The organism is Micromonospora sp. IBHARD004, assembly GCF_052814115.1.
This window is the reverse complement of the sequence record NZ_CP199934.1, coordinates 5,961,042-6,185,721: the sequence shown is the minus strand read 5'-3', so window position 1 is coordinate 6,185,721 and position 224,680 is coordinate 5,961,042. Positions and strand designations below refer to the sequence as shown.

The window sequence follows — 224,680 nt, the reverse complement described above, 5'->3', positions numbered from 1 at the left end:
TCGTTCGTCAGCGGACCGATTGGTTCAGGGCCTGCATCGAGTCACTGCCGCAGCCGATCGCGGCCTCCTTCGAACGCCAACGAACGAGACCGGAACTGAGACCGCCGATGACTAGGACCGGCACGCACCGCTGCGAGCTGGGCGTGTAGACCTCGGCCGTTCGGCTAGGCGGTAGTCACCCGGCGTGTCGGAACTCCGACATTGTGAAGTTAGGTTCCCCTCACGCAGGGTTGACGTGGCAAGTTGCCGAGGCCTACGTTGCTCCTTGCTGTTCAGCAATAATTGACGAGGCGTTCGGTCGCGCTGGACAGGCGGAGCGCATACCGGGCCGATCCTGGTCCACGCACATCAATCCCTCCCCGACGCTCGGGGAGGGCGGTGCGCGCTCCGGGGAGCTGCTAGCTGACGATGGGGGACACAAGCAGATGTCTGGTGGATCGCTGCCGAAGACTGGGGCCGGGGCTGTCACGCTCGGAGGCGGAATCCTGGGAGTAGAGGGCTCGGTCAGCATGCCGCTGCCGGTAGCCATTGCACTGACGGGTGTGGGCATCGTCGTGCTCGGCACCCTGTTCGTCCGCGTCGCGTGGCGGCGTGGCCGTACTGCCGGCCAGTGACTGCTCGACTCGTTCGAGGTCGGCACCTGTTCGTGGCGGCGGTCGTTCTGGCCGCCGCCGCGGCGTGGGTGGCCCACCACCTCCTGTCCGTTCTCAGCGCCGCACGAGGGCAGGGGAGCGGCTTCAGCTACGCCTACGGGGCAATGTTCATCCTGCTGGTCATCCAGTTCGGCGCCGCCTACCTGGAGCGCCCCGCCAAGGTCACCGACCGGGTGCAGGAAGCCCTCGATCAGCTCCACGTCGTCGGCCTGGTCCCCGCGTACAACGAGGACGCCGCCGCGCTGAGGGCCTGCCTGGAGTCGATGATCTTCCAGACCCGCAAGCCGCAGACCATCTACGTCGTCGACGACGGCTCCAAGCACACCGAGGGCTACCAGAAGGTCAAGCGCTGGTTCCTCGAAGTCGCGCCGGTGCACGGCATCACCGCCGCCTGGCACATCCAGGTCAACCGCGGCAAGCGCCACGCCCAGGCCGCCGCGATCCTGTCCACCCCCGACGCCGACATCTACTGGACCGTCGACTCCGACACCGTCTCGGACCCGCAAGCTCTCGAAGAGCTGCTCAAGCCTTTTGGCAACCCCGAGGTGCAGTCGGTGGCCGGCATCGTTATGGCCGCCAACGTCCACTCCAGCTTCCTCACCCGCTTCACCGATCTGTGGTTCGTCGCCGGCCAGCTCACCGACCGCTCCTCGCTGTCGGTGCTCGGCAGCGTTTGGGTGAACTCCGGGCCCATCGCCGCGTACCGGGCCAGCGTGATCCGCGGGAACATGAAGTCCTACCTGACCGAGACGTTCTTCGGCCGCCGCGTCCCGTTCAGCGACGACTCGATGCTCACCCTGTTCGCCATGCTCCGCGGCCGGACCGTGCAGCAGCCCAGCGCGTTCGCCTACTCGCTCATGCCGGAGAAGATCAACCACTTCAGCCGCATGTTCCTGCGCTGGATGCGCGGGTCGTTCATTCGCTCCTGGTGGCGAATCCGGTACCTGCCACTGACATCGTTCGGCTGGTGGGCGCACATCGTGCGGTGGGCCCAGAGCGTCGCCGCCACCATTCTGTTCGTCGCGGTCATGATCGTGTCGCCGATCATCGAGTTCGACCCCGAAGCGATCCCGTGGATGCTCGGCGTGCCCGTCGTCGTCGGGTACGCCCAGACCCTGCGCTACATGACCCTGCGCCGCTCCGACCAGTCCACCCTCTACCAGTGGGGCACCTGGGCACTCACCCCCGTGGCCGTGCTCTTCGCCTTGGTGTGGCTGCGCGCCATCCGCTGGTACGGCGTGGCCACCTGCTGGAAGACCGGCAGCTGGGGCACCCGGCAGACCGTCGAGGTTGCCATGAACTGACTACGCGAGGGGTGGCTCGGCGCCCACGTTGTCGGAATGGCGGCCCGCTGGATCTGGCCGGATCGAGCGGGCCGACTCCGCTTTCGGAGGCACATGCCCCGTTCGTGCTCGTCGGCAGCCCACAGGAACCCCTCGCCCAGTACTCCGATCGACGACCATGAGACCGGAACGCCAGGAACGGCCACATATGCCCCAATGTGCAAATAATGGGCCCCGGTGACCTTTTGGTTCGAGCAAGGGTTACGGGGTACAACCCCCTTCGCTGACACTCCTTGTGAGCGAAAGGACACCAAATGACCAGAAAGTTCCCCCCGGGGCTGGCCCTCGTGGTCAGTCTGATGACGATGCTGTTCGTCACCCTCGGCTTCGCGACCAGCGCATCCGCGAAGCCTCGCACGGCTCATGCATCAGTCGTCCCCGTCACCGGCACGCTCGCTGACGGCGCGGGTGCGGTGACCGGCGCGTTCAACGTGGAGAGGTTCCTGGTTCAGGACGGCACCCTGCAGGCCGTGGGTACGTTCACCGGCACCGTCACTGACGCCGCGGGTACCGCGACCACCGGTACTCAGCAGGTCAGCCTTCCGGTCGACGTCGCCCAGAGCCAGGGCAGCTGCGAAGTTCTCGATCTCGTCCTCGGGCCACTGGATCTCAACCTGCTCGGCCTCGAGGTTCACCTCGACCAGGTCCACCTGAACATCACCGCACAGCAGGGTCCCGGCAACCTCCTCGGCAACCTGCTGTGCGCTGTCGCCGGCCTGCTTGACGGCCCCACCGGCGTCAACGCGATCCTCCAGCAGATCGCTAACCTGCTAAACCAGCTCCTCGGCGTTCTCGGCTAACAGCAACTCCGCAGAGCGTTCCAACCTGAACACTTCGACCTGGCACAACACAGCGACACTGCCCATTGTGGGCGAATCCTTCGGACTGTCAGCACGCAACCCTGAGGTGGCAGAGGAAGGGCTTTCGGCTCGAAGCTGGAAGCCCTTCCTCTGCACCGTCGGTTTGGAAGGTGCCGAGCATCAGCTTGGGAATCGGATTGATCTACACCGTGAGTGGCCGTGCCACCCGGTCGACGGCCACGGACCGTTCAGGTTTGAGGCTGCCGATGTGCCGCTGCGGGCCGGTGTTGACCGCTGGATCGGGCACGGATCGGGCACGGATCGGGCACGAGGTGGTGCCTCCGGCGGCTTGCTGTACCTGCCCCGTGCCAGACAGTCGGCCTACTCGTATACGACCGCCGCCGCGAGCGCCCGGACAAAGAAGAGTCGTGCAGTCCCTTAACGTCAGGCTTAGCGTGATGGGACAACTCCCGATCCTGCGGGACGGAGCGATGAGATGTACGAACGGCAACGACGAGACTGCGCCAAGCTGCTCCGTGACTTGGCAGTGACGATTCAAGACGTACGTCACAAGCGACCCATCCCTGGATCCATCTACGCAACGGAGATCGCTCGGGACAACGACGTTGGCGATGAGACGTGTCCCCACCCATTCGCTTTTGCCCATCACCTGCACCGGACCTTGATCTACTCGGCGGGCGAACGCCTCGCGACGCTCGCCTGGTGTCTTGAGCTGGACCCGCCACACGTGCTCAGCATGAACGACTTGGCTAGAGCGGCGGCCGAAGCTGCTGCAACAGCTGTATGGCTGGGCGCACATCAAGCAGACGGAGATGCCCGCCTGCGACGGCTCGTCGGCCTCACGTCGACCGCGAAGCGGGAGCACTCCAAGCTTCAGACGGCCCTGAAGGCGGAACCGGATAGCAGCGGTATGCAAGAGATCCTTGACTGGGCCACCCAGAACGGTGTCCAGGCGGAAGGACCCGGTTCGAAAACCGACCTGCTCATCGCCGCCGACGCCGCAGCTGGACGCGTCGACTATAACCGCCTTAGTGCCTTCACACACAGCACGCTCCACGCGGTGATGGTCGGCTACATCGAGATTGATCAATCACAAAAGGGCAACAGCGCTCTGGTCGAAGTGCACGCCATGCAGATCGGAACCGTCGCTGCCAGCTATGTTCTGAAGGCCCTTGCCGGCCTGATTCGCGTCAACGCGGACGACCCTGCCCTCGCCAACCGCCTCCGAGACCGGCTCGACGCCCTCCTCACCGAGGTGGCTGAGGCGGCTCGGCGGACCGAAGGCCTCGCTGGATGACGATAAGTCGTGATCGTCTCGCGGACCTCTCGCTTGTGAGTTCTGGGCGCTCCGTCCGGCCGGGTCCGTTCGTGTCTTTGGCCTCGGGCAACCGTCCGGCACCGGTCGGGAGAGGGCGGCTCCGTTCGCGTCGGTTGCTGTCATCGTTGCTGTCGGCAGCCGCACCCTAGCCCGTCAGTCAGGTGGTCGTGTCGGCACTGCTGCCGTCGTCGAACCATGACGGAGCGGTGTAGAGGTCGGCGACTTCGGCTGCCGGCACCTTGGCCACCACGATGCCGACGCGTCGTGGGTTGTTTGGTGTCCGCCAGTCGATCACCATTTGATTCTGCTCATCAGCGTCTGCCTCGACCAACACGTTGAAGAGCAGTTGGCCGTCCTCTTCGCTGTACGCGTCAGCCGCCAGTTCCATGACCCCGCCAGACCGTAGGGTCACTATCCACCGACTGGGGATTCCCGCAGCGAACTCCACGGCGGCTGACACTAGCTGTATCCGGCGTACAGGTCGACTCGTCCGTCGCCCACCAGGTCAGCCTCCGTTGCAGGATGGCTGACCTGCTGTTTCTTTGGGCGCTACCGGTCACCGTTGGTCAGCTTTGGTCGACGCTTGACGGCCCAGAGACGGCCCGGCGACGGCCCGAGGGGGTAGGCAGCGGTCGGCAACCGGACCGACCCTCCTCGCATCGCACAGTTGCGATGGGATCAGGATCGCTGAGACAATCGTGAATCAATGTGGACCTCGCGCATGGCCACGAGAGGCAGCTATGAATGAATTTGATCATGACGACCAATTGGACAAACTCAAGTCCTTGGTTGCGGTTGCAAATGTAGTTGAAACCGAACTAGAGCACCAAAGGCGCAACCTGCGATTCGAGAAGGCAGCCGGTCTTGTTCGCATCACTCTGTCGGCTGGAATCTTCGGTTTCGCTACCTTTCTTTCTTTTTCATTGCAGCCCGCCAATTCTAGCTTCGGACTTATCATGCTGGCTGCGGCGGGAGTTGTCTCACTTCTCATTGCCCACTCTGCGCTCCAGCGCATGCGTCAGCTACGCCGAGAGGTTCAGCGGCTATCTCCCGTGGTTGAGTGGCTGAGGAGCCAAACCGAAAAATTTCATGAACCAGCCATTGATCAGCTTATAAGCGGCATACGGAAGACGATGGCGCTGACCGCTGCGGCAGCAGGTGGTCGGAAGTAATGGCATCGCCGGGACTTAACCGTGAGCCGCTAGAAGCCTATATGGAATTGCTCGATAAAGCACCCTACGCGGATGATACGCGAAGGGAAATGCTTGAGGCCGTAAAGCGCGAGCAGTCGCACCGATTTGCGATGGAATGGATTCGCAACGTACTGACTTTGCTAAACACGTTACTGGCTGCCGGTGTCTTTATATTCGTAATGCTTACTGCCAGCGAGTTGAGCAAGAACCCCGATGCCGCTCCACAGGTCTGGCGTGTGCTGCTATCCGCTACCGCATTCTCCGGCACGCTCGTTGGCGGAAATGCCATTCTAACCCGCCGCAGTGGTCGCTCAACCCGCAATCCAAAGTAGCCGAAATAAAACAAAACTCCTGCCTCAGAGGCCGCAGCTTGTGTACGCGACAAGGCTGTGGTGGGGATGCGGCGCGTGTACTCCGGGCAGGCCCCTGGCCTGCCGGCAACGCCGGCCCGAGGGGTCGCAGAGGCTCCGGGGTCAAGGGCGGCCCGAAGGGCCGTCGCGCAGCGACGCGAAGCGCCCTTGACCTTGGAGGGGCGAGCCCGCACACTCCGCGCCGCATCCCCACCACGGCCGGCGGTGACTGCCCAACGGCCCGGCGGTGCGACGGCCGCCGCCCCCATGGCCGGCTGCCGGCCAACCAGCTCGTCACCCAACGATCTGTCGCTCTGCGGCGGCCCACCGGGCTCCCCGCCCTCCGCGCCAGCCGCCGGGCGTCAGGCGTGACGGCCGCAGAGCGACAGCGGCCGCGGCCGGCGCGCGCCCAGGCGGCGGCGCGTGCGGCCCGTTGCGGGCCGCCTTGAAGACGTACAGAAACTTTGAACAACTTCGCCGGCAGCCGGCTGTCCGACTCCCGTTGATGGTTGACACGGCGGGTTCAAGGGGTGTGCGCAAGTAGCTCGGCGAGCTTCTCGGATGGTGTCATGAAGCCGAGGGTCTTGCGGGGGCGGGTGTTGAGGCTACGGGCGAAACGAGCGAGGTCGTCGGCGGTGTGGAGCGATAGGTCGGTTCCCTTGGGCATGTACTGGCGGAGAAGGCCGTTGGTGTTCTCGTTCGATCCGCGCTGCCAGGGCTTGTGGGGGTCGCAGAAGTAGACCTGGATGCCGGTGGCTGCGGTGAATTGGGCGTGCTGGGACATCTCCTTGCCTTGATCCCAGGTGATGGTGCGAACCAGCTCGTCGGGCAGGGTGGCGACGGCCTGCCGCATCGCCTGCTCGACGCTGTGGGCGGTGCGGCCTTGGGGTAGGTGCAGCAACAGCAGGAATCTGGTGCTTCGCTCCACGAGGGTGCCCACCGCGGACTTGCTGTCTTTGCCGAGGATCAGATCGCCCTCCCAGTGGCCGGGCACCGCACGATCGTCGGCCTCGGCGGGGCGTTCGCTGATCATGACCATGTTCGGGATCCGGCCGGTGTTCTCGGGCCGCTGGCGGGCGCGGCGCTTGACTCGGCCGGTGCGCAGGCAGCGGGCCAGCTCTCGGCGTAGCTCACCGCGGCCCTGCACGAACAGCGCCTGATAGATGGTTTCGTGGCTCACCCGCATCAGGGGATCGCCGGGGAACTCGATTGGCAAGCGCCGCGAGATCTCCTGCGGTGACCACCAGGCCCGCAGCCACTCGGTCACCTTCCCGGCCAGCCTCGCACAGGCCAGCTTCGGCGTCTTCGGGCGTCGGGCCCGCGCTCGAGCTCGCTGGTGAGCCCGCCATGCGCGGTAGTCATCCCGGCCGCCGTTACCAGCCACTTCGCGTGAGACCGTCGAGGTGGCCTTGCCGAGCCGGGCGGCGATCGACGTGAACGATTCGCCGCCACGAAGGCCGAGACTGATCTCCTCCCGGTCGGCGAGGGTGAGCCGCCCGGGCCCCGGCTGCCAAGAGTCGGATCGCACAGGGCGTTTCGATTCGCGGCGTACGACGGTTCGGACGATCTCATGGGAGCAGCCGACCTGGCGGCCGATCTCCCTCAACGACAGGCCCTTAGCGCTCAGCCGTCGGGCCAGCTGTCGTTGCTCCATCGTCAGATGGGCGGTCATCAACATCTCCCTCGATCGAATCGACGCATTCTCATCGACTCGTCGAGCCCGTTGCACTGACCGGTTGAACCCGCCCACTGCGGCCTCGGTTGACGCTTGACATGATCGCTCCGGCGTCGCATCGAGCGCGCGACTCGCGGCAGATCCGGTTGGCCGTCAGAGTGGTCGCCAGGTCTGACATGGGGGACCGGATTGGCGCAACCAGGGTTCGGCCGCACGGGAGTCGAAATGCGGCGCCAGGCCTACTGGTCAGGTGTTCACCAGCCACTGTTGCCCGTCGATGAGCTCGCGAACCGCGTCGAGGTGTCCGGCGTGGCAGGCGGTCTCGGTGATCACATGGAGCAGGACGTCCCGAAGATTGTGCAGGCGCCACTCACTCCCGGGGAAGGGCCACCAGGCCAAGTCGGCATCGGCAGATGAGGCGGCGATGACGGCATCGGCCAGGGAAGCCTCATGGCGATAGCAGTCAAGGACATCGCCGGCGGGTAGTCCCGGAGCTACCTGCCATGGGCTGTCTTGGCTGCCGACCATGTCGATGACCTCCGGGTCGCCGGCCACAACAGCGCGGAAATACAAACGCTCCACCGACAGCGTGAGGTGCTGCAGCATCCCCAGGCAGCTCCACCCAGAGGGCAGCACGGGGCGCCGCAGCGCCTCATCGCTCAGTCCTTCCACGGCACCCAGCACGTGGTTTCGCTGCCTCTGGAGGCACTGCATCAACGCGGTGATCTCGGCGTCGACTGCCACCGTCAAGTCTGAACCTCCCTAACACGACACTTCTTCGCAGGGCCGAATGCAACCTTGCGGATACGTACCCGCCGACTTTCCGTGACGACTGGCGTGCCAGTTATCCGCTTCTGTCGAAGAGTGGATGCCCGATCTTGGCATGTTCCTGTTGATCTCAACCGAAGTTCACCCGGCGACGAGCATCCCGCCTGGCGCCCATCGTTTACGCCATCGCGAGCAGGGCGATGCCCATACCCGCGCTCATCACGCCGTGGCACAGTGCCGACCAGTCCAGCGGACACGCCACCGCGTCCGTCGTCGCCGTGGACAGTCCACCGATGCGCATCCCGCGGCCAACCCACCAGAATGCGGCGAGTACCAGGTACCCCCCGAGCAGCGCACTGGCCCATCCGGCGCATCCGACCGGCGCATGACCCATCCTGGCCATGTCCATACCACTGTGACCGCCGGCGGAGGCGTCCCCCGGTGCCGAGGCACCCATCCACACCATGGTCCCTGTCGCGGTGGCGAAGAAAACCGGGAGGGCACGACCGCGCGGCGTCCACACCGCCCGCACCGCGAACCACCCCGTCGACATCATGAAAATGACAATCCAGGCTGCTGCCGGGACCGCCGCGCCCCACGGCCAGATCATCGCGATCATCGATAGGCCCATGACCAGGTGCAACATCTCGGAGAGTCGATGCTCCGCCACCGGACAGAGCCACGCAGCGGGTGGGCGAAGGCACCGGAGCAGGTGAAAGGCGGCCGCCCCTCCGAACGCCACTGTCAGCAGCCATCGGAGGAGGGCAATGTCGATCATCGGCCCCACGAACGGTGGCGGGGCCTCCGGCAGGCGCCGAACCTCAGTGGCAGCAATGGTGCTCGCTGCCGGTGGGCGCGGTGGCGCCCAGGTTGTCGTCACGGCCGGCGGCGAGGCGCGACCACTGTGATGTGGGCCGCCCGTCGAGCCGGAACTGGTCGCCGTCGGTCCGGAAGCGCTGCGGCCAGCCTTCCGGCGAGTCCTCCCAGTCCTCCTGGCGGCCGTAGACGGTCATGTCGAGCAGGCCGTACGACGGCGCCATCGCCTCGACGCCCCGCCCGGTGGTCCAGTAGGTCTCGAACACCCGGTCGCCCTGGCGCAGGTAGCACGCCTTCATCCCGAACGCGCGTCCGGCGACTAGGGAGTCGAGCGACTCCGCGGGCACGGAGTACCAGGGCGCCTCCCAGCCCATGAAGTCGCGGTAGCGCGAGCTCTCCTCGAACGGCCCCTGACAGAAGACCGCGAACGTGACGTCGCGCGAGTGCAGGTAGGACAGCTCGAGCACCTGGCCGGTGAAGAACGTGCAGCCCTCGCACTGGTCGGCGGCCGGGCTGCCGGTGTGCCACATGTGGTACGACGCGAACAGCTGGGTCCTTCCCTCGAAGACGTCGAGCAGGGGCACCGGGCCGTCGGCACCGACCAGGGGGGTGGTCGGGTCGACCTCGACCATCGGCAGCCGCCGGCGGGCCGCGGCGATGGCGTCGCCCTCACGCGTGTGTGCCTTCTCGCGGAGCCGGAGCTCGTCGAGTTGCTTCTGCCAGGTCTCGCGGTCGGTGAGCGGGGGTGTCGCTGGCGTGGTCATGGGTTCCTCCTCGGGCTCGATCGCTATGAGGCTAATAGTGGCTGCTAGGATCAAGCAAGTATGATTCTTGGACTCACCAGTGTGACGAACGGGCGGCGCGGTTCCGGACAAGGCGTAGGGAGGTTTTCGGTGCCGACTCAGCGGGGTTATCGGCAGGCGTGCGGCGTTGCTCGCGGCCTCGACATCGTGGGAGAGCGGTGGGCGCTGCTCGTGGTGCGCGAGCTGCTGCTCGGGCCGAAACGGTTCACCGACCTCCAGCAGGCGCTCCCGACCGCCAGCCCGAACGCGCTGTCCGACCGGCTGCGCGAGCTGGCCGACGCGGGCGTCGTACGCCGCCGGCAGCTGGCACCGCCGGCCAACGTGCGGGTCTACGAGCTGACCGCATGGGGTCGCGGCCTCGAGCCGATCGTGGTCGCGCTTGGCACCTGGGCGCTGGCCGCCCCGCCCACCGCGGAACAGCTCTTCCTGAGCGCGGACAGCGCCATGCTGAGCATCCGCACCTTCTTCGTGCCGACGCCGGAGCGGCCCGAGGCGACGCTCCGGATCGAACTGCGCGACCACGGTCCCGCTGGGGTGTTCGGCGTCCGCCTCACGTCGACCGGCGCCGAGGTCGCCCACGAGCCGCCCGAGGAGCCGGGCGCCGTCCTGGTCACCACGACGGATGCCCTCGTCGCCGCCTTCGGCAGCGACGACCTGGCCGGGCTCGTAGCGGCCGGCGCCGTCATCATTGGCGATCCCGAGGTCGTACGCCGTCTCGTCGCGAGCGTGCGCGTCCCGGCCCCCACAGATCAGCACTCAAACGGCGCCCCGGTCAAGAGTGGGGCGGGCGGATAGCCACCAGAGACTGTCCGAGGTGATCTAATGCCGCGTCAGGTCGGGTCCACCCTGCTTTGGTCGACACTCCGGTCCGGCGTCGACCAAGGTCACGTGCACTGATCTGCCGCTGACCGCGCGCCTCTGGCGGACTGTCGAGTCCGCCCCGGCGTCCGGCTGGGTCGTAACGCGGTGTAACAGCGGCAGCCCGTCGCGCGGGAACCCGTCGCGCGTCAAGTGGAGCCCGAAACGCCGGCAGCCAGCCGTATCGAACGTCTGTTCGACTAGGCTGCTGTGGGTGGAGGTACGCGGTCGCTGGTGGAACGGGGCATGGGGCCGCATGGCCCGGCGGGACATCTGGCTGGTCTCCAACGGCCGGCTCTGGCGGGTCCGTGGCCGCCTCGGTGGCGACGGAGGCCAGGAGGTCTCCTACGACTTCCCGGACGAAGCATCCGCCCGGTCGATGGTCGACCGAATGATGAAGACCTCGGGATGACTTGCGTATGCCCGGGAACGCTGGCTCGGAATGACAGGTCCTGACAGCGGCTCGGCAGCGGTCTTCCGCTGCAAGCGACGCTCGGCATGGGCGGACCGACGACGTGAGGAGGTCTGGGTGACCGCGACATCACGGCGGCCGACGCCCGCCGACCCGATGCCGGACGCACCGACGCGGCCGGGGGTGTCCAGCGGCGCCTGCCGAGACCTGCCGCCGGAGTTGGGGCAGGACGCCGTCGGCGTGCTGGAGGGTCGCACGTTCATGTTCTCCGACGCCCGCGGAGACGTGCCGAGGGGCTCCATCGGCGGCCTGGTGCACGACGACACCCGGTTCCTCAACCAGTGGGAACTGACGATCGACGACGCGCCGCTGCTGGTGCTCTCCTCGGGAACCGTCGACGCCTACTCGGCGGCGTTCTTCCTGGCCAACTCCGACCTGCCCCACCTGCCCGCCAACCGGGTGGGTGTACGACGGCAGCGCTTCGTCGGCGACGGCCTCTACGAACGCGTCGAGCTGCGGTACTTCGGCGTCGAGCCCGTGTCGATCCGCCTGCGTGTGGCGGTCGGGACGGATTTCGCCGACCTGTTCGAGATCAAGGAGTCGGGCCGCGACCGTGCCATGGACATCATCCGTCAGCACGAACTGGACGGCTCGGCACTCGGGTTCGGGTATCGCAACGGCAGCTATGCGGCGTCGGTACGCGTCGAGGCCGACCCGCCGGCCGACCTGGTGGACGGGGACGCCCTGGTGTGGGATGTGTGTCTCGAGCGGGGGCAGCAGTGGTCCTGCGAGTTGCAGGTTCCGCTGCGCTGCGGCGAGGAAGACTACCGACCGGCGGTCCGCGGGTTCGGCGAGGCGTTCGATCACGGGCCGGAGGACCCGTCGACCCGGTGGGCTACGGAGAAGCCGCATCTGCACGCGGACGTCGATCTGCTCCGCGACGTCTACCACAGGTCGGCGGTCGATCTGGTGTCCATGCGGATCGAGAAGACCATCGCCGGCGAGCCGGTCATCCTCCTTGCCGCGGGCCTGCCGTGGTTCCTGACCACCTTCGGTCGCGACACGGTGATCACCGCCTACCAGACCATGACCTGCGGCCCTGACGTCGCCCGTGGCGCCCTGATCGTGCTGGCGACGCACCAGGCGAAAGGGTTCAACGACTTCACCGACGAGGAACCTGGCAAAATCTTCCACGAGTATCGCTCGGGTGAGCTGACCCAGCTCGGGCTCAAGCCTTACCACCCGTACTACGGCAGTGCCGACACCACCGCGCTCTGGCTCATCCTGCTCTCGGAGTACTGGCGGTGGACCAGGGACGCCGACCTCGTGCGCCGGTTGCGCGGCAACGCCGAGGCCGCGCTGCGGTGGATCGACCGTTACGGCGACCGCGATGGCGACGGATACGTCGAGTACGCCACCCGCTCCACGCAGGGCCTAGGCAACCAGTGCTGGCGGGACTCCCCCGACGGCGTGCAGTACGCCGACGGGCGGATACCCGTCCTACCGATCGCCACCTGTGAGATGCAGGGCTACACCTACGACGCGAAACTGCGCATGGCCGAGCTCGCCGAGGGACCGTGGCAGGACCCGGCCATGGCCCAGCGACTACGCGCCGATGCCGCGCGGCTGTGCGAACAGTTCAACCGGGACTACTGGATCCCCGAGCGGGGCGGCTACTACGCCGTCGGCCTCGACGGCGACAAACGGCCGATCGACTCGATGACCTCCAACATGGGTCATCTGCTCTGGAGTGGGATAGTGCCCGAGGAACGCGCCGGACAGCTCGCGCGACACCTGATGTCTCCCGAGCTGTTCTCCGGGTGGGGGGTACGCACCCTGTCCACCGCCGATGTCGGCTACAACCCGATCGGCTATCACGTCGGCACGGTCTGGCCGCACGACAACTCGATCATCGCCGCCGGGCTGGCCCGCTACGGTCACCGCGACGAGGCCAACCGGATCGCGATGGCGATGCTGGAAGCATCCCGGCACTCCGAGCACCGGCTGCCCGAGGCGTTCTCCGGCTACGACCGGTCCTTCGGCCGTCAGCCCGTGCCGTACCCGACCGCCTGCAACCCCCAGGCCTGGGCCAGCGGGGCGCCTCTGCTGTTCCTGCGCACGATGCTCGGCCTCGAACCGCGGGAGGGCGAACTCGTCGCCGACGCTCACGTCCCCGACGAACTCGGACGGATCCGCCTGCACCACGTAGCGGCGCTCGGGCGACGGTGGAACGTCGAAGCCGCCGGTTCCGAGTGCATGGTCGCCCCCGTCGACTAGGTGTTCCGCCCAGACAGACGGCTTCGTCTTTGCGTCATGTTGGCAAAGGCCCCAGCGTTCGAACGCCCGGCCGCCCGGCCCCCTGTCGCCCTACCTCGCGATCTTGCACTTGGTGCCCCCGTTCTGTGTTGTTTGTGCCTTTTGCCGGGGCCGCAAGCGCAAGATCGCGAGGAAGGGGTGGGTTAGAGCGGGTAGGTGCGGGCGACCGCGAGCATCTCGGAGGTGTGCGAGCCGACGATGCCGACGTCGGCGGGGCGGGGGCGGAAGCCGGGTACGCCGGCCAGGCCGTCGCTGGCGTCCATCGCGCGCAGCGTCACCCGCTCGGCCTTCGGGGTCAGGGTCAGCGTCACCTCGACGCCCTCCGGCGGCGGGGCGTGGAAGACGATCCCGAAGCCCCACCGGCCGTCGCGGGCCTTGACCGGCACGTCCCGCCCGGCCACGGTCGCCGACCGTACCGTCGCGGTGGACGTGTCGACGTGCAGCGTGGCCAGGCGGACCGGGCGCTGCGGGGTGAGCCGCAGGCGCAGGACCCGCTGGTCGCCCGAGCGGGTGTCGGAGAGCACCTCCACCTTCGGCGCGGGCAGGTTCGCCGCCTGCGCGGGCCCGGCCAGCAGCTCGGCGTCGCCCAGCCCCGGGAAGTCGTCCGCCACGGCGGCCTTGCCGTCGACGTAGCCATCGGTCCACGGCTGCGGGTCCTCCTCGTGGCTGAGCCACTGCGCCTTCCCGGTGCCGGCGTCCAAGGCGTACATGAGGTGGGTGGGGACCGGGTGGGCGGCGTCGAAGCGGTCCACGGCGAGGCCGACCCCGGCCAGCACCACGGCGGCGAGCGCGGCGGCGGTGGCCGGCAGCGGGCCCAGCCGGCGGGCCCGTAGCGCGACCAGGCCGCGCTGCCCGCCGGCCTGCGGGTGCAGCAGGTCCACCACCGGCAGCGCGACCAGCCCGAGCAGCACCGCGAAGAGCGCGGCGACCCCGCCCATCGCCATGCCGAGCGCGGGGAAGAGCAGCACCACGGTGGGCAGCAGGATCACCACGCCGACCGCGCCGGCCAGGGTCACCGCGAGCACCGGCCAGGGGCCGTCGAGCCGGGTGGCCAGCGCCGCCAGGCCGGCGAGCGCGCCGGCCAGCGCGGGCAGGGTCGCCAGGTACGCCCCACCCGGCACCAGCACGGCCAGCAGCACCCCGAGCAGGGCCAGCCAGGCCAGCCCGCCGAACGCCAGGGCGGCCGGGCCGGCCCAGCGGCGGGTCAGCGCGTACCAGGCGAGGAGGATCGCGGCGGCGAGCGCCACCACGGCGAGCCGGTACCAGGTCGGCCGGTAAGGGTCGAGCAGCTCGGCGTAGCCGGGGCGGAGCGTGGTGATCCCGGCCCAGAGCAGCGAGGCGCCCAGCGGGGCGGCCACGATCGGCGCCAGCGCCAGCCCGAAGCCGGCGGCGAGCCGGCCGGCGGTGGCCCGGCCCCGCCGGCGCAGCAGCCAGCCGAGCACGCCGACCGCGGCCACCGCCAGCAGCGCCAGCGGGAGGGTCAGCCAGCCGGGGTAGCGGACCAGCCCGCCCGGCACCGGGAAGTAGGTGGCGTCGTGGCCGGAGCGCAGCGCCTTCAGATCGGTCCGGCCGAACTCCCGGGCCAGCCCGAGCGCGTTGTCGCCGTGCTGCTGGAGGCTGCCCCGGTCCATCGCCGCCGGGGTGTCCAGCGGCGTGTGGTAGACCGCGCCCCCGTCGATGTACGCCGAGTTCAGCCCGGCGAACTTCCGGTCGGCGAAGGCGGTGAAGTCGGTGTCGTTCGGCAGCGCCCGGTAGATCTCCACCGCGAACGAGGTGCCCACCGGGTGCGGGGCGGCCCGGCCGAAGAGGTCCACCAGCTTCGCGTTGTTCCGGGACGTCTCGAACATGATCACCGGCCCGGTCGAGCCGCGCGCCTCCAGGTTGAGCACCACCCCGCCGTCGGCGGCCAGCGGGTGGCTCGACGCGAACGCCGAGGCCCCGCAGAGGCAGGCCTCCTCGGCGTCGGTGAGCACGAAGACGACGTCGTTGCGCGGCCGGGGACCGGCGGTCAGCGCCCGGGCCACCTCCAGGATGGTGGAGGTGCCGGCGGCGTCGTCGTTGCCGCCCGGCCCGGACTGCACCGAGTCGTAGTGGGCGACCAGGAAGACCCGGCCGGTCGGGTCGGTGCCGGGCAGCCGGGCCACCACGTTGCGGACCCGGGCCAGGGTGGCCCCGCCCGCGGCCCCACTGAGCTGGCCCGCCTCCGGGGCGACGGTGTCCTGCACCTCGGTCTCCAGGCCGAGGCCGCGCAGGACCCCCACGAGGTGCTCGCGGACCTGGTCGTTGGCCGGGCTGCCGGCGACGTGCGGCCGGGCCGCGACGACCTGCACGTTCCGGTACGCCCGTTCGGCGCTGAAGTCGGAGGCCGGCGCGTCCGCCGGGCGGGGCGTCGGGGTACGCAGGTCGACCAGGACGCCGGCGCCGACGGCGAGCAGCGCGGCGAGCGCGGCGACGGCGGCGAGCGGCCGGCGGCGGGGCCGGGCCAGCGCCCGGTCTGCGGGGCGGGGCCGGGCCGGCGTCCGGCCGGCGGGGCGGGTGAGGGGTGCGCCCACGGGAACTCCTCGGGGGTGGGGCCAGGGGTGGGATCATCCTGCACCCACCGGCCCCGATCGGGACTCCCGCCCACCGGGGACCGGTGGAGGAGCGGCGCGCGGGAGAGGCCGCGATCCCGCGGCGTAACATCTGCCGTCCGCTTTGTCGCTATGCGGGTGGTGAGCCGGCTCGGGCCGCCCGTGCGCCCGTGCCGACGCCGCCGTGTTGTGTGCGACCGTTGTCTAATACAGGATCAGCAGGGCACTCGGAAGGAGCCCGACATCACCAGCGAACTCCCGCGCCTCGCGGCGGTGACCCGGCCGCATCGGGGAGTCGGCATGGCCGGCTCCTCCGTCGTGCCGTACCCGCACGGCGGCCTGGCGCGGCACGCCAACCTGCCGCCCGGTGAGCGGCTGCGGGTTCTGCTGGTCGAGGACGACGAGGGCGACGCCTTCCTGGTCAGCGAGCTGCTCGCCGAGACCAACTCGATGATCGACCTGCTGACCGCCACGAGCCTGAGCGAGGCCCGGCAGCGGGTGATGGGCGTCGACTGCGTCCTGCTCGACCTCGGACTGCCCGACGCGCAGGGGCTGGACGGGCTGCGCCAGGTGCTGGAGATGTCCACCGGCGCCGCGGTCTGTGTGCTGACCGGCCGCTCCGACGAGCACCTGGGCATCGTCGCGGTGGCCGAGGGCGCCCAGGACTACCTGGTGAAGGGGCAGGTCGACGGGGTCCTGCTGACCCGGGCGCTGCGCTACGCCGTGGAACGCAAGCGGGCCGACGAGAACGCCCGCCGGCTCCGCGAGGTGGAGCTGCGCCAGGCCGAGTCCGCCCGCCTGGAGCGGGGCCTGCTGCCCCAGCCGCTGATGACCACCGACCAGGTGTCGGTGCACACGTTCTACCGCCCCGGCCGGCACGCCGCCCTGATCGGCGGCGACTTCTACGACGTGGTGCAGACCCGGCCGGACCGGATCGGCCTGATCGTCGGCGACGTCTGCGGGCACGGCGTGGACGAGGCGGCCCTCGGCGTCGAGCTGCGGGTGGCCTGGCGGGCCCTGGTCCTTGCCGGGGTGCCGGACGACGAGGTGCTGCCCGCCCTGGAGCAGGTGCTGATGAGCGAGCGCCGGCTCCAGGAGATCTTCGCCACGGTGGCGACCGTCCGGCTCGACCTGGCCGCCAACCGGGCCACCGTACGACTCGCCGGTCATCCGCCGCCGCTGCTGCTCAGCGGGGGTAAGGTCGCGCCGGTGCCGGCCAAGAATGGTCTGCTGCTCGGCGTACGACCACGCCGGCCCGTTGCGTTCGATCTGGAGTTCGACACCGATGACTGGTCCCTGCTGATGTACACCGACGGCCTGATCGAGGGTCGGGTGGACAGCGGTGACGACCGGCTGGACGTGCCGGGGCTGACCGAACTGCTCGCCGAACCGGCCAACCGGGCGGTGCCCCTGGCCGAGCTGCCGGCCTGGCTGGTCGGCCGCGCCGAGCAGCTCAACGGTGGCCCGCTCGCCGACGACGTGGCCATGCTGCTGGTCACCCGCGGCGGTGGCCGGTGAACTCGTACCAGCAGGGCTGGACGCTGCGCCGCCGGGTGGTCGCGCTGCTCACGGTGGTCCTGGTGCTGCTGCTCGGGCTGGCCGCCGCCGAGGCGGTGGTCGCCGCGAAGAACCGGCAGAACATCGACGCCGTCCTGGTCAGGACCGGCCCCCTCCGGGTGCAGGGCCAGGAGCTGCTGAGCGCGCTGCTCGACCAGGAGACCGCCGTCCGCGGGTACGCGGTGAACGGCGACCGCAAGGACCTGGCCCCGTACGAGGCGGGTCAGCAGCGGGAGCGGGCCACCGTCACCGCGATGGAGAAGCTGGCCGCCGACTATCCGGGCGTGCTGCGCGAGCTGCGGGTCGTCGAGGAGCAGGCGGCGCGGTGGCGGTCGGGCGTGGCCGAGCCGGTGATCACCACGACCGAGCGCAGCGGCCCGGCCGCCGGGCAGGCGCTGATCACCGACCAGACCCGGCAGCAGTTCGACGGAATCCGCGCCGCGGTGGGCCAGCTCCAGGACGAGATCCTGATCGTCCGGCAGCAGACCGCCGACAAGGTCACCCGGACCGGCAACGTGCTGGTCGTCCTGCTGATCATCGCGGCCCTGGTGGTGGCGGTGGCGGGCGTGGTCATGGTGCTCTCCCTGGACCGGATCCTGATCCGGCCGCTGGCCGGGCTGGTGGGCCAGGTGCGGGAGGTCGCCGCGGGCGACTACGAGCACCACATCACCGGTGCCGGGCCGCCGGAGTTCCGCCGGCTCGCCGACGACATCGACGGGATGCGGCAGAAGATCGCCCGCGAGCTGGCCGAGGTGCGCGAAGCCCGGGAGCGCATCGAGTGGGTCAACAGCCAGCTCCAGAAGCAGGCCGAGGAGCTCACCCGGTCCAACCGTGACCTGGAGCAGTTCGCGTACGTCGCCTCGCACGACCTCCAGGAGCCGCTGCGCAAGGTGGCGAGCTTCTGCCAGCTCCTCCAGCGCCGCTACGCCGGCCAGCTCGACGAGCGGGCCGACCAGTACATCGCCTTCGCGGTCGACGGCGCGCAGCGGATGCAGCGCCTGATCAACGACCTGCTGGCGTTCTCCCGGATCGGCCGCCTCACCACCGGTTTCACCGAGGTCGACCTGAACAAGGTGATGGGCGACGTGGCCGGCCAGACAGAGGCCGCCCGGCAGTACGCCGGCGCCGAGCTGACCTGGGGCGAGTTGCCGGTGATCCGCGGCGAGGAGCCGCTGCTGACCAACCTGCTGGCCAACCTCGTCAGCAACTCGATCAAGTTCCGCCGCCCGGACGTGCCGCCGAAGGTGCACGTCTCGGCCCGGCTGGTCGACGACGAGTGGGAGATCACCTGCCAGGACAACGGCATCGGGATCGAGCCGGAGTTCGCCGACAAGATCTTCATGATCTTCCAGCGGCTGCACGCCAAGGACGCGTACCCGGGCACCGGCATCGGCCTGGCCATCGTCAAGAAGATCGCGGAATACCACGGCGGCCGGGTCTGGGTGGACACCGGCACCGAGGAGGGCACGGCGATCCGCTTCACCCTCCCCGCCCTCCCCGAGGACGTCGAGGCGGCGAAGGCGGTGACCGCGGCGGACGCGGCGGACGGGACGGCGGTCGACGCGGAGTCGACCGGGGACGAGACGGTGACCGGTGACGGCGCCGACGCCGCCGGGGACGCGCCGGTCGGTCGGCAGCCGGGCGGGTCGGAGCGCGAAGACGCGCCCGACGGGACGGCCGGACACGGTACAACGGGTGGCATGAGGGAGACGGTGGGATGACCGTGCCGGCAGACGGCAAGAGCCCGATCGAGGTCCTGCTGGTCGAGGACGACCCGGGCGACGTGCTGATGACCCAGGAGGCGTTCGAGGAGCACAAGCTCCGCAACCGGCTGACCGTCGTCTCCGACGGCGCCGAGGCCCTGGCCTACCTGCGGCGCGAGGGCCAGTACGCGGACGCGCCGACTCCCGACCTGATCCTGCTCGACCTCAACCTGCCCCGCCGGGACGGCCGGGAGGTGCTCGCGGAGATCAAGAAGGACGAGCAGCTCTGCCGGATCCCGGTCGTGGTGCTCACCACCTCGCAGGCCGACGAGGACATCCTGAGCAGCTACCAGCTGCACGCCAACGCCTACGTGACCAAGCCGGTGGACTTCGAGCGCTTCATCTCGGTGGTCCGCCAGATCGACGAGTTCTTCGTCAGCGTGGTCAAGCTGCCGCCGCGTGGCTGACCCGCTGCTCGACGACGTCGGCGAACTGCTGCGGGAGGCCGCGGCGAAGGTCGTGGTGCCGCTGTTCCGCCGGCTCGACGACGCCGACATCGCCGAGAAGGCCCCCGGCGAGGTGGTCACCGTCGCCGACCGGCGGGCCGAGGAGCTGATCTCCGCCGGGCTGCGACGGCTGCGCCCCGGCTCGATGGTGGTCGGCGAGGAGGCCGTCGCGGACGACCCGGGGCTGCTGCGGCACCTGCGCGGCGCCGGTGACGTCTGGCTGGTCGACCCGGTCGACGGCACCTCCAACTTCGCTGCCGGCCGGCGGCCGTTCGCGCTGATGGTGGCGCTGCTGACCGACGGCGAGCAGGTCGCCTCCTGGGTGTACGACCCGCTGGCCGGCAACCTCGCCACCGCCCGGGCCGGGGAGGGCGCGTACCTGGACGGGCTGCCGGTGCGGACGACCGGCGCGGTGCCGGCGGTCGGCGCGCTGCGCGGCACCGCGATGACCCGGTTCCTGCCGCCCGACGCCCGGCGGACCGCCGAGGCGGGTGGCCGGCGGATCGGCGAGCTGCTCCCCGGTCAGCACTGCGCCGGCCGGGAGTACCTCGACATGCTCACCGGGGAGCAGCAGTTCGTGCTCTTCTGGCGGACCCTGCCGTGGGACCACGCGCCGGGCACCCTGCTGGTCCGGGCGGCCGGCGGGGTGGCCCGCCGCTTCGACGGCGCGGAGTACGACCCGGCCGACGACGGCCGGGGCCTGCTGGTGGCGGTGAGCGAAGAGGTGTGGGCCGAGGTTCGGGCCGCGCTGCTCGACGGCTGAGCGGCGCTCCGCGACGGCGTCGGCACACTCCGTCGATGATCTGCGTCGTCCGAGGTCGGGGGCCTGGCGCGCCCGCCCCGGTCCGGTATCGTGACCGGCGGTCTCCGCCAGCAGGCCGCCGCCCGGCGCCGGTGGAGCCGCCGCCGCGCAGTGGGTCAACCGGGGGGCCGGCGGTCGATGGAAGGACGCTTTCGTGCCCAGGACCAGGCTCATCCGGCGGCGCGTCCGCCGGCCGTTGCTCGCCCTGCTCGCCGCGACGGCGCTGCTGCTCGGCGCCGGCCTGGCCCCGGCCGGGGTCGCCGCGGCCGCGCCGACCCCGGGCGCCCCCGACGAGGGCGGCAGCAAGCAGCTCCGCGCGGCGCTCGACGCTGCCGCGCGGGGTCACATCGAGGCGAAGGCCCGGCTCGACAACTCGAAGCGCCGACAGGTGGCGCTGACCGGGCAGCTCAAGCAGGTCGAGCTGCGCCTGGTCGAGCTCAACTCGCAGGTCGGCGAGGTGGCCGCGCAGTCGTACCGGCTGGGTCGGCTGACCCCGGTGTCGATGCTGCTCGCCAGCTCCGACCCGAACGCGTTCCTCAAGCGGGCCGCCGAGCTGGACGTGATGGCCCAGCGGGACAGCAAGCGGCTGCGCGCGTTCACCGAGGCCAGGGCCGCGGCCGCCAAGGCCAAGGCGGCGATCGACATCGAGGTGCGCGAGCAGCAGAAGCAGCTCGCGGTGCTGGCGAAGAAGAAGCGGGACGCCGAGATCGCGCTGGCCAAGGTGAGCTCGGGTAGCAGCTCCGGGTTCAGCGGCGGCTCGACCTCCGCCAAGCCGGCCCCGCGCAACCCGGACGGCTCCTGGCCGTCGGAGTCCTGCTCCGTCAACGACCCGACCACCTCCGGCTGCATCACCCCGCGCACCCTGCACGCGCTCCAGCAGGCCCAGGCGGCCGGCTACAAGCGGTACGTCTCCTGCTTCCGCAGCGGCGGCGACGGCGAGCACCCGAAGGGCCGCGCCTGCGACTTCTCCGCCGCCACCGGCGGCTTCGAGGACGTCTCGGCGACCGGTGGGGACAAGGCGTACGGGGACAGCCTGGCCAACTACTTCAAGAACAACGCGAGCCGGCTCGGCGTGATGTACGTGATCTGGTATCGGCAGATCTGGATGCCGAACACCGGCTGGCGGTCGTACAGCGGGGGCGGCAGTCCCGCCGCCGACCACACAAACCATGTTCATCTTTCGATGTACTGACCCGGTCTCCGGGAAGGCTGCGTAGCATCGCGACGGTGAGCAGCTCATCGTCCGACGTCGCGGTGGAGTCCGCGCCGACCGCGCCGACGCCGCCCCGGGCCCTGCCGAACGGGCTCGCCGCCTTCCTGGTGTTCCTCTCCAGCGGGGCCGTGCTGGTCCTGGAGACCGTCTCGCTCCGCCTGGTCGGCCCGTACGTGGGGATCACCCTCCAGGTGACCAGCTCGGTGATCGGCATGGCGCTGGGCGCCATCGCGTACGGGGCGTGGATGGGCGGGTTCCTGGCCGACCGGCGGGACCCGCGTACCCTGCTGGCCCCGGCCCTGGTGCTGGCCGGCATCGCCACCGCGATCACCCTCCCCGTCGTCCGGTACGCCGGTGAGGCGTTGCGCGGCGGCGCGGCGAGCGCCGTGCTGCTGCTCACCGCACTGGCGGTGCTGCTGCCGGCGGCGCTGCTCGCCGGGGTGACCCCGCTGGTGGTCAAGCTTCAGCTCGCCGACCTGCGCCGCACCGGGCAGGTGGTCGGGCGGCTCTCCGGCATCGGCACGCTGGGCGGGATCACCGCCACCATGGGCACCGGCTTCGTACTGGTGGCGGCGCTGCCCAGCACGGTGATCGTGCTGGCGCTGGCGGCGCTGCTCGGGGCCACCGGGCTGGCGCTCGGGGCGTACCTGCGGCGGCAGGCGGGGACCGGGCTGCCCGGTCCGGCCCGGGCGAAGGCCGCCCTGGCGGTGCTCGGCCTGGCCGGCGCCGGCCTCGCCACGGTCGCCCCGAACCCGTGCGACGTGGAGACCGCGTACCACTGCGCGAGGGTCGAGGTGGACCCGCAGTGGACGCAGGGGCGGACGCTCTACCTCAACTCCGCCGAGCACTCGTACGTGGACCTGGCCGATCCGACGCACCTGAAGTACGCGTACACGCAGTGGATGGGCCTGGTGGCCGACGCGGCGGCGCCGAAGGGGCAGCGGCTGGACGCCCTGCACCTGGGCGGCGGTGGCTTCACCATGCCGCGCTACCTGACCGCGACCCGGCCGGGCACCGCCAACCTGGTGTTCGAGATCGACGGCGGCCTGCTCGAGCTGGACCGGCGCAAGCTGGGTGTGCGCACCGGCCCGGAGCTGCGCGCGGCGGTCGGTGACGCCCGGGTGCTGCTCGACGCCGAGCCGACCGACAGCCGGGACCTGATCGTCGGTGACGCCTTCGGCCACCTGGTGGTGCCCTGGCACCTGGCGACCCGGGAGATGGCCGCCGAGATCCGCCGCGTGCTCCGGCCGGGCGGGATCTATGTGCAGAACGTCATCGACCTCCCGCCGGACCGGTTCATCCGCGCCGAGCTGGCCACCGTGGCCGCCGAGTTCCGGCACGTCGCGCTGGTCGCCCCGCCGGGCGCGGTCGCCGGCCGGTACGGCTCGAACTTCCTGATCGTCGGCTCGGACGCGCCGCTGCCGCTGACCCGGATCCAGCTCGGGCTGCGCACCCTGCCCGAGCAGGCGAGCCTGCTGCACGACGACGAGTTGACCGCCTACGTCGGGGACGCGCTGGTGCTGACCGACGACTACGCCCCGGTGGACCAACTGCTCGCTACCGCCTGATCGGGTGACTTTCCTGACCGATTCCGACTCTTCAGGTGTAGGTGGGATCACCCCGGGCAACAGGACTGACCATGGGTGGAGCGGTCAGGAGCGGCGAGCAACTGCTGGGTGAGCGGTACCGGCTGATCGAGCAGCTAGGTGCGGGCGGCATGTCGGTGGTGTGGCGCGGATACGACGAGGTGCTCGGCCGCCAGGTCGCGGTCAAGGTGCTCGCGTCCCGGCTGGCCAGCGACAAGGCCTTCCGGCACCGGATCCGCATCGAGGCGCAGGCCGCCGCGCGGCTCTGCCACCCCAACATCACCAACGTGTACGACTACGGCGAGTCCGAGCAGGCCGGGCTGACCGTGCCGTACGTCGTGATGGAGCTGGTCGACGGTGGCCCGCTGAGCAGCCGGCTCGGCCGCGGCGGGCAGCTGCCCTGGCGCGAGGCGGTGACCATCGGCGCGGAGGTCGCCTCTGCGCTGGCCACCGCGCACGCCCGGGGCGTGGTGCACCGCGACGTCACCCCCGGCAACGTCATGCTCACCCCGACCGGGGTGAAGGTCGTCGACTTCGGCATCTCGGCGCTGGTCGGGGAGAGCGAGCAGGGCCCGGACGGCGCCCTGCTCGGCACCCCCGCCTACCTCGCCCCGGAGCGGCTCGACAAGGGCCAGGTCTCCCCGGCCACCGACGTCTACGCGGTCGGCCTGCTGCTGTACCGGATGCTGACCGGCCGGCTGCCCTGGCAGGCCAGCACCACCACCCAGATGCTCCAGGCGCACATGTACAACGACCCGGACCCGATGCCCCCGGTGGTCGGGCTGCCCGATGAGGTCGAGGAGCTGGTCCGGCGCTGCCTGGCGAAGCGTCCGGCGGACCGCCCGACGACCGCCGACGTCGCCCGTACGCTCGCCGAGGCGGCCGGCATCGCGGCGATCGTGCCGGTCTCCCCGGCGTTGGGCCAGTTCGACCCGGCGCTGCTGGAGAACGCCGGGACCACGATCCTGCCCTGGTCGACGGCGACCGACGCGCTGCCCTTCTCAGCCGTGCGGACCCGGACCCGCCGGGCGGCGGCCCGCCGGCGCAGGGTCGAGGCCGGGGTGGCGGCGGTGGGGCTGGTCGCGGTCACCGCCGCCATGTGGGGGATGACCTCGCGGACGTCGGCCAGCGGGGGCATGGAGCCCACCGAGGCGCGGATGGGGCTGCCCCAGCCGGCCCCGTGCGAGGTCGACTACGTGCTGCGCCGGGACTCCGGCCGGGACTTCGCCGCCGAGCTGACCCTGACCAACACCGGCGGCCGGGAGCTGCGGGACTGGATCATGAGCTTCACCTTCCCCGGCCGGCAGACGGTGACCCAGGCCCAGCCGGCGGTGCGGCAGCAGGGGCGGACGGTGCTGCTCCAGCCGCCCGCCGCCGACGCCGCGCTGGCGCCGGGGGCGTCGAAGAAGGTCGCGCTGAGCGGCTCGTACACCGGGAGCAACCCGCTGCCGGTGCAGTTCAAGGTCGGCGAGAGCACCTGCGGCGTGCAGGTCTCCGGGGTGGCCGGGTCGATGCCGACGACCGCGCCGACGACCAAGGCGCCCGCGAAGACCACCGCGAAGAGCGGCTCGCACTCGTCGGGCCGCTCGGGCGGGGGTGAGCGGGCGAAGTCCGAGAACTCCGGCAAGGGCAAGGACGGCGGCAAGGGCAAGGGGAGATGACGTTTCGGGTGGCGCTCAGGACAGCGCGGCGAAGCGCTGCACCTGCGCGATGCTGCCCTCCACGATGAGCACGCTGTCCTTCTCCAGCACCGTGTCCGGCTCGGCGTAGTGCAGGCGTTCGCCGGGCAGTTTGGCGCCGACCACCCGCACGCCGTACCGGTCCGCCGGGGCCAGCTCGCGCAGCGGCCGGTCGACCATCCCCTCCGGAACGCGTACCTTGGCGATGGCGAAGTCGTCGCCGAACTCGATGAAGTCGAGCATCTTGCTGACGATCAGGTGCGCCACCCGCTCGCCGGTCTCCGCCTCGGGGAAGACCACGTGGTTCGCGCCCACCGACCGGAGGATCTTCGCGTGCTTCTCCGAGTTGGCCCGGGCCCAGATCTGCGGGACGCCCAGCTCGGTCAGGGCAAGCACGGTGAGCACGCTGGCCTCCACCGACGCGCCGAGCGCGACCACCACCCGGCGGAAGTCCGCCACCCCGAGCTGCCGCAGCACGTCCTCCTCGGTGGCGTCCGCCTGCACCACCCGGTCCAGCCGGTCCGACCAGTGCTGCACCCGCTCCTGATTGCGGTCGACGGCGAGCACCTCGTGGTCCAGGTTGGTGAGCGAGTCGGCCAGGTGCGAGCCGAACCGGCCCAGGCCGATCACCACGACGCCGCTCTCGTTCGTCTTCCTAGCCGACAATGGGTTGCTCCTCCGGATAGCGGTACAGGCGTCGCCGGGTGTTCAACGCGATCGCGGACCCGAGGGTGAGCGGGCCGACCCGGCCGATGTACATGAGCGCGGTGAGGACGTACTGCCCCGTGTCCGGCAGGTGCTGACTGACCCCGACGGACAGGCCGGTGGTGCTGAAGGCCGACGTCACCTCGAAGAGCGCCTGGTAGTAGCGCACCCCCACGGTGATCAGGAGCAGGAGCACCGTGCCGACCACGACGAGGGCGACGCTGATCAGGGCGACCGTGAGCGCCTGCCGCTGACTGGCTTGGGCGACCCGCCGGCGACCGACCGCCACGTCCGGCTCGCCGCGCAGCTCCGCCCAGATGACGAAGGCCAGTAGGAAGAACGTGGAGACCTTGATGCCGCCGGCGGTGCTGGCGCTGCCGCCGCCGATGAACATCAGGATGATCAGCAGCGGGTAGCTCGCCTCGGCGAGCTGGTCGACGTTGATCACGTCGAAGCCGCCGGTCCGGCTCAGCGCGATCTGGGTGAACGTGGCCAACACCTTCCCCGGGAGGTCGTACGTGCCGATGGTGGCCGGGTTGCTCCACTCGGCGAGCAACAAGTAGCCGAAGCCGAGTGTGATCAGCGCCAGGCTGCCCCACACCGTCAGCTTGGTGGCGACCGCCCATCGGCCCGGTCGCCGCCATTCGCGGAGGGCCTCGAAGAGGGCCGGGAAGCCGAGCCCGCCGATGATCGCGCCAAGGCCCAGCGGCAGCGCCACCCACGGGTCCCGGGAGAACGCGAGCAGCCCGTCGGAGTAGAGGGTGAACCCGCCGTTGTTGAACGCCTGGATCGAATGGAAGACGGCGGACCAGAGCGCCGACCAGGGCGGGTAGTCGTAGACCAGCCAGAGCCGGCAGGTGATGAGCGCCGTCATCACCGCCTCGGTGACGAACACGGTCGCCGCGATCCCCATCAGCAGCCGGCGTACGTCGCCGATGCCGAACTCGGTGGTCTCCGCCTGCACCAGCAGCCGGTTGCGCAGGCCGAGCTGTCGGGACACCACCAGGATCACCAGCGCCGCACCGGTCAGGATGCCCAGGCCGCCGACCTGGGTGAGCACGGTGATCATCGCCAGTCCGAAGCCGTTCCAGTAGTTCGGGGTGTCGTTGACGGCCATGCCGGTGACCGAGACAGCCGAGGTGGCGGTGAAGAGCGCGGTGACGAACGGGGTGTAGTGCTGCTCGCTGGTGGCCCAGGGCAGCATCAGCGAGCCGGTGCCGAGCAGGATCACCGCCAGGAACCCGAACGGCACCAGGCGCACGGGGTGACGGAGCAGCCGACGCACCACGCAATCTTCCGTCCGGAGATTCACCGACAGGTCAGGAACCGACCAACTGCTGGTCAACCGAAACCGGTCTGCTGGGCGCATCCCTCGACGACAGGAGACGGCGATGCGACCTACCCTTTCCGCCCTCGGCGTGGCCGGCGCGCTGCTCGCGGCGGCCGTGGTGGTGCCGGCCGTGGCCGCCCAGGCCGATCGGGAGCCCGGCACCGAGCGGTCCCGCGCCACCCAGCGGCCCATCGTGATCGGCCACCGTGGTGCGAGCGGCTACCGCCCGGAGCACACCCTGGAGTCCTACCGGCTGGCGATCCGGATGGGCGCCGACTTCATCGAGCCGGACCTGGTCTCGACGAAGGACGGCGTGCTGGTCGCCCGGCACGAGAACGAGATCTCGGGTACGACCGACGTGGCGGCCCACCCCGAGTTCGCCGCCCGCAAGGCCACCAGGACCATCGACGGCGTCCCGGTGACCGGCTGGTTCACCGAGGACTTCACCCTGGCCGAGCTGAAGACGCTGCGCGCCAAGGAGCGGCTGCCGCAGGTCCGGGTGGCCAACACCGCGTTCGACGGGAAGTTCGAGGTGCCGACCTTCCAGGAGGTCATCGACCTGGCCCGGGCCGAGTCGAAGGCCCGGGGCCGAACCATCGGCGTGTACCCGGAGACCAAGCACCCCAGCTACTTCGCCTCGATCGGACTGGCGCTGGAGGAACCGCTGGTCGCGGTGCTGAAGGCGAACAAGCTGACCCACCGGCAGGACCCGGTCTTCATCCAGTCCTTCGAGACCGCCAACCTGCGCAAGCTCGACGGCATGATCGACGTCCGACTGGTGCAGCTGATGGACGCCGCCGGCCGCCCGTACGACTTCACCGCCGCCGGTGACGCCCGCACCTACGCCGACCTGGCCACGCCGGCCGGCCTGGCCTGGATCGCCGGGTACGCCGACGGGGTCGGCGTGAACAAGAACCTGATCGTCCCCCGGGACGCGGCCGGTCGGCTGCTCGCCCCGACCACGCTGATCCAGGACGCGCACCGGGAGAAGCTGGTCGTGCACGCCTGGACGTTCCGGGCGGAGAACCAGTTCCTGCCGGTGGACTTCCGGATCGGGGCCGACCCGAACGCCCGCGGCGACATCACCGCCGAGTACGAGCTCTTCTTCGGTCTCGGCCTGGACGGCGCCTTCGCCGACCAGCCGGACACCGCCGTGGCGGCCCGCGCCGGCCTCTGACGACCGCCCACCGGGCCCGCTAGGGCCCGCTCGATCCACGCCATCTCGCCGACGTGGGGGTATCCGGTTCTCCCGGACACCCCCACGTCGGCGTAACGGATCCGACTCCCGCCCCAGCCCGGCCTGGCCGTGGGTGGTGTCGTGGCGCCCTACGAAGCTGATGACGTCAATGACTCAGCCGACGATGTGGGGTCCCGTCGGGCGGATGATCCGTCTACGTCATCAGGTTCGTAGCGTCCGTTGCCTTCATCGCGCGGGGCGCTCGGCGACGTAGGTGCCGCGACCGGGCTGACCGGTGATCAGCTCACGGTCGTGCAGCAGGGAGAGCGCGCGTGAGGCCGTGTTCATGTGGACCTTGTATGCCTCGGCGAGCTCCCTCGTGGAGGGCAACTTGTCCCCAGGCTTGAGTTCACCGCTTTTGATCTTTGCGGTGAGGTCGTTGGCGATCTGGCGGTATGGGGCTTCGGCTGTGGGCATGGTGAGGACTCCGGTTGGTTCGGCGTCTCCGATCATGCCGGGCCTACACCAGTAACTGCAACAAGTTGCCGCGTCGTGACTCTGGGGTCGACCTACACAAGCATTTTGTGTAGCCTCTGTCTGTCCGGCTCCGGTTGGTTCGGCAAGCCCCGGTGATCGGACAACCAGGTTGGCTCCGGGGTCGTACCGCCGATGAGGGCTGCGGGCGCGGGGCCGGCGGCTCGGTCCGCGTCCCCTTTCCGCGGACCGGGCCGCCTTCCAGGGCGACTGCGGGAGGAAGGTGGTCATGCGCAACGTGCTGAACCTGTTCCGGCCGGCGCGTCGGCGGCCGGCGTCGAGTCGGCCGCCGAACGGCGGCTGGTACCGGTCGGAGTCCTGTCGGCCGCTGAGCGTCGGGCAGATCCGCGACCGGCACTTCCGCACCGTGCGGCACGGCCTCGACCCGGCCGAGGTGCACGCCTTCCTCTACCGGGTGGCCGGCGACCTGGCGATCGTCCGCCGTGAGCTGGCCCGTACCGCGGAGGAGAACGTCCGGATCAAGCGGGCGTTGCGAAGCTGGCAGTCCAGGTTCACCCCCGGGAGGCGCTGATGGGCCGGGAGCGGTTCGTCGTCCACCTGCCGGTGCTCGCCACCGACCTCGACGGGGCCCGACGCTTCGCCCGGGGCATCTGTCGGGCGCTCGCCGTCCTTTCCGATGTGGACCGGGCCGAGACGACCGTCTCCGAGGAGGACGCCCAGCACGTCCGTCATAGAGTCTTCTGTGACCGGTTGCTCGACGGCCGTCGGCGCTGTCCGCTCCCGGCGGACCATGACGGCGAGTGCGGGCCTCGCCGGCAGCGGTAGCCGAAGGTCCGGTTTGCCGGCGCGGCGGTGGCGGGGTGCGACACACCGCCGTCGCGGGTGGTGGCGGCTGCGACCACCACCCATGGACGTCATCACCGGTGGTGGCAGGCTGTTGTTACGGCCGGCCACCCCACTACGGTTACTTGTGTGTTTCGGCCACATAGCCCGTGGGTGACGTCACTTCTAGCGTGAGCCGACAAATGAGTTCCCCCTGTCCTCACCTGGAGTCGCAATGACGGTCCGGCACACGCGACGGGTGTTCCTCTCCGCCGCCACGATGATGGCCGCGGCGCTCGCCGCCACGGCCTGTGGCAGCCCGCAGGACACCGCCTCCGGCGGCGGCGACAGCGCCGCACCGGTCAAGGTTGGTCTGGTGTATTCCCAGTCGGGGCCGCTGGCCAGCTACGGAAAGCAGTACATCGAGGGGTTCAAGGCCGGCCTCGACTACGCCACCAAGGGCACCGGCAAGGTCGGTGACCGGAAGATCGAGCTCACCGAGGCCGACGACGCCGGTGACCCGGCGAAGGCGGTCTCCGCGGCCAAGGACCTGATCGGCAAGGGCTCGAAGATCATCGCCGGTTCCACCGCGTCCGGCGTCGCCCTCCAGGTCGCCCCGATCGCCGCGCAGAACAAGGTCCTCTTCATCTCCGGCCCGGCCGCCACCGACGCGGTGACCGGCGCGAACAAGTACACCTTCCGGTCCGGGCGGCAGTCGTACCAGGACGTGGTGACCGCCAAGTCGTTCATCGGCGACGCGACCGGCAAGAAGGTCGTCGTCTTCGCCCAGGACGGCGCGTTCGGCGACGCCAACGAGGCCGCGGTCAAGAAGGTCATCGGCGGGGCCGGCGCCACCGTCAGCAGCGTCCGGGCCCCGGCCAGCGCCACCGAGTTCACCCCGTTCGCCAGCCAGATCAAGGCCGCCAAGCCGGACCTGCTCTTCGTGGCCTGGGCCGGCACCACCGCCCCGGCCATGTGGCAGACCCTCGACCAGCAGGGCGTGCTCGCCTCCACCACGGTCGTCACCGGCCTGGACATCCGCGCCTCCTGGCCCACCTTCGGCGCCGCCGGCGGCAAGATCTCCTTCCTGTCGCACTACTTCGACGGGGCCAGCGACACCGAGGCCGCCAAGGCCGCCAAGGCGAAGATTCCCGGCGGGACGCTCGACCTGTTCCACCCGGACGGCTTCGCCGCCGCCCAGATGGTCGTCCGCGCCGCGTCCGAGGGCGGCGACGACGTCGACAAGATGATCAAGGCGCTCGAAGGCTGGCAGTTCGACGGCATCAAGGGCCCGATGACCATCCGCGCCGAGGACCACGCGCTGCTCCAGCCGATGTACCAGGCCAAGCTCTCCGGTAGCGGCACCACCTTCACCGCGGCCGCGCAGAAGAGCCTGACCGGTGACGAGACCGCCCCGCCGGTCACCCAGATGAAGGGCTGAACGTGCTCGCCACCCGCGGTCTGACCTGGCGGATCGGCGAGGTCGCCATCGTCGACTCCGTCTACCTCGACCTCGCGCCCGGGGAGTTCCTCGGCGTGATCGGGCCGAACGGCGCCGGCAAGACCTCGCTGTTCAACCTGATCACCGGCCTGCGCCGGCCCACCGAGGGGCGGATCCTGCTGGACTCCGAGGACATCACCGCCCTCCCGCCGCACCGGCGGGCCCGGCTCGGCCTGGGGCGTACCTTCCAGGCGTCCTCGGTCTTCGGCTCGCTCACCGTGCGGGAGAACGTCCGGCTGGCCGTACAGGCGCACCAGGGTGGCTCGATGAAGCTGTGGCGGCTGGCGGCGGCCGACCGGGAGGTCGCCGCCGCCGCCGACGCGGCGCTCGACCGGGTCGGCCTCCACCACCGGGGTACGGCGCTCGCCGGCACCCTGGCCCACGGCGAGAAGCGCAAGCTGGAGATCGCCCTGCTGCTCGCCGGGGAGCCCCGGGTGATGCTGCTGGACGAGCCGATGGCCGGGGTCAGCGCCGAGGACGTGCCCGAGCTGGTCGAGGTGATCAAGTCGCTGACCGGCGACAGTGGCCGGTCCGTGCTGATGGTGGAGCACCACATGGACGTGATCCTGGAGCTGGCCGACCGGATCGCCGTGATGCACCACGGCGCGCTGCTGGCCTGCGACACCCCGGACACGGTGATGGCCAACGCCACCGTCCAGGAGGCCTACCTGGGGGAATCGCTATGAGTGTGGAACCGGTCCTCGCGGTCGAGGACCTGTCGGTGCGGATCGCCGGGCTGCACATCCTCCAGGGGGTGTCGTTCACCGTCGCGCCGACCGGGGTGACCGTGCTGCTCGGCCGCAACGGCGTCGGCAAGACCACCACGCTGCGCGCGATCGTCGGGCTGACGCCCCGCAACGGCGAGGTCCGCGGCACCATCCGGATGGGCGCGCAGAGCCTGCTCGCCCGCCCCACCCACCGGCTGGTCCGCGGCGGGCTCGGCTACGTGCCCGAGGACCGCTGCGTCTTCGCCGGCCTCACCGTCGCGGAGAACCTGCGGCTCGCCGAACGGCGGGGCACCACCCCGGCGTACGACAAGGTCTTCGCGCTCTTCCCGGAGCTGGACCGGCGTGGACGGCAACGGGCCGGCTCCCTCTCCGGCGGGCAGCAGCAGATGCTCGCGATCGGCCGCGTCCTGCTCAACGACAACCGGCTGCTGCTGGTCGACGAGCCGACCAAGGGGTTGGCGCCGAAGGTTGTGACCGAGGTGGCCGAGGTGCTGGAACGGGTGGCGGAGTCGGTGCCGGTGCTGCTGGTCGAGCAGAACCTGGCCGTGGTCCGCCGGCTGGCGAAGGACGCCGTGGTGCTCTCCGCCGGCAAGGTGGCCTGGACCGGCAACGCCCAGGAACTGCTCCTGGAGACGGCGCTGACCAAGTCGCTGCTCGGGGTGGGCTCCGGGGAGGTGCACGCGTGAGCGACGTGGTCCTGCTGACGCTGACCGGGCTGGGGCTGGCGGCGCTCTACTTCCTGGTCGCCTCCGGGCTCTCCCTCGTCTTCGGCCTCGCCGACGTGCTCAACTTCGCGCACGGCCTCTTCCTCGGCGTCGGGGCGTACGCGACGTGGTGGGCGGCCGGCAACCTGCCCGGCGCCGGCTCCGACGGGTTCGGCTTCGTGGTGGCGGTCGCCTTCGGCGTGCTCGCCGGGGCGCTGGTCGCGGTGCTGGTCGAGCTGGTGCTGATCCGGCCGCTCTACTCCCGCACCATCGAACAGGTGCTGGTCACCGTCGGCCTGTCGCTGGCCGGGGTGGCGCTGCTCCAGGCCACCTGGGGCGCCGACCCGCGGCCGTTCCCGCGTCCGGCGTGGACCCGGCAGGTGACCTCGATCCTGGGCGCGAAGGTGCCCAACGCCATGCTGCTGCTGATCGTCGCCTCGGTGCTGGTGCTCGGCGCGCTGCTGGCCTTCCTCCGGTGGACCCGCTACGGCCTGGTGATCCGGGCCGGGGTGGAGAACCGGGAGATGGTCACCGCGCTCGGCATCGACGTGCGCAAGGCGTTCACCCTGGTCTTCGCCATCGGCGGGGCCGCCGCCGCGCTGGCCGGCGCGCTGGGCAGCACGTTCTACGGCACCGTCTCGCCCGGGCAGGGCGGCTCGCTGCTGATCTTCGCGTTCATCGTGGTGGTGATCGGCGGGATGGGCTCGGTCGTCGGGTCCGCGTACGCGGCGGTCGCGGTGGCGCTGCTGCAACAGTTCGTCAACTACTACGCCGTGCAGTATCACGAGAACCTGTCGGGCGCCGGCGACATCTGCGTGGTGGCGCTGCTCGCCGTGGTGCTGTTGCTGCGGCCGCAGGGCCTCGCCGGAAAGGTGGCAACGGCATGACCGAGGTCAAGAGTCCCGAGGTTCCGGCGCCGCCCGCGGCGGTGCCCGACGAGCTGAGCCCCGGGCACGCCCGCTGGCACGGGATGCGGCCGTACCTGCCGCTCGTGGCGCTGATGGTGGCGGCGATCGTGCCGTACTCGACGATGAACCTGCCGGGGATCTTCGAGGGGCCGCTGAACTCGCCGGGCACCCTGCAGGTGCTCGCCATCTGCCTGGTCTTCGGCGGGCTCGCGGCCGGCTACGACCTGCTCTTCGGCCGAACCGGGATGCTCTCGTTCGGGCACGCGCTCTACTTCGCCGCCGGGGTGTACGGCACCGACATCCTGGTCACCCGGGCCGGGCTGCCGCTGTGGCAGGCGGCGCTGCTCACCGTCACCGGCGCGGCCACCCTCGCGGCGCTGCTCGGCGCGGTGGCGCTGCGTACCGTCGGGATCGCCTTCGCCATGGTCACACTCGCCTTCGCCCAGGTCGGGGCGATCCTGGTGGCGCGCGACTTCGGCGGTTGGACCGGCGGCGAGGAGGGGCTGCCGCTGGACGTCTCCGGGCTGCCGCCGGCCCTGGTCGGGGTGGCGAACACGGTCAACCTCTACTGGCTTGCGCTGGCGTACCTGGCGCTGGTGGTCTTCGTGGTGCACCGGGTGAGCGGCTCACCGACCGGCCGGGTGCTGGCCGGGCTGCGCGACGACGAGCGGCGGATCGGGGTGCTCGGGCTGGACCCGTACCGGTTCAAGCTGGTCGCGTTCACCCTGGCCGGCAGCCTGGCCGCGGCCGGGGGAGTGGTCTACTGCCTGATCGTCGGCGGCGCCTCCCCGCACGTCACCTCCTCCGAGCTGACCCTGTCGCTGCTGATCATGGTGGTGCTCGGCGGCCCCGGCACCCGCTGGGGCCCGGTGCTGGGCGGCGTCCTCTACATGTACCTGGACCACCGCCTCACCGCCTTCGGCACCAGCGAGGCCGTGAACAACCTCCCGGCGTTCCTCAGCCACCCCCTCTCCCAGCCCCTCTTCGTCCTCGGCACCGTCTTCATCCTGGCCGTCTACTTCTTCCCCGGCGGCCTGACCAGCCTCAAGTCCCGCCTCCACCCCCTCCTCACCGCCCTCCACCGCCGCCCCTGACCCCGCCCCGCCCCCTGACCCTGTTGATCATGAAGTTATTGTCGCGACACGCCGTGGTCGCCGGCGATAGCTTCATGATCGACGGGGTCTGAGCGCTGGGGAGGCGGTAGCGATGGAGCGGTTCGCGGTGGTCAGTGGGGGTGGGACCGGGATCGGGGCGGCCGTGGCGCGGGGGCTCGTTGATGACGGGTTCGACGTGCTGATCGTGGGGCGGCGGGCGGGGGTGCTCGACGCGGCTGCGGAGCGGATCGGTGCCGAGGGTGGGCGGCCGGGCGCGGTGCGCGCGGTGGCCGCCGATCTGACCGATCCGGGGCAGGTCGACCTGGTGGTCGAGGCGGTCGGTGAGCGGACCGTCGACGCGGTGGTGAACAACGCCGGGGGTTACCTCGGTGGGGACACCGGCACGCTGGCCGGGACCGCGGCGCACTGGCGGGCCAACCTGGACGCCAACGTGCTCACCGCGGTGCTGCTCACCGAGGCGCTGCGCCCGGTTCTGCGCCGCCCCGGCGGCCGGGTGGTGCTGCTCAGCTCGATCGCCGCGCAGCGCGGCGGCGGCGGGGCGTACTCGGCGGCGAAGGCGGCGCTGCACGGCTGGGCGTACGACCTCGCCACCCACCTCGGCAAGGAGCAGATCACGGTCAACGTGGTCAGCCCCGGCTACGTCGCGGAGACCGAGTTCTTCGGCGACCGGATGACCCCGGAGGGGCACGCCGCCCGCGTCGCGGCCACCCTGGTCGGCCGCGCCGGCCAGCCCGACGACATCGCGGCGGCGGTCCGCTACCTGGTCAGCCCCGAAGCGGGCTACGTGACCGGCCAGGTGCTCGGCGTCAACGGCGGCTCGGTCCTCGGCCGCTGAGGCCGCCCCCCCCCCCCGCTGACGACGAAAGGGCGGCGGCCCCCCGTGTGGCCGCCGCCCCCTGCGTCGTGGGTCAGCCGTTCAACATCTCGTACGCCATCGCCGGCGCCTTCGTCGCCGCGCTGCCGGTCGGCACGGTGATCTTCGGCGTGCTGCCGTAGTCGGCGTACGTGACGACGTACTGGTACGCCTTCCGCTCGCCGCCCGCGGGGATCTCCAGCACCAGCGAGGCGAGGTGCTCGTCCGGCCCGACCAGCGCGGTGAACGGCACGTGCTTGCCGGCCTCGCCGAGCGCCGCCGCCTCACCGTCCTCCAGCGCCTTCGCCGCCTCACCGCTGGTCACGTCGATGAACCCGACGTACTTCCCGGGGCCCTGCTCCTCGACGGAGGTCGCCGCCTCGATCAGCGGGCCGGCGTTGCCCTGGTCGGCGCCGTCGAAGGTCGGCACGCTGTCGCCGTCGGTCAGCTTCGACTTGTCCAGCACCATCCACTTGTTCGGGAACTTCGGCAGGCCCGGGTGGCCGCTGAACTTCGCCTTCATCCAGATCTTGTCCTCGATGACCAGGAACGACATCTTCATCGTGATGCCGTCCTTGTCCGGGGCCATCACGGTGTTCATCTCGAATGCCTTCGACTCCGGGTCGATCCGTCCGGTGAGGTTGCTGGACGCGTCCTTGCCGGTGAACCGGAAGACGCCTTCCGTACCGTCCGGGACGGCGTCGAGGAGGGCCTCCTTGGGCGTGGCGGTGGGGCTGGCCGGCGGCGCGGCGGCTGGTTCGCTCTTCGGCCCGCAACCCCCGAGCAGGGTGGTCGCGGCCAGCATGGCGGCGACCGTGCCGACCGCCCGTCGGATGGTGCCGGCGCTGCCCGTTGCCTGTGTCATCGCACTTCTCTTTCTCGCTGCGTGGCTTCTGCCGAGGACGATGCTGCGGGCCGGCACGGCGGTTTGGCTGCCGATATGCTGCCGTCCGGCTGCCGGGCACTGCCGTCCGGCGACCATGGGGGTGTCAGGAGCGGAATACTCGCATGTCAGGAACGCTGCGTTTCGAGGTCCTCGGGCCTCAGCTGGCCTGGTACGCCGACCGGGAACTCGACCTCGGCCCGGGCAAGCAGCGGGCCGTGCTGGCCGTGCTGCTGCTCTCCGCCGGCCGTCCGGTCCCCACCGGGCAGATCGTCGACGCGGTCTGGCCGGAGGAGCCGCCCGCGAACGGGCCCAACGTGGTGCAGAAGTACGTCGCCGGGCTGCGCCGGGTGCTGGAGCCGGACCGCTCCCCGCGGACGCCCGGGCAGGTGCTCAGCCTGACCGACGCCGGGTACCTCCTCCGGATCCCGCCGGAGGCGGTGGACGCGGTCCGCTTCGAGCGCGGCGTCCAGCGGGCCCGGCAGCGGCACGCGGCGGGGCGTACGGCCGAGGCGCTGGCCGAGCTGACGGCGGCCCTGAAGCTCTGGCAGGGCGAGCCGTTCACCGGGTTCGCCGGGCCGGTCTTCGAGGCCGCCCGGCACCGGCTGGTGGAGCTGCGGGCCGTCGCCCTGGAGACCCGCGCCGACCTGGAGCTGGAGAGCGGGCGGCACCGCGAGCTGGTCGGCGAACTGGTCGAGCTGGTCGCCGAGTTCCCGGTCCGGGAACGGCTGCGGTACCAGTTGATGCTGGCGCTGCACCGCAGCGGCCGGCAGGCGGAGGCGCTCGCCGCGTATCGCGAGTTCGCCGCCCTGCTCCGCGAGGAGTACGGCATCGAGCCGGGCGAGGTGCTCCGGGAGCTGCACCGCCGCATCCTCCGCGCCGACCCGACCCTGCTGAAGGCGACCCCGACCGAGCCGGCGGAGGCGGTCGCGGCCGAGGAGCGGCCGGACGGGTCGAAGCCGGCAGCCGGGCAGCGGCCCGACCCGCTCGTCCCCGCGGGCACGCCCGATCCGCCCGCGCCCGCGCCCGCGCCCGCGCCCGACCCGCTCGCTCCCGCGCCGACGTCCGGCACCCCGACCTCGCCGGCCGGGTTCGCGCCGCCGTTCGGCACCGGCTTCCCGCCCGTACCCTCGGCGGGCTTCGCGCCCGTACCCCCGCCGGCCACCGGTTTCGGGTCCGCGCCGAGCGTCGGCTTCCCGCCCGGGCCGGTCGGCTCGCCGGTCGCCCTCCCCGGGCCGGCCGGCCCGCCCGCCCCGTTCCTCCCGCCACCGCGGTACGAGCAGCCGCCCACCCGTCCCCGGCCCCAGCCGGTGCCGCGCTGGCTCAGCGTCAGCGCCACGATCGTCGGCGCGCTGACCGCGATGCTCTCCTTCGGCCTGCTCACCTGGCTGGTGGTGCTCGTGTACGCCGGCTGGCGGCGGAGCTGGCGCAACGGGGTCGCCGCCGTCGGCTACCTGTCGCTCGCCGCCACGTTCATCATCGTGCTCGGCAGCGGCGACCCGGACGATGTGACCGACGCCGAGGGCTTCTTGATCGTGGCCTGGCTGGTCGGCTGGATGCTCGGCGTCCTGCACACGATCCTGCTCAACGGCGTGGTCTGGTCTGCGGTCCGGGGTCGGGGCGGGGGAGTGTCCGGGCCGGCGGCCGACGACCGCCGGATCCGCCGTGAGCAGGCCCGTTACCTGCTGTACCACTACCCGGCGGCCCGGCAGGAGCTGCACATCGGCCGGCCCGACCTGCCCCGTACCTTCGACGACGGGGGCCTGGTGGACATCAACGCGGTGGAGGAGCGGGTGATCGCCCGGCTGCCCGGGATGGCCGCCGCGCAGGCCCGGCAGGTGGCGATGGACCGGTGGCTCCGCGGCCCGTTCGGCTCGATGGAGGATCTCGCCGCCCGCTGCCTTCTCCCGCCGCTGCTCACCGACTCCCTCCGCGACCTCCTCGTCTTCCTCCCCCCGCTCCCGCACGCCACCCGGTCCACCACCCCGCCCCAGCAGAGTTGATCAAGAGGTTTGCGCCAGTCCGGGCCCGGATCGTGACGCAAACCTCTTGATCACCGGGAGTGGGCGCGGGCGGGGGAGGGGTGGTGGGCCGGGGGCGCTGGTAGAAATGCCGGATGAGCCAGGATCGGGCGGCGGTACGGGAGCGGGCCGAGGCGGTGCTGCGCCGGCTGGCCGGCGAGCACGCCCGGCTGCGGGAGGACCAGTGGCGGGCGATCGAGGCGCTGGTGGTGGACCGGCGCCGGGTGCTCTGCGTGCAGCGCACCGGGTGGGGCAAGTCGGCGGTCTACTTCGTCGCCACCGCGCTGCTGCGGGAGCGCCCCGACGCCGCCGGCCCGACCGTGATCGTCTCGCCGCTGCTGGCGTTGATGCGCAACCAGGTGGAGTCGGCGGCGCGCGCCGGCATCCGGGCCCGCACCATCAACTCAGCCAACCTCGACGAGTGGGACGAGATCACCGGCGAGATCCACGCCGGCGCGGTGGACGTGCTGCTGATCAGCCCGGAACGGCTCAACAACCCGGACTTCCGGGACACCGTGCTGCCGAAGCTGGCCGCCACCACCGGCCTGCTGGTGGTGGACGAGGCGCACTGCGTCTCCGACTGGGGGCACGACTTCCGGCCGGACTACCGCCGGTTGCGTACCTTCCTCGGCAACCTGCCCGAGCGCACCCCGGTGCTGGCCACCACCGCCACCGCCAACGAGCGGGTCACCGCCGACGTCGCCGAGCAGCTGGGTGACGCTCTGGTGCTGCGCGGCACGCTGGACCGGGAGTCGCTGCGGCTGGGCGTACTCGACCTGCCGAGCCCGGCGCACCGGCTGGCCTGGCTCGCCGACCACCTGGACCGGCTCCCCGGCTCGGGGATCATCTACACGCTGACCGTCGCGGCGGCCGGGGAGACCGCGGAGTTCCTGCGGGCCCGGGGCTGGTCGGTGGCCTCCTACACCGGCCAGGCCGAGGACGCCGACCGCCGGGCCGCCGAGCAGGACCTGCTCGACAACGAGATCAAGGCGCTGGTCGCCACCAGCGCGCTGGGCATGGGCTTCGACAAGCCCGACCTCGGCTTCGTGGTGCACCTCGGCGCGCCGCCCTCGCCGATCGCCTACTACCAGCAGGTCGGCCGCGCCGGCCGGGCCGTGGAGCACGCCGAGGTGCTGCTCCTGCCCGGCGTCGAGGACGCAGCCATCTGGCGGTACTTCGCCTCCCTGGCCTTCCCGGCGGAGGAGCAGGTCCGCGCGGTGCTCGCCGCGCTGCACACCGACCGGCCGATCTCCACCCAGGCCCTCGAGCCGGTCGTCGACCTGCGCCGGGCCCGGCTTGAGCTGATGCTGAAGGTGCTCGACGTGGACGGCGCGGTGCGCCGGGTCCGCGGCGGCTGGCTCGCCACCGGCGAGCCGTGGGTCTACGACGAGGCCCGGTTGCGCCGCGTCGCCCAGGCGCGCACCGCCGAGCAGCAGGCCATGCGGGAGTACGTGACCACGCCCGGCTGCCGGATGCGCTACCTGCGCGAGTGCCTGGACGACGCCGGGGCGGGCGACTGCGGCCGGTGCGACCGCTGCGCCGACCCGCTCTTCGCCGCCGAGGTCTCCGACGCCGCGCTCAGCGCCGCGCAGACCTTCCTCGGCCGCCCCGGCGTGGAGATCGCGCCCAAGAAGCTCTGGCCGACCGGTCTGGAGGCGGTGGGCGTACCCCTGAAGGGCCGGATCCCCCCGACCGAGCAGGCGCTGCCCGGGCGGGCCGTGGGACGGCTCTCCGACCTGGGCTGGGGTGGGCGGCTGCGTGGCCTGGTCGGGCCGGAGGCGGCGGACGGCCCGGTCCCGGACGACGTGGCCGCGGCCGTGGTCGAGGTGCTGAAGGCCTGGGCGCACGGCGACGACCCGTGGCCGCGCCGCCCGGTCGGCGTGGTCGCGGTGGGCTCCCGCACGCGCCCCGCGCTGGTCGACTCGCTCGCCGAGCGGATCGCCACCGTGGGCCGGCTGCCGCTGCTCGGCCGGGTGGTCCCGAGCGGTCCGGCCGGGGCCGGCGGACCGCGCGGCAACAGCGCCCAGCGGGTACGCGCCCTGCACGACGCCTTCACCGTCCCCGACGAGCTGGCCGCCGTCCTCGCCGGGCTGGACGGGCCGGTGCTGCTCGTCGACGACCTGGTCGACTCGGGCTGGACGGCGACCATGGTGGCCCGGCTGCTGCGCCGGGCCGGCGCCCCCGACGTCCTGCCCCTCGCCCTCGCCGTGGCCGGCTGACCCGCCCGGGTCGCCAACCGCGGTCGTCCGGGGCGGAGGAAAAGTTCCCGGCCGGCCCGGAATGCGAGCGTCACCACCGTCACCGACCGTGCGCGGGCCGACACCCCGGCCGGCGGTACCGTGGGGCCATGACCGAGCAGCGACCCGTCACGCAGACGTACGCCGTCACCGGGATGACCTGCGAGCACTGTGTGCGGGCGGTCACCGCGGAGCTGTCCACCCTGCCCGGCGTCGAGGAGGTCCGGGTGGACCTGTCCACCGGCACCGCCACCGTCACCAGCGCCGACCCGCTGCCGGTGGAGTCGGTCCGATCCGCCGTCGACGAGGCGGGCTACGAGCTGGCCGGCGGCGTTGCCTGAGCCGTCGCCCGCCGGACCGGCGGCCCCGGCCGACCCCGTGCTGGCGGCCGGCCACCGCGTCCCGGTGGGGGAGCCGCCCGTCGGGCCGGACCGGGCCACCCTGCGCTTGGCGCTGGTGACCGGCGGGCTGCTGCTCGCCGTGCTGCTCGGCTTCGGCCTCGGCCGGCTGAACCCGCCGCCCAGCACGGCGTCCGGCGCGGCCCCGGCGGCCGGCGGGCACACCCATCCGCCCGGCACCGGCGCCCACTCGCACTCCGGGGCGGCCGTCGACCAGGGCACCGCCACGGACGCCGCCGGCCTGTCGGTCAGCGCGGCCGGCTACACCCTCACCCCGTCGGCCGTCGAGTTCCCGGTCGGCCGGGCCGGTGAGCTGCGGTTCCAGATCCGGGACGAGCGGCGGCGGGCGGTCACCCGGTTCGCCGTCGTGCACGACAAGCCGATGCACCTGATCGTGGTCCGCCGCGACCTGACCGGCTACCAGCACCTGCACCCGACCATGGCGGCGGACGGCACCTGGTCGGTGCCGCTGACCCTGACCCAGCCCGGCGTCTGGCGGGCGTACGCGGACTTCACCGCCGTCGCCGACGACGGCGGGCAGGCCGCCGTCACGCTCGGGACCGACCTGACCGCCCCCGGCGGGTACGCACCCCGCCCGCTGCCGGCGCCGGCCACCACCGGCACGGTCGACGGGTTCACCGCCGGCTACGAGGGGACCCCGAAGGCGGGGGAGTCGACGCCACTGCGGTTCCGGGTCCGCGCCGGTGACGCCGCCGCGCCGCTGGAGCGCTACCTCGGCGCGTACGGCCACCTGGTCGCGCTCCGCGAGGGTGACCTGGGGTACCTGCACGTGCATCCGGAGACCGGGCGGGACGGCGACGCGGTGACGTTCCAGCTGACCGTGCCGGGTCCCGGCCGCTACCGGATGTTCCTGGACTTCCAGGTGGCCGGGGTGGTGCACACCGCCGGCTTCACCGTGACGGTGCCCTGACCGCTCAGCCGGCCCGACGGACCGGGCGGCGGGCCAGGTAGCGGAGCAGGTCGCGGATGTGGTGCTTCTCCTCGGCGGGGACGCTGGGGTCGGCCAGCCGCTCCAGGATCACCCGGACGTCCGCCTCCACCGGCGCGTCCTCGGCGCGGCGGCGCGACGCGGGGCCGGCGTCCGGCAGCCCGAGGGCCCGGAAGGCGGCCGCCACCGGCAGGTCCAGGGCGGCGCAGAAGCCACGCACCTTGGCCAGCTCGGGGTAGTCCTGCCAGTCACCGGCGAGCCAGCGGAACACGGTGGACCGGCCCACGCCGGTGTGCGTGGCCAGGTCGGTAACCGTCCAGCCGCGCTCTTCACGGGCGTCGTCGATGGCGCGGCGTACGAAACGCGCGAAGGCCATCTGCGGCGATACCTCTGTGGCACCCATAATCCCTGCGGGGTCTTCCTTCCCGACCGGAGCACCGGGGCGGTGCGCCTAAGAGGGTAGTACGGCTCCACGCGGAGACAACCGACCGACCGGTCCGAACGTCTCGTGGGCGGGACTGCCGGGACCGGCGGGGCGGCTCCGGGTGATGATTGTCGGCCGTCAATTAATCTCGATGTGCTTGCGCGCCCGCACCCCCTGATGAGGAGCAGCATGGCCGAGCCGAGCGGCATGGGGAACCGCGGCGCCGAGCGGCGGCGCTAGGCCGCCGGCCCGTCGGTCGTCGCCCCGGAGAGCAGGGTCTCCAGCCGCGGCGTGACGCGCCACTGGTCGACCAGCTCCCGGTACTCCGCCCGCTGCGCGTCGGTCGCGGCCGTCCCGGTCGGGCGGGCCCGGATCAGCAGGTTCCGCGGGGTGTGCCGGGAGTCGACGAACTCGACCACCTCCGCCCGGTAGCCGTGCAGCCGGAGCAGCCCGGCCCGGAGCGCGTCGGTCAGCACGTCCGCGAACCGCTCCCGCAGGATGCCCTGCCGGGTGAGCAGGTCGTACGGCGCGGGTGCCGGCCGGGAGCGGAGCTGGGCCGCGATGTCGTGGTGGCAGCAGGGCGCGGCGAGCACCCAGCGGGCGCCCCACCGGACGGCGCGGGCCAGCGCCTCGTCCGTGGCGGTGTCGCAGGCGTGCAGCGCCAGCACCAGGTCCGGGGCCGGCTCGACCCCCGCGTCGGCGATGGTGCCGGCGACGAAGCGGACCTGGTCCGCCCAGCCCAGCCGCTCGGCCAGCTCGGTGTTGCGCCGGCGCTGGTCCTCGCGTACGTCCACGCCGACCAGCTCCACCTCCAGCCCGCGGGTGGTGAGGTACCGGTGGGCCGCGAAGGTCAGGTACGCGTTGCCGCAGCCCAGGTCGACCACCCGCAGCGGGCCGGTCAGGTCGTCCGGCAGGGTCGCGGCCAGCGCCCGGAGGAACGCGTCCACCTGGCGGCGCTTCGCCGCCGAGCCGCCGATCTCGGCGAAGATCGGGTCGCCCGGGTCGAGCAGGTAGTCCTTCTCCCGGTCGTGACCGCCCGGCTCGGCCGCCGGCCGGCTCGCCGCCGCCCGGTGCACCTGCGCCTCGCCCGACTTGGTCACCCGCAGTTGCAGCGTCGCGTCGGCCGTCTCCACGTGCCAGTTGCCGAACGGCTCCGCCAGCAGTGCGTCAATCGCCGCGCCGGCCTCCGCGCCGGGCGCCACGTTCCGGGTGTACGGCCGGGCGCCGTCGGAGGTGGAGATCTGCAGGCGCGGGCCGGCCTTGAGGGTGACCGGCCGCAGCTCGGCGCGGACCACCGAAGGTCGCTGCCCCTTGCGTCGCCCGGCGGCGACCGCCCGGGTCAGGGCGGGGTCGAGCAGCAGCGCCCGCACCTCGGTCAGGGCGGCGTCCAGCGGTTCCGGCATCGCTCCATCATCCTTTCCGGCTTCCGGCTCCCGCCGTGGGCCGGTCGCGAGTGTCGTGTGCGGCACTGGCCCCCGCCGTGGGCGGCAGCCGGGTACCGAGGCCGACCACGTCGGCTCAGGCAGGCCCCGGCGCCGGCGAGGTGTTGTGGGACGCCCTTTGCTCTGCTGCAGCGGAGGCAACACCGGGAGGCCGTTCGTGTTGCGTGGGCTGCAGCAGAGCAAAGGGCGCGAGCAGTTGTCCCGACCTCAGGGGGCGGTTCAGGCCAGACCGACCGGGCGGGACAGACGACATCCCCCGTACCGGGGGACCGGCACGGGGGATGTCAGGGTCTCGCAGCGTCAGTCGGCGGTCGCCTCGGCCGGCGTACCGGCGCCCGAACCGCCCCCACGGCGGCGCCGGCGGCGACGCGGCTTCGCGGCCGCCTCGCCCTCGGCGGAGGCCGCCGCGGCCGGCTCGGCGCCGCCCTCGGCGGTGATCACCGCGGTGGGCTCGCCGGCCACCGTGTCGCCGGCCCGGCGGCGACGCCGCCGGCGCGGGGTACGAGTGCCCTCATCGGCGGAGGCGTCGGCGGGCGCGCCCTCCGGCGTGGCCGCCGCGTCGCCGCCCCGACCCTGGCCGCGCTCGCGGTCGCCGCGCTCGCCCCGGCCACGGCTCTCGCCGCGCCGGGAGCCGCGGCTCTCACCGCGCCGGGACCGGCCACCGCCGAGGTCCTCCTCGACCTCCGCCGCCAGCCCGGCGCGGGTGCGCTCGGCGGTCGGCAGGGTGCCGGTGACGTCCCGGGAGATGTCCAGGTCGGTGTAGAGGTGCGGAGAGGTGTGGTACGTCTCCGGCGGCTCCGGCATCTCCAGCCCGAGCGTCTTGTCGATGATCCGCCAGCGGGGCATGTCGTCCCAGTCGACGAAGGTCACCGCGACACCGGTCGCCCCGGCCCGGCCGGTACGACCGATCCGGTGGGTGTAGGTGTCCTGGTCCTCGGGGCAGTCGTAGTTGATGACGTGGGTGACGCCGGTGACGTCGAGCCCGCGCGCCGCCACGTCGGTGGCGACCAGGATGTCGATCTTGCCAGCGCGGAACGCCCGCAGCGCCCGCTCCCGGGCGCCCTGGCCCAGGTCCCCGTGGACGGCGGCGACCGCGAAGCCGCGGAAGTCGAGGTCCTCGGCGACCCGGTCGGCGGCGCGCTTGGTCCGGGTGAAGATCATGGTCAGGCCACGCCCCTCCGCCTGGAGGATGCGCGCGACGATCTCGACCTTGTTCATCGAGTGGGTGCGGTAGACCAGCTGCTGGGTCTGCGGCGACGGGCCGGTCTCGGCGGTGTGCCCGGCGTGGATGGTCACCGGCCGGCGCAGGAAGCGCCGGGACAGGGCGACGATCGGGTCCGGCATGGTGGCCGAGAAGAGCATGGTCTGCCGGTCCTCCGGCAGCATCGCGAGGATCTTCTCGACGTCGTCGAGGAAGCCCAGGTCGAGCATCCGGTCGGCCTCGTCGAGGACCAGCGCGCGCACCCGGTCGAGCCGCAGGTGCTTCTGCTTCTGCAGGTCCATCAGCCGGCCCGGCGTGCCGACCAGGATCTCCACGCCCTTGCGGAGCGCGTCGATCTGCGGCTCGTACGCCACGCCGCCGTAGATCGGCAGCACCCGCACGCCCCGGGTCTTGCCCGCGGCGGCGAGGTCCTTGGCGACCTGGATGCCCAGCTCGCGGGTGGGGACGACGACCAGCGCCTGCGGCACGCCGTCGCTGCCCTCGCCCGGCGCGAAGACCCGCTCCAGCAGCGGTACGCCGAAGCCGAGGGTCTTGCCGGTGCCGGTCGGGGCCTGGCCGATCAGGTCGACGCCGCGCAGCGCGATCGGCAGCGCGTACTCCTGGATGGCGAACGCGCGGGTGATGCCGGCGGCGGCCAGCGCCTCGACGGTCTCCTGGCGGGCGCCGAGCTCGGCGAAGGTGGGAGCCTCCGGACGGACCGGAGCGGTGGGGGCCAGTTCCTGGCCCGCGTTGTCCTGAATCTGCTCGCTCATATGGATTTGGGGGTGCCCTCTCGTGGTGCGCCCCGTCATGTCCTCAGGGCGCGATCGGTGTGGCGCGGGCCACACGGTCGGGCGGAATGCCGAGCCGGACCGGGCCGCACGCGCGCCGCGGGTCGGGTGCGACCAGTTCACTGATCGGATCGACGCCCACGGCAACTGTTACATACTACCTGAACCCCCTGGTGGCCGTCCCAATTCCAGGTGGCGGTGCGGTATCCAGGGGTTACCGGTGTGACCTGCGCCACAAGCCAGCGGGACCGCCGTGTCGCGCGGGCGGACGGTAGCCTGCGCTCGTGTCCGCCCCGACCGCGCCCGACCCCGCCCTCGTCGACCTGCTCGGCCTGGTGGCGTACGGGGAACTGCTCGGCTTCGACCGGCTGGCCGCGGACGCGCGGCTCGCCCCGGACCTGCGCCGCCGGGCCGCGCTGAGCGAGATGGCCGCGGCCGAGATCGGCAGCTACCGGCGGATCGCCGACCGGCTCTCGGCGCTCGGCGTGCCGCCCGACGACGCGATGGCCCCGTACGTCGAGCCGCTCCAGGCGTACCACGACTCGACCGAGCCGAAGGACTGGCTGGAGGCCGTGACCAAGGCGTACGTCGGCGACGCCATCACCGACGACTTCCTCCGGGAGATCGCCGACGGCCTGGCCGAGCCGGACCGCCAGCTGGTCCTCGACGTCCTGCACGACTCCCGGTACGCCGAGTTCGCCGCCGCCGAGATGCGGGCGGCGATCGAGGTCGACCCGCGGGTGGCCAACCGGCTCTCGATATGGGCCCGGCGGCTCGTCGGGGAGGCGCTCTCCCAGGCCGGGCGGGTCGCCGCCGCGGACCGGGGCGCGCTCACCGCGCTGATCGCCCGGCGGGAGGGCGTGGACGTGCCGGCGCTGTTCCGGCGGCTGACCGCCGCGCACACCGCACGGATGACCGCCGCCGGGCTGAACAACTGAGCCGGCCCCGGCGCGCCGCGCGGCAGGGACGCGGGCGCGTCACCTGCCGCGGCGACCGGATCGTCAGCGGACGGTGAACCCGACCGCGCGGGGCGAGGCCTCCGCGATCTCGACGTAGGCGACCTTGTTGACCGGCACGATGACCCGCCGGCCCTTCTCGTCGGTCAGGGAGAGGGTGCCCTCGTCCTTGGCGAAGGCGTCGGTCACGATCTGCTCGATCTCGGCCGGCGTCTGCGCGCTCTCCAGGACCAGCTCGCGCGGCGCGTACTGCACGCCGATCTTGACCTCCACTGTGCCTCCTCAACTGGGGCGAAAAAGCCGCCTTGGGAAGGCTATCCGATCTGGCGGCCCGATGTTCAGGCTGACTCACCTTGCAGCGGGAAGCTGGCGATACCCCGCCAGGAGAGCGCGGCGACCAGCGCCTCCGCCTCGGCCTTCGGCACCTGCCGGCCGCCGGCCAGCCAGAACTGCGCCGCCGTCTCCGCCGCCCCGACCAGGCCGGACGCGAGCAGCTCGGCGTGCGCCCGGCTGACGCCGGTGTCCGAGATGATGGTGTCGGTTATCGCCGCGATGCAGCCCTGCTCGACCCGCTCCACCCGCTGCCGGACGGCCGGGTCGTTGCGCAGGTCCGACTCGAAGACCAGGCGGAACGCCTCGCTCTCGTGGTCGACGAAGTCGAAGTACGCGCGCACCGACGCGCCGACCCGCTCCTTGTTGTCGTTGGTGCCGCGCATCGCGTCGTGCACCTGCGCCACGATCGCGTCGCAGTGCGTGTCCAGCAGCGCCAGGTAGAGCTCCATCTTGCCCGGGAAGTGCTGGTAGAGCACCGGCTTGGAGACCCCGGCCCGCTCGGCGATGTCGTCCATCGCCGCGGCGTGGTACCCCTGGGCGACGAACACCTCCTGGGCGGCCGCGAGCAGCTGCTTGCGCCGTGCCGAACGCGGCAGGCGGGTGGGCCGGCCGGCGGTCTGTGCACCGTTCCCCACAGCGGTCATGGGAGCCTCCGAGTTTCTTCGTACGAGCCGGCACTTATCACCCGAACCGATCCGGGTTCGTGAACCCGGCCCGGAATTGGCCCGCCGCTGTAACTTATCGCCACTGTCACCACACGGTAGCCTCACCGGGGGCGACCAAGGAGCGCGCGGTGAGTGAATCAGGCCAACCCGGAAGCGCCACCCCGGGAGAGCACGGCGACGGGACGGGTCAGCAGGACGACCTGGCCCGTTCCGTCAGCGGGTGGGCGCCCCCGGCAGCCGGCTGGTCCCGCGGCGGGGAGGCCGGCCGCGAGCCGGGGCCCGTCTGGCGGCACCCCGAGCCCACCGCCGGCTGGGCCGCCTCGTCCACCCGTCACGGCGACCTGCCGGCCCCGCTGGCCGGGCTGCCCGCCGAGGAGCCGCCGGCCCGGGTCAACGGCCGCCCCTACGTCAACGGCGTGCGCCACGCCGAGGAGGAGCCGCCCGTGACCCGCCAGGCGCCGGTGAGTGCCCCGCCCGCAGCCGAGCCGCGGCGGGATCTCGACGCCGACCGGCTGGTCGTACCGGCCCAGCGGCCGGCCCCCGCGGTGGAGCAGCCGTCCGCCGACGCCGAGCCCGGCCCGGCCCGGCACGCCTCGGACGACCCGCCGGCCGACCGCGGCTCGCGCTGGGCGGAGGGGACCGTCCCGTCCTCCGCGCCGCCGGCCGTGCAGGTGCCGCCGGTCGGCACCGCCGCCGCCGGGTTCGAGGTGCCGCCCGGCTTCCACGCACCGATCATCGAGCGCGGCGCCCCCGAACCGGCCCCGTCGCTGTCCCGCGGGTGGGCCGACCGGCTCCCCCCGGAGCCGCCCGCCACCGAACCGGCCGAGCGCCGCGCTGCGCCCACCGAGGAGCCGGCGTGGCGCGCCGAGCCGGCCGACCGTCGTGCCGCGTCCGGCGAGGAGCCGGCGTGGCGCGCCGAGCCGCCTGAGCACCGTGCCGCGCCGGCCGAGGAGCCCGGGTGGCGCGCCGCCGAGTCGGCCGACGAGCGCCGCGCCGGGCCCCCGGCGCAGCCGGAGTGGCCGGGTCCGAGCTGGAACCGGCCGAGCTGGGGCAGCGGCTGGGCGCCGCGGCCCCGGGACGACGAGCCGACCGGCCGCCGCGCCCGCGACGAGCGGGCCGCCGAGTGGGCGCCCGAGCCGACCCGGCCGTACGAGCCGGTGCGCGCCGAGCCGGCGCCGGCGTACGAGGCGCCGCGGGCCGAGCCGACCCGGCCGTACGAGGTTGCCCGGAACGACGTCGAGCCCCGCCCGCCGTACGAGCGGGAGAGCGTCGACCGGCCGTCGTGGGCCGGCGGGGCCCCCGCGGCCACGCCGTTCAGCCCCCCGCCGCATGTCGCGCCGACCAGCGCCCCGCCGGTGCCGCACGCCGCCCCGACCAGCGCCCCACCGGTCCCGCGCACCGCCCCGAGCAGCGCCCCGCCATACGCCGTGCCGGCCAGCGCCCCGCCGGTGTCGCGGGAGGCGCCGATCAGCGCCCCGCCGTACGCGGCGCCGGCCAGCGCCCCGCCGGCGTTCCGGGAGGCGCCCGGCGGCGCCCCGGCGTACGCCGTCCCGGCCAGCGCACCGCCCGCCGCCAACGACCCGCGGTCCGCCGGCCCCGACCCGGTCCTCCCCGGGGCCGCCCGGTCCGCCGAGGAGCGGAACGTCCGGCCGTTCCGACTGCGTCCAGCCGCCGAGGAGGTCCCCGCGACACCTCCTACCGGGACGGGCGGCCATCCGCCGGCCCCCGCCGGCCCGGGCCCCGCCACCGCCACGAGCGGAGTGGCCCGCTTCGACCGTTCCCCCGCGCCCGCCCCGACGGGCGCACCCCCCTACGCGGCCCGCCGGTCCGCCCCCGAACCGGTGCCGACGGCCGAGCCGGTCGCCGACACCGGGCCGGACGACGCGGCGTCGGCGCTGCTGCCGCAGCGCGTCCCCGCCGAACCGGACGTGCCCGTCGTGCCGGAGCCGCCAGCCGTGGAGCCATCCGCCGAAACCCCCGAACTCGCCCGGATCGCCACCCACCTGCGCCGCGAGGACGAGCCCGCGCCGCTGCGGGAACGACCCGAGGGGTTCGACGTCAACGCCATCCTCGACGCCGTCCGGGAGGTCGCCGGTGTCCGGGACGCCGCCCTGCGCCGGACCCCGGCCGGTGCGCACAGCCTCCGGCTCGACCTGGCCGACGGCGCCGACCCGGCCGAGGTGAGCCGCCAGGTGGCGCGGCTGCTCCAGGAGCGGATGGGGCTGGCCGCCGCCCCGCAGAACCTGCCGGGGATGCCGGCCACGCCGCCGCCCCCGGTCCGCCGTCGCTCCGCCGAGGGGCGCGCCGCCGAGGCGCGGCCCGCCGAGGAGCGCGCCGGCGCGTCGCGTACCGGCCCGGTCCGGGCGGACGCGTCGGCGGCGGAGAGCCGCTTCGGCCAGGAGCCCGAGGGGCGGGCCGGCCGGACCGCCGACGCGTCCGGCGCCGGGCTGGAGAGCCGGAACGAGCCACGTGCCGAGCCGGAGTCGCCGCGCCGGCGCCGCCAGATCGCGCCCCACCGGGGCCGGGCCACGGTGGAGGAGACGTCGCTCGCCGCCGCGCCGGCCGGTACGCCCACCGGTAGCCCGGCGATGCTCGGCACGTCGTACTCCGGTGGTCAGATGACCACGACGGAGACCGCGCCCTCCCGGCCGCTGGACACCGGCGGAGCGCCGGGGCCCCGGGTGGTGATCGACCACGTCCAGGTGAGCACCTTCGGGCTCGACGCCACCGTCGAGGTACGCCTGATCGCCGGGGACGGGACCGCCGAGGGCCACTCCACCGGCCCGGCGGTCGACGGCTACGTGCTGCGGCTCTGCGCGGTGGCCGCCGCGGCGGCCGTGGACGAGCTGCTGCGCGGCGCCGCCCAGCCGGCGGACCGGGGGCGCTGTTTCGTGGAGCACACGGCCGTGGTGCCGTTCGGCAACTGCGAGGTCGCCACCGTGGTCGTGCTGCTGGTCTGCGACGGGTGGGTGGAGCAGCTGGCCGGTTCCGCGCTGGTCGCCGGTGACCCCCGGCAGGCGGTGGTCCGGGCGACGCTGGCCGCCGTGAACCGCCGGCTCGAGGCGTTGCTGGCCTGATCCCGCGACCGGTGTCGGTCGGGGGCGGCGTGGGAAACACTGGACGCATGAAGCGCGCCACCCTCTGGCCGGACCATCTCCTGCCGGCGCACCACGTGCCGCCGCCCTGGCCCGGCCGGGCGGTACGCCTCGACGGCACGGTCACCTACGTACGGGACACCCCGGCCGCCGCGCCCGGCGCGGAGCCGGCGCTCTACGTGCACGGCCTCGGCGGTTCGTCCCAGAACTGGACGGACCTGGCCGGCCTGCTCGCCCACCGGCTGGACGGCCAGGCCATCGACCTGCCCGGCTTCGGGCGCAGCGAGCCGGGCCGGCGCTACACGATCCCCACCTTCGCCGAGCGGGTGGTGCGCTGGATCGAGCACAGCGACCGGGGGCCGGTGCACCTCTTCGGCAACTCGCTGGGCGGGGCGATCTCGGTGCAGGTCGCGGCGTTGCGGCCGGACCTGGTGCGGACGTTGACCCTGATCTCCCCGGCGCTGCCGTTCCTGGACTTCCGGCGGTCCCTCCAGGGGCGGATGCTGCCGCTGCTGGCGATCCCCCGGGGCGAGCGACTGGCCGCCTGGCGGCTGGCCCAGCTGGCCCCGGAGGTGGCGGCCCAGCAGGTGATGGAGGCCTGCGTGGCCGACCTGACCCGGATCAGCGAGCAGCGCCGGCTGGAGGCTGTCGAGGAGATCCGGATCCGCTATGAGGCCGCGCACTACGCCGCCGCGTACGTCCGGACGTTCCGCGGTCTGGTCTCCAGCTTCCTGCGGTCGTACCTGCCCGGGTCGGGTTCGCTCTGGCGGCTGGCCGCCACGGTGCGGGTGCCCACGCTGGTCGTCGGCGGGCGGCAGGACCGGCTGGTCGACGTCCGGGTGGCGCCGCAGGCCGCCCGGGTGATCCCGGACAGCCGGCTGCTGATGCTCGACGGGGTTGGACACGTGGCGCAGCTGGAGGTGCCGCGCACGGTGGCGCGGGCGGTGCTGGGGCTGCTCGGCGAAACGGAGGAGAGCGCCCGGGGTCACGACATGGCAGGCTGAGCCGGATGCCCAGTCCCCCCCGGCCACGCCACGGTGCCGCGCGGCCCGCTTCCGCCGTCCGTCCGACCGTTCGACCCGCCGCGCGTCCCTGGCGCCCGGCGGTCGTGGTGGCCGCGTTCCTGGTCGCCGCCGCGGTCGCGGTCGGCGTCGCGGTGCAGCGGCTGCCGGCCAGTGCCGAGGTGCTGGTGAACGACGAATGGGCCGCCCGACCGCCCGCCCGGTCGGCCGTGCCCACGCCGTCCCCGTCGCCGTCCGGGTCGCCGTCCGGCCGGCCCGTGCCGAGCCCGACGACCCCCGCCGAGCCGGTGCTGAAACTGCCCGGCCCGGTGCCCTCGGCCGGGCGCGGCAGCTTCGGGTACGACGACCGCCAGGGCGGGGTGCTGGGCCGGTCGGGCACGCTGCGGCGCTTCCGGGTGGCGGTGGAGAACGGCTCCGGGGAGGACGTGCACGCCTTCGGCGACGCGGTGCAGGCGGCGCTCGCCGGGCCGGGGAGCTGGGTGGACAGTGGCCAGTTGCGGTTGCAGCGGGTGCCGGCCGGTTCCGGCTACGACTTCACGATCTACCTCGCGACGGCCCGTACGGCGGGTGAGATGTGTCTGGCCGGGGGCACTGACATCCGGATCGGCGGCCGCCCTTACACGTCGTGCCGGACCCCGGGCAAGGTGATCATCAACCTGGACCGCTGGCGGCTGTCGGTGCCGCACCTGGTGAAGGCCGGGCTGCCGCTGGACCGCTACCGGCTCTACGTGATCAACCACGAGGTCGGCCACCAGTTGGGGCGCCACCACGAGCGTTGCCCGGGGGCGGGCCGGCCGGCGCCGGTGATGCAGCAGCAGACGCTCTTCCTGGACGGCTGTACGCCCAATCCCTGGCCGTACCTGGAGGGCCGGCGGTACACCGGGCCGCCGGTGTGATCGTTCTGAGGACGGCAATCTGGGGCTTTGCGGCAAGAGCGGCAAACACGGCTGGATGCCCGAATTGCATGGCAGGCTGAGGTCATGACGTCGTCGTCCCGTTACGACCCGCCTGCCGAGCCCGACCAGGTGCCGGCCCCTCCTGGCAGTCCGCCCCGGCTCGACTTCGACCGCCCCCCGGCGGCGACCGGTCTCCCGGTGCCGGGCCGGCCGAGCCTGCGCCGGATGCGGCGTCGCCGTCGTCGCACCGTCCTGCTGCTGGTCGCCCTGCTGGCGGTGGCCGGCGCGGCGGCCGTCGCGGCGGCCGGCCTGCCCGAGCTGGTCCACCGGCGGGCGGACCCGCCGGCCGTGCCGGCCGGGAACCCACGGCCGGCGAACGGGTTCGGCTCGGGCGACCGGGTGGAGCCCGGGCGGTACCCGACCGAGGCCTCCGGCAGCTTCGCCGCCGCCGACGGCCGCTCCCCGATCCGCGGGTCCGCCGGCCCGCTGCACCGTTACCGGGTCGCCGTCGAGCAGGGCGCCGGGCAGGACGTGGACGCCTTCGCCGCCACCGTGGACGAGGTGCTCGGCGACCGGCGCAGCTGGATCGGCTCCGACGAGCTGCGGGTGCAGCGGGTGGCCGAGGAGGCCGCCGCCCACTTCACCATCTACCTGGCCACGCCGGCGACCTCCGAGCGGATGTGCGCCGAGGGCGGGCTGATCACCGAGCGGTACACCTCCTGCCGGCTCCCCGGCCGCGTGATCATCAACCTGGCCCGCTGGATGGAGTCGGTGCCCGACTACGGCGCGCCGCTGGAGGTCTACCGCATCTACGTGATCAACCACGAGGTCGGGCACGAGTTCGGCGAGGAGCACCAGGCCTGCCCCGGGCCGGGGGCGCCGGCCCCGGTGATGCAGCAGCAGACGTACGGGCTGGACGGCTGCGTCGCGAACGCCTGGCCGTACGTCGACGGCGCCCGCTACTCGGGCGAACCGGTCGACGGGATCTGAGTTATTCCCGCTCCCGCATGTCGGGCGACGTGTCCCTCCTCATGGCCGACCGGTGCTCCGCCGAGCGACAATGGCGCGGTTCGCCACCGCCGATCCCGGGGAGTCCACCGTGTCGTTGCCCCCGCTCGTCGAGCCCGCCGCCGAGCTGACCGTTGACGAGATCCGTCGCTACTCGCGCCACCTGATCATCCCGGACGTCGGGGTCGAGGGGCAGAAGCGGCTGAAGAACGCCCGGGTGCTCTGCGTGGGCGCCGGCGGTCTCGGCTCGCCGGCCCTGATGTACCTCGCCGCCGCCGGCGTCGGCACGCTCGGCATCATCGACTTCGACACCGTCGACGAGTCCAACCTCCAGCGCCAGATCATCCACGGTGTCTCGGACGTCGGCCGGTCCAAGGCCGAGTCCGCCGCGGCCTCGATACGGGAGATCAACCCGCTGGTCAACGTGGAGATCCACAACACCGCGCTGGACCGGGAGAACGTCAAGGAGATCTTCTCCCAGTACGACCTGATCGTCGACGGCACGGACAACTTCGCCACCCGCTACATGGTCAACGACGCGGCGGTGCTGCTCGGCAAGCCGTACGTCTGGGGTTCGATCTACCGCTTCGACGGCCAGGCGTCGGTGTTCTGGGCCGAGCACGGCCCCTGCTACCGCTGCCTCTACCCGGAGCCCCCGCCGCCCGGCATGGTCCCGTCCTGCGCGGAGGGCGGCGTCCTCGGCGTGCTCTGCGCCTCGATCGGCTCGATCCAGGTCAACGAGGCGATCAAGCTGCTCGCCGGCATCGGCGAGCCGCTGGTGGGCCGGCTGATGGTCTACGACGCCCTGGAGATGGAGTACCGCAAGATCAAGGTCCGCAAGGACCCGAACTGCGTGCTCTGCGGCGAGAACCCGACGGTCACCGACCTGCTGGAGGACTACGAGGACTTCTGCGGCGCGGTCTCCGAGGAGGCGCAGGAGGCGGTGGTCGACGCGACCATCACCGCGCTGGAGCTGAAGGAGTGGCAGGACGCCGGCAAGGACATCTTCCTGGTCGACGTCCGCGAGCCCGCCGAGTACGAGATCGTCCGGATCCCCGGCTCGACGTTGATCCCCAAGGGCGACATCCTCTCCGGCGAGGCCCTGGTGAAGCTCCCGCAGGACAAGCAGATCGTGCTGCACTGCAAGTCCGGCGTCCGCTCCGCCGAGGCGCTCGCCGCGCTGAAGGTGGCCGGCTTCCGCGACGCCGTGCACGTCCAGGGCGGCGTGCTCTCCTGGATCAAGCAGATCGACCCGTCGCTGCCCGCGTACTGAGTCGTCCGTCGAAGGGGCCCTTCCGTCGCCGGGAGGGCCCCTTCGCGTACCCGCCAGTGGGCCGGGCCACGTCGGCCGAGCTACCGAGGCGTAACCGCGTTTGCGCCGGTAGCGTTGCCGCCGTGGTCGACTTGGATGCCGCGATCGGCTTCGTCGTGGCTCATGGTGACGCGGTGGACCGCGCTCGCCTCTTCCGGCTGCGCACCGGGGCGCCGGTGCCGGTCGAACTGCTCGACGCGGCCGAGGCCGGGCAGACGCCGGGTGGCGGCTGGCCGGCCACCCTGGGCAGCGACGTCGCCTCCGTCGACGCGACCTGCTTCCGCCTCGGCGAGCTGGACGACCTCGGCGCGCTCGGTCGTCCGGCGTCCCGGCACGCCCTGGACTGGCTGGCCGTTCGGCAGCTCCCCGACGGCGGCTGGGACGAGGACCCGGCGCTGGCCGGGTTCGCCCCCGAGTGGGCCCGTCCCGGCGACCCGGAGGCTCAGCTCTACCTCACCGCCAACGCCGGGTTCTGGTTGACCGTCGCCGGGCTGGACGCCCGCGCCGCCGGGCCGCTGGACCACCGCGTCGGCGGGGCGTACGCCGGGGTGGTGCAGGCCGCGGCGCAGGCGCTCGCCGGGCAGCTCGCCCCGGACGGGAGCTGGCCGTCGTTCCTGCCCGCCGGCTGGTTGAGCGCGGCGGTGCTGCACCGGCAGCAGATGTACTACGAGTCGGCGCGGATCCAGGCGGTGCTGGCCGAGCGGATCCCGGAGATGTCCCCGGCCGACGTGGCGTGGCTGGCCGCGACGCTGCGCCGGGTCGAGGTGGGCGAGGAGCAGTGGCTGCTGGTCTCGGCGCGCAAGCGGCTCGCGGAGACGCAGCGCAGCGACGGCGGCTGGGACAGCGACGACGGCCACCAGTTCGACGTGCACACGACCCTGCGGGCGATCCGCGCCTGCCGCCCGGCGGTCGGGTCGGCCACCCCGGCCGGCTGAACGGCGGCCGGCGTCAGCGCAGGTGCCCGTCCCCGGTGACCACGTACTTGGTGCTGGTCAGCTCGGGCAGCCCCATCGGGCCGCGGGCGTGCAGCTTCTGGGTGGAGATGCCGATCTCCGCGCCGAAGCCGAACTCGCCGCCGTCGGTGAACCGGGTGGAGGCGTTGACCATCACCGCCGCCGCGTCGACCCGGGCCACGAACTCCCGGGCGGCGGGCTGCGAGTCGGTGACGATCGCCTCGGTGTGGCCGGTGCCGTAGCGCCGGATGTGCGCGACCGCCGCGTCCAGCGAGTCGACGACGGCGATCGAGATGTCGGCGGAGAGGTATTCGGTGGCGAAGTCCTCGTCGGTGGCCGGGACCACCGCGGCCGAGTACGCGGCCACCCGGGCGTCGCCGTGCACGGTCACCCCGGCGTCGGCGAAGGCGGCCAGCATCGGCGGCAGGAACGCATCGGCGACGTCCACGTGCACCAGCAGCGACTCTGCGGTGTTGCAGGTGGAGAGGCGCTGGGTCTTGGCGTTCAGGGTGACCGCGACTGCCTTGGTGACGTCGGCGGTGGCGTCCACGTAGACGTGGCAGTTGCCCACCCCGGTCTCGATCACCGGCACCGTCGACTCCTCGACCACGGTCCGGATCAGCGACGCGCCGCCGCGCGGGATCAGCACGTCGACCAGGCCCCGGGCGCGCATCAGCTCCTTGACCGAGTCGCGCGAGCTGGCGTCGAGCAGCTGCACCGCGTCCGCCGGCAGCCCGGCCCCGGCGACCGCGTCGCGGAGCACCGCGACCAGCGCCGCGTTGGAGTGCGCGGCCGACGAGGACCCGCGCAGCAGCGCCGCGTTGCCGGACTTCAGGCAGATCCCGGCCGCGTCCACGGTGACGTTCGGGCGGGCCTCGTAGATGATGCCGACCACCCCGAACGGCACCCGGACCTGCCGCAGCTCCAGGCCGTTGGGCAGGGTCGAGCCGCGGACCACCTCGCCGACCGGGTCGGGCAGCGCGGCCATCTGGCGCAGCGCGTCCGCGATGCCGGCCACCCGACCCGCGTCGAGCGCGAGCCGGTCCAGCACGGCCGCGGTCAGCCCGGCCTCCCGCCCGGCTGCCAGGTCCGTCGCGTTCGCGGCCAGGATCTCCGGGGTACGCGCCACCAGCGCGTCGGCCATCGCGACCAGCGCGGCGTCCTTGACCGTACGGGTGGCGACGGCCAGCGCCTCCGCCGCGTCCCGGGCCCGCCGGGCCTGCTCGACGACGCTCATCCTGCACTCCTCACAGCAGTACGAGGTCGTCGCGGTGGACGACCTCCCGTTCGTACGCCGGGCCGAGCGCCGCGGCGAGTTCTCCGGTGGAGCGGCCGAGCAGCCCGGGCAGCTCCACCGCGTCGTAGTTGACCAGCCCGCGGGCCACCGGCGCGCCCTCGGCATCGACCAGGTCGACCGGGTCGCCGGCGGTGAACGCGCCGTCCACGGCGGTGATCCCGGCCGGGAGCAGCGACTTGCGCCGGCCCACCACCGCCTGCACCGCCCCCGGGTCGAGGTGCAGCCGGCCGCGCGGGGTGGTGGCGTGGGCGAGCCAGAAGAGCCGGGCGGCGGGGCGCCGCCGCTCGGGGTGGAAGAGCGTGCCGACCGGCTCGCCGGCCAGCGCCGGGGCGGCGAGCGGGGCGGCGGTGAGCACCACCGGGATGCCGAAACCGGTGGCGATCCGGGCCGCCTCCACCTTGGTCACCATGCCGCCGGTGCCCACCCCGGCGCGGTCGGCGCCGCCGATGTCGATGCCGGCCAGGTCCCGGTCGTCGCGGACCTCGCCGATCCGGCTGCTCTCCGGCCGGGTCGGGTCGCCGGTCCAGAGCGCGTCGACGTCGGAGAGGAGCACCAGCAAATCGGCGTGGACCAGCGCGGCCACCAGCGCGGCCAGCCGGTCGTTGTCGCCGAACCGGATCTCCTCGGTGGCCACCGTGTCGTTTTCGTTGACGATCGGCACGGCCCGCAGGTCGAGCAGCTTGCGCAGGGTGCGGTACGCGTTGCGGTAGTGCACCCGCCGGGTCACGTCGTCGACGGTGAGCAGCACCTGACCGACGGTCAGCCCGTGCCGGGCGAAGCTGGCCGCGTACCGGCCGATCAGCAGGCCCTGGCCGACGCTGGCGGCGGCCTGCTGGGTGGCCAGGTCGCGCGGGCGCCGGGCCAGCCCGAGCGGGGCGAGGCCGGCGGCGATCGCGCCGGAGGAGACCAGCACCACCTCGCGGCCGTCGCCGGCGAGCGCGCCGAGGGTGTCGACCAGCGCGTCGACCCGGGCGTCGTCCGGCCCGCCCGCCGCGGTGGTCAGCGAGGACGAGCCGATCTTGACGACGATCCGCCGGGCCGCCGTGACTGCTTCACGCACCCGACCATTCTGCGCGGTCGGGTCCGCCGCACCCGCCGCCGTTCCCATATCGTGGCAGCTCGTGACACCTGACGAGTACGTCGAGGCGGTGCTCGACCTGGTCGAGCGGATCCCGCCGGGCCGGGTGATGTCGTACGGGGCGGTCGCTGACGCGCTCGCCGAGCGCTCCGGGCGGGCGTCCGCCCGGCTGGTCGGCTCGATCATGGCCCGGCACGGGGGCGCGGTGCCCTGGCACCGGGTGGTCAACTCCGCCGGGCGGCTGCCGCCGGGGCACGAGCTCGAGGCGCGGGCCCGGCTGCGGGCCGAGGGCTGCCCGCTGCGTCCGTCCGGGGTGGACATGGCGGCGGCGGCCTGGTCGCCGGAGGAGGGGATGTGACCCGGGCCATAACGTGAGTAACATTCGGCCCCATGGACGCGACGGGGCCGACCGGGTGCCTGCCCCGCCGGGTGCACGTTGGCTACGCACTGGGCTCGCTGGTCACCGGCGCCTTCGGCACCGTGCCCGGGCTGCTGCTCCTGCCGTACCTGACCGACACGCTGGGCGTCGCCGCCGGCGTGGCCGCCCTGCTGGTGCTCCTGCCCAAGGCGTGGGACGTGCTGGTCAACCCGGTCGCCGGGCGGATCTCCGACCGGACCCGGTCCCGCTGGGGCGCCCGCCGGCCGTACCTGCTGCTGGGCGGGCTGGCACTGGCCGTGCTCTTCGCCGGAATCTTCGCCGCGCCGTTCGGCACCGGGCCGGCCGCCGGGGCGTACGTGGCGGTGGCGTTCCTGGCCACCGCTGCCGCGTTCGCCTTCTTCCAGGTGCCGTACGTGGCGATGCCGGCCGAGCTGACCGGCGACTACGCGGAACGTACCCGGCTGATGAGCTGGCGGATCGCGGTGCTGGCGCTGGCCATCCTGGTCTCCGGGGCGGTGGCCCCGGCGGTGGTGACCGCCGGCGGCGAGGGCGTGGCCGGGCACCGCTGGATGGGGCTCTTCGTGGCCGCGCTGATCGTGGCCGGCGCGGTCGGCGCGTTCCTCGGCACCCGCGCCGCGCCGACCGGCGCGGTGGGGGAGAGCGAGCCGAGCCTGCGCGCCCAGCTCGCGGTCGCCGCCCGCAACCGGCCGTTCCGGGCCCTGCTGGTCTGCTTCGTGGTGCAGTCCGCCGGGGTGGCGACCGTGCTGGCCGGGGTGAGCTACTTCGCCGGCCAGGTGCTGCGCGACCCGGAGACCGGGCCGACCCTGCTCTTCGCCGGCTTCGTCGGGCCGGCGCTGCTGGTCATGCCGCTCTGGACCCGGGTCGGTGCCCGGGTGGGGAAGCTCGCCGCGCTGGTCGCCGCGTCGCTGATCTTCGCGGCCGGCGCGCTCGCCCTGGTCGCCGCGCCGGTGCTGCCGGCGGCCGGGGTCTACCTGCTGGTCGCGGTGATCGGCGTCGGCTACGCCGGCCAGCAGGTCTTCGCGCTGGCCATGCTCCCGGACTGCATCGCCTACGACACCGCGCGCACCGGCCGGCGCCAGGCCGGCGTCTTCACCGGCGTGTGGACCGCCGGGGAGACCTTCGGCCTCGCCCTCGGCCCCGGCCTCTACGGCCTGGTCCTCCAGCTCTCCGGCTACGTCTCGTCCTCGACCGGCGTCGCCGCCACCCAGTCCGCGCAGGCCCGCCTCGGCGTCCTCGTCGGCTTCACCGTCCTCCCCGCCCTCCTGGTCGGCGCGGCCGTGCTGCTGCTGCGCCCCTACGACCTCACCCCCGCCCGCCTCGCCGCCGCCACCCCCACCCCCTCCGCCGATCATGGCGTTGTGGTGGGGGAGGAAAGCCGCTGACCGTCAGAAGAAGGGCGCCACAAGTCCATGATCGACAAAAGGGCGGGTGCGCTGCCCGTCGAGGGGGTGCCCGCGGAGCGGGTGCTCGACGAGATCCGGGAGTTGCGGGGGCTGGACCGGCCCACGCACGGGGGACGGCTGTTCGCGTACGTGTACGACCCGGGAGTGGCCGGGCTGGACGAGCTGGCCCACGCCGCGCACGCCGAGAGCGCGCACGTGAACGGGCTCGACCCGACCGCGTTTCCGTCGCTGCTGGCGATGGAGAACGCCCTGGTCGGGGCGGCGGCCCGACTGCTCGGCGGCGGGCCCGGCACCAGCGCGCCCGACGTCGTCGGCAGCGTCACCGGCGGCGGCACCGAGTCGCTGATCCTCGCCGTGAAGACGGCCCGGGACGCCCGGCCGGAGGTCGCCGAGCCGCGGATCGTGGTGCCGGTCAGCGGGCACGCCGCCTTCGCCAAGGCGGCCCACTACCTGCGGGTGGCCCTCGACCCGGTGCCGGTCGACCCGGTCACCCTGCGCCCGGCGGTCGCCGACGTGGCCGCCGCGATCCGCCCGGAGACGGTGCTGGTGGCCTGCTCCGCCCCCTCGTACGCGCACGGCGTGGTCGACCCGGTCGCGGAGATCGCGGCGGTCGCCGCGGCGGCCGGGGTGCGCTGCCACGTGGACGCCTGCTTCGGCGGCTGGACGCTGCCCTGGCTGCGACGCCTCGGCGCGCCGGTGCCGCCGTTCGACTTCGCCGTCGACGGGGTCACCTCGATCTCCGTCGACCTGCACAAGTACGCGTACGCCCCGAAGGGGGTGTCGGTGCTGCTGCACCGCGATCCCGGCCTGCGCGCGCCGCAGTACTTCGCGTACGCCGACTGGCCCGGGTACACCATGGTCAACCCGGTGATCGCCTCCACCCGCTCCGGCGGCCCGATCGCCGCCGCGTACGCCACGCTGCGGCACCTCGGCGAGGACGGCTACCTCCGGCTCGCGGCGCTCACCCGGGACGCCGTGGCCGGGCTGGCCGACGCGGTGCGCGGGGTCGACGGCCTGCGGCTGATGGCCGAACCGGAGTCGAGCGTGGTCTGCTTCACCAGCACCGACCCGGGGCTCGACCTTTTCGTGTTGGTCGACGAGCTGACCGCCCGGGGCTGGCACACCCAGCCGCAGCTCGCGTACGCCGACCTGCCGGCCAGCGTGCACCTCACGGTGACCGCGGCGGTGGCCCCCCGGGTGGCCGAGTTCGGCCCGGACCTGGCCGACGCGGTCGCCGCGGCCCGGGCGGCCGGTCCGGTGCAGCTCCCGCCGGAGCTGCTGGCACTCGCCGGCAGCCTGACCCCGGAGGCGCTCACCCCGGAGCTGATCACCGGGCTGGCCGCGGGCCTCGGCCTCGGCGCCGCCCCCGCGGGTTGGGGGAACCCCGCGCCGGGATCGGCGCGGGCCGGCGCGCCGGTGCCGGACCGGATGGCCGTGGTGAACACGCTGCTCGACGCCGTCCCGGTGCGGCTGCGGGAACGGCTGCTGGTGGAGTTCGTCGGCCTGCTCCAGAACCCGACATACTGACGGGCCCGGCCCGGCCGGAAGGGTCCCGACCGGGCCGTGACCACGACGGTCAGGCGCCGACCCTGATCGGGAAGGTGACGGTGTTGTCGGACGGATCACCCTCCGGTGCCGCCCCGCCCTCGTAGTAGGTGCTCACCGCGAAGGTGCCGGTGCCCAGCAGGCCCGGAGCGGTTCCCGCGGGGGCGGTCAACAGGACCCGGAAGATACGCTCCTCGCCCTCCGTGAACGCGCCGCCCGGCACGAGGAAACCGGTCGAGAACACCGGCATGTCCGGCGGGTCCATGTCGACGATGTCCACGCCGGCCGGCAGGGTCGCCGCCACGTCCAGGAAGTGGTTGGCAGCATCGCTGTCGTACCGGGCGGTCACCGGCAGCCAGCCGGCGAAGGTGCCGTCCGCCTGCTGGACGAGCCGGGCCTCCCCGGTGGCGATGGCGGCCTCCGTCGTCCGGTCCTGCCGGTACGGCCGGCGGCCCTGCCGGCTGCCGTCGGTGGAGCGGAACAGCGTGCGGAACGTTGCGCTGGTCGTCACCGGAGCGTCGTGGCCGACCTGGACCGCGACCTGACCACCGCGGGCGGACATGGCGTACGGACGGGTGTGGGTCAGCACCTCGAAGCGGGCGGTGTAGGTGCGGCTCTGCCCGGCGCCGAGGCTCACCATGCAGTCGAAGGTCCTGACGTACTGCTTGGGCACGACCACCATGCAGAACTCGTTCGAGAGGGTGCCCCGCCAGGAGCCGGCGACCGGCTCGGTGATCAGGAGGTGCGAGACGGGCTGGGCGCTGTGGTTGGTGACGGTGATCGGCAGGGTGCCCTGGTAGCCGCGCGCGGTCGGCTCGAGCACCAGCTGGCCGACGACGGCCGTCGCGCCGCCGGTCGTGGCGGAGACGGTGGACGCGACCGCCGGGCCCGCCGACGCCACCAGGGCGACGGCCGCGCCGAGCCCGCCGGCGACGGTACGGATGAAGATGGTCATGGAGATGCCTCCGAGTTCCCCGTGTCGTCCTCTGGGTGGGACGCTCGCCGGTACCACGGCCGATACCGGGCCCCGGTTGCGCCCGGCCGTTGTCCCCAATCGGACACCTGCTGTGCGTCCCGAGGCGCTGGCCCGGTCGTCCGGACACCCGCGACGGCCCGGCCGGGAGGAGTTCCGGTCGGGCCGTCGCGCGTTCGCATTCAGTTCTCGAACCGCACCTCGAAGGTCGCCGACCGACCGGTGCCGGGAACGACGGTGCCGTTGCGGTCGGCGCCGACGTCGAGCCGGATTGTTCCCTCGCCGTTCGGGCCGTCCGCCTTGCTGCGGAAGGGGAAGAGCGTCCATCGTCGTTCGCCGGCCGCCAGCGGCTCCGTGACGCAGGTTGTCGTCGTCGACCCCTCGATCACCGCGACGCAGTACTCCCACAGCTCCGTGTACGCCTCGTCGCGGCCGTTCCGGGGAAAGCTCACCAGCGGATACTCGACCGCCGCACCGGTGGCGCCGATCTCGACGGCCATGCTCGCGACCCGCCAGCCGTCGGCCTGCCGGGCGCCGTAGAGCAGCGTCTCGGCCATGAGCGTGACGCGCGGTCCCGGCGGCGGCGTCGTCGGCAGCGGCGGCATGACCGTCGGGCCCTCGACCTGGACGAAGCGCCCACGGTCCCACCGGTAGCCGCGCCACTGGCGCCGCACCGGATCGCCGCAACAGGCCTGGACGTCGGCCACCCGCGCCCGCACCGTCCCGTCGGTCCGGACGGCCGTCTCCGTGATGTCGTCGAACCCGTCATGGGTCCGGATGACGCCACCGAGCGTGCTGATCTGCCCGGCGCTGTCCCGGTCGAAGACCACCAACTGCTTCGCCACGACATCGCCGAACAGGCACCCGATCAGTGCGACGGTCTCCGCCGCGCCGTCGCGGTCCACGTCCCCGTACCTGAGGTCCAGCAAGGCGGGGCGGGACTCCCGGGTGGAGGCGGGCAGGAGCCGGACCGGCTCGGTGCGGCACGTCGCCGGTGCCACCGGGGGCCAGGCTGGCAGGTCGACCGGGGTGCCGAGCAGTTCGGTCCGGCTGATCCGGCCGTTCGGTGCGGCCGGCGTACCGCTCGGCGCCGCCGACGGGGCGGGAGAGAACGTCAGCGTCGGCGTCGGGCTGGGCGACGGGGTTGGCGAGCCGGTCTGCGCGGACGGCGCCGGCGGCCGGGACTCGCGGCCGAGCGCCGCCCAACCCGCCACCGGAGCGGCGACGGCGAGCACGGTGGCGGCGGCGACCAGACCCGCCGCCCGCCGCCGTCGGCGTCGCACCGTCCCCCGGGCCGCATTCGGGCCGGCCGGTTCGACCGCGGAGAGCAGGGTCAGCCGGTACGCCGCGAAAGCGCCGTCCAGCAGGGCGTCCTCGGGCTCACTCATGGTTGTTCACCTCGATGGTCACGCTCAACTGGGTCGCCAGTGCCGCACGACCCCGATGCAGCCAGGACTTCACCGTGCCCTCGGGCACCTGCTCCTGCTGCGCTATCTCGGCGACGGAAAGGTCGGCCAGGTAGTGCAGGACCACCGCCCGGCGATGATTCGGGGGCAACAGCGCCAGCGCCGCGATCAGCGCCACCCGGTCGGGGCTCGGGCCGGGGGCGTGCTCCTCGCGCTGGCGGTGGAGGAAGCTCTGGGCCGTGTGGAGGCGACGCCACCGACTGGTGGCGAGATTCCAGGCCACCCGGCGGACCCAGGCGACCGGATCGTCGTACCGGGACACCCGGGACCAGCGGGCGAAGGCCCGGCAGAATGCCTCCTGCACCAGGTCCTGCGCCTGCGACAGGTCACCGCAGTAGGCGGTGAGCTGGAGCGTCAACGACCGGAAGTGCGCGTGGTACAGCTCATCGAAGCCGACCCCGTCGGTCCGCTCCCGGCCCTCCCGCCAGCCGGCGGCCCCCTCGGGTGGAGGCTCGTCCAGCCTCGGTTCCCCCGTTGCCATCATCTGGTCCTCCCCGTCGCCGCCGGCGCGGCCGACGCTCGTCACACGTGTCGATGCGCCAGACGGTTGCGCCGGTTGTCGCCGGAGCGCTCTGGTCGACTGTCAGATCGAGGACACGCGAGGGAGGCCCGAGGTGCAGCTACCGGCGGTGCTCGGCGAGCAGGGTGTGGGGATCGGCTCGGCCGGCCTGCCGTCGTACAACCTGCTGCTGGAGGGGCACACCCAGGCGCTGGAGAACGACGTGGTCATCTACATGAAGCAGGCCCAGGTGCCGGCGGTGGCCCGTACATCGACACTGACGGTGACCGCCGGCCGCACGTCGCGGCCGGGCGGTCGCCGTCAGCCCCCGGTCACCCCACCAGCAGCAGTGCCGCGGATCAAGCGTCGTCGGCGATCCGGAACCGGACCGTCCGGACGTTGTCCGCCGGGTCGGTCTCGGGCAGCGACTCGTGCCACTGCGGCGCGACGCTGACGGTGGCCTCCCGCACGGTGCCCGGCACACTGTCCGGCCCCGCCTCGAACAGCAACGCGAAGCTGCGCTCCTCGCCCTTCATGAACCGGATCTCGCCGGGAGGCTCGCAGGTGACCCAGCAGGGCGCGCCGGCCGGGTCGGTCGCCCAGAAGATGGCGAGCCCGTCGGCAACGGGCGCCGCCAACGAAAGGTGGCTGTGCGGGGCGTCGGTGCCGTACCGCACGGTGACCGGCAGCCGGCCCCGGTACCAGCCGTCCGGCTGCCGGGTCAGCACCACCTCGTCGGTGTGCAGCACGATCGACGAGTCGTAGCTGGTGTCCTGCACATACCCCACCGGGTTGCGCACCGACCCGGTGGTCGACCGGAACAGCGTGTTGAACGGGGCGTAGTCGCTGTGCGGGCCCGCGGTCAGCACGTCCTCGTCGATGGCGATCCGGCCGCCGGTGGCCCGCATCGCGTACGCCCGCGTGTCGGTGAGCACTCGGAAGCGGAGCTGGAAGGTCAGCTCCTGCCCGGGCTCGATGGCGTTCAGGTAGCAGTCGTAGGTCAGCCGGATGCCCTTGGTCTCGGCGCCGAGGGCCTGGCAGAACTGGTCGGGGTCCGACGTCTCGAAGGACCCGGCGACCGGCTCCCGGAAGATCAGCCGGAAGTAGCCCGTCCGCGTTCCGGTGTTCCGCACGGTGATGCTCTGGTCGCCCAGGTAGCCCCGCTCGGTCGGCTCAAGCACCAGCCGGCCGGTCGAGGCCGTCGCCGTGCCCTGCGTGACCACGGTCGTCGTGGTCGCCGCGGACACCGGCGTGCCGGCGATCGCCACGGCCGCGCCGAGCATGGTGAGCGCGGTGCCGAACACCAGCGCGGTCCGGTACGCGCGTCCCAGTCTGGTCAAGGTCGTTCCTCCTGTCCCCGTGCCCCCGTCGGGCTCGCCGGACCTACACGCGCGTGGACCGGGGCCGGTTGCGCCACGTCGGAGATATCTTTGACGTGGCGCGACCGGTCAGCCGCCGAAGGCCATCGTCACCGTCGCCGTCGTGGTGGTCCCCGGCACCGAGGTGCCAGCGGGCTTCGACGCCCGTTCGACATAGACCGTCACCTGGTGGTCCGGCCCGTCGGACTTCGTCATGAAGGGGAACACGACCGACCCGCGCTGTCCGGGGTCTACCGGGTCCGGGAAGCAGTAGACCCACTTCCCGTTGCCGCCAGCCAGCGGGCAGCCCTGCAGAAGCGTGTGCTCCAGGGTGTCGACCGCGTCAGCGGGGTAGCGCACCGACACGTCGTCCAGGCGCTTCGCGCCGTTGTTGACGAACGTGATCGTGGTGCTGCCGCGCCGCCAGCCGTCCGCGTCCGGCGCGCCGTAGACGACGGTGGTCGTGGTGACGGTGAACAGCGCGGTGGACGACGAGGGCCTGGCCGTCGGGTCGGGCGCCGGCGGCTCGGAGGGGAAGGCGGTGGGTCCCCCGGCCTGCGTGAACCGGTCGCCGTTCCAGCGGTAGGTCCGCGCCTGCCGGTGCAGCGTGTTCGGAGCCGACCCGGCGGACTGCACCTGGTCGCTGACGTCGACCCGGACCGAGCCGTCCGACCGCACGTCGAGGGAGACGAACCACTCCGGCCGGCCCAGATCGGAGCGGAAGACCTGGCCGAGGGCCACGACCCGCCCCTCCCCGTCCCGGTCGAACACCACCACCTGCTCCGGGTACGGCCCCTTCGCGGTCAGGCACCGGAGCAGGACGACCGGCTCCGGGACGCCGTCGTCGTCCACGTCGCCGTACGCGTAGCCGCGGGACGACAGCAGCACGTCGCCGGCCCGGCCCGTCCGCTCCACCAGCCGCACATCCCGGGTCGGGCAGCCGGCGCCGGACGACCAGGCGGGCAGGTCGAGGGTGGCGGCCAGCAGTTCCGCCCGGCTGATCCGCCCGGTCGGCACGCCGGGCGAGGACGGGCTGACGGTCGGGGAGGGTGTGCCCGTCGGTGCCGTGGCCGACGGCGTGGGGTCGGCCGACTTCGCCGGGGCGGGCGGGGGAGCGTGCCGGCCCACGGCCGCCCACCCGGCGACCGGGATGGCGATCGCCAGGACGACCACCGCGGCCACGGTCGCCGCCCTGCGCCGCCGTCGGCGTCGCACGGTGAGCCGGACGGCGTTCGGGCCGGCCGGGTCGACCGCCGGAAGTAGCAGGTTCCGGTACGCCGCGAACTCACCGCCGAGCAGCGCGTCCTGGTGCTCAGCCATGGTTGGTCACCTCGTTCGTCGCGGTCAGGTGGGTCGCCAGTGCCGCGCGGCCCCGGTGCAGCCAGGACTTGACGGTGCCTTCGGGAACCTGCTCCTGCTCGGCGATCTGGTGGACGGAGAGGTCGGCCAGGTAGTGCAGGACGACCGCGCGTCGCTGGTTCGCTGGCAGCAGCCGCAAGGCGGCGTGCAGGGCCACCCGGTCCGGGCTCGGGCCGGGCACGTGCTCCTCGCGCTGGCGGCGCAGGAACGACTGGGCGGTCCGCAGTCGCCGCCACCGGGTCGTCGCGAGGTTCCAGGCGACCCGACGTACCCAGGCCACCGGGTCGTCGTAGCGGGATACGGACGACCACCGGGTGAAGGCCCGGCAGAACGCCTCCTGCACCAGGTCCTGGGCCTGGGACAGGTCCCCGCAGTAGGCCGTGAGCTGCACGGTCAGCGACCGGAAGTGCGCGTGGTAGAGCTGATCGAAGTCGGCACCGAGCCCGTCGCGTTCCACGGGACGGGACGCGCCCCGCCCAGGGGGAGGCTCATCGAGCCTCGGATCCGTGGTCACCGCCACCTGTTCCTCCCCGTGAACGTCGTCGGCGTTCGCCGGCGACGGTCCTCACACGCCCGGCGGCCGGTGAAGGTTGCAGCCTTCCGCAACCGGAGCCTGTGGTTGACTGTCAGATCTCCGGACACGCGAGGGAGGCCCGAGGTGCAGCTACCGGCGGTGCTCGGCGAGCCGATCCGGTTCGTGCTGAACTGGGGACGGCGTTACTCGCTCTGGGTGTTCAACTTCGGGCTGGCCTGCTGCGCCATCGAGTTCATCGCCACCAGCATGGGCCGGCACGACTTCATCCGGCTCGGGGTGATCCCGTTCGCCCACGGGCCCCGGCAGGCCGACCTGATGGTGGTCTCCGGCACGGTCACCGACAAGATGGCCCCGGCAATCAAGCGGCTCTACGACCAGATGCCCGAGCCCAAGTACGTCATCTCGTTCGGCGCCTGCTCCAACTGCGGCGGCCCGTACTGGGACTCGTACTCGGTGACCAAGGGCGTCGACCAGCTCATCCCCGTCGACGTCTACGTGCCCGGCTGCCCGCCCCGGCCGGAGGCGCTGCTGCACGGCATCCTCCGCCTCCAGGAGAAGATCGCCGCCGAGCAGTCCGGCATCGGCGGCGTCAGCCGCCCGGACCGGCTCGCCCCGCCGGTCGACGCCAACCCCGCGGAGACCGCGCCGCGCCCGGTGGCATCCCTCACCGCGCCACCGGTACGTCCTCCGGCCGGCTGAGGCCGACGGTGGCCGGCGGGGATTAGCCTGCGGACCATGACCCAGTCCGCGGACAAGCGCTCCGCCTTCATCGTCGACGTGCTGACCGAGGAGTTCGGCGCGTCGATGGCGCTCGACCCGGCGGCCTTCCGCCGCAAGTTCCGCAAGATGGCGGCGTCGCCGTTCGCCTTCTACCGGGGCAGCGCCTCGCTGTTCTACGCCGACCAGCGCGGCGACTTCGCCGACGACCGGTTCCTCGACGACCGGACCAGCCGGGTCTGGATCCACGGCGACCTGCACGCGGAGAACTTCGGCACGTACATGAACGCCTCCGGGCAGCTGGTGTTCAACGTCAACGACTTCGACGAGGCGTACGTCGGACCGTTCTCCTGGGACCTGAGGCGCTTCGCGGCCAGCGTGGCGCTGCTCGGGTACGCCAAGGCCCTCTCCGACCAGGTGATCGGCGAACTGGTCAGCGGCTTCGCCCGGTCCTACCTCACCGAGCTGCGGGCCATCGCGGCCGGCGGGGACGACGCGATCGGCTCGATCACCCTGGACAACGCCGACGGGGTGCTGCGCCGGGTGCTCCAGCAGGCCCGGCTCAACACCCGGGTCGACCTGCTCGCCACGCAGACCACCATCGACGACTACGACCGCCGGTTCTCCCTCGGTGACGGCGTGTTCGAGATCGACGAGGACACCTGGGAGAAGGTCCGCGCCGCCTTCCACGACTACCTCGGCACCCGGCCGGAGTCCGCGATCCGGCTGCGTCCCGTCGCGGCGAACATCAAGGACGTGGTGCTGCGCAAGGGGGTCGGCATCGGCTCGGCCGGCCTGCCGTCGTACAACCTGCTGCTGGAGGGGCACACCCAGGCGCTGGAGAACGACGTGGTCATCTACATGAAGCAGGCCCAGGTGCCGGCGGTGGCGCGGTACATCGACGACGAGCGGGTCCGCGGCTACTTCAAGCACCAGGGCCACCGGACCGCCGAGTCGCAGCGGGCGCTCCAGGCGTACGCCGACCCGTGGGTGGGCTTCACCGAGCTGGACGGGGTCGGCCAGCTCGTCGCCGAGGTCTCCCCGTACGCGGCCGACCTGGACTGGGCGGACGTCAACGAGCCGGAGGAACTGGCCGGGGTGCTCACCGACCTGGGGCGGGCGGTGGCCCGGATGCACTCGGTCGCCGACGACGAGTCCAGCCACGACCTGGTCGACTACTCCACCGAGGAGGCGATCGTCGCCGCCGTCGACGCCGACGCGGAGACCTTCGTCCGGCACCTGGTCGACTTCGCGCACGCGTACGGCGTCCAGGCCCGCCACGACCACCAGCTCTTCGTGGACCTGTTCCGCAACGGCAGGCTGCCCGGCATCTGAGCCGCGCCCGGCCCGGCCGCTCAGGCGGTGAAGTCGAGCACCACCTTGATGTCGTCCGGTCCGGGGGCGTACGCCTCGGCGTACGCCCCCACCGGCACCCGACGGCTGATCAGCGAGCTCAGCCAGGCCTGGTCGGCCCGGGCGAGCGCCTCGGCGGCCAGGTCCCAGTGCCGCCGGTTCGCGTTGACCGAGCCGAAGACCACGTTGTTCTCCAGCACCAGGGCCCGGTTCAGCGCGCCCGCGTCGAAGTCGATGGTCCGGCCGCCGCTGGAGACGCCGGTCAGGCAGACGATGCCGGTCGGCGCGGCCTTGCACATCGCGTCGAGCACCACCACCGGCGCGCCGGTGCACTCCACCACCACGTCCGGCTCGAACTCCAGCTCCGCCACCGGCGTGGCGTGGTACGTCGCGCCGAGCGACCGGACCAGGTCCGGCTTGGGCCCCTCGGTGGCCCGGTCCAGCACGTGCACCGACAGGCCGCGCTGCGTGGCGAGCAGCGCGGCCAGCAGGCCGATCGGCCCGGCCCCGGTGACCAGCACGGTCTGCGGCTTCCACTCGGCGCGGCGACCGATCCGTTCGATGTGGTCCCAGGCCTTCGCCACCACGCTGGTCGGTTCCAGCAGCATCCCGACTGGGGCGAGGACCGGGTCCAGGCCGACGGCGAACTTGGGCTGCACCCGCCACCGGTCCCGGGCGAACCCGGGCAGCGCCTTGATGCCGTGCTCGGTGTACTGCCCGTTGCGGCACATGTCCCACTCGTCGACCGCGCAGTTGGGGCAGGGCACCGGGTCGGGGTGCCGGACGATGCCGGCCACCAGGTCGCCGGCCTGGAGGGTGCCCGTGGGGTCCTCCAGCACCCGGCCCAGCGCCTCGTGGCCCAGCACGAGCCGTTCCTGGCCGGGCGGCGCCTTCCCGTAGGCCCCGGCGATGATCTCGAGGTCGGTGCCGCAGACGCCCACCGCCAGCGCCTCGACCAGGATCGCGCCCTCCTCGGGAGCCGGCTCGGGCCAGTCCTCGGTCAGCTGCAGCGAGTTGGGGACCCTGGGAGACACAGTCACAGCGCGCACGGGTTCATCTTTCCCCGCCCGGAGCCCGCCCGCGGGCAAAGTGGCCAGTTGCCCGGGCCGGGAGCGCGGGCGGCCCGACCCGGGTGCGGGCCGCCGGCCATAGGATCAGCGGCATGACTCCGGAAGAGGTGGGCCAGCGACTGGTCGCGCTGCTCGCGTCCGTCGAGGCCACCGCGTCGGTCTCCGGCGGTCAGGGGTACGCCCGCGCCACCGTGGACGTACCCCCGGTGAGCTGGCGGGACGCGGTGCGCGCGGCGCGCGACGACGCCGAGCTGGCCTTCGACTTCTTCGACTGGCTGTCGGCGGTCGACGAGCTGGCCGACGGCTTCGACGTGGTGGTCCACCTCTGGTCGACCGGTGGGCGGCACGGGCTGCTGCTGCGTACCCGGCTGCCCCGGGAGGCGGCGACCGTGGCGTCGGTGGTCGACCTCTACCCGGGCGCGGCCTGGCACGAGCGGGAGACGTACGAGATGTTCGGCATCTCGTTCGACGGGCACGGCGAGCTGAAGCCGCTGCTGCTGCCGCCGGAGTTCGAGGGGCACCCGCTGCGCAAGGAGTTCGTCCTCGCCTCCCGGGTGGCCAAGCCCTGGCCGGGCGCCAAGGAGCCGGGCGAGTCCGAGGCCGGCGGCGGGCGGCGGCCGATCCGCCCGCCGGGCGTGCCGGCGCCGGGGGAGTGGGGCACCACGCCGACCCCCGCCGGCGCGGCCGGCGTCGGCGAGGGCCCGCGCGGCGGTACGCCCGCCCGCCCGGCCCGGGAACGTCCCGCGCGGCCCGCCCCCGGCGACCGCCCGGCCCGCCCCGCGCCCGGCGACCGCCCGACCCGCCCCGCCGCCGACGGTGCCGCCCGGCCGGTACCCGGTGAGCGCCCGACCGGGCCCGCCCGCGCCGAGCCGGCGGCCGGCGACGAGCCCACGGCCGAGGAAGGGAAAGCCTGATGCCCACCTGGTTGGAGCTGGTCCTCCGGGTGGCCGGCGTGCTGGTCGCGTTCCTCACCCTGCCGCTGGTCGTCGGGCAGGTCGAGCACAAGGTGATGGCGCACATGCAGGGCCGGCTCGGCCCGATGTACGCGGGCGGCTTCCACGGCTGGGCGCAGCTGATCGCCGACGGGGTCAAGTTCGTGCAGAAGGAGGACGTCACGCCGCGCGACGCGGACCGGGCGGTCTTCCGGCTGGCCCCGGCGGTGGCGCTGGTGCCGTACCTGCTCGCGCTGCTGGTGATCCCGCTCGGCCCGGGCGACCTGGTCGGGCAGCCGCTGGACATCGGCCTCTTCTTCGTCCTCGCCGTGGTGGGCGTCGGCGTGGTGGCGGTGCTGATGTCGGCGTGGGCGTCGGCCAACAAGTACAGCCTGCTCGGCGGGCTGCGCGGCGCCGCCCAGCTGCTCGGTTACGAGCTGCCGTTGGTGCTGGCCGCCGCGTCGGTGGCGATGGCGGCGGGCACGCTCAGCCTCTCCGGCATCGTCGAGGCGTGGCGGCCGTGGTGGCTGCTCTGGCAGGCGCCGGCGATGGTGGTCTTCTTCATTGCCGGGCTGGCGGAGATCCGACGGCCCCCGTTCGACATGCCGATCGCCGACTCGGAGCTGGTCTTCGGCTACATGACCGAGTACACCGGCCTGCGCTTCGCCTTCTTCCTGCTCGCCGAGTACGTCGGCATCGTGGTGATCGCCGCGCTGACCACGGTGCTCTTCCTCGGCGGCTGGCAGGGTCCGTTCGGCGACGAGTGGCTCGGCTGGCTCTGGACGCTGCTGAAGGTCTTCGCCGTCGCCTTCGTGATCATCTGGCTCCGGGTGTCGTACCCCCGCCTCCGCGAGGACCAGCTGCAACGCCTCTGCTGGCTGGTCCTCGTCCCGCTCTCCCTGGCCCAGCTCGTCCTCACGGCCGCCGTCCGCCTCGCCCTCTGACCGGACGCCTCAGCGCAGCGGGGTGTGGGCCGGGTCGACGCGTTCGGCGGGGGGCGGGGGCGGCGGGGGAGTGCCGTCGCCGAAGGGCCGGCCGCCGAGGGCCTCCCGGCCGTGCGGGGTGAGCCAGCCCGACAGGTCGGGGCCGAGCGGGACGATGCCGGTCGGGTTGATGTCCCGGTGCACCTGGTAGTAGTGCCGCTTGATGTGGTCGAAGTCGACGGTGTCGCCGAAACCGGGGGTCTGGAACAGGTCCCGGGCGTACGCCCAGAGCACCGGCATCTCGGTCAGCTTCTGCCGGTTGCACTTGAAGTGGCCGTGGTAGACCGGGTCGAAGCGGGTCAGGGTGGTGAAGAGCCGCACGTCCGCCTCGGTGATCGTCTCCCCCACCAGGTACCGCTGCCCGGCCAGCCGCTCGCTCAGCCAGTCCAGCCGGTCGAAGAGCCGCTGGTACGCCCTCTCGTACGCCTCCTGGCTGCCGGCGAAGCCGCACCGGTAGACGCCGTTGTTCACGTCGGCGAAGACCACCGCGTTGACCTCGTCGATCTCGTCGCGCAGCCGCTCCGGGTACAGCTCCGGCGCCCCCTCGCGGTGGTACGCGGTCCACTCGGTCGACAGGTCCAGGCTCATCCGCGCGTAGTCGTTGGTGACCACCTGCCCGGTCGGCACGTCCACGATCGCCGGCACGGTGATCCCCCGCTCGTAGCCCGGGAACCGCTTGAAGTACGCCTCGGCCAGCCGCTCGATGCCGAGCACCGGGTCCCGCCCGGCCGGGTCCAGGTCGAAGGTCCAGCTCCGCTTGTCGTGCGTCGGCCCGGCCACCGCCATCGAGATGGCGTCCTCCAGCCCGAGCAGCCGGCGGACGATGACCAGCCGGCTCGCCCAGGGGCAGGCGCGGCTGACGGCCAGCCGGTACCGGCCGGGCTCGACCGGCCAGCCCTCCCGGCCGTCGGCGGTGATCCGGGTGGCGATGTAGCGCTGGTCCCGGGTGAACTCGCCGCCCGGCTCGACGTACTTCCCGCCGGTCCGCTCCAGGATCTCGTCGCTGTCCGCGCCCACGCCGCCTCCTCGTCGTCCCTCGCGCCGGCCGCGCCGGCGCCCAAACCCATCATGGTCGCTCCGGGGTCCCTGGGGAGCCCCGGCGCGAAGAGCGGGGCTAGGCTGCCGCGGTGACCGATCTGGAGGTGGCGGCCCGACGCTTCATCGCCGACGTGTGGAACGCCGGCCGCGAGGAGACGGCGTACGAGCTGATCGCCGAGGACTGCCCGGGGCTGGGCGGGACCGGGCCGGCGGCGACGCTGGCCTGGCACCACGACCGGCGGGCGTCCTTCCCGGACCTGCGCTACAAGATCGTCGAGCTGGTGGCGGCCGGGGACCGGGTGGCCGTGCACTGGCGGGCCGCCGGCACCCAGGCGGGCCAGTTCGGCCCGGTGCCGCCGACCGGGCGGGTGGTCAGCTACTCCGGGGCGACGTTCCTGCGCTTCGACGAGACCGGCCGGGTCATCGACGCGTGGAGCGTCAACGAGCTGTTCCAGGTCCTCCAGCAGCTCGGCGTCGAGATGCTGCCCCCGCTCCCCGGCGTCACCGACCCCGGGGCGTGATCCGCTCGAGCGGCAGGTTCACCGAAAACGGCACTCCGGTGTCCACGAACTTCGTCCACCGCCCGGTCTCCGGGTAGACCTCGTTCGCCGGGCCGGTAAGAGCCGGGTGGTGGTCGCGCGCGCCGGGGGCACAGGGCAGGATGGGCGGCATGAGCGAGCGCAGCGGCATGCCCGGCGAAGGGCTCGTGAAGGGGCTCGCGGTCACGTTGAAGACGATGACCCGCCCCTCGACCACCCAGCAGTACCCGGACGTCGCCCCCGAGCTGCCACCCCGGTCCCGCGGCGTGATCGCGCTGCTCGAGGAGAACTGCACCGTCTGCATGCTCTGCGCCCGGGAGTGCCCGGACTGGTGCATCTACATCGACTCGCACAAGGAGGAGGTGACGGTGCCCGGCGCCGCCCGCCCCCGGCAGCGCAACGTGCTCGACAAGTTCGACATCGACTTCTCGCTCTGCATGTACTGCGGCATCTGCGTGGAGGTCTGCCCCTTCGACGCGCTCTACTGGTCCCCCGAGTTCGAATACGCCGAGCACGACATCAAGGACCTGCTGCACGACAAGGACCACCTCGGCGAGTGGATGGCCACCGTCCCGCCGCCGCCCGCGCACGACCCGCACGGTGATCCCTCCAAGGAGGAGACCACCGCCGCTCGGAAGGCCGCGGCCCCGGCCCGCCCCGCCGCCGTACGCTCCGAGCCCGGCCCCGCCGCCGACGGAGGTACGGCCCCATGACGGGTGCGGACCTGCTGCTGCTCGCCCTCGGCGCGGTGGCGGTCGGCGCGGGCGTGCTGGTGGTGAGCACGAAGCACCTGGTCCGGGCCGGGCTCTACCTGGTGGTCTGCCTGGGCGCGCTGGCCGGTGACTACCTGGTGCTCACCGCCGAGCTGGTGGCCTGGGTGCAGGTGCTGATCTACGTCGGCGCGGTGGTGGTGCTGCTGCTCTTCGCGGTGATGCTGACCCGCGCGCCGATCGGCGCCTCCGACGACCTGGACCGGCCGGGCTGGCCGGCCGCGCTGATCGGCGGCGGCAGTGGGCTGGGCCTGGCCGTGCTGCTGGTGGACGCGTTCCGCTGGTCCCGGGTGGAGCTGCCCGCCGCGGGCACCGCCGACCGCCTCGGCGAGCAGGTCTTCCGCTCCTGGGTGCTGCCCTTCGAGGTGCTCTCGGTGCTGTTGCTCGCCGCCCTGGTCGGCGCGATCGTGCTCTCCCGCCCCGACATCGGCCGGCCGGGCCCGGCCGGGTCCGCCACGCCGGCCCGTCCGGGCCGCCCGGTCATGCCGCCCGCGACCGGTGGCATCGACCGTCCCGCCCCGGCCGACCCGGCCACCACGTCGGCGAGCGTCGGCGCCGCCGGTGACGAGGGCGGGCGCGTATGAGGCCGGTCGTCCCGTACGTCACCGCCGCGCTCCTGTTCGGCCTGGGCGTCTTCGGCGTGCTGCGCCGCCGCAACGCCGTACTGGTGCTGATGGCCGTCGAGCTGATGCTGAACGCGGTCAACCTGATCCTGGTCACCGCGGACACCACGGTCCGGGCCCAGCTGCCGCACGCCGGGCAGGTCTTCGCGCTCTTCGTGATCGTGCTCGCCGCCGCCGAGATCGGCGTCGGGCTGGCCATCGTCCTCCAGCTCTACCGGCTGCGGGCCAGCGTCGCGGTGGACGAGGTGCCGCTGACCGAGGCGCCGACGCCGGTGCCGGCCGGTGTGACCGGGGCGGCCGCCGACCGGTCGGGCGCGGGGACCGTGGGCGGCGTCGACGGGCCGGAGGTGCGCGGATGAGCGAGGGCATCGGGCGGCTGGCGTCGCTCGTACCGCTGCTGCCCGGCCTGCCGTTGGCCGCCGGCCTGGTGGGGCTGCTCCTGCCGCCGTCGCCGCGCGGCGCGGCGACCGGCGAGGACCGGGCCCGGCGGGTGGCGATCGCGCTCGGCGTGGCCGGCGCGGCCGGGGCGCTGCTCGTCGCGCTGGTCCTGCTGAGCCGGGTGGACCACCTGGTCGAGGCCTCGACCACCTGGGTCGACCTGGGCGGGCTGCGGGTGACCCTCGGCTACCGGCTGGACGGGGTGGCGGTGCTGGTCGCCACGGCGGTGGCCGCGGTCGCCCTGGCCGTGCAGGTCTACTCGATCGCCTACCTGAAGCGCGGGCCGCACGACGACGTCGAGGTGGACCACCGCTACCCGCCGTACGCCGCGCAGATCAGCCTCTTCACCGCCGCGATGCTGGTCGTGGTGGTCTCCGGCGACCTGATCATGCTGCTGGTCGGCTGGGAGGTGATGGGCATCTGCTCGTACCTGCTGATCGCCCACGACCGGCGGCTGCCCGAGGCGCCCGCCGCCGCGGTGAAGGCGTTCCTGGTCACCCGGGTCGGTGACGTGGGCTTCCTGCTCGGCATCGCGCTGCTCGGCGTCTCCGCCGGCAGCTTCAAGATCGCCGACGTGCTGGCCCACGACTACTCCACCGGCACGCTCACCGCCGCCTGCCTGCTGCTGCTCGCCGGGGTGGCGGGCAAGAGCGCCCAGTTCCCGCTGCACACCTGGCTGCCGGACGCGATGGCCGGCCCCACCCCGATCTCCGCGCTGATCCACGCCGCCACCATGGTCGCCGCCGGCGTGTACGCGGTGGCCCGACTCTTCCCGCTCTTCGAGCGCGCCCCGGTCGCGCTCGCCGTGCTCGGCGTGATGGGCGCGGTCACCCTGTTGCTGGGCGCGTTCGCGGCCACCGCGCAGGACGACATCAAGCGGGTGCTGGCCTGGTCGACGGTCTCCCAGATCGGCTACATGACCGGCGCCCTCGCCGTCGGCGCGCCGACCGCGGCGCTGTTCCACCTGCTCACCCACGCCGCGTTCAAGGCGCTGCTCTTCCTCGCGGCGGGTGCGGTCATCCACGCCGTGGGCACCACGCTGATGTCCCGGATGGGCGGCCTCCGCACCGCCATGCCGGTCACCTTCTGGTGCACGCTGGTCGGTCTCGGCGCGCTGGCCGGGGTGCCGCCGCTGTCGGGCTTCTGGAGCAAGGACGGCGTGCTCGCCGTCGCCGAGGCCGCCGCGCTGGACGGCGCCGGTCCGACGCCGCAGTGGGTCGGCTGGCTGGTGTGGCTGGCCGGGCTGCTCGGCATCGCCGTCACCGCCTGGTACGCCACCCGCCTGCTGCTGCGCACCTTCTTCGGCGCCACCCGCATCCCGCTGGCGCACCCGCACGACCCGCCCGCGCTGATGCGCTGGCCGGTGCTGCTGCTCGCGGTCCCGGCCGCGCTGCTCGGCCTGGCCGCCTTCTGGGGGCCGTTCACCGGCCGGATCTTCGCCCCGGTCACCGAGGCCGAGGGGACCGACTTCGGTGTCTCCCTGGTCCACCTCGGTCCGGCGGTGCTGCTGCCGCTGGTCCTGCTGCTGGTTGGCGCGGGCGTCGCCTGGGCGGGCTGGCGCCGGGACCCGGCCGCCGACCCGGCCCGCGTCCTGGGTCCGCTGCGGCCGGTGTTCGCCCGGGCGTTCCGGCTCGACGACGTCCAGCACACCCTCGTCGTACGCCCGACGAACGCGCTCGCGAGGGCCGTCCGGACCGCCGACGAGCTGGGGGTGGACGGCCTGGTGGAGGGGAGCGGCCGCGCCGCGACGGGCCTGGGCGGCGGGCTGGCCGCACTGCACCGCGCGGCCCTGCCCCGCGCCGCGGCCGGCGTGCTGGCCGGCGCGCTGCTGATCGGTCTCGCCGTCGCGCTGATCGGAGGAATGGCGTGAGGCTCGGACAGTTCCTGCTGGTCGCGGTCCTCGCCGTGCCGGCGCTCGGCGCGATCGCGGCGGCGGCCATCCCGCACGACCGGGCCGGACGGCTGACCGGCGCGGTCGCCGCCGCGCTGACCCTGCTCGCCACCCTGCCGCTGGTCGGCGGCGACCACGGCTGGTTCGGCTACGGGCCACGTCCCGCCGTGCAGCCCTGGCACCAGCTCGACCGGCCCTGGGTGCCCGGTCTCGACCTGCGCTTCCACCTCGGGGTGGACGGGATCTCCTGGCCGCTGGTGGTGCTCACCGCCCTGCTCACCCTGCTCTGCTGCGGGTACACGCTGTGGCGGGTGCCCGACGGCGGCAGCGGCCGGGCCCTGATCGCGTTGCTGCTGGTCGTCGAGGTGGGCATCCTCGGCACCTTCCTCGCCCTCGACCTGGTGCTCTTCTTCCTCTTCTTCGAGGTCGTCCTGCTCCCGATGTACGCGATCATCGCCGGCTGGGGCGGCGACGACCGGCGGCGGGCGGCCCGGAAGTTCGCCCTGTACACGCTCTTCGGCTCGGTGCTGCTGCTGGTCGGCGTCTACGTGGTGGTCGCCGCCGCCGGCACCGCCGACCTGGTGGCGCTGACCGGCGGGGCCGGCCTGTCCCGGGGCACCCAGCTCGCCGCGTTCACCCTGCTGGCGCTGGCGTTCGCGGTGAAGAGCCCGCTCTGGCCGCTGCACTCCTGGCTGCCCGACGCGCACACCCAGGCGCCCACCGTCGGCAGCGTCATCCTCGCCGGGGTGCTGCTCAAGATGGGCACGTACGGCCTGATCCGGGTGGCGGTCGGGGTGGCCCCGGAGGGTGCCCGCTGGGCCGCCCCGGTGCTCGGGGTGCTCGCCGTCGCCGCGATCCTGATCGGCTCCCTGGTCTGCCTCGCTCAGGACGAGCTGAAGCGGCTGATCGCGTACTCCAGCGTCGGGCACATGGGTTTCGTGCTGCTCGGGGTGGCCACGCTGACCGCCACCGGCATCCAGGCGGCGCTGATCGGCAACATCGCGCACGGGGTGATCACCGGCCTGCTCTTCTTCCTGGCCGGGGCGGTCAAGGACCGTGCCCACACCGGCGCGCTCGCCGAGCTCTCCGGGCTGCGGGAGACGGCGCCCCGACTGGCCGGGCTGCTCGGCTTCGCCGCGGTCGCCTCGCTCGGGCTGCCCGGGCTGGCCGGCTTCTGGGGCGAGGCGTTCGCCGTGGTGGCCGCCGTCCGGCGCGGCGGCGGGCTCTGGACCACCCTGGCGGTGCTGGCGGCGATCGGCGGGGCGCTCACCGCCGCGTACTTCCTGCGGCTGCTGCGGCAGGTCACCCATGGCCGGCCCAGCCCGGCGGTGGGCCGGCTGGCGCCGGGGCTGGCCGGGGCCGAGCTGACCGCGTGGGCCCCGCTGGTGCTCCTCGCGCTCGCCGTCGGCCTGGCCCCCGCGCTGGTGCTCGGCTACGCCACCGGCCCGGTGGACGCCCTGGTGGCGGTGCTCCGGTGACCGCCGCGCGGGTTCGGTGGAACACCATGGGTGTCTCCGTGGCCCGGAGGCACCCGTGGCGTTCCACCCGCGACGGCGCCGGTCTGCGGGCTGCGGTCGGCCGGGGAGCTGGTGCGGGGGCGACGACGGGCAGGGGCCGGGGCATCGACCGGAGCGGGGTGGCGGCGTGAGCCTGGTGCAGAGCGTGGACAACGTGGCGCTGCTGCCGGCGTACCTGGCCGCCGGCACCGCCGTACTCGTGCTCCTGGCCGACCTGCTGCTGGCCCGGGCCGGCGCGACGGTGGCCGCGGCCGCCGCGGGCGCCATCGCCACCGCAGTGTGTGCGGCGGTGGTCGGGGCGGGCGGCGAGCGGCGCACCTTCTGCGTCAACGGTGACTGCTCCTGGGTCTTGAACGGCCGCGCCGCCCTGGTCGCGGCGGTCTTCGCGCTGCTCACCCTCGGGGTGGTGGCGCTGTCGGGGCCGCTGCTGCGGGCCGGCCGCACGCCGGTGGGGGAGTACTGCTTCCTCCTCGCCTGCGCGATGACCGGCGGCGTGGTGCTCGGCGCGGCCGGCGACCTGATCACCCTGATCGTGGCGCTGGAGACGCTCACCCTGCCGCTCTACGTCCTGGTCGGGCTGCGCCGGGGCAGCCTGGCCAGCGCCGAGGCGGCGGTGACCTTCTTCGTGGTCAGCGTGGTGGCGACCACGCTGACTCTGCTCGGCGCGGCGCTGCTCTACGCGGTGACCGGCGGGCTGCACCTCGACCGGCTCGGCGCCACCCTCACCGGGCGGCCGGAGCTGCTGGACCTGCCGCTGACCACGGTCGCGGTGGCGTTGGTGGTGCTCGGGCTGGCGTTCAAGGTGGCGGCGGTGCCGTTCCACGCCTGGGCCCCGGCCACGTACGACGGCGCGCCGCTGCCGGTGGCCGCGTACCTGTCGACGGCGTCGAAGCTGGGTGGGGTGGTCGCCCTGCTCGCCGTGGTCCAGCGGGCGCTGCCGGCCACCGTCACCGGTCCGGTGCTGGCGCTGCTCGCCGTACTCACCATGACCGTCGGCAACCTGGTGGCGCTGCGCCAGCGGCGTACCGTCCGGCTGCTCGCCTGGTCCTCGGTGGCCCAGGCCGGCTACATCCTCGCCCCGCTCGGCGCGCTCGCGCTGGCGGCCGGCCGCACCGCCGACGCCCGCAACGGGGCGTACGCGGCCGCGGTCGCGTACGCGATCTTCTTCGTGGTGCTGGAGCTGGCCGCCTTCGCGGCGGTGGTGGCCCTGCGCCCCGCGGACGCCGACGGCGGCACGCTGGACGACCTGCGCGGGGCGGCCCGCCGGCACCCGTGGGTCGGCGCCGCGTTCGCGCTGGCGCTGATCGGGCTGGCCGGGCTGCCGCCCGGGCTGGCCGGGCTCTTCGCCAAGGTGACCGTGGTCCGGTCGCTGCTGGACGGCCACGCCGGCTGGCTCGCCCTGGTGGTGGCGGTCAACGCGGTGTTCGGCCTCGCCTACTACCTGCGCGTCGCGGCCATTCTCTGGGCCGCCCCGGACGCCGCCGCCCGGCCGGCCCCGGCGGAGGGGCCGGCCGGGGCCCGCCCGCCCGCGAGCGTCGGGCTGGCCCTGGCGGTTGCGACCGTGGTGGCCGTGGTGGTCGGTTTCGCCCCGCAACTCCTGCTCGACCTGGTGGCCCGCTGATCCGGCCGGCGCAGCCGGCCCGCAGCCTTTTTCAGCCAACTTTCAGCCATGAGCAGGATGGTTGACGGGTACCGGGTTGTTGAACCGGTCAGCGGATTCCCGTGCGGGTCCGCGCACCGAAGGAGCGATCGTGCATCACAACCGTCTGAAGACCGCAGCGCTGCTCGGCCTGTTGACCTCGCTGATCCTCGCGGTCGGCTACTGGTTCGGCGGGAGCGGTGGCCTCGTCATCGCCGTCGTCGCCTCGTTGCTGATGAACGGCGTCACCTACTTCTGGTCCGACAAGCTCGCGCTGCGCTCGATGCGGGCGCAACCGGTCAGCGAGGCGGAGTTCCCTGAGCTGTACCGGATGGTGCGTGAGCTGGCCACCGAGGCGCGGCAGCCGATGCCCCGCCTGTACGTCAGCCCGACCTCGCAGCCCAACGCGTTCGCCACGGGGCGAAACCCGCAGCACGCGGCCGTGTGCGTGACCCAGGGCATCACCGAGATCCTCGACTACCGCGAACTGCGCGGGGTGATCGGACACGAGCTGTCGCACGTCTACAACCGGGACATCCTGATCTCCAGCGTGGCGGCCGGGCTGGCGGGCATCATCACCTTCCTGGCGAACATCGCCTGGTTCATCCCGCTGGGCTCCTCCGACGACGAGGACGCCCCGAACCCGGCCGTGCTGCTGCTCACCCTGATCCTGGGCCCGATCGCGGCCACCATCATCCAGCTGGCCATCAGCCGGAGCCGGGAGTTCCAGGCCGACCAGTCCGGCGCCGCGCTCAGCCGGGACCCGCTGGCCCTGGCCAGCGCGCTCCGGAAGATCCACATGGGTACGCAGGCGCGGCCGCTGCCGGCGCAGGGGCAGCTGACCAGCACCGCCCACCTGATGATCGACAACCCGTTCAAGCGGGGCGGTGGCATCGCCGCGCTCTTCTCCACCCACCCTCGGATGGAGGAGCGGGTCGCCCGGCTGGAGCAGATGGCCGCCAACAGCGGTCCGGTGCAGTTCCAGCGCTGACCCACGCCGACACCTCCGCCCGCGTCCGGTCCGGACGCGGGCGGGGTCGTGTGTCGGGGCACAAACCGGTTCCCACCCGTCCTGCCCGGCGTTAGGGTCGAAACGTCTCTCACCCATTACATCCCTCGGAGGTCGACGGTGGCCGCACTGCGCCAGTACCTGGGCGTCTGGCGGATCCCCGGCGCGCCGATGCTGCTGATCCTCGGCATAATCGGTCGGCTCGGGATCGGCATGACCCCGCTGGCGCTGCTGCTCGTCGTCGAGCAGGTGACCGGGCGGTACTCCCTCGCCGCAGTCGCCGGCGGCATCTACGCGCTCTCCGGCGCCGCGCTCAGCCCGGTCGCCGGGCGGATCGCCGACCGGGTCGGCCCCACCCCCGTGCTGCTGGCCACCGCCGTCGCCCACCCCCTCGCGCTCTTCGGGCTGCTCGGGGCCAGCCGTTCCGAGGCCGGCAACCTGGGCCTGATCTACCTGGCCGCCGGGGTCGCCGGCGCCACCTACCCGCCGCTGACCGCCGCCATCCGCGGCGCCTGGAACGACCTCACCGGCCCCACCTCCGGCCGGTACCACCTGCGCAACACCGCGCTCGCCGCGGAGACCTCGCTCTTCGAGATCGTCTTCGTGCTCGGCCCGCTGCTGGTGGCCGCGTTCGTGCTGGCCGCGGACGCCGCCGCCGCGCTCGTCGGCGCCGCCGTGGTCACCCTGGTCGGCACGGCCGCGGTGGCCCTCGGCCGGGTGATGCGCGGCTGGCGCCCCCACCCGCGCGAGCACCACGCCAAGGGCCTCGGCCCGCTGCGGGTGGGCGGCTTCCCCGCGCTGCTGCTCTGCGTCGCCAGCCTCGGCATCGCGTTCGGCGCGGCCGGGGTGATCGTGCCCGCCTTCGCCGGCGACGCCACCGCCGACGACCCGGAGAGTCTCGCCGGCCTGCTGCTGGCCGTCTGGGGCATCGGCAGTGCCGCGGGAGGCTTCTGGTTCGGCGTACGCCGGCCGGCGGCCAACATGACCCGCCAGTTCGCCTGGCTGCTCGGCGCGGTGGCCGCCAGCTTCGCCGTCTTCGCGGTGATGCCGGGCCCGGCGGCGCTGGGCGTCGCGCTGGTCCTCGGCGGCGCCACCATCGCGCCCGCGCTGACCCTGGAGAACACCCTGGTCGGGCGGATCGCCCCGGCCGGCATGCTGAACGAGGCGTACACCTGGGTGGTCACCATGTCGGTGGCGGCGAGCGCCGCCGGCGGCGCGGTGGCCGGCCTGATCGTCGACCACGCCGGCGGCGTGCCCTGGGCGTTCCTCTTCGCCGGGGCGGCGGTCGCCGTCGGCGCCACGGTCGCCGCGCTCCCCGCCGGCCCCATCGCCCGCGCCGAGGCCACCGCGGTACGCGCCGAGCACCCGGTCGCCGCCTGAGCGCGGTCACCCGCCGGCCACCGCCACCTCGTCCACCCCGGCCAGCGTTCCGGTCGCCGCGGGTGGCGCGGCTGGCGGGTCTCAACGCGTCCCGGGTGGGTACAGCACGGGAGTGTTCGTCTTCTTTTCGAACCGGATCGGCTGCCTGGGCTCGATCCTGATCAGCGCGATCCTCACGGTGATCCTGCTGTTGATCTTCTCGCGCTGACGTCGCCTTCGTATGGCCGGACCCAACTCGGCATGCGCCGCATCGTACGGACATCCCAGTCGCATGCCCGGCAGCCGAGCGGGTTGGCCGCCGAGAGGGACGTAGCACTTCGGTCCTCGGGCGCAGCTAGTGGAGTGGCGGGATGCGATAGACGGACACGTGGGAACGCGACTCGGCCGTGAAGTTGGCTCCGGCCCAGTCCGCATGTCTGGTCTCCAGCTCGAACCCGGCCAGTTGCGCCATGAGGTCGAGCTCGGCCGGCCAGATGTAACGGTGCGGACTGCGGAACACCTGAGCCTGCCTGCTCTCATCGAACGTGAAGTGGTGCGACACGACGTGCTGGCGCAGGACGTCGTAGGTGTCCAAGCCGATGTAGCCGGGCTCGGAATGCCAGACCGTGACGTGCTGGCCCGGCGGGAGCTTGCGCAGCTCAGGCACCCAGAGCTCGATCACGAAGCGACCGCCGGGTGTGAGGTGGCGGGCGGCGTTCCGGAAGCACGCGACCTGCTCGGCCTGGGTGAGCAGGTTCGAAATCGTGTTGTAGACGAGGTAGACGAGCGAGTACTTCCCTGGGGCGACGGCGGTCGCCATATCGCCGACGATCACGGGGATCGTCGCTTCGTCCGCCTTCGTTCGCAGCTGATCGATCATGGGAGGTGACAGCTCGATGCCGGTGACGGGCACCCCTCGCTCGGCGAGTGGGACGGCCACCCGGCCGGTTCCGATGGCGAACTCGAGCGCCTCTCCGTCGCCTGCGAGTTCGGCGAGGCGGTCCACGGTCGGCCCCAGAACCTCGGGCGCGAACATGCCGGAGCCTGACGTGTCATAGCGCTGGGCGGCAACGGCGTCCCAGATGTCCTCCTGCTGCATGCCGCCCACGATCGCCACGGGCCTGGCCATTGTCCAGTGATTGGGGACCGTGGGTCGCAACTGCCGTCATGCCCGGTTGCAGGCATCAAGGGCTTGCTTGCGGTGTCCTGGGATCGGATCTGGGTGACGGCGGCGTAGGTGACGCTTCCGAGCAGGGCGCCGGGTCCGGCGAAGAGCCCCGCCTGTCATCGACCCGGGCAGGCCGAGCAGGGCCTTGCCCGGCGCGCCAGCGTCCGTATCCGCATCACGGTCCGCTTGACGTGGCGCGCCCGGCGGCCCTTACCTGTAGTTGGTGAACTGCAGCGCGACGCCGAAGTCCTCGCCCTTGAGCAGCGCGATGACCGCCTGCAGGTCGTCCTTCTTCTTGCCGGTGACCCGGAGCTGGTCGCCCTGGATCTGCGCCTGCACGCCCTTCGGGCCCTCGTCGCGGATCTTCTTGCTGATCGCCTTGGCCTTGTCCGTGTCGATGCCCTGGATGACCTTGGCGTCGATCTTGAAGACCTTGCCCGAGGCGCGGGGGTCCCCGGCGTCCAGCGACTTGAGCGAGATGTTCCGCTTGACCAGCTTCTCCTTGAAGACGTCCAGCGCCGCCCGGACCCGCTCCTCGGTCTCCGCCTGGAGGCTGATCGCCTCCTCGCCCGACCAGGAGATCTCGGCGCCGGTGCCGCGGAAGTCGAACCGCTGCGCGAGCTCCTTCTCCGCCTGACGGAGGGCGTTGTCGACCTCCTGGCGCTCGACCTTGCTCACGATGTCGAACGACGGGTTCGCTGCCATGCTCATGCTCCTGCTGTCCGGCGGTCTGAAGGTCTTCCATCGCCCGCTGACCAGCGGCACGACCCCCTGACGGTACCCGCTTGCGGCCGCCCCGGGGGCAACCGCTATCCTTGCTACCGCTGCCACGCACGGCGTGGTGCGACGCCCTGGCGGGTTGCCCGAGCGGCCAATGGGAGCGGACTGTAAATCCGTCGCGAAAGCTACAGAGGTTCGAATCCTCTACCCGCCACCAGGGATCGGCAAGGCCCTTGACCTGCGGAAACGCAAGTCAGGGGCCTTTGTCGTCTCCCGCCGCGGTTGACCGTTGTTGCCCCTGCTCGACCGGCCGATCGGGCACGCGACGGGCACGTTGGATCTTGGGATTTCCGGCAATCGTGGGTCACGCCCTGGTCCTCGGTCTCGCGCGTGGCGGGGGGTGGGTCGCGGTGGACTTCTCCATCCAGTCCCGGGATCGCTCCGGGGACCTTCCATGCCCACCCCCCGTGGCCGCGCTGTCCCACGAGGGGTGGCTGAGACCGGCCGGGTTGGAGGACACCGTACGTGCCGTCTCCGAGAATGAGCAGACGGGCCTCGTGCCAGGCTTCGCCCGGGTCTCCGGCCGTCTGGCCGAAGCACTTCCGACGCGAGGGCTGGTGACCTGGCCCGTCTGCAGACGTCTGGCGGACGACCTACGGATTATGAGATCAAGTTGCCACCCTCGGCTGACCTGGGCGCACCTTGGCTGACCAGCGGATACGGCTCTCGGCATCTCACATCGGCACGGGGCCATCCGTCGACCCCTTGCGGACTGGATGCGGACCGAACGATGGGCCATCAGGTGGCGCCGCACTCGCTCAGAACGCCTGCGGTCGTCCGAGCAGGTCGGCGATGCTTGGCAGCCTTGGCTGTGCGGGTGGCTGTTTGGCCATGGTCCTACGGTCGTCTTGAAGCAGACCGGTGAACTCATCGCCTTGGGGGTCGTAGACGACCAGGTCGTGCCGCTGCGCCAGGTGCAGGACGGTGTTTACCGCTTCGGTGCCCCGTGGCGACCAGCTGATATGCATCTCAACGTGATCGATCCCTACTCCGAGAGGCATCGACATCCACGGCGAGTCCGGCCCGTATGGCGGCTCGTCCGGGTAGCGGACCCTTAGGTCGTCGTAGAAGGCAACGATGCGCTCGTCCAGCTCCCCATCGCGGTGGCACAGGCTGGTGCAGTGCTCGACCATGGCCCGCGCGTCGTCCGGGTGTGCGGAGCGGTCCACCGCCAAGACCAGAAGATCGAAGCTCACGGCCCCATCATGCTCGATGCGCTACACGGGCTGAGGTCCGGACTGTCAGCTTGGGAATTGTCGATCTCCGGCAGGCCACCGGCTTGGTGGCCTGGTCTCGGCAGTCTCTCGTGGCCTCGACTGGCCCCTGCTGTCCTCGCCCAATGGCACGCTAATGGCACGCCGGGTGCGCACAGGACGGCCGCGCGTGGTGACGGCACATCACCGCCCAGAGATGCCGGAACGCCTGCTGTCGGCAGGGCACTGGTTCACCGTTCGTGCCCGCTCGTGCCCGTCAGGGGTACCGGCTACTGGCACGTGGCTGGCACGCTGGGGGCGCTCGCGGGCAGTCGGCCCCGCTCATCCTCACCTCGTCGCGTTCGCCTGAATCATCCCGGCGACGCGAGACCGCCAGCGAGTCTCCGAAGATAATCAGCGATTACCGGGTCTCCGGAAGAGCGTTCGTCGGCAATGCGCGAGACGATTCGGCGAAACTCGGGCACGTCCTGAGGGGATAGCTCACTCAGGTAGTCGCCCATTACCTCTTGAACTTTAACGGCAAAGTCAGGGTCCACTTCATCAGGGCTCGCGTGGTCAAGCATCTGAATAGCGGCCACCATAGCCACGATGATTGGATCAAAATTCACGGAGCCACCTTACCGAAACAACCAAGGGTGATTCCGGCGCTGCCGGGGATGGCAGGGGACAGCACGATTGAGGCCGTCCTCCTCGTCGGGCAGTCGTAGACCTCGGCGTCGGTGGCGTGGACCGGCCTGGGGATTAGAAGAAGATCGCGGAGGGCTGGTCGGGTGGCTGCGCACCTGGTCAGCCCGTCCGTCGTTGTCGGATGGCGTCGGCGTCAGCCGGTGGTCTTGGCTGTACGACTGGCTGTACAGCCACGGTTTAGGAAGTGTGGATACGGCTGAATGTCGCATAGCTGCGACCTGGCTTGACCTGCGTCGTCACGCTGGTTGGCACGTCCAGGAGCTGACCGCCCTTGACCGTCGCCTCCCGTCCCAACGGGCACGCAAGGGGCACGCCCCGTCCGGCTCTACTCCTAGCTCTCGTAGAGCGGCGGGCCTACGCGATCTGCTGCTTGCGCCGCCTCGTCCAGCCAAGCGGCGATGCCGCGAGCCTCGTTGGGATTGAGCAGGATGGTTGCGACACCCGACTGGTCCTGCTGCACGACCTGGAAGAAGCCCTCGGGCACGCGGATCGTAAGCGTCACGGCTCCACACATCTGGTCACCGCGTGGCATGGCGGCGGCTCGGACCGATGCCGTACTGCCGGAGAGGACGCCATCGGCGTCCTCCCACACCGTCCGTGGCTGGGTAGTCATCGGTGCAGTATCCATGCTCGCGTCTATCCGCGGTGCCCCAGGGACCTGACCCGGACCTATGCATTACGAGATCAAACTGCCGGCCCCGCCAACCTGGGCACATGGCGGTCTAGCAGCGGAAACACCCCTCGACATCTCACATCACTCCCCCGCCGTCCGCCGACCTCTTGCGGACCAGATGCGGACTGCCCGTCCCTGACGCGTCCGTGATCGAATAGCCGGCCATGGGGTGGGATGAGTGCCTGGCGGAGTTGCTGGTCCAGCTCGGGGATCGTGGCCTGGTCGCCATGGTCAAGATGGACGGCGAACGCCAACGGGGCCGCTGGACGGTGCTGGTGTCAGGCAGCCCGATGGGCGGGGACTTCGTGCGATGGGACGGCGACGACTTGAACGCCGGGCTGTCGCGGGTGATAGCCCAGCTTCAGGAGCGGGTTCCGGGACTGCTCGACTGAGCTACGGCCTCGGGGTTAGAAGAAGATCGCGGATGGCTGGTCAGGTGACCGTGCCCCTGGTCAGCCCGTCCGTCAGTGTCGGGCAGCATCGGCGCTCGGAAGCGGGCTTGGCTGTACGGATGGCTGTACAGCCAGCAGGATGCGATTGTGTTCGCCGATCCAACCATGCTCCTCGTTCACAGTCCGCTCCTCACCTCAGCGACATGGGACGCCCTGCGTTCGCAGCTCGAAGCGGCGGGGTGGCGCGTGGCGGTGCTGGACCTTCGCCCTTTGGTCGAGACGCCGTCCTTCCATACGGCGGTCTGCACGGCGGCTGCCAACGTCACTCATGGTGCGCCTACCGTCGTCGTCGGCCACAGCCGCGCGGGTGCTTACCTGCCCGGCATCGCCGACGCGGTCGGCAGTGACCAGCTGGACGTCGTCTTCATGGATGCCCGCCTGCCGCATCCGGGCACGAGCTGGGTCGGATCACTGCCGCCGGAACGGGCCACGTGGCTGCGAGAGATGGCGGTGTCCGGCCGGCTGCCAACGTGGGACACCTGGTTCCCCGCAGACTCCCTAGCCGATGTCCTGCCCGACCCCGAACAGCGGCGGCAGGTGCTGCACGGCTTACCCGAGCTGTCGTGGCAGGTCGTCTCCGAGGTGCTACCTACGCCCGGCAAGGCATGGGACTCCGCCAGACACATCTACCTCCAGTTGAGCGCTGCATACCAGTCCACGGCAGAGCAGGCGGAAGAACGTGGGTACCGGGTCCGGAGCCTGGACGCCAATCACCTGGCGATGGTCACGCAGCCCGCCATGGTCATGGATCTACTTCTGTCGGCATTGCAGCCATAGCAGCGATAGCTGAACCCATCACGAAGCTGCGGATCTCCTCGTCGGGCAGTTGTAGACCTTCCAGCCTCCCCGGACGGGGACAAGGTGGAGCGCCCTACCGGACGAACGACCTTGGCCCCGTCCGGGGAGGCTGGTAGCCCTTGTGGTGCCCGATGAGGTGATCCGCTCCCGGCTGATCTCTGAGGAGGGCCGGGGTTCGGGGCGGAGCCCCGAGGTCTTCTGATCCTGTGACTCCCAAGCGTGGCCGGCCGGCCCGGCCGATGCCGGCCGGAGGTCGCCAGCAGGCCGGGGCCGGGCCGGCGCGGCCCGCTTTGCGGGCCGCCTTGATCTGATAGAGCGGAATTCGGCAATGCGCGTGCCCGGTGCCCTGTCCCGTCACGGGACGCGCTTGGCACCCGCGTCCCACCAGATGCTCTACAGCCGCAGTGGCCTGTGGCTGTGGCCGACGCGGGTCACCGCCGGAAGCTGGCCGGGTCGGCGAGGTACCGATCGAGGTCCGGATCCTCGTGCTCCTCTTCGAAGTGGTCCGCGATCACCCACTGGTCACCGAGTTCGGCGCGCAGCTGGTCGAGCGCCCGCCGAACGGCCGTGTTGAAGGCCTGGCACTCCGCCTCGCGCCAAGGCCCTGGGTCAGGCGGATAGTCCCAGTTCAGTGATGCGTCGTACCACTCGACCAACTGGGCCAGCTCATCCCGAAGGGTCACGCTGATCGGCAGCGCCTCCAGGCGCACCGGATTCCCCCAGGCCTCCCAGTCCTGTGGGCTGGTTGGCCACAGGACACCCCCAGACCCCGCGTCGAAGAAGAACCGAGCATGCGACATGGGCAAGAAGCCTGGCACAGGTTCTAGGCGCAGCGTCAAGCCGCCCCTGGGACGGATTCGATGCTCCTATGGATCGTCAAGCCGTTGCGGGGGCTGTCTTGGTGATCTCGAGCCGGCGAATGACGTAGTAGATCTGCCTTGCGATGAGGCGCTTGAGACACCGCATGATCTCTTTGTTGGACAGCCCCTGTTGCCGTCGACGAGCTGCGTAGGCGCGAGTGGGTTCGTGCCAGCGCATGCGGGACAGCGCGATGGTATGCAACGCGCAGTTGGCCCAGCGATCCCCGCCGCGGTTGAGCCGGTGACGGTCGGTGCGCCCGGAGCTGGCCGGGATCGGTGCAGCGCCGCACAGGTGGGCGAAGGCGGCATCAGAGTGCAGCCGTTCGGGGTTGTCGCCGGCGGTGGTCAGCAGTTGCCCGGCGGTTTCGACGCCAACCCCGGGCAGGGTCAGCAGTTCGGGTGCGGCGGCGGTGACCAGCGTTGCGAGTTCGGCGTCCAGCTCGGCGATCTCGGCGGTGAGGTGCTGATGACGGCGGGCCAGCCGACGCAGAGCCGCCTTGGTCGCTTGACTGGGATCGGCGAGGTCAGCGGTGGGGCGCAGCCGGGCACAGGCGCTGACCAGGGCAGTCTTCGGTAGGCCACGCAGCTGCTCGCGTAGCTCGGCCGGACCGGTGAGAAGCAGGGCGCGGAGCTGGTTGATCGCCTGGGTGCGGGCCTTGACCGCGCCGCGGCGGGTCACCCGCAGGGTACGGATGGCTTCGATGCGACCGTTGCGGCTTTTCGGTGTGCCAGTCGACCGGCCCGACAATGCGGCCCAGGCGGCCGAGTACGCATCGACCGGATCGGACTTGCCCTTCAAACGGCGGGCCTTGCGGTCGGGTCGGTCGACCTCCACCACGGTGACGCCGGCCTGGCGCAACATCCGCGCCAACGCTGCCCCATAGGCGCCGGTGCCCTCGACACCGACCCGCTCCAGCCGGCCGAAGCTACGCAGCCACGCCAACAACTGCCGATAGCCGGCCGGGGTCGTCGGGAACGCGCGATCGGCCAACCGCCGGCCCACCTCGTCCAAGACAGCAGCGTGGTGGGTGTCGCCGTGGGTATCTACGCCGCCGACCACGGCCGGATGCTGCGCCACTTCTCGTTGTTCGGTCATGCTTGGTTGTGCCGTCCTTTCCGCTCGCACCGGTTGGGCGGCACGCGCCGGTCGGGCGGGCGGACAAGACAGTGACGGGGCCTCTCGCACAGGCTCCTATGAGGTCACGGCGCCCGTCCGGCCGCGTGCACAACAACGGCAACCGAGCAGGCCGACAGATCGGATCCAGGACAGCCGAAGCGTCGGTCAAGCATCGAGTCAGACCCGCTCGGTGCCGCCGAACACATCCTCACTGTCAAGCATGAGCAGGGACTAGACACACCGGCAGCCGGTCGGTTCGTACGTACGTTCGACTAAGCTGCGGCTGGTGGAGGTACGTGGTCGCTGGTGGAACGGGTCGTGGGGCCGCATGGCCCGGCGCGACATCTGGTTGCTGACGGACGGCCGGCTCTGGCGCGTCCGTGGCCGCCTCGGTGGCGACGGAGGGCAGGAAGTCTCGCACGACTTCCCGGGCGAAGCATCCGCCCGTTCGATGGTCGATCGGATGATGAAGACCTCGGCCGGCACCTGGCGGGATCTCACGGAGGCGGTTCGGCAGGAGACGAGCCGCCGGCAGACTCACTAATCGATGGCCTTGGAGCTACTGCGCGGGCGGCTCGCCGTACCGCCTGATGTGTTCGGCCCAATCACGGGCGACCGCCTTTGCCTGGGCACGACGCATCGGTGCAGTGCGATGCATTTGAATGTTGCCCTCAGGGTCGTCGGGCACATAGGCGATCACTGGCCACCTGTTCGTCACGGCGCGCCACGGCCACACCACCACCGTCGCGAGCAGCGCGCCCACCACGTTCAGGAGGTCGAAACCCTCACGCCAATAGACGGGGTTGAACGGGTTTAACCGATCGGAGTCGTACAGGGACGCCCGCCACGGCGCGCGCGGGACTGGCCGCCATGCGAGGCGCTGCCGGCCTACCCGCCACGGGATCCATTCGCCCGTCGGCGACCGCGTGAACACCAACACGCCGTCATGGTGACACCGACGCACAACCTCGTGAAGCTGACGCCGATCAATGCATCGGTGATGGAAGCCCGCCGAGCGGACGGGACTATCGCCCCGACCACCAAGGCAGAGCAGACCATCAACCCCTACATGAGCGGCAGAACACCGAGCGAGGCCGGTAACGGTCATCGGCAGGTGTCCGGGCGGACATGCACACCGCACCACGGCGGCAGGTCGGCTGCCCAGACCCGCCAGCCGCCGGCGTCCCGCCGGGTCTCGAACCGCCACTGGTGGGCTTCGCCGCTGAGGTAGGCGCAGAGTCTGATCTCCGCGCTCGTCTCCGTCCTGGGGGCCCGTACCTCATGCGCCAGGCCGGGCGCCGGCCCCCCACGGCTCAAGGTCCGGTGCCCCGGCGCGGCCGAGATCGCTGAGCGGAGACCGCGTTCGGGCGGGCGAGCGGCGGGACAGCAGGCATCCAGTCAGCGCGGCGGCGAGGCCGGCCAGCCCGGCCGCCGCGAAGCCGCCCGCTGGCACGGAGACGTCGATCGCCACCCCGACGATCGGGGATCCGAGCGCGAAACCCGCGCTCTGCGCCGAGGATTGCAGACCTGTCGCCTCCCCCCGCACGCTGGCCGGCGCTAGCCGGCTCACCGCGTCGGCCACCGTGGAAAGGGTCGGCGCGGTGAGAAGCCCGGCGCCGACAACGGCCACGCACAACCAGGGCCAGTCGTGGGCAAGTCCGGCGGGAATCGTCACGAGCCCGAGCAAGCCGAGCAGCAGCCACGTGGGCAGCGGCCGCGGCAGCGCGCCATAAATCAGCCCGCCGGCGACGGAGGCCACGCCGAACACGGCTATGACCACGGCGGCCCAGGACACCTGACCTGCTTCTTCGAGCGTGGCGACGATGGCGAGGTCGACGCCGCTGAGCAGCGTCGTGGTACCGAACGCCATCGTGAGTACGGCAATCATGCCGGCGCCCAGCCACTCCCGGCGCGGGGGCCGTCCAGCCGCCCCGGGATCCGCCTCGTCCTCGACACGCAGCGGCGGGTTGAGCAAGGCGATCCCGGCTCCGCCAGCCACGATCGCGGCGCCGACCCCCCACGCCACCACACCGGGGGACATCTTCGCCGCACACAGGATCACTACCGCCGGGCCCACTATGTACGACAGCTCGCCGTGCACCGATTCCAGCGCGAACGCGGCCCGGCGCTGTCCCGCCGTCGTCATCGCGGCGATCGCCTGCCTGGTCACCGGCTGGGCCGGCACCATCAGCAGGCCCGCCGCGAAGGCGGCGCCCAGCAGGATCCCGTACGGCAGGATCGGCACGCTCAGCCAGAACACGACCTGCAGTACGACAGTGACCAGCAGCACGGTACGCAGGCCCCGCCAGTCGATCATGCGGCCAAGCAGCGGCCCGCCCAGCGCCACCCCGGCGGTCAGAGCCGCCGCGACGCCACCCGCCGCCGCGTAGCTCATGTCCAGACCCAGCACGACATACATCGTCAGCGCCATCACGTCAGCCGTGATCGCGACACGGGCGAGCAGCGAAACGCCCAGCAGCGATGCCATCCCTGGCACGGCGAGCACCTGTCGGTATCTGGTCACCTGCGTGACGCTAGATCGTCCGTCACATCATAAGAAGTGGCTAATTTGTTGGAGCTGGCATAATAAATGCTTATGGCAAGAGATCTTGAGACCGCGTTGCTGCGGTCGTTCGTCACCGCCGTGCGGGCGGGCAGCATCAGCCGCGCCGCGACCGCGCTCGGACAAACCCAGCCCGCGCTCAGCCAGCAGTTGCGCAAGCTCGAGAGCGTTGTCGGCCGTCCGCTGCTTTACCGGTCGCCGTCTGGCGTCTCGCCGACCCGGGCGGGTGAGGAACTCCTGCCGTACGCCGAACGCATTCTCTCGCTCTCCGCACAGGCACTCACCGAAACCGGACGCGCGCTTACCGGCCACTGCGTCGTCGGGTTGCTCGAAGACCTCGCCGCGTCCCAGCTTCCGCAGGCCCTCGCCGACCTCGCCCGGCTGCACCCCGGCGCGACGCTGGAGGTGCTCAGCATTTCCAGCGCCGCGATGCGGGAGGCCTACGACGCGGGCCGCGTCCAACTCGTGCTCGACGCGGTGCCGGACGTTCCCGGGCCGCCGCGCTGGACGGTACGCCGCCCGCTGGTCTGGGCGATCGGCCAGGGTGTGGACGTGGCTGCCGATCCGCTGCCGGTGGTGCTGTTCTCGAACCCGTGCTCCTGGCGGACGTCAGTGCTGGAAACGCTGGAACGTACCGATCGGCGCTGGCGGGTAGCGTTCGAAAGCAACAGCCTGGTCGGTGTGCTCGCCGCGGTACGGGCCGGGCTCGGCGTCGCGGCGCTCATGCCCGCGAACCTCGAACCGGTCATGGCCTGCCACGACGCGGACGCCCTGCCCACCCTGCCGGACGTCGAGCTCGGTCTCGCACGGCACCCACGGACCGAAGGTGATCCGCTGATCGATGCCGTGGAGACCGCGCTACGACGCATGATTTGAGTTTCGCGGCTGGTCAGCGCGCCAAGACCTACCTCACCGCTACCTTGCTGCTCGCCGGAGGTTCGGGAGTTCTGGGCCTTCCCCACCCAACCGGCCGAACGTTAGAACGCCTGTACGATCTCGGGGTGGGTTTCTGCGAATGCTCTTCTGGCCCGGCGTGTCCGCGGTGCCGTGGATCGCGGGCGCTGTCACTCAGGACACGGTGCGGACCGTGCTGTGGACCCTGGCGGTGGCCGTAACTCTTGCCACCGCGGGAGGTAGCACTCACCGGCAGAGGTCCGCCCGGACGTGTACACCGCACCATGTCGGCAGGTCGGCTGCCCGCACCCGCCAGCCGCCGGCGTCTCGCTGCGTCTCGAACCGCCACGGGTGGTCTGTGCCGCTGAGGCTGGTCGATCCGTTCCACCAGATCGCTCGGACGTGCGCGGTTTACCGTCGCCCGGTCGTCGCCCTGGTCCTCGACGTCGATCGGTCCGACCGTCAGAGGTTCGAATCCTCTACCCGCCACCAGGGATCGGCAAGGCCCTGACCTGCGGAAACGCAAGTCAAGGGCCTTTGTCGTCTCCCGCCGCGGTTGACCGTTGTTGCCCCTGCTCGACCGGCCGATCGGGCACGCAACGGGCACATTGGACCTTGCTGAGCGGCAGGGCGGTCCGGGTGCGACATGGACTATGCGGTTGTTTGGCGCTCGGCGTCGCTGCGTAACACGCAGAACTCGTTGCCCTCCGGGTCGGCCAACACGACCCAGCCGCTGCCGTCCGGATCGCGCCGATCGGCGACGATGGTGGCGCCAAGGGCGCGGATACGCTCGACCTCTTGATCGCGTAGTACCTCGGGCTGTAGGCAGATGTGCACACGGTTCTTGACGCTCTTTGGCTCCGGTACCCGCTGGAAGTAGAGCCTGGTGCCGGAGGGCGGCTCGATGGCCACTTCGTCGTCGTCGGGCTTGAACTGCGGGTCGACCGGGCAGTCGAAGACCTTGCCCCAAAAGTGCGCCAGTTCGTACGGGTCGGCGCAGTCGAACGCGAAATTGCGGATGACAGTCCCCATCCGGTCAGCCTCGTACCCGCGCGGCGAATAGGTCAACTCATATCGACAGGCGAAGGCCTTCCGGGGCGCGGCCCAGCCCCAGTGGCCCTCGGCCTCGAGCTGCTCGTTGAAGGCGCCGATCGCGGCCATCTCCTCCGCAGTGGCGGAGTCGGTCGTGTCGTCGAGCACGGAACAGGTACTTCGCCATCGGGATCATCTCCTGTCGTCGTGTGGCCGCCCCCTCGGGCCGCCTTTCACCCCTGCTACGAACGCCGCTGCCTCGATCCGACACGCTCCGCTGAGATTTCAGCACCTCGCCGAGCTGCCCCAGAACCCGGACGCCTTCCTCTTCCCTGGTAGGCAGCAGCGGACGGCCGGCCGTCCGCAGAGCGGCGCCGAGGTGGCCGCATTCCTGGACCGGGCACGGAAGGCCGAAGATCGTTCCGAAGGGGCACGCAACGGGCACGCGGGGGAGGTCGGGCCGACCAGCGGGACACAAAAGCGGCCCTGACCTGGGCGAACATTCATCGACGACCTTGAGAACGGGCAAAACTGTAAATCCGTCGCGAAAGCTACAGAGGTTCGAATCCTCTACCCGCCACCAGGTGCGAGAACGGCCCTGACCAGCAGTAATGCGGTCGGGTGCCGATCTTGTTTAGTCCCGCTGAGTCCGACCGTTGCCCGCCGTCGCTCACAGTCCAGGGGCGTATCGGGGGGAGCTATCGCGGCGAAGCTGCGGCCAGGGGGCAGCGTAATGGTTCATCGCAGCTTGACGTGGCTTCGCTGGTAGCCGGCTCCTCCTCGGCGACCGGGTGCAGTAGGAGCTGTCCGTGGCCTTCCCGAGTTCGGTGGGGTCGGCCTTGATGCTCGCCTTCGGGCAGGACGAGCGTCAGGGGTGGGTGCTTATGGGTTGACCTGGGTAGTGGACACACAACGGCGCCCGGGGTTTCCCGGGCCGCCGTCGCTTTCATCCGTTTACTCAGTGCCGTGCCTTGCGCTCCTCTTCGCTGCGGTGGTTGCTTCCGGCCTTGGCCAGACCGCGGCTACCGAGGTAGCCGAGGGTCAGCAGCGTGATGAAGAACCAGGCCTGGTTGGCGCGGAAGATGTCCACGCCGACCGAGTTCTTGCCGACCAACTGAGATGCGGCCAGCACACCGATCACTGCCGCGATGTAGACCCAGAACTCGGTTGTCCGCAGCGACGGCTTGGTCTCCGTTCCAGGCGCCTGCATCGGGCGCTGTTCGCCCATCATCATCGGCGCGTACTGAGGTGCTTCTTGCACCCCGACCGCCCGGTCAGGTGCCTGCTGTCTCGCTGCAGCCTGTGTGCTCATCTTTCCTCCTGGATGCGATGAGTCATTCCCTGCACTCCCTCGCCCCGCTGCCAAGGTTCGGCCTCGGCACGGTCTGTAATTCCTGGGGAGGTCAACCCGGTCTACCCGACCCCTCGAAGCGGTAACGCCCATTACCGAACGGGGATTCGCAACTCGTTGTGGCGCACCGGGTAGGTCAGCCGCGTCAGCGGCGACCTGGCACGACGGGGCCTCTCGCAAAGCGGAGCCCCGTCGGACCTTCGGCGATGGGGGCCGACGGGGCTCCGGGTTGCTGCGGGCGACTTACCGGTTGGTGCGCGGGTCGTGGTCGCGCGTGCGGCTGCCGGCCTTGGCCAGACCGCGGCTGACCAGGTAGCCGACGGTCAGAAGCGTGATGAACCACCAGGCCCTGTCGGCGGCGAAGTAGTCGCCCCGTTGTTCGCGGCGCCGTCCCCGACGGCGTTGGAGGCGATCAGCACGCCGATCACGGAGAGCAGGTAAACGGCCAACTCGGTGGTCTTCCACGAGGGCTTCGTCTCGTCACCGTGGCGGTGCAGGTACCGGACGTCGTGGTCGGCGTGGTCGGCTACCCGAGCCGTGGGGGTGGTGGGCGTCGTCATGTTCAGCTCCTGGCGAGTGCGATATAGGTGCTTCATCCCGTTACGGCCATGGCCGCGCGGAACCCAGGCGTCTTTTCGCGAAAGCGTGCTCGAAGTCGAGGCAGCACTCGGACAGGCGAAGCAGCAGGAAGTAGCCGGGACCTCCGACCAGCGCCGGCTGCCAAGCCACCACCACGCGTGGTGACCGCGTCAACGGCAAATTCTTCGATACATGGGTAGCGTCGGTCGGCCTGGCTCTGGTAGTCAGAGCGGTGCAGACAGGTGACGCGTGAGCGTACGGGGGCGTTTCGCCGCTTCGGGGGCACTCAAGAGAAATCAACCATTGACACCTAAGGTCCGAGTACTCGCCAAGTGAAGCGAGGCATGGCGGACAGTGCGGTGTGGGTATCACCCCGCCAGGCAGGGCATCCTGCCGATCGGTTGGATTTGTCCGCGTCCTGGCCGAGCCCACCCACCGAGGTCTTTGTTGGCCTCGGCGCTTGTGGCACCATCATGGAATCTTCACGCCCCCCGTGCTGATCGTCGCGACAGGAGCCCCACATGCCCACTCATAAGCTGGGTCGGCTGCTCGGTCTGACTCTGATGCTGGTTGCCCTGGCCGTGGGCGTCGCCAACGTTGCCGGCATCCCCACCAGCGGTGATCTGACCACCCTCGAGTTCGAGTGGACCTAGGCCGCCCGCGGTCGTGACGCGGCGGAGAGCGGCTCCCCTCAAGCTCCTCTTCGCCTGGATCGGCTGTGAACGGGGAGCTTCTCCCCGTCACGATTAGGGAGCGGGATGGCAAGCCGTACCGGAGTGGCCAGACGCACCACGGAGCAAGCCTGGCTGATCACCGGCCCGCTGGCGTTCCTGGCGGTCATCTGCTCCACGTTTCTCGGCATCGCCTCCCCGGAACCACACGGTAGGTGGGGGATCGCTCTCCTGCTGCTCGTGGCCCTGGTCGCCGCGCACCTGCCGGTGCTGAGCTTCGTGGTGCGCCGCCAGCAGCTCTCCGCGACGATCACTGAGATCCCGCTGGTCCTGGCGCTGTACTACCTCCCACCGTTGACGGTCGTCCTCGTGGCGACCCTCGCGGCCTTCATCACCCAGATTCGCCGGCGGCTCGGCCCGGCCAAGTTCGCCTTCAATGTCGCCCGCTCCGCGGCCGCGACCTCGCTGGCCGGCATGGTCCTGCTGGCCTTGCCGCCGACCCGAGGAGTCGGCCCAGGCACCTGGGGCATCCTGTTCGCCGCGGTGAGCACGGTCACCCTGGTCACCCTGGCGGCCGTGGTCGGCGTGATCACCCTGCTGCAGGGGTGGCAGGCCGGTCGGGAGGTCGTCAAGACATCCGGCGTCCCGCTGCTCGCCGCGGCGGTAAGCGTGACGGTGGGCCTGGTCATCCTCATCGCGGTAACGACGACGCACTGGTCGCTGGTGCTGCTGGGCGCGCTGGCGCTGATCGTGGCCGTCGTCTACCGCACCTACGCCCAGTTCCTGCGTCAGCACCGGACCCTGGCCGACATCTACGACCTCACCCGGGCGATGACTCAGAGCGGTCAGGACGGCACACTGCCGGATGCCCTGCTCGGCCGGGTCCGCGCGCTGATGCAGGCGGAGTACGCCACCCTCTGGCTGCCGGAGCAGGGGCGTCATCCTGAGGTGCTGCTCACCGCCCGGGTCGACGGGCCCGGCCTGCTCGACTTCTCCAAGATTTCCGGGAAACTGCGGGAACAGGCGATCGCGCAGCGGCAGACGATCGCCGTCGGCGCCCGGCTGGGCGGCGACAAGGCGCAGCTCACGATGCTCCGGGAGGCGTCGGCGAAGGATGCGATCATCGTTCCGCTCCGCTCCGGGCAGGCCGTGATCGGCGTCTTGGAGGTGGTCAACCGGCTCGGTGGCATCGGCTTCTTCACCCCGGACGACGTGCCGGTCCTGGAGACGGTCGCCGCGCACGCCGCGGTCGCCCTGGAGAATTCCCGGCTGGTCGACCGGCTGCGCCACGACGCGTACCACGACGCGCTGACCAAGCTGCCCAACCGGCGGCGGATCACCGGGGCGCTGGACGAGGCGGTGAAGATCCGGGCGCCCGGCGAGGTGGTGGCCGTGCTGCTCTTCGACGTGGACGGGCTGCGCCAGGTCAACGAGTCGCTGGGGCACGCCGCGGGCGACAAGGTCCTCGTCGAGGTGGCCGAGCGCCTGCGCGCCTGCGCCCCGTCGTCCGCCCTGGTGGGCCGGGCGGGGGGCGACGAGTTCCTGGTCACCCTGCGGCTGGAGAACGCCGAGGCGGCCCTGGAGCTCGCCGCCGAGCTGCGCGAGCAGATCCGCGACGAGATGGTCTTCGACTCGCTCACCCTCGACGTGGACACCGCCGTCGGGGTGGCCGTACACCCGGATCACGGCAGCGACGCGGCGACCCTGCTGCAACGGGTCGACCTGGCCGCGACGGCGGCCAAGGCGGTGCCCGGCAGCGTGCAGCTGTTCAACCCGGCGCTGGAGTCCCGGTCGCTCCGCCGCCTCGGCCTCGCCGGAGACCTGCGGCGCGCCCTCGACGAGGGTGCGCTGGAGGTGTACTTCCAGCCCAAGGTGACGTTGCGGGACCGGCGGCTGCTCGGGGTCGAGTGCCTGGCCCGCTGGGAGCATCCGACGCACGGCACGGTCGCCCCGGAGGACTTCGTCGCGGTGGCCGAGCACACCGGCCAGCTCGGCCGGCTCACCGAGGTGGTGCTCCGGGAGGGGCTGCGGCGCAGTCGGGACTGGGCCCACGCCGAGCAGCCGCTCTCCGTCGCGGTCAACCTCTCCGCACGTACGCTCACCGACCCGCACTTCCCGGACCAGGTACGCGAGCTGCTCGACGAGTACGGCGTGCCGCCGCAGCGGCTCACCTTCGAGATCCGCGAGGCCGGGGTGCTGGACGGCACGGACCGGCCGATACCGACCCTGCACCGGCTGCGTGACCTCGGCGTACGGCTCTCGGTGGACGACTTCGGGACGGGCTCCTCGTCCCTGGCCTACCTGCGCCGGCTGCCGGTGCACGAGGTGAAGGTGGACCGCTCGTTCGTGCAGGGCATGGCGACCGACCCGGGCGACCTGGCGATCGTCAACGCGGTGGTGACGCTCTCCCAGCAGTTCGGCCTCGCGGTGGTCGCCGAGGGGGTGGAGAGCGAGCTCACCCTCGAACTGCTCCAGGACATCGGCTGCGAGATCGGCCAGGGCTTCCTGTTCAGCCGGCCGCTGCCGTACGAGCGGCTGGAGGCGTGGTTCGGCGCCCAGGTGGAGCCGGAGGCGACCGTCGAGGCGCCCCGGCTGCGGGTGGTCCCGGACCGTTCGGTGACCCTGCTCTGAACTGGGCGGACGCGGATCACCCCGGCTGTGAGGGGGATCCGATTTCACCTCGACGGCGAGGTCGTGTAGGGTTTCCTCTGCGCGACGCCCTCCGGGGCGATCGGGTAGGCCCCCTTAGCTCAGTCGGCAGAGCGTCTCCATGGTAAGGAGAAGGTCTACGGTTCGATTCCGTAAGGGGGCTCACAGGGTCCGGCTGGACCCGCCACGGCGGTGTAGCTCAGATGGCAGAGCAAGCGGCTCATAATCGCTGTGTCGCCGGTTCAAGTCCGGCCACCGCTACTCTCGTCCTCCGGGCTTCCCGGCGGTCGGTGGGATGGGCGCCACAGGCGCCCACTTTGCATGTCCGCGCCGTCAGTGCGTAGGCTGATGCGCCGTAGTTGTTATCCGTTAGCGAGGAAGGCACTCCGCCGTGGCGAAGGCGACCGATGTCCGGCCGAAGATCACTTTGGCGTGTGTGGAGTGCAAGGAGCGCAACTACATCACGCGCAAGAACCGTCGTAACGACCCGGACCGCATCGAGCTGAAGAAGTTCTGCCCTCGGGACGGCAAGCACACCATTCACCGCGAGACCCGCTGACCCGCGGCCGGCTCGGCCGGCCCGGTCCCGCAGCATCTTCGAACGCCGATCCGCACGGACGACGGCCCCGAGCCGCCGCCCCGTACGGATCGGCGTTCGTGTTTTCCGTGTAGGTTCGCGGCATGTCCCTGGACCCGTCCTTCGTCGGCCGGACCTACCCGCCGACCGCCCCTTACCAGGTGGGCCGAGAAAAGATCCGTGAGTTCGCCACGGCCATCGGCGCCACCGACCCGGCCCACCACGACCCGGAGGCGGCCCGCGCGCTCGGGCACCCCGACGTGGTCGCGCCGCCGACCTTCCCCGTGGTGGTCACCATGGCCGCCAGCCGGCAGATCATCGAGGATCCGGCCCTCGGCGTGGACTACAGCCGGGTGGTCCACGGCGACCAGCGGTTCGCGTACACCCGTCCGGTGGTCGCCGGTGACGAGCTGGTCTGCGTGAACACCATCGAGGAGATCACCAGCCGGGGCGGGCACGGCTTCCTGACCACCCGCACCGACGTGCGCACCGCCGCCGGCGAGCCGGTGGTCGCCGTCTGGTCCAAGATCGTCGTACGCGGGGAGGCCTGACATGGAACTGCCCACCCAGACCTTCCGGGTGACCCGCGCGGACCTGGTCCGCTACGCGGGCGCCTCCGGCGACTTCAACTCCATCCACTGGAGCGACCGGTTCGCCACCAAGGTGGGCCTGCCGGGCGTGATCGCCCACGGCATGTTCACCATGGCGCTGGTCGGCCGGGCGGTCACCACCTGGGCCGGCGCGGCGGACGCGGTGGTCGACTTCGGCGTCCGGTTCACCCGTCCGGTGGTGGTCCCGGACGACGACCAGGGCACCGAGATCGAGGTCGCCGCGGTGGTCAAGGAGGTCACCGAAGACGGTCTGACCAGGCTCGACGTGACCGCGACCTGCTTGGGGGAGAAGGTGCTCTCGCAGGCCCGGGCGACCATCCGGACGCCCCGCTGAGGGGTGTTCCGACGCGCTGGTGGCAGACCGGTTGGGAAAGTCGTACGACTACCCGTACACTGGTCCGCCGTGGGGCAAGTGACCCCTGCTCGGCCGTGCGTGGTCGGGTGGGGTGAGAGTTGCCGCACAGGGGTGTAGCTCAATTGGCAGAGCAGCGGTCTCCAAAACCGCAGGCTGCAGGTTCAAGTCCTGTCACCCCTGCGCCTCAGGCCTGACCGTTCCCGTGGGTCGCGCCGCCGAACGGCGGCGTTCGGCCCGTGGTGGTGGCATCGGCGGGGTGGTTCCGAGGCAATCGGGCCCTCCCGGTCGGTCCGCCGGCCGCGGCCCGTCGCGGGACGGTTGGTCCGGCCGGCGTGACCAAACGCCGCGCACGCCTATCGGCGTGCGACCCGATACCCCGCACGGAGGGCGAAGTGGCCGAGAGCAAGCGGCGCGGCGAGGACGCCGGCGACGAGCGTCAGCGCGAAGACGCGGTCGTCGACGACGTGGCCGACGACGACGCCACCGACGCGGACGAGCCGGTCTCCCGGGGTGGCACCGCGACCCGCGCGCGGGCCCGGGCCGAGTCGGCCGACGGTCGGAAGACCCGCAAGGACACCGACCGGGTGGGCCTCTTCGCCCGCATCGCGCGGTTCTTCCGCGAGGTCGTGGCCGAGCTGCGTAAGGTCATCTGGCCGACGCGCAAGGAGCTGCTGACCTACACCGCCGTGGTGGTCACCTTCGTCGCCGTGATGCTGACGATCGTGGGCCTTCTCGACTTCGCGTTCGCGAAGGGCGTGCTGTGGGTCTTCGGCAACCCCAGCTGACCGGCTGACTGTGCCGATAGTGACGGAAGTGAGCGAGCGTGCCTGAGTACGACGAGACCGCCGAGACCACGGACGAGCAGTCCACGGTGGCGACGGCGGCCAACGATGAGTCGGTCGAGGCCGCCAGCGAGCCGGAATTCCCGACCACCGAGCCCGCGCCGGACGAGGAGTACGACCCGGTCGCCGAGCTGCGCCAGAAGCTGCGCTACGCGCCCGGCGACTGGTACGTGGTGCACTCCTACGCCGGCTACGAGAACAAGGTCAAGACCAACCTCGAGACCCGGATCACCTCCCTCGACATGGAGGACTTCATCTACCAGGTCGAGGTGCCGACCCGGGAAGAGGTCGAGGTCAAGAACGGCAAGCGGTCCCAGGTCCAGGCGAAGGTCTTCCCGGGCTACATCCTGGTCCGGATGGAGCTGACCGCCGAGTCCTACTCCTGCGTCCGGAACACCCCGGGGGTCACCGGCTTCGTCGGGGCCACGGACCGGGCCGACCGCCCGGCGCCGCTGAGCCTCGACGAGGTGCTGAAGTGGCTGGCCCCGGCGGTCGAGGCCGTGGAGAAGAAGGCGAAGCCCGAGGTCAGGGTCCTCGACTTCGAGGTCGGCGACTCGGTCACCGTCACCGACGGCGCCTTCGCCTCGCTGCCGGCCACGATCAGTGAGATCAACGCCGACCAGCAGAAGCTCAAGGTGCTGGTGTCGATCTTCGGCCGGGAGACGCCGGTCGAGCTGAACTTCAACCAGGTCGCCAAGATCTGACGTACGGTCGCACCGGCGGTGGGCTTCGGCCTGCCGCCGGTGCGTCGTTTCGCCCTCCCGTCGGACCTCGGCGCGGAGGGCGGCGGAAGTCTGCGCTACCCTAGAACGTCGTCGTTGTCGCATCGCGCTGACCGTGCGTGCCCGCGACCGGCGCTTTCCCAGTTCCAAGCCCCAGGAAGAGACATGCCTCCGAAGAAGAAGCTCGTCAAGACGTTCACGCTTCAGCTGAAGGCGGGCCAGGCCACGCCGGCTCCGCCGGTCGGCCCGGCGCTCGGTCAGCACGGCGTGAACATCATGGAGTTCTGCAAGTCCTACAACGCGCAGACCGAGTCCCAGCGGGGCGACATCGTCCCCGCCGAGATCAGCGTGTACGAGGACCGGACCTTCACCTTCGTCCTGAAGACCCCGCCCGCCGCCCGGCTGCTGCTCAAGGCCGCCGGCGTGGAGAAGGGCTCGGGCGTCCCGCAGAGCCAGAAGGTCGGCTCCGTGACCCAGGCCCAGGTGCGTGAGATCGCCGAGAAGAAGATGGTCGACCTCAACGCCAACGATGTCGACCAGGCTGCGAAGATCATCGCCGGCACCGCCCGGTCGATGGGCATCATCGTCAACGACTGACGTCGGTCAGCACTATCCCGATCAGTTCGTGGGAGGGCGCGCGGTGACCGCGGCCCGCCAGAGACCACAGGAGTAACCAGAAATGCAGCGCAGCAAGAGCTACCGCAAGGCCGCCGAGGTCATCGACCGGTCGAAGCTCTACAGCCCCGCCGAGGCCGTCAAGCTGGCCAAGGACACCACCAACGTCAAGTTCGACGCCACGGTCGAGGTCGCGATGCGCCTCGGCGTCGACCCCCGCAAGGCGGACCAGATGGTCCGCGGCACGGTCAACCTGCCGCACGGCACCGGTAAGACCGCCCGCGTGATCGTCTTCGCCGCCGGCGCGAAGGCCGAGGAGGCCGCCGCGGCGGGTGCGGACGAGGTGGGCACCGACGAGCTGGTCGCCCGCATCCAGGGCGGTTGGCTGGACTTCGACGCGGCGATCGCCACCCCGGACCAGATGGCCAAGATCGGCCGGATCGCGCGGATCCTGGGCCCGCGCGGCCTGATGCCGAACCCGAAGACGGGCACGGTGACCATGGACGTCACCAAGGCCGTCGCGGACATCAAGGGCGGTAAGATCACCTTCCGGGTGGACAAGCACTCCAACCTCCACCTGATCATCGGCAAGGCCTCGTTCTCCGACACCCAGCTGATCGACAACTACGCCGCCGTCCTCGACGAGGTGCTCCGCGCCAAGCCGTCCTCGGCCAAGGGCACGTACCTCAAGAAGGTGGTCCTGACCACCACCATGGGCCCGGGCGTTCCGATCGACCCGAAGCTGGTGAAGAACCTGCAGGAGGGCTCGGCCGAGGCCTGAGCACGGCTCCCGTAACGGGGCCCCGCCACGACACCGTGGCGGGGCCCCGTTCGTTTGTCCGCTGTGGCAGGCTCGCGGCATGCGGCTGGAGAACGTCTGGTTGCGGTACCACCGGCCACGCTGCTCCAGATCGCCGCCGGGGTGCGGTCGCCCGGGCGCTGACCGGGTCGTTGGCCGCGCCGTCGGCGCTGCTGCTCTCGCTCTGGGCAGCGGTCTGGGCCGCGGTGGCCCTGGCCGGCTACGCCTGGCGACACCGCTCCCGGGCCTGACGGGGTGACCGGGCGCACGCCGGGGCCGATTTGGCGGTACGCGGACACGTCGCGTAACCTGGTGCCGTAGTTCCACCCAGAGACCGCTGGTCACCGTGCCCCGGCACGGTCGAAGGTTCCGCGATGACGGGCGACCCGCGCAGGGCGGCAAGCGTAACTCGGTTCTCCCCGTGGTCCGCCGACCATGGTGATCGGGCCGGCCCTCGCCCCGCGCGCCCTGCGCCGGGGCTTTTCTCGTTGTCGTGATGCCTCCGGCGCCGTCGCCGAGCTTCCGCTCGTCGACGGCGACCAGCCTCGAGCAACGAGAGAGGAGGGACATGGCGGACAAGCCGATCCGGGCCGACAAGGCCACGGCCGTCGCTGAGCTGACCGAGAGCTTCCGCAACGCGGGCGCTGCGGTGCTCACCGAGTACCGTGGTCTGACGGTTTCCCAGCTCACCCAGCTGCGGCGCTCGCTCGGCAAGGAGACCACCTACACGGTCGCGAAGAACACGCTGGCCAAGCGTGCGGCGACCGAGGCGGGCATCTCCGGCCTCGACGAGCTGTTCACCGGTCCTACCGCGCTGACTTTCGTTTCGGGCGACGTCGTCGAGGCGGCGAAGGGGCTTCGCGACTTCGCGAAGGCCAACCCGAAGCTCGTCATCAAGGGCGGTGTCTTCGAGGGCAAGGCCATTTCCGCGGCCGAGGTCACGAAGCTCGCCGACCTGGAGTCCCGCGAGGTGCTGCTGGCCAAGCTGGCCGGCGCGATGAAGGGCAACCTGAGCAAGGCCGCGGCCCTGTTCCAGGCTCCGCTCTCCAAGACCGCCCGTCTGGCGGCTGCCCTGCAGGACAAGCGCGAGAAGGAGGGCGCCGAGGCGGCCTGAGGCCTCCCGGCGCACCCACGTTCTTAGTTTTCACTTTTAGAAAGGACGCCAGACATGGCGAAGCTCAGCACCGACGAGCTGCTCGACGCGTTCAAGGAGATGACGCTGATCGAGCTCTCCGAGTTCGTGAAGCAGTTCGAGGAGACCTTCGAGGTCACCGCCGCGGCCCCGGTCGCGATGGGCGTTGCCGCCCCGGGTGCCGCGCCGGCCGAGGCCGAGCCGGAGAAGGACGAGTTCGACGTCATCCTCGACGCCGACGGTGGCAAGAAGATCCAGGTCATCAAGGTCGTGCGTGAGCTGACCGGCCTGGGCCTCAAGGAGGCCAAGGACCTGGTCGAGGCTGCTCCGAAGGCCGTCCTGGAGAAGGCCAACAAGGAGACCGCCGAGAAGGCCAAGGCCAAGCTCGAGGGCGAGGGCGCCAAGGTCACCCTCAAGTGACCTTGAGTACGACCTGACGCGCGTCCGGCTCACGTGAGCCGGGGCACACCGCGTCGCGGCGGGCGGTGATCCGGGAACGGATCGCCGCCCGCTCTGGTTGGTGGGTTCCGGTGGCAGCGGCGTGAGCAGGGCGTCCGACGTCCGGCGTACCCCGCGGAGCGGGGCCTGTCGGTAGTCCGTCGGTGGGAAAGACACCCCGACCGGTAACCGGCCCTTGACGCGAGACCGGGCTGGCAGGCACGCTGACACCAGCAAGACCTTCCGCGCTTGCAACGGCCACGACTTGGGTAATGGCAGCGGCAGCACCATCGCCGCCACACCCGAGCGGCCCGGCAGGAACGTCGCGTTCCGAGCGGCCCGGTGAGACCCGTTTTCCGGGGTCCCGAGGCGAGTTCCGCGATGACCTGCGGGGTGGGCTGGACAGCGGTTAGCCTCTCGGCTACACTGCTAGTTTGCGCTGCCTTCCGACTTGACCCCTGCTCGGAAATGTCCGGTTACGGATAATTCTGGTGGGGTCATTGGAGTGCACGCGTACCAGCCGTTCTGCAGCACCGGTCCTCGGAAGGACGCATCTTGGCAGCTTCCCGCCCTGCGAAGACCAGTCGTACGTCGAGCGCTTTCGCTCCCCGCCGAGTTTCTTTCGGCAGGATCACCGAACACCTCGAGGTCCCCAACCTCCTCGCCATCCAGAACGAGTCCTTCGACTGGCTCGTCGGCAACGAGGCTTGGCAGGGCCGGTCGGCGGACGACCCGCACGCACGCTCGGGTCTCGCGGAGATCCTCGAAGAGATCAGTCCCATTGAGGACTTCTCCGGCACCATGTCGCTCTCCTTCTCGGCTCCGCGCTTCGACGAGGTCAAGGCCTCGATCGAGGAGTGCAAGGAGAAGGACCTGACCTACTGCGCTCCGCTGTTCGTGACCGCGGAGTTCACCAACAACACCACTGGCGAGATCAAGAGCCAGACGGTGTTCATGGGTGACTTCCCGATGATGACGCCGAAGGGCACCTTCGTCATCAACGGCACCGAGCGCGTCGTGGTAAGTCAGCTCGTCCGGTCCCCGGGCGTCTACTTCGACAAGCAGCCGGACAAGACCTCCGACCGCGACCTCTCCAGCGTCAAGGTCATCCCGAGCCGGGGTGCCTGGCTGGAGTTCGACATCGACAAGCGCGACACGGTCGGCGTCCGCATCGACCGTAAGCGCCGGCAGGCCGTCACCGTCCTGCTCAAGGCCATCGGGTGGTCCGCGGAGCAGATCCGCGAGAAGTTCGGCTGGTCCGAGCTGATGATGACCACGCTCGAGAAGGACCACATCGCCGGCCAGGACGAGGCGCTGCTCGACATCTACCGGAAGCTCCGCCCTGGCGAGCCGCCGACCCGGGAGAACGCCCAGACCCTGCTCGACAACCTCTTCTTCAACCCGAAGCGGTACGACGTCGCCAAGGTCGGTCGTTACAAGTTCAACAAGAAGCTCGAGCTGGACGTGCCGATCACCACCGGCACGCTGACCGAGGACGACATCGTCGCCACCGTGGAGTACCTCTGCCGGCTGCACGCCGGTGAGGACGGCTACGAGGCCGACGACATCGACCACTTCGGCAACCGGCGCCTGCGTACCGTGGGCGAGCTGATCCAGAACCAGGTCCGGGTCGGCCTGTCCCGGATGGAGCGGGTCGTCCGCGAGCGGATGACCACCCAGGACGTCGAGGCGATCACGCCGCAGACCCTGATCAACATCCGCCCGGTGGTGGCGGCGATCAAGGAGTTCTTCGGCACGTCGCAGCTGTCCCAGTTCATGGACCAGACCAACCCGCTGGCGGGTCTGACCCACCGGCGCCGGCTGAGCGCGCTCGGCCCGGGCGGTCTGTCCCGGGAGCGGGCCGGCTTCGAGGTCCGTGACGTGCACCCGTCCCACTACGGCCGGATGTGCCCGATCGAGACGCCGGAAGGCCCGAACATCGGCCTGATCGGCGCCCTGTCCACCTTCGCCCGGGTCAACCCGTTCGGCTTCATCGAGACGCCGTACCGGAAGGTCGTCGAGGGTCGGGTCACCGACCAGATCGACTACCTGACCGCGGACGAGGAGGACCGGTTCGTCAAGGCCCAGGCCAACGCGCCGCTGAAGGCCGACGGCACGTTCGCCGAGGACCGGGTCCTCTGCCGTCGTAAGGGCGGCGAGACCGAGGACGTGGTTCCCGGCGCCGTCGACTACATGGACGTCTCGCCGCGGCAGATGACCTCGGTCGCGACCGCGATGATTCCGTTCCTCGAGCACGATGACGCCAACCGTGCCCTGATGGGTGCCAACATGCAGCGTCAGGCGGTGCCGCTGGTCAAGGCCGAGGCTCCGCTGGTCGGCACCGGCATGGAGTACCGCGCGGCCGTCGACGCCGGCGACGTGGTCGTCGCCGAGGTCGGCGGTGTGATCGAGGACCTCTGTGCCGACTACGTCACGATCCACCAGGACGACGGCCACCGTCGGACGTACCTGCTGCACAAGTTCCGCCGCTCCAACGCCGGCTCCTGCGTGAACCAGAAGCCGGTCGTCTTCGAGGGCGACCGCGTCGAGGCCGGTCAGGTCATCGCCGACGGTCCGTGCACCGACGAGGGCGAGATGGCGCTCGGGCGCAACCTGCTGGTGGCGTTCATGTGCTGGGAGGGCCACAACTACGAGGACGCGATCATCCTGTCGCAGCGCCTCGTGCAGCAGGACGTGCTGACCTCGATCCACATCGAGGAGCACGAGGTCGACGCCCGGGACACCAAGCTCGGCCCGGAGGAGATCACCCGCGACATCCCGAACGTCAGCGAGGAGATGCTCGCGGACCTCGACGAGCGCGGCATCATCCGGATCGGTGCCGAGGTCGTCCCCGGCGACATCCTGGTCGGCAAGGTCACGCCGAAGGGCGAGACCGAGCTGACCCCGGAGGAGCGGCTGCTCCGCGCGATCTTCGGCGAGAAGGCGCGTGAGGTTCGGGACACCTCGCTGAAGGTGCCGCACGGCGAGACCGGCACGGTCATCGGTGTGCGTACCTTCTCCCGCGAGGACGGCGACGAGCTGCCGCCGGGTGTCAACGAGCTGGTCCGGGTCTACGTCGCCCAGAAGCGCAAGATCCAGGACGGTGACAAGCTCGCGGGCCGGCACGGCAACAAGGGCGTCATCTCCAAGATCCTGCCGGTCGAGGACATGCCGTTCCTTGAGGACGGCACCCCGGTCGACATCGTGCTCAACCCGCTGGGTGTGCCCTCCCGGATGAACATCGGCCAGGTCCTGGAGACCCACCTCGGCTGGGTCGCCAAGACCGGTTGGAGCGTGGAGGGCGACGACGCGGCGTGGAAGAAGCAGCTGCGCTCGATCGACGCCCACGAGTCCGAGCCGGACACCAACGTGGCCACTCCGGTCTTCGACGGTGCCCGCGAGGAGGAGATCTCCGGTCTGCTCTCGTCGACCCTGCCCAACCGGGACGGCAAGCAGCTGATCGGTTCCTCGGGCAAGGCGCAGCTGTTCGACGGTCGCTCCGGCGAGCCGCTGCCGGACCCGATCGCGGTCGGCTACATCTACATCCTGAAGCTCAACCACCTGGTCGACGACAAGATCCACGCCCGGTCGACCGGCCCGTACTCGATGATCACGCAGCAGCCGCTGGGTGGCAAGGCGCAGTTCGGTGGCCAGCGCTTCGGTGAGATGGAGTGCTGGGCGATGCAGGCGTACGGCGCCGCCTACGCCCTGCAGGAGCTGCTGACGATCAAGTCCGACGACGTCCTCGGCCGGGTGAAGGTCTACGAGGCGATCGTCAAGGGCGAGAACATTCCCGAGCCGGGCATTCCGGAGTCGTTCAAGGTGCTGCTCAAGGAGCTGCAGTCGCTGTGCCTCAACGTCGAGGTGCTCTCCAGCGACGGTGTGGCCCTGGAGATGCGCGAGACCGACGACGAGGTGTTCCGGGCCGCGGAGGAGCTGGGCATCGACCTGTCCCGGCGCGAGCCGAGCTCGGTCGAAGAGGTCTGAGGTGAGCGGTCGGGAGCCGGCTCGCCGGCTCCCGACCCCACCCACTAGCTAAGCAGTACAGACGACGACATAGGGGACATAGTGCTCGACGTCAACTTCTTCGACGAGCTGCGCATCGGCCTTGCCACCGCTGACGACATCCGTCAGTGGTCGCACGGTGAGGTCAAGAAGCCCGAGACGATCAACTACCGCACGCTCAAGCCGGAAAAGGACGGGCTCTTCTGCGAGAAGATCTTCGGTCCGCAGCGGGACTGGGAGTGCTACTGCGGTAAGTACAAGCGGGTCCGCTTCAAGGGCATCATCTGCGAGCGCTGCGGCGTCGAGGTGACCCGTTCCAAGGTCCGTCGTGAGCGGATGGGGCACATCGAGCTGGCCGCTCCGGTGACCCACATCTGGTACTTCAAGGGCGTGCCGAGCCGGCTGGGCTACCTGCTGGACCTCGCCCCCAAGGACCTCGAGAAGATCATCTACTTCGCCTCGTACGTCGTGACGAGCGTGGACGCCGAGTCGCGTCACCGTGACCTCTCCACGATCGAGAACGAGATCCTGGCCGAGAAGCGGCAGGCTGAGAACAGCCGCGACTCGGAGATCGAGAAGCGGGCCGCCAAGCTCGAGGCCGACCTGGCCGAGCTGGAGGCCGAGGGTGCCAAGGCGGACGTCCGGCGCAAGGTCAAGGAGGGCGGAGAGCGCGAGATGCGCCAGATCCGCGACCGGGCCCAGCGCGAGATCGACCGCCTCGACGAGGTCCTCGACACCTTCCGCAAGCTCGAGCCGAAGCAGCTGGTCACCGACGAGCTGCTCTACCGCGAGCTGCGCGACCGGTTCGGCGAGTACTTCACCGGCGGCATGGGCGCCGAGGCCATCAAGGCCCTGGTCCAGAACATGGACCTCGGGGCCGAGGCCGAGAGCCTGCGCGAGACCATCCGCTCCGGCAAGGGCCAGCGGAAGATCCGGGCGCTCAAGCGGCTGAAGGTCGTCGCGGCGTTCCAGAACACCCGCAACTCGCCGCTCGGCATGGTGCTGGACTGCGTCCCGGTCATCCCGCCGGACCTGCGTCCGATGGTGCAGCTGGACGGTGGCCGCTTCGCGACCTCCGACCTGAACGACCTGTACCGCCGGGTGATCAACCGGAACAACCGCCTCAAGCGGCTGATCGACCTCGGCGCGCCCGAGATCATCGTCAACAACGAGAAGCGGATGCTCCAGGAGGCCGTCGACGCGCTGTTCGACAACGGCCGTCGCGGCCGGCCGGTCACCGGTCCGGGCAACCGCCCGCTGAAGTCGCTCTCCGACATGCTCAAGGGCAAGCAGGGCCGGTTCCGCCAGAACCTGCTGGGCAAGCGCGTCGACTACTCCGGCCGTTCGGTCATCGTGGTCGGCCCGAAGCTCAAGCTGCACCAGTGCGGCCTGCCCAAGCAGATGGCGCTGGAGCTGTTCAAGCCGTTCGTGATGAAGCGGCTGGTCGACCTCAACCACGCGCAGAACATCAAGTCCGCCAAGCGGATGGTCGAGCGGCAGCGGCCGGTCGTGTGGGACGTGCTGGAAGAGGTCATCGGCGAGCACCCGGTGCTGCTGAACCGCGCGCCGACCCTGCACCGGCTGGGCATCCAGGCCTTCGAGCCGCAGCTGGTCGAGGGCAAGGCGATCCAGATCCACCCGCTGGTCTGCACCGCGTTCAACGCCGACTTCGACGGTGACCAGATGGCGGTGCACGTGCCGCTGTCCGCCGAGGCCCAGGCCGAGGCGCGGATCCTGATGCTGTCGTCGAACAACATCCTCAAGCCGGCGGACGGCAAGCCGGTCACCATGCCCACCCAGGACATGGTCATCGGCCTGTACCACCTCACCCACCTCACCCCCGGTGAGAAGGGCGAGGGCCGGTCGTTCAGCTCGGACGCCGAGGCCCGGATGGCGTTCGACAACGGTGAGCTGCACCTGCAGGCCCCGGTCAGGATCCGGCTGCGCGGCGTCACCGGTGTCGACAACGGCGCCGGCGCCGAGCCGTGGACCGCGCCGGAGGGCTGGGTCGAGGGCGAGGCGCTGACGGTGGACACCACCCTCGGCCGCGTGCTGTTCAACGAGACGCTGCCGCAGGGCTACCGCTTCGTGAACTACGAGATCCGCAAGGGTCAGCTCTCCGCGATCGTCAACGACCTCGCCGAGCGCTTCCCGAAGGTGGCGCTCGCCGCCACCCTCGACGGGCTCAAGGAGGCCGGTTTCCACTGGGCCACCTGGTCCGGCGTGACGATCGGCATGGAGGACGTCATCGCTCCGCCGCGCAAGCGGGAGATCCTGGAGCGGTACGAGAAGGAAGCCGACCGGATCGACAAGCAGTACCAGCGTGGTCTGATGACCGCCGAGGAGCGCCGCGGCGAGCTCATCGAGATCTGGACCAAGGCGACCAACGAGGTCGCCAAGGAGATGGACACCGCGCTGCCGCAGGAGAACCCGCTGTGGAAGATGATCAATTCGGGTGCTCGCGGTAACCTGCTCCAGCTCCGGCAGATCGCGGCGATCCGTGGTCTGGTGGCCAACCCCAAGGGTGAGATCATCCCGCGGCCGATCAAGGCCTCGTACCGGGAGGGTCTGTCCGTGCTGGAGTACTTCATCTCCACGCACGGTGCCCGTAAGGGTCTCGCGGACACGGCCCTGCGTACCGCCGACTCGGGTTACCTGACCCGTCGTCTGGTGGACGTCTCGCAGGACGTCATCATCCGCGAGGAGGACTGCGGCACCGACCGGGCCATCCCGATGCAGATCGGCGAGCGGCTCGACAGCAAGCTGGTCGTCCACACCCACGCCGAGACCAGCGTGCACGCCCGGACCCTGGCCGACGACATCAAGGGGCCGGACGGCAACGTCGTCGCCGAGCGGGGTCAGGACCTCAACTCGATCCTGGTCGACAAGATCGTCGCGGCCGGGGTGGAGACGGTGCGGGTGCGCAGCGTGCTCACCTGTGAGTCGAAGCTGGGCGTCTGCGCGGCCTGCTACGGCCGTTCGCTGCCGACCGGCAAGTCGGTCGACATCGGGGAGGCGGTCGGCATCATCGCCGCCCAGTCCATCGGTGAGCCGGGTACCCAGCTGACGATGCGTACCTTCCACACCGGTGGTGTCGCGGGTGAGGACATCACCCAGGGTCTGCCGCGTGTGCAGGAGATCTTCGAGGCCCGGGTCCCGAAGGGTAAGGCGCCCATCGCCGACACCCCGGGTCGGATCCGGATCGAGGACGGCGAGCGGTCCCGGAAGATCATCGTGGTGCCGGACGACGGCAGCGACGAGATCGTCTACGACAAGATCTCCAAGCGGGTCAAGCTGCGGACCCACGACGGCGGTCACGTCGAGGTCGGCGAGAAGCTCACCGAGGGCACCATCGACCCGCACGAGCTGCTCCGCATCCTCGGCCCGCGCTCGGTCCAGGTCCACCTGACCCAGGAGGTCCAGGAGGTCTACCGCTCGCAGGGTGTGCTCATCCACGACAAGCACATCGAGATCATCATCCGCCAGATGCTCAAGCGGGTGACGGTCATCGACTCCGGCTCGACCGAGTTCCTGCCGGGCGTGCTGGTCGACCGGGCGCTCTTCGAGTCGGAGAACCGCCGGCTCGTCGGCGAGGGCGGCGAGCCCGCCGCCGGTCGCCCGGTGCTGATGGGTATCACCAAGGCCTCGCTGGCCACCGACTCCTGGCTCTCGGCGGCCTCCTTCCAGGAGACCACCCGGGTGCTGACCGACGCGGCGATCAACTCGCGCAGCGACTCGCTCGTCGGCCTCAAGGAGAACGTGATCATCGGTAAGCTCATCCCGGCCGGTACGGGCATCAGCAAGTACCGCAACGTCCGGGTCGAGCCGACCGAGGAGGCGAAGGCCAAGGTCTACTCGATGACCGGCTACCCGGAGACCGACTACGGCTTCGGGCCGGCCAGCGGCCAGGCGGTGCCGCTGGACGACTTCGACTTCGGGTCGTACCGCTAAGCAGTAGAAACGACGAGGCCCCCGGCGTCTGCCGGGGGCCTCGTCGCATCTCGGGGTGCGCCATATGAAGAGAAACATCTCGAGAGCCTTCTCTCGAGAGATTACTCTCGACGGTATGGAGAACGAGGAGCCACGCACCCTCACCGACGCCCGTGAGCTGCGGGCGCTCAGTCATCCCGTACGACTGGCCCTGATGGAGGCCCTCGGCGAGGGCCCGCTGACCGCCACCCAGGCCGGCGAGCTGATCGGGGAGAGCCCGACGACCTGCTCCTTCCACCTTCGGCAGCTGGCCCGCTACGGCTTCGTCGAGGAGGCGGGCGGCGGTCGCGGGCGCGCCCGGCCCTGGCGGCTGACCCGGCGGGGCTGGTCCGCGCCGGCCCGGCCCGAGGACCCGGACTGGACCCGCGCCTCGCAGGCGCTCGACCGGGTGCTGCTCGACCGGTACGTCCAGCGGCTGCGCTGCTTCGTCGACGACGCCCCCACCTACCCCGGCGAGTGGTACCAGGCGGCCACCGGCCAGCAGCACCTCTTCCACCTCACCGCGGCGGAGCTGGCCGAGTTCGGGGCGGCGTACCGGGAGCTGGTGGCCGGGTTCACCGCCCGTTTCGGCGGGCGCCGCACCGACGCCGACGCCCGACCGACCGGGGCGCGTCCGGTCGAGCTGCTCTTCTTCGGCTATCCGCTCGAACCCCCGGAGGCGGCGGATGTCGACCCGACGCCTGCTGGCTGACCGCCGGGCCCGGCGTTACCTGACCGGGCAGACCCTCTCCCTCGTCGGCGACAGCTCGATGTGGCTGGCCTGCGGGATCTGGGTGAAGGAGCTGACCGGCAGCAACAGCGCGGCCGGTCTGACGTTCCTCTTCTTCACCGCGCCCGCGCTGCTGGCGCCCCTGGCCGGGATGCTCGCCGACCGGCTGCCGCGCCGCCGGCTGCTGGTGGTGGCGAACCTGGCCGGCGCGGTGATCCTGCTCCCGCTGCTGGCCGTCGACGGTCCGGGCCAGGTCGGGCTGATCTATGCGGTGATGTTCCTGTACGGCTGCCTCAACCTGGTCATCGCGCCGGCCCAGTCCGCCCTGCTGGTCGGCCTCCTGCCGGTGGACCTGCTGCCCGACGCCAACGCCCTGCTGCGGACGGTCCGGGAGAGCCTGCGCCTGCTGGCCCCGCTCGCCGGCGCCGGCCTGTACACGTGGTTCGGCGGGGCGGCGGTGGCGGTCCTGGACATGGCCACCTTCGTCGCCGCCGCGGCGCTGCTGCTCTCGCTGCGCGTCCCGGATCCCACGCCGGAGCACCCGGCCCGGACGGCCGGCGTCCTGCGGCACTGGGTGGGGGAGACGTCAGCGGGCCTCCGGCACCTGACCGGTCATCCGCTGCTGCGGCGCGTGGTGCTCGCGAGCGTGGTGCTCGCCCTGGTGCTCGGCTTCGGCGAATCCACCGGGTACGCCGTGGTGGAGCGGGGCCTCGGCCGTGGTCCTGAATTCCTCGGGGTGCTCCAGGCGGCGCAGGGCGTCGGCGCGGTCCTCGGCGGGCTGGGCAGCGCTGCGGCGATCCGCCGGTTCGGCGAGGTCCGGATCGCCGCGGCCGCCTTCCTCTGCTGGGCCACCGGCGCGACCCTGGCCGCCGTGCCGGTGCTCGGGGTGGTGCTGGCCGGCCGGGTCTGCTCCGGGGCCGGGCTGACCGTCATGGCGATCGCCCTGCTCACCCTCCTCCAGCGCAGCGCGCCCGAACGGCTCCAGGGCCGCGTGTACGCCGGCTTCGAGGTGGCCACGACCGTCCCGCAGACCGTGTCGATCGGGCTCGGGGCGTACCTGATCGGGGTGCTCGACTACCGCGCGGTGCTGCTCACCGAGGCGGCCGTGGTGGTGCTGGCCGCGCTGCTCCTGCTTCGCGCCGCGCCGCTGGCGGCGGGGGAGACGGCGGTGCCGACCACCGGGACGCCGGTGCCGGCGGGGGAGACCGTGGCCCGGTCGGCGTCGTAGAGGCCGCCGGCGCGGCATGATGGTGGGCATGACGACCGCACCCGGGCAGGTGCCCGTCGCCCAGCACGGGCCGCGCCATCCGCTCGATCCTGAGCCGGTCCGGTCGACGAAGGCCCGCGCCGTCTTCGCCCTGGGCCTGATCGGGGCGTTGACCGGGCTCTTCGTCGGCGGGGTGGTGCCGTCGACGATCGCCCTCCAGCTCGCCCGGCAGGCCCGCCGGGAGGCGTACGCCTCGGGCGGCTTCCTGACCGGCGGGGACTGGCTGCGGCGCGGGGAGCGGCTGGCCTGGACCGGCCTGGTGCTGGCGGCGGTCGCGGTGGTGGCGGCCGTGGTGATCGGGGTGGTCCGGCTCGCCGACGCCCCCTTCGGGCAGGACTACGCCCCGAACGTCGACTGACCGCCGGGGGGAGGCGTCCGCGCCCGGCCCCGCCGACGGGACCGGCGACGGTAGCCTGGCCGGTGTCCGCCGCGCTGCGGTGGGCGAGGCGCGTCGACAGGAGGACCTCGTGACGGAACCGGCCGCACCGTCGGGCGGCGAGCCGATCCGGTCCGGGTCGGACCCGGTCGACTCCGCCCCGGAGGCGGGCCCGACCAGTCCGTGGGCCGCGCCGGGCGCCGGGATCGACGAGGGGCCGAGCGCGCCGCCGGAGGTCGCCGCCGTCGGGTACGCGCCGCCGCCGGTCCGCCCGTCCGCGCCGGACGCCGGCAAGCAGGGGCCGCACCCCGGAGGCTGGCCCGCGCCGGGGCAGCAGCCCTGGTCCGCGCCGCCGGCCGGTCCGTCGTACGGGCCGGTCCCTGGGCGTCCGCAGCCACCGGCCGGTTGGCCGGGGGGTTCGGCGTACCCCCCGGCGGCGCCCGGCTTTCCCGGCGCCGCGCCCCCGCCGGGCGTCGGTTGGGGGCCGATGCCGCCGGCGGTGGGTCCCCGGCCCGGGCCGGTGCCGCCGCCCCCGCGCGAGCCGGCCCGCCCACCGAAGCGGGTCGACCCGGTCCCCGGCACGCCCTTCGGCGTAGTCCACCTGGACGTGCCGCCGGTGACCTCGGGGCTGGCCATCGGGTCGCTGGTGACCGGGATCGCCGCCATCCTGGTCTCGCTCCTGGTGTTCTGCTTCGGGCTCGCCGGCCCGGACTACGGCGGCGCCTGGGCCGCCGGGGCGTTCACCGTGCTCGGCGCGCTGGCCGGGACGGCGGCGATCGTCGCCGGTCTGCTGGCGCGCCGGCAGATCCGGCGGCCGGCGCCGCCGCCCGCGGTCCGCTTCACCGGCAACGGGCTCGCCGTCGCCGGCCTGAGCTGCGGCGGGGCGGGGCTGCTGCTCAGCCTGCTGGGGCTCGGCCTGGCGCTGGTGGTCCAGCTGATGTGATCGGAGTCACCTTCCAGCCGGGTGCGTTCGTGACCTCCCCGGCCGGGCGGACCCGGGAGTCCGGCCTCCGGGCGGAACCGGGGCCGCCGGGCCGCACCGCGGGGAAGCCGGTACACTTGTAACCGTAGGTGCCCATCGCGGGCGGGCGGGCGTGACGGGTTCGGTCGGCGGGCTGCGACGCAGTTCCCCGGACCGCTCCGTTTTGACCTGCGCGGTTGTGGTAGGTACTCTTTCCCCTTGTGCCCGGGCCAGCCCGGGCAATGCGTGCGTGCGCTGGAGCCGGTCCACCGGTGATCGCGCGGAGCACGATCAAAGCCAAAGATCCGGCGCTCGGTGAGCCGCGTGCCGGTGACACACCCGGTACGACGCGCGAGCGCCGCCACCGGGACCGTGATCCGGGCGACACGCCCGACCGCGGGTGCTGGGACCACCGTCAGGTGGCCCTGGTTGGAAGGTAAGAGAGCCGTCCATCAGGCCGGCTACGAGCAGACGGTGCGGTCGCGACAGCGGCCGAAGGGAGCGGAGAAACCCGGTGCCCACGATCCAGCAGTTGGTCCGAAAGGGCCGCCAGGCCAAGACGACCAAGACCAAGACCCCGGCGCTGAAGGGCAGTCCTCAGCGGCGCGGTGTGTGCACCCGCGTGTACACCACCACCCCCAAGAAGCCGAACTCGGCGCTCCGCAAGGTCGCTCGTGTCAAGCTCAGCAGCCAGATCGAGGTGACCGCCTACATCCCGGGCGTGGGTCACAACCTGCAGGAGCACTCGATCGTGCTCGTTCGCGGCGGCCGGGTGAAGGACCTCCCCGGCGTGCGTTACAAGATCGTCCGCGGTTCGCTGGACACCCAGGGTGTCCGCAACCGCAAGCAGGCGCGCAGCCGTTACGGCGCGAAGAAGGAGAAGAGCTGACATGCCGCGTAAGGGACCCGCTCCGCGGAAGCCGCTGGTCGCTGACCCGGTGTACAACTCGCCCCTGGTCACCCAGCTGGTGAACAAGATCCTGATGCGCGGCAAGCGCCAGCTCGCCGAGCGCATCGTGTACGCCGCCCTGGAGGGCTGCCGCGAGAAGAGCGGCACCGACCCGGTCGTCACCCTCAAGCGGGCGATGGACAACGTCAAGCCGACCCTCGAGGTCCGCAGCCGCCGTGTCGGTGGCGCGACCTACCAGGTTCCGGTCGAGGTCCGTCCCGCCCGGGCGACCACGCTCGGGCTGCGCTGGCTGGTGACGTACTCCAAGGCGCGTCGCGAGAAGACCATGGTCGAGCGGCTGATGAACGAGCTGCTGGACGCGAGCAACGGCCTGGGCGCCGCCGTCAAGCGGCGCGAGGACACGCACAAGATGGCCGAGTCGAACAAGGCCTTCGCGCACTACCGCTGGTAACACCCTGGTTCCGGCGCCGGACCGGCGCCGGAACCGCCACCAGTTGTGTCGAGACGACGATAAGTAGGGATTGAAGTGGCCGCCGCAGACGCGCTCGCCAACGTACGCAACATCGGCATCATGGCGCACATCGATGCCGGTAAGACCACGACCACCGAGCGGATCCTGTTCTACACCGGTATCACGTACAAGATCGGTGAGGTCCACGAGGGCGCTGCCGTCATGGACTGGATGGAGCAGGAGCAGGAGCGTGGTATCACCATCACCTCCGCTGCTACCAAGTGTGAGTGGAAGGGCCACACGATCCAGATCATCGACACGCCCGGTCACGTCGACTTCACGGTCGAGGTCGAGCGGTCGCTGCGGGTGCTGGACGGTGCGGTCGCGGTCTACGACGGTGTCGCCGGGGTGGAGCCGCAGACGGAGAACGTCTGGCGTCAGGCCGACAAGTACCACGTCCCGCGGATGTGCTTCGTCAACAAGCTCGACCGGACCGGCGCCGACTTCTTCCGCTGCGTGCAGATGATGATCGACCGGCTCAACGCCACCCCCCTGGTGCTGCAGATCCCGATCGGGCTCGAGGGCGACCACATCGGCGTCGTCGACCTGATCGGCATGCGCGCCCTCACCTGGCGTGGGGAGACCCAGAAGGGTGAGGACTACGCCATCGAGGAGATCCCGGCCGACCTGGCCGACTCCGCGGCGGAGTGGCGCGAGAAGCTGATGGAGACCCTGGCCGACGTCGACGACGCGGTGATGGAGAAGTACCTGGAGGGCGAGGAGATCTCCGTCGAGGAGATCAAGGCCGCCATCCGGCGCGCCACCATCGCCAGCAAGGCCAACCCGGTGCTGTGCGGCTCGGCGTTCAAGAACAAGGGTGTCCAGCCCATGCTCGACGCCGTGGTCGACTTCCTGCCGTCGCCGCTGGACGTCCCGGCCATCGAGGGCACCGCCACCGACGGCGAGACCCCGATGCAGCGGAAGCCGTCGAAGTCCGAGCCGTTCTCCGGCCTGGCCTTCAAGATCCAGACCGACAAGCACCTCGGCAAGCTCACCTACGTCCGGGTCTACTCGGGCATGGTCGAGACCGGCACCCAGGTGGTCAACTCCACCAAGGACCGCAAGGAGCGGATCGGCAAGATCTACCAGATGCACGCCAACAAGCGGGAAGAGCGCGGCTCGGCCCAGGCTGGCGACATCATCGCGGTGCAGGGTCTGAAGCAGACCACCACCGGCGACACGCTCTGCGACCCGGCGAACCCGGTCATCCTGGAGTCGATGACCTTCCCGGAGCCGGTCATCGAGGTCGCGATCGAGCCGAAGACCAAGGCCGACCAGGAGAAGCTCAGCACCGCCATCCAGCGGCTGGCCGAGGAGGACCCGACCTTCCGCGTCAAGCTGGACGAGGAGACCGGTCAGACGGTCATCTCCGGCATGGGCGAGCTGCACCTGGACATCCTGGTCGACCGGATGCGCCGCGAGTTCAACGTCGAGGCGAACATCGGTAAGCCGCAGGTGGCGTACCGCGAGACGATCCGCCGCAAGGTGGAGAAGATCGAGTACACCCACAAGAAGCAGACCGGTGGTTCCGGCCAGTACGCCCGCGTGATCGTGAGCGTCGAGCCGCTGCCGCTGGACAACGACTCGCCGACCTACGAGTTCGCGAACGCCGTCACCGGTGGCCGCATCCCCCGGGAGTTCATCCCTTCGGTGGACGCGGGCGCCCAGGACGCCATGCAGTACGGCATTCTCGCCGGCTTCCCGCTGGTGGGTGTCAAGCTGACGCTGCTGGACGGCCAGTACCACGAGGTCGACTCGTCTGAAATGGCATTCAAGATCGCCGGCTCGATGGTGATGAAGGAGGCGGCCCGCAAGGCCGACCCCGCGCTGCTCGAGCCGATGATGGCCGTTGAGGTCACCACTCCTGAGGAGAACATGGGTGACGTCATCGGCGACCTCAACTCCCGCCGCGGCATCATCCAGGCGATGGAGGAGCGCAGCGGCGCCCGCATCGTCCGGGCCCTGGTGCCGTTGTCGGAGATGTTCGGCTACGTCGGCGACCTGCGGTCGAAGACCCAGGGCCGGGCTAGCTACAGCATGCAGTTCGACTCCTACGCCGAGGTTCCGCAGAGCGTCGCGAAGGAGATCATCGCCAAGGCTACGGGTGAGTGACGCTCACCTGAGTTGATCCGATGGTCCGAGGCTGGTCGCGGGAGGGTGCTCCCCGCCGGCGGCCACCTCGGTCGGGTTGTGTGAGACCGGGCCTGTAGGCTTCACCGCCGCAGAACCCACCAAAGCCCCCCGGCCGCCAGGCCGGAAAGGCTGTCGACAGAGTCCTAAGCGCCGACCGGCGCGCCGGGGCGAACGAACCAAGAAGTCCACAGGAGGACACCAGTGGCGAAGGCGAAGTTCGAGCGGACTAAGCCGCACGTCAACATCGGCACCATTGGTCACATCGACCACGGTAAGACGACGCTGACGGCGGCCATCACCAAGGTCCTGCACGACCAGTTCCCGGACCTGAACCCGTACACGCCGTTCGACCAGATCGACAAGGCGCCGGAGGAGAAGGCCCGCGGCATCACGATCTCCATCGCGCACGTCGAGTACCAGACCGAGGCGCGGCACTACGCGCACGTCGACTGCCCCGGTCACGCCGACTACATCAAGAACATGATCACCGGTGCCGCCCAGATGGACGGCGCGATCCTGGTGGTGGCGGCGACCGACGGCCCGATGCCGCAGACCCGCGAGCACGTGCTGCTGGCCCGTCAGGTCGGTGTGCCGTACATCGTCGTGGCGCTCAACAAGAGCGACATGGTCGACGACGAGGAGCTCCTGGAGCTCGTCGAGCTCGAGGTCCGCGAGCTGCTCTCCTCGCAGGAGTACCCGGGTGACGACCTGCCGGTCGTCCGGGTCTCGGCGCTGAAGGCCCTCGAGGGTGACCCCGAGTGGACCGGCAAGCTCCTGGACCTGATGAACGCCGTCGACACCGCGATCCCGCAGCCGGAGCGCGAGACCGAGAAGCCGTTCCTCATGCCGATCGAGGACGTCTTCACGATCACCGGTCGTGGCACCGTCGTCACCGGTCGCGCCGAGCGCGGCATCCTCAAGCCGAACGAGGAGGTGGAGATCGTCGGCATCCGCGAGAAGTCGATGAAGACCACCTGCACCGGCATCGAGATGTTCCGCAAGCTGCTCGACGAGGCCCGTGCGGGCGAGAACGTCGGTCTGCTGCTGCGCGGCATCAAGCGCGAGGACGTCGAGCGCGGCATGGTCGTCATCAAGCCGGGTACCACGACCCCGCACACGGAGTTCGAGGCGACGGTCTACATCCTCTCCAAGGAGGAGGGTGGCCGCCACACCCCGTTCTTCCAGAACTACCGTCCGCAGTTCTACTTCCGGACCACGGACGTCACCGGCGTCGTCACGCTGCCCGAGGGCACCGAGATGGTCATGCCGGGCGACAACACCACGATGACCGTGAAGCTGATCCAGCCCATCGCGATGGAGGAAAACCTCAAGTTCGCGATCCGGGAGGGTGGCCGTACGGTCGGCGCGGGTCGCGTCACCAACATCATCAAGTGAGCTGGGTAACCCCGATTAGGTTCGCCGCCGGTCGTGCGGCATACTAGTCAGGTTGCGTAACGACGGTTAGTCACCTGCGTCCGGTGAATGCTGGACCTCCGGGAGACGAGCAGTCGCGCGTAGGGTGGTTGATCGCCCCTGGCGGTCAACCACCCTCGCACGGCGTCCAGGTCGCGGGTTCGCGATCGGCGCCATGACCCACCGCATGGTCAGAGAATCGCTCCGGAGTCCCGGGGCGGAGCCTGGTCCGAGGGCGCGACACGCCCGACCGCGGGGGTCGGCGGAAGTGGGCCTGTACCAGCCGGTACAGGTGCCCGCAACACAGCGGCATCGAGAGAAGGAACAGAAGCCACCATGGCGGGACAGAAGATCCGCATCCGGCTCAAGGCCTATGACCACGAGGTCGTCGACTCCTCGGCTCGGAAGATCGTCGAGACGGTGACGCGTACCGGGGCGCAGGTCGCTGGCCCGGTGCCGCTGCCCACGGAGATCAACCGTTTCTGCGTCATCCGCTCGCCGCACAAGTACAAGGACTCGCGCGAGCACTTCGAGATGCGCACGCACAAGCGTCTGATCGACATCATCGACCCGACCCCGAAGACGGTCGACTCGCTCATGCGCCTCGACCTGCCGGCTGGCGTCGACATCGAGATCAAGCTGTAGGGACCGGACAAATGGACAGGCAAGTCAAGGGGATCCTGGGCGCAAAGCTCGGCATGACCCAGGTCTGGGACAACAACCGCGTTGTCCCCGTGACCGTGGTTCAGGCCGGCCCGTGCGTCATCAGCCAGGTTCGTAGCGCCGAGAAGGACGGTTACTCCGCGGTCCAGCTGGCGTACGGCACGATCGACCCGCGCAAGGTCAAGAAGCCGATCAGCGGGCACTACGCGAAGGCGGACGTGGCGCCGCGCCGGCACATCGTCGAGCTGCGCACCGCGGACGCCGCGGACTACTCGCTGGGCCAGGAGGTCACGGTCGAGGAGTTCCCGGCCGGCGTCACCATCGACGTCACCGGCAAGACCAAGGGCAAGGGCTACGCCGGCCCGATGAAGCGGCACGGCTTCCACGGTCTGCGCGCCAGCCACGGTGTCGAGCGCAAGCACCGCTCGCCCGGCTCCATCGGCGCCTGCGCCACCCCGGGTCGCGTCTTCAAGGGCACCCGGATGGCGGGCCGGATGGGTGGCGTGCGCTACACCGTCCAGAACCTGACCGTCCAGGCGGTCGACACCGAGAACAACCTCCTGCTCGTCCGTGGCGCCATCCCCGGCCCCAAGGGCGCGCTGGTCCTGGTCCGTACCGCGGCCAAGACCAAGGTGAAGAAGGGCGGTGCGGCCAAGTGACCACCGTTGACGTCCGCAACGTCGAGGGCGCCAAGAGCGGCTCCGTCGAGCTGCCGGCCGACATCTTCGACGTCCAGGCCAACCTCGCGCTGATGCACCAGGTCGTGGTGGCTCAGCTCGCGGCGGCCCGCCAGGGCACGCACAAGGTCAAGACCCGTGGCGAGGTCTCCGGCGGCGGCAAGAAGCCGTACAAGCAGAAGGGCACCGGTCGTGCCCGCCAGGGCTCGATCCGCGCGCCGCAGTTCGCCGGCGGTGGCGTGGTCCACGGCCCGGTGCCGCGCGACTACAGCCAGCGGACCCCGAAGAAGATGAAGGCCGCCGCCCTGCGTGGCGCCCTCTCCGACCGGGCCCGCGCCGGGCAGGTGCACGTCGTCGAGGCGTTCGTCTCGGGCGAGAAGCCGTCGACCAAGGCCGCTCTGGCCACGCTGACCAAGCTGACCGAGGCCCGTCGGGTCCTGGTCGTGCTGAGCAGCACCGACGAGCTGAACTGGGTGTCGCTGCGCAACGAGCCGCGGGTGCACCTGATCGAGGCCGGCCAGCTCAACACGTACGACGTGCTGGTGGCCGACGACGTGGTCTTCACCAAGGACGCCCTGGACGAGTTCCTGGGTGTTCCCGCCGAGACCACCGAGGAGGGTGGCAAGTGAGCACGATCGCCGATCCGCGCGACATCATCGTCGCGCCGGTCGTCTCGGAGAAGAGCTACAGCGAGCTGAACCGGAACTGGTACACCTTCCTGGTGCACCCGGACGCCAACAAGACCGAGATCAAGATCGCTATCCAGCAGATCTTCAACGTCCGCGTCCTGACGGTCAACACGCTCAACCGCGAGGGCAAGCGCAAGCGCACCAAGACCGGCTTCGGTCAGCGCAAGTCGACCAAGCGGGCGATCGTGAAGCTGGCTGACGGTGACCGTATCGAGGCCTTCGGCGGCCCGGTCAGCTGAGGGGTGTAGACAATGGCTATCCGTAAGTACAAGCCGACGACGCCGGGCCGGCGTGGCTCGAGCGTCGCCGACTTCGCCGAGATCACCCGGTCGACGCCTGAGAAGTCGCTGCTGGCTCCGCTGCCGAAGAAGGGCGGACGCAACGCCCACGGCCGGATCACCACGCGGCACCACGGTGGCGGCCACAAGCGTCAGTACCGTCTGATCGACTTCAAGCGGGTCGACAAGGACGGCGTGCCGGCGAAGGTCGCCCACATCGAGTACGACCCGAACCGCACCGCGCGCATCGCGCTGCTGCACTACGCCGACGGCGAGAAGCGGTACATCATCGCGCCGAAGGACCTGAAGCAGGGCGACGCCGTCGAGTCCGGTCCGGGCGCCGACATCAAGCCGGGCAACAACCTGCCGCTGCGCAACATCCCGGTCGGTACCACCATCCACAACGTGGAGCTGCGTCCGGGCGGCGGCGCCAAGCTGGCCCGTTCGGCCGGCGTCGGCATCCAGCTGCTCGGCCGGGAGGGCGTGTACGCGACCCTCCGCATGCCGTCCGGTGAGATCCGGCGGGTCGACGTGCGCTGCCGCGCCAGCATCGGCGAGATCGGCAACGCCGACCAGTCGAACATCAACTGGGGCAAGGCCGGCCGGATGCGGTGGAAGGGGAAGCGCCCGACCGTCCGTGGTGTCGCGATGAACCCGGTCGACCACCCGCACGGTGGTGGTGAGGGTAAGACCTCCGGCGGTCGCCACCCGGTCAACCCGCAGGGTAAGCCCGAGGGCCGCACCCGTCGTAAGGGCCAGCCGAGTGACCGGCTGATCGTCCGCCGCCGCTACGCCACGCGTAAGCGCGGCTGAGGGAGATAAGACATGCCTCGCAGCCTGAAGAAGGGCCCGTTCGTCGACGACCACCTGCTCAAGAAGGTGGAGACGCAGAACGACAAGGGCTCGAAGAACGTCATCAAGACCTGGTCGCGGCGCTCGACGATCATCCCGGAGATGCTGGGTCACACGATCGCCGTGCACGACGGACGCAAGCACGTCCCGGTGTTCGTGACCGAGGCGATGGTCGGGCACAAGCTCGGCGAGTTCGCGCTGACCCGCACGTTCAAGGGTCACGAGAAGGACGACCGGAAGAGCCGTCGGCGCTGACGCCGCGGGCATACGGATAGAGGAACAAGGGGTTACAGCGATGCCAGGAAAGGGCGACGCTCCGGTGCTTCCGGGCGCGCGGGCGGTTGCGCGGCACGTGCGCATCTCGCCGATGAAGGCGCGCCGGGTGGTCAACCTCGTCCGCGGCCTGCCCGCGAAGGAGGCGCTCACGGTGCTGCAGTTCGCGCCGCAGGCTGCGAGCGAGCAGGTGTACAAGGTGCTCGCGAGCGCGATCGCCAACGCGGAGAACAACGAGCGGCTGGACCCCGACGCGCTGCTCGTCAGCGAGGCGTTCGTCGACGAGGGCCCGACCATGAAGCGGTTCCGGCCGCGTGCGCAGGGCCGGGCGTACCGGATCCGCAAGCGCACCTGCCACATCACCGTGGCGGTCGAGGCGGTCGCAGCGGCCGCGCCGAAGAAGTCCACGGCGAAGAAGGCCGCCCCGGCGAAGCAGGCCGAGGCCGCTGAGACGGAGAGCAAGACGGAGGGCGCCGAGTAATGGGTCAGAAGGTTCACCCCACTGGATTCCGGCTCGGCATCTCGACCGACTGGAAGTCCCGCTGGTTCGCGGACAAGCTCTACAAGGACTACATCGGCGAGGACGTCAAGATTCGCCGGATGATGTCCAAGGGCCTCGAGCGCGCCGGCATCTCCAAGGTCGACATCGAGCGCACCCGGGACCGGGTCCGCGTCGACATCCACACCGCCCGGCCGGGCATCGTCATCGGCCGTAAGGGTGCGGAGGCCGACCGGATCCGCGGCGAGCTCGAGAAGCTCACCGGCAAGCAGGTGCAGCTGAACATCATCGAGGTGAAGAACCCCGAGTCGGACGCGCAGCTGGTTGCCCAGGGCGTTGCCGAGCAGCTGTCCAGCCGGGTCAGCTTCCGTCGGGCGATGCGCAAGGCGATGCAGTCGGCCATGAAGAACCCGGTCTGCAAGGGCATCCGGGTGCAGGTCTCGGGTCGCCTCGGCGGCGCCGAGATGAGCCGGACCGAGTTCTACCGCGAGGGTCGGGTTCCGCTGCACACGCTGCGGGCCAACATCGAGTACGGCTTCTTCGAGGCCCGTACCACCTTCGGCCGGATCGGCGTGAAGGTCTGGATCTACAAGGGCGACGCCGTCCCGGGCCGGGAGGCTCCGGCCGAGGCCGGTCCGTCCCGCCCGCGCCGTGACCGCGGTGACCGCCCCGAGCGGCCGCGCCGTGGCCGGTCGGGTTCGTCCGGCACGACCGCCGGTGGCACCGAGGCCGGCCGGGCTGCCGCGACCACCATCGCGCAGCAGGCCGAGACGCCGAGCGGCGAGCCGGTTGACGCCGGCGCTGTCGCCGCGACCGCGTCCGCTCCGGCCGCCACTCAGCCGGCAGAAACGCAGCAGGAGGGCTGACAGATGCTGATGCCGCGCAAGCCCCCGAAGGGCTTCCGCAAGCCGCACCACCCGGACCGCCACGGCGCGTCCAAGGGTGGTAACCGGGTGGTGTTCGGCGAGTTCGGGATCCAGGCTCTCGAGCCGGCGTACGTGACCAACCGGCAGATCGAGTCGGCGCGTATCGCGATGACCCGTCACATCAAGCGTGGCGGCAAGGTCTGGATCACGATCTTCCCGGACCAGGCGCTGACCAAGAAGCCGGCCGAAACCCGGATGGGTTCCGGTAAGGGTTCGCCCGAGTGGTGGGTCGCCAACGTCAAGCCGGGGCGGGTTCTCTTCGAGATGTCCTTCCCCAACGAGCAGATCGCGCGAGAGGCGATGCGTCGCGCGATCCACAAGCTCCCGATGAAGTGCCGGATTGTTACGCGCGAAGTGGGTGAATCCTGATGGCAGCGGGCGTTAAGGCCACCGAGCTGCGTGAGCTCTCCGAGGAGGAGCTGGTCACGAAGCTTCGGGAGGCCAAGGCGGAGCTGTTCAACCTCCGCGTGCAGGCCGCAACCGGGCAGCTGGACAACAACCGGCGGCTGCAGGTCATCCGTCGGGAGATCGCCCGGATCTACACGATCATGCGTGAGCGCGAGCTGGGTCTCTCGGCCGCGCCGACTGAGGTGACTGCATCATGAGCGAGAACACCACCGCCGCCGCGCGGGCCCGCCGTAAGGTGCGTGAGGGCCTCGTGGTCAGCGACAAGATGGAAAAGACCGTCGTGGTCGAGGTCGAGGACCGGGTCAAGCACGCGCTGTACGGCAAGATCATGCGCCGGACCCGCAAGCTGAAGGTGCACGACGAGCAGAACTCCGCCGGGATCGGCGACCGGGTCCTGATCATGGAGACCCGGCCGCTCTCCGCCACCAAGCGTTGGCGGCTCGTGGAGATCCTCGAGAAGGCCAAGTAGCGAAGGCTCGAGCTCGGCCGGCAAGGTCGGGCGCAGGTTCCGCCAGGCTCCGGCCGCCTTCGGGCGGCCGGAGAACCGGCAGACATAGGAGATAGACGTGATTCAGCAGGAGTCGCGACTGCGTGTCGCCGACAACACGGGTGCCCGGGAGATCCTGTGCATCCGGGTTCTCGGTGGCTCCGGTCGGCGCTACGCGAGCATCGGCGACGTCATCGTGGCCACGGTCAAGGACGCGATCCCCGGTGCCGGTGTGAAGAAGGGCGACGTCGTCAAGGCCGTCGTCGTTCGCACCGCCAAGGAGAGGCGGCGGCCGGACGGCTCGTACATCCGCTTCGACGAGAACGCCGCCGTCATCATCAAGGACGGCGGGGACCCGCGCGGTACCCGCATCTTCGGCCCGGTGGGTCGGGAGCTGCGGGACAAGCGGTTCATGAAGATCATCTCTCTCGCGCCGGAGGTGTTGTGACCGTGAAGGTCAAGAAGGGCGACACGGTCGTCGTCATCGCCGGCAAGGACAAGGGTGCCAAGGGCAAGGTCATCGCGGCCTACCCGCGGCAGGACAAGGTCCTGGTCGAGGGCGTGAACCGGGTCAAGAAGCACACTCGCATCAGCACCACCCAGCGTGGCGCCAAGACCGGTGGCATCGTCACCCAGGAGGCCCCGATCCACGTCTCGAACGTGCAGGTCCTGGACTCCGACGGGAAGCCGACCCGCGTCGGTTACCGGATCGACGACAACGGCCAGAAGGTCCGCATCGCGCGTAGCACCGGTAAGGACCTGTGATGACCACGGCTACCGAAACCAAGACCATGCCGCGCCTCAAGGAGCGGTACCGCAACGAGATCGTGGCCGAGCTGCAGAAGCAGCACGCCTACGGCAACCCCATGCAGGTGCCGCGGCTGGTCAAGATCGTCGTCAACATGGGTGTCGGCGAGGCCGCTCGGGACGCCAAGCTGATCGACGGCGCGGTCCGCGACCTGGCCACGATCACCGGCCAGAAGCCGCAGGTGCGGCGGGCGACCAAGTCCATCGCGCAGTTCAAGCTGCGTGAGGGCATGCCGATCGGCGCGAAGGTGACCCTGCGCGGTGACCGGATGTGGGAGTTCCTGGACCGGCTGCTCTCCATCGCGCTGCCGCGTATCCGCGACTTCCGCGGCCTGGACGGGCGCAAGCTCGACGGGCACGGCAACTACACGTTCGGTCTGACCGAGCAGTCGGTGTTCCACGAGATCGATCAGGACAAGATCGATCGCCAGCGGGGCATGGACATCACGGTGGTCACGACCGCCACGACCGACGACGAGGGCCGGGCGCTGCTCAAGCTCCTGGGCTTCCCGTTCAAGGAGAACTGAGATGGCCAAGAAGGCGCTGATCATCAAGGCGGCCGCGAAGCCGAAGTTCTCGGTTCGCGCGTACACCCGCTGCCAGCGGTGCGGGCGTCCGAAGGCGGTCTACCGCAAGTTCGGTCTCTGCCGGGTGTGCATCCGGGAGATGGCCCACCGCGGTGAGCTGCCCGGCGTGTCCAAGGCTTCCTGGTAATAGCCCGGCGCGCTCCGGCGCGTCAGCTGAACTGTCTCTTCGCCGTAGGCCCCGGGCAGTGCCCGGGGAACCCCGGCGAGAAAGGTTGACGAATTCATGACGATGACCGACCCGATCGCAGACATGCTCACGCGTCTGCGTAACGCCAACCAGGCGTACCACGACCGGGTGACGATGCCCTACTCGAAGATCAAGGCGAACATCGCCGAGGTCCTCAAGACCGAGGGTTACATCGCCACCTGGTCGGTCGAGGAGCCCGAGGAGGGCGCCGTCGGCAAGCGACTGGTCGTCGAGCTGAAGTACGGCCAGAACCGGGAGCGGAGCCTGGCCGGCATCAAGCGCGTGTCCAAGCCCGGTCTGCGGGTTTACGCCAAGTCGGACGGGCTCCCGCGGGTGCTCGGCGGGCTGGGCGTGGCGATCATTTCGACGTCCCAGGGGCTGCTCACCGACCGGCAGGCCCGCAAGCGGAGCGTTGGCGGGGAAGTCCTCGCCTTCGTCTGGTAACGGGAGACAGGTAGAAATGTCGCGTATTGGACGTAAGTCGATCCCGGTGCCAGCCGGCGTCGAGATCACGATCGACGGGCAGACCGTGAAGGTCAAGGGCCCGAAGGGCGAGCTGAGCCACGTCCTCGCCGAGCCGATCAAGGCGGAGCGGGGCGAGGACGGCGCGCTGCACGTCAACCGGCCCAACGACGAGCGCAAGGCCAAGGAACTGCACGGCCTGAGCCGGACGCTGGTCGCCAACATGATCGTCGGAGTGACCGAGGGCTACCGCAAGAGCCTCGAGATCGCCGGCACCGGTTACCGCGTCACCGCCAAGGGCAAGGACCTGGAGTTCGCGCTCGGGTTCTCGCACCCGGTGCTGGTGCCCGCCCCGGACGGCATCACCTTCACGGTGGAGAGGCCGACCCTGTTCCACGTGGCCGGCATCGACAAGCAGCAGGTCGGCGAGGTCGCCGCCAACATCCGGAAGATCCGCCCGCCGGAGCCCTACAAGGGCAAGGGCGTGAAGTACCAGGGCGAGGTCGTCCGCCGCAAGGCTGGAAAGGCAGGTAAGAAGTGAGCGCCACGCTGCTCAAGCGCCGCCGCGGCGTCGCCGCCAAGCGCGCCGTCGGGCGTGCGCGCCGGCACTTCCGGGTCCGCAAGAACGTCAGCGGCACCACCGAGCGTCCCCGCCTGGTCGTCACCCGCTCCCTGCGGCACATCGTCGCCCAGATCGTGGACGACACCAAGGGTCACACCCTGGCGTCGGCCTCGACCCTGGACGCCTCGCTGCGCGGCGCCGAGGGCGACAAGAGCGCCCTGGCCGGCAAGGTCGGCGCCCTGCTCGCCGAGCGGGCCAAGGCCGCCGGCGTCTCGAAGGTCGTCTTCGACCGCGGTGGCAACCGGTACGCGGGGCGGGTCGCCGCGCTTGCCGACGCCGCCCGCGAAGCCGGGCTCGAGTTCTAGAAACCCCGTCACGAGAGAGAAGGAAGGCTGCTGATGCCAGGTCAACAGCGCCGTGGCGGCGGGTCCGGTGGCAACGAGGGTGGTCGCCGCGACAACCGCCGTGAGGGCGGCCGCGGAAACGCGCCCGTCGAGAAGACCCCGCACCTCGAGCGGGTCGTCGCGATCAACCGCGTCGCCAAGGTCGTGAAGGGTGGTCGTCGCTTCAGCTTCACCGCCCTGGTGATCGTGGGCGACGGCGACGGCACCGTCGGTGTGGGCTACGGAAAGGCCAAGGAGGTGCCCGCGGCGATCGCCAAGGGTGTCGAGGAGGCCAAGAAGCACTTCTTCAAGGTGCCGCGGATCGGCCAGTCGATCCCGCACCCGGTGCAGGGCGAGGCCGCGGCCGGTGTGGTGCTGCTCAAGCCGGCCTCGGCCGGTACGGGCGTCATCGCCGGTGGTCCGGTGCGTGCCGTGCTGGAGTGCGCGGGCATCCACGACGTGCTCTCCAAGAGCCTCGGCTCGTCCAACCCGATCAACATCGTGCACGCCACGGTGGCGGCCCTGAAGGGGCTCGAGTCCCCGGAGCAGGTCGCGGCCCGTCGTGGTCTGCCGGTCGAGGACGTTGCGCCGGCCGCCATGCTGGCGTCGCGGGCGGGGGTGGCTTCCTGATGGCTCGCCTGAAGGTCACCCAGGTCCGGTCCGAGATCGGGACCAAGCAGAACCAGCGTGATTCGCTGCGTTCGCTCGGTCTCAAGCGGATCAACGACGTGGTGGTCAAGGAGGACCGTCCGGAGATCCGCGGCATGATCTTCACGGTCAACCACCTCGTGAAGGTCGAGGAGGTCGAGTAATGACGATCAAGGTCCACCACCTGCGCCCGGCGCCCGGTGCCAAGACCGCGAAGACCCGCGTGGGTCGCGGTGAGGGCTCCAAGGGCAAGACCGCCGGTCGCGGTACCAAGGGTTCGAAGGCCCGGAAGAACATCTCGGCGGCGTTCGAGGGTGGGCAGATGCCCATCCACATGCGCCTGCCGAAGCTGAAGGGCTTCAAGAACAAGTTCAAGGTCGTCTTCCAGGTGGTCAACCTGGACCGGCTCGCCGAGCTCTTCCCGAACGGCGGCCAGGTCGGCCCGGTCGAGCTGGTCGAGGCCGGCGCGGTCCGCAAGGGCCAGCCGGTCAAGGTCCTCGGCACCGGCGACCTCGGTGGGGTGGCCCTCCAGGTGTCGGCGCACGCGTTCAGCGCGTCGGCCAAGGAGAAGATCACCGCCGCCGGTGGCTCGGTCACCGAGCTGTAAGGCAGAGGTACCCGTGGCGCCCGCTCAGTTGTCCAAGACTGGGCGGGCGCCATGGTCTACCCGGCCCGTGTGCGCCGGGTAACATCGGATTCGGTTTATGTAGCCGGGCACATCTGCCCGGACCGGGAGCGGGCTGTTAGAGTCCCATCCCAGCTATGGATATCGGGCGCTCGCCCGGCACCCACCCCGCCCCGCCAGGGATCACCGGCGGCCCGCCTCGCGCAGGAGGAAGAAGTTGCTGTCCGCCTTTCTCAGTGCGTTCCGTACGCCTGACCTGCGCAAGAAGCTGCTGTTCACAGTAGGCATCATCGCGGTCTACCGGCTCGGCGCAACGCTGCCCAGCCCAGGTGTCTCGTACGGCAACGTGCAGAAGTGTCTCGACACCATCCAGGGCAGTGGCACCGGCGTGCTGAACCTGCTGGACCTGTTCTCCGGTGGCGCGCTGCTGCAGCTCTCGGTCTTCGCGCTGGGCATCATGCCGTACATCACCGCGTCGATCATCCTGCAGCTGCTGACGGTGGTCATCCCGCGGCTGGAGCAGCTCCGCAAGGAGGGCCAGGCCGGCCAGGCGAAGATCACCCAGTACACCCGCTACCTGACGCTGGGCCTGGGCATCCTCCAGTCCTCGGCGTTCGTGGCGCTGGCCCGCTCCGGGCAGCTGTTCCAGAACCGCTGCGACCAGTTCCCGATCGTCCCCAGGGGCACCGGGATCCCGGACTGGCTGACCCTGACCATCCTGGTCATGACGATGACCGCCGGCACCGGCATGGTGATGTGGCTCGGTGAGCTGATCACCGACCGGGGCGTCGGCAACGGCATGTCGGTCCTGATCTTCACCTCGATCGCCGCCCGGCTGCCCAGCGAGGGCTGGAAGATCAAGACCACCAAGGGCTGGGGGATGTTCGCCCTGGTGATCGTGCTGGTCCTGCTGGTCATCACCGCGGTCACCTTCATCGAGCAGGCGCAGCGCCGGATCCCGGTGCAGTACGCCAAGCGCATGATCGGCCGGCGGATGTACGGCGGCACCTCCACCTACATCCCGCTCAAGGTGAACCAGGCCGGTGTCATCCCGGTCATCTTCGCCTCGTCGCTGCTCTACCTGCCGACGCTCGCGCTCCAGTTCTTCGACCAGACCAACCCGGGCAAGACCCAGGCCTGGATCCAGAACCACATCGTGAAGGCGAGCGCGCCGGAGCACATCGCGATCTACTTCCTGCTGATCATCTTCTTCACGTACTTCTACGTGTCCATCACGTTCAACCCGACCGAGGTCGCGGACAACATGAAGAAGTACGGCGGCTTCGTGCCGGGCATCCGCCCCGGCAAGCCGACCGCCGAGTACCTCGACTTCATCCTCAGCCGGATCACCCTGCCGGGCGCGCTCTACCTGGGCATCATCGCGATCCTGCCGAACTTCTTCTTCATCTGGTTGGACAACCAGCAGTTCCAGAACTTCCCGTTCGGCGGCACCGCTGTGCTCATCATGGTCGGCGTCGGTCTGGAGACCGTGAAGCAGATCGAGAGCCAACTCATGCAGCGGAACTACGAAGGGTTCCTGCGGTAGATGCGACTCGTTCTGGTTGGCCCGCCGGGCGCGGGCAAGGGCACACAGGCGGAGTTCATCGCCGCCCACCTCTCGGTGCCGAAGATCTCGACCGGTGACATCTTCCGGGCCAACGTCTCCCAGGGCACGCCCCTGGGAGTCGAGGCCAAGCGGTACATGGACGCCGGCAAGCTGGTCCCGGACGAGGTCACCATCAACATGGTGCGGGACCGGCTCGCCGAGCCGGACGCCGCCGAGGGCTTCCTGCTCGACGGCTTCCCGCGGACCACGCCGCAGGCCGCCGCGCTGGACAAGCTCCTCGCCGACCTCGGCACCGCGCTGGACCTGGTGCTGGAGCTGGTCGTCGACGACGACGAGGTGATCCGGCGGCTCTCCGGCCGGCGGACCTGCCGGGGTTGCGGCAAGATCTGGCACGTCGAGTTCGACGCGACCACCCGCGAGGGCGTCTGCGACCGCTGCGGCGCCGAGCTGTTCCAGCGCGACGACGACAAGCCGGAGACGATCGCCGCCCGCCTCCGGGAGTACGCGGAGAAGACCGCGCCGCTGGTCGACTACTACGGTGCCCAGGGCAAGCTCGTCGGCATCGACGCGACCGGGCCGGTGGAGGACGTCACCGTCCGCGCCATCGACGCCCTGCGCTCGTACGGCGGCTGACGTCCCGCCGGTTCTCCGGCGGATAGAGTGCGAACAGCGGGGTACGTCCGACGTGCCCCGCTGATCCGCGCGACGAAAGGTAACGGCTCCGATGCGTCGTCCCCAGCTGGACATCCAGCTGAAGACCCCCGACCAGATCGAGAAGATGCGGGCCGCCGGTCTGGTGGTCGCCCGTGCGCTGCGTCTGATGCGGGAGGCGGTCGCGCCCGGGGTCAGCACCGCCGACCTCGACGCGATCGCCGAGTCGACCATCCGCGAGGCCGGCGCGATCCCGTCGTTCAAGGGCTACCACGGCTTCCCGGCGTCCATCTGCTCCTCCGTCAACGAGCAGGTCGTGCACGCGATCCCGTCGTCGCAGCAGGTGCTCCGCGAGGGGGACCTGATCTCGATCGACTGCGGCGCCGTGCTGAACGGCTGGCACGGCGACGCCGCCATCACCGTCGGGGTCGGCGAGGTCGACCCGGCCCTGCTGAAGATGGCCGCTGTCGCCGAGGACGCGATGTGGGCCGGGATCGCCGCGGCCGCCCGGGGTGCGGCGAGCGGCAAGGGGCGGCTCACCGACATCTCGCACGCGGTGGAGAACGCGGTCCGCAAGGGCGGCCGGTACGGCATCGTCGACGGGTACGGCGGGCACGGCATCGGCACCGAGATGCACCAGGACCCGCACGTGCTCAACCACGGACGGCCGGGCAAGGGCCCGCGCCTGGTCCCCGGGCTGGCGCTGGCGATCGAGCCGATGATCACCATGGGCTCGCCGCGCACGGTGGAGCTGGCCGACGGCTGGACCGTGGTGACCCGGGACCGGTCGATGGCGGCGCACGTCGAGCACTCGATGGCGCTGCTGGACGACGGCGTCTGGGTGCTGACCGCCGAGGACGGCGGCCGCGCCCGCCTCGGCGACCTGGTGACCGCCCGCCAGTCGGCCGACTCCCCGGCCCGCTGACGACCGACCCTCTTCAGGCCCGAGCTGCCGCCGGCGGCTGGGGCGACCGGCTCTCCCGACCGCTTCGTCCCCGGTGTCCGGATCCGGCCCCGCCGCACGCTGGAGGATGGTGGCGGAGCGGTGGCATGCTTGCCGGCATGGACGGGCGGGACGGCATGCGGGCGGCCGACGCGGACCGGCAGGAGACGGCGGAACGGCTCCGGGTCGCGCTCGAAGAGGGCCGGATCGACCTCTACGAGTACGACGAGCGGCTGCAACGAACCTACGGCGCGAAGACGTACGGGGAACTGGGCCAGGTCCTGGCCGACCTCCCGGGACCGGCGCCGCTGGAGCGCTCGGGGCTGGCTCCGCGCCAGCCCGGCCCGGCCGACGTCGCCGCGCCCGTGCCGCCAGCGGCCGCCCCGGCGCCCGCGTCCGGTCCGGTGCCGTCCGGCGCCCGGGGCGCCCGGTTGCTCGAGGTGTGGATGCCCTGGCTGCGCGCCGCGCTGATCCTGAACGCGATCTGGCTGGTCTCCGCCGTCGGCGCCGGGGAGCTGGTCTTCTACTGGCCGCTCTGGGTGCTCGGACCGTGGGGCGCGGTGCTGCTGATGCGGACCGCGGGCGGCCTGGCGGGTGGTGAGCCTCGCCACCGGGACGACCGGCGGGAGCGCCGCCGGGCGCGCCGACAGGCCCCGCGGGTGGGGGAGCGGTAGCGTCATCGCCCGTCCCGGCGCGGATGCGCCCGGGGTGTCCGTTTTCCCCGGGCGGGTGACCGGCGGGCCGGCCGGTTTGGCGACGGCCCGCAGGCGGGCGTACACTTTCAGATCGGCGCACAGCGTCCACTCCGGCATGCCCACCCTGCGCTTCGGTGGGACTCGGAGCCGCGGCTGGCTCGGGCCCGGCGATTCTCGTCGGAGCCCGTGTAAGACGTTGTGGGCCGTCCGGAGTAACCGACGTCAGGACAGCGGAGGACATGCCGAAAAAAGACGGAGCCATCGAGATCGAGGGTCGGGTCATCGAGCCCCTGCCGAACGCCATGTTCCGGGTGGAGCTCGCGAACGGTCACAAGGTGCTGGCTCACATCAGCGGCAAGATGCGGCAGCACTACATCCGCATCCTGCCGGAGGACCGGGTCGTCGTCGAACTCTCGCCGTACGACCTGACCCGCGGGCGCATCGTCTACCGCTACAAGTAAGCCTGACGGCGGCCGGGACGTCCCCGTGTCCGTCTTCGACGTCCGGCGTCGCGCGTCGTCGCGCCTCCGGGCCAGATGGGAAGTAAGGCAACCGTGAAGGTCAAGCCGAGCGTCAAGAGGATCTGCAACAACTGCCGGATCATCCGGCGGCACGGCCGGGTCATGGTCATCTGCTCTTCTGACCCGCGCCACAAGCAGCGCCAGGGCTGAACCACTCCCACCGGTCGTGACGGCCGGTCGGATCGGTCCGGACCGCAGATCCAGACAGCACATCACCAGCTCGTTCCAGCCACGAGCGGTACGCAGCGCGTACTGAATCGTGGTGGACCCCCGGTCGGAGGCCGGGGCCCGCTCGGGCAGCGGCCGATCCCGGTCGCCGGCGCTGACAGCGTCGGAAAGACGGGAGAAGTCGGTAGCGGGGTGGGACGGGTCCACACCTCCGCCACAACATCACGAGGAGTACGCCCGCACATGGCACGTCTAGTCGGCGTGGACCTCCCCCGCGAGAAGCGGATGGAGATCGCGCTCACCTACATCTTCGGGGTCGGTCGTACCCGCGCCCTGGAGACACTCGCCGCTACCGGCATCTCGCCGGACAAGCGCGCTCGGGACCTCACGGATGAGGAGCTGGTCCAGCTCCGCAACCACATCGAGGGCAACTACAAGGTTGAAGGCGACCTGCGCCGCGAGGTCGCCGCTGACATCCGCCGCAAGGTCGAGATCGGCTGCTACGCCGGCATCCGGCACCGCCGGGGCCTGCCCGTGCGTGGCCAGCGGACCAAGACCAACGCACGGACCCGGAAGGGCCCGAAGCGGACCGTCGCCGGCAAGAAGAAGCCCGGCAAGAAGTAACTAGGAGCGCACAGACTTATGCCACCGAAGGCTCGTGCCGGAGCCGCCGTCAAGAAGGTCCGGCGCAAGGAACGCAAGAACGTCGCCCACGGGCAGGCGCACATCAAGAGCACCTTCAACAACACCATCGTGTCCATCACGGACCCGACCGGTGCGGTCATCTCCTGGGCCTCCGCGGGCCAGGTGGGCTTCAAGGGCTCCCGCAAGTCGACCCCGTTCGCCGCGCAGCTGGCCGCCGAGGCCGCCGCCCGTCGGGCGATGGAGCACGGCATGCGCAAGGTCGACGTGTTCGTCAAGGGCCCCGGCTCCGGCCGGGAGACCGCTATCCGTTCGCTGCAGGCCGTCGGGCTGGAGGTCGGGCAGATCTCCGACGTCACCCCGCAGCCGCACAACGGATGCCGTCCGCCGAAGCGTCGCCGGGTCTGAGAGGTAGAGAGAGATGGCTCGTTACACCGGTGCTGACTGCCGCCGTTGCCGGCGGGAGAAGATGAAGCTGTTCCTCAAGGGCAGCAAGTGCGATGGCCCGAAGTGCCCGTTCGAGTCCCGGCCGTTCCCGCCCGGGCAGCACGGCCGCGGCCGCACCAAGGAGACGGAGTACCTGCTCCAGCTCCGTGAGAAGCAGAAGGCCCGCCGCGTCTACGGCGTGCTGGAGAAGCAGTTCCGCGGTTACTACGAGGAGGCCGTGGGCAAGCAGGCCAAGACCGGTGAGGTCCTCCTGCAGATCCTCGAGTCGCGGCTGGACAACGTCGTTTACCGGGCTGGCTACGCGCACTCGCGTGACATGGCCCGCCAGCTGGTCAAGCACGGCCACTTCACGGTGAACGGCAAGAAGGTCGACATCCCGTCGTACCGCGTCAAGGAGCACGACATCATCGAGGTCCGGGGGAAGAGCAAGGAGCTGACCCCGTTCATCGTTGCGCAGGCTCAGGCGGGTTCGCGGGGGGTGCCGGCCTGGCTCGAGGCAATCCCCAGCCAGATGAAGATCCTGGTGCACTCGCTCCCGGCCCGGCAGGTCATCGACACGCAGGTCCAGGAGCAGCTGATCGTGGAGCTCTACTCCAAGTAATGGCTCGTTGCGGTGGCCCGCCCCCCGGGGCGGGCCACCGGAACAGTTTGTGTCGTGGGCGTCAAATAGCGGGCGTCCCGGAAGAGAAGAGAAGAAATGCTCATCAGCCAGCGACCGTCTCTCTCCGAAGAGTCGATCAACGAGACCCGCTCCCGGTTCACCATCGAGCCGCTGGAGCCGGGCTTCGGCTACACCCTGGGCAACTCGCTGCGTCGTACGCTGCTGTCGTCCATCCCGGGCGCGGCCGTCACCTCGATCAAGATCGACGGTGTGCTGCACGAGTTCACCACGATCCCCGGTGTCAAGGAGGACGTGGTCGAGCTCGTCATGAACATCAAGGAGCTCTGCGTCAGCTCCGAGCACGACGAGCCGGTCAGCATGTACCTGCGCAAGCAGGGCCCGGGCGACGTGACCGCCGGTGACATCCAGCCCCCGGCCGGTGTCTCGGTGCACAACCCGGACCTGAAGCTCGCCACCCTGAACGGCAAGGGCCGGCTCGACATGGAGCTGACCGTCGAGCGGGGCCGGGGCTACGTCACGGCCGCGCAGAACAAGCAGGCGGGTGCCGAGATCGGCCGGATCCCGGTCGACTCGATCTACTCGCCGGTGCTCAAGGTGACGTACCGCGTCGAGGCGACCCGCGTCGAGCAGCGGACCGACTTCGACCGGCTGATCATCGACGTCGAGACCAAGCCGTCGATGGGCCCGCGTACCGCGCTGGCCTCGGCCGGCTCGACGCTGGTGGAGCTCTTCGGGCTGGCCCGGGAGCTGGACGAGACCGCCGAGGGCATCGACATCGGGCCGTCCCCGCAGGACGCCCAGCTGGCGGCGGACCTGGCCCTGCCGATCGAGGAGCTGGACCTCACCGTCCGCTCCTACAACTGCCTCAAGCGCGAGGGCATCAACTCCGTTGGTGAGCTCATCGGGCGTACCGAGGCCGACCTCCTCGACATCCGGAATTTCGGTCAGAAGTCGATCGACGAGGTCAAGATGAAGCTCGCCGGGATGGGTCTCGGGCTGAAGGACTCGGCTCCGAACTTCGACCCGGCGCACGTCGTGGACGCCTTCGGCGAGGCCGACTACGACACCGACGACTACCGCGAGACCGAGCAGCTCTAGTCCGCGCTGCCGCCACACCTGAGGAGCACCAAGCATGCCCACGCCCACCAAGGGCCCCCGCCTCGGCGGCAGCCCCGCGCACGAGCGGCTGATGCTGGCCAACCTGGCCACTGCGCTGTTCCAGCACGGCAAGATCAAGACCACCGAGACGAAGGCCCGGCGGCTGCGTCCGCTGGCCGAGCAGCTCATCACCAAGGCCAAGCGCGGTGACCTCGCCGCGCGGCGGCGGGTGCTGGGCGTCGTCAAGGACAAGGACGTGGTCTACGCCCTGTTCGACCAGATCGCGCCCCGGTACGCCACCCGCAACGGTGGCTACACCCGGATCGTGAAGACCGGTCCGCGCAAGGGTGACAACGCTCCGATGGCGATCATCGAGCTGGTCGAGGAGCTGCAGGTCGCCGAGCCGAAGGCGAACAAGAAGACCGCCGCTCGCAAGGCCGCCCAGCAGGACAAGGTCGAGGCGCTCGCCCCGGCCGAGGAGACCCCGGAGTCGACCCCGGGCGACCAGGACTCCGAGGCGCCGGTGTCGGCGTCCGGTGACACCGACGCCGCCCGCGAGGACAGCGACGAGGCCACCGAGAACAAGGCCTGAGCACAGGCAGCATCGTCGGGCCCGGCATCCCTTCCTGGGGTGCCGGGCCCGACGCCGTGAACGGGAGGTACGAGGTGGACGAGCGGACCCGGCTGCGGCTGGACGTCTCGTACGACGGCACCGACTTCTCCGGCTGGGCCGCCCAGCCCACCCGGCGTACGGTCGCCGGGGTGCTCGTCGAGACGCTGGACCTGGTGCTCGGCGCGGGCACGGCGACCGGGCTGACCGTGGCCGGCCGGACCGACGCCGGCGTGCACGCCACCGGGCAGGTCTGCCACCTGGACCTGCCGCCGGAGGTCTGGCGGGAGCACGACGGGCGGCTGCTGCGCCGGCTGGCCCGGCTGCTCCCCGGCGACGTGCGGGTCCGGGCGATGACCGAGGTCCCCGCCGACTTCGACGCCCGCTTCTCGGCGACCTTCCGCCGCTACGAGTACCGGGTGACCGACGCCCCCTGGGGCGCCGAGCCGCTGCGCCGGCGCGACACCCTGGCCTGGCCCAAGCCGCTGGACCTGGCCGCGTTGAACGCGGCCGCGGCCGGCCTCGTCGGGGAGCACGACTTCGCCGCGTACTGCCGGCGGAAGGAGAACGCCACCACGCTGCGCGAGGTGACCCGGCTGGACTGGCGGTGCGACCCGGACGGCATCCTGGTCGCCACCGTGCAGGCCGACGCGTTCTGCCAGGCGATGGTGCGCAGCCTGGTCGGCGCGATGCTGGTGGCCGGGGACGGCCGCCGGCCGGTCGAGTGGCCGGCGAGCCTGCTCACCCGCCGGGAACGCTCCAGTGAGGTCACCGTCGCGGCGGCGCACGGGCTGAGCCTGGTCGCGGTGGGCTATCCGGACGACCCGGCCGAGTACGCCCGCCGCGCCGACCTGACCCGCCGGCTCCGGGTGCCGGTCGTCGAGGGCTGACGCCGCCCGCCACGGCGGTGGTCGGGGGTGGACCCCGACCGCACGCCGCCGCGCCGCGGGGTGGCGGGGGGAGCGACTCTGGCCCAGGGCGGCGAAGGGCCCGCCGTCCCGGGCGCCGGAGCTCGCCGGCGGGGACGGCGGGCCGCCGTGTCGCTGGTCAGTTGCCGGACGGCTCCCCGTCCCGGGTGCCGCGGGTGCCCTCCTGGCCGGTGGTGCCGTCCCTCGGGGCGTCGCTGGGCTGGCCGGCCACGCCGGCGTTCGCCCGACGCTCGAGCACCCCACGGTTGAGGTGCACCTCGATCAGGTCGTACAGGATGTCGCGGACCTTGGCGTCGTTGGCGCTGATCCGCTCCCCGTTGGCCCGGGTCACCACGCAGTACGCGATGTAGTGGCCGCGTACCTGCCAGCCGACCCGGGCGGCGGCGGTCTCCACGGCCCCGGTGTCGCCCCCGGCGGACATGCCCCGGAGGCGGCCCTGCCGCTCATCGAGCATCTGCCGGATCCGGTCCCGGGCCCGCTGGGCGCTGGCCAGGTCGGTCAGGTTGAACAGCCCGGCGGTGAGCAGGTGGTCGCCGTCCGGGGAGCGGAGGGTGGCCCGGACCACCTGGTTGCAGCCGAGCCGGACCAGCAGGTCGGCGACCTCGCCGGTCGCCGCGACCGCGCAGCTGCCGCTGGAATGCGTTCTGAGCACCTGGTAGGCCGGCTGGCCGTCGGTGACCACCAGCGTCTTGCCGGGGAAGACCTCCCTGGCGGTCAACGCCAGCTGGTCGGTGTCCCGGGAGTTGAGGCCGGGCCCGTCGTCCGGCGCGCCCGACTGCTCCGCCACGGGCTGGTCGGTCGGCGCGGGGCCCTGCGGCGTGCTGGCCCGCTCCTGGAGCAGGGCGGCGGCGGCCAGCCCGCAGAAGGCGAGCAGCGCCAGGACGGTGGCGCCGCCGATCAGCACCCGCCAGGTCCGGCCGCCCCCGCGGTTGCGGTCGCCGCGACGGGACCGGGGCAGCTCCGGCGGCTCGCTCGGGTCGAAGACCTCGGTCGGCGGCGTCGCGGGCGGCGCGGCGGACGTTGTCGCCGGGGGGTGCGGCCCGGCGGTGGGCACGGGTGGCGGCACCGGGACGGTGGCCCGGGGGGTGGCCGGGTCGATCACCGGTTGCGCCGGGGCGACCGAATGTCGGGCCGGGGCGACCGGGGGTCCAGCCGGGCTCGGACCGGCGTCGGCCGCCGGCCGGGTCGTCCGGGCCGGTGGCGGCAGCGACGGGGCGGGGAAGCGGGACGGGGAGGGCCTGGCGGGCGGAGGCGCACCGACGCCGAGCACCGACAGGTCGGACCCGGGCTCCGGGTACTCCAGGAAGGCGTCCTCATCGGACTCGTACCGATACACCATGTGGCTCACAGTAGGACCGATTGTCCCTTTAGGGGGTAATATTGGGAAATTCCGGCGGAGGTGGCGTGTCTTGCTGTTCGTGACGCCGTCGACCGACCCCCGGCGGGCCGGTGCGACAATGCCGGACGTGACCGGCGACCACTACTTCACCGCTGAACCCACGATCGCCGCCCAGCCGCGCGAGGTCGAGTTCTCCGTCGCCGGGCGCGACTTCACCCTCACCTCGGCCGGCGGCGTCTTCTCCGCCGACCGCCTCGACCCCGGCACCGCCGTGCTGCTGCGCAAGGCGGAGCTGCCGTCGCCCGGCACCACCGGGCCGCTGCTCGACCTGGGCTGCGGATTCGGCCCGATCAGCTGCGTGCTCGCCACCTGCGCGCCGGACGCCACCGTCTGGGCGGTCGACGTCAACGAGCGGGCCCGCGCCCTCACCGCCGCCAACGCCGCCCGGGTCGGCGCGGCCGACCGGGTGCGGGTGGCGGCCCCGGACGACGTACCGGCGGACCTCACCTTCGCCCAGCTCTGGTCCAACCCGCCGATCCGGATCGGCAAGACCGAGCTGCACGAACTGCTGCGCCGCTGGCTGCCCCGGCTCGCCCCGGACGGCGTCGCCTGGCTGGTCGTCGCCCGGCACCTCGGCGGCGACTCGCTGCACCGCTGGCTCGTCGAGCAGGGCTGGCAGGTCGAACGGCACGCCAGCCAGAAGGGCTACCGGGTGCTGCGGGTCACCCGGTAATCGAGTGTCGCCCGCCCCGGTCGCTCGGGCAGGATGCCGGCGTGGGATACGTGGACGTGGCAGCGGTGGGGCACATCCTGCCCGACGGTCGGGAACTCTTCGCCGACGTGTCGTTCCGGGTCGGTGAGGGCGCCAAGGTGGCCCTGGTCGGGCCGAACGGCGCCGGCAAGACCACCCTGCTGCGGATGGTCGCCGGGGACCTGCCGGTGAAGGCCGGCGTGGTCGCCCGCTCCGGCGGCCTCGGCGTGATGCGGCAGTTCATCGGCATGATCGGGGACGACAGCACGCTCGCCGACCTGGCCCTCTCGCTCGCCCCGCCGGCCCTGCGCGACGCCGGCCGCCGGCTCGTCGCCACCGAGGCGGCCATGCGGGACGCCGAGGTCCGCGGCAAGTACAGCACCGCCGCCGGCAAGGCCCAGCTCGCGTACGCGGACGCGCTCGCGGCCTGGGGAGAGGCCGGCGGGTACGACGCCGAGGTGCTCTTCGACACCGTCGCCACCATCGTGCTCGACCTGCCCTGGGACGCCGCCCGGGAGCGGCCCGTCCGGACCCTCTCCGGCGGCCAGCAGAAGCGGTTCGCCCTGGAACTGCTGCTCCGCGGCACCGACGAGGTGCTGCTCCTCGACGAGCCGGACAACTTCCTCGACGTGCCCGGCAAACGGTGGCTGGAGGCGCGGCTGCGCGAGTCCGGCAAGTCGGTGCTCTACGTCTCGCACGACCGGGAACTCCTCGCCCAGACCGCCGACCGGGTGGTGGCGGTCGAGGGCGGCAGCGCCTGGGTGCACCCGGGCGGCTTCGCGAGCTGGCACGAGGCGCGGGTCGCCCGGCACGCCCGCCTCGACGAGCTGCGCCGCCGCTGGGACGAGGAGCACCAGAAGCTCCGCGAGCTGATGCTGATGTACAAGCAGAAGGCCGCGTACAACGACGGGATGGCCTCCCGGTACCAGGCCGCGCAGACCCGGTTGCGCAAGTTCGAGGAGGCCGGGCCGCCGCCCGTACCGCCGAAGGACCAGGACATCCGGATGCGCCTGACCGGCGGGCGGACCGGCAAGCGCGCGGTCGTCGCCGAGCAGCTTGAGCTCGACGGCCTGACCTACCCCTTCGACCTGGAGATCTGGTACGGCGACCGGGTCGCCGTGCTCGGCGCGAACGGGACGGGGAAGTCCCACTTCCTCCGGCTGCTCGCCCGGGGCGGCACCGACCCGGAGCCGGCCAACACCCCGGTCGACGGGGCGGGCGCCCTCGCGCCCGTCACCCACGACGGGGTGGTGCGGCTCGGCGCCCGGGTCCGGCCCGGGCACTTCTCACAGACCCACGACCGGCCCGAGCTGATGGCGAAGACGCTGGTCGACATCCTGTGGCGGGGCGACGAACACCGCGCCGGGATGGACCGGCACGCGGCGATGGCCGCGCTCAGCCGGTACGAGCTGGCCGGCCAGGGTGACCAGCGGTTCGGGACCCTCTCCGGCGGGCAGCAGGCGCGGTTCCTGGTGCTGCTGCTCGAGCTGTCCGGGGCGACCCTGCTGCTGCTCGACGAGCCGACGGACAACCTCGACCTGGCCTCCGCCGAGGCGTTGGAGGCGGGGCTGACCGCGTTCGAGGGGACCGTGATCGCGGTGACCCACGACCGGTGGTTCACCCGCTCCTTCGACCGCTTCGTGCTGTTCCGCGGCGACGGCGAGGTGGTGGAGACGACGGAGCCGGTGTGGGACGTGAAGTGATCGGCGCCGAACTGGCCGACCGGCTCCAGGAAGTGGACGGGGTGGTGGCGGTCGCGCTCGGCGGCAGCCGCGCCCGCTGCGAGCACCGGCCCGACTCGGACTGGGACCTCGGCCTCTACTACCGGGGCGCGCTGGATGTGGCCGCGTTGCGTGAGGTGGCCGCCGCGGTCGCCGACGACGAGGTGGAACTCACCGCGCCCGGCGGCTGGGGCCCCTGGGTCGACGGCGGCGGGTGGCTGCGGATCGGTGGCGTGGCGGTCGACTGGATCTACCGTGACCTCGACCGGGTGCACCGGAGCTGGGCCGACTGCCGCGCCGGCCGCTACCAGGTCGGCGTGCAGGCCGGGCATCCGCTCGGCTTCTACTCCCACGCGTACGCCGGCGAGGTGGCGCTCTGCCAGGTGCTCGGCGACCCGACCGGCGAGCTGACGGCGCTGCGGGAGGAGACCTCGTCGTACCCGCCCGCGCTGGCCGTCGCCCTGGTGGCCGGCGGGTGGGAGGCCGGGTTCCTGCTCGACGGCGCGGCGAAGGGCGCCGCCGCCGGCGACGCCGGATACGTGGCGGGCTGCCTCTTCCGGGTCGTCGGCGTGCTGGCCTAGGCGATGCACGGCCGGGCCGGGCGGTGGCTGGTCAACGAGAAGGGCATGATCGCATCGGCGGGCCGGCTGCCCGGCGCGCCGCCCGGCTTCGCGACCCGGGCGCAGCGACTGCTCGGCAGCGTCGGGCAGACCCCGGCCGAGCTGGCCGCCACCATCGAGGCGGCCCGCCGGCTGGTCGCCGAGGCGCTGCGCTGACCGGTGCCACCTGACGGGCCCCGGGTGCCGGCAGCGGTCGCGGGGTGATCCGGCTCTGCCGGTGGGTGCTTCGCGGTCGCTATGAAGCTGATGTCGTGAACGAATCACCGTCGAGCCGTGGCTGCGACGCCCGGGCCGCCCGGGGCCGTCGAGGTCCGGCGGTCCGTGGGACCGCCGAGCCGGCCCGGGACGGGCGCTCGCCGGCCGGCCCGGTGGCCGCAACCCGGCAGGCATATGGTGGATCTCGTGACTGAGATGACCTACCGCCGGTTGGGCGACTCCGGGCTCGTGGTGTCCGTGGTCGGCATCGGCTGCAACAACTTCGGCCGCAAGCTCGACATCGACGGCACCCGGGCGGTGGTGGACGCCGCCCTCGACGCCGGCATCAACTTCTTCGACACCGCCGACATCTACGGGGAGCCGCAGGGTGGTTCCGAGGACCTGCTCGGCCAGGCGCTCAAGGGCCGCCGGGACGACGTCGTGGTCGCCACCAAGTTCGGCATGGACATGCATGGTCTCAACGGCCCGGACTTCGGCGCCCGCGGCGCCCGCCGCTACATCGCCCGCGCGGTCGAGGCGTCGCTGCGCCGGCTCGGCACCGACCACATCGACCTGTACCAGATGCACGAGCCCGACCCCGGCACCCCGATCGACGAGACCCTCGCCGCGCTGGACGACCTGGTGCGGGCCGGCAAGGTCCGCTATCTCGGCAACTCGAACTTCGCCGGCTGGCAGATCGCCGACGCCGACTGGACCGCCTCCTCCCAGGGGCGGGCCCGCTTCATCAGCGCGCAGAACCACTACTCGCTGCTGGAGCGGTCCGTCGAGGCCGAGGTGATCCCCGCGTGCGAGCGGTTCGGCCTCGGCATGCTGCCGTTCTTCCCGCTCGCCAACGGGCTGCTCACCGGCAAGTACAAGCGCGGCGAGGCCCCGCCCGCCGGCAGCCGGCTCTCCGGCGGCGGCCGGTACGCCGAGCGCCTGGCCGCCGCGGACTGGGACACCATCGAGGCGATCGAGGCGTACGCCGCGGAGCGCGGGATCACCATGCTCCAGGTGGCCATCGGCGGGCTGGCCGCCCGTCCCGCCGTGACCTCGGTGATCGCCGGCGCCACCACGCCCGAGCAGGTGCGCGCCAACGCCGAGGCGGGCACCTGGCAGCCGACCGACGAGGACTTCGACGCCCTCGACGCCATCCTCTGACAGCACACCCGCCCGCCACCCCCGCCCGGACCACGCCCGGCCGCCCCACCGTGGGCGCCGGGCGCCGCACGCCGCCCGGGCATTGCACCCTGCCCGCACCGCACCGCACCGCACCGCACCGCACCGCGCCGCACCGCGCCGGGGGCGCTGCACCGGCCGTGCCGGGGCACCGCACCGGGGCCGTGGGCGGCGGGCTGTGTCGTCGCCGCCCACGATCGCCGTGGTTCTGGCCGTGAGTGGAACGTCATGGGTGTCACCGGGCGGTTTTGACACCCAGGTCCGGCGATCGCCGCGTCCGGCGGGAGGCGCAGCGCGACGGCGTCGCACCACATCCGGTGGTCGTCCGCGCGGTAGCCGTCGCGGTGCACGTACACGTCGGGGAGCAGCCGTCGCCACGCCGGACCGCGCAGCATCGTCCAGGTCAGCAGTCCGTCGGCGACGGCCCGACTGCCCCTGAACGGCAGGAACGACAGCCGTCGTGGAACACGCGGCGGCAACGGCATCCGGACAGCATGGCGTGAGCGGATGGTCACCCGCTGCCCCCGGCATCGACATCGGACGGTCAGTGGGAAAAGCCAACTCCCGCCCTTGGCGGATCCGCCCATCCGTCGTACGGTAGGCCGCAAGTGACCCACGGGAGCCCGGTGCACCGGGCTGAGAGGGGGGCTGAAGCCCCCGACCGTCGAACCTGATCCGGGTAATGCCGGCGCAGGGAGGAGAGTTGCCGTGCCGTCCCTGGGACGACTGCATCTGATCACCGACACCCGGCCGGGGCGGGACCCGCTCGCCGTGCTGCGCGCCGCCCTGCCGGTGGCCCGCGCCGAGCTGGTCGTCCAGGTCCGCGTCGAGGATGACGCCACCGACCGCCAGGCGTACGACCTGGCCCGCCGGGTGGTCGCGCTCTGCCGGCCGTACGGGGCGACGTGCCTGGTCAACGACCGGCTGCACGTGGCGCTCGCGGTCGACGCCGCGGGCGGGCACGTCGGCGCGGAGGACCTGCCGGTGCGGGCGGCCCGCCGGGTGCTCGGCTCGGCCGCCGTGCTCGGGGCGACCGCGCGGGAGCCGGGGAGCGCCGCCGAGGCGGCCGCCGCCGGGGCCAGCTACCTGGGCGTCGGCCCCTGCCACCCGACCGGCACCAAGAGCGGCCTGCCCGCGCCGATCGGCCCCGCCGGGGTGCGCGCGGTCGCCTCGGCGGTGGACGTGCCGGTGATCGCCATCGGCGGAGTGACCGCCCCGAGCGTGCCCGCGTTGCGAGCCGCCGGGGCGTACGGGGTGGCGGTGGTCGGCGCGCTCTCCGGGGCTGCGGATCCCGCGCGGGCCACCGCCGAGCTGCTCGGGGCGCTGACGTGCTGACCCGACCGGACGTCGCCGTGGTGGGGGCGGGACCGGTCGGGCTGGCGATCGCCTGGCGCTGCGCGTCGCGCGGGCTGCGGGTGGTCGTGCACGACCCGGCGCCGGGTACCGGAGCCTCGCACGTTGCGGCCGGGATGCTCGCGCCGGTCGCCGAGGCGTACTTCGGGGAGCACGAGCTGACCGGGCTGCTCGTCGAGTCCGCCGCCCGCTGGCCGGGCTTCGCCGCCGAGCTGGCCGAGGCCGCCGGCGCCGGATTCGGGTACCGCACCGAGGGGACGCTGGTGGTCGGGCTCACCGGCGACGACCTGGCCGAGGCGCGGCGACTGTGGTCGTACCAGCAGGGGTTGGGGCTGCCGATCACCCCGCTGCGCCCGTCGGAGCTGCGGGACCGCGAACCGGCGCTCGCGCCGCGGGTGCGCGGCGGCGCGGTCGCCCCCGGCGACCACCAGGTCGACCCGCGCCGGCTGGTCGCCGCGCTGCTGGCGGCGGCCGAGCGGGCCGGGGCGACACTGCTGCCGGGCCGGGTCGCCCGCCTGTCCGACGTGGACGCGGGCGTCACCGTGGTGGCGGCCGGCTGCGGGGCGGCGGCGCTCACCGGGCTGCCGGTCCGGCCGGTGAAGGGGCAGGTGCTCCGGCTCCGCGCGCCCGGTCGCGGCGCGCCGGGCTTCCGGCACGTGATCCGGGGGTACGCGGACGGCGAGTCGGTCTACCTGGTGCCCCGGGACAGCGGCGAGGTGGTGGTCGGGGCGACCGTCGAGGAGCGCGCCGACACCGAGGTGACCGCGGGCGCGGTGCTGCGGCTGCTCCGCGCCGCCGTCGACCTGGTGCCGGAGCTGGCCGAGTACGACCTGGTCGAGGCGTCCGCCGGGCTGCGCCCCGGCACGCCGGACAACGCGCCGATCGTCGGGCCGCTGCCCGGCCGGCCCGGGGTGCTCGCCGCCACCGGGCACCACCGGCACGGCATCGTGCTCACCCCGGTCACCGCCGACCTGGTCACCGAGCTGATCGTCACCGGCGAGGCGGACCCGCTGCTCACCCCCTTCCTTCCCGACCGGTTCGCCGCCGCCGACCTCGACGTGCCGGTCGGCGCCGGCCGGGCCGCGACGGCGGCCGGTGGGATCACGCCGCCGGCGGCCGGCCGGGGCGTCGACCGGAACCGGACCGCATCCGCCATGGAGGAGGAGACGTGGAACTGATCGTCAACGGCGCCGGGCGCGACCTGCCCGGCGGGTCGACCGTGGCGGACCTGGTCCGCGCGGTCACCGACCAGCGGCGCGGGCTCGCGGTCGCGGTGAACGGCGAGGTGGTGCCGCGCGGCGGCTGGCCGGCGACGGTGCTGCGGGACGGCGACCGGGTCGAGGTGCTCAGCGCCGCCCAGGGCGGGTGAGCGGGGTGACCTTCACGATCGGCGGCGCGACCTTCGGCTCGCGGCTCATCCTGGGCACCGGCGGCGCGGCCAACCTGCACGTGCTGGAGCAGGCGATCCGCGCCTCCGGCACCGAGCTGGTGACGCTGGCGCTGCGTCGCGTCGACACCGCCCCCGGCACCGGCGGCGGGCTGCTCGACCTGCTCGACCGGTGCGGGGTGAAGCTGCTGCCGAACACCGCCGGCTGCCACACCGCCACCGAGGCGGTGAAGGTGGCCCACCTGGCCCGGGAGGCGTTCGACACCGACTGGGTGAAGCTGGAGGTGATCGGCGACGAGCGCACGCTGCTGCCCGACGGGGTGGAGCTGCTCCGCGCCGCCGAGGAGCTGGTCGCCGCCGGGTTCACCGTGCTGCCGTACACCTCGGACGACCCGATCCTGGCCCGGCGGCTCGCCGACGTGGGCTGCGCCGCGGTGATGCCGGCCGGCGCGCCGATCGGCTCCGGTCTGGGCGTCACGAACCCGCACCACATCCGACTGATCCGGCAGAGCGTGGCCGTGCCGGTGATCCTCGACGCCGGCATCGGCACCGCCTCCGACGCGGCGCTCGCCATGGAGCTGGGCTGCGACGCGGTGCTGCTGGCCAGCGCGGTCACCCGGGCCGCCGACCCGGTGGCGATGGCCACCGCCATGCGGTACGCCGTCGCGGCCGGCCGCCTCGCCCACGACGCCGGTCGCATCCCCCGCCGCTTCCACGCCCTCCCCTCCACCCCCGACGAGGGAAGGCCCGACCTGTGACCGCCTTCCTCGCGGGTGCGGTCACCGCTCGGGCCGCGTGGAACGACGGGTGCGGCGATGCCGGGCGGGTGGCGTCGGGGCTCGTCGTGCTCACCGACCGGTGGCAGGCGCGGCGACCGCTGGCCCAGGTGGTCGCGGCGGCGGTGGCCGGGGGAGCGCGGTGGGTGGTGCTGCGGGAGAAGGACCTGCCCCGCGCCGAGCGCGCCGCCCTCGCCGCCGACCTGCGCCCGATCCTCGCCGAGGCCGGCGGCACCCTGATCGTCGCCGGCCCCGACCCCCTCGACGGCGACGCCGTACACCTACCCTCGGCCGGTCCCTACCCGCCCCCGCGCCACGGGCTGGTCGGCCGCTCCTGCCACGACCGGGCAGAACTGTCCCGACTCACCACAGAGGACTACGCGACCCTGTCGCCCGTCTTCCCCACCAGGACCAAACCCGGCTACGGCCCACCCCTGCACCCCGACGGACTCCGCGACCTGATCCAGGCCAGCCCCGTGCCGATCCTCGCCCTCGGCGGAGTGGAAACCCCGGAACAGGTGCACGCCTGCCTCGACGCGGGAGCCGTGGGGGTGGCTGTCCTCGGCGCCATCATGCGAGCGCGAGACCCCAGCGAGGCAGCCAGGGCTTTGACGACGCCGTTCCGGTCGACGCGGACCCGGCACGACCGCGCTCCGGTCTCCGCAGCCCCAAGCGCAACCGCCGAGAAGCCCAGGTGAGGGACATGACCCCGACGACCGTCCTCACCATCGCCGGATCGGACTCCGGCGCGGGCGCCGGCATCCAGGCCGACCTCAAGGTCTTCGCCGCCCTCGGCGCGTACGGCACGTCCGTCATCACCGCCGTCACCGCGCAGAACACCCGGGGCGTCGACGCCGTCCTGCCGCTGCCACCCCGGACGGTCACCGAGCAGCTCGACAGCGTGCTCGGCGACTTCGGCGTACGGGCGGTGAAGACCGGCATGCTCGGCACCCCGGCGGTCGCCGACGTGGTGGCCGACGCGGCGCGGGCCGGGCGGCTGCCGCGCCTGGTCGTCGACCCGGTGCTGGTCGCCACCAGTGGACACCGGCTCGGCGTGGTGGAGGCGGTCGAGCGGCTGCTGCCGTACGCGGAGGTGGCGACGCCGAACTGCGCGGAGGCCGCCGCCCTCACCGGACGCCCGGTGACCACGGTCGAGGAGATGGTCGCCGCCGCCGAGGCGCTCGCGGCCGGCGGCCCGGCCCACGTGGTGGTCACCGGCGGCGACGTGGACGCGGCCGGCGAGTCGGTCGACGTGCTGGCCGGCGGCGGGACGACCACCCTGCTGCGGGCACCCCGCGTGGCCACCCGGCACAACCACGGCACCGGCTGTTCGTTCTCGGCGGCGATCACCGTCCGGCTGGCGGCGGGCGACCCGGTGCCGGTCGCGGTCGCCGCCGCCAAGGAGTACGTCACCCGCGCGCTGACCGGCGCGCGGGGTTGGGAGTTGGGCGCGGGACGCGGCCCGCTGGACCACTTCGGCTGGTCCCGTTGACCATCAGGGAGGCTGTCATGCAGGCACGTCACAAGGTCTACGTCGAGGGGTCACGGCCGGACGTCCGGGTGCCGTTCGCCGAGGTGGAGCTGACCGGGGACAACCCCCCGCTGCGGCTCTACGACACGTCCGGGCCGGGCTCGGACCCGGCGGTCGGGCTGCCGCCGCTGCGCGGCCCGTGGATCGCCGCGCGCGGCGACGTGGCACCGGTGCGCGGCGCCGGGACGCCGCTCGCCGGCGCGGACGGGAAGCGGCCCACCCAGCTCGCGTACGCGCGGGCCGGCATGGTGACGCCGGAGATGGAGTTCGTGGCGGTCCGGGAGGGCGTCGCGCCGGAGTTCGTCCGGGACGAGATCGCCGCCGGGCGGGCGGTGCTGCCGCTCAACGTCAACCACCCGGAGTGCGAGCCGGCGATCATCGGCAAGGCGTTCCTGGTGAAGGTGAACGCCAACATCGGCACCTCGGCGGTCACCTCCTCCGTCGCCGAGGAGGTGGAGAAGCTGACCTGGGCGACCCGCTGGGGCGCCGACACGGTGATGGACCTCTCCACCGGCAAGCGGATCCACGAGACCCGCGAGGCGATCGTGCGGAACTCGCCGGTACCGATCGGCACCGTGCCGATCTACCAGGCCCTGGAGAAGGTCGGCGGCGACCCGGTGAAGCTGAGCTGGGAGGTGTTCCGGCAGACCGTCGTCGAGCAGGCCGAGCAGGGCGTCGACTACATGACGGTGCACGCCGGGGTGCTGCTGCCGTACGTGCCCCTCGCGGTGGACCGGGTCACCGGGATCGTCTCCCGCGGCGGCTCGATCATGGCGGCCTGGTGCCTGGCGCACCACGAGGAGAACTTCCTCTACACCAACTTCCGCGAGCTGTGCGAGATCCTCGCGCGGTACGACGTGACCTTCTCGCTCGGCGACGGGCTGCGGCCCGGCTCCATCGCCGACGCCAACGACGCGGCGCAGTTCGCCGAGCTGCGCACCCTCGGCGAGCTGACCAGGATCGCCTGGGAGTACGACGTGCAGGTGATGATCGAGGGCCCGGGTCACGTGCCGATGCACAAGATCAAGGAGAACGTGGACCTCCAGCAGGAGTGGTGCCACGAGGCCCCGTTCTACACCCTCGGCCCGCTGACCACCGACATCGCGCCCGCGTACGACCACATCACCTCGGCTATCGGCGCCGCGATGATCGGCATGTTCGGCACCGCGATGCTCTGCTACGTCACCCCGAAGGAGCACCTGGGGCTGCCGGACCGGGACGACGTGAAGGCGGGCGTGATCGCGTACAAGGTCGCGGCGCACGCCGCCGACCTGGCCAAGGGCCACCCGGGCGCGCAGGCCTGGGACGACGCGCTGTCGAAGGCCCGGTTCGAGTTCCGCTGGGAGGACCAGTTCAACCTCTCGCTCGACCCGGAGACCGCGCGGTCGTACCACGACGCGACGCTCCCCGCGGAACCGGCGAAGACCGCGCACTTCTGCTCGATGTGCGGGCCGAAGTTCTGCTCCATGAAGATCACCCAGGAGCTGAAGGAGTACGCCGCCCGGGGCATGAAGGACAAGTCGGAGGAGTTCCTCTCCTCCGGCGGCCGGGTCTACCTGCCGCTCGCCTGAGGTCACGCCGGTCGGGCCGTCCCGTGCGGTCGGCCCGACCGGCGTACCGGTCAGTCCCGGTGGTGCCGGCCGGTACGCAGCGAACCGGAGTCGCTCTCCGCGGTCGGCCGGCCCAGCCCGGTGACCCAGTCGACGTACTCCTCGTCGCGCGCCGGCACCGGCTCCGACTCCCGGGTGTTCCGCTCCGTCGTACTCTCCTCGCCGCCCTTCGCGCGGTTCCGGCGGAACAGGCCACGGCGGGGCCGGGACTTCCCGGCTGCGGCCTCCTCGCCTCCGCCGGCCGGGGCCGGGGATTGGTCATCCGGCTCCCGCTCCGGGTCGTCGGCCTGGTGCGCGGGGACGGGGGAATCGGCCGGCGCCGGCTCGGCCGCGCGCCGCGCGTTCGCCAGGGCGTCCCAACTGGCCGCCCGGCCCAGGTCGGGCAGCGCGCGGTGCCGGGGGCGCGGCGCCGGCTCGACCGCACTGCCGCTCGCCTCGTCGGCGGCGGCGTCCGTCGTGGACCCGGTGGGCGCGCCGGCCTGCCGGGGAGTGGCCGGCCACGCCGGCGCGGGCGCGATCGGCCAGGCCGGCCGAACGTCGCCGCGCCGATCCGCGTCCTCGAAGATCGGGATGCGGGGCCGCGGCGAGAAGTCGTGTCCGGCCTCCGCCGGAGCGTCGTCGGGCGTCGCCGGCGACAGGTGCGCCGGGCCGGCGGGCGGCGAGGTCGGCAGGCTCCCGTCGGGTCGGCCGGTGCCCGTCGCGGACCCCGACGCGCCGCCGGCCCAGCCGGCGGCGCCGGACATACCGGCGGTCCCGGCCGGGTCCGGGGCGCTGGCCTCGTCGTCGATGGTGGACCGACCGGCGGTACGGGACCGTGCGGCTGCGGTGGCCTCGTCGGAGGCGGTGGACCGGCCGGGGGTACGGGGCTTTCCGGCGCCGGCGGTCGCCTCGGCCCGCCGGGATGTGGCGGCCACCGGTGCGGGGCCGGTGCGGGCCGGCTTGCCGGTCGGGGTGGGGTGGCCGGTCTCCGGTGCGGCGTCGGTAGGGGTCGGCGTCGGGGCCGTCGGCGTCGGCTCGGCCGACCCGCTGGCGGTCGCCCGCGCCTTGCGGGCCCGCTTCGGCCGGCCCGTCGACGGCGCCGGGGAGGCCGACCCGGAGCCGGCGGGCGAGCCGGACCGGGACGCCGGGGCGTCGGCCGCCGTACCGGCCAGCCCGGTCAGGGGGCCGCCGTCCGGCGTCTCGGCTCCGGGTCGGGGCGCCTCGCTCTCCGGCGTGCGTGGTGACACCTCGACGTCGGGCGTGGCCGCTTTGCCCCTGCGGGTGGCGCCCGGCGCCGGGACGCCCGGGCCGGGAGCCGCATCGTCGGCCGTGGGCGTCGCCGTCCCGGCCGAGGGTGCGGTCGTCGCTGCCCCGGTCGACGGGCCGTTGGCCGCATGCCCGGACGTGGGTGCCGCTGCCTCCGTCCAGGAGGCGGGCGTCGCTGTCGCGGGCGTAGGTGTCGCCGGGGCGGGCGGCACGATCCCGGCCGCGGGCCGCTTCGCCTGCGGGGCGGACGTCCGGCCGGCGGCGACCACGTCGACGGCCGAGATGCGCCTCGCCGACGAGAGCGGGGTGGGCGCCGGCAGGCTCTGGGCCGGGTCGTCGGCGTCCCGTTCGATCACCGGACCGGCCCCGCCCGCCCCGATCACGGCCGGCGGGCCGATGGTGCGGTCGCGGGCCACAGCGCCGGGAGTCGGAGCGCCGGCCAGGCGGCCCGGGTCATCCTCGACGGCGGGAACGGGAACCGAGGTCACGGGGCCAGAGTCGTCGACGGACGGCACGGACGGGGTCGTGAGGTCGCGGTCGTCGGCGGGTACCACGGACGGGGTCGCGGGGCCGCGGTCGTCGGCCGGTACCAGCGACGGGGTCGCGAGGTCGCGGTCCTCGGTGGTGGCCGGGACGGGGGTGGTGGCCCGGCCCCGGTCGTCGTCGGAACGGGCGGCCCGGCCGGTGGCCGGTCGGGCGAAGCCGGCCGGTGCCGGCGTCGGCGTGCCGCTCGACGCCACCGGCCAGACCCAGTGCGCGGGGGTGGGCCGACCGGCGCCGGCCGGGTCGGTGTCCCGGGCGGCCGGATAGCGGTCGAGGTCGACGGTGCTGCCGCCCGCGGCCGTGGTCGGCGCTCCGGCGTGGCTCGGGTCGGCCGTGGCCGGGTCGTCCTCCGTCCGGTCCAGCCGAGCCCCCGCGTACGCGGGGGTGGGCCCGGTCGGGAGGGGCTGGAGGATGTCGGTCGGCTCGATGGCGCCGGTCGCCGGCGTCCCCGCCGGCCGGCGCAGCACGGTGGCGGCCGTCGAGCCGAGCGCGCCGGCGGCGACCGCGATGAGCGCCCCGTAGTAGGGCGCGAGCTGGTACCGGTCGGCCGCGTCGCCCGGCCCGGCGGTCAGGTAGGCGAACGCCACCAGGGCCGGGCCGGCCGCGCCCGCGGCGCCGCCGACCAGCGGCGGGTGGCCGCGTCGGCGGGCCAGCGCGCCGACCGCCGCGCCTGCGAGCAGTGCCACCGTGGGCAGCAGCAGCATGGCCAGGCGCTGGGCCGTCGCGGTGTCCAGCCACGACGGTTCCAGGACCCCGAGGCGTGCGGTGGCCAGCGGCCCGGTCGAGGCCAGCGCCGGCGCTACCGAGACCAGCGCGAGCAGCCAGAGGAGGCCGCCCGTCATCGCGATGTTCCAGCCCAGCGGCGGGTTCAGCAGTACGGCGAGCGCCGCCCCGGCGCCGACCACCGCGCCGAGGATGGCGCAGATGCCGACCGCCCAGACCGGGTCGACCGTGCCGCCGAACTCGGCCGCGCGGGCGGGCTGCATGCACAAAGGCGCGACGACGATCGCGCCGAGCGCGGCGGCCCCGGCGACCGAGAACTGTTCGGTGGTGCCGCCCGGGACGCCGTCCCGGCGGGCGAGACGTTCGGTGCCGACGGCGCCGGCCACCGCGGCGACCGCCGCGAACCAGGCCACCCAGACGAGCTGGGCCGGCCACCGGTTGACGGAGCCGTCGGTGAACGCGCCGTTGAGGCGCACGATGCCGAACCCGTACGCGATGCCGAGCTGGCCGGCCCCGGCCAGCGCGCTCACCCCGAGCGCCGTGAGCAGCAGCCTGCCCCACGTCCGAAAGGCCATGTCGGGCACGTTACGGCCCGGTGCGCCCGATCGCCACCTTGACGCAGCGCGGCGCGGCGCATACCTCCGGTGTGGCTACTTCAACTCGACCAGGCGGGCCAGATAGGTCGTGTCCCCGACGTTGGTGAGCATGTGCACGGCGCCCGGGTCGCGGTAGACCACCCCGCCGGCCGGCTCGTCGGCGTCGATCCGGGTGCCGTCGACGGTCTGCACCACGTTCTTCGCGCCCTGGATCGCCACCACCAGGTACGGGTGGTCGTGCCGGTGCAGCGGCTGCCGCTCGCCCGGCTCGAGCCGGATGTGCCAGACCCGCACCCGGTCGTTCTCGTGGACGATCTCCTGGCCCACCGGGCCGAGTTCGACGTCGTGGGCGAGTTCGGTCATCGGACTCCGTCCAGCTGGGGGAGCACCTCGGCGGCGATGAGCTCCAGGTGGTCGAGGTCGGAGAAGTCGATCAGCCGCAGGTGCACCCGGGTGGCGCCGATCGCGGCGAACTCGCCGAGCCGGTCGACCAGCTGTGCCGGGGAGCCGACCACCGGGTCCTCCGGCGGCAGGGCGCTCTTGACGTGCAGCGGCGCGGCCCGCCGCTGCGCCTCCGCGTCGGTCCGGCCGATCGCCACCACGATGCCGGCGGAGAGCACCAGCGGCGCCCGCCCGGACTCCGTACGGCCGGTGCGCTGGCACGCCTCGGCCACCCGCTCGTACGCGGCGGCCGTCTCGGCGACGCTCTTGAACGGCATGTTGAACTCGTCGGCGTACCGGGCGGCCAGCTCGGGGGTGCGCTTGGGGCCGCGACCGCCGACGATCACCGGCGGGCCGGGTCGCTGCACCGGCTTGGGCAGCGCGGGCGCGTCCACCAGCCGGTAGTGGTCACCGGTGAAGCTGTAGGTCTCGTCGGACGGGGCGCGCCACAGCCCGGTGATGATCTCGAGCTGTTCCGCCAGCCGGTCGAACCGCTCGGCCACTGCGGGGAAGGGGATGCCGTACGAGAGGTGTTCCCGCTCGTACCAGCCGGCGCCGATGCCCAGCTCGACCCGGCCCCCGCTCATCTGGTCGACCTGGGCGACCATCACCGCGAGGGGCCCGGGGAGCCGGAAGGTGGCCGAGCTGACCAGCGTGCCGAGCCGGATCCGGGAGGTCTCCCGGGCCAGCCCGGCCAGGGTCAGCCAGGCGTCCGTCGGGCCGGGCAGGCCGGGGTCGTCGCCCATCGACTGGTAGTGGTCGGCGCGGAGGAAGCCCTCGAACCCGGCCGCCTCGACCAGGCGGGCGAACCGGAGCTGGTCGTCGTAGCTGGCCCCGCGGTGCGGTTCGGTGAAGACGGACACCCGCATGGTCACCGTCCTCCCGTGCCGGACTCCACCGGCGTCTGCTGCGCCGGGTCGGCCGCCGCGTCCCCGGCCTGCGCCGGAACGACCGGGGCGTCCCGTTCCATCAACAGCTCGTGCAGGTCGGCGCTGACCCGGGCCACCTCGGCCAGGTGGGCGTTGCGACCGAGGGTGCGGGGGCGGGGGATGTCCACCTCGAGGATCTTGCGGATCCGGCCGGGGCGGGGGCTGAGCACGACGACCCGGTCGGCGAGCAGCACCGCCTCGTCGATCGAGTGGGTGACGAAGACGATGGTCGCCTTCGTCTCCATGTGCACCCGCTGGAGCTCGCCGGAGAGCTCTTCCCGGGTGAGCGCGTCGAGCGCCGAGAAGGGCTCGTCCATCAGCATCACCCGCGGCTCGCCGATCAGCGACCGGCACAGCGAGACCCGCTGCTGCATGCCGCCGGAGAGTTCGTGCGGCAGGCGCTTCTCGAAGCCGCCGAGGCCGGCCAGGTCCAGCAGGTCCCGGGCCCGCTCGCGGTGCTTCGCCCGGCTCCAGCCGAAGATCTCGACCGGGAGCAGGACGTTGTCCAGCACGGAGCGCCAGGGCAGCAGGGCGGGCCGCTGGAACAGCATGGCGATGTCGTGGCGGGGTCGGGTGATCGGCGTGCCGGCCACGGTGATCTTGCCCTCGGTGACCGGGAGCAGCCCGGCGATCATGCGGAGCAGGGTGGACTTGCCGCAGCCGGAGCGGCCGAGGACGGCGACGAACTCGCCCTCCGCGACGTCGAGGTCGATGCCGCGCAGCGCCTCGACGCGACCCGAGCGGCCGTCGAAGGTGCGGGACACCGCGGACATCTTGATCATCTCCGGCGGGCTCCCTTCCGTTCGGCGATCACGAGCCCGGCAAGGGTAACCGGCGGCCGTCCCTATAGCACCGTCCGGGGTGGACGGCCGCCGGTTTCCGTCGTGCAACTTCGTTTCCGTTCCGCAATCGATACGCGCGGTCTGGCGAAGCTGGCCTTCTCGTACGCTGTGCCCGCGAATAGTCCCCTCACGACGGTCCCGCCGGCTGCCCCTCCTGCCGGCGCCCGTCGGACCCACGACCCGTCCGGGTGAACCTGACCTGGTCGGAAAGGACATGGTGCACTGATGAGAAGGCTGACCCGTACGGTCGCCGCGGCCGCGCTGGCCACCGCCCTCGCCCTGGTCTCCGCCTGCAGCAGCGGCTCGGACAAGTCCGACGACGCCAAGAGCGCGGGTGCCGTCGGGATGGAGAAGGTGACCTATCTCACCTCGTTCGGCAACTTCGGCCGTGACTCCTACGCCTGGGTGGCGAAGGAGAAGGGCTTCTTCAAGGACGCCGGCTTCGACGTGGAGATCAAGCCCGGCCAGGGCACCGGCTATGTCATCCAGACCATCGTCGGCGGCCAGGCGGACTTCGGCCCGATCGACCTCACCGGCGGCATCCTCCAGCTCGGCAACGGCCAGGCCAAGGACTTCGTCGCGGTGGCGGCGATCCAGCAGCGCACCATGGCCGCCATCGTCTCGGTCGAGGGCAAGAACATCGCCACGCCGAAGGACCTGGAGGGCAAGAAGCTCGCCGACACCCCCAGCTCCGTCGTGCGCAACCTCTTCCCCACGTACGCCAAGCTGGCCGGCGTCGACGCCAGCAAGGTGACCTGGGTCAACGGTGAGCCGCAGACGCTGATGGGCACGCTCGCCTCCGGCTCGGTCGACGGCATCGGCCAGTTCGTGGTCGGTCAGCCGACCGTCGAGGCGGTGACCAAGAAGAAGCCGGTCGTGCTGCCGTACAGCAACGTCATGCAGGACCTCTACGGAAACGCGCTGATCACCTCCACGAAGATCGCCAAGGAGAAGCCGGAGATGGTCAAGCGCTTCACCGAGGCGCTGCTCAAGGGCCTGGAGTACGCCCTGGCCAACCCGCAGGAGGCGGCCGACATCCTGAAGCGGAACGTGGCCGCCACCAACCCGGCCGCGGCCGCCGCCGAGCTGCAGCTGATGGCCGCGTACGTCCGCTCCAGCAACTCCGGCACCGCGCTGGGCACCCTGGACAGCGGCCGGGTCGCCAAGAGCATCGCCCTGCTGCAGGGCGCGGGCGCGCTCAAGCAGAACCTGACCCCCGACCAGATCATCGACTTCAACGTCGCGCCGAAGGCCTGACCGGTCGACTCGGACAACGGGGGTGCGGCCCGCCGGGGTTCCGGTGGGGCGCACCCCCTTCCCGGGCCGGTCGTGGGGCCGGTCGAGCAGAGGAGGACACGTTGACGGAGTTCATCGGGGCCTGGGCCGGCACGCCGGCGCCGGGCCAGGCCGCGCCGGAGCCGGCCGGGTCGCGCCGGGCCGGCGTACGTCCGGCGACGGTGGGGCTGCCGGCGCTCGGGCTGCTGATCGCGGTGACGGTCTGGTGGACGGTGACGTCGGGCCTGCACCTGGTCCATCCGGCGTCCCTGCCGCCGCCGCAGGTGGTCTGGAGCGCGCTGACCGGGACGAGCGAGGTGCTGCTGCCGGCGCTGGGGATCACCACCGCGATGACCGTCCTCGGCTTCCTGCTCTCCTCGGTGGCGGGCGTGCTGATCGGCATGGCGCTGGCCGCCTCCCGGCGGGTGGAGCGGATGTTCGCGCCGCTGCTGGTGGCGATCAACGCGGTGCCGAAGATCGCGCTCGGTCCGCTGCTGGTGGTCTCGGTGGGCTGGGGTCAGAAGCCGATCCTGACCATGGTGTTCCTGCTCTGCTTCTTCCCGATCGTGCTTTCCACCGCGACCGGGCTGACCACCACCCCGGCTGACCTGGCCGACGTGGCCCGCTCGCTGAACGCCTCCTGGTGGCAGTCGTTCCGCAAGGTGCGCTTCCCGGCCGCCCTGCCGCAGATCTTCGTCGGGTTGAAGGTGGCGATGCCGCTCGCCGCGATCGGCGCGGTGATCGGGGAGTTCTACTCGGACAAGCCGGGGCTGGGCTACCAGATCCTCCAGTACAACGGGATCGGGGACACCGCGACGGCCTGGGCGGCGATCGTGCTGATCGCGGTGATGAGCATCCTGCTCTACTCCGCCCTCGGCCTCGTCGAGCGCCTCGCCCTCCCCTGGGTGCGCGCCACCACCTCGTCCCGCTGACCAGCGAGATCCTGGCGGGAAGTCGCCCTTCCGGGGGCCACTTCCCGCCAGGATCTCGACGAGCTCAGCCCGCCAGGCGCCAGCGGCCGCCGCGGGCGACCAGGGTCGTCAGCGCCTGGGGCATCAGGCCGGAGTGGTTGTCCGGGGTCATCCGGATCGGGCCGGAGAGGCCGTCCAGCTGCGACGTCTCCAGGACGTCGCGGAGGGCGTCCCGGTCCACCCGGCCGGGCTCCCCGCCGGCGCGCAGTTCGGCGTCCGCGACGAGCTGGACCGCGTCCGCGGCGAAGGACGAGAAGCCGTTGTACCCGCCGAAGCGCGCGGTGTAGCCCTGGAACCACTGGCGGCGGGCCGCCTTGGCCGGGGTGGTGGCGATGACGTCGTCGATCACCATGGTCTGGGTGAAGATCAGGGTCGCCTTCTCGGTGGTCCGCGCCGCGCCGCCGAGGAAGAGGTCGCCCGCGGCCGACGCGTCGAAGAAGAGCGACCCGGCGAACTTGGCCTGCCGGGCGCTGGCGGCCGCGAGCGACGCCTGCTCCGGCGGCGTCCAGACGATCAGCGCCTGCGGCTCCGGCTCCACCAGCGACGCGACCTGGTTGGTCACGTCGGTGTCGGTGGTGCGTACGGCCTCGGCGCCGAGCAGCCGGATGCCGGCCTTGGTGAATTCGCCGCGCAGCGCGCTCAGCCCCTCCTGCCCGTAGTCGTCGGCGCTGTGCAGCACGGTCACCTTGCGGATGTTGCGGCGGGTCAACTCGGTGGTGAGCGCGCCGGCGCTGTCGACCGCGTTGGGGGCCAGCTTGAAGACGTACCGGCGCTGGGCGATCGGTTCGGTGATGGCGCCGGCGGCGGCGAGTGCGATCGTCGGAATGCGCTTCTCGCCGATCGTGCGTACGGCGCCCACCGCGCATTCGTTGCAGCCGCCCATGATGATGGCGCTGACGTTGGAGTCGTTGCTGAAATCGTTGATGTTGCGCAGGGACTCGGCGGCGTCCGAGCGGTTGTCCTTCACCTTGAGCTGGATCTTCCGGCCGCCCAGCGCGCCGGAGGAGTTCAACTGCTCGATCTTCAGTTCCAGCGCCCGTTGGTACACCTTGCCGACCGGTGCCGAGGCGCCGGAGAGTTCGAGGTCCGCGGCGATGACGATCGGGCTGGTGTCCCGCTGCTCCTCGCCGAACTGGCAGCCGGTGAGCGTGGTGGCCAGCACGGCCGATGCGAGCGCCGCGATGCTCGCGGAGCGGATGGGGCTCAACTCAGTCCTCCAGGTGCGGCGCGGGCGATGCCCGATCACCGCCGCTTGTCCGTCCTCAGTGGAGAACGGGATCGGTCTGCCGTACGGTGTGCGCGAAGCCTGCAAAACCTTGCCAACGCGGGGCCCTGCGGTCAAGCGCGGAAGCCGGGAGCTGTTTCGGGACACTCATCCCATATGGTGGGGACATCGAATGTTTACTGCCGCTCACTTCGCAGCATCCGACCGACCACTCTGGATGTACATGCCCTGTTCAGGGGGCTGGGGAAAAGAAGGTAATAGTTGACCGGAGACCGGCTTGAGTGTCCGCCGACCGTTTCCTGCCTCACTGCGACTTCCCAAACAGGATCTTCTCTGATGAAATCGCGGCCGTGCCGCGCGTGGCGCTGGCCGCTGCACCAGGCACGGGTCGGCGGGTCAGGCGTGGAAGAAACGACGGAGGCGATGTCGTGAGCACCGGACCTACGACCCTGTTCGAGAGCCCCGGTGCGGACCTGCGGAACCGGCGACGGCGGCTGCCCCGGCTGCGGGACGCGCGGATCCGCTCCAAGCTCGCCCTCATCCTGGTCGTCCCGGTCGCGGCTGTCATCGCGTTGGCGACCATCCGACTCGTCTCGGTCGGTGAGGGCGCCTACGACGCCACCCGGATCCGCTCCCTCACCGCGCTCTCGATCGACATCTCGGCGCTCGGCCAGGACCTGCACAAGGAACGGATGGCCGCCGCCGTCTACCTGGCCGCGCCCGACCAGAAGCCGGACGACTACAACCTGCGGGTCCGCCGCACCGACGAGCGGATCACGGCGTACCGGGAGGAGCGCGGCCAGCTCGACGAGCTGCCGGCCTCGGTCCGGGACCGGCTCAAGGTCATCGACGACCACCTAACGACGTTGAACGGCACCCGGCAGGAGGTGCTGGACCGGCAGCAGATGCCGGTGTCCGAGGCGAGCCTGCGCTACGGCATCATCCTGACCGACCTCGTCTCGTACGGCGACACCCTCGCCCAGCAGTCCGGCGGGGAGAGTCTGGCCGACGCCCGCCGGGCGGTGGCCGCCTTCGCCCACGCCAAGGCGGCGGTCGCCGAGGAGCAGGCGGTGGCCTTCACCGCGCTGGCCTCCGGGCGGCTCGACGAGGAGCAGTTCTCCTCCTTCGTGGCGACCCTGACCAGTCAGCAGGAGGCGCTGCTCTCCTTCTCGCGCGCCGCCGAGCCGGAGCAGCGGAGCCTGGTCGACAGCACGGTCTCCGGCGACGCGGTGCAGCTCTCCGACCGGGTCGCGGCCGACCTGTCCCGGTCGGTCGGGCAGCGCCCGCTGGTCACCCGGGACGACGCCTCCGCCGCCATCGGCGCGGTCGACGACCTGATGCGGTGGGCCGAGATCCAGCTGCAGGACCGGCTCCTGGCCGACGCCGACGCGGCGCGTACGGAGGTCATCCGGCAGGCGGTCTTCGAGACGGCGCTCGTGCTGCTCACCCTGCTCATCGCGGTGACCCTCGCCGTGGTCCTCGCCCGCTCGCTCAACCACTCGCTGCGCCGGCTGCGGGAGGGCGCCCTGGCGGTGGCCAACCACGACCTGCCGGAGGCGGTCAGCCGCCTGCAGAACATCGGCGCCATCGGCGACGGCGGGGTGGAGGAGATCGTCCAGCAGGTCCGGGACCCGATCCAGCTCAGCAACCGCGACGAGGTCGGCCAGGTGGCGGTGGCCTTCAACGTGGTGCACCGGGAGGCCGTCCGGGTGGCGGCCGAGCAGGCCGCGCTGCGGACCAGCGTCTCGGCGATGTTCCTCAACCTGGCCCGGCGCAGTCAGACCCTGGTCGACCGGATGATCGGCGAGCTGGACGCGATCGAGCGCGGCGAGGAGGACCCGAAGCGCCTCGCCCAGCTCTTCGAGCTCGACCACCTGGCCACCCGGATGCGCCGCAACGACGAGAACCTGCTGGTGCTGGCGGGGGCCGACTCGGCCGTGCCGCGCCGCGACGACGCGCTCCTGGTGGACGTGCTGCGGGCCGCCCAGTCCGAGGTGGAGCTCTACAACCGGATCGAGTTCGGCACGGTCGACACCGACGTCTCGGTCTCCGCGCACGCGGTCAACGACGTGGTCCGGCTGGTCGCCGAGCTGCTGGACAACGCCACCCGGTTCTCCCCGCCGAACACCACGGTGGTGGCCGACGGTCGGCGGATCCGGGACTACGTGCTGATCCAGGTGGAGGACCGCGGTCTGGGCCTCACCGACGAGCAGCTCGACTCGCTGAACCGGCGGCTGGCCGCCCCGCCGACCGTGGATGTGGCCGCGTTCCGGCTGATGGGCCTCGCCGTGGTGAGTCGGCTCGCCTCCCGCTACGGCATCCGCGTCGAGCTGCGGCGCAACGTGGAGGGCGGGACGGTCGCCCAGGTGACCCTGCCGAACTCCACGGTGGTGCTGCCGGCCAGCCGGGGCCACGACCCGGCGCCGCTGGCCCGGCCGCGCCAGCCGCTGGCCGTCGAGCAGACGCCGCTCTCCCCGGTCGGCCACGCCGACCCGCTGGCCGGCGCCGGGCGTACCGCCGCGGCCACCCTGACCGACCAGTGGCGTACCGCGACGCCCGCGCCGGCCCGCTGGCAGGGGCCGGCCGAGGCGCGGGACCCCGGCCCCGCGGTGCAGGTGGGCGGCTCCACCGGCGCGCTGCCGAGCCTGCCCAGCATGCCGGCCACGCCGGCCGCGCCCCCGCCGCCGGCCCCCGTCTCCAGCGGCGGCCTCCCGGTGGGTACGCCCACCGTCGCCTACCCCACCAGCGACCCGCTGCCGAAGCGGACCTCGGGCGGGGAGGCGGCCGGTCCGGGCAGCTCGGGGCTGCCGGTGGGTCCGATCGCCGGGCTGGCCGGCGCCGCCGCGGCCGGCCCGGCCCCGATGTCGCCCCTGACCCCGCCGGCGCCGGTGGCTCCGCCCCCGGCCGCCCCGGTGGTCGCCCGGTCGGAACAGCCGGCCGAGGCGCCGATCTTCCGGGAGATGGAGGCGGTCTGGTTCCGCTCCCACGGTGACGACGAGACGACGATCTTCACCCGGCCCCGGTTCGACGACGACCCGGCCCCGGCCGCGCAGCAGCCGGTCGCCGCGGCGTCGCGGCCGCCGCTGCCGACCCGTACCCCGGGCGCCCGGGCGTCGGGCCGGGCCTCGTCGCCGCCGCCGTACACCCCGCCGTCGGCGTCGTCCGCGCCGCCCGCCGCGGCCGCACCCCCGCCCGTGCCACCGGTCTCCGCGTCGGCGTCGGCGCCGCCCGCGGTGGACCCGGACGCCTGGCGGACGGCGGCCGACGACGGCTGGTCGCGGGCGACCCGGGCCGCCGAGCCGACCACCGGCGGGACCACCCGCTCCGGTCTGCCGAAGCGGGTGCCGCAGGCCCAGCTCGTCCCCGGCGGCATCGAGCCGAAGGGGGGCCGGCCCCAGAGCCGGCGCACGCCCGACGAAGTACGCGGCCTGCTGTCGGCCTACCACCGCGGTGTGCAGCGGGGTCGGACGGCCGGCGCGGACCTGAACAGCACCTCGATCAAGGAGACGAACCGATGAACAGGCCAGCGGCCATGCAGGACATGGGTTGGCTGCTCACCAACTTCGCCGACAGCGTGGCGGGCATCGCCCACGTGGTGGCGGTGTCCGCGGACGGGCTGCTGCTCGCCTCCTCCCGGGACCTCCCCGGGGACCGGGCGGACCAGCTCGCCGCGATCACGTCCGGTGTGGTGAGCCTGACCGAGGGTGCGGCGCGGATGTTCAGCGCGGGTGGCGTGCTCCAGACCGTGATCGAGATGGACAGCGGCTACCTGTTCCTGATGTCGATCAGCGACGGCTCGTCGATGGCGGTGCTCGCCGCGCGCAGCTGCGACGTCGGCCAGGTGGGCTACGAGATGGCGCTGCTGGTGGAGCGGGTGGGGGCGGCCCTGGTGCCGCTGCCCCGGGACGCCGTCCGATCCTGACCGGAACCCGCGTGACTTGGTGATCCGGAGCCGGCCCGGCTCCGTACGGAGGGAGGTGATCGCGAGATGGAACCACGGCGGGACCCGCGCGGCGCGCTGGTGCGACCGTACGCGGTCACCCGGGGCCGCACCGAGCCGCTGCAGAACATCGCCCTGGAGGCGGTGCTGTCGTGCACACCCACCCAGGTGGCCGAGGCGCGGTTCGCCGGGCACGACAAGCACCGCATCGCCACGGTCTGCGAGGGCCGGGCACAGTCGCTCGCGGAGGTCGCCGCGTACACCCGGATGCCGCTGGGCGTCGCCCGGGTGCTGGTCGCCGACATGGTGGCCGAGGGCCTGCTGACGCTACACACCGCCGCTCCCGCCGAGGGATTCGAGGAGCGGATGAACCTGCTTGGAAGGGTGCTAAGTGGACTTCGCGAATTATGACCCCGCCGGGGCGCGCCGCAGCCGGGAGATCATCTCCGCGAAGATCGTGGTCGCGGGTGGCTTCGGCGTCGGCAAGACGACCCTGGTCGGAGCGATCTCCGAGATCACTCCGCTGACCACCGAGGCGTTGATGACGGCCGCCGGGGTGGGCATCGACGACCCGTCGAAGGTGCCCGGCAAGGAGACCACCACGGTCGCCATGGACTTCGGCCGGATCACCATGGCCCAGGACCTGATCCTCTACCTCTTCGGCACGCCGGGCCAGACCCGCTTCTGGTTCATGTGGGACGAGCTCATCCGGGGCGCGGTGGGCGCCGCGGTGCTGGTCGACACCCGGCGGATCACCGACGCCTTCGCCCCGCTCGACTACTTCGAGAACCGCAACCTGCCGTACGTGGTGGCGCTGAACCGGTTCGACGACGCGCCGCACTACGAGCTGGAGGAGGTCCGCGAGGCGCTGGCGATCTCGCCGGACGTGCCGCTGGTGATGTGCGACGCGCGGCAGCGGGACTCGGTCAAGCAGGTGCTGGTGACGGTCGTCGAGCACGCCATGCTCCGCCTCCAGGCCGAGCACGGTCGCGGTTTTCCTACCCCGGTCGGCTGACGCAGTCTGCCCCGGTGCGGGGCGGTCCGGGTACGTGTCGATATGGCGCCGCCTCCGCCACCGGAGACGGCGCCGCAGGGCCTCCGGCTTATTCCACCCGGAGCCGGTAGCCGCGCTTGACGACGGTCTGCACCACGCGCGGGGCGCGCAGGCCGGCCCGCAGCCGGGCCACGGCCATCTCCACCGCGTGCTCGTCGGCGCCCCGGGGGAGCGTCCGGAGCAGGGCGGTCCGCGACAGCACCCGGCCCGGCGTCCGGGCCAGCGCCCGCAGCACGGCCATCGGGGCCGGCGCCAGCGGGCGCAGCTCCCCGTCGACCACGGCCGCGTGCCCGCGCAGGGTGAGCAGGTGACCGGCGGCCTTGACGCTCACCGTCCGGCTCGGCAGCTCGTCGACGATCGTGCGGACCAGCGCCCCGAGCCGGGCCCGACTCGGGGCGCTCACCGGCACCCCCCGCCGGACCAGCGGCTCCGCGGTGACCGCGCCGACGCAGCTGGCCAGCACGTCCCCGCGGAGCGCCTCCAGCACCGTCTCGGTGCGGTCTCCGGCCGCTCGTAGCAGGGCCTCCGCCGCCGGGGCGGAGGTGAATGTGACCGCGTCCACCAGCCGGCCGGCGACCAGGTCGATCAGCCGGTGCAGCGGTGCCGGGTCGGTCGGCGCGGCCCAGCGGTAGACCGGCACCTCGATCACCGTGGCCCCCGCGTCCTCCAGCGCGGCGGTGCACTCCGGCTGCCGGTCGCCGTGCAGCTGCATCGCGATGACCTGCCCGGCCACGCCGCGCCGGCGCAGGTGCGCCACCACCTCCTCGCAGCTCTCCGAGGCCGGCGACCACTGGTCGTGCAGGCCGGCGGCCCGGATCGCGCCGCGCGCCTTGGGCCCGCGGGCCACCACGTACGACCGGCCGAGCACCGAGCGCAGCGGTTCGGCCAGCCCCCAGCCCTCGGCCGCCTCCAGCCAGCCCCGCATCCCGATGCCGGTGTTCGCCATCAGGATGTCCGGCGGCCGGTCGAGGCAGGCCCGGGTGGCCTCGCGCAGGTCGGTGTCGTCGGCCAGCGGCACGATCCGCAGCGCCGGGGCGAGCACCACCCGGGCGCCGCGCCGCTGGAGCAGCGCGGCCAGCTCGTCCCGCCGCCGGTCCGCGGTGACCCCGATCGTGAAGCCGGCCAGTTCGTCGGCCATCACTCCTCCGGTCGCAGCCGCACCTCGACCACCCCGTCCCGGCAACGCGCCTCGTGCCGCCGCAGCGTCACGTCCGGCAGGTCCAGGCAGCGCCCGGTCCGCAGGTCGTAGACCTGCTTGTGCAGCGGGGAGGCGAGCGTCGGCACGCCGCCGCGGCTGCCCACGATGCCCCGGGACATCACGTACGCGCCGCCGACCGGGTCGAGGTTGTCGACCGCGTACAGCTCGCCGCCGGTGACGAAGAGCGCCACCTGGACACCGTCGACCAGCGCGGCGACGCCCCGGTCGGGGTCCAGCCGGCCGAGGGGGCAGACCGCCGTCCAGTCCAGCGTGCTCGTCGGGCTCATCGCGTCACCTCGCTCCGGTCGGCGCCGCGACGAGCTTCCACGGCGCTGACCTGGTTGATTCGCTCGCTGTGCCCGCTCATCGGCGTACCTCCGGAAGGCCGAGCGCGACCGGCTGGCGGCGGCGGTCCGCGCCGGTCGTCGGCGGCGCCCCACGTGCCGGTACGGGTTGGCCGCGCTCCACGTTGAAGGTGATGGACGGGTCCGGCACGTGCGGGGCGTTGACGAAGGAGGTGAACCGGCGCAGCCGGTCCGGGTCGTCGAGGACGTCCCGCCACTCGTCGGAGTACGACGCCACGTGCCGGGCCATCGCCGCGTCGAGGTCCGCGCAGAGCCCGAGGGAGTCGTCCACGATGACCGCGCGCAGGTGGTCGAGGCCGCCCTCCAGCGCCTCGATCCAGGCGGCGGTGCGTTGCAGCCGGTCGGCGGTGCGGATGTAATACATCAAGAATCTGTCGATTAGCGAAATCAGCGCTTCTGTGGATAGATCAGTGGCGAACAGGTCGGCGTGCCGGGGGCGGAAGCCGCCGTTGCCGCCGAGGTAGAGGTTCCAGCCGGTCTCGGTGGCGATGATGCCGAAGTCCTTGCTGCGCGCCTCGGCGCACTCCCGGGCGCAGCCGGAGACGGCCGACTTGATCTTGTGCGGGGCGCGCAGGCCCCGGTAGCGCAGCTCCAGCGCGATGGCCAGCCCGACCGAGTCCTGCACCCCGTACCGGCACCAGGTCTCGCCAACGCAGGACTTCACCGTGCGCAGCGCCTTGCCGTACGCGTGGCCGGACTCGAAGCCGGCGTCGACCAGCCGGCGCCAGATCTGCGGCAGCTGCTCGACCCGGGCCCCGAACAGGTCGATCCGCTGCCCGCCGGTGATCTTGGTGTAGAGCCGGAAGTCCCGGGCCACCTCGCCGATCACGATCAGCTTCTCCGGGGTGATCTCCCCGCCGGGGACCCGGGGCACCACCGAGTAGCTGCCGTCGCGTTGCAGGTTGGCCAGGAAGTGGTCGTTGGTGTCCTGCAGCGACGCCTGCTCGCCGTCGAGGACGTGCCCGGTGCCGAGCGAGGCGAGGATCGAGGCGACCACCGGCTTGCAGATGTCGCAGCCCCGCCCGCGCCCGTGCTCGACGATGAGCTGGGAGAAGGTGCGGATGCCGCGCACCTGGACGATCTCGAACAGCTCCTGCCGGCTGGCGTCGAAGTGCTCGCAGAGCGCGGTGGACTGCTGCACCCCGGCCGCGTCGAGGAGCTGCTTCAGCATCGGCACGCAGGAGCCGCAGCTCGTGCCGGCCCGGGTGCACGCCTTCAGCGCCGGCACGTCCGCGCAGCCACCGGCGATCGCCGCGTCGATGTCGTCCCGGGTCACCGCGTTGCAGGAGCAGACCTGCGCCGCGCCGGGCAGCGCGGCCACCCCGCCGCCGCTCTCGCCGGCCGGCGCCAGCAGCGCCAGCGGGGGAGCGGGCAGCGGCCCGCCGACGCTGGCCCGCAGCGTCGGGTAGGCGCTCGCATCCCCGACCAGCACGCCGCCGAGCAGCGTCCGCGCGTCGTCGGAGAGGACCAGCTTCGCGTACGACCGGGTGGCCGGGTCGGTGAAGGTGACGTCGAGGCAGCCGGGGGTGGCGCCGTGCGCGTCGCCGAACGACGCCACGTCCACGCCGAGCAGCTTGAGCTTGGTGGCGGTGTCCGCGCCGGGGAAGGTGGCCGCCCCGCCGAGCAGCCGGTCGGCGACCACCTCGGCCGTCGCGTACCCGGGAGCGACCAGGCCGTGGCAGGTGCCGTCCACGGCCGCACACTCGCCGACCGCCCAGATCCGTTCGTCCTCCGTCCGGCACGCCGCGTCCACCAGCACGCCGCCGCGCGGGCCGACCCCCAGCCCGGCGGCCCGGGCCAGCTCGTCGCGGGGCCGGATGCCGGCGGCGACGACGACCAGGTCGGCGTCGACCGTGCTGCCGTCGGAGAGCTCCAGCACCGCCACCGCGCCGTCCGGGCCGGGGCGCAGCGCGGTGGTGGCCACCCCGAGGTGCGTGGTGACGCCCAGCTCCTCGACGTAGCGCCGGAGCATCGCGCCGCCCGCCTCGTCCACCTGCACCGGCATCAGCCGGGGCGCGAACTCGACGACGCTGGTCGCCAGGCCGAGCAGCCGGAGCGCGTTCGCCGCCTCCAGGCCGAGCAGGCCGCCGCCGATCACCGCGCCGGTCCGCCGGCCCGTGGCGTGCGCCCGGATCGCCGCGAGGTCGTCCAGGGTCCGGTAGACGAAGACCCCCGGCAGGTCCGTGCCGTCGACCGGCGGCACGAAGGCGTACGAGCCGGTGGCGAGCACCAGCGCGTCGTACGGATGCTCGCCGGTCGCCGTGGTCACCACCCGCCGCGCCCGGTCGATCCCGGTGGCCGGCTCGCCCAGGCGCAGCGCCACCCCGTCGTCGGGGGTGTGCAGGTTCAGCTCCTCGGCGCCGACCCCGTCGAAGAAGGCCGAGAGCCGCACCCGGTCGTACGCCGGCCGGCCCTCCTCGGCGAGCACCGTGACCCGCCAGCGCCGGTCGTGGTCCCGGGCACGCAGCGCCTCGACGAAGCGCTGCCCCACCATGCCGTTGCCGATGACGACCAGATCGCCGCCGCTCATCCCGCCACCTCCACCGCGTCGCCGCCCATCCCGTCACCTCCACCGGCCCGCCCGGCGGTCCCGCACCCGCCGGACCGCCGGGTCGTCGCTCCGTCCGGCCGCCCGGTCATCGCGTCGCCACCGGTTCGGCCTCGCCGAGCCAGTCGACGATGCCGGCGAGGGCGTCCCGGCAGCCGCCGCAGCCGGTGCCGGCCCGGGTCGCCCCGGAGAGCGCGTCGACCGTCCGGGCGCCGGCGCGCCAGCAGGCCACCAGCGCCCCCTTGCTGACGTCGTTGCACTGGCAGACCGTGGCCGCGTCCGGCATCAGCGCCGGGGACGCGGCGGGCGCGGCCGGGACCGTGCCGAAGGCCCGGCCGAGCAGCAGCGACCGTCGGTCCGCCGGCACCGGGGCGCCCCGGTCGAAGAGCTGCACCACGGTGCCGATCGCCGGGTTGTCGCCGAGCAGGATCGCCCCGGTCAGCCGCTCGTCGCGGATCCGCAGCCGGGCGTACGTCCCCCGGGCCGGGTCGGCGAAGGTCAGCTCCTCCGCCGGCTCGCCGGCCCCCGGGCCGCCGGTGGCGTCGCCCATCGCGGCCAGGTCGATGCCGGCCGCCTTGAGCCGGGTCACCACCGGCCGGGGCCGGTAGCGGGCCAGCGGCTCGTCGCCGGCCAGCACCTGCGCCACCACCCGGGCCTGGGCCCAGGCCGGGGCGACCAGCCCGGTCAGCGCGCCGTCGTGCTGGGCGCAGTCGCCGATCGCGGAGATCCGCCGGTCGCTGGTCCGCATCCGGTCGTCCACCACCACGCCGCGCTCGACGGTGAGTCCGGCCGCGGCGGCGAGGGCGGTGTCGGGGCGTACCCCGCAGGAGATGACCAGCAGGTCGGCGGCGAGGGACCGGCCGTCGGAGAGGTCGAGGCGGACCTCGTCGGCGGCCGCGGTCACCCCGGTCGCCGAAACCGCCAGCACGGTACGCACGCCGAGCTCGGCGAGGGTGCCGACGAGCATCGCGCCGGCGGTCGGGTCGAGCTGCCGCTCCATCAGGTGGCCCGTGGGGTGCACCACCGTCACGTCCAGCCCCCGGGCGGCCAGCCCGCGGGCCGCCTCCAGCCCGAGCAGCCCGCCGCCGAGCACCAGGGCGCTCCGGGCGCCCTCGGCGGCGGCGAGGATCCGCCGGCAGTCGTCCAGCGTGCGGAACGGCACCACCCGCTCGGGCAGCGGGTCGAGGCCGGGCAGCGGCGGCACCAGGGCCCGGCTGCCGGTGGCGAGGACCAGGTGGTCGTAGCCGTGCTGGTCGCCGTCGTCGGTGTGCACCTCGCGGGCGGCCCGGTCGATCGCGGTGACCGCCACCCCGGTCCGCACGTCCACGCCCTGCCCGGCGACCTCGGCCAGCTCCACGTCCGGCTCGGCGATCTTCCCGGTCAGCAGGGTGGAGAGCATGATCCGGTTGTACGCCCGGTGCGGCTCCGCCCCGAGCACGGTGACCTTGTGGTCCCCGCCCCGGGCGTGCAGCTCGGCGGCGAGCCGGGACCCGGCCATCCCGTACCCGACGATGATCACCCGTTCGCTCACGGCTCGACCCTCTCCACCCGTACCGCGCAGATCTTGAATTCGGGCATCCCGGAGACCGGGTCGACCGCGTCGTTGGTGACCGAGTTGGCGCGGGCGGCGCCGGCCCAGTGGAACGGCGCGAAGACGGTGTCCGGCCGGATCGTGGGGCTGACCCGGGCGGGGGCCCGCAGCTCGCCCCGGCGGGAGACGACCCGCACCTCCTCGCCCTCGGCGACGCCGAGCCGGGCGGCCAGGTCCGGGTGCAGCTCGACGAAGGCGCCGGGCGCGGCCCGGCGCAGCGCGGTGACCCGCCGGGTCTGGGTGCCGGACTGGTACTGGGCCAGCACCCGCCCGGTGGTGAAGTGCAGCGGGTACTCGGCGCAGACCTCCTCGGCGGCCGGCCGGTGGGTCACCGGGTGGAACCGGGCCCGCCCGTCCGGGGTGGGGAACCGGTCGGCGAAGAGCCGGGGGGTGTCCGGGCCGTCCGGGTCGGGGCAGGGCCAGAAGACGCCCGTGGCGGCGTCGATCCGGTCCCAGGTCACGCCGGCGTAGTCCGCCGGCCCGCCGGCCGAGGCCAGCCGCAGCTCGGTGAAGACCGCCCGCGGGTCGGTCGGGAAGCCCACCGGCGTGCCGAGCCGGGCGGCGAGGTCGGCGAGGACCGCCAGGTCGGTGCGGACGCCGGGTGGCGGCTCGCGCAGCGCCCGCCGGCGCAGCACCCGACCCTCCAGGTTGGTCATCGTGCCGTCCTCCTCGGCCCACTGGGCGACCGGCAGCACCACGTCGGCCAGCGCGGCCGTCTCGGAGCGCAGGAAGTCGGCGACGACCAGCAGGTCCAGGTCGCGCAGCCGGGACTCGATCCGGGCCGCCCGGGGCGCCGAGACCACCGGGTTGGAGCCGAAGACCAGCAGCGCCCGGGGGCCGTCCGGCGTGCCGAGCGAGTCCAGCAGCCGGTACGCCGGCACCCCCGGCCCGGGCAGGTCGTCGGCCGGTACGCCCCAGACCCGCGCCACGTGCTCCCGGGCCGCCGGGTCGTCGATCTTCCGGTAGCCGGGGAGCTGGTCGGCCTTCTGCCCGTGCTCCCGGCCGCCCTGGCCGTTGCCCTGCCCGGTGAGGCAGCCGTACCCGGAGCCGGGGCGGCCGGGCAGGCCGAGGGCGAGCGCCAGGTTGACGAAGGCGGTGACCGTGTCGACGCCCTTGGCATGCTGCTCGGCACCGCGGGCGGTGAGGATGATCGCGCTGCCGGCGGTGGCGAGCGCCCGGGCGGTCGCCTCCAGGTCGGCCACCGGCACCCCGGAGAGCCGTTCCACCTCCGCCGGCCAGTAGCCGGCCACGGTGCGGCGGACGGCGTCGAAGCCGGTGGTGCGGGCGCCCACGTACTCGCGGTCGAGCCAGCCCTCGCTGAGCGCGATGTGCAGCAGCGCGTTGGCCACCGCCAGGTCGGTGCCGGGGAGCGGTTGCAGGTGCAGGTCGGCCTGGCGGGCGGTCGCGGTGACCCGGGGGTCGATCACGATCAGCCGCCCGCCGCGTTCCCGCTGGTCGGCGAGGTGGCGCAGCAGCGGCGGCATGGTCTCCGCCGGGTTGGCGCCGACCAGCAGCAGGGTCTCCGCCCGGCCGAGGTCGGCGAGGGGGAAGGGCAGCCCCCGGTCGACGCCGAAGGCCCGGATGCCGGCGGCCGCCGCCGAGGACATGCACCAGCGCCCGTTGTAGTCGATGTGCCGGGTCCGCAGCGCCACCCGGGCGAACTTGCCGAGCGCGTACGCCTTCTCGTTGGTCAGCCCGCCGCCGCCGAAGACCGCCACGGCGTCCCGGCCGTGTCCGGTCTGGACGGTACGGATGCCTGCGGCGATCCGGTCCAGGGCCTCGTCCCAGCTCGCGGGGCGCTGCTCGCCGGTGACCGGGTCGCGCACCAGGGGCGTGGTCAGCCGCTCGGGGTGGTCCAGCAGCTCGGCGGCGGTCCAGCCCTTCTGGCAGAGCCCGCCGCGGTTGGTGGGGAACTCCCGGGGGAGCACCTCGACCCGTCCGTCGGTCTCGCGCAGGGTCATCCCGCACTGGAGGGCGCAGTACGGGCAGTGGGTCGCCGCCTCCCGGGATCCCACCCCGGGTCGCGTCGCCGCCCGTGCACCGTCTGTCATGTCGGCAAAGCGTGCCGCCGGGCGGTTTCCGGTCCGGGTCCCTTCTGTTTCGGTCCTGTCAAGAGCGCCTCACACCGCCCGGGGTCGCCGGGCCGGACCTCCAGGCTTAGAATATGAGACGCAATTCCTAGCATATGGGAGGCCGGCCGTGGCGGACGCGTTCGAGGCCGTGGCGGGGACGTACGACGAGGCCCGGCGACGGCTGGTGCCCTGCTTCGACGCCTTCTACGGCACCGCCGTCGAGGTCGCCGCCCCGCCGCTGCGGGCGGCGCTGGCGGCGGGGCGTACCCCGGAGGTGCTGGACCTGGGCGCGGGCACCGGCCTGCTCTCCCTGCTCCTCTCCGCCGCCGTGCCGGGGGTCCGGCTGACCCTGGTCGACGCCGCGCCCGCGATGCTCGCCGTCGCCACCGACCAGCTCCGCGCCCGGGGCGTGCCGCACCGGGTGGTCCGGGCGGACCTGGCCGACCCGCTGCCGCCCGGCCGGTACGACGCGGTGGTCTCCGCGCTCGCCGTCCACCACCTGACCGACGCCGGCAAGCAGGCCCTCTGCCGCCGGGCCGCGGCGGCGCTCGTCCCCGGCGGGGTGTTCGTCAACGCCGAGCAGGTGGCCGGCCCGACGCCCGCCCTGGACCGCCGCTACGACGAGGTCTGGACCGCGCGGATCACCGAGCTGGGCTCGGACGCCGGGGAGATCGCCGCCGCCCGGGAGCGGATGCGGCACGACCGGCCGGCGACGGTGGCCGACCAGTGCGGCTGGCTCGCCGAGGCGGGGCTGGTCGACGTGGACTGCTTCTTCAAGGAGTGGCGCTTCGCGGTCTTCGGCGGCCGGGCGGCCTGACCCCGCCGTTGCTGCCGGTGGCGGTTCGCCGGAAATGTCGGCGGTGGGCGTTCTGGCGTCCCGGGCCGAGGGGGTGAAGACCGGAATGACCACCGGTCATACCCAGCGTAATCTGTCCGGCATGACTGCCAAGGTGACACTCTCGTTCTCGGACGAGACGATCGAGGAGGCGCGCCGGTTCGCCAAGCGGGAGGGGCTGTCGCTCTCCGCCTGGATGGACCAGGCTGCCCGGGAGAAGGCCCTGCGCGAGGTCTTCACCGCGCACGCCGCCGCCGTCGGTCGCGCCGGCCTGGATCTGGAGTCCGACGCCCTCGCCGACGCCCACGAGGTCGCCATGGTCGACGACGTGCTCTTCGGCGGACGCCCGCGTGCTGCGTAGGGGCGAGGTCTGGCGCATCGAGGGCGCCCGGGAACGGCTCGGGCTGGTGATCAGCTCCGACGTCTACAACTCCACCGACGTCCCCATCGTGATGGTGGCCGAGGTGGTCGACGAGTCGCTGCTGCGCGACTCGCCCCTCGCGGTCGTGATGGGCCGCTGGGTGGTGATGCCGGACCGGCTCTCCTCACCGATGAAGAAGTGGTTCACCGAGTGCGTGGACGTGGCCGACACGGAGACCATGCAGCGGGTCGGCCGGGCGCTGCGCATCCTCCAGGAGATCTGACCGCCTCACCACCGGTCCGGGGCGGACGTGCGATCCCCGTTTCCGGAACGACCCCCGACGGGCACCGGCGGGAAACCGCCCGCTCCTAGCGTCCTCCTCGTCGCATCGACGAGGAGGAGTCGCCGTGAGCACACTGGCCCCCACCGCCACCCTGGAACCGGCCGCCGCCGGGCGCCGGCAGCCGATCACCGACTGGCGCCCGGAGGACCCGGAATTCTGGCGTACGACCGGCGCCCCGATCGCCAGGCGCAACCTGTACGTCTCGATCTTCGCCGAGCACGTCGGCTTCTCGGTGTGGAGCCTCTGGTCCGTGACCGTGCTCTTCCTCGGCCCGGCGTACGGCATCGACCCGGCCGGGAAGTTCCTGCTCACCGCCGTACCGGCCGCGCTGGGCGCCGTGCTGCGGCTGCCGTACACCCTGGCGGTGGCCCGCTTCGGCGGCCGGAACTGGACCATCGTCAGCGCGCTGCTGCTGCTGGTGCCGGCGGTGCCGATGGCGCTGCTGCTCGAACCCGGGGTGTCGTACCCCACGCTGATGGTGCTGGCCTGCCTGACCGGGGTCGGCGGGGGCAACTTCGCCTCCTCGATGGCGAACATCAACCTCTTCTACCCGGACCGGCTCAAGGGGCGGGCGCTCGGGCTCAACGCCGGCGGCGGCAACCTCGGCGTGCCGGCGGTGCAGCTGGTCGGGCTGGCCGTGCTGGCCACCGCCGGGGCCGCGTACCCCCGGCTGGTGCCCGCGGTCTACCTGCCGCTGATCGTGCTGGCCGCGCTGGCCGCGGCGCGCTGGCTGGACAACCTCCCAGGGGCGCGCAACGAGCCCGGCGCGCTGCGCGAGGCCGCCCGGGACCCGCACACCTGGGTGATGTCCCTGCTCTACGTCGGCACCTTCGGCTCGTTCATCGGCTTCGGTTTCGCCTTCGGGCAGGTGCTCCAGCTCCAGTTCCACGACCGCTTCCCGACCCCGGTCGACGCGGCCTGGCTGACCTTCCTCGGACCGCTGGTCGGCTCGCTGATCCGGCCCCTCGGCGGGCAGCTCGCCGACCGGCTCGGCGGGGCCCGGGTGACCTTCTGGAACTTCGTCGCCATGGCGGCCGGCGCCGGGCTGGTGCTGTACGCGGCCCGGGAGCGGTCGCTGCCGCTCTACCTGGCCGGGTTCCTGTCCCTCTTCGTCTTCTCCGGGATCGGCAACGGCTCGACGTACAAGATGATCCCGGCGATCTTCCGGGCCCGGAGGGCGGCCGAGGTCGACCGCGGGGCCGACCCGGTGGCGGCCGAGCGCCGGGCCCGGCGGCTCTCCGGGGCGCTGATCGGCATCGCCGGCGCGGTCGGCGCCTCCGGCGGGGTGCTGGTCAACGTCGCCTTCCGGCAGTCGTTCCTGACCTCCGGGAACGCGGACGCCGCCTACCTGGCCTTCATCGGCTGGTACGCGCTCTGCTTCGTGGTGACCTGGGCGGTCTACCTGCGGCCGGGGCCGCGCCGGCTGGCCGGCGTGTGACCTGTACCATCGCCATGTCGCGAGCCGCGCTGGGGTGACCCCCCGTTTTGACCTGCCGACCGGGCGGCGGGTATCGTTGCCTGCTGTTGTACGACATCCAGAGGCGTGCCGCATCAGGTACGCTTGGTCGTTCGTGCGCGCCTGGTCACCTCGGCGCGCGACCCCAGACCGACGACGAGACAAGGTAGACCTGTGCGTACGTACAGCCCGAAGCCGGGTGAGATCGAGCGTCAGTGGCACGTTATCGACGCCTCTGATGTCGTGCTGGGCCGCCTGGCCACCCACGCCGCCACGCTGCTGCGCGGCAAGCACAAGCCGACTTTCGCGCCGCACGTCGACACGGGCGACTTCGTCGTCATCGTGAACGCGGGCAAGGTTGCGCTGACCGGCAACAAGCGGCAGACCAAGGTTGCCTACCGCCACTCGGGTTACCCGGGTGGTCTGAAGCAGGTCGGCTACGACGAGCTGCTGACCAAGCGTCCCGAGCGGGCCATCGAGCTGGCCGTGAAGGGCATGCTCCCGCACAACAAGCTCGGCCGTCAGCTGATCAAGAAGCTGAAGGTCTACGCCGGTGCCGAGCACCCGCACGGCGCGCAGCAGCCGGTGCCGTTCGAGATCAAGCAGATCGCGCAGTGAGCGCGGGCGAAGGAAGCAGCATGACCGACATCACCGAGACCGAGGTTGCCCCCGAGGCCACCGAGGCGCCGGCGCCCGTCGCCCGCGCGCCGCGAGGTGACCGCCCGATCCAGACCGTGGGTCGGCGCAAGGAGGCCATCGTCCGGGTTCGCATCGTCCCCGGCAGCGGCAAGATCACTTGCAACGGCCGCGACCTCGAGGCCTACTTCCCGAGCAAGGTCCACCAGCAGCTCATCAAGGACCCGCTGGTGACCGCCGAGAAGCCCGAGGCGTTCGACGTCATCGCCAACCTGCGGGGCGGCGGCACCACCGGCCAGGCCGGTGCGCTGCGGCTGGCCATCGCCCGGGCGCTGATCGTCAACGAGCCGGACGACCGCCCGGCCCTGAAGAAGGCCGGCTTCCTGACCCGTGACGCCCGGGTCAAGGAGAGCAAGAAGTACGGCCTCAAGAAGGCCCGTAAGGCTCCTCAGTACTCGAAGCGCTGATCACCACCAGCGCGTTGTACTTCTGACGGACGGCCGGTCCGCCTCCCCTCGACCGGGGAGGTGGGTCGGCCGTTCCGCTTTCTCCTCTCAACGGCAGTTCCATCGGAGGTTGGCGGGTATGGGCCGGTTGTTCGGCACGGACGGGGTACGCGGGCGGGCGAACGCGGATCTCACCCCGGAGTTGGCGCTCGCGGTGGCGGTGGCCGCCGCCCACACGCTGGCCGAGACGGACAAGAGTCATCCGCCGCTCGCCGTCGTCGGGCGGGACACCCGGGCCAGCGGCGAGATGCTGGAGGCGGCCGTGGTGGCCGGCCTGACCAGCGCGGGCGCCAACGTGGTGCGGGTCGGCGTGCTGCCCACCCCCGCGGTGGCGTTCCTCACCGCGGAGGCCAAGGCCGACCTGGGTGTGATGCTCTCCGCCTCGCACAACCCGATGCCGGACAACGGGATCAAGCTCTTCGCCGCCGGCGGGCACAAGCTGCCGGACGAGATCGAGATGCGAATCGAGGCGGCCGTCGAGGCGAACGCCACCACCGCCTGGGACCGGCCGATCGGGGCCGGCGTCGGGCGGGTGCACGACCTGCTGGACGGCGCCGACCACTACGTCCAGCACCTCGTCGGCACGGTGCCGCACCGGCTGGAGGGGATCAAGGTCGTGGTGGACTGCGCGAACGGTGCCGCCGCCGAGGTCGCCCCGGTGGCGTACCGGGAGGCGGGCGCCGAGGTGATCGCCATCTGTGCCGAGCCGGACGGGCTCAACATCAACGACGACTGCGGCTCCAACCACATCGACACGCTGCGCGCCGCCGTGGTCGAGCACGGCGCGCACCTCGGCATCGCCCACGACGGCGACGCCGACCGGTGCGTCGCGGTGACCGCCGACGGCGACGAGGTCGACGGCGACCAGCTGATGGCCATCCTGGCGCTGGCCATGCGGGAGGCCGGCGAGCTGACCCAGGACACCCTGGTCGCGACGGTGATGAGCAACCTCGGCCTGCGGCTGGCGATGTCCGCGCAGGGCATCCGCCTGGTCGAGACCAAGGTCGGCGACCGGTACGTCCTGGAGGAGCTGCGCGCCTCCGGCCTCGCGCTCGGCGGCGAGCAGAGCGGCCACATTGTCATGCCGGCGTACGCCACCACCGGCGACGGGGTCCTGACCGGGCTGCACCTGATGTCCCGGATGGCCGCCACCGGCAAGTCCCTCGCCGAGCTCGGCTCGGTGGTCACCAAGCTGCCCCAGGTGCTGATCAACGTGCCGGTTGGCGACCGTACCGTGGGCGCCTCCGCGCCGGCCGTCCGCGCCGAGGTGGAGCGGGCCGAGGCCGAGCTGGGCGAGACCGGCCGGGTGCTGCTGCGCCCGTCCGGCACCGAGCCGCTGGTCCGGGTCATGGTCGAGGCGGCCACCGAGGCGATCGCCCGCGAGGTCGCCGAGCGGATCGCCGCCCACGTCCGCACCGCCAGCCCCACCGCCTGACCGACTCCGGCACGGCCGGCCCCCGACGCGTCGGCTGCTCGTCACTCCTCGGCGAGCAGCCGGGCGGCCGGGAGCCGGCGCAGCAGGGTCGCCGGCAGGAGCGCCGCCAGGCAGCTGACGACGAGGCCGGCGGCCGCCGTGACGACGGCCACCAGCAGCAGGCTGCTGGGCAGCGAGCCGATCAGGCCCACCGCGCCGAGCAGGCCCAGCAGGGCCCCGGTGACCGCGCCCAGCCCACCGAGCGAGAGACCTTCGTAGCCGATCAGCCGGCCGAGCGCCGCATCGGTCCACCCGATCGCCCGCAGGGTGGCCAGCTCGGCGGCCCGGTCGCGGATGCCCAGATAGAGCACGTCGGCCACGGCGGCCGTGCCGAGCAGCACCGTCGCGGCCGCGGCGACGACGTCCGGGCCGCGCACGCTCAGCGAGATCGCGTCCCCCAGCAGGCTGCCAACCACCGCGCCCCGGAACGCGTACGAGACGGCACCCACCAGGGTCAGCGCGGCGACCCCGATCGCCAGGGCTCCCGCGCCGAGCAGGCTCCGCCCCGGCGTGCGGGCGAGGTTGGTGACGGCCAACCGGAGCACGGTGCGGGGCCGCCCCGCCCGGCGGGCCGCCGCGACGGGCGGTCGCAGGGCGGCGGCCGGATGTGCGCGACTGGCGCGCAGCGCCGGCGCCAGACCCGCGACCAACGCCAGCAGCAGCGCCACCGGGACGGCGAGGACGGCCCGGCGCCAGCCGACGTCGATCCCGAGCGCGGCGGAGATCGGTGTCGCGAGGGCGAGGGACAGCAGGCCGGCGGCGAGGCCGAGCGTGGCCACCTCGCCGAGGACGAGCAGGCTGATCCGCCGTGCCGGCCAGCCGAGGCAGGCGAGCAGGGCCAGCTCCGACCTGCGGTCCCGGACCGCCGCGGCGACCGCGTTGCCCAGGAAGAGCGCGCACACGACCAGGACGAGCAGGAAGAGCAGCACGCTCTTGCGGTCGACGGCCCGCACGATGACCGACGCGACACCGAGGGCGGACCAGTTCTCGGTCAGCCGGAGCGCGGGGCGGCCAAACGATCCGGCCGGCAGCTCGACGGTCTGCGGGGCCGGGGAGGAGCCGAGGGTGATGTCCACGTCGAGGCCGGTGGCCGCGGCGATCTGCTCGGCCACCAGGCGGACCCGTTCCGCGGAACGCTCGCTGTAGCCGTCGACGTCCGCGACCCGTACCCGGATGGCGCTGATCGGCGCGGAGCGCTGCGGGCCGGCCGCATCCTCCAGGAGCTTCGGCAGGGCGGCGAAATTTGTCAGCAGGAACGGTGGGGTGCTCAGGTAGCCGCCGGGGTTGCCGCTGGGCAGCAGCGGCTGATTGCCGAGCGCCGCCCGGCTGCCCGCGTCCGCCCCCTCGGCCGTGGGCGGCTCGTACGTCTCCAGCGGCACCCGGGACAGGTCGGCGAACCTGGCCAGCCGCTCCGGGTCGAACACGCCGACCGGCCGCCATCCGGGGTAGCGGGTCGCCGGGGTGTCGCGGATCTCCAGCTGGCGGAGCCGGCGGAACGAGACGTCCGCGCTGAGCCAGGGCACGGCTGTCGTCTCGTTGGGCAGCGCGTACGCCCCGGGGTCCGGGTCGACCGTCCGGGCTCGCAGCACGCCGTCCGGGAGCGGGTCGTAGCCGGGCTGGCCCGCCTGCACGAGAGGCCACAGGGCGGCGTAGCAGCAGTCGCCGCCGCCCTGGACCTCCGCCGACATCTGTGCACGGTGGGCGGTCTCGACGTCCAGCCGGGCGGAACCGGCGGCGGTCCGGTCGGCCGTCGCCAGCGCGCGGGCCACCGCCGCGCCGGAGAGGCCGGCCACCCGTTCGGGGCGGAGCCGGGAGTAGGAGACGAAGACGCTGCCGTCCACGTACGGCCGGCTGGTCACCAGCACCGGGAACTGCCGGTTCTGCCTTCCGGGCACGTCCACCGGCAGGTCGTCGGTGCGCAGCGTCCGGCCCGCCACGACGGCGCCGGACAGCCCGACCAGGCGCTCCTCTGCCGACGGGTCGACGGCCGCGAGCAGAAACGGCACGTACCAGGCGATGGGGACCACCAGGCGGTCGACGGCCCTCGTGCGCCGCTCGGCGCCCTGTTCGCCGCGCACCACCTCCAATTCTTCGAACCGCCCGTCGGGGAGCAGCCGGAAGGTCAGGAACCCGCTCTCCTCCAGGTCGGAGCGGGTGGTGCCGACGCCGCCGCCGACCTCGGGTGGCCCGCAGATCGGTTCGGTCCGACCGTCCGGGAGGACCTCCAGGGGAACGCCGGAGTTCCCCTCGCACTGCCCCGCCGGATAGGACCTGCCGTTGCTGTGCCGGACGAGCGCCGAGGGTTCCGAGCCGAAGTCCGGGTAGACCACCTCGTTCCGGGTCAGGTAGACGTAATGCGGGCGGGCCGTCGCGCGGGACAGCCCCCGCTCGGCGCTGAAGGTCGGATCGACCCGGATGACCTGGCGTTCGGCGTCGCGGTCCACCGCGGCGGTCAGATCCATCTCTACCGGCACCGCCCTGGTGGAGTAGCCCAGCATGGCGATCGGCGCCGCGACCCGCACGCCGTCGATGGCGGCGACCTGTCGGTACTGGGACATGGTGATGCCGCCGAAGAGTCCGGAGAGGTAGTTGGGCTGCACCAGCCCACGCGCGGCCTCCTGCGCGGTCCGGCTGCCCTTCGGTCGGACCAGGATGTCGTACGCGGCCGCGCTGTTGCGCTCCACCGCCCCGATCACCTGCAGACGGGACGCGGTCGTGGTGCCGGTGAGCACGATGAAGCCGGTGGTCGCGACGAGCGCGCCGACCAGCAGAGCCACCGACCGTCCGGCCCGACCGCGTAGCTGGCGCCAGATGAAACCGAGCATGTCGCACCGCCTCTCCGTCAGATGCCGCCCGTCAGGGCGGACGCCGCCAACCGCCGCACCGCCGCCTACAACCGCAGGCGGGAGGCCCGGTCGAAGGTCTCGGCCGGATCCTCGCCGTCGGTGAGGTCGAGATCCTCCACGACCCTGCCGTCGCCGAGCCGGACCAGCCGGTCGCAGCGGGCGGCGATGGCCCGTTCGTGGGTGGCCAGCAGGATCGTCATGCCGTGCCGGTCGCGCAGTTCGAGCAGCAGGTCGAGGATCTGCCCGCCGGTGGTCGAGTCGAGGTTGCCGGTCGGCTCGTCGGCGAGCAGCAGCCGCGGTTCGCCCATCAGCGCCCGCGCGATCGCCACCCGCTGCTGCTGGCCACCGGAGAGCTGGGCGGGCAGGGCCCGTTCCCGGCCGGCCAGGCCGACCGCGCCGAGCAGCTCCCGGGCCCGCGCCGCGTGGTCGGCCCGCCCGCGGCGCGGCAGCACCGGCGCGATCACGTTGTCCAGCACGGTGAGCGCCGGCAGCAGGTGGTAGCGCTGGAAGACGAAGCCGACCCGCTGCCGGTACCGGGCCAGGGCCGCCCGGCGCAGCGCGGTCACCTCCACCTCGTCCACCGTGACCGTGCCCTGATCGGCCTGCTCGATCGCGCCGATGAGGTGCAGCAGCGTCGACTTGCCGGAGCCACTCGGTCCGGTCAGCGCCACCACCGACCCCGGCGCGATCTCCAAGGACACGCCGTCGATCGCGGTCAGCCGCTCGGCGCCGGTGCCGAAGTGCCGGATCAGCCCGGCGGTCCGGACCGTGCTGCCCGTGGTCGCGTCCATGCTCACTCCTCTGCGAGTAGTCGTGCGGTGGGGAGGCGGCGGAGCAGCGCGGCCGGGACGAGCGCGGCCAGGCAGGTGACCAGCACCCCGGCCATCGCCACGGTGCCCGCCACCAGCATCAGCGACCCCGGCAGGTCGCCGACCAGCCAGGCCGCCCCGCCGAGACCCAGGCCCGCGCCGCTGAGCGCGCCGAGCGCGCCGAGCAGCAGTCCCTCGTACCCGATCAGGCGGCCCAGCGCGGCGTCGGTCCAGCCGGTGGCGCGCAGGGTGGCCAGCTCGGCGGCCCGGTCCCGGATGTTCAGGTAGAGCACGTCGGCGACCGCGGCGGCGCCGAGCAGCACCGTCGCGATGGCCGCCAGGGCGTCCGCGCCGCGCACGGCGAGCGAGACGGTGTCGCCGAGCAGGCTGCCGACGATGGCGCCCCGGAAGGCGTAGGCCGCGGCGCCGACCAGGGTCAGCGCGGCCACGCCGATGGCCAGCGCGCCCGCGCCGAGCAGGGTGCGCCCGGGCGTCCGGACCAGGTTCACCAGGGCCAGGCCGGGCAGGGTGCGCGGCCGGCGTACCCACCGGACGGCGGCCACCGGCGGGCGCAGCGCGGCGGCCGGATGGGCGCGCGCGGCCCGCAGCGCCGGCGCCAGCCCCGCGACCAGCGCCAGCAGCAGGGCCACCGGTAGGGCCAGAAGCGCCCGCCGCCAGTCGATGTCGATGTCCAGGGCGGTGCCGAGCGGGAACGCCAGCCCGACCGACAGCAGCCCGGCGGCGAGGCCCAGCGCGGCGACCTCGCCGAGGATCAGGGCGCCGATCCGCCGGGCCGGCCAGCCGAGGCAGGCGAGCACCGCCAGCTCGGGGCGGCGGTCCCGGACCGCGGCGGAGACCGCGTTGCCGAGGAAGAGCACGCAGACCACCAGCACCAGCGCGAACAGGGCGGCGCTCTTGCGGTCGACCGCCCGGGTGATCGCCGAGGCCACCCCGAGTGCTGACCAGTTCTCGGTGAGCCGCAGCTCCGGGCGGCCGAACGAGCCGGCGGGCAGGTCGACCGTCTGCGGGGCCGGGGAGGAACCGAGGGTGATGTCGACGTCGAGCCCGGTGACCTGGGCGATCTGCTCGGCGACCAGCCGGACCTTCTCGGCGGAGCGCTCGCTGTAGCCGTCCACGTCGGCGACCCGCACCCGGATCGCGCTGATCGGCGCCTTGCGCTGCCGACTGCTGCCACCTTCGAGGAGCGCCGGCACGCTGGCCAGATTGGTCAGTAGCAGCGGCGGGGCGGAGAGGTAGCCCCCAGGGCTCCCGTTGGGCAGCAGCGGCTGCCCACCGAGCGCGGTTCGGCTCCGGTCGTCGGCGCCCTCGACCATCGGCGGCTCGTACGTCTCCAGGGGCACCCGGGACAGCTCGTCGAACCCGGTCAGCCGGAGCGGGTCGAACGTGCCGACCGGCCGCCAGCTCCGTAGGGTCCGGCTGCTGTCCTCGCTCAGCCCCAGCTTGCTGACCGGTCGGAAGGAGGCGTCGCCGGTCAGCCACGACGTCTGCCGCCGGACCACCAGCTCCGAGCCGTAGACGACCTGTTCGACCGGGACGACCCGCGGGCGGAGCACCCCGCCCGGCAGTTGTTCGTACTCCGGCGGCCCCGCCTGGACCACGTTTTCGAGATCGCCGCCGCAGCACTGGTCGGGCCGCTGGATCAGGTTCCTGATGTCGGCCAGGTAGCGGTCCGCGAAGTTGTCCCGCCCGCCCCCCACCGGGAGTCCGGGGGCCCTGCCCAGAGACGTCTCGACCACGTCCGGTGGCAGGCCGGCGACCCGGGCCGGGCGGAGCCGGCGGTACGTCGCGGAGACCGCCCCATCGACGAACGGGCGGGTCGTGGCGAGGACGGGAAACTCCTGGGTGGAGCCGTAGTTGTTCTCGACCCTGGCGGGCAGCTTGTCCGCCGGCAGCATCTGCCCGTCCCGGATCGCGGCGTCGAGCCCCACCAGCCGGCTCTCGGCGACCGGGTCCACCGCGGCGAGCAGCAGTGAGACGGTCGCCCCGATCGGCATCGTCAACCGGTCCTGTGGCGCGGGCGGGCGGCCGTCCCGCGCGGAGCCGTACTCGAAGCGCCCGTCGGCCAGCAGCCGGGCCGGGGAGAGCGAGATCGCGTCCAGTTCCGAGAGGGTGGAGCCCGGGCCGCCCAGGGCCGCCAGGGCCATCGGATTGCACACCGGCAGGGAGCGCCCGTCCGGCTGCACCTCCCGGGGCACGTAGAACTCGGTGCCGCAGGCGGCGGCCGGATACCGGGCGCCGTCCGTGTACAGAATCTGGTCACCGGGCGGTTTGCGGAAGTCCGGATAGATCAGGGGATGCTTCGTGACGTAGACGTAGCGCGGCTTCGCGTGACCGGTGGACAGGCCCCGGTCGGTGGTGAAGTCCAGGTCGACCCGGACGACCTGTCGAACGAGTGTCCGGTCCACCGTGTCGGTGAGGTCGAGCGTGCCACCGATGATCTGGTCGGCGTGGCCGAGCATGGCGATCGGGGCGGCGACCTGCACCCCGGCCACGGCCTTGACCTGGTCGTACTGGACTGTGGTGATGCCGCCGAAGAGGCCGGAGAGGTAGTTGGGCCGGACCAGCCCGCGCTCGGTCTCCAGCGGCGTGCGGGCTCCCTTGGGGCGTACCAGGATGTCGTACGCGGCCCGGGTGTTCCGCTCGACCGTGCCGGTGACGTCCAGGCGGGAGGTGGTGGTGGCGCCGGTCAGGACGACGAACCCGGTGGTCGCCACCAGGACGCCGGCCAGCAGCGCCACCGACCGTCCCGCACGGCCGCGAAGCTGCCTCCAGATGAAGCCGAGCATGTCGCGCCTCCCCGTTGTGCTGGTGCCCACTCTGCGCGATACATTGTGACAATGCAAGACCCCGGGTGGAGCCCGCCCGGACCCGATTGGAGGAGACGGTGGCGATCCAGCACGCGGTCCTGGCCCTGCTCGCCCGCGGCCCCAGCTACGGGTACGAGCTGAAGAGCGCCTTCGAGGCGGCGGTCGGCCCGCAGTGGGGCCCGCTCAACATCGGGCACCTCTACCAGATCCTCGACCGGCTCTCCCGGGACGGCCTGGTGGTCGCCGAGCGGCAGGCCCAGCCGGTAAAGCCCGACCGGGTGGTCTACGAGATCACCCCGGAGGGGCGGACCGAGCTGGACCGCTGGCTCGCCGAGCCGAGCCCGCGCAGCGGCGGCTTCCGCGACGACTTCTTCCTCAAGGTCACCGCCGCGGCCCGCTCCGGCGAGGCCGCGACCGTCCGGACCGTGCTCGGTAACCAGCGCGGACACCTGATGCGGGAGCTGCGGAACCTCGACGGGCTGCGCCGCCGCGCGGACGACCCGGTGGTGCGGCTGCTGCTCTCGGCCGCCAGCCGGCACGTGGAGGCCGACCTCGCCTTCGTCGACGACGCCGAGTCGGCGCTGCTCGCCGACGGCGGCGCGGTGCTCGACACGCTGGCGGCGGGCGGCTCCGGGACCGCCGCGCCGGCGGAGGGTGCCGGCCCGGCCCGCGCGGCGGGCTGACCACCCGGCGGGTCGGCCGGATCCCTGCTCGGCCGGGGGGGCGGCCCCCGCTCGGTCGCTCGGGCGCGGCCGGTCACCGCACCTTCGGCCCGGTGGGACTGTCGGACGGGCGGCGGTCAGGCCGTGGTCAACCGGCGCAGGAAGCGGTCGGCGAGGTCGACCACCTGGTCTGCGTCCAGCTCCAGGGCGGGGGCGGCCACCGTCACCTCAGCCATCGCGACGCCGGGCACCTCGGTGTCCCGCCAGCCGCCGACGAACCAGGCCTTCTCCTCCTCGGCGAGGGCGAGGTTGGCGTCGTTCAGAGCGTCCGCCGGGTGGGGCAGCCAGAGCCGGAACTGGTGGGTGTGCGGCGGCGCCGGGTGGACCCGGGCGCCCGGCAGCCCGGCCAGCGCCTCCGCCACCCGCTTCGCGTGGGCGACGTAGCCGGGCAGCCGGGGCAGCTCGCGGTCCAGGCCGGCCAGGGCGGCCAGCGCCGCCGGCCACTGCTGGAACTGGTTGCCGCCGTAGCGGTGCCGCCAGGCCCGGGCGTAGCGGACCAGCTCGGCCGTGCCGGCGAGGGCCGCGCCCGAGTGGCCGCCGAGGGACTTGTAGAACGAGACGTAGGTGCTGTCCGCCAGCCCGGCGACCTCGGCCGCCGAGCGTCCCAGGTGGACGGTGGACTCCCAGAGCCGGGCGCCGTCCAGGTGCACCCGGAAGCCACGGTCCCGGGCCGCCCCGACCACCGCGACCAGCTCGTCCCAGGTGGGCAGGACGAAACCCGCGTCCCGCAGCGGCAGCTCCAGCAGCAGGGTGCCGACCGGCTCGTCCAGCCCGGCGATCTCCTCGGCGGTCGGATTGCGCGGCGCGCCCGTGGTCCGTACCGCACGCAGGCCGACGAGCACGGCGTACGCGTCCCGCTCGTGCATCAGCGGGTGGCTCAGCGGGTGCAGGCCGACGGCGTCCCGGCCGGTCAGCTCCGCGCCGTACCGCATGGCGACCTGCTGGGCCATCGTGCCGGTGGGGAAGAAGGCGACCGCCTCCGTGCCCAGCAGCTCGGCCACCCGGAGCTCCACCGCCTCGACCGCCCCGCCCTCGCCGTAGAAGTCGGGCAGCAGCTCGTCGGTCGCGGTCGCCCGGATCGCGTCGAGCTGCTCGGCCACCGACGTCGGCCGGATCCCGGAGAGCACGGTGTCGCAGCCGCGCAGCGCCGCCACCCGGCGGACCCGATCGGCGTACGCGTCGGTCATCCGTCCTCCTTCAGTCGGCCCAGCCGGGCCACCGCCTCGGTCAGCACCTCCGGCCGCTTGCAGAAGGCGAAGCGGATCAGCCGTCGGCCCGCCTCGGCGTCGTCGTAGAAGACCTGCGTCGGCACCGCCACCACGCCGCACCGCTCGGGCAGCGACCGGCAGAACTCCACCCCGTCCCGGCCGCCCAACGGGGTGACGTCGGCGGTGACGAAGTAGGTCCCCTCCGGGGCGTACACCTCGAAGCCGGCGTCGGTGAGCCCGTCGACGAGCTGGTCCCGCCGCCGCCGCATGTCCTCGGCGAACTCCGCGAAGTACGCGTCCGGCAGGGCGAGCGCCACGGCGACCGCCGGTTGCAGCGGGCCGGCGTTGACGAAGGTGAGGAACTGCTTGACCCGCAGCACCGCGGAGACCAGCGGCGCGGGCCCGCTCACCCAGCCGACCTTCCAGCCGGTGCAGGAGAACGTCTTGCCGGCCGAGGAGATCCGCAGCGTCCGCTCCCGCATCCCGGGCAGCGTGGCCAGCGGCACGTGCGGCGCGGCGGCGTCGGGGAAGACCAGGTGCTCGTACACCTCGTCGGTGACCGCGTACGCGCCGTGCTCCCGGCAGAGCTCGGCGACCAGCGCCAGCTCGTCCGGGGTGAACACCTTGCCGGTGGGGTTGTGCGGGGAGTTGAGCAGCACCAGCCGGGTCCGCGGGCCGAACGCCGCGCGCAGCTCCGCCGGGTCGAAGGCGTACCGGCCGTCGGCGCCGGGACGCAGCGTGACCGGGCGGCGGACCGCCCCGGCCAGCGCGACCGAGGCGGCGTACGAGTCGTAGTACGGCTCGAAGCAGACCACCTCGTCGCCCGGCTCGCAGAGCGCGAGGATGCTGGCGGCGATCGCCTCGGTGGCGCCCGCGGTCACCACGATCTCGCCGTCCGGGTCGTACTCCAGCCCCCAGAACCGGCGCTGATGGGCGGCGACGGCGGCGCGCAGCGCCGGGATGCCCGGGCCCGGCGGGTACTGGTTGTGGCCGGAGCGCAGCGCCTCGGCGGCCGCGGCCAGCATCTCCGGCGGACCGTCGGTGTCGGGGAACCCCTGGCCGAGGTTGACCGCGCCGGTACGCACAGCGAGTGCGGACATCTCGGCGAAGATGGTCGTCCCGAACGGCCGCATCCGGGCCACCAACGGGTCGACATCGGGCAGTGTCGTCACCTGCGCCAGCCTACGGCCCGGGGCGGACAGCTCAAGCCCGCCGTCAGCCGCCGCAGCTGACCCGCCAGCCGCCGTCGTCGACGGACTCGGTGACGGGCACGCCACCGTTCACCGTCATCGCGCAGGCGATGGTGCGCCCGCCCTTGTCGTCGCCCTTGTTCGCCCACACGGACGCCCGGCCGGGGTCGTCGGTGCTGATCTTCGTGTGCCACGGCAGCCGCACCCTGTCGAGCTCGACGAGATAGCCGTCCGCGTCGTAGTACTGGATGTTGGCCGGCCCCTGACCGGTCACCGCGTACGCGACGACGAACCGGCCCGGTCCGCCCGACGGGGTGGCGGCGGGCTTCCTGGTGGGCGTCGGGTCCGGTGCCGGCTGCCCGCCCGTGGCGGCCTCCGCAGCCTGGTCCTCGTCCTCTTCCTCGTCCGGGGTGGTCGGCGGGTCCTGCCGCGGCCCGGCGACCTTCGGCGCGCCGAACGGGTCGGCCGGCAGGTTGACGAGGAGCCCGGCGACGCCGAGGAGACCGCAGACGGCCAGCACCAGGACGGCGAAGACCGAGAGGACGACGGTGGTCGTCCTGCCGTCCCGGCCGTGTGGACGTTCGACGGCGGGCTCGGCGACGGGCGCGGTCGGGGCCGTCCCGTTCGAGGGCGGCAGCCAGGGGTCGGGCTCCGGTCCGGACGACGGCGGGGTCGGCAGGTCCGGCGGCGCCCACGGCTCGGGTGCGGCCGTCGGGCCGGTCGGGGCCGCGCCGGTCGCCGGCTGCGGGTCGGGGGGTGGCGTCGCCTCGGACATCAGCTCCGCTCGCAGGGGTCGGGCCGCGGAGGCCTCCGCGGCCGGGGGAGGAGGTGCCCGGGGGATTCGTCGCCCCGCTGGGCGAGCCCGAATCTACGCCGCCCGCGTCGTCCGCCGGTGAGCCGCACGGCCCCGGCCACCCGGGCCGGCGCGGTCGTGTTTCCGGCCACTGGGCGGCGGAGCGGGCGGCGCCCATCCGCGCCGGGTGATATGTCCGATCCTTCGCCGGTGTTCACCTGATCGCTCAAATTCACTGATCATTTACCGGACTTCCGCGCACGCGCGATGAGCGGAACTGGGTTAGGCTCGGGGCCATGTGTGGAATCGTGGGATACGCCGGCGCGCGCCCGGCGCTCGGCATCGTGCTCGACGGACTGCGGCGGCTTGAGTACCGCGGCTACGACTCGGCCGGCGTCGCCATCGTCTGCGACGACGAGCTGCTGATCGAGAAGAAGGCCGGCAAGCTGGCCAACCTGGAAAAGGTGCTCGCCGAGCGGGCCGCCGTCGACCCGGAGTCCTGCGCCGCCAGCCCGATCGGCATCGGCGACGGCACCACCGGCATCGGGCACACCCGCTGGGCCACCCACGGTGGTCCCACCGACCGCAACGCCCACCCGCACGTCGCCCCCGACGGCCGGGTCGCGGTGATCCACAACGGCATCATCGAGAACTTCGCCAAGCTCCGCGCCGAGCTGGAGGCCGACGGCGTCGAGTTCACCAGCGACACCGACACCGAGTGCGCCGCGCACCTGCTCTCCGCCGCGCTGGCCGACCTGCGCTCGGCCGGCGAGGTGGACAGCCCGCAGCTGCTCGCCTCCGCGATGCGGGTGGTCTGCCAGCGGCTGGAGGGCGCGTTCACCCTGCTCGCCGCCGACGCCGGCATCCCCGGTGCGGTGGTCGGCGCCCGGCGCAACTCGCCGCTGGTGGTCGGCCGCGGCGACGGCGAGAACTTCCTGGCCAGCGACGTGGCCGCGTTCATCGAGCACACCCGCGACGCGGTCGAGCTGGGCCAGGACCAGATCGTCCTGATCACCACGGACAGCATCGAGATCACCGACTTCGCCGGTCAGCCCGCCACCGGCAAGGACTTCCACATCGACTGGGACGCCTCGGCCGCCGAGAAGGGCGGTTACGACTGGTTCATGCTCAAGGAGATCGAGGAGCAGCCGCAGGCGATCGCCGACACGCTGCTCGGCCGGCTCACCGAGACCGGTGAGATCGCCCTCGACGAGGTCCGCCTCAGCGAGCAGGACCTGCGCGACGTCGACAAGATCTTCATCGTCGCCTGCGGCACCGCGTACCACGCCGGGCTGGTCGCCAAGTACGCCATCGAACACTGGACCCGCATCCCCTGCGAGGTCGAGCTGGCCAGCGAGTTCCGCTACCGCGACCCGGTCCTCGACCGGTCCACCCTGATCGTGGTGATCTCGCAGTCCGGCGAGACCATGGACACCCTGATGGCGCTGCGCCACGCCAAGGAGCAGAAGGCCCGGGTGCTGGCCATCTGCAACACCAACGGCTCCACGATCCCGCGCGAGTCGGACGCCGTGCTCTACACCCACGGCGGCCCGGAGATCGCGGTCGCCTCCACCAAGGCGTTCCTCACCCAGGTCGTCGCCTGCTACCTGATCGGCCTGCACCTGGCCCAGGTGCGCGGGATCAAGTTCGCCGACGAGGTGGGCGCGGTGGTCGCCCAGCTCCAGGAGATGCCGGGCAAGCTGCGCGAGCTGCTCGACCGGATCGAGCCGGTCCGCGAGCTGGCCCGCGAGCTGAAGTCCGAGCCGACGGTGCTCTTCATCGGCCGGCACGTGGGCTACCCGGTGGCCCTGGAGGGCGCGCTCAAGCTCAAGGAGCTGGCGTACATGCACGCCGAGGGCTTCGCCGCCGGCGAGCTGAAGCACGGCCCGATCGCGCTGATCGACAAGGGCACCCCGGTGATCTGCGTGGTCCCGTCGCCGGTCGGCCGGGGCATGCTGCACGACAAGGTCGTCTCCAACATCCAGGAGGTCCGCGCCCGTGGCGCCCGGACCATCGTGATCGCGGAGGAGGGCGACGAGGCGGTCGTCCGCTACGCCGACCACCTGATCTACGTGCCGCGTACGCCGACCCTGCTGGCCCCGCTGGTCACCACGGTGCCGCTCCAGGTGCTCGCCGCCGAGATCGCCGCCGCCCGCGGGCACGACGTCGACCAGCCGCGCAACCTGGCCAAGTCGGTCACCGTCGAGTAACCGGCTGCGATTCGCTCCGGGGCCCCTCCACCGCGCGGTGGAGGGGCCCCGCGCATTGGTGGCCCCCGATCACCGGCCGAGGACGATCCGGGCCATCCCGTCCAGGGCGGGGTTGCCAGGGTCCCAGTAGCCGGTGTGGCCGTACCGGCCGCTGGGGAAGCGCCGGCCGCCGAAGCCCGGGTCGCTCGGGTCGCGCCCGAACCACAGCTCGTGCTCGGCCGGGTGGAGCAGCGCCGCCGCCGGGCCGAGCGGCGTCCCGCCGAGCGCCGCCCGGCGGACCAGTTCGTCCGGCGGCCGGGCCAGCCGGATCACGTCGTCCGGCGCGGTGCTCGCCCACACCTGACCGGCCGGCATCCGCAGCTCCGCGGCGTGCGCCACGCCCACCCCGGGCGAGCCCATGAAGACCAGCGCGTCGGCGCTCAACCCCTGGTCGCGGGCGGCCGTGCCCACCACCACCGACCCGTAGCTGTGCCCGAGCACGGTGTGCCGCGCCGGCGGCCCCTCGTGCGAGGCGCGCAGCCCCTCCTGGAACCGGTGCAACGCCGGCCCCGCATCCCGGGCCTGCCCGCCCCGCGCCGCCTCGTGGAGGAAGTCCGGGGCGTCGTAGTCCAGCCAGAGCACCGCCGCCGTCTCCTCGGCCGGGGCGAGCGCCGCGCAGCGGTCCAGCACCCGGGCCGCCCGGCCCAGCTCGCCCGGGGCGTCGGCCAGGTCCGCGGTCATCCCCGGCACGTACGTCAGCACCGCGCCGGCCCGGTCCGGGTTGCCCAGCGCCACGATCGCCCGCCCGTCACCGGCCGGGTCGAGCCCGAGCAGGTACGCCCGGGGTGGCCCCGGCGCGGCCAACCGCTCGGCGAGCGTGTCCAGCCCGCGCAGCGCCGCCGCAACCCGGGCCAGCCCGGCCACCTCCAGCGGACCGCGGGGCGGCCGACTCAGCAGCGCCCGCTCCCGGGCCAGCAGCGCCGCCCGCCGCGCGGCCAGCAGCAGCCGGTTGGCCTGGTCCCGGGCGGCCACCGGCACTCCGTCCAGGCGGCCGACCAGGGCCGGCTCGTGCGCCACCAGCCACCGGCGCTCGGCCGGCGTCAGCCCCGCCCACCAGCGGCTCACCTCGGCCGGACCGGCGCCGGCCGGTGGTCGCCGGCCGGGCGGGACGCTCACCCAGCCCACGGCGGCCGCCGCCGCCAGCTCGGCCAACCGGGCGGTCGCCTCCCGGTCCGCCGCCCCGGCCAGCTCCACCGCCGCGCGCACCGCCGCCGCCACCTGGGCCACCCCGGGACCGACCCGCTCGGCGGGGCGCGGCACGGCCGGATCCGCCCGGACCCGGCCCGACCGGTCGACCAGCAGCCGGCCCTGCTCGGCGAGGGTGATCGCGGCGGCGAGCCGGGCCTTCGCTCCGCGCAGCCGGGCGGCGAACTCGGCGAGCACCTGGTCGACCTCGATCAGCGCGGGCAGCACGTCGGTCAGCTCGGTGCGCAGCGTGGTGAGCCGCGCCCGCGCCGCGTCGCCGGCCGCGCCGGACCAGGCCGGACGCAGGGCGGCCACCCGGGCGTCCAGGGCGTCGGCCCGCCGGCCCACCGGACCGGTCAGCCCGCGCCAGGCCGCCCCGGCGGCGGCCCAGGCAGCCGGGTCGGCGGACCAGAGCTGGGCGTACCCGACCGCCTCCGGCGCGGCGACGCCGCCCAGCGACGCGGCGGGCGCGCTCACCGGGGCACCCCGGCCAGGCGCCGGGCGGCCCGGTCGTCGACCGCCTCGTAGCCCTCCACCGCCACGCGGACCGCGTCGGCGGTGCCCGCCACCCGGGCCGCCAGCGCCCCGCACCAGCGGTGCGTCGCCGACTCCAGCTCCGCCAGCGCCACCCCGGTCGACCAGCCCTCGGCCGGCGGCACCAGCCCCGGCGCCCCGGCCGGTCCGTGCGCCAGCGCGTGAGCGTCCTCGCCCAGCGCCCGGGCGACCTCGCGCAGCAGCTCGGGCTCCACGGTCAACGGCACCTCCGTCATCGGCGGACTCCCCGGCTCGGCCGCCGCCGACGGGGGACGTCGGGCGGCGGATCGACGCCCACCCCGGCGACGAGCCGGGACCGGGCGGACAACGGGGACGACGGTAGGGAGCGCCCGGCCCCAAGCGCCGGCCCTGTGGACGACGGACGGTGGTCGTACCCGCGGGTTGTCCACAGGCGTTGCCCACCGCGGACCCGGTGGCTAATCTGCGACCCCGCCCGCCGGTAGGGTGAGTGCCGTGATCGTGGCTGTCGGCATCGACGTCGTGCTGGTGGACCGGTTCGCCCGGGCCCTGGCCCGGACGCCGCTGCTCGCCGACCGGCTCTTCACCGAGGCCGAGCGGTACACCCGCTCCGGCAACCCGCGTTCGCCGGAGTCGATGGCGGCCCGCTTCGCGGCCAAGGAGGCGGTGGCCAAGGCGCTCGGCGCGCCCGGCGGGTTGAGCTGGCACGACTGCGAGGTCGTGCCGGACCCGGACGGCCGGCCCTGGCTGACCGTCTCCGGCACGGTCGCCGCCGCCGCGGCCGAACGCGGGATCAACCGCTGGCATCTGTCGTTGTCGCATGACGGCGGGATCGCGTCGGCCATGGTGGTGGCGGAACAGTGAGCTGACCGGCGGGCCGGCCGGCCCGCCCGGCGATGGGACGGGGTGGCATGAAACCGGTGTGGCGGGTCGCGGACGTACGCGCGGCGGAGGCGGGGCTGATGGCGACGCTCCCGCCGGGGGCGCTGATGCAGCGGGCCGCCGCCGGGCTGGCCCGCCGCTGCGCGCTGCTCCTCGAGGACCGGGGCGGGGTCTACGGCGCCCGGGTGCTGCTGCTGGTCGGCTCCGGTGACAACGGCGGCGACACCCTCTGGGCGGGCGAGCGGCTGGCCCGGCGCGGGGCGGGCGTCTCCGTCCTGCTGCTCACCCCCGGCCGGGCGCACGCCGAGGGGCTGGCGGCACTCCGGGCCGCCGGCGGGCGGCTGGTCGACCGGCCGCCGGCCGTGGTCGACCTGGTGCTGGACGGCATCGTCGGGATCGGCGGCAGCGGCGGGCTGCGGGAGACCGCCGACCAGTTGGCGGCGAGCCTGATCCGGCACTGCGGGCGCGACGGCGACCGGGCCACGGTGGTGGCGGTGGACGTGCCGAGCGGCGTCGCCGTGGACACCGGGCACGTGCCGCTGACCGCGTCCGGCCGGCCGAGCGCGGTGCGCGCCGACGTGACGGTGGCCTTCGGCGCGCTGAAGCCGGCGCTGGTGGTCGGCCCGGCCGCCGACCTGGCCGGGCACGTGGAGCTGGTCGACATCGGGCTGGCGCCGTGGCTGCGCGGCTCGCCCGCGCTGCGGGTGATCGAGTGGTCGGACGTGGTCGGCTGGTGGCCGCGGCTCGGCCCGGCGTCGGAGAAGTACACCCGGGGCGTGGTCGGGGTGGCGACCGGCTCGGCGACGTACCCGGGGGCGGCCGTGCTCTCGGTCGGTGGCGCGCTGGCCGGGCCGACCGGCATGGTCCGCTACGCCGGTGGGGCGCGCGCGGAGGTGCTGCACCAGCACCCGTCGGTGATCGCCACCGGCCGGGTCGCGGACGCCGGCCGGGTGCAGGCCTGGGTCTGCGGCTCCGGGCTGGGCATCGGCGAGGAGTCCGCGGCCGAGCTGCGTGCGGTGCTCGCCGCGCCGGTGCCGGTGGTGCTCGACGCCGACGCGCTCACCCTGCTGGTGGACGGCAAGCTGGCGGACCGGCTGCGCGACCGGGACGCCCCGATCGTGGTGACCCCGCACGACCGGGAGTACGCCCGGCTCTGCGGCGAGGCCCCGGGCGCGGACCGGGTGGGGGCGGCGCTGCGGCTGGCCGCCTGGATGAACGCGGTGGTGCTGCTCAAGGGGGAACGCACGATCATCGCCATGCCGGACGGCCGGGCGTACGTCAACCCGACCGGCACCCCGGCGCTGGCCACCGGGGGCACCGGGGACGTGCTCGCCGGGCTGCTCGGCTCGCTGCTCGCCGCCGGGGTGCCGGCGGACCGGGCGGCCGCCGCGGCGGCGTACCTGCACGGGCTGGCCGGCCGGGAGGCGGCCCGGGGCGGGCCGGTGACCGCGCCCGACGTGGCCGCCGCCCTGCGCCCGGTGCTGGCCCGGCTGCCCTGACCGGCCGGGCCGGGCCGCGCCCGGCGGGTCCGACCGCGCGGCTGCGACCCGCCGTGATCACCGGCGGAAGTAGGCTGGGGGCATGTGGCAGTCGGAGGTGCGCGTCGACCTGGACGCGATCCGGGAGAACGTGACCCGGCTGAGGTCGGGCACCAGCGCCGAGCTGATGGCGGTGGTCAAGGCCGACGGGTACGGCCACGGCATGGTCCCGGCCGCCCGGGCCGCGCTCGACGCCGGGGCGGACTGGCTCGGCGTGTGCACCCTCGACGAGGCGTTGACCCTGCGCCGGGAGGGCATCACCGCCCCGGTGCTGGCCTGGCTGCTGAGCCCGGGGCTGCCGCTGCACGACGGGGTCGCCGTCGGCGTGGACCTGGGCTGCGCCAGCCTGCCGCAGCTGGACGAGATGATCGAGGCGAGCCGTCGGGCGGACCGCCCGGCCCGGCTGCACCTGAAGATCGACACCGGCCTGGCCCGGGGCGGGGCCACGGTCGCCGACTGGCCCACCCTGCTGGAGGCCGCCGCGAAGGCCCAGGCCGACGGCCTGGTCGAGGTGGTCGGGGTGTGGAGCCACTTCGTGTACGCGGACCTGCCCGGTCACCCCACCACGGACCGGCAGATCGCCGTGTTCCACGAGGGGTTGGCCATGGTCGAGCGGGCCGGACTGCGCCCGCGCTACCGGCACCTGGCCAACTCCGCCGCCACGCTGACCCGCCCGGACACCCATTTCGACCTGGTCCGACCGGGGCTGGCGATCTACGGCCTCTCCCCGGTGGCCGGCGAGCGGTACGGGTTGCGTCCGGCGATGACCGCCCGGGCCCGGGTGATGCTGACCAAGCGGGTGCCGGCCGACACCGGCGTCTCGTACGGCCACACGTACTTCACCGAGCGGGAGGCCAACCTGGCCGTGGTGCCGCTCGGCTACGCCGACGGGGTGCCCCGGCACGCCTCCAACACCGGTCCGGTGCAGCTCGGCGGCAAGCGGCGGACCATCTCCGGCCGGGTCTGCATGGACCAGTTCGTGCTGGACTGCGGCGACGACGAGATCGCCCCCGGTGACGTGGCAACCCTCTTCGGCAGCGGCGCGGACGGCGAGCCCACCGCCGACGACTGGGCCGAGGCGGTCGGCACCATCAACTACGAGATCGTGACCCGGTTCGGCGGGGTCCGGGTGTCCCGCGTCTACGACGGCGAGCGCCCGTGAGCGCGAGGAGCGAGCCGGGGTTGCGAGCCCCGCAGTCGCGAGCCGAGGTAGCACCGTGAGTCAGCGGTTCCGCATTCCCCGGCCCCGGACCGCGGCCGGCAAGGTCGCCGGCGTGGTCGGCGCCGCCGTCGGCGTGGCCGCCGCCGGGCTCGCCGCGGGCGTGGTGAGCGAGCGGGTCCTGGTCCGCCGGCTCAAGGACGACCCCGCCGATCCGTACGCGCACGAGGTCTTCGGCGAGCAGCGGTACGACGAGTCGTACCGGTTCGAGATGCCGGACGGCACGGACATCCACGTCGAGGTGGTCGAGCCGACCCGCCCGGTCGCCGGGCACCCGACCGTGGTGCTGGTGCACGGCTTCTGCCTGGATATGGGGACCTTCCACTTCCAGCGGAAGATGCTCGCCGCGCGGGGCGACTACCGGATCGTCGCGTACGACCAGCCGGGGCACGGCCGGTCGGGCCGGCTGGAGAGCGGGGAGTACGACCTGGCTGCGCTGGGCCGGACGCTGCGCCGGGTGATCGACGAGACCGCGCCGGAGGGGCCGCTGGTGCTGGTCGGCCACTCGATGGGCGGGATGACCATCATGGCGCTGGCCGAGCTGTACCCGGAGATGTTCGGCGACCGGGTGGTCGGCACGGTGCTGATGGCCACCTCGGGCGGCCTGCTCGCGGAGACGAAGCTGGTGGCGCCCGCGCTGCTCGGCCGGGTCGGCGCCCCGGTGCTCTACATGATGAGCAACGCCACCCGGTACGGCGGCTCGGTGATCGACAAGGCCCGGAAGTCCACCACCAACGTCGCCTGGCTGCTGACCCGCCGGTACGGCTTCGGCACCCCGAAGCCCAGCCCGGCCCTGGTCTCGTACGTGGAGACGATGAACTCGCGGACCTCGGCCGACACGGTGACCCGCTACCTGCGGACCCTGGCCACCCACTCCCGGTTCCCGGCGCTGGCCGCGCTGGCCGGCACGCCGGTGCTGGTGATCGTCGGCGACAAGGACATGATCACTCCGGTGGACCACTCCGAGGAGATCGTCCGGCGGCTGCCGCACGCCGAGTTCGTGAAGATCCACGACAGCGGCCACGTGGTGATGCTTGAGCACGCCGACGAGGTCAACGCCGCCCTGGCAGGCTTCCTGGAGAGGCTGTGACGGTCGTCGTCACGCTGGCGACGGTGGCCGACACCCACGAGTTCGGCCGCCGGCTGGCCGGCGTGCTGCGCGCCGGTGACCTGCTGCTGCTCAGTGGCCCGCTCGGCGCGGGCAAGACCGCGCTCACCCAGGGCATCGGCGCCGGCCTCGGAGTGCGCGGCGACATCACCTCGCCGACCTTCGTGATCGCCCGGGTGCACCGGCCGGACCCGGCCCGGGGCGGCACGGTGACCCTGGTGCACGCCGACGCGTACCGGCTGGGGGAGTCGGCGGACCCGCGCGCCGAGATCGACGACCTTGACCTGGATGCCTCGGTGGACGAGGCGGTGACCGTGGTCGAGTGGGGCGAGGGGATGGTCGAGCAGTTGGTCGACGCCCACCTGCGGGTCCGCATCGACCGGCGCGAGGACGACACCCGGGTGGTGACCCTGGAACCGGTCGGCGGCGACTGGGCGGAGCGCCTCGCCACCCTCGACTGACGGGGTGTCGTACCCGCTGCCTACAGTGCCCCGGACCGACTGCGAAAGGTTGCCGATGCTCGACGATGCCCCCACCCTCGACCTGTTGGCGCTCCTCCCCGACGAGTGGCGGGCGGCGCTCGCCCCGCACCTCGACCCGGCCCGCACCGCGGCGCTGGCCGGGTTCGTCGCCGGGGAGTACGCCACCCGGACCGTCTTCCCCCCGGTCGAGGACCTCTTCTCCGCATACCGGCTGTGCGGGCCGGCGAAGTGCCGGGTGCTGATCCTCGGGCAGGACCCGTACCACAAGGCGGGGCAGGCGCACGGGCTCAGCTTCAGCGTCCGCGAGGGGGTGACGGTGCCGCCGTCGCTGCGCAACGTCTTCAAGGAGCTGGGCGAGGACCTGGGCGTGCCGAAGCCGCGCAGCGGCAACCTGAACGGCTGGGCGGCGCAGGGTGTGCTGCTGCTCAACTCGGTGCTCACCGTCCGGCAGGCCACCCCCGGCTCGCACGCCAACTCCGGGTGGGAGGAGTTCACCGACGCCACCATCCGCGCCCTGGACGCCCTCGACCAGCGGGTGGTCTTCCTGCTCTGGGGCGGGTACGCCCGCAAGAAGGCGGCCCTGGTCACCAACCCGCGGCACGTGGTGCTGGAGGCCGGCCACCCGAGCCCGATGAACCCGCGTGGCTTCCTCGGCAGCCGCCCGTTCAGCGCGGCCAACAAGGCGCTCGCCGACGCCGGCCTGCCCACCATCGACTGGGAGCGCTCAGCCGGCTGACCCCGTCCGGTCCGCCCCGGCGGCCCGCGGTGCGCCGGGCGGGTCGCCAGCCCGGTCGTCCGCCTGCCGCTGCCGGTGGCGGCGCAGCAAGTCGGCGGCGCGCGGATCGGTCAGCTCCACCTGGACCAGCGGCACGACCCGATAGGAACGGTCGCGGTGCCGGACCTCGATCGACTCGGGCAGCTCGTCGCAGAGCTGAGCCCGGATCTCGCCGTACCGGGTCCGCCAGCGGTGCTCGCCCGGCTCCTCCGGTTCCAGATGGAGACCGCCGAACTCCCCCCACCGGGCGTTCCAGCGTTGCCCGTATGCCGCTTCGAGCCAGGCGGTGAACCGCGCCGAGTCGCGCCACCGCAGCGCGATCTCCACCGCCTCAACCGGCACCGGAGCGCCCTGCAGCAGCGCGGCGGTGCTCCCCGCCAACAGGTGCGGCAGGTCGCCGAGCCGGTCGATCATCCGGTCCACCCCGAGACTGCCGATCCGGTCCGCCAGCGGCCGGGAGGCCAGCTCGGCCATCCGGGCGTCGAGGTGGCTGTCCAGTTGCTCGACCCCGACCGCGAGCTGAAGGTCGAGAGCGGCGAGGAGCCGCTCGACGAGGGGGATGCTGGGCAGTCGATCGCCCCGCTCGACGCGGGTCACCGCGCTCTGGCTCACGCCGGCCAGGTCGGCCAGCGCCTGCTGGCTGAGGAGGCGGGCGCTCCGCTCTCGGCGGAGGACGGCGGCGATCTGGCTGGCGAGGCGGCTGTCGGACACCCAGGGATGATGACTCATTGCCGAGAGCGTCATGCCTCTCAGTCATATTTATGCCTCACAGTCATATCGCTCGCCGGGCTTGGTAGATGCGGGCGCCACCGCCTGTCGTGGCCGTCCGCCGAACAGACCGTCGGCGGGGCGGGAGCGCAGCCGACCCAATCGCCCCCCCGGGCCGCAATGCCGCCCCCCGGGCCGCAATGCCGCCCCCCGGGCCGCAATGCCGCCCCCCGGGCCGCAATGCCGCCCCCCGGGCCGCAATGCCGCCCGTTGGCGCCGGACCGATCTCGGCGCGGGACCGGATCGCACGGGGTGGGCGAGGTGCGCGGGCGGCGCGACGAAACGCCGGGGGCGCCGGGCGGTGGCAGCCACCTTCGGGCCGGCGCGCCCGTTGCTGGCGGCCACGGCCGGCCCAGACGGGGTGTGACCGGGTGTGCGCGCGGAGCCGACTAGGCTGGCATACCGTGCTCGTACTGGTGCTGGACTCCTCGACGCCCGCGGTGACCGCGGCGCTGGTCGAGGTCTCGGCGGACGGCGTCGCGGCCCGCGCGCAGCGGTGCACGGTCGACGCCCGGGCGCACGGTGAGCTGCTCGCCCCGCAGGTCGACGCGGTGCTGGCCGACGCCGACGTCCGCCCCGCCGACCTGACCGCGATCGTCGCCGGGCTCGGCCCCGGGCCGTTCACCGGGCTGCGGGTCGGCCTGGTCACCGCCGCCACCATGGGCCAGGTGCTCGGCATCCCCACGTACGGCGTCTGCTCGCTGGACGGCATCGGCCACCGGGTGGCGGCCGGCGAGCCGGTCCTGGCCGCCAGCGACGCCCGCCGCCGGGAGGTCTACTGGGCCGTCTACGACGGCGCCGGTCAGCGAATCGCCGGGCCGAACGTGGACGCCCCCGCGGTCGCCGCCGAACGTGCCCGTGACCTGGCCGTCACCGTGGCCGTCGGCGACGGCGCGCACCGGTACGCGGACGTCCTCGGCCTGCCGCTGCGGTCCGAGCCGCGCTACCCGGACGCGACCGTGCTCGCCGCGCTGGCCGCCGAGCGGATCCGGGCCGGCGCCCCCGGCGAACCGCTCACCCCGCTCTACCTGCGCCGCCCGGACGCCGTGGCGGCGACCGGGCACAAGCCGGTCCTCCCGTGAGCGCGAGGAGTGAGCCGGGTCTGCGAGCCCCGCAGTCGCGAACCGAGGTGACACCGTGAGCGCGAGGAGTGAGCCGGGTCTGCGAGCCCCGCAGTCGCGAACCGAGGTGACACCGTGAGCGCGGTACGGCTGAGCCGGTTCCGCTGGTGGCACATCGACCAGGTGCTGCCGATCGAGGCGGACCTCTTCGGCGTCGAGCAGTGGTCCCCGGCGATGTTCTGGAACGAGCTGGCCAGCGGGCACCACTACCTGGTCGCCACCGACGACGCCGGAGAGCTGTTGGGCTACGCCGGGCTCACCGTGGCGCCGCCCGACGAGGCCTGGGTGCAGAACATCGCGGTCCGCCGGGACGCCCAGCGCCGGGGCGTCGGCCGGCTCCTGCTGGAGGCGCTGCTGGCCGAGGCGGCCCGGCGCGGTGCCCGCAGCACCCTGCTGGAGGTCGCGGCCGACAACGGACCGGCCCAGCGGCTCTACGCCACCTACGGCTTCGAGCCGATCGGGGTGCGGCGCGGCTACTACCAACCGAGCAACACCGACGCGCTGGTCATGCGGCGCAACGAGGACTGATGAGCATGGCTGACGAACCCCTGATCCTCGGCATCGAGACCTCCTGCGACGAGACCGGCGTGGGCATCGTGCGCGGGCACACCCTGCTCGCCGACGCGCTGGCCTCCAGCGTCGAGGAGCACGCCCGGTTCGGCGGCGTGGTGCCCGAGGTGGCCAGCCGGGCCCACCTGGAGGCGATCGTGCCGACCATGGACCGGGCCCTCGCCGAGGCCGGGGTGACCATCGCCGACATCGACGCGATCGCGGTCACCTCCGGTCCCGGCCTGGCCGGCGCGCTGCTGGTCGGCGTGGCCGCGGCCAAGGGCTACGCCGTCGCCGCCGAGAAGCCGGTGTACGGGGTGAACCACCTCGCCGCGCACGTCGCCGTGGACACCCTGGAACACGGGCCGCTGCCCGAGCCGGCGATCGCCCTGCTGGTCTCCGGTGGGCACTCCTCGCTGCTGCTCATCGACGACCTGGCCCGCGGGGTGACCCCGCTCGGCTCGACCATCGACGACGCCGCCGGTGAGGCGTTCGACAAGGTGGCCCGGCTGCTCGGGCTGCCCTTCCCGGGCGGGCCGTGGATCGACCGGGAGGCCCGGGCCGGCGACGCCGGGGCCATCGGCTTCCCGCGCGGCCTCACCGCCGCCAAGGACCTCGCCGCCCACCGGTACGACTTCTCGTTCTCCGGCCTGAAGACGGCGGTGGCCCGCTGGGTGGAGGCGCGGCAGCGGGCCGGCGAGCCGGTGCCGGTGGCCGACGTGGCCGCGTCGTTCCAGGAGGCGGTCTGCGACGTGCTGGTCGGCAAGGCGCTGGACGCCTGCCGGACGAACGGCGTCGAGACGCTGGTGATCGGTGGGGGAGTGGCGGCCAACTCCCGGCTGCGGGCGATGGCCGAGCATCGCGCGGCGAAGTACGGCATCCGGGTCCGGGTGCCGCGCCCGAAGCTCTGCACGGACAACGGCGCGATGGTCGCCGCGCTCGGCTCGCACCTGGTCGCCTCGGGCGTCGCGCCGAGCCGCCTCGACCTGCCCGCCGACTCCGCCATGCCGCTGACCGTGGTCAGTGTCTGACGTGCCGCCCGCCGCTGACGAGAGGGACGACGTGATCGTACGGATGTGGGAGGCACGCGCCGAGCCGTACGGCTTCGCCGACCTGATCACCTGGGTCTGCGACACCGCCCTGCCCGAGTTCGAGCACGACCCGCTGCACCTGTCCAGCGAGGTCTTCTCCTCCACCGACCACCGGTTGGTGGTGATCTCCAAATGGCGGAGCAACCCCCGGGACCTGCCGGAGCCGCCGATGCGGCTGGTGGCCCGCCCCCCGCACGCCTGGGACTTCACCCAGGTCGACCGCTGACCGACAGCCGGCGGCAGTTCGAGACCCACCGGTCAGGCTCCCAGCCGCCCGTGCAGCGAGGTGAAGAGCGCGTCGGACTGCTGGTCGGCCTCGACCACCTGCTGCGCCCAGTCGGCCAGCCCCTCGGCGGCGGTGATCAGCAGCTGCACGTGCGAGCCGTACGTCTCCAGCGCGTGCGACAGCACCGCGGTGTACGCCGCGCCGAAGACCGTCCCCGGCTCGTCGGCGCCCCACGGGTTCTGCGTGGTCACGGTGGCCTCCAGGGCACCGAGGCCGGTCTCCAGCTCCACCGCCACCCCGGCGATCTGCTGGGCCGCCCCGGCCAGCACCTCCGGCTCGGTGTGCATCGGCTTCATCATCGCGGCGCCGCCCCGCCCATCCGGTCCAGCCGGTCCGCGATCTGCTGCGCGGTGGCGGTCAGGTCGTCGAGCCGGCGCTGCGCGCCGAATCCGAGGTCGTTGAGGAGCGGACCGAGCCCCTGCGGCAGCGTCACCGGCTGCGCGGCGAGCTGCTCCTGCAGGGCGGCCTGGAGCGCGGCGCGGGCGGTGCCGAACGCCTCGCGGATCGCGGCCGCCAGGTCCTCGGAGGGCAGCCGCATGACCCGCGGGTCGAGGTCGAGGGCGATCAGGTCGCCGGTGCCGTCCAGCTCGACGTGCACCAGGCCACCGGCCCCGTCGCCGGAGCCCCGGGCGGCGGTGAGGCGGCCCAGCGGGCCGTCCGGTCGGTCGTACTGGTCGGTCACGCGGCCACCCCGTTCCCGGTCGACTGTGGAGGGACCCGGACCCGCCGCGCCCCGCCGAAAGCCTAGCGACCACGGGCGAGCGGGGTCGTCCCGCCGTCCTCGTCGTCGGTGCGACCTGCGTCGCAATGGCGCTGACCGGCGGGAATTCGGATGCGGGGGGCCGTCCCGGCCGCCTAGCGTCGGGGCGTCATGCGCTTCTCACCGGCCGGCGATCCCGGCGTCCCCGACGACCGGTCCGCCACCCGTTACCTGGTGTGGCTGGCCGGTCGGCACCCGTTCCTCTTCGGCTCCGGCATCGCGCTCGGCATCGTCTGGATGGTCGCCCAGGCGCTGATGCCGGCCGCCGTGGGCCGGGCGGTCGACGCCGGCCTCGCCCACCGTGACCCGGACGCCCTGCTGACCTGGGGCGCCGTGCTGCTGGGGCTGGGCGTGCTCCAGGCGGCGGCCGGCATCCTGCGGCACCGCTGCGCGGTGCACAACTGGCTGGCCGCCGCGTACCGGACCGTGCAGGTCACCGTCGGGGCCACCAACCGGCTGGGCGCCGCGCTGCCCCGCCGGGTCGCCGCCGGCGAGGTGGTCAGCATCGGTACGGCCGACATCGAGCACATCGGCAGCGCCATCGACATCACCGCGCGGGGCACCGGCTCGATCGTCGCCATCGCCACCGTGGCGGTGATCCTGCTGGACGCCTCGGTGCCGCTCGGGCTGGTGGTGGTGCTCGGCGTGCCGCTGCTGATGGGTCTGGTCGGGCTGCTGATCCGGCCGTTGCACCGGCAGCAGCAGGCGTTCCGGGACTCGGAGGGGCGGCTGACCGCCCGGGCCGGCGACATCGTCTCCGGGCTGCGGGTGCTGCGCGGCGTGGGCGGCGAGCCGGTGCTCTCCGCGCGGTACCGGACGCAGTCCCAGGCGCTGCGCGCCGACGGTCTCCGGGTGGCCCGGGTCGAGTCGCTGCTGGAGTTGGCGCAGGTGCTGCTCCCCGGCGCGTTCGTGGTGCTGGTGACCTGGCTCGGCGCCCGGTTCGCGCTGCGCGGCGAGATCAGCGCCGGCCAGCTCGTCGCCTTCTACGGCTACACCGCCTTCCTGATCAGCCCGCTGCGCAACCTGACCGAGGCGGCCGACAAGCTGACCCGGGGGCACGTCGCCGCCCGGCGGGTGGTCCGGCTGCTCCGGCTCACCCCGGAGCTGGTCGACCCGGCCCGCCCGGCGGCGCTGCCCGCCGGCCCCGGTGAGCTGGTCGACGTGCAGTCCGGGCTGATGCTGCGCCCCGGCCGGTTCACCGCGCTGGCCGCCGCCGACCCGGAGGACGCGGCAGCGATCGCCGACCGGCTCGGCCGGTACGTCGACGGGGACGTGACGCTGCACGGCGTACCGCTGCGGGACCTGACGGTGGCGACGGTGCGCGAGCGGATCCTGGTGGCCGACAACGACGCGCACCTTTTCACCGGCCCGCTCCGCGCGGAGCTGGACCCGCACGACGCGGCCGACCGGGCCGCCGTCGAGGCGGCGCTGGTCGCGGCGAGCGCGACGGACATCGTGGCCGCCCTGCCCGATGGGCTGGACGGCCGGGTGGCCGAGCGGGGCCGGGAGTTCTCCGGCGGGCAGCGGCAGCGGCTGCGGCTGGCCCGGGCGCTGGTCGCCGACCCGGAGACGCTGGTGCTGGTGGAGCCGACCAGCGCGGTGGACGCGCACACCGAGGCGCGGATCGCCGACCGGCTCGGCGCGGCCCGGCGCGGCCGGACCACCCTGGTCTGCACCACCAGCCCGCTGATGCTGGGCCGGGCCGAGCACGTGGTCTTCGTGGAGGACGGCAAGGTGGTGGCCGAGGGCCGGCACGACGAGCTGCTCGCCGCCGAGCCGCGGTACGCGGCCACGGTCAGCCGGGAGGAGGAGCGATGAGCAACGCGTTGCCCGTCGCCGACGCCGACCAGGTGCGCCGGTACGCGCGCACGCTGGTCCGCCGGCACCCGCGCGGCCTGGCCGGGGCGCTCGGCCTGCACGCGGTCGCCGCGGCGGCCGGCCTGGTGGCGCCGCGGCTGCTGGGCGACCTGGTGGAGGGGATCTCGCGCGGCGTGTCGGCGGTCACCGTCGACCGGGTCGCGCTGGCCATCGCGGCCTTCGTGGTCGTCCAGTCGGTGCTGGTCCGGTTCGCGCACCTCGCCTCGGCCCGGCTCGGCGAGCGGGTCCTGGCCGAGCTGCGGGAGGACTTCGTCGACCGGGTGCTCGCCCTGCCGCTGTCGACGGTGGAGCGGGCCGGCACCGGTGACCTGCTCACCCGGACCTCGCGGGACGTCTCGGCGCTGTCCCGGACGGTCCGGTTCGCGGTGCCGGAGACGCTGATCGCGGTGGTGACCGTCGCGCTGGTCCTCGGCGCGCTGCTGCTGACCGGCCCGCTGCTGGCGCTGCCCTGCCTGCTCGCGGTCCCGGTGCTCTGGGCCGGCACCCGCTGGTACCTGCGCCGGGCGCCGGCGGGTTACCTGCGGGAGAACGCCGCCTACTCGGACATCACCGACGGGATCAGCGAGACGGTGGAGGGGGCGCGGACCACGGAAACGCTGCGGCAGCAGGCCCGCCGACGGGCCCGCAGCGACGCCGACATCCGCCGGTCGTACGCCGCCGAGCGCTACACCCTCAACCTGCGTACGGTCTTCTTCCCGGTCGCCGAGATCGGGTACGTGGTGCCGGTGGTCGCCACCCTGGTGGTCGGCGGCTGGTTCCATCTGAAGGGCTGGGCCAGCCTCGGTCAGGTCACCGCGGCCACCCTCTACGTGCAGCAGCTGGTCGACCCGATCGACCGGCTGCTCTCCTGGCTGGACGAGCTCCAGGTCGGGGGCGCCTCGATGGCCCGCCTGCTCGGGGTGGCCGTCGACGGGCCGTCGGCGCCGGCGACGCCCGCCGGGTCCGCGCCGGCGGACGGGGAGCGGCGGCTCGCCGCCCGGGACGTCCGGTACGCCTATCGGGAGGGGCACGACGTGCTGCACGGGGTGACCCTGGTGCCGCGGCCGGGGGAGAAGCTGGCCATGGTCGGCCCGTCCGGCGCGGGGAAGTCCACCCTGGGTCGGCTGCTGGCCGGGGTGCACGCGCCGCGCTCGGGTTCGGTGACGGTGGACGGCCGGCCCCTGGCCGAGCTGCCCCTGGCCGAGCTGCGCACCCACGTCGCGCTGGTCAGCCAGGAGCACCACGTCTTCATCGGCACCCTGGCGGAGAACGTGGCGATGGTCCGGCCGGAGGCGGGCGACGCCGAGGTCCGGGCCGCGCTGGCGGCCGTCGACGCGCTGGGCTGGGCGGAGGCGCTGCCGGAGGGGCTGGCGACGCCGGTCGGCTCGGGCGGGCATCCGCTCTCCCCGGCGCAGGCGCAGCAGCTCGCGCTGGCCCGGCTGGTCCTCGCCGACCCGCACACCCTGGTGCTGGACGAGGCGACCTCGCTGATCGACCCGCACGCCGCCCGGGAACTGGAACGCTCCCTCGCCGCCGTGCTCGAGGGGCGAACGGTGATCGCGATCGCGCACCGGCTCTTCTCGGCGCACGACGCGGACCGGGTGGCGGTGGTCGAGGACGGCCGGATCACCGAGCTGGGCTCGCACGACGAGCTGGTCGCGGCGGGCGGTTCCTACGCCGCCCTGTGGCGGTCCTGGCACGGCTGACGGACGCCGCAGCCCCCGCCCTGGGGCGGGGCTGCGGCGACGGCGCTTCGGGGCGGGCTGCGGCGCCCGCGCCGGGGGTCAGCTGCGGCGCAGGATGCGGTACGTCGCGATGCCGCCGGTGCCGAGGGCGGCGAGGAAGACCAGCCAGACCACGGTGGTGCTGACCTCGGGGCCGCGACCACCGACGTTGGCGGCGGCCGCGGCGACCAGCGAGTCGCTCTGCGCCGGGGGCAGCGCGGCGGGCGGCAGCTGCTGCCAGCGGACCAGCCCGGTGCTCTCCAGCATCGCCATGTGGTCGGAGACGAACTTGTTGGCCTCGTCGGCGAGCTTTCGCACGGTGGCGTCCCGGGTGCTGGCCCGGACCGCCCCGATCACCGGGAAGATCTTGCCGTGGGCGACCCGGAGCCGGGTGACGAAGATCTGGTCGAACCGGGCGCCGGTCGCGTTCTGCATCTCGCCCAGCCACCCCTTCTGCTCGGCGGTCGGGTCGGTCGGCAGGGTGGCGCCCAGCTTGTTGGCGGCGTCCACCACGAGCTGGTCGAGGACGCCGTGCTGCCGGGAGATCTCCGCCCCGATCTGGCGTACCCGCGCCGACTGGCCCTTCTCGGCGGCCATCTGCCCGGCGGGCATCTCCCAGAGCCCGGCCAGCCGTACGCCGTTGAGCAGGGTCATGTCGGCGGCGTTCAGCTGCGCGCCGGGCGCGGCCACGGCCACCCCCGGGAGGACGCCGAGCCCCGCGACGAGAGCGATGAGCAGCAGCGCCACCCGGTGGGCCCGGTGCGCTGGCCGGCGGCGTGCGGATTCCAGCGGTGCCATCGTTGCGGTGCCTCCTCGGTCCGGACCGGACGCGTGTGTCGCGGACGGCCGCACCCACCGGCCGCCCGTCCGGACACTGGTACGGATCACCGAGCCGATCAGTTCACCGGCCGGGTCGTGGCCCGCCCCGTCAGGCCTCCAGCGGGTCGGCGAGCAGCCGCTCGAAGGCCAGTTCGGCCGCCCCGACCAGGGCGGCGTCGCGCCCCAGCTGCGGGGTACGCAGCCGGACGTGCTCCAGGCACGCCGACAGACCCACCGAGTTGAGCCGGCTGCGCACCTGCGCCGCCGCCGCGAGGTAGAGGTCCCGCATCGTCCCCCCGAAGATCACCATCTCCGGGTTGAAGATGTTGACCAGGTTCCCCACGCCGAAGCCCAGCCAGTCGCCGACCTGCCGCACCGCCGCCTGGGCCCGCGCGTCCCCCCGGTCGGCGGCGTCGATCACCGCGAGCACCGCCTCCCGCCCGGAGGCCGCCGGGCGGCCGGCGGCGTGCAGCAGTGCGAACTCGCCGACCTCGGTCTCCCAGCAGCCGCGCGACCCGCACTCGCAGGGTGACCCGTTCCGGTTGACCACCATGTGGCCCACCTCGCCGCCGTAGCCGCCGTGCCCGGTCAACCGGCGCCCGCCGGCGATGATGCCGGCGCCCACGCCGACGTCCCCGTACAGGTAGATGACGTTGTCGCGCCCGGCCGCGGCGCCGCGGGCGTGTTCGGCGAAGGCGCAGACGTCGGCCACGTTGGCCACCACGACGGGCGTCTCCGTGCCGAGCTCGGCGGCCAGGGTGGCGCCGATCGGCTCGTTCACCCAGCCCGTGTGGGGGCTGAGCCGGACCAGGCCGTCGTCGCGGCGCACCATGCCGCAGACCGCGATCCCGGCCCCGACGCAGATCGTCCCCGGTGGCACCGCCGGTTGCATCTCCTTGAGCGCCCCGGCCAGCAGCGGCGCGGTCTCCGCCGCGACCAGACCGCGCGGCCGGCCCAGCTCACGCCGGTCGAGTACGACGCCACCGAGCCCGACCCGGGCGGCCTGCAACCGGTCCACCTCGATGCTGAACGCCCACGCGTGGACCCGGGCGGACTCGGGCCGGACGACCAGCGACGGTCGCCCCGCCCGCCCCCGCTGCTTCGGGGTCGCCTCGCTGACCAGGCCGGCGCTGGCCAGGTCCGCGGTCAGCGCCCCGATCGTGCTGCGGTTGAGCCCGAGGGCGGTGGTGAGCTCGGCCCGCGACATCGCTCCGTGGACGTGGACGTAACGCAGCAACGCGCCGAGATTCTGCCGCCGAATCTCCTCCTGGCTCGGGCCCGCGCGCATGACCGGGCTCAGCGGTTTCCGGTGGCGAGGGCCCGGCGCCGGGACAGCGCGTCGACCCCGGCGGCGAGCAGCAGCACCAGCCCGGTGAAGAGGTACTTGACCCCGGAGCTCGCATCCATCAGGCCCATGCCGTTGTCGATGACCGCCACCACCGCGCCGCCGAGCACCGCGTCGACCACCCGACCCTTGCCGCCGAAGAGGCTGGTGCCGCCGATCACCGCCGCGCCGACCGCGTAGAGCAGCACGTCGCTGCCGCCGGTGCGGGCGTCCACCGAGCTGAACCGGCTGGCCGCCACGATGCCGCCCACGGCGGCCATCGAGGAGCAGACCACGAAGACCGAGATCCGGATCCGGTCGACGCTGATGCCGGCCCGGTGGGCCGCCTCCCGGTTCCCGCCCACCGCGTAGATGTGCCGCCCGTACGCAGTGCGGGACAGGACGAAGCTCAGCGCGACGAGCAGCACCCCGACCAGCGGCACGACGATCGGCATGCCGCGGTTCGAGCTGATCAGGCTGTTCAGGCTGCGTTCCATGTTGAGCACGTACACCCCGACGCCGACGACGACGGCGAGGCTGCCGATCCGGATCAACACCATCGACATCGGATCGGTCGTCAGGTCACGGGCCCGGCGGTTGCGGTACCGGAGCAGCTGGGTGGCGGCGTACCCGCCGACGGCGGCGGCGGCCAGCAGCCAGCCGACCAGCGGCGGCAGGTTCCGGTTCTCGATGGCGACGATGGGGGCGGCCTGGACGGAGACGTTGGTGCCGCCCTTGATCAGCATCAGCATGATGCCCTGGAAGGCGAGGAACGCGGCGAGCGTGACCACGAAGGACGGTATGCCGACCTTCGCCACCAGGAAGCCCAGCACCAGCCCGATGGCCGCGCCGGTGGCGAGCGCGGCGAGGGTGGCCACGTACCACGGGTACCCCTGCAGGGTCAGCAGGTTGGCCAGCACGGCCGCGCAGACCCCGCTCGCGAAGCCGGCGGAGAGGTCGATCTCCCCCACCAGCAGGACGAACACCAGCCCCATCGCGATCAGTACGACGGCCGCTCCCTGGGTGAACAGGTTCGCGAAGTTGCCGGCGGTGAGGAAGTTCGGCCGCAGGACCGAGAAGAACACGCAGAGCACGACCAGACCGAGGATCGCCGGCAGGGCGCCCATCTCGCCGCCCCGGAGGCGGGCGAGGTAGCCGCGGACGTGGGCGCCGAGGCCGGCGCGCGGGACGGTCGTCCCCGTCTCGACGTGGGCCAGTTCAGCTTGGGTGATCATTTCTCGGCCCCCATCGTCCCGGTGCTCCGGTAACCGCTGTCGTTCGTGGTGGCCGTTCCGAGCGAGCCACTGCGCCCCGACGTGATCAGCTCGACCACCTGGGCGTGCGTGACGTCGGTGGTCCGGACCTGGGCGACCATCTGACCGAGGTAGAGCGTCGCGATCCGGTCGGAGACGGCGAAGACGTCGTTCATGTTGTGCGAGATGAGGACGACGGCCAGCCCGTTGTCGGCGAGCCGCCGGACCAGTTCGAGGACCTGGGCGGTCTGGGCCAGGCCGAGGGCCGCCATCGGCTCGTCGAGGATGACCAGCCGACTGTTCCAGAGCACCGCCTTGGCGATCGCCACCGTCTGTCGTTGGCCGCCGGAGAGGCTGGACACGTGCTGCCGCAGCGAACTGATCGTCCGGATGGACAGCCCGGCGAGCGTCTTGGCGGCCAGTTCCTCCATCGCCGGCTCGTCGAGGACGAGGCCCGAGCGCCGTTCCCGGCCGAGGAACATGTTCTGCACGATGTCGAGGTTGTCGCAGAGCGCGAGATCCTGGTAGACCACGTCGATGCCGAGGCCGGCGGCGTCCCGGGGGCCGTTGACGGTCACCGGCCGGCCCTCGAAGAAGAACTCGCCGGCGTCGGTGCCGTAGATGCCGCTGATGCACTTGACCAGCGTCGACTTTCCGGCTCCGTTGTCGCCGACGAGCGCGGTCACCTGGCCCGGATGCACCGAGAAGGCGACGTCGCGGAGCACCTGCACGGGGCCGAAGCTCTTGTCGACGCCACGCAGTTCCAACAGGGGTGTCTCGGACACGGGTGTCTCCTTCGGTGGGTGTCCGAATGGCGGGTGCCCGCCGGCCGGGCCGTGCGGTAGGAAATCCTGCCGTACGCGCCCCGGCGCGGCGGTTGCGGTGTCCGGCCGTCCGGCCGTCCGCCCGGTCCGGTCGGCTCAGCCGATGCCGGCCTGGGCGCACAGTGCGGCGTACTTCGGGGTGCACACGGCCGCCTTGTCGACGTAGCCGTCCGCGATGACGTTCTTCACGGTCTCCTTGGTGATGGCCTGGGCGCCCAGCAGCACGGCGGGGACCTTCCGGTTGCCCTGGGGGTCGTGGAAGGTCTGCTCGGTCTTCTTCTTCTCGCCCCTGGCCAGCGCGATCGCCAGGTCGGCAGCCGCCTCGGCCTCCGTCCTGACCGGCTTGTACACCGTCATGCACTGGTCGCCGGAGAGGATGTGCTGCAGGGCCTGGACGTCGGCGTCCTGGCCGGTGACCGGGACCTTGCCGTTGAGCTTGTTCTTGGCCAGCACGGAGATGACGGCGTTGGCGAGCCCGTCATTGGCGGCGACGACGGCGTCGATCCGGCCGTTAGTCTGGGTCAGCATCTGCTCGAAGATCGTGCCGCCGGTGGTGTTGTTCCACTCGGGCACCGACTGGTCGGGGCCCTTGAGGTACTCCTTCGCGTCGTACCTCGGCTGGAGGACCGAGTCGTAGCCCTCCTTGAACTGGGCCGCGTTGTTGTCGGTCGGCGAGCCGTTGAGCTCGGCGACCGTCGGGTTCCGCACGCCCTTGTCGGCGAGGCACTTGACCAGGCCCTCGCCCTGGAGCCTGCCGACCGCGACGTTGTCGAAGCTGACGTAGTACTGCGCGGAACCGCCCAGTGTGGGCCGGTCGTAGTCGATGGTCGCGACGCCCTTCTGGGTCGCCTTGTCCAGGACCGCCTTCCCGGTGCCCGAGTCGAGATTGGTGATCATCAGCGCGGTCACCCCATTCGTGATCATCTGTTCCGCGATGGTCACGAATCGCGCCTTGTCGTTCTGGGCGTTCTGGATGTCGTAGTCCACCCCGGCCGCCTTGAACGCGGCCTCCAGGTATCTGCGGTCCGCGGTCTCCCACCGGTTCGACGAGGCGCTGTCGGGCAGGATGACGCCGATCTTCGGCTTCGGGCGGCTCGCGGTGCCGTCAGCGGAGTCGTTGCCGCAGGCGGTGAGGTTCCCCGCGGTCAGCAGGCCGATCGCGGCGACGGTGAGGATCCCTCTGCGCATTCTGCACGGTTCCTTTCAAGGGGGACGGAACTCGAGGGGAACGTGGTGGGTGGGGAGTGCGCCGGTGAGCCGCGGTCCCGCACCGCCAGCGATTTGTTGTTCCGGGCAACGTATTGTTCGCCGCTCGGGCGCACAAGACCGTAAAGGTCAGCGGTTTGTTGTCGCCAGTAACAATTCGGCAACGCGGCTGACATTCAGTTCACTCACCCGTCCCCGCAGGTGTGGCGCGCTGACCGCGGAATTGATCCGAGTGGGGAATGCCACCGGCGTGGACATCGGCGACGAGAGAATAGTTCGGCGCGGTCGTCGCGCTCCCGGTCAGCGAGCGGCGAGCGGGGCGGTCACCGCGGCGGTCAGGGCGATCAGGTCCGTGGGGCTCAGCTGGAGCTGGAGCCCGCGGCGCCCCGCGGAGACGTACACGGTCGGGTGGTCCAGCGCCGAGGCGTCCACCACGGTCGGGAGGCGCTTGCGCTGGCCGAGCGGGCTGATGCCGCCGCGGACGTACCCGGTGGCCCGCTCCGCCACCGTGCGGTCGGCCATGGTCGCCCGCTTGCCGCCGACCGCGGCGGCCAGGGCCTTGAGGTCCAGCTCCCCGGTGACCGGCACGACCGCCACGGTGAGGCCGCCGTCCACCTCGGTGACCAGGGACTTGAAGACCCGCTCCGGCGGCACCCCGAGCGCCGCCGCCACCAGGGCCCCGTAGTTCGGCGCCTCGGGGGAGACGTCGTACGGGTGCGTGCTGTGGGTGATCTTCCGCTTCGCGAGCAGCGCGGTCGCCGGAGTGCCCTGTCCCGCCATGCCGACAAGCTAACCCGGACCCGGCCGGGCGGGCGAGCCGGAATTCAGGCGGGCACCGGCTGGCCGACGAGCACGGTGGGCGCGCCGGCCACCCGGGTCAGCACCAGGCTCGCCGCCGCGTCGCCGGCGAGCTTCAGGTCCCGGCGCAGCTTCTCCGGTTCCAGCGCCGAGCCGCGCTTGAGGATCTCCACCCGGCCGACCCGGCGCTCCCGGAGCAGGGCGCGCAGCCGCTTGAGCGAGAACGGCAGCACGTCGGTCACCTCCAGGCAGCGGGCGTACGGGGTGCGGACCGGGGAGTCGGCGTACAGGTAGGCGATGCTCGGGTCGGCCAGGGTGGCGTCCAGCTCCCCGGCCAGCTCGGCGACCAGGTGCGCGCGGACCACCGCCGGGTCCGGGTCGTACAAGAATTGGCGGGCCGGTCCGACCGGGGCCTCCGCCGCGCCGGAGCCGGTCAGCACGTGCGGGGTGCCGCCGCGCAGCAGGGTGGCCCGGCGGGGGACCTCGGCGAGCCGGCCGCACCAGAGCGCCGCCTCCACCAGGTCGCCGTCCACGCTGACCCACTCCGCCTCGGCGCCGGCCGGGATCAGCGCGTGGTCCAGCCCGGGGGCCACCTTGACCACGGTGTGCGGCACCCGCTCGGCGAGCCCGGTGACCAAGTCCCACGGCGGCGAGTAGGAGTTCGGGTCGAAGATCCGCCGACCGGTGGCGCTCCGCCGGGCCGGGTCGCAGAAGACCCCGTCCACCCGGCTGACGTCGAAGGCGGTCGCGTCGCCGCACTCCACCGTGAACGCGTCGGCCAACCCCGCGGCCTCGGCGTTGGCGGCGGCCATCGCGGCGGTCACCGGGTCGGCCTCCACGCCGTACACCCGGATCCCGGCGCGGGCGGCGGCGAGCGCGTCCGCGCCGAGGCCGCAGCCCAGGTCGGCCAGGGTGCGCACCCCGGCGGCGCGCAGCCGTGCGGCCCGTCGGTCGGCGACCACCCGGCGGGTGGCCTGTTCCAGCCCGGCCCGGGTGAGGAACATCCCCGCGGCGGCCGGCCCGAACTTGCCGGCGGCGCGGCGGCGCAGCTCGGCCTGGGTGAGCGCGGCGGCGGCCAGCCCGGCCGGCACCCCGGCCGAGCGGAGCGCGGCGGCCGCCGCCAGCGGGTCGCCGCCGGCCACCTCGGTGGCCGCCGCGAGCGCGGCCGACCCCTCGGGGGTACGCAGCGCGGCCAGCTGGTCGAGATCCACCGTGCCATTCTCCCCGCCCACCCGCGCGGATCGGCCGGTCGGGGCCCCCGCACCCGAGATCGATCATGCTCGTGGGGGCGACGCGCTGGCACTCTCCTTGACGGAGTGCTAGCCGAGGAATAACCTGCGATTAGCACTCTCCCATCGAGGGTGCCAGCTTCCGGGCCTCGGCCCGGGCGCTGAACGCCAGGCGGACCGGCACCCGCGACGACGGCCCCGCCCGGTGGCATGTGGCAGATTGACGCCGTTCGGCCAGCCGTTCGGCAACGAAACCAAGTACCCCAGGAGGGTATGCCCGTGACTACCGCGACCAAGGTTGCGATCAAGCCGCTCGAGGACCGGATCCTGGTCCAGGCGAACGAGGCTGAGACCACCACGGCGTCGGGCATCGTGATCCCCGACACCGCCAAGGAGAAGCCGCAGGAGGGCACCGTCCTCGCTGTCGGCCCGGGCCGCATCGACGACAAGGGCAACCGGATCCCGGTTGACGTGAAGGTCGGCGACACCGTCATCTACTCGAAGTACGGCGGCACCGAGGTCAAGTACGCCGGCGAGGAGTACCTGGTGCTCTCCGCCCGCGACGTCCTCGCGGTCATCGAGAAGTAAGCAACCGATCAGTGTCGTTGCCCCGGTCCGGCTCGCCGGGCCGGGGCGACGTCGCTTCGAAGGGACATTCATGGCGAAGATCCTGAGCTTCTCGGACGACGCCCGACACCTGCTCGAGCACGGTGTCAACGCCCTCGCGGACACGGTCAAGGTCACCCTCGGCCCGCGCGGGCGCAACGTCGTCCTGGACAAGAAATTCGGTGCGCCGACGATCACCAACGATGGCGTGACCATCGCCAAGGAGATCGAGCTCACCAACCCGTACGAGAACCTCGGCGCGCAGCTGGTCAAGGAGGTGGCGACCAAGACCAACGACATCGCCGGCGACGGGACCACCACCGCGACCGTGCTGGCCCAGGCGATGGTCCGCGAGGGCCTGCGCAACGTGACCGCCGGCGCCAACCCGGCCGGCCTCAAGCGGGGCATCGACGCGGCGGCCGCCAAGGTCTCCGAGGCGCTGCTCGGCCGGGCCGTCGAGGTCGCCGACCGGGAGTCGATCGCGCACGTCGCGACGATCTCCGCGCAGGACGCCACCATCGGCGAGCTGATCGCCGAGGCGATGGAGAAGGTCGGCCGCGACGGTGTCATCACCGTCGAGGAGGGCTCCGCGCTCACCACCGAGCTGGAGGTGACCGAGGGTCTCCAGTTCGACAAGGGCTTCATCTCGCCGAACTTCGTCACCGACGTGGAGGGGCAGGAGTCGGTCCTGGAGGACCCGTACATCCTGATCACCACGCAGAAGATCTCGGCGATCGAGGAGCTGCTGCCGCTGCTGGAGAAGGTTCTCCAGAACAACAAGCCGCTCCTGATCATCGCCGAGGACGTGGAGGGCCAGGCCCTGTCGACGCTGGTGGTCAACGCCATCCGCAAGACCCTCAAGGTCTGCGCGGTGAAGGCCCCCGGCTTCGGTGACCGTCGCAAGGCGATGCTCCAGGACATGGCGATCCTGACCGGCGCCGAGCTGGTCGCGCCCGAGCTGGGCTACAAGCTCGACCAGGTCGGCCTCGAGGTGCTGGGCACCGCCCGGCGCGTGGTGGTCGACAAGGAGAACACCACCGTCGTCGACGGTGGCGGCCAGGCCTCCGAGGTCGCCGACCGGGTCGCCCAGATCCGCAAGGAGATCGAGGCCTCGGACTCCGAGTGGGACCGGGAGAAGCTGGCCGAGCGGCTGGCGAAGCTCTCCGGCGGCATCGCGGTCATCAAGGTGGGCGCGGCGACCGAGGTCGAGATGAAGGAGCGCAAGCACCGCATCGAGGACGCGATCGCCGCGACCAAGGCCGCGGTCGAGGAGGGTACGGTCCCGGGCGGCGGCGCCGCCCTGGCCCAGATCCTCCCGGTGCTCGACGACGACCTCGGCTTCACCGGTGACGAGAAGACCGGCGTCTCGATCGTGCGCAAGGCGCTGGTCGAGCCGCTGCGCTGGATCGCCCAGAACGCCGGCCACGACGGCTACGTGGTGGTGCAGAAGGTCGCCGGCAAGGAGTGGGGCAACGGCCTCGACGCCGCCGCCGGCCAGTACGTCGACCTGGTCAAGTCCGGCATCATCGACCCGGTGAAGGTGACCCGCAACGCGGTCACCAACGCCGCGTCGATCGCCGGCCTGCTGCTCACCACCGAGAGCCTCGTGGTGGAGAAGCCGGAGAAGGCCGAGCCGGCCGCCGCCGGCGGCCACGGCCACGGCCACGGCCACCAGCACGGCCCGGGCTTCTGACCCGACGCCGTACGGACGACGTCAGGGCACACCGTCACACCGACGGTGTGCCCTGACCCGTATCTGGTTACGGAACGCTGACGTCGCTACCGGTCCGGCCCGGTGATCGACAAGACTGGTCCGATGACCACCACGTCCCGCGGGTACGCCGCGCTGGCCGGGATCACCGCCGCCGCGGTGGCGATCGGCGCCGCCGAACCGGTGGCCGTCCTCACCGGCGCCCGTTCCGCACCGCTGATCGCGGTCGGCGGGCTGATCGTCGACGTGGTGCCCGAGACCCTGAAACAGTTCGCCATCTCGCTCTTCGGCACCCACGACAAGATCGCCCTGCTGGTCGGGACGGCCCTGCTGCTCGCGGCGTTCGCCGCGGTGCTCGGCGTGCTGGCCGCCCGCCGGCTCTGGATCGGGCTGGCCGGCATCGCCGCCTTCGCCGCCCTCGGGGTGGCCGCCGCGCTGACCCGGGCCGGCGCGAACGGCTTCGACGCGCTCCCCTCGCTGGTCGGCGCTGCGCTCGGCGCGCTGGCCCTCTGGCTGCTCCTGGCCGGACCGCTGCAACCGGAGCTCTGGTCGTGGTCGTCGCCGAAGGCTGAGCCGGCGTCCACCGAGGCGGGGCCGGTGGCGCCGGTCGCCGGGCCGCGCGTGCCGGACGGACACCCGCAGGCGCGACCCGCCGCCGGGGAAGAGGTCGATCCGGAGGGGCGGCGGCGCTTCCTGACCGGCGTCGGCGTGATGATGGGTGCGGCGGCCGTGGCCGGCCTCGGCGGGCACTGGCTGGCCGGCCGGCGGGGCGTCTCGGCGGCCCGGCAGGCCGTCGCGCTGCCCACCCCGTCGGCCGCCGCGCCGGCGGTGCCGGCCGGCGCCGACCTCTCGCTGGCCCAGCTCGCCCCCTACGTGACCCCGAACTCCGGCTTCTACCGGATCGACACCGCGCTGGTGGTGCCGCAGGTGGACCCGGTGACCTGGCGGCTGCGCATCCACGGCCGGGTCCGCAACCCGATCGAGCTGAGCTTCGCCGACCTGCTCGCCCGGCCGATGGTGGAGCGGTACGTCACCCTGGCCTGCGTCTCCAACGACGTCGGCGGGGAACTGATCGGCAACGCGCGCTGGCTGGGCGTACCGATCAAGGAGCTGCTCGACGAGGCCGAGCCGGAGGAGGGCGCCGACCAGGTGGTCGGCCGCTCGGTCGACGGCTGGACCTGCGGCACCCCCACGGCGGTGCTGCGGGACGGGCGGGACGCGCTGCTCGCGGTCGGGATGAACGGGGAGCCGCTGCCGGTCGAGCACGGCTTCCCGGTGCGGATGGTGGTGCCCGGGCTCTACGGCTACGTCTCGGCCTGCAAGTGGGTCACCGAGCTGGAGCTGACCAGCTTCGCCGACTTCGACGCGTACTGGGTGCCGCGCGGGTGGTCGGCGCAGGGGCCGATCAAGACGCAGTCGCGGATCGACGCGCCCCGGTCGCGCAACCGGCTCACCGCCGGTCCGGTCGTGGTCGCCGGCGTGGCCTGGGCCCAGCAGCGGGGCATCCGCAAGGTCGAGGTACGCGTCGACGACGGGCCCTGGCGGGAGGCGACGGTCGCCCCGACGGTCTCGGTGGACACCTGGGTGCAGTGGTCCTGGCGCTGGGACGCCACCCCGGGCGAGCACAGCCTCCAGGTGCGGGCCACGGACGCCGACGGCGTCACCCAGACGGCGGAGCGGCGGCCGGTCGAGCCGGACGGCGCCACCGGCTGGCACACCGTCAAGGTCACCGTCCGCTGACCGGGAAGGCGGGCCTGGTGGCCCGCCGGCGGTGGTCATACCGATCAATCGGGGCATTTGGGGGCCAGTCGCCGCTAACCTGATGCCGTGGTGGCACGGCGGGCTGACTCACGTGCAACCGCCGCGCGGCCCCGGAGAGGCTCCCTTCCTCGACGACCGTGACGAACGCCCGCATTTCCCGCAGCTCCACCCGTCCATCACACCACGCGTACCCATGGCCACCGCGTGGGAAGCCGGCCGCACGGCGGGCGGCCCCGACCGGTCTTCTCGGCAGGGCCGCCCACGAGACTTCCCGCGGACCCGGGAGAAACCTCGACGCCGCGCCCCGGTGGGGGCGCGGCGTCGGATGTCGGTGTCGTCGAGGCGGATCGGGTCAGGCGATCTTGCGCTGGTCCGGGACGGTCGACTTGTGCGGCCGGCCGAGGCGGGCCTCCAGCCGGTCGACGTCGACCCGGCTCTGCCGGCGGTCGGCCAGGTCCTCCCAGCCCAGGGCGAGCAGCCGCAGCCGCTCGGACTCGCTGAACCCGCCCCACACGCCGTACGGCTCGCGGACCGAGAGGGCGTGCGCGGCGCACTCGGCGCGTACCGGGCAGGCCCGGCAGACGGCCTTGGCGCCGGACTCGCGGCGCAGCCGCGACGAGCCGCGCTCGCCGTCCGGGTGGAAGAACTGGGCGCTGTCCCGGCCCCGGCAGGCACCGAGCCGCTGCCAGTCCCAGAGATCGACGATGGGTCCGGGCAGTCTACGTACGTTCGACATCAGCACCCCTCCTCCCGCGCGGCACCGCGGAGAATCCTTCATGGCCAGCAACCGGGCGGCGGTCCGCGCAGGCGCACCGTTTCCGGCCTGGCGTCTCGGTACCCGGGCTTTCCCGCGCTCACACATCTGTGATCGAAAACCTCGGACAACTAGCGGCATATGCCCTATCTGTCGGAAAAGTTAGGATGATTGCCCCGAACCTCCTCGCGACGCGACCCGGCCATGGTCTGCTCTGAGGCGGAGAGGAGACCACTGTGCGTACCGTTCTCGTGTGCGTTCGGACACCGACCGCGGCCCAGCAGCTGACCTCCGCGGCGGCCCGACTCGGGCTGTCCGCGATCGTCCGGACCGCCGTCTCCGATCCCGAGGTGATGCTGCGGCTCGCCGAGCGTCCGGTGGACGTCGTGCTCGCCGACACCGCGCTCACCCGGCCGGACAGCGCCGGCTTCGTGCGCCGGGTGCTCGCCCGGGCGCCCCAGGCGGCGGTGCTGCTGCTCGGCGCCGAGGAGTCGGAGGCGGCCGCGGCCACCATCAGCGCCGGGGCCCGGGGGCTGATCCAGGGCGTCGACCACGACCTCACCAGCGCGGTCGCGAAGGCCCTGCTGCTGCTCGCCGCGCCCGGGCGGCCGGCCCGGAACCGGGTCACCGACCCCGCCCGGGACGCCGCGGCCGTCGGCGGGCCGGTACGGCCCGCGCCGGCGCGGGCGACACCCGGCTGGACGACGACCCCGGGCGAGGGGACCGGCGGCGTGCCGACCGTGGTGCCGGTGCAGCGTGGCGACGACGAGGCCGAGCCGGAACCCGCGCCGCCGAGCGGTCACCAGCGCTCCGGGGCCGGGACGCGCACCGGCCGGAACCCCGTCGGGCTCACCGAACGGGAGCTCCAGGTGCTGCTCGGCATGGCCGAGGGGAAGAGCAACGCGGAGATCGGCCGGGAGCTGTTCGTCTCCGAGGACACCGTCAAGACCCACGCCCGGCGGCTCTTCCGCAAGCTCGGCGCCCGGGACCGGGCGCACGCCGTGGCCGCCGGCTTCCGCGCCGGACTGGTCGCCTGAGTCGCCCCAGCGCCGGTGGACCCGGCCGGCGCGCCGCTCAGGCCTCCGAGGAGTCGTCCTCCTCGGTGCCCTCGGTCAGCGTGTCGTGCACCCCGTCGGCGTAGCCGCGGGCGTAGTCCCAGGTGACGTAGTGGTCCGGGTCCGGGTCGTAGGCCGGCTCGTGCACCCGGGGCCGACCGGAGCTGAGCAGGTGGCGCAGGTTGCCCCGGAGCAGGTCCCAGTCGAAGTAGTGCGGCTCGCGGCAGTCCTCGCACTCGATGACCAGCCCGCGCACCCCGATCGGCGCCAGCAGGGCCTGGTAGATCTCCAGGTCGGCGAGATCCTCCAGGACGTCCTGACGCTCGACCTCGGTCAGCGGGTCCAGCGGGTCGTCCTCGCGCGGATCCTGCAGGCCGGCGGTCGGATCGGCCGGGTCGCCGTTGAACGGGTCGATGGGCTCGTCGTGCACCCCCTCACCGTAGTCCCAACCGGCGGGGGAAGTCCGCCCCCGGCGCTCACGGTGGCGCCGCTCATCCGCGCCGCCACTACCGGGGCCGGCCCAGCTCAATGGGTACGATGAAGCGACGCGCCGTCACTCCGGCGTGCGTCGGTGCCCGCGCGCGCCGCCTCGCTGAAGCCCGTCCGACCAGCTCAGGAGAGCAATCGTGGAAAATTCGCCCAGCACCGATCTTCCGGCCGGCGCCGACAACGGCGAGCTGGGCGGTCACCTGCCGGAGCTGCCCGCCGGCTCGGCGCGGGTGGTGCCGCTCGGGCTGACCTTCGACGACGTGCTGCTCCAGCCGGGCGAGTCGGACGTCGTGCCCAGCC

221 protein-coding genes, 4 tRNA genes, 1 pseudogene and 1 riboswitch (1 of these 227 running past the window's edge) are annotated in these 224,680 nt (G+C 72.6%); of the genes and pseudogenes, 157 read left to right on the top strand and 69 right to left on the bottom strand.

Annotated elements, in window-relative coordinates:
• The first annotated feature begins 646 nt into the window (after window positions 1–646).
• The 3 genes from ACTWO6_RS30075 (at window position 647) to ACTWO6_RS30065 (ending at window position 4,114) form a co-directional block, all read left to right on the top strand.
• A complete protein-coding gene (locus tag ACTWO6_RS30075) occupies window positions 647–1,957 on the top strand; it encodes a glycosyltransferase (protein WP_446217049.1) in 1,311 nt (436 codons plus the stop codon).
• A 293-nt stretch (window positions 1,958–2,250) separates the two neighbouring features.
• Window positions 2,251–2,796 (top strand): hypothetical protein, encoded by a 546-nt coding sequence (locus tag ACTWO6_RS30070; protein ID WP_446217048.1) that lies wholly within the window; start codon window positions 2,251–2,253, stop codon window positions 2,794–2,796.
• Window positions 2,797–3,292: 496 nt separating this feature from the next.
• Complete coding sequence (locus ACTWO6_RS30065) at window positions 3,293–4,114, top strand: hypothetical protein (protein WP_446217047.1); 822 nt, start codon at window positions 3,293–3,295, stop codon at window positions 4,112–4,114.
• 178 nt (window positions 4,115–4,292) lie between these two features.
• Here the strand turns inward: ACTWO6_RS30065 and ACTWO6_RS30060 are convergent, their stop codons facing one another.
• Window positions 4,293–4,523, bottom strand: a complete 231-nt coding sequence (locus tag ACTWO6_RS30060) for a hypothetical protein (RefSeq protein WP_446217046.1) — start codon at window positions 4,521–4,523, stop codon at window positions 4,293–4,295.
• Window positions 4,524–4,875: 352 nt separating this feature from the next.
• Between ACTWO6_RS30060 and ACTWO6_RS30055 the strand changes: the two genes are divergently transcribed.
• Both ACTWO6_RS30055 and ACTWO6_RS30050 read left to right on the top strand, forming a co-directional pair.
• Window positions 4,876–5,307 (top strand): hypothetical protein, encoded by a 432-nt coding sequence (locus ACTWO6_RS30055; RefSeq protein ID WP_446217045.1) that lies wholly within the window; start codon window positions 4,876–4,878, stop codon window positions 5,305–5,307.
• A gap of 41 nt (window positions 5,308–5,348) precedes the next feature.
• The gene (locus tag ACTWO6_RS30050; RefSeq protein WP_446217044.1) at window positions 5,349–5,660 is read left to right on the top strand and encodes a hypothetical protein; all 312 of its coding nucleotides are present in this window, start codon (window positions 5,349–5,351) and stop codon (window positions 5,658–5,660) included.
• 541 nt (window positions 5,661–6,201) lie between these two features.
• On the opposite strand, the gene ACTWO6_RS30045 is transcribed toward ACTWO6_RS30050, so the two are convergent.
• From ACTWO6_RS30045 to ACTWO6_RS30030, 4 genes are all read right to left on the bottom strand, one after another.
• Complete coding sequence (locus ACTWO6_RS30045; protein ID WP_446217043.1) at window positions 6,202–7,356, bottom strand: IS30 family transposase; 1,155 nt, start codon at window positions 7,354–7,356, stop codon at window positions 6,202–6,204.
• Window positions 7,357–7,599: 243 nt separating this feature from the next.
• Window positions 7,600–8,097 carry a DinB family protein gene (locus ACTWO6_RS30040; RefSeq protein WP_446220820.1) on the bottom strand — a complete coding sequence of 166 codons (498 nt, stop codon included), beginning with the start codon at window positions 8,095–8,097 and terminating at the stop codon, window positions 7,600–7,602.
• Between the two features lie 202 nt (window positions 8,098–8,299).
• Complete coding sequence (locus ACTWO6_RS30035) at window positions 8,300–8,767, bottom strand: DUF5134 domain-containing protein (RefSeq protein WP_446217042.1); 468 nt, start codon at window positions 8,765–8,767, stop codon at window positions 8,300–8,302.
• 175 nt (window positions 8,768–8,942) lie between these two features.
• Window positions 8,943–9,701: a DUF899 family protein gene (locus ACTWO6_RS30030; protein WP_446217041.1), complete on the bottom strand. Its 759-nt coding sequence runs from the start codon at window positions 9,699–9,701 to the stop codon at window positions 8,943–8,945.
• Between the two features lie 186 nt (window positions 9,702–9,887).
• Between ACTWO6_RS30030 and ACTWO6_RS30025 the strand changes: the two genes are divergently transcribed.
• The 3 genes from ACTWO6_RS30025 (at window position 9,888) to ACTWO6_RS30015 (ending at window position 13,287) form a co-directional block, all read left to right on the top strand.
• On the top strand, window positions 9,888–10,535 hold the full coding sequence (locus ACTWO6_RS30025) for a winged helix-turn-helix transcriptional regulator (protein WP_446217040.1): 648 nt from the start codon (window positions 9,888–9,890) through the stop codon (window positions 10,533–10,535).
• A 277-nt stretch (window positions 10,536–10,812) separates the two neighbouring features.
• The gene (locus ACTWO6_RS30020) at window positions 10,813–11,010 is read left to right on the top strand and encodes a hypothetical protein (RefSeq protein WP_446217039.1); all 198 of its coding nucleotides are present in this window, start codon (window positions 10,813–10,815) and stop codon (window positions 11,008–11,010) included.
• Between the two features lie 117 nt (window positions 11,011–11,127).
• Window positions 11,128–13,287, top strand: coding sequence for an amylo-alpha-1,6-glucosidase (locus ACTWO6_RS30015; protein WP_446217038.1), 2,160 nt, complete (start codon window positions 11,128–11,130; stop codon window positions 13,285–13,287).
• Window positions 13,288–13,469: 182 nt separating this feature from the next.
• Here ACTWO6_RS30015 and ACTWO6_RS30010 read toward each other — a convergent pair whose 3' ends face one another.
• Window positions 13,470–15,878 carry a M28 family peptidase gene (locus tag ACTWO6_RS30010; protein WP_446217037.1) on the bottom strand — a complete coding sequence of 803 codons (2,409 nt, stop codon included), beginning with the start codon at window positions 15,876–15,878 and terminating at the stop codon, window positions 13,470–13,472.
• Between the two features lie 318 nt (window positions 15,879–16,196).
• Here ACTWO6_RS30010 and ACTWO6_RS30005 point away from each other — a divergent pair, with 318 nt between their 5' ends.
• From ACTWO6_RS30005 to ACTWO6_RS29975, 7 genes are all read left to right on the top strand, one after another.
• The gene (locus ACTWO6_RS30005) at window positions 16,197–17,414 is read left to right on the top strand and encodes a PP2C family protein-serine/threonine phosphatase (protein ID WP_446217036.1); all 1,218 of its coding nucleotides are present in this window, start codon (window positions 16,197–16,199) and stop codon (window positions 17,412–17,414) included.
• Window positions 17,411–19,174, top strand: a complete 1,764-nt coding sequence (locus ACTWO6_RS30000) for a sensor histidine kinase (protein ID WP_446217035.1) — start codon at window positions 17,411–17,413, stop codon at window positions 19,172–19,174. Before ACTWO6_RS30005 ends, ACTWO6_RS30000 begins: the two co-directional genes overlap by 4 nt.
• The gene (locus ACTWO6_RS29995; protein ID WP_446217034.1) at window positions 19,171–19,623 is read left to right on the top strand and encodes a response regulator; all 453 of its coding nucleotides are present in this window, start codon (window positions 19,171–19,173) and stop codon (window positions 19,621–19,623) included. The genes ACTWO6_RS30000 and ACTWO6_RS29995 overlap by 4 nt, the downstream gene beginning before the upstream one ends.
• Window positions 19,616–20,425 (top strand): inositol monophosphatase family protein, encoded by an 810-nt coding sequence (locus tag ACTWO6_RS29990; RefSeq protein ID WP_446217033.1) that lies wholly within the window; start codon window positions 19,616–19,618, stop codon window positions 20,423–20,425. The genes ACTWO6_RS29995 and ACTWO6_RS29990 overlap by 8 nt, the downstream gene beginning before the upstream one ends.
• Window positions 20,426–20,690: 265 nt before the next feature.
• Window positions 20,691–21,656 carry a coiled-coil domain-containing protein gene (locus ACTWO6_RS29985; RefSeq protein WP_446220819.1) on the top strand — a complete coding sequence of 322 codons (966 nt, stop codon included), beginning with the start codon at window positions 20,691–20,693 and terminating at the stop codon, window positions 21,654–21,656.
• Window positions 21,657–21,691: 35 nt separating this feature from the next.
• Window positions 21,692–23,245: a fused MFS/spermidine synthase gene (locus ACTWO6_RS29980; RefSeq protein WP_446217032.1), complete on the top strand. Its 1,554-nt coding sequence runs from the start codon at window positions 21,692–21,694 to the stop codon at window positions 23,243–23,245.
• Window positions 23,246–23,316: 71 nt separating this feature from the next.
• Window positions 23,317–24,924: a protein kinase domain-containing protein gene (locus ACTWO6_RS29975; protein ID WP_446217031.1), complete on the top strand. Its 1,608-nt coding sequence runs from the start codon at window positions 23,317–23,319 to the stop codon at window positions 24,922–24,924.
• Between the two features lie 15 nt (window positions 24,925–24,939).
• Here ACTWO6_RS29975 and ACTWO6_RS29970 read toward each other — a convergent pair whose 3' ends face one another.
• Together ACTWO6_RS29970 and ACTWO6_RS29965 are read right to left on the bottom strand one after the other, a co-directional pair.
• On the bottom strand, window positions 24,940–25,608 hold the full coding sequence (locus tag ACTWO6_RS29970) for a potassium channel family protein (protein WP_446217030.1): 669 nt from the start codon (window positions 25,606–25,608) through the stop codon (window positions 24,940–24,942).
• Entirely contained in the window at window positions 25,598–26,932 is a 1,335-nt protein-coding gene (locus ACTWO6_RS29965; protein WP_446217029.1) for a TrkH family potassium uptake protein, read from the bottom strand. The genes ACTWO6_RS29970 and ACTWO6_RS29965 overlap by 11 nt, the downstream gene beginning before the upstream one ends.
• Window positions 26,933–27,038: 106 nt before the next feature.
• Between ACTWO6_RS29965 and ACTWO6_RS29960 the strand changes: the two genes are divergently transcribed.
• Window positions 27,039–28,154 (top strand): glycerophosphodiester phosphodiesterase, encoded by a 1,116-nt coding sequence (locus ACTWO6_RS29960; RefSeq protein ID WP_446217028.1) that lies wholly within the window; start codon window positions 27,039–27,041, stop codon window positions 28,152–28,154.
• A 246-nt stretch (window positions 28,155–28,400) separates the two neighbouring features.
• Here ACTWO6_RS29960 and ACTWO6_RS29955 read toward each other — a convergent pair whose 3' ends face one another.
• The gene (locus ACTWO6_RS29955; RefSeq protein WP_446220818.1) at window positions 28,401–28,631 is read right to left on the bottom strand and encodes a GntR family transcriptional regulator; all 231 of its coding nucleotides are present in this window, start codon (window positions 28,629–28,631) and stop codon (window positions 28,401–28,403) included.
• A 286-nt stretch (window positions 28,632–28,917) separates the two neighbouring features.
• On the opposite strand from ACTWO6_RS29955, the gene ACTWO6_RS29950 reads away from it, so the two are divergent.
• The 8 genes from ACTWO6_RS29950 (at window position 28,918) to ACTWO6_RS29915 (ending at window position 35,262) form a co-directional block, all read left to right on the top strand.
• Window positions 28,918–29,220 (top strand): DivIVA domain-containing protein, encoded by a 303-nt coding sequence (locus ACTWO6_RS29950; RefSeq protein WP_446217027.1) that lies wholly within the window; start codon window positions 28,918–28,920, stop codon window positions 29,218–29,220.
• Window positions 29,220–29,474 (top strand): hypothetical protein, encoded by a 255-nt coding sequence (locus ACTWO6_RS29945; protein WP_089012400.1) that lies wholly within the window; start codon window positions 29,220–29,222, stop codon window positions 29,472–29,474. Before ACTWO6_RS29950 ends, ACTWO6_RS29945 begins: the two co-directional genes overlap by 1 nt.
• A gap of 232 nt (window positions 29,475–29,706) precedes the next feature.
• The gene (locus ACTWO6_RS29940; protein WP_446217026.1) at window positions 29,707–30,912 is read left to right on the top strand and encodes a substrate-binding domain-containing protein; all 1,206 of its coding nucleotides are present in this window, start codon (window positions 29,707–29,709) and stop codon (window positions 30,910–30,912) included.
• Between the two features lie 2 nt (window positions 30,913–30,914).
• Entirely contained in the window at window positions 30,915–31,658 is a 744-nt protein-coding gene (locus ACTWO6_RS29935) for an ABC transporter ATP-binding protein (RefSeq protein ID WP_446217025.1), read from the top strand.
• Window positions 31,655–32,386 carry an ABC transporter ATP-binding protein gene (locus ACTWO6_RS29930; RefSeq protein WP_446217024.1) on the top strand — a complete coding sequence of 244 codons (732 nt, stop codon included), beginning with the start codon at window positions 31,655–31,657 and terminating at the stop codon, window positions 32,384–32,386. The genes ACTWO6_RS29935 and ACTWO6_RS29930 overlap by 4 nt, the downstream gene beginning before the upstream one ends.
• A complete protein-coding gene (locus ACTWO6_RS29925; protein ID WP_446217023.1) occupies window positions 32,383–33,291 on the top strand; it encodes a branched-chain amino acid ABC transporter permease in 909 nt (302 codons plus the stop codon). The genes ACTWO6_RS29930 and ACTWO6_RS29925 overlap by 4 nt, the downstream gene beginning before the upstream one ends.
• On the top strand, window positions 33,288–34,406 hold the full coding sequence (locus ACTWO6_RS29920; protein WP_446217022.1) for a branched-chain amino acid ABC transporter permease: 1,119 nt from the start codon (window positions 33,288–33,290) through the stop codon (window positions 34,404–34,406). Before ACTWO6_RS29925 ends, ACTWO6_RS29920 begins: the two co-directional genes overlap by 4 nt.
• Window positions 34,407–34,518: 112 nt before the next feature.
• Window positions 34,519–35,262, top strand: a complete 744-nt coding sequence (locus ACTWO6_RS29915) for an SDR family NAD(P)-dependent oxidoreductase (RefSeq protein ID WP_446217021.1) — start codon at window positions 34,519–34,521, stop codon at window positions 35,260–35,262.
• A 73-nt stretch (window positions 35,263–35,335) separates the two neighbouring features.
• On the opposite strand, the gene ACTWO6_RS29910 is transcribed toward ACTWO6_RS29915, so the two are convergent.
• A complete protein-coding gene (locus tag ACTWO6_RS29910) occupies window positions 35,336–36,145 on the bottom strand; it encodes a hypothetical protein (protein WP_446217020.1) in 810 nt (269 codons plus the stop codon).
• 143 nt (window positions 36,146–36,288) lie between these two features.
• Here ACTWO6_RS29910 and ACTWO6_RS29905 point away from each other — a divergent pair, with 143 nt between their 5' ends.
• From ACTWO6_RS29905 to ACTWO6_RS29890, 4 genes are all read left to right on the top strand, one after another.
• The gene (locus tag ACTWO6_RS29905) at window positions 36,289–38,166 is read left to right on the top strand and encodes a BTAD domain-containing putative transcriptional regulator (RefSeq protein ID WP_446217019.1); all 1,878 of its coding nucleotides are present in this window, start codon (window positions 36,289–36,291) and stop codon (window positions 38,164–38,166) included.
• 113 nt (window positions 38,167–38,279) lie between these two features.
• Window positions 38,280–40,403, top strand: a complete 2,124-nt coding sequence (locus tag ACTWO6_RS29900) for a DEAD/DEAH box helicase (protein ID WP_446217018.1) — start codon at window positions 38,280–38,282, stop codon at window positions 40,401–40,403.
• A gap of 128 nt (window positions 40,404–40,531) precedes the next feature.
• Window positions 40,532–40,762 (top strand): heavy-metal-associated domain-containing protein, encoded by a 231-nt coding sequence (locus tag ACTWO6_RS29895; protein ID WP_446217017.1) that lies wholly within the window; start codon window positions 40,532–40,534, stop codon window positions 40,760–40,762.
• A 64-nt stretch (window positions 40,763–40,826) separates the two neighbouring features.
• On the top strand, window positions 40,827–41,750 hold the full coding sequence (locus ACTWO6_RS29890; RefSeq protein ID WP_446217016.1) for a hypothetical protein: 924 nt from the start codon (window positions 40,827–40,829) through the stop codon (window positions 41,748–41,750).
• Window positions 41,751–41,754: 4 nt separating this feature from the next.
• On the opposite strand, the gene ACTWO6_RS29885 is transcribed toward ACTWO6_RS29890, so the two are convergent.
• From ACTWO6_RS29885 to ACTWO6_RS29875, 3 genes are all read right to left on the bottom strand, one after another.
• Complete coding sequence (locus tag ACTWO6_RS29885) at window positions 41,755–42,171, bottom strand: helix-turn-helix domain-containing protein (protein WP_446217015.1); 417 nt, start codon at window positions 42,169–42,171, stop codon at window positions 41,755–41,757.
• Between the two features lie 257 nt (window positions 42,172–42,428).
• A complete protein-coding gene (locus tag ACTWO6_RS29880; protein WP_446217014.1) occupies window positions 42,429–43,595 on the bottom strand; it encodes a class I SAM-dependent methyltransferase in 1,167 nt (388 codons plus the stop codon).
• A 339-nt stretch (window positions 43,596–43,934) separates the two neighbouring features.
• Window positions 43,935–45,608 (bottom strand): DEAD/DEAH box helicase, encoded by a 1,674-nt coding sequence (locus ACTWO6_RS29875; RefSeq protein WP_446217013.1) that lies wholly within the window; start codon window positions 45,606–45,608, stop codon window positions 43,935–43,937.
• 302 nt (window positions 45,609–45,910) lie between these two features.
• Between ACTWO6_RS29875 and ACTWO6_RS29870 the strand changes: the two genes are divergently transcribed.
• Complete coding sequence (locus tag ACTWO6_RS29870; RefSeq protein WP_446217012.1) at window positions 45,911–46,564, top strand: ferritin-like fold-containing protein; 654 nt, start codon at window positions 45,911–45,913, stop codon at window positions 46,562–46,564.
• Window positions 46,565–46,627: 63 nt separating this feature from the next.
• Here the strand turns inward: ACTWO6_RS29870 and ACTWO6_RS29865 are convergent, their stop codons facing one another.
• Entirely contained in the window at window positions 46,628–46,855 is a 228-nt protein-coding gene (locus tag ACTWO6_RS29865; RefSeq protein WP_406040584.1) for a DUF3107 domain-containing protein, read from the bottom strand.
• A gap of 65 nt (window positions 46,856–46,920) precedes the next feature.
• Window positions 46,921–47,559 (bottom strand): TetR/AcrR family transcriptional regulator, encoded by a 639-nt coding sequence (locus ACTWO6_RS29860; RefSeq protein WP_446217011.1) that lies wholly within the window; start codon window positions 47,557–47,559, stop codon window positions 46,921–46,923.
• 149 nt (window positions 47,560–47,708) lie between these two features.
• Here ACTWO6_RS29860 and ACTWO6_RS29855 point away from each other — a divergent pair, with 149 nt between their 5' ends.
• The 6 genes from ACTWO6_RS29855 to ACTWO6_RS29830 all read left to right on the top strand — a co-directional run bounded on the left by ACTWO6_RS29855 (window position 47,709) and on the right by ACTWO6_RS29830 (window position 55,848).
• On the top strand, window positions 47,709–50,657 hold the full coding sequence (locus tag ACTWO6_RS29855) for a hypothetical protein (RefSeq protein WP_446217010.1): 2,949 nt from the start codon (window positions 47,709–47,711) through the stop codon (window positions 50,655–50,657).
• A 47-nt stretch (window positions 50,658–50,704) separates the two neighbouring features.
• Complete coding sequence (locus ACTWO6_RS29850) at window positions 50,705–51,679, top strand: alpha/beta fold hydrolase (protein ID WP_446217009.1); 975 nt, start codon at window positions 50,705–50,707, stop codon at window positions 51,677–51,679.
• A gap of 5 nt (window positions 51,680–51,684) precedes the next feature.
• Window positions 51,685–52,593: a DUF3152 domain-containing protein gene (locus ACTWO6_RS29845; RefSeq protein WP_446217008.1), complete on the top strand. Its 909-nt coding sequence runs from the start codon at window positions 51,685–51,687 to the stop codon at window positions 52,591–52,593.
• An 84-nt stretch (window positions 52,594–52,677) separates the two neighbouring features.
• On the top strand, window positions 52,678–53,583 hold the full coding sequence (locus ACTWO6_RS29840) for a DUF3152 domain-containing protein (RefSeq protein ID WP_446217007.1): 906 nt from the start codon (window positions 52,678–52,680) through the stop codon (window positions 53,581–53,583).
• 70 nt (window positions 53,584–53,653) lie between these two features.
• Window positions 53,654–54,874, top strand: a complete 1,221-nt coding sequence (moeZ, locus tag ACTWO6_RS29835) for an adenylyltransferase/sulfurtransferase MoeZ (protein ID WP_446217006.1) — start codon at window positions 53,654–53,656, stop codon at window positions 54,872–54,874.
• Window positions 54,871–55,848 carry a squalene--hopene cyclase gene (locus ACTWO6_RS29830; protein WP_446220817.1) on the top strand — a complete coding sequence of 326 codons (978 nt, stop codon included), beginning with the start codon at window positions 54,871–54,873 and terminating at the stop codon, window positions 55,846–55,848. Before moeZ ends, ACTWO6_RS29830 begins: the two co-directional genes overlap by 4 nt.
• A 13-nt stretch (window positions 55,849–55,861) precedes the next feature.
• Here the strand turns inward: ACTWO6_RS29830 and ACTWO6_RS29825 are convergent, their stop codons facing one another.
• Entirely contained in the window at window positions 55,862–57,103 is a 1,242-nt protein-coding gene (locus tag ACTWO6_RS29825) for a glutamate-5-semialdehyde dehydrogenase (protein WP_446217005.1), read from the bottom strand.
• 10 nt (window positions 57,104–57,113) lie between these two features.
• The gene (proB, locus tag ACTWO6_RS29820; protein WP_446217004.1) at window positions 57,114–58,223 is read right to left on the bottom strand and encodes a glutamate 5-kinase; all 1,110 of its coding nucleotides are present in this window, start codon (window positions 58,221–58,223) and stop codon (window positions 57,114–57,116) included.
• Between the two features lie 61 nt (window positions 58,224–58,284).
• Between proB and ACTWO6_RS29815 the strand changes: the two genes are divergently transcribed.
• The 3 genes from ACTWO6_RS29815 to ACTWO6_RS29805 are packed head-to-tail and all read left to right on the top strand — an operon-like array spanning window position 58,285 to window position 61,571.
• The gene (locus ACTWO6_RS29815; RefSeq protein ID WP_446217003.1) at window positions 58,285–58,599 is read left to right on the top strand and encodes an MGMT family protein; all 315 of its coding nucleotides are present in this window, start codon (window positions 58,285–58,287) and stop codon (window positions 58,597–58,599) included.
• Between the two features lie 32 nt (window positions 58,600–58,631).
• Window positions 58,632–60,023, top strand: coding sequence for an MFS transporter (locus ACTWO6_RS29810; protein WP_446217002.1), 1,392 nt, complete (start codon window positions 58,632–58,634; stop codon window positions 60,021–60,023).
• Between the two features lie 27 nt (window positions 60,024–60,050).
• Window positions 60,051–61,571, top strand: coding sequence for a pyridoxal phosphate-dependent decarboxylase family protein (locus ACTWO6_RS29805; protein WP_446217001.1), 1,521 nt, complete (start codon window positions 60,051–60,053; stop codon window positions 61,569–61,571).
• Window positions 61,572–61,620: 49 nt separating this feature from the next.
• Here the strand turns inward: ACTWO6_RS29805 and ACTWO6_RS29800 are convergent, their stop codons facing one another.
• From ACTWO6_RS29800 to ACTWO6_RS29790, 3 genes are all read right to left on the bottom strand, one after another.
• Complete coding sequence (locus ACTWO6_RS29800; RefSeq protein ID WP_446217000.1) at window positions 61,621–62,544, bottom strand: hypothetical protein; 924 nt, start codon at window positions 62,542–62,544, stop codon at window positions 61,621–61,623.
• A gap of 200 nt (window positions 62,545–62,744) precedes the next feature.
• On the bottom strand, window positions 62,745–63,950 hold the full coding sequence (locus ACTWO6_RS29795) for a hypothetical protein (protein WP_446216999.1): 1,206 nt from the start codon (window positions 63,948–63,950) through the stop codon (window positions 62,745–62,747).
• The gene (locus ACTWO6_RS29790; protein ID WP_446216998.1) at window positions 63,943–64,512 is read right to left on the bottom strand and encodes an RNA polymerase sigma factor; all 570 of its coding nucleotides are present in this window, start codon (window positions 64,510–64,512) and stop codon (window positions 63,943–63,945) included. The genes ACTWO6_RS29795 and ACTWO6_RS29790 overlap by 8 nt, the downstream gene beginning before the upstream one ends.
• A 154-nt stretch (window positions 64,513–64,666) precedes the next feature.
• Between ACTWO6_RS29790 and ACTWO6_RS29785 the strand changes: the two are divergent.
• Window positions 64,667–64,795 (top strand): annotated as a pseudogene (locus ACTWO6_RS29785) (DUF2252 family protein); the annotation flags it as partial.
• Between the two features lie 91 nt (window positions 64,796–64,886).
• Here ACTWO6_RS29785 and ACTWO6_RS29780 read toward each other — a convergent pair.
• From ACTWO6_RS29780 to ACTWO6_RS29770, 3 genes are all read right to left on the bottom strand, one after another.
• Entirely contained in the window at window positions 64,887–65,867 is a 981-nt protein-coding gene (locus ACTWO6_RS29780; protein ID WP_446216997.1) for a hypothetical protein, read from the bottom strand.
• A gap of 108 nt (window positions 65,868–65,975) precedes the next feature.
• Window positions 65,976–67,205, bottom strand: coding sequence for a hypothetical protein (locus tag ACTWO6_RS29775; RefSeq protein ID WP_446216996.1), 1,230 nt, complete (start codon window positions 67,203–67,205; stop codon window positions 65,976–65,978).
• Complete coding sequence (locus tag ACTWO6_RS29770; RefSeq protein WP_446216995.1) at window positions 67,198–67,764, bottom strand: RNA polymerase sigma factor; 567 nt, start codon at window positions 67,762–67,764, stop codon at window positions 67,198–67,200. Before ACTWO6_RS29770 ends, ACTWO6_RS29775 begins: the two co-directional genes overlap by 8 nt.
• A gap of 138 nt (window positions 67,765–67,902) precedes the next feature.
• On the opposite strand from ACTWO6_RS29770, the gene ACTWO6_RS29765 reads away from it, so the two are divergent.
• Together ACTWO6_RS29765 and ACTWO6_RS29760 are read left to right on the top strand one after the other, a co-directional pair.
• Complete coding sequence (locus tag ACTWO6_RS29765; RefSeq protein ID WP_130329013.1) at window positions 67,903–68,478, top strand: NADH-quinone oxidoreductase subunit B; 576 nt, start codon at window positions 67,903–67,905, stop codon at window positions 68,476–68,478.
• A 36-nt stretch (window positions 68,479–68,514) separates the two neighbouring features.
• Window positions 68,515–69,831 (top strand): DUF2252 domain-containing protein, encoded by a 1,317-nt coding sequence (locus ACTWO6_RS29760; protein WP_446216994.1) that lies wholly within the window; start codon window positions 68,515–68,517, stop codon window positions 69,829–69,831.
• 20 nt (window positions 69,832–69,851) lie between these two features.
• On the opposite strand, the gene ACTWO6_RS29755 is transcribed toward ACTWO6_RS29760, so the two are convergent.
• Complete coding sequence (locus ACTWO6_RS29755; RefSeq protein ID WP_446216993.1) at window positions 69,852–70,898, bottom strand: glucose 1-dehydrogenase; 1,047 nt, start codon at window positions 70,896–70,898, stop codon at window positions 69,852–69,854.
• 113 nt (window positions 70,899–71,011) lie between these two features.
• Here ACTWO6_RS29755 and ACTWO6_RS29750 point away from each other — a divergent pair, with 113 nt between their 5' ends.
• The gene (locus tag ACTWO6_RS29750; RefSeq protein ID WP_446216992.1) at window positions 71,012–71,833 is read left to right on the top strand and encodes an NADH-quinone oxidoreductase subunit C; all 822 of its coding nucleotides are present in this window, start codon (window positions 71,012–71,014) and stop codon (window positions 71,831–71,833) included.
• The gene (gene nuoH / locus ACTWO6_RS29745) at window positions 71,833–72,795 is read left to right on the top strand and encodes an NADH-quinone oxidoreductase subunit NuoH (protein ID WP_446216991.1); all 963 of its coding nucleotides are present in this window, start codon (window positions 71,833–71,835) and stop codon (window positions 72,793–72,795) included. Before ACTWO6_RS29750 ends, nuoH begins: the two co-directional genes overlap by 1 nt.
• A gap of 9 nt (window positions 72,796–72,804) precedes the next feature.
• Here nuoH and ACTWO6_RS29740 read toward each other — a convergent pair whose 3' ends face one another.
• On the bottom strand, window positions 72,805–73,851 hold the full coding sequence (locus tag ACTWO6_RS29740) for a glutathione S-transferase family protein (RefSeq protein ID WP_446216990.1): 1,047 nt from the start codon (window positions 73,849–73,851) through the stop codon (window positions 72,805–72,807).
• A 110-nt stretch (window positions 73,852–73,961) separates the two neighbouring features.
• Here ACTWO6_RS29740 and ACTWO6_RS29735 point away from each other — a divergent pair, with 110 nt between their 5' ends.
• From ACTWO6_RS29735 to ACTWO6_RS29695, 9 genes are all read left to right on the top strand, one after another.
• On the top strand, window positions 73,962–74,393 hold the full coding sequence (locus ACTWO6_RS29735) for an ester cyclase (protein ID WP_446216989.1): 432 nt from the start codon (window positions 73,962–73,964) through the stop codon (window positions 74,391–74,393).
• Window positions 74,394–74,533: 140 nt separating this feature from the next.
• Window positions 74,534–75,124, top strand: a complete 591-nt coding sequence (locus tag ACTWO6_RS29730; RefSeq protein ID WP_446216988.1) for a NuoI/complex I 23 kDa subunit family protein — start codon at window positions 74,534–74,536, stop codon at window positions 75,122–75,124.
• Window positions 75,121–75,765, top strand: coding sequence for an NADH-quinone oxidoreductase subunit J family protein (locus ACTWO6_RS29725; RefSeq protein WP_446216987.1), 645 nt, complete (start codon window positions 75,121–75,123; stop codon window positions 75,763–75,765). Before ACTWO6_RS29730 ends, ACTWO6_RS29725 begins: the two co-directional genes overlap by 4 nt.
• A complete protein-coding gene (gene nuoK, locus ACTWO6_RS29720; RefSeq protein WP_446216986.1) occupies window positions 75,762–76,163 on the top strand; it encodes an NADH-quinone oxidoreductase subunit NuoK in 402 nt (133 codons plus the stop codon). The genes ACTWO6_RS29725 and nuoK overlap by 4 nt, the downstream gene beginning before the upstream one ends.
• Window positions 76,160–78,112, top strand: a complete 1,953-nt coding sequence (locus ACTWO6_RS29715; protein WP_446216985.1) for an NADH-quinone oxidoreductase subunit 5 family protein — start codon at window positions 76,160–76,162, stop codon at window positions 78,110–78,112. Before nuoK ends, ACTWO6_RS29715 begins: the two co-directional genes overlap by 4 nt.
• Entirely contained in the window at window positions 78,109–79,611 is a 1,503-nt protein-coding gene (locus ACTWO6_RS29710; RefSeq protein WP_446216984.1) for a complex I subunit 4 family protein, read from the top strand. Before ACTWO6_RS29715 ends, ACTWO6_RS29710 begins: the two co-directional genes overlap by 4 nt.
• A 166-nt stretch (window positions 79,612–79,777) precedes the next feature.
• On the top strand, window positions 79,778–81,271 hold the full coding sequence (locus tag ACTWO6_RS29705; protein ID WP_446216983.1) for an NADH-quinone oxidoreductase subunit N: 1,494 nt from the start codon (window positions 79,778–79,780) through the stop codon (window positions 81,269–81,271).
• 130 nt (window positions 81,272–81,401) lie between these two features.
• Window positions 81,402–82,280: a zinc metalloprotease HtpX gene (gene htpX / locus ACTWO6_RS29700; RefSeq protein ID WP_446216981.1), complete on the top strand. Its 879-nt coding sequence runs from the start codon at window positions 81,402–81,404 to the stop codon at window positions 82,278–82,280.
• 138 nt (window positions 82,281–82,418) lie between these two features.
• Window positions 82,419–83,678 (top strand): MFS transporter, encoded by a 1,260-nt coding sequence (locus ACTWO6_RS29695; RefSeq protein WP_446216980.1) that lies wholly within the window; start codon window positions 82,419–82,421, stop codon window positions 83,676–83,678.
• Window positions 83,679–84,012: 334 nt separating this feature from the next.
• Here ACTWO6_RS29695 and ACTWO6_RS29690 read toward each other — a convergent pair whose 3' ends face one another.
• On the bottom strand, window positions 84,013–84,774 hold the full coding sequence (locus ACTWO6_RS29690) for a class I SAM-dependent methyltransferase (RefSeq protein WP_446216979.1): 762 nt from the start codon (window positions 84,772–84,774) through the stop codon (window positions 84,013–84,015).
• A 261-nt stretch (window positions 84,775–85,035) separates the two neighbouring features.
• Window positions 85,036–85,530, bottom strand: coding sequence for a YajQ family cyclic di-GMP-binding protein (locus ACTWO6_RS29685; RefSeq protein ID WP_446216978.1), 495 nt, complete (start codon window positions 85,528–85,530; stop codon window positions 85,036–85,038).
• Between the two features lie 148 nt (window positions 85,531–85,678).
• Here ACTWO6_RS29685 and ACTWO6_RS29680 point away from each other — a divergent pair.
• Window positions 85,679–85,762 (top strand) — tRNA-Tyr (locus ACTWO6_RS29680).
• A gap of 601 nt (window positions 85,763–86,363) precedes the next feature.
• On the opposite strand, the gene ACTWO6_RS29675 is transcribed toward ACTWO6_RS29680, so the two are convergent.
• The 3 genes from ACTWO6_RS29675 to ACTWO6_RS29665 all read right to left on the bottom strand — a co-directional run bounded on the left by ACTWO6_RS29675 (window position 86,364) and on the right by ACTWO6_RS29665 (window position 88,008).
• Window positions 86,364–86,801, bottom strand: coding sequence for a hypothetical protein (locus tag ACTWO6_RS29675; RefSeq protein ID WP_446216977.1), 438 nt, complete (start codon window positions 86,799–86,801; stop codon window positions 86,364–86,366).
• A 368-nt stretch (window positions 86,802–87,169) separates the two neighbouring features.
• Window positions 87,170–87,427, bottom strand: coding sequence for a hypothetical protein (locus tag ACTWO6_RS29670; protein WP_446216976.1), 258 nt, complete (start codon window positions 87,425–87,427; stop codon window positions 87,170–87,172).
• Between the two features lie 410 nt (window positions 87,428–87,837).
• A complete protein-coding gene (locus ACTWO6_RS29665; RefSeq protein WP_187413312.1) occupies window positions 87,838–88,008 on the bottom strand; it encodes a hypothetical protein in 171 nt (56 codons plus the stop codon).
• A gap of 335 nt (window positions 88,009–88,343) precedes the next feature.
• On the opposite strand from ACTWO6_RS29665, the gene ACTWO6_RS29660 reads away from it, so the two are divergent.
• Window positions 88,344–88,571, top strand: coding sequence for a hypothetical protein (locus tag ACTWO6_RS29660; RefSeq protein WP_446216975.1), 228 nt, complete (start codon window positions 88,344–88,346; stop codon window positions 88,569–88,571).
• A gap of 75 nt (window positions 88,572–88,646) precedes the next feature.
• Window positions 88,647–89,408, top strand: a complete 762-nt coding sequence (locus ACTWO6_RS29655; RefSeq protein WP_446216974.1) for a hypothetical protein — start codon at window positions 88,647–88,649, stop codon at window positions 89,406–89,408.
• A 452-nt stretch (window positions 89,409–89,860) separates the two neighbouring features.
• Here the strand turns inward: ACTWO6_RS29655 and ACTWO6_RS29650 are convergent, their stop codons facing one another.
• From ACTWO6_RS29650 to ACTWO6_RS29635, 4 genes are all read right to left on the bottom strand, one after another.
• Window positions 89,861–90,139, bottom strand: coding sequence for a hypothetical protein (locus tag ACTWO6_RS29650; protein ID WP_446216973.1), 279 nt, complete (start codon window positions 90,137–90,139; stop codon window positions 89,861–89,863).
• A 166-nt stretch (window positions 90,140–90,305) separates the two neighbouring features.
• Window positions 90,306–91,385 carry an IS110 family transposase gene (locus ACTWO6_RS29645; protein WP_446216972.1) on the bottom strand — a complete coding sequence of 360 codons (1,080 nt, stop codon included), beginning with the start codon at window positions 91,383–91,385 and terminating at the stop codon, window positions 90,306–90,308.
• 580 nt (window positions 91,386–91,965) lie between these two features.
• Entirely contained in the window at window positions 91,966–92,346 is a 381-nt protein-coding gene (locus ACTWO6_RS29640) for a hypothetical protein (protein WP_446216971.1), read from the bottom strand.
• Window positions 92,347–92,685: 339 nt separating this feature from the next.
• Window positions 92,686–93,930 (bottom strand): MFS transporter, encoded by a 1,245-nt coding sequence (locus ACTWO6_RS29635; RefSeq protein ID WP_446216970.1) that lies wholly within the window; start codon window positions 93,928–93,930, stop codon window positions 92,686–92,688.
• Between the two features lie 72 nt (window positions 93,931–94,002).
• Between ACTWO6_RS29635 and ACTWO6_RS29630 the strand changes: the two genes are divergently transcribed.
• Entirely contained in the window at window positions 94,003–94,845 is an 843-nt protein-coding gene (locus ACTWO6_RS29630) for a LysR family transcriptional regulator (protein WP_446216969.1), read from the top strand.
• A gap of 669 nt (window positions 94,846–95,514) precedes the next feature.
• On the opposite strand, the gene ACTWO6_RS29625 is transcribed toward ACTWO6_RS29630, so the two are convergent.
• From ACTWO6_RS29625 to ACTWO6_RS29615, 3 genes are all read right to left on the bottom strand, one after another.
• Window positions 95,515–95,895 carry a VOC family protein gene (locus ACTWO6_RS29625; RefSeq protein ID WP_446220816.1) on the bottom strand — a complete coding sequence of 127 codons (381 nt, stop codon included), beginning with the start codon at window positions 95,893–95,895 and terminating at the stop codon, window positions 95,515–95,517.
• A gap of 958 nt (window positions 95,896–96,853) precedes the next feature.
• The gene (locus ACTWO6_RS29620; protein ID WP_446216968.1) at window positions 96,854–97,207 is read right to left on the bottom strand and encodes a hypothetical protein; all 354 of its coding nucleotides are present in this window, start codon (window positions 97,205–97,207) and stop codon (window positions 96,854–96,856) included.
• Between the two features lie 362 nt (window positions 97,208–97,569).
• Entirely contained in the window at window positions 97,570–97,806 is a 237-nt protein-coding gene (locus ACTWO6_RS29615; protein ID WP_446216967.1) for a hypothetical protein, read from the bottom strand.
• A 540-nt stretch (window positions 97,807–98,346) separates the two neighbouring features.
• On the opposite strand from ACTWO6_RS29615, the gene ACTWO6_RS29610 reads away from it, so the two are divergent.
• The 57 genes from ACTWO6_RS29610 to truA all read left to right on the top strand — a co-directional run bounded on the left by ACTWO6_RS29610 (window position 98,347) and on the right by truA (window position 142,378).
• Window positions 98,347–98,478, top strand: coding sequence for a hypothetical protein (locus ACTWO6_RS29610; RefSeq protein WP_446216966.1), 132 nt, complete (start codon window positions 98,347–98,349; stop codon window positions 98,476–98,478).
• A 105-nt stretch (window positions 98,479–98,583) separates the two neighbouring features.
• Window positions 98,584–101,127, top strand: a complete 2,544-nt coding sequence (locus tag ACTWO6_RS29605; RefSeq protein WP_446216965.1) for an EAL domain-containing protein — start codon at window positions 98,584–98,586, stop codon at window positions 101,125–101,127.
• Between the two features lie 108 nt (window positions 101,128–101,235).
• Window positions 101,236–101,308 (top strand) — tRNA-Thr (locus tag ACTWO6_RS29600).
• 25 nt (window positions 101,309–101,333) lie between these two features.
• Window positions 101,334–101,406: transfer RNA gene (locus tag ACTWO6_RS29595), tRNA-Met, on the top strand.
• 130 nt (window positions 101,407–101,536) lie between these two features.
• Complete coding sequence (gene rpmG, locus ACTWO6_RS29590; protein WP_067301359.1) at window positions 101,537–101,704, top strand: 50S ribosomal protein L33; 168 nt, start codon at window positions 101,537–101,539, stop codon at window positions 101,702–101,704.
• 122 nt (window positions 101,705–101,826) lie between these two features.
• Entirely contained in the window at window positions 101,827–102,273 is a 447-nt protein-coding gene (locus ACTWO6_RS29585) for an FAS1-like dehydratase domain-containing protein (RefSeq protein WP_446216964.1), read from the top strand.
• Window position 102,274: 1 nt separating this feature from the next.
• Complete coding sequence (locus ACTWO6_RS29580; protein WP_446216963.1) at window positions 102,275–102,667, top strand: MaoC family dehydratase; 393 nt, start codon at window positions 102,275–102,277, stop codon at window positions 102,665–102,667.
• Between the two features lie 128 nt (window positions 102,668–102,795).
• A tRNA-Trp gene (locus tag ACTWO6_RS29575) sits at window positions 102,796–102,868 on the top strand.
• 212 nt (window positions 102,869–103,080) lie between these two features.
• Window positions 103,081–103,473: a preprotein translocase subunit SecE gene (gene secE / locus ACTWO6_RS29570; protein WP_446216962.1), complete on the top strand. Its 393-nt coding sequence runs from the start codon at window positions 103,081–103,083 to the stop codon at window positions 103,471–103,473.
• A 38-nt stretch (window positions 103,474–103,511) separates the two neighbouring features.
• Window positions 103,512–104,234, top strand: a complete 723-nt coding sequence (gene nusG / locus ACTWO6_RS29565) for a transcription termination/antitermination protein NusG (protein WP_089012486.1) — start codon at window positions 103,512–103,514, stop codon at window positions 104,232–104,234.
• Between the two features lie 183 nt (window positions 104,235–104,417).
• Window positions 104,418–104,849: a 50S ribosomal protein L11 gene (gene rplK / locus ACTWO6_RS29560; RefSeq protein WP_109944007.1), complete on the top strand. Its 432-nt coding sequence runs from the start codon at window positions 104,418–104,420 to the stop codon at window positions 104,847–104,849.
• Window positions 104,850–104,931: 82 nt separating this feature from the next.
• The gene (rplA, locus tag ACTWO6_RS29555) at window positions 104,932–105,648 is read left to right on the top strand and encodes a 50S ribosomal protein L1 (protein WP_446216961.1); all 717 of its coding nucleotides are present in this window, start codon (window positions 104,932–104,934) and stop codon (window positions 105,646–105,648) included.
• 586 nt (window positions 105,649–106,234) lie between these two features.
• Complete coding sequence (gene rplJ, locus ACTWO6_RS29550) at window positions 106,235–106,780, top strand: 50S ribosomal protein L10 (RefSeq protein WP_120729737.1); 546 nt, start codon at window positions 106,235–106,237, stop codon at window positions 106,778–106,780.
• Between the two features lie 54 nt (window positions 106,781–106,834).
• On the top strand, window positions 106,835–107,218 hold the full coding sequence (rplL, locus tag ACTWO6_RS29545; protein WP_089012491.1) for a 50S ribosomal protein L7/L12: 384 nt from the start codon (window positions 106,835–106,837) through the stop codon (window positions 107,216–107,218).
• 573 nt (window positions 107,219–107,791) lie between these two features.
• Complete coding sequence (gene rpoB / locus ACTWO6_RS29540; RefSeq protein ID WP_446216960.1) at window positions 107,792–111,223, top strand: DNA-directed RNA polymerase subunit beta; 3,432 nt, start codon at window positions 107,792–107,794, stop codon at window positions 111,221–111,223.
• Window positions 111,224–111,304: 81 nt separating this feature from the next.
• Window positions 111,305–115,192, top strand: coding sequence for a DNA-directed RNA polymerase subunit beta' (locus tag ACTWO6_RS29535; RefSeq protein ID WP_446216959.1), 3,888 nt, complete (start codon window positions 111,305–111,307; stop codon window positions 115,190–115,192).
• Between the two features lie 115 nt (window positions 115,193–115,307).
• Window positions 115,308–115,922 carry an ArsR/SmtB family transcription factor gene (locus tag ACTWO6_RS29530; RefSeq protein WP_446216958.1) on the top strand — a complete coding sequence of 205 codons (615 nt, stop codon included), beginning with the start codon at window positions 115,308–115,310 and terminating at the stop codon, window positions 115,920–115,922.
• A complete protein-coding gene (locus tag ACTWO6_RS29525) occupies window positions 115,897–117,168 on the top strand; it encodes an MFS transporter (RefSeq protein ID WP_446216957.1) in 1,272 nt (423 codons plus the stop codon). Before ACTWO6_RS29530 ends, ACTWO6_RS29525 begins: the two co-directional genes overlap by 26 nt.
• Window positions 117,169–117,196: 28 nt before the next feature.
• Window positions 117,197–117,565: a hypothetical protein gene (locus ACTWO6_RS29520; protein ID WP_446216956.1), complete on the top strand. Its 369-nt coding sequence runs from the start codon at window positions 117,197–117,199 to the stop codon at window positions 117,563–117,565.
• A 505-nt stretch (window positions 117,566–118,070) separates the two neighbouring features.
• On the top strand, window positions 118,071–118,526 hold the full coding sequence (locus ACTWO6_RS29515) for a hypothetical protein (protein ID WP_446220815.1): 456 nt from the start codon (window positions 118,071–118,073) through the stop codon (window positions 118,524–118,526).
• A 532-nt stretch (window positions 118,527–119,058) separates the two neighbouring features.
• Window positions 119,059–119,433, top strand: a complete 375-nt coding sequence (rpsL, locus tag ACTWO6_RS29510; RefSeq protein WP_007465318.1) for a 30S ribosomal protein S12 — start codon at window positions 119,059–119,061, stop codon at window positions 119,431–119,433.
• Between the two features lies 1 nt (window position 119,434).
• Window positions 119,435–119,905 (top strand): 30S ribosomal protein S7, encoded by a 471-nt coding sequence (gene rpsG, locus ACTWO6_RS29505; protein WP_088647009.1) that lies wholly within the window; start codon window positions 119,435–119,437, stop codon window positions 119,903–119,905.
• Window positions 119,906–119,980: 75 nt separating this feature from the next.
• Entirely contained in the window at window positions 119,981–122,077 is a 2,097-nt protein-coding gene (gene fusA, locus ACTWO6_RS29500; RefSeq protein WP_446216955.1) for an elongation factor G, read from the top strand.
• A gap of 222 nt (window positions 122,078–122,299) precedes the next feature.
• Window positions 122,300–123,493, top strand: a complete 1,194-nt coding sequence (gene tuf / locus ACTWO6_RS29495) for an elongation factor Tu (protein ID WP_446216954.1) — start codon at window positions 122,300–122,302, stop codon at window positions 123,491–123,493.
• A gap of 354 nt (window positions 123,494–123,847) precedes the next feature.
• Complete coding sequence (gene rpsJ, locus ACTWO6_RS29490) at window positions 123,848–124,156, top strand: 30S ribosomal protein S10 (RefSeq protein WP_007073037.1); 309 nt, start codon at window positions 123,848–123,850, stop codon at window positions 124,154–124,156.
• 11 nt (window positions 124,157–124,167) lie between these two features.
• Window positions 124,168–124,833, top strand: coding sequence for a 50S ribosomal protein L3 (rplC, locus tag ACTWO6_RS29485; protein WP_109801297.1), 666 nt, complete (start codon window positions 124,168–124,170; stop codon window positions 124,831–124,833).
• Window positions 124,830–125,480: a 50S ribosomal protein L4 gene (rplD, locus tag ACTWO6_RS29480; RefSeq protein WP_446216953.1), complete on the top strand. Its 651-nt coding sequence runs from the start codon at window positions 124,830–124,832 to the stop codon at window positions 125,478–125,480. The genes rplC and rplD overlap by 4 nt, the downstream gene beginning before the upstream one ends.
• The gene (rplW, locus tag ACTWO6_RS29475) at window positions 125,477–125,779 is read left to right on the top strand and encodes a 50S ribosomal protein L23 (RefSeq protein ID WP_091317975.1); all 303 of its coding nucleotides are present in this window, start codon (window positions 125,477–125,479) and stop codon (window positions 125,777–125,779) included. The genes rplD and rplW overlap by 4 nt, the downstream gene beginning before the upstream one ends.
• A 12-nt stretch (window positions 125,780–125,791) precedes the next feature.
• On the top strand, window positions 125,792–126,631 hold the full coding sequence (gene rplB, locus ACTWO6_RS29470) for a 50S ribosomal protein L2 (RefSeq protein WP_109801295.1): 840 nt from the start codon (window positions 125,792–125,794) through the stop codon (window positions 126,629–126,631).
• A gap of 12 nt (window positions 126,632–126,643) precedes the next feature.
• Window positions 126,644–126,925 carry a 30S ribosomal protein S19 gene (gene rpsS, locus ACTWO6_RS29465; RefSeq protein ID WP_007073032.1) on the top strand — a complete coding sequence of 94 codons (282 nt, stop codon included), beginning with the start codon at window positions 126,644–126,646 and terminating at the stop codon, window positions 126,923–126,925.
• A gap of 40 nt (window positions 126,926–126,965) precedes the next feature.
• Entirely contained in the window at window positions 126,966–127,424 is a 459-nt protein-coding gene (gene rplV / locus ACTWO6_RS29460) for a 50S ribosomal protein L22 (protein WP_406040703.1), read from the top strand.
• On the top strand, window positions 127,424–128,308 hold the full coding sequence (gene rpsC, locus ACTWO6_RS29455; protein ID WP_446216952.1) for a 30S ribosomal protein S3: 885 nt from the start codon (window positions 127,424–127,426) through the stop codon (window positions 128,306–128,308). The genes rplV and rpsC overlap by 1 nt, the downstream gene beginning before the upstream one ends.
• A 3-nt stretch (window positions 128,309–128,311) precedes the next feature.
• The gene (gene rplP, locus ACTWO6_RS29450; protein ID WP_073834927.1) at window positions 128,312–128,737 is read left to right on the top strand and encodes a 50S ribosomal protein L16; all 426 of its coding nucleotides are present in this window, start codon (window positions 128,312–128,314) and stop codon (window positions 128,735–128,737) included.
• Window positions 128,737–128,973: a 50S ribosomal protein L29 gene (rpmC, locus tag ACTWO6_RS29445; RefSeq protein ID WP_007465283.1), complete on the top strand. Its 237-nt coding sequence runs from the start codon at window positions 128,737–128,739 to the stop codon at window positions 128,971–128,973. The genes rplP and rpmC overlap by 1 nt, the downstream gene beginning before the upstream one ends.
• Complete coding sequence (rpsQ, locus tag ACTWO6_RS29440; protein ID WP_179801877.1) at window positions 128,970–129,245, top strand: 30S ribosomal protein S17; 276 nt, start codon at window positions 128,970–128,972, stop codon at window positions 129,243–129,245. The genes rpmC and rpsQ overlap by 4 nt, the downstream gene beginning before the upstream one ends.
• A 97-nt stretch (window positions 129,246–129,342) precedes the next feature.
• Window positions 129,343–129,711, top strand: coding sequence for a 50S ribosomal protein L14 (rplN, locus tag ACTWO6_RS29435; RefSeq protein WP_007465279.1), 369 nt, complete (start codon window positions 129,343–129,345; stop codon window positions 129,709–129,711).
• Window positions 129,708–130,028 carry a 50S ribosomal protein L24 gene (gene rplX, locus ACTWO6_RS29430; RefSeq protein ID WP_007465276.1) on the top strand — a complete coding sequence of 107 codons (321 nt, stop codon included), beginning with the start codon at window positions 129,708–129,710 and terminating at the stop codon, window positions 130,026–130,028. The genes rplN and rplX overlap by 4 nt, the downstream gene beginning before the upstream one ends.
• Complete coding sequence (gene rplE / locus ACTWO6_RS29425) at window positions 130,028–130,597, top strand: 50S ribosomal protein L5 (protein ID WP_446211420.1); 570 nt, start codon at window positions 130,028–130,030, stop codon at window positions 130,595–130,597. Before rplX ends, rplE begins: the two co-directional genes overlap by 1 nt.
• A gap of 1 nt (window position 130,598) precedes the next feature.
• Window positions 130,599–130,784: a type Z 30S ribosomal protein S14 gene (locus ACTWO6_RS29420; RefSeq protein ID WP_007465272.1), complete on the top strand. Its 186-nt coding sequence runs from the start codon at window positions 130,599–130,601 to the stop codon at window positions 130,782–130,784.
• Between the two features lie 96 nt (window positions 130,785–130,880).
• Window positions 130,881–131,288: a 30S ribosomal protein S8 gene (gene rpsH, locus ACTWO6_RS29415; protein WP_007073022.1), complete on the top strand. Its 408-nt coding sequence runs from the start codon at window positions 130,881–130,883 to the stop codon at window positions 131,286–131,288.
• Window positions 131,289–131,304: 16 nt separating this feature from the next.
• Window positions 131,305–131,847 (top strand): 50S ribosomal protein L6, encoded by a 543-nt coding sequence (rplF, locus tag ACTWO6_RS29410; protein WP_446216951.1) that lies wholly within the window; start codon window positions 131,305–131,307, stop codon window positions 131,845–131,847.
• Window positions 131,844–132,233, top strand: a complete 390-nt coding sequence (rplR, locus tag ACTWO6_RS29405) for a 50S ribosomal protein L18 (RefSeq protein ID WP_406040713.1) — start codon at window positions 131,844–131,846, stop codon at window positions 132,231–132,233. The genes rplF and rplR overlap by 4 nt, the downstream gene beginning before the upstream one ends.
• A gap of 33 nt (window positions 132,234–132,266) precedes the next feature.
• Window positions 132,267–132,881, top strand: coding sequence for a 30S ribosomal protein S5 (gene rpsE / locus ACTWO6_RS29400; RefSeq protein WP_109801290.1), 615 nt, complete (start codon window positions 132,267–132,269; stop codon window positions 132,879–132,881).
• Window positions 132,881–133,063, top strand: a complete 183-nt coding sequence (gene rpmD / locus ACTWO6_RS29395; protein WP_012015110.1) for a 50S ribosomal protein L30 — start codon at window positions 132,881–132,883, stop codon at window positions 133,061–133,063. The genes rpsE and rpmD overlap by 1 nt, the downstream gene beginning before the upstream one ends.
• Window positions 133,063–133,506, top strand: coding sequence for a 50S ribosomal protein L15 (gene rplO / locus ACTWO6_RS29390; protein ID WP_089012509.1), 444 nt, complete (start codon window positions 133,063–133,065; stop codon window positions 133,504–133,506). The genes rpmD and rplO overlap by 1 nt, the downstream gene beginning before the upstream one ends.
• 235 nt (window positions 133,507–133,741) lie before the next feature.
• Window positions 133,742–135,070 (top strand): preprotein translocase subunit SecY, encoded by a 1,329-nt coding sequence (gene secY / locus ACTWO6_RS29385; RefSeq protein WP_446216950.1) that lies wholly within the window; start codon window positions 133,742–133,744, stop codon window positions 135,068–135,070.
• Complete coding sequence (locus tag ACTWO6_RS29380) at window positions 135,071–135,724, top strand: adenylate kinase (RefSeq protein WP_089012511.1); 654 nt, start codon at window positions 135,071–135,073, stop codon at window positions 135,722–135,724.
• Between the two features lie 91 nt (window positions 135,725–135,815).
• A complete protein-coding gene (map, locus tag ACTWO6_RS29375) occupies window positions 135,816–136,667 on the top strand; it encodes a type I methionyl aminopeptidase (protein WP_446216949.1) in 852 nt (283 codons plus the stop codon).
• 137 nt (window positions 136,668–136,804) lie between these two features.
• Window positions 136,805–137,359: a DUF1707 SHOCT-like domain-containing protein gene (locus tag ACTWO6_RS29370; protein ID WP_446216948.1), complete on the top strand. Its 555-nt coding sequence runs from the start codon at window positions 136,805–136,807 to the stop codon at window positions 137,357–137,359.
• A gap of 260 nt (window positions 137,360–137,619) precedes the next feature.
• Window positions 137,620–137,841 (top strand): translation initiation factor IF-1, encoded by a 222-nt coding sequence (gene infA, locus ACTWO6_RS29365; RefSeq protein ID WP_007073013.1) that lies wholly within the window; start codon window positions 137,620–137,622, stop codon window positions 137,839–137,841.
• A gap of 93 nt (window positions 137,842–137,934) precedes the next feature.
• Window positions 137,935–138,051, top strand: coding sequence for a 50S ribosomal protein L36 (rpmJ, locus tag ACTWO6_RS29360; protein WP_109801286.1), 117 nt, complete (start codon window positions 137,935–137,937; stop codon window positions 138,049–138,051).
• A 261-nt stretch (window positions 138,052–138,312) separates the two neighbouring features.
• Entirely contained in the window at window positions 138,313–138,693 is a 381-nt protein-coding gene (gene rpsM / locus ACTWO6_RS29355; RefSeq protein ID WP_130340099.1) for a 30S ribosomal protein S13, read from the top strand.
• A gap of 18 nt (window positions 138,694–138,711) precedes the next feature.
• Window positions 138,712–139,119 (top strand): 30S ribosomal protein S11, encoded by a 408-nt coding sequence (rpsK, locus tag ACTWO6_RS29350; protein WP_007073011.1) that lies wholly within the window; start codon window positions 138,712–138,714, stop codon window positions 139,117–139,119.
• A 13-nt stretch (window positions 139,120–139,132) separates the two neighbouring features.
• Window positions 139,133–139,759 (top strand): 30S ribosomal protein S4, encoded by a 627-nt coding sequence (gene rpsD / locus ACTWO6_RS29345; RefSeq protein WP_446216947.1) that lies wholly within the window; start codon window positions 139,133–139,135, stop codon window positions 139,757–139,759.
• A gap of 96 nt (window positions 139,760–139,855) precedes the next feature.
• Window positions 139,856–140,878: a DNA-directed RNA polymerase subunit alpha gene (locus tag ACTWO6_RS29340; RefSeq protein WP_007073009.1), complete on the top strand. Its 1,023-nt coding sequence runs from the start codon at window positions 139,856–139,858 to the stop codon at window positions 140,876–140,878.
• Window positions 140,879–140,912: 34 nt separating this feature from the next.
• Complete coding sequence (rplQ, locus tag ACTWO6_RS29335) at window positions 140,913–141,470, top strand: 50S ribosomal protein L17 (protein WP_446216946.1); 558 nt, start codon at window positions 140,913–140,915, stop codon at window positions 141,468–141,470.
• 74 nt (window positions 141,471–141,544) lie between these two features.
• The gene (truA, locus tag ACTWO6_RS29330) at window positions 141,545–142,378 is read left to right on the top strand and encodes a tRNA pseudouridine(38-40) synthase TruA (RefSeq protein ID WP_446220814.1); all 834 of its coding nucleotides are present in this window, start codon (window positions 141,545–141,547) and stop codon (window positions 142,376–142,378) included.
• A gap of 157 nt (window positions 142,379–142,535) precedes the next feature.
• Here the strand turns inward: truA and ACTWO6_RS29325 are convergent, their stop codons facing one another.
• Window positions 142,536–143,756, bottom strand: coding sequence for a hypothetical protein (locus ACTWO6_RS29325; protein WP_446216945.1), 1,221 nt, complete (start codon window positions 143,754–143,756; stop codon window positions 142,536–142,538).
• Between the two features lie 127 nt (window positions 143,757–143,883).
• Between ACTWO6_RS29325 and ACTWO6_RS29320 the strand changes: the two genes are divergently transcribed.
• The 12 genes from ACTWO6_RS29320 to thiC all read left to right on the top strand — a co-directional run bounded on the left by ACTWO6_RS29320 (window position 143,884) and on the right by thiC (window position 154,840).
• A complete protein-coding gene (locus ACTWO6_RS29320; protein ID WP_446220813.1) occupies window positions 143,884–144,489 on the top strand; it encodes a class I SAM-dependent methyltransferase in 606 nt (201 codons plus the stop codon).
• A 41-nt stretch (window positions 144,490–144,530) separates the two neighbouring features.
• Window positions 144,531–146,210 carry an ABC-F family ATP-binding cassette domain-containing protein gene (locus ACTWO6_RS29315; protein WP_446216944.1) on the top strand — a complete coding sequence of 560 codons (1,680 nt, stop codon included), beginning with the start codon at window positions 144,531–144,533 and terminating at the stop codon, window positions 146,208–146,210.
• Complete coding sequence (locus ACTWO6_RS29310; protein ID WP_446216943.1) at window positions 146,195–146,809, top strand: nucleotidyltransferase domain-containing protein; 615 nt, start codon at window positions 146,195–146,197, stop codon at window positions 146,807–146,809. The genes ACTWO6_RS29315 and ACTWO6_RS29310 overlap by 16 nt, the downstream gene beginning before the upstream one ends.
• 45 nt (window positions 146,810–146,854) lie before the next feature.
• Entirely contained in the window at window positions 146,855–147,004 is a 150-nt protein-coding gene (locus ACTWO6_RS29305) for a hypothetical protein (RefSeq protein ID WP_446216942.1), read from the top strand.
• A 237-nt stretch (window positions 147,005–147,241) separates the two neighbouring features.
• Window positions 147,242–148,204 (top strand): aldo/keto reductase, encoded by a 963-nt coding sequence (locus ACTWO6_RS29300; RefSeq protein WP_446216941.1) that lies wholly within the window; start codon window positions 147,242–147,244, stop codon window positions 148,202–148,204.
• Window positions 148,205–148,827: 623 nt separating this feature from the next.
• Window positions 148,828–148,936, top strand: a riboswitch (TPP riboswitch).
• Window positions 148,931–149,557, top strand: coding sequence for a thiamine phosphate synthase (gene thiE, locus ACTWO6_RS29295; protein WP_446216940.1), 627 nt, complete (start codon window positions 148,931–148,933; stop codon window positions 149,555–149,557). (Overlaps the previous riboswitch by 6 nt.)
• On the top strand, window positions 149,551–150,753 hold the full coding sequence (gene thiO, locus ACTWO6_RS29290; protein WP_446216939.1) for a glycine oxidase ThiO: 1,203 nt from the start codon (window positions 149,551–149,553) through the stop codon (window positions 150,751–150,753). The genes thiE and thiO overlap by 7 nt, the downstream gene beginning before the upstream one ends.
• A complete protein-coding gene (gene thiS / locus ACTWO6_RS29285) occupies window positions 150,744–150,944 on the top strand; it encodes a sulfur carrier protein ThiS (RefSeq protein WP_130340081.1) in 201 nt (66 codons plus the stop codon). Before thiO ends, thiS begins: the two co-directional genes overlap by 10 nt.
• Window positions 150,941–151,720 (top strand): thiazole synthase, encoded by a 780-nt coding sequence (locus ACTWO6_RS29280; protein WP_446216938.1) that lies wholly within the window; start codon window positions 150,941–150,943, stop codon window positions 151,718–151,720. The genes thiS and ACTWO6_RS29280 overlap by 4 nt, the downstream gene beginning before the upstream one ends.
• A 68-nt stretch (window positions 151,721–151,788) precedes the next feature.
• Window positions 151,789–152,436, top strand: a complete 648-nt coding sequence (locus tag ACTWO6_RS29275) for a thiamine phosphate synthase (RefSeq protein ID WP_446220812.1) — start codon at window positions 151,789–151,791, stop codon at window positions 152,434–152,436.
• 5 nt (window positions 152,437–152,441) lie between these two features.
• Window positions 152,442–153,230: a bifunctional hydroxymethylpyrimidine kinase/phosphomethylpyrimidine kinase gene (gene thiD, locus ACTWO6_RS29270; protein ID WP_446216937.1), complete on the top strand. Its 789-nt coding sequence runs from the start codon at window positions 152,442–152,444 to the stop codon at window positions 153,228–153,230.
• A gap of 17 nt (window positions 153,231–153,247) precedes the next feature.
• The gene (gene thiC / locus ACTWO6_RS29265) at window positions 153,248–154,840 is read left to right on the top strand and encodes a phosphomethylpyrimidine synthase ThiC (protein WP_446216936.1); all 1,593 of its coding nucleotides are present in this window, start codon (window positions 153,248–153,250) and stop codon (window positions 154,838–154,840) included.
• A gap of 50 nt (window positions 154,841–154,890) precedes the next feature.
• Here thiC and ACTWO6_RS29260 read toward each other — a convergent pair whose 3' ends face one another.
• The 4 genes from ACTWO6_RS29260 to ACTWO6_RS29245 form a co-directional block, all read right to left on the bottom strand.
• Entirely contained in the window at window positions 154,891–157,965 is a 3,075-nt protein-coding gene (locus ACTWO6_RS29260) for a hypothetical protein (RefSeq protein ID WP_446216935.1), read from the bottom strand.
• A 75-nt stretch (window positions 157,966–158,040) separates the two neighbouring features.
• On the bottom strand, window positions 158,041–158,349 hold the full coding sequence (locus tag ACTWO6_RS29255) for a cupin (RefSeq protein ID WP_446216934.1): 309 nt from the start codon (window positions 158,347–158,349) through the stop codon (window positions 158,041–158,043).
• On the bottom strand, window positions 158,346–159,296 hold the full coding sequence (locus tag ACTWO6_RS29250; RefSeq protein ID WP_446216933.1) for an LLM class F420-dependent oxidoreductase: 951 nt from the start codon (window positions 159,294–159,296) through the stop codon (window positions 158,346–158,348). The genes ACTWO6_RS29255 and ACTWO6_RS29250 overlap by 4 nt, the downstream gene beginning before the upstream one ends.
• A 2-nt stretch (window positions 159,297–159,298) precedes the next feature.
• The gene (locus ACTWO6_RS29245) at window positions 159,299–160,138 is read right to left on the bottom strand and encodes an ABC transporter ATP-binding protein (RefSeq protein ID WP_446216932.1); all 840 of its coding nucleotides are present in this window, start codon (window positions 160,136–160,138) and stop codon (window positions 159,299–159,301) included.
• A gap of 285 nt (window positions 160,139–160,423) precedes the next feature.
• Between ACTWO6_RS29245 and ACTWO6_RS29240 the strand changes: the two genes are divergently transcribed.
• Both ACTWO6_RS29240 and ACTWO6_RS29235 read left to right on the top strand, forming a co-directional pair.
• Window positions 160,424–161,455 carry an ABC transporter substrate-binding protein gene (locus tag ACTWO6_RS29240; RefSeq protein WP_446216931.1) on the top strand — a complete coding sequence of 344 codons (1,032 nt, stop codon included), beginning with the start codon at window positions 160,424–160,426 and terminating at the stop codon, window positions 161,453–161,455.
• A 101-nt stretch (window positions 161,456–161,556) separates the two neighbouring features.
• Window positions 161,557–162,405, top strand: a complete 849-nt coding sequence (locus tag ACTWO6_RS29235) for an ABC transporter permease (protein ID WP_446216930.1) — start codon at window positions 161,557–161,559, stop codon at window positions 162,403–162,405.
• A gap of 64 nt (window positions 162,406–162,469) precedes the next feature.
• Here ACTWO6_RS29235 and ACTWO6_RS29230 read toward each other — a convergent pair whose 3' ends face one another.
• Entirely contained in the window at window positions 162,470–163,651 is a 1,182-nt protein-coding gene (locus ACTWO6_RS29230; protein ID WP_446216929.1) for an ABC transporter substrate-binding protein, read from the bottom strand.
• A gap of 446 nt (window positions 163,652–164,097) precedes the next feature.
• Here ACTWO6_RS29230 and ACTWO6_RS29225 point away from each other — a divergent pair, with 446 nt between their 5' ends.
• The 4 genes from ACTWO6_RS29225 (at window position 164,098) to ACTWO6_RS29210 (ending at window position 168,624) form a co-directional block, all read left to right on the top strand.
• Window positions 164,098–167,187 (top strand): sensor histidine kinase, encoded by a 3,090-nt coding sequence (locus tag ACTWO6_RS29225; RefSeq protein ID WP_446216928.1) that lies wholly within the window; start codon window positions 164,098–164,100, stop codon window positions 167,185–167,187.
• Window positions 167,184–167,591, top strand: a complete 408-nt coding sequence (locus tag ACTWO6_RS29220) for a roadblock/LC7 domain-containing protein (RefSeq protein ID WP_007465177.1) — start codon at window positions 167,184–167,186, stop codon at window positions 167,589–167,591. Before ACTWO6_RS29225 ends, ACTWO6_RS29220 begins: the two co-directional genes overlap by 4 nt.
• 66 nt (window positions 167,592–167,657) lie before the next feature.
• Window positions 167,658–168,020, top strand: a complete 363-nt coding sequence (locus ACTWO6_RS29215; RefSeq protein WP_130340064.1) for a DUF742 domain-containing protein — start codon at window positions 167,658–167,660, stop codon at window positions 168,018–168,020.
• Entirely contained in the window at window positions 168,001–168,624 is a 624-nt protein-coding gene (locus ACTWO6_RS29210) for a GTP-binding protein (protein ID WP_446216927.1), read from the top strand. The genes ACTWO6_RS29215 and ACTWO6_RS29210 overlap by 20 nt, the downstream gene beginning before the upstream one ends.
• Window positions 168,625–168,712: 88 nt before the next feature.
• Here ACTWO6_RS29210 and ACTWO6_RS29205 read toward each other — a convergent pair whose 3' ends face one another.
• The 5 genes from ACTWO6_RS29205 to ACTWO6_RS29185 all read right to left on the bottom strand — a co-directional run bounded on the left by ACTWO6_RS29205 (window position 168,713) and on the right by ACTWO6_RS29185 (window position 176,326).
• Window positions 168,713–169,801 carry a uroporphyrinogen-III synthase gene (locus tag ACTWO6_RS29205; protein WP_446216926.1) on the bottom strand — a complete coding sequence of 363 codons (1,089 nt, stop codon included), beginning with the start codon at window positions 169,799–169,801 and terminating at the stop codon, window positions 168,713–168,715.
• A complete protein-coding gene (gene nirD / locus ACTWO6_RS29200; RefSeq protein WP_446216925.1) occupies window positions 169,801–170,148 on the bottom strand; it encodes a nitrite reductase small subunit NirD in 348 nt (115 codons plus the stop codon). Before nirD ends, ACTWO6_RS29205 begins: the two co-directional genes overlap by 1 nt.
• 76 nt (window positions 170,149–170,224) lie before the next feature.
• On the bottom strand, window positions 170,225–172,756 hold the full coding sequence (gene nirB, locus ACTWO6_RS29195) for a nitrite reductase large subunit NirB (protein WP_446216924.1): 2,532 nt from the start codon (window positions 172,754–172,756) through the stop codon (window positions 170,225–170,227).
• 106 nt (window positions 172,757–172,862) lie between these two features.
• On the bottom strand, window positions 172,863–174,272 hold the full coding sequence (locus ACTWO6_RS29190) for an FAD-dependent oxidoreductase (protein ID WP_446220811.1): 1,410 nt from the start codon (window positions 174,270–174,272) through the stop codon (window positions 172,863–172,865).
• A gap of 29 nt (window positions 174,273–174,301) precedes the next feature.
• Complete coding sequence (locus ACTWO6_RS29185; RefSeq protein ID WP_446220810.1) at window positions 174,302–176,326, bottom strand: molybdopterin oxidoreductase family protein; 2,025 nt, start codon at window positions 176,324–176,326, stop codon at window positions 174,302–174,304.
• Between the two features lie 238 nt (window positions 176,327–176,564).
• Between ACTWO6_RS29185 and ACTWO6_RS29180 the strand changes: the two genes are divergently transcribed.
• The 7 genes from ACTWO6_RS29180 to glmM all read left to right on the top strand — a co-directional run bounded on the left by ACTWO6_RS29180 (window position 176,565) and on the right by glmM (window position 182,009).
• Window positions 176,565–177,254 carry a class I SAM-dependent methyltransferase gene (locus ACTWO6_RS29180; protein WP_446216923.1) on the top strand — a complete coding sequence of 230 codons (690 nt, stop codon included), beginning with the start codon at window positions 176,565–176,567 and terminating at the stop codon, window positions 177,252–177,254.
• Window positions 177,255–177,375: 121 nt separating this feature from the next.
• Complete coding sequence (locus tag ACTWO6_RS29175) at window positions 177,376–177,633, top strand: DUF6364 family protein (RefSeq protein WP_446216922.1); 258 nt, start codon at window positions 177,376–177,378, stop codon at window positions 177,631–177,633.
• Window positions 177,623–177,916, top strand: a complete 294-nt coding sequence (locus ACTWO6_RS29170) for a type II toxin-antitoxin system PemK/MazF family toxin (RefSeq protein ID WP_446216921.1) — start codon at window positions 177,623–177,625, stop codon at window positions 177,914–177,916. Before ACTWO6_RS29175 ends, ACTWO6_RS29170 begins: the two co-directional genes overlap by 11 nt.
• 124 nt (window positions 177,917–178,040) lie before the next feature.
• Window positions 178,041–179,414 carry an MFS transporter gene (locus ACTWO6_RS29165; RefSeq protein ID WP_446216920.1) on the top strand — a complete coding sequence of 458 codons (1,374 nt, stop codon included), beginning with the start codon at window positions 178,041–178,043 and terminating at the stop codon, window positions 179,412–179,414.
• A gap of 192 nt (window positions 179,415–179,606) precedes the next feature.
• Window positions 179,607–180,050: a 50S ribosomal protein L13 gene (gene rplM / locus ACTWO6_RS29160; RefSeq protein WP_121399851.1), complete on the top strand. Its 444-nt coding sequence runs from the start codon at window positions 179,607–179,609 to the stop codon at window positions 180,048–180,050.
• A gap of 20 nt (window positions 180,051–180,070) precedes the next feature.
• Window positions 180,071–180,535, top strand: coding sequence for a 30S ribosomal protein S9 (rpsI, locus tag ACTWO6_RS29155; protein ID WP_088998399.1), 465 nt, complete (start codon window positions 180,071–180,073; stop codon window positions 180,533–180,535).
• Window positions 180,536–180,653: 118 nt separating this feature from the next.
• Window positions 180,654–182,009 carry a phosphoglucosamine mutase gene (glmM, locus tag ACTWO6_RS29150; RefSeq protein ID WP_446216919.1) on the top strand — a complete coding sequence of 452 codons (1,356 nt, stop codon included), beginning with the start codon at window positions 180,654–180,656 and terminating at the stop codon, window positions 182,007–182,009.
• Between the two features lie 41 nt (window positions 182,010–182,050).
• Here the strand turns inward: glmM and ACTWO6_RS29145 are convergent, their stop codons facing one another.
• From ACTWO6_RS29145 to ACTWO6_RS29135, 3 genes are all read right to left on the bottom strand, one after another.
• A complete protein-coding gene (locus tag ACTWO6_RS29145; RefSeq protein WP_446216918.1) occupies window positions 182,051–184,873 on the bottom strand; it encodes an FtsX-like permease family protein in 2,823 nt (940 codons plus the stop codon).
• 65 nt (window positions 184,874–184,938) lie between these two features.
• Window positions 184,939–185,685, bottom strand: a complete 747-nt coding sequence (locus ACTWO6_RS29140; RefSeq protein WP_446216917.1) for an ABC transporter ATP-binding protein — start codon at window positions 185,683–185,685, stop codon at window positions 184,939–184,941.
• A gap of 2 nt (window positions 185,686–185,687) precedes the next feature.
• Window positions 185,688–188,510 carry an FtsX-like permease family protein gene (locus ACTWO6_RS29135; RefSeq protein WP_446216916.1) on the bottom strand — a complete coding sequence of 941 codons (2,823 nt, stop codon included), beginning with the start codon at window positions 188,508–188,510 and terminating at the stop codon, window positions 185,688–185,690.
• Window positions 188,511–188,608: 98 nt separating this feature from the next.
• Here ACTWO6_RS29135 and ACTWO6_RS29130 point away from each other — a divergent pair, with 98 nt between their 5' ends.
• Complete coding sequence (locus tag ACTWO6_RS29130) at window positions 188,609–189,214, top strand: helix-turn-helix transcriptional regulator (RefSeq protein WP_446216915.1); 606 nt, start codon at window positions 188,609–188,611, stop codon at window positions 189,212–189,214.
• A gap of 116 nt (window positions 189,215–189,330) precedes the next feature.
• Here the strand turns inward: ACTWO6_RS29130 and ACTWO6_RS29125 are convergent, their stop codons facing one another.
• The 3 genes from ACTWO6_RS29125 to ACTWO6_RS29115 form a co-directional block, all read right to left on the bottom strand.
• Window positions 189,331–190,440: a threonine aldolase family protein gene (locus ACTWO6_RS29125; RefSeq protein WP_446216914.1), complete on the bottom strand. Its 1,110-nt coding sequence runs from the start codon at window positions 190,438–190,440 to the stop codon at window positions 189,331–189,333.
• Complete coding sequence (locus ACTWO6_RS29120; RefSeq protein ID WP_446220809.1) at window positions 190,437–191,594, bottom strand: pyridoxal phosphate-dependent aminotransferase; 1,158 nt, start codon at window positions 191,592–191,594, stop codon at window positions 190,437–190,439. The genes ACTWO6_RS29125 and ACTWO6_RS29120 overlap by 4 nt, the downstream gene beginning before the upstream one ends.
• An 82-nt stretch (window positions 191,595–191,676) precedes the next feature.
• Window positions 191,677–192,426 carry an MmpS family transport accessory protein gene (locus ACTWO6_RS29115; RefSeq protein ID WP_446216913.1) on the bottom strand — a complete coding sequence of 250 codons (750 nt, stop codon included), beginning with the start codon at window positions 192,424–192,426 and terminating at the stop codon, window positions 191,677–191,679.
• Between the two features lie 314 nt (window positions 192,427–192,740).
• On the opposite strand from ACTWO6_RS29115, the gene glmS reads away from it, so the two are divergent.
• A complete protein-coding gene (gene glmS, locus ACTWO6_RS29110; RefSeq protein ID WP_446216912.1) occupies window positions 192,741–194,654 on the top strand; it encodes a glutamine--fructose-6-phosphate transaminase (isomerizing) in 1,914 nt (637 codons plus the stop codon).
• 69 nt (window positions 194,655–194,723) lie between these two features.
• Here the strand turns inward: glmS and ACTWO6_RS29105 are convergent, their stop codons facing one another.
• Both ACTWO6_RS29105 and ACTWO6_RS29100 read right to left on the bottom strand, forming a co-directional pair.
• Window positions 194,724–196,355, bottom strand: a complete 1,632-nt coding sequence (locus tag ACTWO6_RS29105) for an alpha/beta hydrolase (protein WP_446216911.1) — start codon at window positions 196,353–196,355, stop codon at window positions 194,724–194,726.
• Window positions 196,352–196,648: a type VII secretion target gene (locus tag ACTWO6_RS29100; RefSeq protein ID WP_446216910.1), complete on the bottom strand. Its 297-nt coding sequence runs from the start codon at window positions 196,646–196,648 to the stop codon at window positions 196,352–196,354. Before ACTWO6_RS29100 ends, ACTWO6_RS29105 begins: the two co-directional genes overlap by 4 nt.
• Before the next feature lie 238 nt (window positions 196,649–196,886).
• Here ACTWO6_RS29100 and ACTWO6_RS29095 point away from each other — a divergent pair, with 238 nt between their 5' ends.
• From ACTWO6_RS29095 to ung, 6 genes are all read left to right on the top strand, one after another.
• Window positions 196,887–197,255, top strand: a complete 369-nt coding sequence (locus tag ACTWO6_RS29095) for a holo-ACP synthase (protein ID WP_446216909.1) — start codon at window positions 196,887–196,889, stop codon at window positions 197,253–197,255.
• Between the two features lie 47 nt (window positions 197,256–197,302).
• Window positions 197,303–198,772, top strand: coding sequence for an NAD(P)H-hydrate dehydratase (locus ACTWO6_RS29090; protein ID WP_446216908.1), 1,470 nt, complete (start codon window positions 197,303–197,305; stop codon window positions 198,770–198,772).
• Window positions 198,773–198,854: 82 nt separating this feature from the next.
• Window positions 198,855–199,973, top strand: coding sequence for an alanine racemase (gene alr, locus ACTWO6_RS29085; RefSeq protein ID WP_446216907.1), 1,119 nt, complete (start codon window positions 198,855–198,857; stop codon window positions 199,971–199,973).
• A 55-nt stretch (window positions 199,974–200,028) separates the two neighbouring features.
• Complete coding sequence (locus ACTWO6_RS29080; RefSeq protein ID WP_446216906.1) at window positions 200,029–201,120, top strand: alpha/beta fold hydrolase; 1,092 nt, start codon at window positions 200,029–200,031, stop codon at window positions 201,118–201,120.
• Entirely contained in the window at window positions 201,117–201,599 is a 483-nt protein-coding gene (gene tsaE, locus ACTWO6_RS29075) for a tRNA (adenosine(37)-N6)-threonylcarbamoyltransferase complex ATPase subunit type 1 TsaE (protein WP_446216905.1), read from the top strand. Before ACTWO6_RS29080 ends, tsaE begins: the two co-directional genes overlap by 4 nt.
• Before the next feature lie 55 nt (window positions 201,600–201,654).
• Window positions 201,655–202,356, top strand: a complete 702-nt coding sequence (gene ung, locus ACTWO6_RS29070; RefSeq protein WP_446216904.1) for a uracil-DNA glycosylase — start codon at window positions 201,655–201,657, stop codon at window positions 202,354–202,356.
• Here ung and ACTWO6_RS29065 read toward each other — a convergent pair.
• The gene (locus tag ACTWO6_RS29065; RefSeq protein WP_446216903.1) at window positions 202,345–203,106 is read right to left on the bottom strand and encodes a helix-turn-helix domain-containing protein; all 762 of its coding nucleotides are present in this window, start codon (window positions 203,104–203,106) and stop codon (window positions 202,345–202,347) included. The two genes, ung and ACTWO6_RS29065, sit on opposite strands and share 12 nt — an antisense overlap.
• Window positions 203,107–203,567: 461 nt before the next feature.
• On the opposite strand from ACTWO6_RS29065, the gene tsaB reads away from it, so the two are divergent.
• The 4 genes from tsaB to ACTWO6_RS29045 all read left to right on the top strand — a co-directional run bounded on the left by tsaB (window position 203,568) and on the right by ACTWO6_RS29045 (window position 206,150).
• Window positions 203,568–204,245: a tRNA (adenosine(37)-N6)-threonylcarbamoyltransferase complex dimerization subunit type 1 TsaB gene (gene tsaB / locus ACTWO6_RS29060; protein ID WP_446216902.1), complete on the top strand. Its 678-nt coding sequence runs from the start codon at window positions 203,568–203,570 to the stop codon at window positions 204,243–204,245.
• A 114-nt stretch (window positions 204,246–204,359) separates the two neighbouring features.
• Window positions 204,360–204,812 carry a ribosomal protein S18-alanine N-acetyltransferase gene (gene rimI, locus ACTWO6_RS29055; RefSeq protein WP_446216901.1) on the top strand — a complete coding sequence of 151 codons (453 nt, stop codon included), beginning with the start codon at window positions 204,360–204,362 and terminating at the stop codon, window positions 204,810–204,812.
• 5 nt (window positions 204,813–204,817) lie between these two features.
• On the top strand, window positions 204,818–205,864 hold the full coding sequence (gene tsaD / locus ACTWO6_RS29050; RefSeq protein ID WP_446216899.1) for a tRNA (adenosine(37)-N6)-threonylcarbamoyltransferase complex transferase subunit TsaD: 1,047 nt from the start codon (window positions 204,818–204,820) through the stop codon (window positions 205,862–205,864).
• 31 nt (window positions 205,865–205,895) lie between these two features.
• Complete coding sequence (locus ACTWO6_RS29045; RefSeq protein WP_130340010.1) at window positions 205,896–206,150, top strand: hypothetical protein; 255 nt, start codon at window positions 205,896–205,898, stop codon at window positions 206,148–206,150.
• Window positions 206,151–206,182: 32 nt separating this feature from the next.
• Here the strand turns inward: ACTWO6_RS29045 and ACTWO6_RS29040 are convergent, their stop codons facing one another.
• Window positions 206,183–206,497, bottom strand: a complete 315-nt coding sequence (locus tag ACTWO6_RS29040; protein WP_446216898.1) for a hypothetical protein — start codon at window positions 206,495–206,497, stop codon at window positions 206,183–206,185.
• Window positions 206,498–206,505: 8 nt separating this feature from the next.
• Window positions 206,506–206,892 (bottom strand): YbaB/EbfC family nucleoid-associated protein, encoded by a 387-nt coding sequence (locus ACTWO6_RS29035; RefSeq protein WP_446216897.1) that lies wholly within the window; start codon window positions 206,890–206,892, stop codon window positions 206,506–206,508.
• Between the two features lie 189 nt (window positions 206,893–207,081).
• On the opposite strand from ACTWO6_RS29035, the gene ACTWO6_RS29030 reads away from it, so the two are divergent.
• Both ACTWO6_RS29030 and ACTWO6_RS29025 read left to right on the top strand, forming a co-directional pair.
• Window positions 207,082–208,788: an ABC transporter ATP-binding protein gene (locus ACTWO6_RS29030; RefSeq protein ID WP_446216896.1), complete on the top strand. Its 1,707-nt coding sequence runs from the start codon at window positions 207,082–207,084 to the stop codon at window positions 208,786–208,788.
• The gene (locus tag ACTWO6_RS29025) at window positions 208,785–210,533 is read left to right on the top strand and encodes an ABC transporter ATP-binding protein (protein WP_446216895.1); all 1,749 of its coding nucleotides are present in this window, start codon (window positions 208,785–208,787) and stop codon (window positions 210,531–210,533) included. Before ACTWO6_RS29030 ends, ACTWO6_RS29025 begins: the two co-directional genes overlap by 4 nt.
• A gap of 78 nt (window positions 210,534–210,611) precedes the next feature.
• On the opposite strand, the gene ACTWO6_RS29020 is transcribed toward ACTWO6_RS29025, so the two are convergent.
• From ACTWO6_RS29020 to ACTWO6_RS28990, 7 genes are all read right to left on the bottom strand, one after another.
• A complete protein-coding gene (locus tag ACTWO6_RS29020; protein ID WP_446216894.1) occupies window positions 210,612–211,349 on the bottom strand; it encodes a DUF4142 domain-containing protein in 738 nt (245 codons plus the stop codon).
• Between the two features lie 130 nt (window positions 211,350–211,479).
• Window positions 211,480–212,658 (bottom strand): ROK family protein, encoded by a 1,179-nt coding sequence (locus ACTWO6_RS29015; protein ID WP_446216893.1) that lies wholly within the window; start codon window positions 212,656–212,658, stop codon window positions 211,480–211,482.
• A gap of 8 nt (window positions 212,659–212,666) precedes the next feature.
• Window positions 212,667–213,929, bottom strand: a complete 1,263-nt coding sequence (locus ACTWO6_RS29010; protein ID WP_446216892.1) for a sugar ABC transporter permease — start codon at window positions 213,927–213,929, stop codon at window positions 212,667–212,669.
• Window positions 213,926–214,732 carry an ATP-binding cassette domain-containing protein gene (locus tag ACTWO6_RS29005; protein WP_446216891.1) on the bottom strand — a complete coding sequence of 269 codons (807 nt, stop codon included), beginning with the start codon at window positions 214,730–214,732 and terminating at the stop codon, window positions 213,926–213,928. Before ACTWO6_RS29005 ends, ACTWO6_RS29010 begins: the two co-directional genes overlap by 4 nt.
• A gap of 135 nt (window positions 214,733–214,867) precedes the next feature.
• Window positions 214,868–215,959: a sugar ABC transporter substrate-binding protein gene (locus ACTWO6_RS29000; RefSeq protein WP_446216890.1), complete on the bottom strand. Its 1,092-nt coding sequence runs from the start codon at window positions 215,957–215,959 to the stop codon at window positions 214,868–214,870.
• A 318-nt stretch (window positions 215,960–216,277) separates the two neighbouring features.
• Complete coding sequence (ybaK, locus tag ACTWO6_RS28995; RefSeq protein ID WP_446216889.1) at window positions 216,278–216,757, bottom strand: Cys-tRNA(Pro) deacylase; 480 nt, start codon at window positions 216,755–216,757, stop codon at window positions 216,278–216,280.
• Between the two features lie 44 nt (window positions 216,758–216,801).
• Entirely contained in the window at window positions 216,802–217,986 is a 1,185-nt protein-coding gene (locus ACTWO6_RS28990) for a THUMP-like domain-containing protein (protein WP_446216888.1), read from the bottom strand.
• Between the two features lie 291 nt (window positions 217,987–218,277).
• On the opposite strand from ACTWO6_RS28990, the gene groES reads away from it, so the two are divergent.
• The 3 genes from groES (at window position 218,278) to ACTWO6_RS28975 (ending at window position 222,061) form a co-directional block, all read left to right on the top strand.
• Entirely contained in the window at window positions 218,278–218,592 is a 315-nt protein-coding gene (gene groES / locus ACTWO6_RS28985; protein WP_109802944.1) for a co-chaperone GroES, read from the top strand.
• A 70-nt stretch (window positions 218,593–218,662) separates the two neighbouring features.
• Entirely contained in the window at window positions 218,663–220,303 is a 1,641-nt protein-coding gene (gene groL, locus ACTWO6_RS28980) for a chaperonin GroEL (RefSeq protein WP_446216887.1), read from the top strand.
• A 123-nt stretch (window positions 220,304–220,426) separates the two neighbouring features.
• On the top strand, window positions 220,427–222,061 hold the full coding sequence (locus ACTWO6_RS28975) for a molybdopterin-dependent oxidoreductase (RefSeq protein WP_446216886.1): 1,635 nt from the start codon (window positions 220,427–220,429) through the stop codon (window positions 222,059–222,061).
• Here ACTWO6_RS28975 and ACTWO6_RS28970 read toward each other — a convergent pair.
• Both ACTWO6_RS28970 and ACTWO6_RS28965 read right to left on the bottom strand, forming a co-directional pair.
• Window positions 222,048–222,236: a helix-turn-helix domain-containing protein gene (locus ACTWO6_RS28970; RefSeq protein WP_446220808.1), complete on the bottom strand. Its 189-nt coding sequence runs from the start codon at window positions 222,234–222,236 to the stop codon at window positions 222,048–222,050. The two genes, ACTWO6_RS28975 and ACTWO6_RS28970, sit on opposite strands and share 14 nt — an antisense overlap.
• Window positions 222,237–222,434: 198 nt before the next feature.
• On the bottom strand, window positions 222,435–222,818 hold the full coding sequence (locus ACTWO6_RS28965) for a WhiB family transcriptional regulator (protein WP_446216885.1): 384 nt from the start codon (window positions 222,816–222,818) through the stop codon (window positions 222,435–222,437).
• 254 nt (window positions 222,819–223,072) lie between these two features.
• Here ACTWO6_RS28965 and ACTWO6_RS28960 point away from each other — a divergent pair, with 254 nt between their 5' ends.
• Window positions 223,073–223,873, top strand: coding sequence for a response regulator transcription factor (locus ACTWO6_RS28960; RefSeq protein ID WP_446216884.1), 801 nt, complete (start codon window positions 223,073–223,075; stop codon window positions 223,871–223,873).
• A 37-nt stretch (window positions 223,874–223,910) separates the two neighbouring features.
• On the opposite strand, the gene ACTWO6_RS28955 is transcribed toward ACTWO6_RS28960, so the two are convergent.
• A complete protein-coding gene (locus ACTWO6_RS28955; protein WP_446216883.1) occupies window positions 223,911–224,321 on the bottom strand; it encodes a DUF5319 domain-containing protein in 411 nt (136 codons plus the stop codon).
• Window positions 224,322–224,517: 196 nt separating this feature from the next.
• Between ACTWO6_RS28955 and guaB the strand changes: the two genes are divergently transcribed.
• Window positions 224,518–224,680, top strand: the 5' portion of a protein-coding gene (gene guaB / locus ACTWO6_RS28950) for an IMP dehydrogenase (RefSeq protein WP_446216882.1). 1,400 nt of this gene lie beyond the right edge of the window; 163 of the gene's 1,563 nt are visible here — the first part of the coding sequence; it begins with the start codon at window positions 224,518–224,520; its stop codon lies off the right edge, out of view.

Coding starts and splice junctions, on each gene's coding strand:
- ACTWO6_RS30070 (WP_446217048.1), top strand. CDS start 2,251: ATGACCAGAAAGTTCCCCCCGGGGCTGGCCCTCGTGGTCAGTCTGATG.
- ACTWO6_RS30065 (WP_446217047.1), top strand. CDS start 3,293: ATGTACGAACGGCAACGACGAGACTGCGCCAAGCTGCTCCGTGACTTG.
- ACTWO6_RS30060 (WP_446217046.1), bottom strand. CDS start 4,523: ATGGAACTGGCGGCTGACGCGTACAGCGAAGAGGACGGCCAACTGCTC.
- ACTWO6_RS30055 (WP_446217045.1), top strand. CDS start 4,876: ATGAATGAATTTGATCATGACGACCAATTGGACAAACTCAAGTCCTTG.
- ACTWO6_RS30050 (WP_446217044.1), top strand. CDS start 5,349: ATGGAATTGCTCGATAAAGCACCCTACGCGGATGATACGCGAAGGGAA.
- ACTWO6_RS30045 (WP_446217043.1), bottom strand. CDS start 7,356: ATGTTGATGACCGCCCATCTGACGATGGAGCAACGACAGCTGGCCCGA.
- ACTWO6_RS30035 (WP_446217042.1), bottom strand. CDS start 8,767: ATGTTGCACCTGGTCATGGGCCTATCGATGATCGCGATGATCTGGCCG.
- ACTWO6_RS30030 (WP_446217041.1), bottom strand. CDS start 9,701: ATGACCACGCCAGCGACACCCCCGCTCACCGACCGCGAGACCTGGCAG.
- ACTWO6_RS30005 (WP_446217036.1), top strand. CDS start 16,197: ATGGCCGGCTCCTCCGTCGTGCCGTACCCGCACGGCGGCCTGGCGCGG.
- ACTWO6_RS29995 (WP_446217034.1), top strand. CDS start 19,171: ATGACCGTGCCGGCAGACGGCAAGAGCCCGATCGAGGTCCTGCTGGTC.
- ACTWO6_RS29975 (WP_446217031.1), top strand. CDS start 23,317: ATGGGTGGAGCGGTCAGGAGCGGCGAGCAACTGCTGGGTGAGCGGTAC.
- ACTWO6_RS29960 (WP_446217028.1), top strand. CDS start 27,039: ATGCGACCTACCCTTTCCGCCCTCGGCGTGGCCGGCGCGCTGCTCGCG.
- ACTWO6_RS29955 (WP_446220818.1), bottom strand. CDS start 28,631: ATGCCCACAGCCGAAGCCCCATACCGCCAGATCGCCAACGACCTCACC.
- ACTWO6_RS29950 (WP_446217027.1), top strand. CDS start 28,918: ATGCGCAACGTGCTGAACCTGTTCCGGCCGGCGCGTCGGCGGCCGGCG.
- ACTWO6_RS29945 (WP_089012400.1), top strand. CDS start 29,220: ATGGGCCGGGAGCGGTTCGTCGTCCACCTGCCGGTGCTCGCCACCGAC.
- ACTWO6_RS29940 (WP_446217026.1), top strand. CDS start 29,707: ATGACGGTCCGGCACACGCGACGGGTGTTCCTCTCCGCCGCCACGATG.
- ACTWO6_RS29930 (WP_446217024.1), top strand. CDS start 31,655: ATGAGTGTGGAACCGGTCCTCGCGGTCGAGGACCTGTCGGTGCGGATC.
- ACTWO6_RS29920 (WP_446217022.1), top strand. CDS start 33,288: ATGACCGAGGTCAAGAGTCCCGAGGTTCCGGCGCCGCCCGCGGCGGTG.
- ACTWO6_RS29915 (WP_446217021.1), top strand. CDS start 34,519: ATGGAGCGGTTCGCGGTGGTCAGTGGGGGTGGGACCGGGATCGGGGCG.
- ACTWO6_RS29910 (WP_446217020.1), bottom strand. CDS start 36,145: ATGACACAGGCAACGGGCAGCGCCGGCACCATCCGACGGGCGGTCGGC.
- ACTWO6_RS29905 (WP_446217019.1), top strand. CDS start 36,289: ATGTCAGGAACGCTGCGTTTCGAGGTCCTCGGGCCTCAGCTGGCCTGG.
- ACTWO6_RS29900 (WP_446217018.1), top strand. CDS start 38,280: ATGAGCCAGGATCGGGCGGCGGTACGGGAGCGGGCCGAGGCGGTGCTG.
- ACTWO6_RS29895 (WP_446217017.1), top strand. CDS start 40,532: ATGACCGAGCAGCGACCCGTCACGCAGACGTACGCCGTCACCGGGATG.
- ACTWO6_RS29885 (WP_446217015.1), bottom strand. CDS start 42,171: ATGGGTGCCACAGAGGTATCGCCGCAGATGGCCTTCGCGCGTTTCGTA.
- ACTWO6_RS29880 (WP_446217014.1), bottom strand. CDS start 43,595: ATGCCGGAACCGCTGGACGCCGCCCTGACCGAGGTGCGGGCGCTGCTG.
- ACTWO6_RS29875 (WP_446217013.1), bottom strand. CDS start 45,608: ATGAGCGAGCAGATTCAGGACAACGCGGGCCAGGAACTGGCCCCCACC.
- ACTWO6_RS29860 (WP_446217011.1), bottom strand. CDS start 47,559: ATGACCGCTGTGGGGAACGGTGCACAGACCGCCGGCCGGCCCACCCGC.
- ACTWO6_RS29850 (WP_446217009.1), top strand. CDS start 50,705: ATGAAGCGCGCCACCCTCTGGCCGGACCATCTCCTGCCGGCGCACCAC.
- ACTWO6_RS29845 (WP_446217008.1), top strand. CDS start 51,685: ATGCCCAGTCCCCCCCGGCCACGCCACGGTGCCGCGCGGCCCGCTTCC.
- ACTWO6_RS29840 (WP_446217007.1), top strand. CDS start 52,678: ATGACGTCGTCGTCCCGTTACGACCCGCCTGCCGAGCCCGACCAGGTG.
- moeZ (WP_446217006.1), top strand. CDS start 53,654: ATGGCGCGGTTCGCCACCGCCGATCCCGGGGAGTCCACCGTGTCGTTG.
- ACTWO6_RS29825 (WP_446217005.1), bottom strand. CDS start 57,103: ATGAGCGTCGTCGAGCAGGCCCGGCGGGCCCGGGACGCGGCGGAGGCG.
- ACTWO6_RS29810 (WP_446217002.1), top strand. CDS start 58,632: ATGGACGCGACGGGGCCGACCGGGTGCCTGCCCCGCCGGGTGCACGTT.
- ACTWO6_RS29805 (WP_446217001.1), top strand. CDS start 60,051: ATGATCGACAAAAGGGCGGGTGCGCTGCCCGTCGAGGGGGTGCCCGCG.
- ACTWO6_RS29800 (WP_446217000.1), bottom strand. CDS start 62,544: ATGACCATCTTCATCCGTACCGTCGCCGGCGGGCTCGGCGCGGCCGTC.
- ACTWO6_RS29795 (WP_446216999.1), bottom strand. CDS start 63,950: ATGAGTGAGCCCGAGGACGCCCTGCTGGACGGCGCTTTCGCGGCGTAC.
- ACTWO6_RS29790 (WP_446216998.1), bottom strand. CDS start 64,512: ATGATGGCAACGGGGGAACCGAGGCTGGACGAGCCTCCACCCGAGGGG.
- ACTWO6_RS29775 (WP_446216996.1), bottom strand. CDS start 67,205: ATGGCTGAGCACCAGGACGCGCTGCTCGGCGGTGAGTTCGCGGCGTAC.
- ACTWO6_RS29760 (WP_446216994.1), top strand. CDS start 68,515: ATGACCCAGTCCGCGGACAAGCGCTCCGCCTTCATCGTCGACGTGCTG.
- ACTWO6_RS29750 (WP_446216992.1), top strand. CDS start 71,012: ATGACTCCGGAAGAGGTGGGCCAGCGACTGGTCGCGCTGCTCGCGTCC.
- nuoH (WP_446216991.1), top strand. CDS start 71,833: ATGCCCACCTGGTTGGAGCTGGTCCTCCGGGTGGCCGGCGTGCTGGTC.
- ACTWO6_RS29730 (WP_446216988.1), top strand. CDS start 74,534: ATGGGCGGCATGAGCGAGCGCAGCGGCATGCCCGGCGAAGGGCTCGTG.
- ACTWO6_RS29725 (WP_446216987.1), top strand. CDS start 75,121: ATGACGGGTGCGGACCTGCTGCTGCTCGCCCTCGGCGCGGTGGCGGTC.
- nuoK (WP_446216986.1), top strand. CDS start 75,762: ATGAGGCCGGTCGTCCCGTACGTCACCGCCGCGCTCCTGTTCGGCCTG.
- ACTWO6_RS29715 (WP_446216985.1), top strand. CDS start 76,160: ATGAGCGAGGGCATCGGGCGGCTGGCGTCGCTCGTACCGCTGCTGCCC.
- ACTWO6_RS29685 (WP_446216978.1), bottom strand. CDS start 85,530: ATGGCAGCGAACCCGTCGTTCGACATCGTGAGCAAGGTCGAGCGCCAG.
- ACTWO6_RS29660 (WP_446216975.1), top strand. CDS start 88,344: ATGGGGTGGGATGAGTGCCTGGCGGAGTTGCTGGTCCAGCTCGGGGAT.
- ACTWO6_RS29645 (WP_446216972.1), bottom strand. CDS start 91,385: ATGACCGAACAACGAGAAGTGGCGCAGCATCCGGCCGTGGTCGGCGGC.
- ACTWO6_RS29630 (WP_446216969.1), top strand. CDS start 94,003: ATGGCAAGAGATCTTGAGACCGCGTTGCTGCGGTCGTTCGTCACCGCC.
- ACTWO6_RS29625 (WP_446220816.1), bottom strand. CDS start 95,895: ATGGGGACTGTCATCCGCAATTTCGCGTTCGACTGCGCCGACCCGTAC.
- ACTWO6_RS29620 (WP_446216968.1), bottom strand. CDS start 97,207: ATGAGCACACAGGCTGCAGCGAGACAGCAGGCACCTGACCGGGCGGTC.
- ACTWO6_RS29615 (WP_446216967.1), bottom strand. CDS start 97,806: ATGACGACGCCCACCACCCCCACGGCTCGGGTAGCCGACCACGCCGAC.
- ACTWO6_RS29610 (WP_446216966.1), top strand. CDS start 98,347: ATGCCCACTCATAAGCTGGGTCGGCTGCTCGGTCTGACTCTGATGCTG.
- ACTWO6_RS29605 (WP_446216965.1), top strand. CDS start 98,584: ATGGCAAGCCGTACCGGAGTGGCCAGACGCACCACGGAGCAAGCCTGG.
- ACTWO6_RS29585 (WP_446216964.1), top strand. CDS start 101,827: ATGTCCCTGGACCCGTCCTTCGTCGGCCGGACCTACCCGCCGACCGCC.
- ACTWO6_RS29580 (WP_446216963.1), top strand. CDS start 102,275: ATGGAACTGCCCACCCAGACCTTCCGGGTGACCCGCGCGGACCTGGTC.
- rplK (WP_109944007.1), top strand. CDS start 104,418: ATGCCTCCGAAGAAGAAGCTCGTCAAGACGTTCACGCTTCAGCTGAAG.
- rplA (WP_446216961.1), top strand. CDS start 104,932: ATGCAGCGCAGCAAGAGCTACCGCAAGGCCGCCGAGGTCATCGACCGG.
- rplJ (WP_120729737.1), top strand. CDS start 106,235: ATGGCGGACAAGCCGATCCGGGCCGACAAGGCCACGGCCGTCGCTGAG.
- rplL (WP_089012491.1), top strand. CDS start 106,835: ATGGCGAAGCTCAGCACCGACGAGCTGCTCGACGCGTTCAAGGAGATG.
- ACTWO6_RS29530 (WP_446216958.1), top strand. CDS start 115,308: ATGGAGAACGAGGAGCCACGCACCCTCACCGACGCCCGTGAGCTGCGG.
- ACTWO6_RS29525 (WP_446216957.1), top strand. CDS start 115,897: ATGTCGACCCGACGCCTGCTGGCTGACCGCCGGGCCCGGCGTTACCTG.
- ACTWO6_RS29520 (WP_446216956.1), top strand. CDS start 117,197: ATGACGACCGCACCCGGGCAGGTGCCCGTCGCCCAGCACGGGCCGCGC.
- ACTWO6_RS29515 (WP_446220815.1), top strand. CDS start 118,071: ATGCCGCCGGCGGTGGGTCCCCGGCCCGGGCCGGTGCCGCCGCCCCCG.
- rpsG (WP_088647009.1), top strand. CDS start 119,435: ATGCCGCGTAAGGGACCCGCTCCGCGGAAGCCGCTGGTCGCTGACCCG.
- rpsJ (WP_007073037.1), top strand. CDS start 123,848: ATGGCGGGACAGAAGATCCGCATCCGGCTCAAGGCCTATGACCACGAG.
- rplC (WP_109801297.1), top strand. CDS start 124,168: ATGGACAGGCAAGTCAAGGGGATCCTGGGCGCAAAGCTCGGCATGACC.
- rplB (WP_109801295.1), top strand. CDS start 125,792: ATGGCTATCCGTAAGTACAAGCCGACGACGCCGGGCCGGCGTGGCTCG.
- rpsS (WP_007073032.1), top strand. CDS start 126,644: ATGCCTCGCAGCCTGAAGAAGGGCCCGTTCGTCGACGACCACCTGCTC.
- rplV (WP_406040703.1), top strand. CDS start 126,966: ATGCCAGGAAAGGGCGACGCTCCGGTGCTTCCGGGCGCGCGGGCGGTT.
- rpsC (WP_446216952.1), top strand. CDS start 127,424: ATGGGTCAGAAGGTTCACCCCACTGGATTCCGGCTCGGCATCTCGACC.
- rplP (WP_073834927.1), top strand. CDS start 128,312: ATGCTGATGCCGCGCAAGCCCCCGAAGGGCTTCCGCAAGCCGCACCAC.
- rpmC (WP_007465283.1), top strand. CDS start 128,737: ATGGCAGCGGGCGTTAAGGCCACCGAGCTGCGTGAGCTCTCCGAGGAG.
- rpsQ (WP_179801877.1), top strand. CDS start 128,970: ATGAGCGAGAACACCACCGCCGCCGCGCGGGCCCGCCGTAAGGTGCGT.
- rplE (WP_446211420.1), top strand. CDS start 130,028: ATGACCACGGCTACCGAAACCAAGACCATGCCGCGCCTCAAGGAGCGG.
- ACTWO6_RS29420 (WP_007465272.1), top strand. CDS start 130,599: ATGGCCAAGAAGGCGCTGATCATCAAGGCGGCCGCGAAGCCGAAGTTC.
- rpsH (WP_007073022.1), top strand. CDS start 130,881: ATGACGATGACCGACCCGATCGCAGACATGCTCACGCGTCTGCGTAAC.
- rplF (WP_446216951.1), top strand. CDS start 131,305: ATGTCGCGTATTGGACGTAAGTCGATCCCGGTGCCAGCCGGCGTCGAG.
- rpsE (WP_109801290.1), top strand. CDS start 132,267: ATGCCAGGTCAACAGCGCCGTGGCGGCGGGTCCGGTGGCAACGAGGGT.
- rpmD (WP_012015110.1), top strand. CDS start 132,881: ATGGCTCGCCTGAAGGTCACCCAGGTCCGGTCCGAGATCGGGACCAAG.
- rplO (WP_089012509.1), top strand. CDS start 133,063: ATGACGATCAAGGTCCACCACCTGCGCCCGGCGCCCGGTGCCAAGACC.
- ACTWO6_RS29380 (WP_089012511.1), top strand. CDS start 135,071: ATGCGACTCGTTCTGGTTGGCCCGCCGGGCGCGGGCAAGGGCACACAG.
- map (WP_446216949.1), top strand. CDS start 135,816: ATGCGTCGTCCCCAGCTGGACATCCAGCTGAAGACCCCCGACCAGATC.
- ACTWO6_RS29370 (WP_446216948.1), top strand. CDS start 136,805: ATGGACGGGCGGGACGGCATGCGGGCGGCCGACGCGGACCGGCAGGAG.
- infA (WP_007073013.1), top strand. CDS start 137,620: ATGCCGAAAAAAGACGGAGCCATCGAGATCGAGGGTCGGGTCATCGAG.
- rpsM (WP_130340099.1), top strand. CDS start 138,313: ATGGCACGTCTAGTCGGCGTGGACCTCCCCCGCGAGAAGCGGATGGAG.
- rpsK (WP_007073011.1), top strand. CDS start 138,712: ATGCCACCGAAGGCTCGTGCCGGAGCCGCCGTCAAGAAGGTCCGGCGC.
- rpsD (WP_446216947.1), top strand. CDS start 139,133: ATGGCTCGTTACACCGGTGCTGACTGCCGCCGTTGCCGGCGGGAGAAG.
- ACTWO6_RS29340 (WP_007073009.1), top strand. CDS start 139,856: ATGCTCATCAGCCAGCGACCGTCTCTCTCCGAAGAGTCGATCAACGAG.
- rplQ (WP_446216946.1), top strand. CDS start 140,913: ATGCCCACGCCCACCAAGGGCCCCCGCCTCGGCGGCAGCCCCGCGCAC.
- ACTWO6_RS29325 (WP_446216945.1), bottom strand. CDS start 143,756: ATGGTGTATCGGTACGAGTCCGATGAGGACGCCTTCCTGGAGTACCCG.
- ACTWO6_RS29305 (WP_446216942.1), top strand. CDS start 146,855: ATGATCGCATCGGCGGGCCGGCTGCCCGGCGCGCCGCCCGGCTTCGCG.
- thiD (WP_446216937.1), top strand. CDS start 152,442: ATGACCCCGACGACCGTCCTCACCATCGCCGGATCGGACTCCGGCGCG.
- thiC (WP_446216936.1), top strand. CDS start 153,248: ATGCAGGCACGTCACAAGGTCTACGTCGAGGGGTCACGGCCGGACGTC.
- ACTWO6_RS29260 (WP_446216935.1), bottom strand. CDS start 157,965: ATGGCCTTTCGGACGTGGGGCAGGCTGCTGCTCACGGCGCTCGGGGTG.
- ACTWO6_RS29255 (WP_446216934.1), bottom strand. CDS start 158,349: ATGACCGAACTCGCCCACGACGTCGAACTCGGCCCGGTGGGCCAGGAG.
- ACTWO6_RS29250 (WP_446216933.1), bottom strand. CDS start 159,296: ATGCGGGTGTCCGTCTTCACCGAACCGCACCGCGGGGCCAGCTACGAC.
- ACTWO6_RS29245 (WP_446216932.1), bottom strand. CDS start 160,138: ATGATCAAGATGTCCGCGGTGTCCCGCACCTTCGACGGCCGCTCGGGT.
- ACTWO6_RS29240 (WP_446216931.1), top strand. CDS start 160,424: ATGAGAAGGCTGACCCGTACGGTCGCCGCGGCCGCGCTGGCCACCGCC.
- ACTWO6_RS29220 (WP_007465177.1), top strand. CDS start 167,184: ATGAACAGGCCAGCGGCCATGCAGGACATGGGTTGGCTGCTCACCAAC.
- ACTWO6_RS29215 (WP_130340064.1), top strand. CDS start 167,658: ATGGAACCACGGCGGGACCCGCGCGGCGCGCTGGTGCGACCGTACGCG.
- ACTWO6_RS29205 (WP_446216926.1), bottom strand. CDS start 169,801: ATGGCCGACGAACTGGCCGGCTTCACGATCGGGGTCACCGCGGACCGG.
- nirD (WP_446216925.1), bottom strand. CDS start 170,148: ATGAGCCCGACGAGCACGCTGGACTGGACGGCGGTCTGCCCCCTCGGC.
- nirB (WP_446216924.1), bottom strand. CDS start 172,756: ATGAGCGGCGGCGATCTGGTCGTCATCGGCAACGGCATGGTGGGGCAG.
- ACTWO6_RS29190 (WP_446220811.1), bottom strand. CDS start 174,272: ATGGCCGGGTCCCGGCTCGCCGCCGAGCTGCACGCCCGGGGCGGGGAC.
- ACTWO6_RS29185 (WP_446220810.1), bottom strand. CDS start 176,326: ATGACCCTGCGCGAGACCGACGGACGGGTCGAGGTGCTCCCCCGGGAG.
- ACTWO6_RS29175 (WP_446216922.1), top strand. CDS start 177,376: ATGACTGCCAAGGTGACACTCTCGTTCTCGGACGAGACGATCGAGGAG.
- rpsI (WP_088998399.1), top strand. CDS start 180,071: ATGACCGACATCACCGAGACCGAGGTTGCCCCCGAGGCCACCGAGGCG.
- glmM (WP_446216919.1), top strand. CDS start 180,654: ATGGGCCGGTTGTTCGGCACGGACGGGGTACGCGGGCGGGCGAACGCG.
- ACTWO6_RS29145 (WP_446216918.1), bottom strand. CDS start 184,873: ATGCTCGGTTTCATCTGGCGCCAGCTACGCGGTCGGGCCGGACGGTCG.
- ACTWO6_RS29140 (WP_446216917.1), bottom strand. CDS start 185,685: ATGGACGCGACCACGGGCAGCACGGTCCGGACCGCCGGGCTGATCCGG.
- ACTWO6_RS29135 (WP_446216916.1), bottom strand. CDS start 188,510: ATGCTCGGCTTCATCTGGAGGCAGCTTCGCGGCCGTGCGGGACGGTCG.
- ACTWO6_RS29125 (WP_446216914.1), bottom strand. CDS start 190,440: ATGACCGACGCGTACGCCGATCGGGTCCGCCGGGTGGCGGCGCTGCGC.
- ACTWO6_RS29120 (WP_446220809.1), bottom strand. CDS start 191,594: ATGCGGCCGTTCGGGACGACCATCTTCGCCGAGATGTCCGCACTCGCT.
- ACTWO6_RS29115 (WP_446216913.1), bottom strand. CDS start 192,426: ATGTCCGAGGCGACGCCACCCCCCGACCCGCAGCCGGCGACCGGCGCG.
- glmS (WP_446216912.1), top strand. CDS start 192,741: ATGTGTGGAATCGTGGGATACGCCGGCGCGCGCCCGGCGCTCGGCATC.
- ACTWO6_RS29100 (WP_446216910.1), bottom strand. CDS start 196,648: ATGACGGAGGTGCCGTTGACCGTGGAGCCCGAGCTGCTGCGCGAGGTC.
- ACTWO6_RS29090 (WP_446216908.1), top strand. CDS start 197,303: ATGAAACCGGTGTGGCGGGTCGCGGACGTACGCGCGGCGGAGGCGGGG.
- alr (WP_446216907.1), top strand. CDS start 198,855: ATGTGGCAGTCGGAGGTGCGCGTCGACCTGGACGCGATCCGGGAGAAC.
- ung (WP_446216904.1), top strand. CDS start 201,655: ATGCTCGACGATGCCCCCACCCTCGACCTGTTGGCGCTCCTCCCCGAC.
- tsaD (WP_446216899.1), top strand. CDS start 204,818: ATGGCTGACGAACCCCTGATCCTCGGCATCGAGACCTCCTGCGACGAG.
- ACTWO6_RS29040 (WP_446216898.1), bottom strand. CDS start 206,497: ATGCACACCGAGCCGGAGGTGCTGGCCGGGGCGGCCCAGCAGATCGCC.
- ACTWO6_RS29030 (WP_446216896.1), top strand. CDS start 207,082: ATGCGCTTCTCACCGGCCGGCGATCCCGGCGTCCCCGACGACCGGTCC.
- ACTWO6_RS29025 (WP_446216895.1), top strand. CDS start 208,785: ATGAGCAACGCGTTGCCCGTCGCCGACGCCGACCAGGTGCGCCGGTAC.
- ACTWO6_RS29020 (WP_446216894.1), bottom strand. CDS start 211,349: ATGGCACCGCTGGAATCCGCACGCCGCCGGCCAGCGCACCGGGCCCAC.
- ACTWO6_RS29015 (WP_446216893.1), bottom strand. CDS start 212,658: ATGCGCGCGGGCCCGAGCCAGGAGGAGATTCGGCGGCAGAATCTCGGC.
- ACTWO6_RS29010 (WP_446216892.1), bottom strand. CDS start 213,929: ATGATCACCCAAGCTGAACTGGCCCACGTCGAGACGGGGACGACCGTC.
- ACTWO6_RS29000 (WP_446216890.1), bottom strand. CDS start 215,959: ATGCGCAGAGGGATCCTCACCGTCGCCGCGATCGGCCTGCTGACCGCG.
- ybaK (WP_446216889.1), bottom strand. CDS start 216,757: ATGGCGGGACAGGGCACTCCGGCGACCGCGCTGCTCGCGAAGCGGAAG.
- groES (WP_109802944.1), top strand. CDS start 218,278: ATGCCCGTGACTACCGCGACCAAGGTTGCGATCAAGCCGCTCGAGGAC.
- groL (WP_446216887.1), top strand. CDS start 218,663: ATGGCGAAGATCCTGAGCTTCTCGGACGACGCCCGACACCTGCTCGAG.
- ACTWO6_RS28975 (WP_446216886.1), top strand. CDS start 220,427: ATGACCACCACGTCCCGCGGGTACGCCGCGCTGGCCGGGATCACCGCC.
- ACTWO6_RS28970 (WP_446220808.1), bottom strand. CDS start 222,236: ATGCGGGCGTTCGTCACGGTCGTCGAGGAAGGGAGCCTCTCCGGGGCC.
- ACTWO6_RS28965 (WP_446216885.1), bottom strand. CDS start 222,818: ATGTCGAACGTACGTAGACTGCCCGGACCCATCGTCGATCTCTGGGAC.